181 protein-coding genes, 1 tRNA gene and 2 riboswitches (2 of these 184 cut by a window edge) are annotated in these 230686 nt (G+C 64.5%); of the genes, 97 read left to right on the plus strand and 85 right to left on the minus strand.

The features are described 5' to 3' along the window. Nucleotides 1-1084, plus strand: the 3' portion of a protein-coding gene (locus tag llg_RS19780) for an Lrp/AsnC family transcriptional regulator (protein ID WP_338286749.1). 23 nt of this gene lie to the left of the window's left edge; only the last 1084 of its 1107 coding nucleotides appear in the window; the start codon falls outside the window, past its left edge; its stop codon occupies nt 1082-1084. Nucleotides 1085-1132: 48 nt separating this feature from the next. Then, nucleotides 1133-1483 (plus strand): hypothetical protein, encoded by a 351-nt coding sequence (locus llg_RS19785; RefSeq protein ID WP_338286750.1) that lies wholly within the window; start codon nt 1133-1135, stop codon nt 1481-1483. A gap of 15 nt (nt 1484-1498) precedes the next feature. On the opposite strand, the gene llg_RS19790 is transcribed toward llg_RS19785, so the two are convergent. The 4 genes from llg_RS19790 to llg_RS19805 are packed head-to-tail and all read right to left on the minus strand — an operon-like array spanning nt 1499 to nt 7648. Then, nucleotides 1499-2230: a phosphatase PAP2 family protein gene (locus llg_RS19790; RefSeq protein ID WP_338286751.1), complete on the minus strand. Its 732-nt coding sequence runs from the start codon at nt 2228-2230 to the stop codon at nt 1499-1501. Next, entirely contained in the window at nt 2223-5288 is a 3066-nt protein-coding gene (locus tag llg_RS19795) for an efflux RND transporter permease subunit (RefSeq protein WP_338286752.1), read from the minus strand. Before llg_RS19795 ends, llg_RS19790 begins: the two co-directional genes overlap by 8 nt. A 21-nt stretch (nt 5289-5309) precedes the next feature. After that, a complete protein-coding gene (locus llg_RS19800; protein ID WP_338286753.1) occupies nt 5310-6311 on the minus strand; it encodes a hypothetical protein in 1002 nt (333 codons plus the stop codon). Further along, nucleotides 6308-7648, minus strand: coding sequence for a TolC family protein (locus tag llg_RS19805; protein WP_338286755.1), 1341 nt, complete (start codon nt 7646-7648; stop codon nt 6308-6310). Before llg_RS19805 ends, llg_RS19800 begins: the two co-directional genes overlap by 4 nt. Nucleotides 7649-8001: 353 nt before the next feature. Between llg_RS19805 and llg_RS19810 the strand changes: the two genes are divergently transcribed. The 4 genes from llg_RS19810 (at nt 8002) to llg_RS19825 (ending at nt 11589) form a co-directional block, all read left to right on the plus strand. Next, nucleotides 8002-8907 carry a hypothetical protein gene (locus tag llg_RS19810; RefSeq protein ID WP_338286756.1) on the plus strand — a complete coding sequence of 302 codons (906 nt, stop codon included), beginning with the start codon at nt 8002-8004 and terminating at the stop codon, nt 8905-8907. Nucleotides 8908-8967: 60 nt separating this feature from the next. After that, on the plus strand, nt 8968-9654 hold the full coding sequence (locus llg_RS19815) for a response regulator transcription factor (protein ID WP_338286757.1): 687 nt from the start codon (nt 8968-8970) through the stop codon (nt 9652-9654). Beyond that, on the plus strand, nt 9651-10877 hold the full coding sequence (locus tag llg_RS19820) for an ATP-binding protein (RefSeq protein ID WP_338286758.1): 1227 nt from the start codon (nt 9651-9653) through the stop codon (nt 10875-10877). The genes llg_RS19815 and llg_RS19820 overlap by 4 nt, the downstream gene beginning before the upstream one ends. Before the next feature lie 133 nt (nt 10878-11010). Continuing rightward, complete coding sequence (locus tag llg_RS19825) at nt 11011-11589, plus strand: YSC84-related protein (protein WP_338286759.1); 579 nt, start codon at nt 11011-11013, stop codon at nt 11587-11589. A gap of 69 nt (nt 11590-11658) precedes the next feature. On the opposite strand, the gene llg_RS19830 is transcribed toward llg_RS19825, so the two are convergent. After that, on the minus strand, nt 11659-12456 hold the full coding sequence (locus llg_RS19830; RefSeq protein WP_338286760.1) for a phosphate ABC transporter substrate-binding protein: 798 nt from the start codon (nt 12454-12456) through the stop codon (nt 11659-11661). Nucleotides 12457-12641: 185 nt separating this feature from the next. Continuing rightward, complete coding sequence (locus llg_RS19835; protein WP_338286762.1) at nt 12642-14186, minus strand: excinuclease ABC subunit UvrC; 1545 nt, start codon at nt 14184-14186, stop codon at nt 12642-12644. A gap of 164 nt (nt 14187-14350) precedes the next feature. On the opposite strand from llg_RS19835, the gene llg_RS19840 reads away from it, so the two are divergent. Genes llg_RS19840 through llg_RS19850 form a run of 3 tightly spaced genes read left to right on the plus strand, consistent with a single transcriptional unit; the run spans nt 14351 to nt 18073 of the window. Next, a complete protein-coding gene (locus llg_RS19840; RefSeq protein WP_338286763.1) occupies nt 14351-15199 on the plus strand; it encodes a MotA/TolQ/ExbB proton channel family protein in 849 nt (282 codons plus the stop codon). A gap of 3 nt (nt 15200-15202) precedes the next feature. Beyond that, nucleotides 15203-15625 carry a biopolymer transporter ExbD gene (locus llg_RS19845; protein ID WP_338286764.1) on the plus strand — a complete coding sequence of 141 codons (423 nt, stop codon included), beginning with the start codon at nt 15203-15205 and terminating at the stop codon, nt 15623-15625. A gap of 36 nt (nt 15626-15661) precedes the next feature. Further along, nucleotides 15662-18073, plus strand: coding sequence for a tetratricopeptide repeat protein (locus llg_RS19850; RefSeq protein ID WP_338286765.1), 2412 nt, complete (start codon nt 15662-15664; stop codon nt 18071-18073). On the opposite strand, the gene llg_RS19855 is transcribed toward llg_RS19850, so the two are convergent. Both llg_RS19855 and llg_RS19860 read right to left on the minus strand, forming a co-directional pair. Next, nucleotides 18070-19566, minus strand: coding sequence for an ATP-binding protein (locus llg_RS19855; RefSeq protein WP_338286766.1), 1497 nt, complete (start codon nt 19564-19566; stop codon nt 18070-18072). The genes llg_RS19850 and llg_RS19855 overlap by 4 nt on opposite strands. Before the next feature lie 5 nt (nt 19567-19571). Beyond that, on the minus strand, nt 19572-20225 hold the full coding sequence (locus llg_RS19860; RefSeq protein ID WP_338286767.1) for a response regulator transcription factor: 654 nt from the start codon (nt 20223-20225) through the stop codon (nt 19572-19574). Between the two features lie 270 nt (nt 20226-20495). Between llg_RS19860 and llg_RS19865 the strand changes: the two genes are divergently transcribed. The 4 genes from llg_RS19865 (at nt 20496) to llg_RS19880 (ending at nt 23191) form a co-directional block, all read left to right on the plus strand. Beyond that, the gene (locus llg_RS19865) at nt 20496-21395 is read left to right on the plus strand and encodes a protocatechuate 3,4-dioxygenase (RefSeq protein ID WP_338286768.1); all 900 of its coding nucleotides are present in this window, start codon (nt 20496-20498) and stop codon (nt 21393-21395) included. Continuing rightward, nucleotides 21392-21760, plus strand: a complete 369-nt coding sequence (locus tag llg_RS19870; RefSeq protein WP_338286769.1) for a hypothetical protein — start codon at nt 21392-21394, stop codon at nt 21758-21760. The genes llg_RS19865 and llg_RS19870 overlap by 4 nt, the downstream gene beginning before the upstream one ends. 160 nt (nt 21761-21920) lie before the next feature. Then, nucleotides 21921-22319: a hypothetical protein gene (locus tag llg_RS19875; RefSeq protein ID WP_338286771.1), complete on the plus strand. Its 399-nt coding sequence runs from the start codon at nt 21921-21923 to the stop codon at nt 22317-22319. A gap of 167 nt (nt 22320-22486) precedes the next feature. Continuing rightward, complete coding sequence (locus tag llg_RS19880; RefSeq protein WP_338286772.1) at nt 22487-23191, plus strand: hypothetical protein; 705 nt, start codon at nt 22487-22489, stop codon at nt 23189-23191. A 99-nt stretch (nt 23192-23290) separates the two neighbouring features. Here the strand turns inward: llg_RS19880 and llg_RS19885 are convergent, their stop codons facing one another. Further along, nucleotides 23291-25297 (minus strand): UvrD-helicase domain-containing protein, encoded by a 2007-nt coding sequence (locus llg_RS19885; protein ID WP_338286773.1) that lies wholly within the window; start codon nt 25295-25297, stop codon nt 23291-23293. Nucleotides 25298-25405: 108 nt separating this feature from the next. After that, nucleotides 25406-26137: a zinc metallopeptidase gene (locus tag llg_RS19890; RefSeq protein ID WP_338286774.1), complete on the minus strand. Its 732-nt coding sequence runs from the start codon at nt 26135-26137 to the stop codon at nt 25406-25408. An 86-nt stretch (nt 26138-26223) separates the two neighbouring features. Here llg_RS19890 and llg_RS19895 point away from each other — a divergent pair, with 86 nt between their 5' ends. Then, complete coding sequence (locus tag llg_RS19895) at nt 26224-26910, plus strand: SDR family oxidoreductase (RefSeq protein ID WP_338286775.1); 687 nt, start codon at nt 26224-26226, stop codon at nt 26908-26910. A 55-nt stretch (nt 26911-26965) separates the two neighbouring features. Beyond that, on the plus strand, nt 26966-29656 hold the full coding sequence (locus tag llg_RS19900; protein WP_338286777.1) for an ATP-dependent DNA ligase: 2691 nt from the start codon (nt 26966-26968) through the stop codon (nt 29654-29656). 20 nt (nt 29657-29676) lie between these two features. Here llg_RS19900 and llg_RS19905 read toward each other — a convergent pair whose 3' ends face one another. From llg_RS19905 to polA, 3 genes are all read right to left on the minus strand, one after another. Further along, nucleotides 29677-31386 (minus strand): hypothetical protein, encoded by a 1710-nt coding sequence (locus llg_RS19905; RefSeq protein ID WP_338286778.1) that lies wholly within the window; start codon nt 31384-31386, stop codon nt 29677-29679. Nucleotides 31387-31448: 62 nt separating this feature from the next. Then, the gene (locus llg_RS19910) at nt 31449-33044 is read right to left on the minus strand and encodes a DNA/RNA non-specific endonuclease (protein WP_338286779.1); all 1596 of its coding nucleotides are present in this window, start codon (nt 33042-33044) and stop codon (nt 31449-31451) included. 107 nt (nt 33045-33151) lie between these two features. After that, on the minus strand, nt 33152-35941 hold the full coding sequence (polA, locus tag llg_RS19915; protein ID WP_338286780.1) for a DNA polymerase I: 2790 nt from the start codon (nt 35939-35941) through the stop codon (nt 33152-33154). Between the two features lie 158 nt (nt 35942-36099). Between polA and llg_RS19920 the strand changes: the two genes are divergently transcribed. Next, nucleotides 36100-36768 carry a hypothetical protein gene (locus llg_RS19920; RefSeq protein ID WP_338286781.1) on the plus strand — a complete coding sequence of 223 codons (669 nt, stop codon included), beginning with the start codon at nt 36100-36102 and terminating at the stop codon, nt 36766-36768. A gap of 91 nt (nt 36769-36859) precedes the next feature. Here the strand turns inward: llg_RS19920 and llg_RS19925 are convergent, their stop codons facing one another. Beyond that, nucleotides 36860-39271, minus strand: a complete 2412-nt coding sequence (locus tag llg_RS19925) for a hypothetical protein (protein WP_338286782.1) — start codon at nt 39269-39271, stop codon at nt 36860-36862. A 437-nt stretch (nt 39272-39708) separates the two neighbouring features. Here llg_RS19925 and llg_RS19930 point away from each other — a divergent pair, with 437 nt between their 5' ends. Then, on the plus strand, nt 39709-40263 hold the full coding sequence (locus tag llg_RS19930; RefSeq protein WP_338286783.1) for a sigma-70 family RNA polymerase sigma factor: 555 nt from the start codon (nt 39709-39711) through the stop codon (nt 40261-40263). Beyond that, nucleotides 40260-41831: a LamG-like jellyroll fold domain-containing protein gene (locus tag llg_RS19935; RefSeq protein ID WP_338286784.1), complete on the plus strand. Its 1572-nt coding sequence runs from the start codon at nt 40260-40262 to the stop codon at nt 41829-41831. Before llg_RS19930 ends, llg_RS19935 begins: the two co-directional genes overlap by 4 nt. A gap of 11 nt (nt 41832-41842) precedes the next feature. On the opposite strand, the gene llg_RS19940 is transcribed toward llg_RS19935, so the two are convergent. Beyond that, complete coding sequence (locus tag llg_RS19940) at nt 41843-42670, minus strand: helix-turn-helix domain-containing protein (protein WP_338286785.1); 828 nt, start codon at nt 42668-42670, stop codon at nt 41843-41845. Nucleotides 42671-42820: 150 nt separating this feature from the next. Between llg_RS19940 and xylA the strand changes: the two genes are divergently transcribed. The 4 genes from xylA to llg_RS19960 all read left to right on the plus strand — a co-directional run bounded on the left by xylA (nt 42821) and on the right by llg_RS19960 (nt 48586). Then, nucleotides 42821-43984: a xylose isomerase gene (gene xylA, locus llg_RS19945; RefSeq protein ID WP_338286786.1), complete on the plus strand. Its 1164-nt coding sequence runs from the start codon at nt 42821-42823 to the stop codon at nt 43982-43984. Nucleotides 43985-44098: 114 nt separating this feature from the next. After that, nucleotides 44099-45616, plus strand: coding sequence for an FGGY-family carbohydrate kinase (locus llg_RS19950; protein WP_338286787.1), 1518 nt, complete (start codon nt 44099-44101; stop codon nt 45614-45616). A gap of 31 nt (nt 45617-45647) precedes the next feature. Continuing rightward, nucleotides 45648-47156, plus strand: coding sequence for a c-type cytochrome (locus tag llg_RS19955; RefSeq protein ID WP_338286788.1), 1509 nt, complete (start codon nt 45648-45650; stop codon nt 47154-47156). Next, nucleotides 47153-48586 carry a hypothetical protein gene (locus llg_RS19960; protein ID WP_338286789.1) on the plus strand — a complete coding sequence of 478 codons (1434 nt, stop codon included), beginning with the start codon at nt 47153-47155 and terminating at the stop codon, nt 48584-48586. The genes llg_RS19955 and llg_RS19960 overlap by 4 nt, the downstream gene beginning before the upstream one ends. Before the next feature lie 148 nt (nt 48587-48734). On the opposite strand, the gene llg_RS19965 is transcribed toward llg_RS19960, so the two are convergent. Further along, the gene (locus llg_RS19965) at nt 48735-49352 is read right to left on the minus strand and encodes a DUF4276 family protein (RefSeq protein ID WP_338286790.1); all 618 of its coding nucleotides are present in this window, start codon (nt 49350-49352) and stop codon (nt 48735-48737) included. A gap of 3 nt (nt 49353-49355) precedes the next feature. After that, nucleotides 49356-50609 (minus strand): AAA family ATPase, encoded by a 1254-nt coding sequence (locus llg_RS19970; protein ID WP_338286791.1) that lies wholly within the window; start codon nt 50607-50609, stop codon nt 49356-49358. 348 nt (nt 50610-50957) lie between these two features. Here llg_RS19970 and llg_RS19975 point away from each other — a divergent pair, with 348 nt between their 5' ends. Together llg_RS19975 and llg_RS19980 are read left to right on the plus strand one after the other, a co-directional pair. Further along, nucleotides 50958-52343 (plus strand): sigma-54 dependent transcriptional regulator, encoded by a 1386-nt coding sequence (locus tag llg_RS19975; RefSeq protein WP_338286792.1) that lies wholly within the window; start codon nt 50958-50960, stop codon nt 52341-52343. A 73-nt stretch (nt 52344-52416) separates the two neighbouring features. Then, nucleotides 52417-53334 carry a hypothetical protein gene (locus tag llg_RS19980; RefSeq protein WP_338286793.1) on the plus strand — a complete coding sequence of 306 codons (918 nt, stop codon included), beginning with the start codon at nt 52417-52419 and terminating at the stop codon, nt 53332-53334. Here the strand turns inward: llg_RS19980 and llg_RS19985 are convergent. From llg_RS19985 to llg_RS20010, 6 genes are all read right to left on the minus strand, one after another. Then, nucleotides 53268-54647: an HTTM domain-containing protein gene (locus tag llg_RS19985; RefSeq protein ID WP_338286794.1), complete on the minus strand. Its 1380-nt coding sequence runs from the start codon at nt 54645-54647 to the stop codon at nt 53268-53270. The genes llg_RS19980 and llg_RS19985 overlap by 67 nt on opposite strands. After that, nucleotides 54637-55686 carry an imelysin family protein gene (locus llg_RS19990; RefSeq protein ID WP_338286795.1) on the minus strand — a complete coding sequence of 350 codons (1050 nt, stop codon included), beginning with the start codon at nt 55684-55686 and terminating at the stop codon, nt 54637-54639. Before llg_RS19990 ends, llg_RS19985 begins: the two co-directional genes overlap by 11 nt. Nucleotides 55687-55692: 6 nt before the next feature. After that, nucleotides 55693-57033, minus strand: a complete 1341-nt coding sequence (locus llg_RS19995; protein WP_338286796.1) for a di-heme oxidoredictase family protein — start codon at nt 57031-57033, stop codon at nt 55693-55695. Nucleotides 57034-57073: 40 nt separating this feature from the next. Beyond that, nucleotides 57074-58255, minus strand: coding sequence for an imelysin family protein (locus tag llg_RS20000; RefSeq protein WP_338286797.1), 1182 nt, complete (start codon nt 58253-58255; stop codon nt 57074-57076). A 116-nt stretch (nt 58256-58371) separates the two neighbouring features. Beyond that, nucleotides 58372-60510 carry an Ig-like domain-containing protein gene (locus llg_RS20005; protein WP_338286798.1) on the minus strand — a complete coding sequence of 713 codons (2139 nt, stop codon included), beginning with the start codon at nt 60508-60510 and terminating at the stop codon, nt 58372-58374. A 55-nt stretch (nt 60511-60565) separates the two neighbouring features. Then, nucleotides 60566-61363 (minus strand): tetratricopeptide repeat protein, encoded by a 798-nt coding sequence (locus tag llg_RS20010; protein ID WP_338286799.1) that lies wholly within the window; start codon nt 61361-61363, stop codon nt 60566-60568. A gap of 238 nt (nt 61364-61601) precedes the next feature. On the opposite strand from llg_RS20010, the gene llg_RS20015 reads away from it, so the two are divergent. The 4 genes from llg_RS20015 (at nt 61602) to llg_RS20030 (ending at nt 66423) form a co-directional block, all read left to right on the plus strand. Continuing rightward, on the plus strand, nt 61602-64205 hold the full coding sequence (locus tag llg_RS20015; protein ID WP_338286800.1) for a tetratricopeptide repeat protein: 2604 nt from the start codon (nt 61602-61604) through the stop codon (nt 64203-64205). 35 nt (nt 64206-64240) lie between these two features. Beyond that, on the plus strand, nt 64241-65305 hold the full coding sequence (locus llg_RS20020) for an alanine--glyoxylate aminotransferase family protein (RefSeq protein ID WP_338286801.1): 1065 nt from the start codon (nt 64241-64243) through the stop codon (nt 65303-65305). A 90-nt stretch (nt 65306-65395) separates the two neighbouring features. Continuing rightward, complete coding sequence (locus tag llg_RS20025; RefSeq protein WP_338286802.1) at nt 65396-66082, plus strand: DUF1080 domain-containing protein; 687 nt, start codon at nt 65396-65398, stop codon at nt 66080-66082. Nucleotides 66083-66201: 119 nt separating this feature from the next. After that, nucleotides 66202-66423 (plus strand): PIN domain-containing protein, encoded by a 222-nt coding sequence (locus llg_RS20030; protein WP_338286803.1) that lies wholly within the window; start codon nt 66202-66204, stop codon nt 66421-66423. 11 nt (nt 66424-66434) lie between these two features. On the opposite strand, the gene llg_RS20035 is transcribed toward llg_RS20030, so the two are convergent. After that, nucleotides 66435-66788 (minus strand): cupin domain-containing protein, encoded by a 354-nt coding sequence (locus llg_RS20035; protein WP_338286804.1) that lies wholly within the window; start codon nt 66786-66788, stop codon nt 66435-66437. A 152-nt stretch (nt 66789-66940) separates the two neighbouring features. Here llg_RS20035 and rpsP point away from each other — a divergent pair, with 152 nt between their 5' ends. After that, nucleotides 66941-67192, plus strand: coding sequence for a 30S ribosomal protein S16 (rpsP, locus tag llg_RS20040; protein ID WP_338286805.1), 252 nt, complete (start codon nt 66941-66943; stop codon nt 67190-67192). Nucleotides 67193-67294: 102 nt separating this feature from the next. Continuing rightward, a complete protein-coding gene (locus llg_RS20045; protein ID WP_338286806.1) occupies nt 67295-67924 on the plus strand; it encodes an aquaporin in 630 nt (209 codons plus the stop codon). 23 nt (nt 67925-67947) lie between these two features. Here llg_RS20045 and llg_RS20050 read toward each other — a convergent pair whose 3' ends face one another. Next, complete coding sequence (locus llg_RS20050; RefSeq protein WP_338286807.1) at nt 67948-69459, minus strand: hypothetical protein; 1512 nt, start codon at nt 69457-69459, stop codon at nt 67948-67950. A gap of 149 nt (nt 69460-69608) precedes the next feature. Here llg_RS20050 and prfA point away from each other — a divergent pair, with 149 nt between their 5' ends. From prfA to llg_RS20065, 3 genes are all read left to right on the plus strand, one after another. Beyond that, entirely contained in the window at nt 69609-70682 is a 1074-nt protein-coding gene (gene prfA / locus llg_RS20055; RefSeq protein ID WP_338286808.1) for a peptide chain release factor 1, read from the plus strand. A gap of 340 nt (nt 70683-71022) precedes the next feature. Further along, nucleotides 71023-71754 (plus strand): YdjY domain-containing protein, encoded by a 732-nt coding sequence (locus llg_RS20060; RefSeq protein ID WP_338286809.1) that lies wholly within the window; start codon nt 71023-71025, stop codon nt 71752-71754. A gap of 40 nt (nt 71755-71794) precedes the next feature. After that, a complete protein-coding gene (locus llg_RS20065; protein ID WP_338286810.1) occupies nt 71795-77632 on the plus strand; it encodes a DUF6288 domain-containing protein in 5838 nt (1945 codons plus the stop codon). Nucleotides 77633-77687: 55 nt separating this feature from the next. On the opposite strand, the gene llg_RS20070 is transcribed toward llg_RS20065, so the two are convergent. Beyond that, on the minus strand, nt 77688-78089 hold the full coding sequence (locus tag llg_RS20070) for a GreA/GreB family elongation factor (RefSeq protein ID WP_338286811.1): 402 nt from the start codon (nt 78087-78089) through the stop codon (nt 77688-77690). A 403-nt stretch (nt 78090-78492) separates the two neighbouring features. Here llg_RS20070 and llg_RS20075 point away from each other — a divergent pair, with 403 nt between their 5' ends. Beyond that, complete coding sequence (locus tag llg_RS20075; RefSeq protein WP_338286812.1) at nt 78493-80643, plus strand: AMP-binding protein; 2151 nt, start codon at nt 78493-78495, stop codon at nt 80641-80643. A 148-nt stretch (nt 80644-80791) separates the two neighbouring features. Here the strand turns inward: llg_RS20075 and llg_RS20080 are convergent, their stop codons facing one another. The 6 genes from llg_RS20080 to llg_RS20105 form a co-directional block, all read right to left on the minus strand. Then, entirely contained in the window at nt 80792-81262 is a 471-nt protein-coding gene (locus tag llg_RS20080; RefSeq protein WP_338286813.1) for a GNAT family N-acetyltransferase, read from the minus strand. A 128-nt stretch (nt 81263-81390) separates the two neighbouring features. Then, nucleotides 81391-83064: a trypsin-like peptidase domain-containing protein gene (locus tag llg_RS20085; protein WP_338286814.1), complete on the minus strand. Its 1674-nt coding sequence runs from the start codon at nt 83062-83064 to the stop codon at nt 81391-81393. Nucleotides 83065-83244: 180 nt separating this feature from the next. After that, nucleotides 83245-85668, minus strand: coding sequence for a choice-of-anchor tandem repeat GloVer-containing protein (locus llg_RS20090; protein ID WP_338286815.1), 2424 nt, complete (start codon nt 85666-85668; stop codon nt 83245-83247). 188 nt (nt 85669-85856) lie between these two features. Beyond that, entirely contained in the window at nt 85857-86969 is a 1113-nt protein-coding gene (locus tag llg_RS20095; protein WP_338286816.1) for an acyltransferase, read from the minus strand. Nucleotides 86970-87066: 97 nt separating this feature from the next. Then, on the minus strand, nt 87067-87783 hold the full coding sequence (locus tag llg_RS20100) for a glycosyltransferase (RefSeq protein WP_338286817.1): 717 nt from the start codon (nt 87781-87783) through the stop codon (nt 87067-87069). A gap of 32 nt (nt 87784-87815) precedes the next feature. Next, nucleotides 87816-90512: a hypothetical protein gene (locus tag llg_RS20105; protein WP_338286818.1), complete on the minus strand. Its 2697-nt coding sequence runs from the start codon at nt 90510-90512 to the stop codon at nt 87816-87818. A gap of 124 nt (nt 90513-90636) precedes the next feature. Between llg_RS20105 and llg_RS20110 the strand changes: the two genes are divergently transcribed. From llg_RS20110 to llg_RS20145, 8 genes are all read left to right on the plus strand, one after another. Next, nucleotides 90637-91107: a twin-arginine translocation signal domain-containing protein gene (locus llg_RS20110; protein ID WP_338286819.1), complete on the plus strand. Its 471-nt coding sequence runs from the start codon at nt 90637-90639 to the stop codon at nt 91105-91107. A gap of 1 nt (nt 91108) precedes the next feature. After that, a complete protein-coding gene (locus tag llg_RS20115) occupies nt 91109-91846 on the plus strand; it encodes a hypothetical protein (protein WP_338286820.1) in 738 nt (245 codons plus the stop codon). Between the two features lie 4 nt (nt 91847-91850). Continuing rightward, complete coding sequence (locus tag llg_RS20120; RefSeq protein ID WP_338286821.1) at nt 91851-92603, plus strand: hypothetical protein; 753 nt, start codon at nt 91851-91853, stop codon at nt 92601-92603. Beyond that, nucleotides 92600-93391, plus strand: coding sequence for a hypothetical protein (locus llg_RS20125; RefSeq protein WP_338286822.1), 792 nt, complete (start codon nt 92600-92602; stop codon nt 93389-93391). Before llg_RS20120 ends, llg_RS20125 begins: the two co-directional genes overlap by 4 nt. A gap of 106 nt (nt 93392-93497) precedes the next feature. Continuing rightward, nucleotides 93498-94529, plus strand: a complete 1032-nt coding sequence (fbaA, locus tag llg_RS20130; protein WP_338286823.1) for a class II fructose-bisphosphate aldolase — start codon at nt 93498-93500, stop codon at nt 94527-94529. Nucleotides 94530-94695: 166 nt separating this feature from the next. Next, nucleotides 94696-95469, plus strand: coding sequence for a VC0807 family protein (locus tag llg_RS20135; protein WP_338286824.1), 774 nt, complete (start codon nt 94696-94698; stop codon nt 95467-95469). A 25-nt stretch (nt 95470-95494) separates the two neighbouring features. Beyond that, on the plus strand, nt 95495-96157 hold the full coding sequence (locus tag llg_RS20140; protein WP_338286825.1) for a hypothetical protein: 663 nt from the start codon (nt 95495-95497) through the stop codon (nt 96155-96157). A 376-nt stretch (nt 96158-96533) separates the two neighbouring features. Beyond that, on the plus strand, nt 96534-97112 hold the full coding sequence (locus llg_RS20145) for a suppressor of fused domain protein (RefSeq protein ID WP_338286826.1): 579 nt from the start codon (nt 96534-96536) through the stop codon (nt 97110-97112). Between the two features lie 279 nt (nt 97113-97391). Here llg_RS20145 and llg_RS20150 read toward each other — a convergent pair whose 3' ends face one another. Continuing rightward, nucleotides 97392-100562 (minus strand): Ig-like domain-containing protein, encoded by a 3171-nt coding sequence (locus llg_RS20150; RefSeq protein WP_338286827.1) that lies wholly within the window; start codon nt 100560-100562, stop codon nt 97392-97394. 324 nt (nt 100563-100886) lie between these two features. After that, nucleotides 100887-101966 carry a tRNA 2-thiouridine(34) synthase MnmA gene (gene mnmA / locus llg_RS20155; protein WP_338286828.1) on the minus strand — a complete coding sequence of 360 codons (1080 nt, stop codon included), beginning with the start codon at nt 101964-101966 and terminating at the stop codon, nt 100887-100889. Nucleotides 101967-102060: 94 nt separating this feature from the next. On the opposite strand from mnmA, the gene llg_RS20160 reads away from it, so the two are divergent. The 13 genes from llg_RS20160 (at nt 102061) to llg_RS20220 (ending at nt 116370) form a co-directional block, all read left to right on the plus strand. Further along, nucleotides 102061-102930 carry a hypothetical protein gene (locus tag llg_RS20160; protein WP_338286829.1) on the plus strand — a complete coding sequence of 290 codons (870 nt, stop codon included), beginning with the start codon at nt 102061-102063 and terminating at the stop codon, nt 102928-102930. A gap of 160 nt (nt 102931-103090) precedes the next feature. Then, entirely contained in the window at nt 103091-104401 is a 1311-nt protein-coding gene (locus llg_RS20165; RefSeq protein WP_338286830.1) for an ATP-dependent Clp protease proteolytic subunit, read from the plus strand. Between the two features lie 40 nt (nt 104402-104441). After that, nucleotides 104442-105236 (plus strand): MBL fold metallo-hydrolase, encoded by a 795-nt coding sequence (locus llg_RS20170; protein ID WP_338286831.1) that lies wholly within the window; start codon nt 104442-104444, stop codon nt 105234-105236. Nucleotides 105237-105290: 54 nt separating this feature from the next. Beyond that, the gene (locus llg_RS20175; protein ID WP_338286832.1) at nt 105291-105530 is read left to right on the plus strand and encodes an addiction module protein; all 240 of its coding nucleotides are present in this window, start codon (nt 105291-105293) and stop codon (nt 105528-105530) included. After that, nucleotides 105527-105829: a type II toxin-antitoxin system RelE/ParE family toxin gene (locus tag llg_RS20180; RefSeq protein WP_338286833.1), complete on the plus strand. Its 303-nt coding sequence runs from the start codon at nt 105527-105529 to the stop codon at nt 105827-105829. Before llg_RS20175 ends, llg_RS20180 begins: the two co-directional genes overlap by 4 nt. Beyond that, nucleotides 105826-106299: a gluconokinase gene (locus llg_RS20185; protein WP_338286834.1), complete on the plus strand. Its 474-nt coding sequence runs from the start codon at nt 105826-105828 to the stop codon at nt 106297-106299. Before llg_RS20180 ends, llg_RS20185 begins: the two co-directional genes overlap by 4 nt. Before the next feature lie 11 nt (nt 106300-106310). After that, nucleotides 106311-107399, plus strand: a complete 1089-nt coding sequence (locus tag llg_RS20190; RefSeq protein ID WP_338286835.1) for an Ldh family oxidoreductase — start codon at nt 106311-106313, stop codon at nt 107397-107399. A gap of 30 nt (nt 107400-107429) precedes the next feature. After that, the gene (locus llg_RS20195) at nt 107430-108218 is read left to right on the plus strand and encodes an SDR family oxidoreductase (protein ID WP_338286837.1); all 789 of its coding nucleotides are present in this window, start codon (nt 107430-107432) and stop codon (nt 108216-108218) included. A 126-nt stretch (nt 108219-108344) separates the two neighbouring features. Beyond that, complete coding sequence (gene secA / locus llg_RS20200; protein WP_338286838.1) at nt 108345-111539, plus strand: preprotein translocase subunit SecA; 3195 nt, start codon at nt 108345-108347, stop codon at nt 111537-111539. Nucleotides 111540-111675: 136 nt separating this feature from the next. Beyond that, the gene (locus tag llg_RS20205) at nt 111676-112050 is read left to right on the plus strand and encodes a hypothetical protein (protein WP_338286839.1); all 375 of its coding nucleotides are present in this window, start codon (nt 111676-111678) and stop codon (nt 112048-112050) included. A gap of 307 nt (nt 112051-112357) precedes the next feature. Then, complete coding sequence (locus llg_RS20210; RefSeq protein ID WP_338286840.1) at nt 112358-114415, plus strand: TonB-dependent receptor; 2058 nt, start codon at nt 112358-112360, stop codon at nt 114413-114415. 13 nt (nt 114416-114428) lie between these two features. After that, nucleotides 114429-115136 (plus strand): hypothetical protein, encoded by a 708-nt coding sequence (locus tag llg_RS20215; protein ID WP_338286841.1) that lies wholly within the window; start codon nt 114429-114431, stop codon nt 115134-115136. A gap of 124 nt (nt 115137-115260) precedes the next feature. Next, a complete protein-coding gene (locus llg_RS20220) occupies nt 115261-116370 on the plus strand; it encodes an L-dopachrome tautomerase-related protein (RefSeq protein WP_338286843.1) in 1110 nt (369 codons plus the stop codon). 5 nt (nt 116371-116375) lie between these two features. On the opposite strand, the gene llg_RS20225 is transcribed toward llg_RS20220, so the two are convergent. The 4 genes from llg_RS20225 to llg_RS20240 form a co-directional block, all read right to left on the minus strand. Next, the gene (locus llg_RS20225; RefSeq protein ID WP_338286844.1) at nt 116376-116747 is read right to left on the minus strand and encodes a gamma-glutamylcyclotransferase family protein; all 372 of its coding nucleotides are present in this window, start codon (nt 116745-116747) and stop codon (nt 116376-116378) included. Nucleotides 116748-116760: 13 nt separating this feature from the next. Beyond that, nucleotides 116761-117813: a GTPase ObgE gene (gene obgE / locus llg_RS20230; RefSeq protein WP_338286845.1), complete on the minus strand. Its 1053-nt coding sequence runs from the start codon at nt 117811-117813 to the stop codon at nt 116761-116763. Nucleotides 117814-118693: 880 nt separating this feature from the next. Then, entirely contained in the window at nt 118694-119098 is a 405-nt protein-coding gene (locus llg_RS20235; protein ID WP_338286846.1) for a YkgJ family cysteine cluster protein, read from the minus strand. Continuing rightward, nucleotides 119095-119817, minus strand: coding sequence for an N-acetylmuramoyl-L-alanine amidase (locus llg_RS20240; protein ID WP_338286847.1), 723 nt, complete (start codon nt 119815-119817; stop codon nt 119095-119097). The genes llg_RS20235 and llg_RS20240 overlap by 4 nt, the downstream gene beginning before the upstream one ends. 89 nt (nt 119818-119906) lie before the next feature. Here llg_RS20240 and mfd point away from each other — a divergent pair, with 89 nt between their 5' ends. Next, a complete protein-coding gene (gene mfd, locus llg_RS20245) occupies nt 119907-123089 on the plus strand; it encodes a transcription-repair coupling factor (protein WP_338286848.1) in 3183 nt (1060 codons plus the stop codon). Nucleotides 123090-123109: 20 nt separating this feature from the next. After that, nucleotides 123110-123439, plus strand: coding sequence for a hypothetical protein (locus llg_RS20250; RefSeq protein ID WP_338286849.1), 330 nt, complete (start codon nt 123110-123112; stop codon nt 123437-123439). A 168-nt stretch (nt 123440-123607) separates the two neighbouring features. On the opposite strand, the gene llg_RS20255 is transcribed toward llg_RS20250, so the two are convergent. Next, entirely contained in the window at nt 123608-124147 is a 540-nt protein-coding gene (locus tag llg_RS20255; protein WP_338286850.1) for a metallophosphoesterase, read from the minus strand. 138 nt (nt 124148-124285) lie between these two features. On the opposite strand from llg_RS20255, the gene llg_RS20260 reads away from it, so the two are divergent. From llg_RS20260 to pdxA, 4 genes are all read left to right on the plus strand, one after another. After that, a complete protein-coding gene (locus llg_RS20260; protein ID WP_338286851.1) occupies nt 124286-125236 on the plus strand; it encodes an alpha/beta fold hydrolase in 951 nt (316 codons plus the stop codon). A gap of 112 nt (nt 125237-125348) precedes the next feature. After that, nucleotides 125349-126332, plus strand: coding sequence for a SurA N-terminal domain-containing protein (locus llg_RS20265; protein ID WP_338286852.1), 984 nt, complete (start codon nt 125349-125351; stop codon nt 126330-126332). Between the two features lie 7 nt (nt 126333-126339). Beyond that, nucleotides 126340-126696 (plus strand): VOC family protein, encoded by a 357-nt coding sequence (locus llg_RS20270; RefSeq protein ID WP_338286853.1) that lies wholly within the window; start codon nt 126340-126342, stop codon nt 126694-126696. 1 nt (nt 126697) lies between these two features. Next, the gene (gene pdxA / locus llg_RS20275) at nt 126698-127555 is read left to right on the plus strand and encodes a 4-hydroxythreonine-4-phosphate dehydrogenase PdxA (RefSeq protein ID WP_338286854.1); all 858 of its coding nucleotides are present in this window, start codon (nt 126698-126700) and stop codon (nt 127553-127555) included. Nucleotides 127556-127565: 10 nt separating this feature from the next. On the opposite strand, the gene llg_RS20280 is transcribed toward pdxA, so the two are convergent. Beyond that, a complete protein-coding gene (locus llg_RS20280; protein WP_338286855.1) occupies nt 127566-128468 on the minus strand; it encodes a hypothetical protein in 903 nt (300 codons plus the stop codon). Between the two features lie 82 nt (nt 128469-128550). On the opposite strand from llg_RS20280, the gene llg_RS20285 reads away from it, so the two are divergent. The 3 genes from llg_RS20285 to llg_RS20295 all read left to right on the plus strand — a co-directional run bounded on the left by llg_RS20285 (nt 128551) and on the right by llg_RS20295 (nt 135287). Continuing rightward, nucleotides 128551-129405 (plus strand): alpha/beta hydrolase, encoded by an 855-nt coding sequence (locus llg_RS20285; protein ID WP_338286856.1) that lies wholly within the window; start codon nt 128551-128553, stop codon nt 129403-129405. A gap of 233 nt (nt 129406-129638) precedes the next feature. Continuing rightward, complete coding sequence (gltB, locus tag llg_RS20290) at nt 129639-134342, plus strand: glutamate synthase large subunit (protein WP_338286857.1); 4704 nt, start codon at nt 129639-129641, stop codon at nt 134340-134342. 240 nt (nt 134343-134582) lie between these two features. After that, nucleotides 134583-135287, plus strand: coding sequence for an SDR family NAD(P)-dependent oxidoreductase (locus llg_RS20295; RefSeq protein ID WP_338286858.1), 705 nt, complete (start codon nt 134583-134585; stop codon nt 135285-135287). Nucleotides 135288-135451: 164 nt separating this feature from the next. On the opposite strand, the gene llg_RS20300 is transcribed toward llg_RS20295, so the two are convergent. The 9 genes from llg_RS20300 to llg_RS20340 form a co-directional block, all read right to left on the minus strand. Further along, the gene (locus llg_RS20300) at nt 135452-136567 is read right to left on the minus strand and encodes a hypothetical protein (RefSeq protein ID WP_338286859.1); all 1116 of its coding nucleotides are present in this window, start codon (nt 136565-136567) and stop codon (nt 135452-135454) included. Between the two features lie 76 nt (nt 136568-136643). Continuing rightward, nucleotides 136644-137093 (minus strand): YkgJ family cysteine cluster protein, encoded by a 450-nt coding sequence (locus llg_RS20305; protein ID WP_338286860.1) that lies wholly within the window; start codon nt 137091-137093, stop codon nt 136644-136646. Between the two features lie 52 nt (nt 137094-137145). Next, nucleotides 137146-138255 carry a hypothetical protein gene (locus llg_RS20310; RefSeq protein WP_338286861.1) on the minus strand — a complete coding sequence of 370 codons (1110 nt, stop codon included), beginning with the start codon at nt 138253-138255 and terminating at the stop codon, nt 137146-137148. 220 nt (nt 138256-138475) lie between these two features. After that, nucleotides 138476-139237: a biotin--[acetyl-CoA-carboxylase] ligase gene (locus tag llg_RS20315; RefSeq protein WP_338286862.1), complete on the minus strand. Its 762-nt coding sequence runs from the start codon at nt 139235-139237 to the stop codon at nt 138476-138478. After that, nucleotides 139234-140082 (minus strand): carboxylating nicotinate-nucleotide diphosphorylase, encoded by an 849-nt coding sequence (gene nadC, locus llg_RS20320; RefSeq protein ID WP_338286864.1) that lies wholly within the window; start codon nt 140080-140082, stop codon nt 139234-139236. Before nadC ends, llg_RS20315 begins: the two co-directional genes overlap by 4 nt. A 100-nt stretch (nt 140083-140182) precedes the next feature. After that, a complete protein-coding gene (locus llg_RS20325; RefSeq protein ID WP_338286865.1) occupies nt 140183-141166 on the minus strand; it encodes a glycoside hydrolase family 43 protein in 984 nt (327 codons plus the stop codon). Between the two features lie 102 nt (nt 141167-141268). Beyond that, entirely contained in the window at nt 141269-141688 is a 420-nt protein-coding gene (locus llg_RS20330; protein ID WP_338286866.1) for a secondary thiamine-phosphate synthase enzyme YjbQ, read from the minus strand. A gap of 151 nt (nt 141689-141839) precedes the next feature. Next, on the minus strand, nt 141840-142844 hold the full coding sequence (locus llg_RS20335; protein WP_338286867.1) for a zinc-binding alcohol dehydrogenase family protein: 1005 nt from the start codon (nt 142842-142844) through the stop codon (nt 141840-141842). Nucleotides 142845-142871: 27 nt separating this feature from the next. Beyond that, entirely contained in the window at nt 142872-143825 is a 954-nt protein-coding gene (locus llg_RS20340; protein ID WP_338286868.1) for an AEC family transporter, read from the minus strand. Between the two features lie 117 nt (nt 143826-143942). Here llg_RS20340 and llg_RS20345 point away from each other — a divergent pair, with 117 nt between their 5' ends. From llg_RS20345 to llg_RS20365, 5 genes are all read left to right on the plus strand, one after another. Continuing rightward, a complete protein-coding gene (locus llg_RS20345; RefSeq protein ID WP_338286869.1) occupies nt 143943-145664 on the plus strand; it encodes a heparinase II/III family protein in 1722 nt (573 codons plus the stop codon). A gap of 60 nt (nt 145665-145724) precedes the next feature. After that, entirely contained in the window at nt 145725-146327 is a 603-nt protein-coding gene (locus llg_RS20350) for a hypothetical protein (protein ID WP_338286870.1), read from the plus strand. A gap of 163 nt (nt 146328-146490) precedes the next feature. Beyond that, nucleotides 146491-147894, plus strand: coding sequence for a glucuronate isomerase (uxaC, locus tag llg_RS20355; protein ID WP_338286872.1), 1404 nt, complete (start codon nt 146491-146493; stop codon nt 147892-147894). Between the two features lie 155 nt (nt 147895-148049). After that, entirely contained in the window at nt 148050-149171 is a 1122-nt protein-coding gene (locus llg_RS20360) for a lactonase family protein (RefSeq protein ID WP_338286873.1), read from the plus strand. A 74-nt stretch (nt 149172-149245) separates the two neighbouring features. Beyond that, nucleotides 149246-149321: transfer RNA gene (locus llg_RS20365), tRNA-Lys, on the plus strand. Nucleotides 149322-149416: 95 nt separating this feature from the next. Here llg_RS20365 and llg_RS20370 read toward each other — a convergent pair. The 5 genes from llg_RS20370 to llg_RS20390 form a co-directional block, all read right to left on the minus strand. After that, nucleotides 149417-153400 carry an autotransporter-associated beta strand repeat-containing protein gene (locus llg_RS20370; protein ID WP_338286876.1) on the minus strand — a complete coding sequence of 1328 codons (3984 nt, stop codon included), beginning with the start codon at nt 153398-153400 and terminating at the stop codon, nt 149417-149419. 27 nt (nt 153401-153427) lie between these two features. Next, a complete protein-coding gene (locus llg_RS20375) occupies nt 153428-154024 on the minus strand; it encodes a hypothetical protein (RefSeq protein WP_338286877.1) in 597 nt (198 codons plus the stop codon). A 435-nt stretch (nt 154025-154459) separates the two neighbouring features. Further along, entirely contained in the window at nt 154460-156613 is a 2154-nt protein-coding gene (locus llg_RS20380) for an autotransporter-associated beta strand repeat-containing protein (RefSeq protein ID WP_338286879.1), read from the minus strand. 326 nt (nt 156614-156939) lie between these two features. Next, entirely contained in the window at nt 156940-159051 is a 2112-nt protein-coding gene (locus llg_RS20385; protein WP_338286880.1) for a serine/threonine-protein kinase, read from the minus strand. Between the two features lie 2 nt (nt 159052-159053). Beyond that, nucleotides 159054-159611: an ECF-type sigma factor gene (locus tag llg_RS20390; RefSeq protein WP_338286881.1), complete on the minus strand. Its 558-nt coding sequence runs from the start codon at nt 159609-159611 to the stop codon at nt 159054-159056. Between the two features lie 496 nt (nt 159612-160107). Between llg_RS20390 and llg_RS20395 the strand changes: the two genes are divergently transcribed. Then, the gene (locus tag llg_RS20395; protein WP_338286882.1) at nt 160108-162969 is read left to right on the plus strand and encodes an RICIN domain-containing protein; all 2862 of its coding nucleotides are present in this window, start codon (nt 160108-160110) and stop codon (nt 162967-162969) included. Between the two features lie 6 nt (nt 162970-162975). After that, complete coding sequence (locus llg_RS20400; protein ID WP_338286883.1) at nt 162976-165165, plus strand: LamG-like jellyroll fold domain-containing protein; 2190 nt, start codon at nt 162976-162978, stop codon at nt 165163-165165. 107 nt (nt 165166-165272) lie between these two features. Here the strand turns inward: llg_RS20400 and llg_RS20405 are convergent, their stop codons facing one another. The 3 genes from llg_RS20405 to llg_RS20415 form a co-directional block, all read right to left on the minus strand. Further along, the gene (locus tag llg_RS20405; RefSeq protein WP_338286884.1) at nt 165273-165401 is read right to left on the minus strand and encodes a hypothetical protein; all 129 of its coding nucleotides are present in this window, start codon (nt 165399-165401) and stop codon (nt 165273-165275) included. A gap of 81 nt (nt 165402-165482) precedes the next feature. Then, nucleotides 165483-165911, minus strand: a complete 429-nt coding sequence (gene rpiB, locus llg_RS20410) for a ribose 5-phosphate isomerase B (protein WP_338286885.1) — start codon at nt 165909-165911, stop codon at nt 165483-165485. Beyond that, on the minus strand, nt 165908-167140 hold the full coding sequence (locus llg_RS20415; RefSeq protein ID WP_338286886.1) for a GAF domain-containing sensor histidine kinase: 1233 nt from the start codon (nt 167138-167140) through the stop codon (nt 165908-165910). The genes rpiB and llg_RS20415 overlap by 4 nt, the downstream gene beginning before the upstream one ends. A gap of 170 nt (nt 167141-167310) precedes the next feature. Between llg_RS20415 and llg_RS20420 the strand changes: the two genes are divergently transcribed. Continuing rightward, nucleotides 167311-168405, plus strand: coding sequence for an alpha/beta hydrolase-fold protein (locus llg_RS20420; RefSeq protein ID WP_338286888.1), 1095 nt, complete (start codon nt 167311-167313; stop codon nt 168403-168405). A 48-nt stretch (nt 168406-168453) separates the two neighbouring features. On the opposite strand, the gene llg_RS20425 is transcribed toward llg_RS20420, so the two are convergent. The 3 genes from llg_RS20425 to llg_RS20435 are packed head-to-tail and all read right to left on the minus strand — an operon-like array spanning nt 168454 to nt 173034. Then, nucleotides 168454-169275, minus strand: coding sequence for a sugar phosphate isomerase/epimerase family protein (locus llg_RS20425; protein WP_338286889.1), 822 nt, complete (start codon nt 169273-169275; stop codon nt 168454-168456). After that, nucleotides 169272-169856: a DUF1080 domain-containing protein gene (locus llg_RS20430; RefSeq protein WP_338286891.1), complete on the minus strand. Its 585-nt coding sequence runs from the start codon at nt 169854-169856 to the stop codon at nt 169272-169274. Before llg_RS20430 ends, llg_RS20425 begins: the two co-directional genes overlap by 4 nt. 25 nt (nt 169857-169881) lie before the next feature. Further along, complete coding sequence (locus tag llg_RS20435; protein WP_338286893.1) at nt 169882-173034, minus strand: HEAT repeat domain-containing protein; 3153 nt, start codon at nt 173032-173034, stop codon at nt 169882-169884. Nucleotides 173035-173239: 205 nt separating this feature from the next. Here llg_RS20435 and llg_RS20440 point away from each other — a divergent pair, with 205 nt between their 5' ends. Continuing rightward, nucleotides 173240-173758, plus strand: a complete 519-nt coding sequence (locus llg_RS20440) for an FUSC family protein (protein WP_338286894.1) — start codon at nt 173240-173242, stop codon at nt 173756-173758. Nucleotides 173759-173771: 13 nt separating this feature from the next. Here the strand turns inward: llg_RS20440 and llg_RS20445 are convergent, their stop codons facing one another. The 3 genes from llg_RS20445 to llg_RS20455 form a co-directional block, all read right to left on the minus strand. Continuing rightward, nucleotides 173772-174536, minus strand: a complete 765-nt coding sequence (locus llg_RS20445; RefSeq protein WP_338286895.1) for a hypothetical protein — start codon at nt 174534-174536, stop codon at nt 173772-173774. 147 nt (nt 174537-174683) lie between these two features. Then, nucleotides 174684-176531: a DNA topoisomerase IV subunit B gene (locus llg_RS20450; protein WP_338286896.1), complete on the minus strand. Its 1848-nt coding sequence runs from the start codon at nt 176529-176531 to the stop codon at nt 174684-174686. Between the two features lie 133 nt (nt 176532-176664). Continuing rightward, complete coding sequence (locus tag llg_RS20455; protein ID WP_338286898.1) at nt 176665-179061, minus strand: serine/threonine-protein kinase; 2397 nt, start codon at nt 179059-179061, stop codon at nt 176665-176667. 67 nt (nt 179062-179128) lie between these two features. On the opposite strand from llg_RS20455, the gene llg_RS20460 reads away from it, so the two are divergent. Beyond that, nucleotides 179129-180049 carry an RluA family pseudouridine synthase gene (locus llg_RS20460; RefSeq protein WP_338286899.1) on the plus strand — a complete coding sequence of 307 codons (921 nt, stop codon included), beginning with the start codon at nt 179129-179131 and terminating at the stop codon, nt 180047-180049. 297 nt (nt 180050-180346) lie between these two features. Here the strand turns inward: llg_RS20460 and llg_RS20465 are convergent, their stop codons facing one another. Beyond that, on the minus strand, nt 180347-181387 hold the full coding sequence (locus tag llg_RS20465) for a glycoside hydrolase family 43 protein (RefSeq protein ID WP_338286900.1): 1041 nt from the start codon (nt 181385-181387) through the stop codon (nt 180347-180349). Nucleotides 181388-181508: 121 nt separating this feature from the next. Here llg_RS20465 and llg_RS20470 point away from each other — a divergent pair, with 121 nt between their 5' ends. Together llg_RS20470 and llg_RS20475 are read left to right on the plus strand one after the other, a co-directional pair. After that, nucleotides 181509-183383 carry a GNAT family N-acetyltransferase gene (locus llg_RS20470; RefSeq protein WP_338286901.1) on the plus strand — a complete coding sequence of 625 codons (1875 nt, stop codon included), beginning with the start codon at nt 181509-181511 and terminating at the stop codon, nt 183381-183383. After that, nucleotides 183380-184321: a histone deacetylase gene (locus llg_RS20475; protein WP_338286902.1), complete on the plus strand. Its 942-nt coding sequence runs from the start codon at nt 183380-183382 to the stop codon at nt 184319-184321. The genes llg_RS20470 and llg_RS20475 overlap by 4 nt, the downstream gene beginning before the upstream one ends. Nucleotides 184322-184373: 52 nt before the next feature. Here llg_RS20475 and llg_RS20480 read toward each other — a convergent pair whose 3' ends face one another. After that, complete coding sequence (locus llg_RS20480) at nt 184374-184760, minus strand: hypothetical protein (RefSeq protein ID WP_338286903.1); 387 nt, start codon at nt 184758-184760, stop codon at nt 184374-184376. A gap of 31 nt (nt 184761-184791) precedes the next feature. Then, nucleotides 184792-185532 carry a dienelactone hydrolase family protein gene (locus llg_RS20485; protein WP_338286904.1) on the minus strand — a complete coding sequence of 247 codons (741 nt, stop codon included), beginning with the start codon at nt 185530-185532 and terminating at the stop codon, nt 184792-184794. Between the two features lie 98 nt (nt 185533-185630). Between llg_RS20485 and llg_RS20490 the strand changes: the two genes are divergently transcribed. Next, entirely contained in the window at nt 185631-186827 is a 1197-nt protein-coding gene (locus llg_RS20490; RefSeq protein WP_338286905.1) for an aminotransferase class V-fold PLP-dependent enzyme, read from the plus strand. 184 nt (nt 186828-187011) lie between these two features. On the opposite strand, the gene ygiD is transcribed toward llg_RS20490, so the two are convergent. Beyond that, on the minus strand, nt 187012-187836 hold the full coding sequence (gene ygiD, locus llg_RS20495) for a 4,5-DOPA dioxygenase extradiol (protein WP_338286906.1): 825 nt from the start codon (nt 187834-187836) through the stop codon (nt 187012-187014). Nucleotides 187837-188024: 188 nt separating this feature from the next. Between ygiD and llg_RS20500 the strand changes: the two genes are divergently transcribed. Next, nucleotides 188025-189206, plus strand: a complete 1182-nt coding sequence (locus llg_RS20500) for a TIGR03862 family flavoprotein (protein ID WP_338286907.1) — start codon at nt 188025-188027, stop codon at nt 189204-189206. 125 nt (nt 189207-189331) lie between these two features. Here the strand turns inward: llg_RS20500 and llg_RS20505 are convergent, their stop codons facing one another. After that, on the minus strand, nt 189332-189742 hold the full coding sequence (locus tag llg_RS20505; RefSeq protein ID WP_338286908.1) for a cupin domain-containing protein: 411 nt from the start codon (nt 189740-189742) through the stop codon (nt 189332-189334). 225 nt (nt 189743-189967) lie between these two features. On the opposite strand from llg_RS20505, the gene llg_RS20510 reads away from it, so the two are divergent. Further along, complete coding sequence (locus llg_RS20510; protein WP_338286909.1) at nt 189968-191251, plus strand: cellulase family glycosylhydrolase; 1284 nt, start codon at nt 189968-189970, stop codon at nt 191249-191251. A gap of 199 nt (nt 191252-191450) precedes the next feature. On the opposite strand, the gene llg_RS20515 is transcribed toward llg_RS20510, so the two are convergent. Next, nucleotides 191451-193538 carry an SPFH domain-containing protein gene (locus llg_RS20515; RefSeq protein WP_338286910.1) on the minus strand — a complete coding sequence of 696 codons (2088 nt, stop codon included), beginning with the start codon at nt 193536-193538 and terminating at the stop codon, nt 191451-191453. 130 nt (nt 193539-193668) lie between these two features. After that, nucleotides 193669-193853, minus strand: a riboswitch (cyclic di-AMP (ydaO/yuaA leader). 328 nt (nt 193854-194181) lie between these two features. Continuing rightward, on the minus strand, nt 194182-195012 hold the full coding sequence (locus llg_RS20520) for a ThuA domain-containing protein (RefSeq protein ID WP_338286911.1): 831 nt from the start codon (nt 195010-195012) through the stop codon (nt 194182-194184). 138 nt (nt 195013-195150) lie between these two features. Here llg_RS20520 and llg_RS20525 point away from each other — a divergent pair, with 138 nt between their 5' ends. The 3 genes from llg_RS20525 (at nt 195151) to llg_RS20535 (ending at nt 198578) form a co-directional block, all read left to right on the plus strand. After that, nucleotides 195151-196164 carry a hypothetical protein gene (locus llg_RS20525; protein ID WP_338286912.1) on the plus strand — a complete coding sequence of 338 codons (1014 nt, stop codon included), beginning with the start codon at nt 195151-195153 and terminating at the stop codon, nt 196162-196164. Nucleotides 196165-196278: 114 nt separating this feature from the next. Then, nucleotides 196279-197538 carry an SGNH/GDSL hydrolase family protein gene (locus llg_RS20530; RefSeq protein WP_338286913.1) on the plus strand — a complete coding sequence of 420 codons (1260 nt, stop codon included), beginning with the start codon at nt 196279-196281 and terminating at the stop codon, nt 197536-197538. A gap of 143 nt (nt 197539-197681) precedes the next feature. Next, nucleotides 197682-198578, plus strand: a complete 897-nt coding sequence (locus llg_RS20535; RefSeq protein WP_338286914.1) for an alpha/beta hydrolase-fold protein — start codon at nt 197682-197684, stop codon at nt 198576-198578. Between the two features lie 4 nt (nt 198579-198582). Here llg_RS20535 and llg_RS20540 read toward each other — a convergent pair whose 3' ends face one another. Both llg_RS20540 and llg_RS20545 read right to left on the minus strand, forming a co-directional pair. Further along, nucleotides 198583-199230 carry an HAD family hydrolase gene (locus llg_RS20540; protein ID WP_338286915.1) on the minus strand — a complete coding sequence of 216 codons (648 nt, stop codon included), beginning with the start codon at nt 199228-199230 and terminating at the stop codon, nt 198583-198585. A gap of 45 nt (nt 199231-199275) precedes the next feature. After that, a complete protein-coding gene (locus llg_RS20545; protein WP_338286916.1) occupies nt 199276-200070 on the minus strand; it encodes an alpha/beta hydrolase in 795 nt (264 codons plus the stop codon). Nucleotides 200071-200356: 286 nt separating this feature from the next. On the opposite strand from llg_RS20545, the gene llg_RS20550 reads away from it, so the two are divergent. From llg_RS20550 to llg_RS20575, 6 genes are all read left to right on the plus strand, one after another. Beyond that, nucleotides 200357-202723 (plus strand): hypothetical protein, encoded by a 2367-nt coding sequence (locus llg_RS20550; protein ID WP_338286917.1) that lies wholly within the window; start codon nt 200357-200359, stop codon nt 202721-202723. 98 nt (nt 202724-202821) lie between these two features. Continuing rightward, entirely contained in the window at nt 202822-203493 is a 672-nt protein-coding gene (modB, locus tag llg_RS20555; protein WP_338286919.1) for a molybdate ABC transporter permease subunit, read from the plus strand. 115 nt (nt 203494-203608) lie between these two features. Continuing rightward, nucleotides 203609-203980 (plus strand): hypothetical protein, encoded by a 372-nt coding sequence (locus llg_RS20560; protein ID WP_338286921.1) that lies wholly within the window; start codon nt 203609-203611, stop codon nt 203978-203980. A gap of 88 nt (nt 203981-204068) precedes the next feature. Then, the gene (locus llg_RS20565; protein WP_338286922.1) at nt 204069-205283 is read left to right on the plus strand and encodes a class I SAM-dependent RNA methyltransferase; all 1215 of its coding nucleotides are present in this window, start codon (nt 204069-204071) and stop codon (nt 205281-205283) included. Nucleotides 205284-205344: 61 nt separating this feature from the next. Further along, nucleotides 205345-205764: a hypothetical protein gene (locus llg_RS20570; RefSeq protein WP_338286923.1), complete on the plus strand. Its 420-nt coding sequence runs from the start codon at nt 205345-205347 to the stop codon at nt 205762-205764. 107 nt (nt 205765-205871) lie between these two features. Then, nucleotides 205872-206573 (plus strand): sterol desaturase family protein, encoded by a 702-nt coding sequence (locus llg_RS20575; RefSeq protein ID WP_338286924.1) that lies wholly within the window; start codon nt 205872-205874, stop codon nt 206571-206573. Nucleotides 206574-206604: 31 nt separating this feature from the next. On the opposite strand, the gene llg_RS20580 is transcribed toward llg_RS20575, so the two are convergent. Next, on the minus strand, nt 206605-207759 hold the full coding sequence (locus llg_RS20580; protein WP_338286925.1) for a hypothetical protein: 1155 nt from the start codon (nt 207757-207759) through the stop codon (nt 206605-206607). Between the two features lie 157 nt (nt 207760-207916). Here llg_RS20580 and llg_RS20585 point away from each other — a divergent pair, with 157 nt between their 5' ends. Then, nucleotides 207917-208549 (plus strand): GNAT family N-acetyltransferase, encoded by a 633-nt coding sequence (locus tag llg_RS20585; RefSeq protein WP_338286926.1) that lies wholly within the window; start codon nt 207917-207919, stop codon nt 208547-208549. 663 nt (nt 208550-209212) lie between these two features. On the opposite strand, the gene llg_RS20590 is transcribed toward llg_RS20585, so the two are convergent. After that, a complete protein-coding gene (locus tag llg_RS20590; protein WP_338286927.1) occupies nt 209213-212776 on the minus strand; it encodes a hypothetical protein in 3564 nt (1187 codons plus the stop codon). A gap of 200 nt (nt 212777-212976) precedes the next feature. Between llg_RS20590 and llg_RS20595 the strand changes: the two genes are divergently transcribed. From llg_RS20595 to llg_RS20615, 5 genes are all read left to right on the plus strand, one after another. After that, nucleotides 212977-214176 carry a GNAT family N-acetyltransferase gene (locus llg_RS20595; RefSeq protein ID WP_338286928.1) on the plus strand — a complete coding sequence of 400 codons (1200 nt, stop codon included), beginning with the start codon at nt 212977-212979 and terminating at the stop codon, nt 214174-214176. A 507-nt stretch (nt 214177-214683) separates the two neighbouring features. Beyond that, nucleotides 214684-215100, plus strand: coding sequence for a hypothetical protein (locus llg_RS20600; protein WP_338286929.1), 417 nt, complete (start codon nt 214684-214686; stop codon nt 215098-215100). 28 nt (nt 215101-215128) lie between these two features. Then, nucleotides 215129-215193, plus strand: a riboswitch (guanidine-III (ykkC-III) riboswitch). Between the two features lie 22 nt (nt 215194-215215). Continuing rightward, nucleotides 215216-215539, plus strand: coding sequence for a multidrug efflux SMR transporter (locus llg_RS20605; protein WP_338286930.1), 324 nt, complete (start codon nt 215216-215218; stop codon nt 215537-215539). Nucleotides 215540-215599: 60 nt separating this feature from the next. Continuing rightward, on the plus strand, nt 215600-216736 hold the full coding sequence (locus tag llg_RS20610; RefSeq protein WP_338286931.1) for a histidine decarboxylase: 1137 nt from the start codon (nt 215600-215602) through the stop codon (nt 216734-216736). Beyond that, the gene (locus llg_RS20615) at nt 216733-217131 is read left to right on the plus strand and encodes an ACT domain-containing protein (RefSeq protein ID WP_338286932.1); all 399 of its coding nucleotides are present in this window, start codon (nt 216733-216735) and stop codon (nt 217129-217131) included. The genes llg_RS20610 and llg_RS20615 overlap by 4 nt, the downstream gene beginning before the upstream one ends. Nucleotides 217132-217225: 94 nt before the next feature. Here llg_RS20615 and llg_RS20620 read toward each other — a convergent pair whose 3' ends face one another. Continuing rightward, complete coding sequence (locus llg_RS20620; protein WP_338286933.1) at nt 217226-218380, minus strand: aminoglycoside phosphotransferase family protein; 1155 nt, start codon at nt 218378-218380, stop codon at nt 217226-217228. Nucleotides 218381-218624: 244 nt separating this feature from the next. Between llg_RS20620 and llg_RS20625 the strand changes: the two genes are divergently transcribed. Beyond that, nucleotides 218625-219224: a class I SAM-dependent methyltransferase gene (locus llg_RS20625; RefSeq protein WP_338286934.1), complete on the plus strand. Its 600-nt coding sequence runs from the start codon at nt 218625-218627 to the stop codon at nt 219222-219224. Between the two features lie 105 nt (nt 219225-219329). On the opposite strand, the gene llg_RS20630 is transcribed toward llg_RS20625, so the two are convergent. From llg_RS20630 to llg_RS20650, 5 genes are all read right to left on the minus strand, one after another. Then, nucleotides 219330-219857: a hypothetical protein gene (locus llg_RS20630; RefSeq protein ID WP_338286935.1), complete on the minus strand. Its 528-nt coding sequence runs from the start codon at nt 219855-219857 to the stop codon at nt 219330-219332. A gap of 227 nt (nt 219858-220084) precedes the next feature. Beyond that, nucleotides 220085-220336: a hypothetical protein gene (locus llg_RS20635; RefSeq protein WP_338286936.1), complete on the minus strand. Its 252-nt coding sequence runs from the start codon at nt 220334-220336 to the stop codon at nt 220085-220087. Between the two features lie 144 nt (nt 220337-220480). Beyond that, nucleotides 220481-221614 carry a serine hydrolase domain-containing protein gene (locus tag llg_RS20640; RefSeq protein WP_338286937.1) on the minus strand — a complete coding sequence of 378 codons (1134 nt, stop codon included), beginning with the start codon at nt 221612-221614 and terminating at the stop codon, nt 220481-220483. A 92-nt stretch (nt 221615-221706) separates the two neighbouring features. Further along, nucleotides 221707-222174 carry a hypothetical protein gene (locus llg_RS20645; RefSeq protein WP_338286938.1) on the minus strand — a complete coding sequence of 156 codons (468 nt, stop codon included), beginning with the start codon at nt 222172-222174 and terminating at the stop codon, nt 221707-221709. A gap of 124 nt (nt 222175-222298) precedes the next feature. After that, nucleotides 222299-222469, minus strand: coding sequence for a hypothetical protein (locus llg_RS20650; protein WP_338286939.1), 171 nt, complete (start codon nt 222467-222469; stop codon nt 222299-222301). A 183-nt stretch (nt 222470-222652) separates the two neighbouring features. Here llg_RS20650 and dnaG point away from each other — a divergent pair, with 183 nt between their 5' ends. After that, complete coding sequence (gene dnaG / locus llg_RS20655; RefSeq protein ID WP_338286941.1) at nt 222653-224536, plus strand: DNA primase; 1884 nt, start codon at nt 222653-222655, stop codon at nt 224534-224536. 247 nt (nt 224537-224783) lie between these two features. Beyond that, nucleotides 224784-226130, plus strand: coding sequence for a PA14 domain-containing protein (locus llg_RS20660; protein WP_338286942.1), 1347 nt, complete (start codon nt 224784-224786; stop codon nt 226128-226130). A gap of 253 nt (nt 226131-226383) precedes the next feature. On the opposite strand, the gene llg_RS20665 is transcribed toward llg_RS20660, so the two are convergent. The 5 genes from llg_RS20665 to llg_RS20685 all read right to left on the minus strand — a co-directional run. Then, the gene (locus tag llg_RS20665) at nt 226384-227154 is read right to left on the minus strand and encodes a CAAX prenyl protease-related protein (RefSeq protein WP_338286943.1); all 771 of its coding nucleotides are present in this window, start codon (nt 227152-227154) and stop codon (nt 226384-226386) included. Nucleotides 227155-227166: 12 nt separating this feature from the next. Next, a complete protein-coding gene (locus llg_RS20670; RefSeq protein WP_338286944.1) occupies nt 227167-228333 on the minus strand; it encodes an aminotransferase class I/II-fold pyridoxal phosphate-dependent enzyme in 1167 nt (388 codons plus the stop codon). Nucleotides 228334-228419: 86 nt separating this feature from the next. Next, complete coding sequence (locus llg_RS20675) at nt 228420-228905, minus strand: Lrp/AsnC family transcriptional regulator (protein WP_338286945.1); 486 nt, start codon at nt 228903-228905, stop codon at nt 228420-228422. A gap of 125 nt (nt 228906-229030) precedes the next feature. Continuing rightward, nucleotides 229031-230104 (minus strand): ATP-dependent 6-phosphofructokinase, encoded by a 1074-nt coding sequence (locus llg_RS20680; protein WP_338286946.1) that lies wholly within the window; start codon nt 230102-230104, stop codon nt 229031-229033. A gap of 57 nt (nt 230105-230161) precedes the next feature. Further along, on the minus strand, nt 230162-230686 hold the 3' portion of the coding sequence (locus llg_RS20685) for a serine hydrolase (protein ID WP_338286947.1). Its footprint extends 444 nt past the window's final position; 525 of the gene's 969 nt are visible here — the last part of the coding sequence; its start codon lies beyond the right edge, outside the window — the gene reads right to left on this strand; its stop codon occupies nt 230162-230164.

Genomic DNA, 230686 nt, shown 5'->3' on the forward strand with positions numbered 1-230686 from the left:
GCACAGCGATCCCGTCAACGCGCAGATTCTTTCCATTTCCGAAGACCTGATCGCGGGCTTCCACCGCCACCCGTTCCATGTGATCGCGGAGAAATCCGGCGTCGCCCTGCCGGTGGTGCTGGAGCGCATCCGCGCGATGCTGGAGGGCGGGGTGATCCGCCGGGTGCGCCAGACGCTGCTTTCCACCAAACTGGCCCACGGCGCGTTGGTCGCCTGGCGCGTGCCCGAAGAGAAGCTGAACGCGGCTTTCGACTTCATGGCGAAGGAAGATCCCTTCTCCGGCCACGTGGTGATCCGCTCCACCGACACCGAGGTGTCCGGTTCCGGCTACCGCCTGTGGACGACCCTGAAGGTGCCGGTCGGCGAATCGCTCGACGAACACGCCCAGGTGCTGATGCGCCTTACCGGGGCCGAGGAATACCTTCTCATGCCCGCCAACGGCGTGTTCGCGCTGGGCGTGGGCCATGTCCGCCGCCGCACCCTGGAACCGGGTGACCGCGCGGATGAACCGGGCGTGATGATGACGACCGTTCCCGTCGATTTGACGGAGGAGGAGTGGAACGTGTTGCTCGCCCTCAAGGAAGAGCTGACGCCGGACGAAATCACCGCCAGCCCATGGGATGCCCGCGCGGAGATCGCAGGCGTGAGCTTGGAGCGCTTCTGCGAGGTGGCAGAGACGCTGAACGCCAAGAAGGTGATCGGCCGTTTCTCGACCTTCCTAGAGCACGTGAAACCTTCTTCTACCGGTGAGCGCGTGACCCGATTCAACGGCCTGTTCCACTGGGCGGTGCCGAAGGGCCGCGAGATCGAGGCCGGCGGCGAAGTGGGCCGCCACTACTGCATGACCCACTGCTACTGGCGTGAGGGCGGCCCGCAATTCGGCGACGTCAACATCATGGGAGTGGTCCACGGCACCGAGAAGACCCGCGTGCTGGAGCACAAGGCGGCGATCGACCGCTATCTGGAAAGCGTCGGTATCCCGGTTTCCTACACCAACGTCTTCTGGGGTGGCCGCTCCGAGATCAAGCCGTCCGAGATCTCCCCGAAGGTCTACCACGAGTGGCACGCCAAGCACGCGGAGTGATCACCGCCTGATCTTGAACTTTCGTTCCGGATCCGTCATGGAGAGAGGGTGAAAATCCTCTCTCTTTTCGTCGGCATGCCGCTCGTGTTCGCAGCGGTTTCCTGCGCGCCTTCGCCCGAGGTCCAGGCGACTCGCGCCCTCACCGGAGATCCACACTGGCCGCTGGTGCTGGCGAACACCCAGCGGACGATCCGTCACCGCGAACAACAGGACTTCTGGGCCGCCAATGCTCGCTACACACCGCATTCCTACGATGGTCGCGTGTGGGTGATCCGCGCCTCGGGAGCGTATCCGATCGACCTGCCGGGCGACTTCATCGACCTCGCCGTGCGCAACGACGGCACCGTTCTCGATTACTCGCCTTCACCGAGGCATGAGTCGATCGTGCAGGGACATTGACCCGCAGCCCGATTCTCATGCGGATCGGCCTCCCAACCGCCGGGCCCTCCTGATTGTGCGGCGTAGGCGACAGCCCGAGGTGCAGCCCACCATGAATCCCAGCCACAGGCCCCCGACCACATCGGAGGGATGATGATACACCCCCACCATCCGGCTGCCACCAATGACGATCGCCCCCGCCGTCAACGGAATGCCTGCCCACGGAAGGGCCACCAGCAGGGGCCCGCTTCCCGCGGCGGCGAGCGATGAGTGGCCGGACGGGTAGCTGTTGTAGTCCCCGTGCAAGGTCGGGCCGTTCAGATACCAGGGCTCCACCCCTCTGCGGATCATCTCCCGAGGTCGGACCCTTCCGACCAGCACCTTCAGCCCCCGGCTCACCACGGTGGTGATGCACGCGGCACACACGACCGCCGCCGTCATGCGCAGCAGGACTGCGGACTTCCTGAACCGCTGGACCGCGAGCAGGCCTAGGAGAATGACCAGGGTGAAATAGAAGTCCCCGGCTCGGTTGAAGAACCGGCACGAGGCGATCACCTCGCCAGCCTGAGGTTTGGGGCAATCGCGCAGCGTCCGCGTGATCCAATCCATCCATGGCCGATCCACGGTCCACGCCATCACGATGGAGATTACCAATCCCGACACCGCCAGCCACCGCAGATGGCCCCTGCACCAGCAACGTTTCATCCACCGGAACTCGGAACGGAGCGCCCGGCGGAACCTTTTCAAAAACGTCGTGTGTTCAAGCATCGGCGGTTTCAAAGCGGCCGAACTTCAAGGCCAGGGCCGGAAGCAAGAGCAGGTTCAGAGCGGTGGAAGAAATGAGGCCACCGAGGATCACGACAGCCATCGGCCCCTCAATCTCGCGGCCCGCATCTCCGGAGCCGAGCGCCAGGGGCAGAAGCCCCAGCGCGGTGACCAGTGCCGTCATCAGGATCGGAACCAAGCGTTCACCCGCACCATTCAGGGCGGTTTCCAGATTCCATGGCAGCCCTTCGGACTGGACCAGATGCTGGTAGTGGGAAAGCAGCATGATCGAATTCCGGGTCGTGATGCCGAAGAGGGTCACGAAGCCGACCATCGATCCGATCGACAACGTGCCACCATGCACCCACACCGCCAGCACTCCGCCAATCAGGGCGAAGGGCACGTTCACCAGCACCAGAATGACGTGCCTCGACCGGCGGAAGACCAGCGCGAGGAGGACCACGATTCCGATCGCGGCCACGGCGGAATGCGCCAGCAGCTCACGGGTTCCCTTGGATTCCTCCTCGGCCGCGCCACTAAGCTCGACGTAAGCCCCGGCGGGAAGTTTCTCGGCCGCGAGCTTTTTCCGCGCGGCAGCCACGAAGCCGGACACGTCGTTCCCCGTGGGATTGCAGGTCACGGTCTGGCGGCGGCGAGCCCCCTCGTGCTGGATCAACTCCCGGCCATAAGTAAGCGAGACATCAGCCAGTTGCTTGAGTGGCAGGCGGGTGCCCGCGGAGTTCGCCAGCATCAAATCCCCCAGCGCCTCCGGATCTTTTCTGGCTTCCTCCGCCACCAGCACGGCAACCTCCATCACCCGTCCACCGCGCACGACCTGGGCCACATCGGCTCCTTGGCAAGCTACCTGCACCGCCTCCAACACGTCCAAGGGCCTGAAGCCGAAGCGGGTCAAACGTTCCGGCTTCAGCTTGATCGACAGCACCGGTGCCCCGACGGAGGCCTTCACCTGCACATCCGCCGCTCCCGGCACGGAGCCAAGCACGCCCGCCACGCGATGGGCCGCGGAATCAAGCGCGTCCAGATCGTCGCCAAACACATTGACCACCACGCTGGCCGTCTCCCCCGAAATCGTTTCGCTGATGCGGTCGCCGAGGAAGGTCAGCACTTCGGACTGGATACCCGGCACGTTCTTGAGAAGGGCGCGGAGTTCCTCCTGCACGGCCTCTTCCTCGCCGGGCGAGCCGGGTTTGAGCTCGACGTGGAACTCACAGCGGTTGGTGCCCCAGGTGTCTTCCCCTTGCTCGGCCCGCCCGACCTGGAGCTCCACGGTGGCAACCTTGGGGATCTTGAGGATCTCATCCGAAATCACCGAACCCAGCCGGTTCATCTCAGCGAGAGAGGTACCGGGCGCGGCGGATACCTGGACCACGAAGTGCCCTTCCCGGAACTCCGGCAGCAATTCGCCCCCCAGCAATGGCACCAGGGCAAGGGAGCCCCCGAGGATGAGCAGCGTGGTGCCCATGGCGAGCCAGGGATGCTGGCTGATTGCTCCCAGCAACCGGAGGTGAAGCGCCTTCAGCCAGCCGATGTAGCGAGGCTCCGCATGTGGCTTGGTGCGGGCGAGCATCACCATGCAAAGCGCCGGGGTGACTGTGAGGGCGACCAGCAGCGACATCAGCACGGAAAGAATGAAGGCCACTCCCAGCGGTCCGAAGAAGCGCCCCTGCAGCCCGCTCATGGTGAGCACGGGCAAGAACACCACCGCCACGATGAAGGTGGCGTATACCACCGCTCCGCGCACCTCGATGGAGGCATCGAACACCACCTCCAGCAAGGGCCGTGGCGCGGCAGCCACCGCGTTTTCCCGCAGCCGCCGGAGGATGTTCTCCACGTCGATGATCGCATCGTCCACCACCACCCCGATCGCCACCGCGAAACCACCGAGGGTCATCGTGTTGATCGAAACCCCGAAGGCATCGAGCACGCCCATGGCTCCCAGCAACGACAGAGGGATGGTGACAAAGGAGATGAACGCGGTGCGGAGGTCCAACAGAAACAGCAGCAGCACGAGCGCGACCAGAGCACCGCCGACGAGAAGGGAGTGCTGCACGTTGCCAAGCGCCGTCTCGATGAATGTCGCCGGCCGGTGGAGACGCGGAAAGACCTCGATCCCCTGCTCGGCGAAAAGCGGCTTGAGCTCGTCAAGGGCCGCCTCGACCTTCCGGGTCGTCTCCAGGGTGTTCGCTCCATACTGACCGGAGAGAGACAGCAGGACGCCCGGCTTCCCCTGCACGAGTGAGTCACCGAATTTCGGCTCCGCACCATCCACCACGCGGGCGACGTCACGGAGCCGGACGCTCACGCCATTGCTCTGGATGATCTCCACCTCGCCGAGCGCTTCCGGTGTCAGCGATTGCCCGTCCGTCTGGAGCACCACGCGCTGGGTGGGGGTATCGATGAATCCCGCGCCGCGGATGCCGGTGGCGGCACGCGCGGTGGCCACGACCTCGCTGAACGGGATGTCATAGGCCACCAGTTTCTCCGGAATGACCTGCACCTGGAGTTGGTGGACACTGCCGCCGAACACCGTGCTCCGCGCGACGCCGGGCACCGCCAACAGCCGCGGGCGCAGCGTCCAGTCCGCGAACGTCCGGAGTTCCATCGGGGTGAGTTTTTCCGACCGCAGCCCGATCTTGAGCAGGTCCATCGTGGACGAGGTGAGCGGAGACATCTTCGGAGCCTTCACGCCCTCGGGAAATTGCCCCGCCAGCTCGGCCAGCTTCTCGGCCAGGAGCTGGCGGGCGGTGAACGGATTCGTCCCCTCCTTGAACACCACGTTCACCACCGACAAACCTTGGATCGATTCCGAGCGGATCGTCTCAATGTCCCCCGCGCCATTGATCGCCGACTCCACCGGCCGGGTGACGAGCGCCTCGACCTGCTCCGGAGCCAAACCCGGTGCCTCGGTCTGCACCGCCACCTGCGGAGGAACGAACTCGGGGAACACGTCCAGCGATACCTGCGACGACACGTAGGCCCCATAGGCGATCGCCAGCAGGGCGAGGATCAGAACCACCCCGCGATAGCGGAGTGAAAACATGACAATACGGTTGAGCATGAGTCAATCGGGTGCGCCTTCGGCCGCGGGAAGGATCTCCCTGGAAAGCAAGGCCTGGGCACCGGCCACCACGACCGTCTCCCCCGCTTCCACGCCCTCTTTGACGAACCAGCCATCCTGCACGGGCGAGTCGAGGGCGACCTCCCGGCGGGTGAATTCCTCATCCTCCGTCCGGACATACACCCAGCCCTTGCCCTCATGGCGCACCACCGCCTCCCGCGGAATCACGATGCCCTTGAGAACTTCACCCGGCACCTGGAAAACAATGTCCAAAGCCATTCCGGGGCGCAGCGGAAACTGGCCATCCTCCACCCTCAGCATATATGCCTGCGCGAGCGTTTTGGGATCCACCGCGGTGGCGGGTTTGATCCTGGCCGTGGCGAACGGCTTGTCCTCACGCCCCAAAACGGTCATGCGAGCGGAGACGGGTTCTCCCTCAAAGGATTCACCCGCCGGCAGATCCGCCCGGACAAAGGCCGTCTTCCCGGACACCAGCGAGGCCACCAGTTTCGCCCGTTCGTCGCCATCCAGCGCCGCCAGCTCCTCGCCCCATTCGAACGCCAGACGCCGCGTGAGCGAATGCAGGGCGATGGTATCTGCACGGAACTGGGCGGACGCCGCTTCGACATTTTTGCGCGCGATGTTCTCGCCATTCCGGAACAAGGTTCCGGCTCGTTCGTTCTCGGCCCGTGAGACCTCCAATGCCGCGGCCGCGGTGGCCAGTTCGCCATCCAAGGCGACGAAGGGCGCGGGATCGATCACCCTGCCGTAGGCCTTCCGCTCGGGAGGCATGGTTCCTTTCTTGGCCGCGGAAAATGCCAACCGGAGCAACTCCTGCCGCTCGGTGTCGAGATGTAGCGTGCCTTCATGCGTTGCCGGGGATTCCGTCCCCTCGGCAGCGGAATCCGCCTCGGCATGACGGTGGTCGAATCCCCGCATCACCAGCCAGGCAAAACCGCCGAGCAGCGCGAGACACATCAGGATCGCAAAAAAGCGTTTCATCATCGGGAAAGCGGGGTTTGAAGGGCATCCTCCAGGCTGCCGAGCGCGGCCTGCAGCTCCGCCTGGGCATCCAGCCGGGCGAGATCGGTCGTGGCCTGTTCGAGGCTGGCCGAGGCCACCGCCAAGCGGTCGGTTTCCCCGCCTTGGGCAAGCGCTTCCGCGGATTGCACCTGCTTCTCCTGGGAAGCCACGAGCTCACCCGCGGTCGAGTATTTCGCGCGGGCTCCACGCCACGACGCGAGAGCCTTGTCCACTTCCGCGGAAGCGGCCGCCTGGACGGCAGTGAATTTCACCGCGGCCTCCCACCGTTTCGCCTCGGCTTCCCCGATCGACCCTTGGTTCTGATTGAATACCGGCAGGTTGAACGTCGAACCGAGCGACCACTTGTGCGTCCCCGCGTCCCATTGGTAGCCAGGCCCGAGATGGATGTCCGGATACTGCTTTGCCACCTCGCCCCTCAGGGCGGCTTCCGAAGCGGCGTAGTCCGCAAGCGCCGCCAGGACATCGGAACGGTGCTGGAGTGCCTGGTGGCGAGCCGCCTCGATATCCCCCACCTCGGGAACTTTCTCGAATTCGGACAAGGACCACACCGCCCCATCCATCGCCCGCGCGCTGAGCCCCACGGCCTCCGCCACCGCGGCCTGGGCCTCGCCCTTCTGGCGGACGGCATCCGCCTGCTGCATCTTGAGCTGGGTGAGCAGCAACCGGGATTGAACGAAGTCCGGCCGGGAAGCTTCACCCGCCGCCACCCGCTGGTTCATCATCTCGATCACCTGGGCCTGGCTGTCGATCGCCCGCTGGGTCATGGCCTCGCGGCGCCCGGCAACGGAGAGTTCAAGCAAGGCCTTCCGCAGCTTGCCGCGCATCTGCCAGGAAACCTCCGCCACATGGAATCCCGCGGAAGCCGCTTGCTCGCGGGCCAGGTCGATGCGGGTCCGTCGCTTTCCCGCGGTTTCGATCGGAATGTCAAAATCAATGCCGTAGGTTCCGAGCATCCACTTGAAAGGTGCCGTGAACTGCGGGGACAAGGTCACGCCGGGATTCGGCCGTTCCGCCGCGGTGGCGATCGCCGCCTTCGCGGACTCCAATTGGGCCCTTGCCACCGCCACCTCCGGATTCAACCGCCGTCCCACGGCGGTGAGATTCTTCAGGTTCCACGAGGACACCGGCCATCGTTGACCGGTCGCCACCACCGCGTCCCTCACCTCCCTGTCCTCCAATGTCCGCCGGGTGAAACGATATGCCGAAGTCCCGGGCGACAAGGGCAGCGCGCTGTATCCGGCACAGCCGGACAGCGCCACGGCCACCACCAAGGGAAGCGGGAAACGGACAAAACGCATCCGGGCATGCAAACCACGTCCTGCCCGCGTGGCAATCCGGCGCGGGTCCGATTACGCGATTGTCATCTGGTTCAATGACCAAGGCAGAAGCGATTCACGCCCTCTCGAGAAGCTTGGGCAACCGTTCGACATTCCGGGCCGACAAACACGCCTGCCTACAGGAAGCGTGGAAACCATGATCACCCCGACTCATCTGACACCCTATCCGCTGGATGATGAAAATCGCTCATTTCCATGGCCGACGGGCGATTTGATGAAACACCGGGAATGGTGAATCGACGCGAAAAATAGATTTATTCGGAAAACAAAAAAGACGTGATCTTCCCGGCGTTTCGTGATGCATTGTAAATGCGATGCAAGCGTGTCTTTTACCCCCACGTCACCCCGCCCTGTGCACCCCACTGACCGCGAATCGCCAGCTCGGCGATTGTCCGATCGCCAATGTGCCGCTGCGGGAATTGATCACCACGGACCTGATTCGTTCCGGGTTCCAGCTCGTGCAGCCCTCCGAGGCCACGGAGCGAACCATCCGCATGCCGATCGACAATTGGATCGAAATCGGCGCCCTGCTCCTGCTCGGGCGGGTTGCCAAGCCCGCCTGCCTGTATGACAGCGAGGGCAATCCGCTGGCATGGAAGGGGGATCCGGATCCGGAAAAATGTCCGGAGCGGCTGGTGACGGACGCGAACTGTTTCACGATCCGCTACCCGTGGGATCTGCTGCGCATGCACGAGGAAGTGCTGGCGATGATGGATGAATCCGTGAACCACGGGGAGATCAGCAAGCTCGCCACCATCACCGGCATCGTCCGCATCGGCAATGGCTCGAAAATCCTTCCCGGCACGGTGATCGAGGGCCCGGTCCTGATCGGCCCGAACTGCCACATCGGCCCGAACGCCTACATCCGCGGCGCCACCTCGATCGGCGCGAATTGCTACGTCGGCAACGGCGCGGAGGTGAAGAACTCGATTCTCTACAACAACACCTACATTTCCCGGCAGTGCTACGTGGGGGACTCGATCATCGGCACTCATGTGACACTCGGGGCCGGGACCTGCACCGAAAACCACCGTCACGACGGCCGCCACCACGTTTCCACGATCCAGGGCAAGGCGATCAACACCGGACGGGTGAAATTCGGCGCGATCATCGGCGACGGCGTGAAAACCGGGGTGAACACCTCCATCGAGGCCGGGATCAAGATCGGCATTGCCCGGACCACGAAGCCGGGTTCTTATGTCGGCAAGGACCTCCTGTGACGCATTTGTCACGATCCCTCGTTTCGTGTGTGACGGGGTTCCGCGCTACACCACGGCCCGATGCATAAGATTCTGATCGTCGAAGACGAGCGAGACATCGCCGATCTCATCGGTTTCAACCTTGAACGCCAGGGCTACCAAGTCATCAAGGCCTATGACGGCCTTACCGGCACGGACATGGCCCTGCGCGAGCGCCCCGATCTGATCGTCCTCGATCTCATGCTGCCCGGCCGCGACGGTTACGGGGTGTTCAAGGAACTGCGCCGCGACGCCCGCACGGCGCAGATTCCGGTGATCATGCTGACCGCCCGTGCCCAGACGGAGGACCGCATCCAGGGTCTGGAGGCCGGTGCCGACGACTATCTGACGAAACCTTTCAGCCCGAAGGAGCTGCTGCTGCGCATCAGTGCCGTGCTGAAGCGGGTGGACGGCCCGCCGGGCACCGTGGACTTCAGCTTCGGTCCGTTCCGTTTCGACAAGAACTCGCTGAAATTCTACCTTGAGGGCGAGCCGGTGGACCTGACGGCCACCGAGTTCAAGCTGCTCCTTTACCTCTGCGAGCGCGGCGGCAAGCCGCAGGACCGCAACGAACTGCTGCGCACCGTGTGGGGTTACAGCGATGAGGTCCACAGCCGCACGCTGGACACGCACATGAAACGCCTGCGGCAGAAACTCGGAAGCCACGGTGGTTTGGTTGAAACCGTCCGGGGTGTCGGTTATCTGGTGGCCCTGCCGACCGCCGGATGAGTCCCACCCTTACCATCACCACGTCCCTCCTCGCCGGTATTGCCGTCGGAGTTCCCTTCGTCCTCTGGCTTCGCACCCGCTCCGCGCGGGCCAAAGAAGCCACCGCGTGGAAAGAACGACTCGAGAGTGACCTCCAGCAAGCCCGCAACGAACGTGACCGACTGCTCGACGCCCTCAGCGACGCCTTCCTGCTGGTGGACGCGGAAACGGACATCCGTTTCGTCAACGCCGCCGCTCGAGAACTTTTCGAGGGCCGACAGATCGTCGGCCGCCCGGTCCGGGAAGCTTTTCTCGACGGCCGCCTGGCGGACGCCGTGCTGCAATCTCTCGAAACGGGCGAACCGGTCCGCTCCCGCGTGGTGCTGCCCCAGCAGGCATCTCCGCGCGGCGACCATGAAACCCGCGGCGTCAATGCTTGGATCATTGATGCCGCCCGCCTGCCGGACACCCCGGCAGACCATCCTCTCACCCGTGTCGTCATCCGCGACGTGACCTCCGAACACCAGCTCGAACAAATCCGCAAGGACTTCGTGGCGAACGCCTCCCACGAACTCCGGACGCCGCTTGCCATCATCAACGGCTACCTGGAAAACCTTCTCGACGAGGGCATGCTCGATGATCGCGAGATGACCCGGCGTTTCCTCACCGTGATGCGGAAGCACTCCGACCGGATCTCCCGCATCGTGGAGGACATGCTGGTCATTTCCCGGCTGGAGTCCGGGGAAGCCGCCGCCCTGAAGCTGGAGCCCTTCCGCTTCCGCGCCTGCATCCATGATATTCTGGAGCGCCTGGAATCGATGATCCGCCAGCAAACCGCCGAGGTGACGGTGACGATGCCGGACGACACGCTGAAGCTGAATGCCGACCGCTTTTACTGGACCCAGGTGCTATTCAATCTGGTGGAGAACGCGCTGAAGCAGAACCCGCACAAGGGGCTGCGGATCGAGATCGGCTGCATCGGCCTTCCGGAAGGCGGCATCCGGATCTGGATCGCGGACAATGGCGTGGGCATCCCCAGCGCCGACCTGCCGCACATTTTCCGTCGCTTCTACCGCGTGGAGAAACACCACTCGCAGCAGGAGATCAAGGGGACCGGCCTGGGGCTTTCGATCGTGAAGCGCGCGGTGGAGGCCCATGGCGGCTCGATCGGCGTGACCTCCACGCCGGGCCAGGACACCCGGTTCACCATCGACCTGCCGGCCTCGGTGCGGGCGGTGGAGTGAGCGGATTCGCGAGGGAATCCCACCCTACCCATCGCGCCGATCCATTGCGGCGCAATGATTTTCCGTTCGACGGCACCTTGCGGAACGGGAGGAGCGGCTATACCCTGTTGGGTTATCCAAACCAACCGAACTCATGAAAGCCACGTATCTCGCCGCGCCGGCCCTTGCCGCCGCCAGTTTGCTCCTGAGCAACTGCGCCCATGAACCGGTGACGCAATCCAACGCCTCCTCCGCCAGCGGCAGCAAGATCGCCGCGGACTCCCGGGCGGCGCTGCACCATCTCTATGCCGAGAATCCCTCCGCGCGCCGCATGGGCAACCACGCCGCCGGGGTACTGGTATTCCCCCATATCTGGAAGGGGGCTTTTGTCTATGGTGCCGAGGGCGGCAATGGCACGCTCTTCATCCACGACCGCGTCAACGGCTTCTATCAGACCGCCGGTGGCTCGTGGGGACTTCAGGCCGGACTCCAGAAATCCGGCTACGCGCTGTTCCTCTTCGACCGCAGCGCGATCGCCCACCTCAACGATGCCGCCGGGTGGGATGTCGGCAGCCATCCCGGCCTGACCATCGTCGACCGCGGTGCCTCCGCCGCGCTCACCGCGAAGACCCTCGACCGGGGCGTCTATGCCTACACCTTCGGCCAAAAAGGCCTGATGGCGGACGTGAGCCTCCGGGGATCGAAGATCACCCGTATCCATCCGGGACGTTGATCATCCCGGCACACTGCCCGAATCGGAAACCGGCGGCGCGAGCCGCCGGTTTTGTTTCAGGGCGGCAGTTCAAGGTTTCACGAGAAACCCAACCCGGGTGGCGATCCCCTTGCCCTTTTCCGAGCAGGCGAACCGGACAAAGGCGCGGATGTTTTCCGGAGCGTCCTTGCGGACGAAAAGGTAACAGGGACGCACGTATGGATAGGTGGCGAGATCGGCGGCAACGGCCTGCTTGCCATCAATGGGAAGCGCCTTGATGCCGGAGGCTCCGGCGTAGGCGATTCCGACACAGGCGATCCCCCCCTGCTCCTTCGCGATGATCTGGGTGGGATGCTCGCTTCCCGCCATGCGGTTCGCGGTATGGCCATAGGGTCGCCCGCTCATGGCGAGGGTTTGGAAATCCTTGTAGGTGCCCGAGGACGTATTGCGGGTGGTCACCTTGACCGGCATGTCCGCCCCACCGATATCCTTCCAGTTCGCGATGTCGCCGGTGAAAAGGCCCTCCACCTGTTTGCGGGTCAGCCCTGTGACCGGGTTGGAGGCGTTCACCACGATGACCAATACGTCGTAGGCTACGATGTGGCGTTCGATTGCGATGCCCTTTTCCTCGAAGCGTTTCGCCTCCTCCGGCTTGATGTCACGGCTGGACATGCCGATGTCCGCGGTGCCGTCGAGGAGGGCCGGAAAGGCGGTGCTGGAGCCCTCGGCGGCGATCTCAAACTTCGTTCCCGGATGGTCGGCCTTGTACGATTCCGCCCATTGCGGGACGAGTTTCGCGCCGAGAGTGTCGGAGCCCTTGAGGCGGAGCACTTCATCGGCCTCGCAACGGAGGCCAACAAAGACCAGCAGACACATCAGGATTTTCATGGCGATGTTTTATCCCGTGTCGATGACGTGATCCATGTTTGTCGGGTGACAATTGGGAGGTGATCGAACATCCCGCTTTGGAAATGTCTCCACCGGTTCCCGTTGGACCACCTGGCCTGACAAGCCGCACCTACCGGATGACTGGAGCCATCCGGGACGATCCAAAAGCGGAGCTTTCGGCCACATCACCCGTTCAGCCACTGCACGATCGTCTCGGCGCTTTTCACCGAGATGCCCGGCAGGGCGGCGATCTCCTCGACGCTCGCCTTCTTGATGCGAGCGACACTGCCGAACTTTTCCAAAAGCGCTTCCTTGCGGCGCGGGGTGACGCCCGGGCATTCGTCGAGGAGGCTCTCCTTCATGCGGCGGCGGAGCAGGAGGGAATTGTAGCCGTTGGCGAAACGGTGGGCTTCGTCGCGGATGCGCTGGAGCAGCTTGAGCGCGCCGCGGTCGTGGGGAATGAGGATCGGCTCGCTGCGACCGGGTACGAACACCTCCTCGCGCTGCTTCGCCAAACCGATGACCGGCAGATCGTGGAGGCCGAGGTTGTGAAGCTCCCTGACCGCCATACCGAGCTGGCCCTTGCCACCGTCCACGATCACGAGATCCGGCAGCACGATGCGGGCGCGGCCTTCGCGTGCGAGCCGGCGCTGGGCCTCGACCACATCCTCCTGCGACACCCCGGCATCGGGATCGACGGACGAGTTTTCCAGAAGGATGCGCGCGTAGCGGCGGCGGATCACCTCCGCCATCGAGGCGAAGTCGTCCTGCCCCTGCACCGTTCGGATGCGGTAGCGGCGGTAGTTCTGATTGTCCGGTCGGCCATCGGTGAAACGCACCATTGAGGCAACGATGTGGTTCGAGGACACGTTCGAGATATCGAAGCACTCCATCACCTTCGGCGGACCGTCGAGGTGGAGCGCCTCGCCTAGCTCAGCCAGATCCTCCAGCGGCTTCACGGTGGTGGGCACACCGCGGCCGCGGGTGAACTGGCGGGTGGGCTCGAGGGTTTTCTGGAGATTGTCCATCACGTCCCGGAGCAGGGCGGCGCGCTCGAAATCGAGGCGTCCGGCGGCCTTTTCCATGTCCGCCCGCAGGTCATCGAAAATCTCGCGCTTCCCTTTCCCTTCCAGGATGCGGCAGGCGTCCTCGACGCGATCGAGGTAGGCGGTGCGCTCGATGCGGCCGATGCAGGGCGCGGAGCAATTCCGGATCACGTCGGCATTGCAGTGCTTGTAATCGCTCTCGCCGGGTTCGCGGGGGCGGCAGACGCGCAGGCCGAAGTGGCGGTTCAGCCAATCGACCGTGGCCCGCAGCGCACCGGAATGGGCGAAGGGGCCGAAGTAACGGGCACCGTCCTCCTTTTTCAGCCGGGTCATCTGAAACCGCGGCCATGGCTCGTTCGGGTTGATCTTGAGGAGCAGGAAGCGCTTGTCGTCGCGGAACGAGACATTATAGCGCGGCCGGTAGTCCTTGATGAGCTTGCCCTCCAGGAGCAGGGATTCGGCCTCGTTGCGGACGATGTGGAACTCGAAATCGCAGATCGAGTCGATCAGGGCGCGGGTTTTCAGGTCGGCGCGGGTCTTCCGGGACGCGAGGAAGTAGGACGACATGCGCTTCCGCAGGTCGCGGGCCTTGCCCACGTAGATGATGGACCCGAGCCGGTCCTTCATCAAATACACCCCCGGCTGGTGGGGCACCTCCCGGAGCTTCGCCTTCAAATCGACCACGCCGGAATAAAGGGCAGGATGGGCAAAGTGCCAAGTGAAGAGGGCATTTCCCCGCCTACCGCTTTGGATTTCTGAAAGAAACCGTCCTCTGGCACCCGTAGGGCCGGGCGGCGGACCCGGGCTTGCTTCGCGGGGTTCGCTCGCTAGAATCCCGCGCAAGTTTCATGAAGTGCCGCCTCTTGACCGCCGCGCTGGCCGTATTGCCCGCGTTTTCCGCCTTTGCCCAGAACGCCGCCGGTGCCGCGGCCGCCCCCGTGGCGAAGCAAGGCCGGTTCGCCGAGCTGCTGGCGGCAGGCGGCACGGTGATGTATATCCTGCTGCTGATCTCGGTGGTGATGGTGGCGGTGGCGTTCACGCTGTTCCTGACGATCCGCCATCGCGCGGTGGTGACGGACCGGTTCATGTCCGACATGGAATCCGCCCTGCGCGCCGGTGACCTGAAGGGGCTGGGTGAAATTTCCCGCCGCAATTCGCAGCGGATGGCGGTGATCGTGCAGCAAACCGTCGATTTCATCCTCCAGAATCCGAACGCCGGGATGGACGAGATCCGCGAGGTGACCCAAACCGAAGGCACCCGCCAAGCATCCCAGCTCACCTCGCGCGTGAGCTATCTGGCGGACATCGGCTCGATCGCCCCGCTGGTCGGTCTGCTCGGCACCGTGATCGGCCTGACCGAATCCTTCTACGACCTCGCTGCCGGCAAGGAGGGTGTGCAGCAGCTCGAACTGACCTCCGGCATTTCCCACGCACTGGTGAACACCGCCGGTGGTCTGGTGGTGGCGGTGCCCGCGCTGATGCTCTACGCCTACTTCCGCGGCAAGGCCCAGCGGCTGGTGAACGAACTGGAAGCCGCGGCCACCCATTTCATCGTCCACCTGCAGATGCTGGCCAACCAGTCCCGCCCGGCTCCGGCCAAGGCAGCGGCCCGCCAGCAGCAGCCGCCGCAGCGCCCGGAGGCCGCCGGCCAGATGACCCCGCTGGCGCTGAATCCGCGCGATCTCCACGGGATTTGAGCCATGAAGCTTTCCACCCAGCAACCGCTCGGGCCGGCCCCGCTCCAGCTCGCCTCCATGATCGACATCATGTTGGTGCTGCTGATGTTCTTCATCCTGAGCTACCAGTTCGCGGCGGAGGAACGGTCGCTTGAAATCGCCGTTCCCACGGTGGCGGACGGAGCCCAGCACAACCAGCAGCGCGGTGAGATCCTGATCAACGTGAAGGCGGACGGCACGGTGATCGTGGAGAAGAAGAACCTCACCCGCCCGGAATTGACCGAACGCCTTTCCGCGATTGCCAAGGTTTACAAGAACCAGCCGGTGCGCCTGCGGGGCGACGCGAGCTGTCCGTACCAGACCATCGTGGAAATTATCGATCTTTGCCAAAAGGCCGGAATCTGGAACATTTCCTTCGCCACGCAGAAGCCGCAGCCTCAGAACTGACGGTCGCGCCTGCATCCGGCATCTATCCGACCGTACATGAAACGTTCCCTCGCCTTCCTGCTGCTGGCCGCCGCGCCGCTCACGGCCCAGGTCCCACAGGCCCAGCCCGTCGATCCCGCGCTCCAGGCGGACCCGGGCAACGACATGTTCCAACGGGGGAAAAACCTCTACGACCAAGGACGCGCCGGGACCACACCGGAAGCCCGCGCCGAAATGCTCCAGCGCGCGGCGGCGGTCTTCAATGACTACCTGACCCAGTTCCCGAACCACGCGAACTCCGAGCCGGCGTGGCTCTACATGGGGCAGAGCCTTTACCTCTCCGGCAAGGTGGATGAGGGCAAGCGCTGCTTCCAGACGCTGATCAACCGCTTCGGCAAGGGACCGTGGGTGGGCGCCGCCGCCTACACGCTGGCGATCGACTATTACAACAAGAAGGACTACCAGACCGCGGCTCCCCTGTTCCAGAAATACGGGGACAACGCCAACCGCCCGGAGGACAGCACGCGCGGCTACTTCTACGCCGCGGAGAGCTACCGCTACCAGAACCAGGACCGGCTGGCGGCCGACCTTTACCGCAAGGTGATCAACGACGCGGCCTCCGGCGTGCACGCGCCGATGGCCAAGATGGGCCTCGGTTACCTGCTGCTGAAGGGCAACAAGCACGAGGAAGCGCTGCCGCTGTTCGAAAGCGTGGTGACCTCGTCCGCGACTCCGGATACCCGTGGCGATGCGGCGCTGAAGGCCGCCCTTTCCGCCTCGAAGCTCAAGAAGCAGGAACTCGCGGACAAGTATCTGAAACTCATCGCCGTGACGCCCGGGATGGAGAAGTTCCGCCCGGACGCGCTGTCCCTGCTGATGGAGAGCGCGATGGCGGAGAAAGACTACGAGGGCGTGCTGGATGCCTACCGCAAGAGCGGCCTCGAGGCGTCGGACGCCGTGGAAGGGCCACCGGACGAGAAAGCTCCGAAGGACGAGAAAAAGGCGACACGCCTGATGCTCGCGGGCCGGGCCAATTTCCAGCTCAAGAAGACCTCGGAAGCGCTGCGTCTGTTCCGTCAGGTGGAGCGCAGCATTCCGCCGCAGAACGAGCTGGCCTATCAGGCGGCGTATTACCGGATCCTGTGCTTCTACGCGATCGACGGGGAGCACCTGCCCGATCAGGTCGACGCCTTCGTGCAGATCTACCGGAAGTCCCGCGGCAACGACAAGAACCTGCACACGGCGCTGCTGATGAAGGCGGAAACGCTCTTCAACCGCAGCGACTACGCCAACGCGGCGACCACCTACGCGGAGATCGACGTCACCTTGATCAACGAGGCGAACCGCGCCGGGCTGCTGTTCAACCGCGGCTGGTGCCTGGCGGAAGCCGGTGATCCGCAGGGCGCGATCAAATCGCTCACCAAGTTCCTCGCCGATTATCCGAAGGATCCGCGCCTGATGAAAGCCCTGGCGAAGCGCGCCACTTCCTACGTCCAGGCCGGAGAACCGGCGAAGGCGATCGAGGACTTCGACAAGCTCGGCACCAGCGATGATCCGGAGTTCGCCCGCATCGCGTGGGCGGAGTCCGCGCGCCTGCGTCGCGACGAAAACAATCTGCCGGACATGATCGTGCGCTACCGCGGGCTGCTGGCAAAGGGCGGCACGCTGAGCCCGAAGCTGGAAGCGGAGGCGAATTTCTACATCGGCTGGGGTCTGGTGAAAACCAACTCGCCGAAGGATTCGATCCCTTATCTGGAAAAGGCCCGCTCGTTGCAGCCGACCACGTTCCAAAAGCACGCCGGTCTCCTGCTGGCGCTCGGCTATTTCGCCAGCCAGAACCTGGAGAAACTCTCCGAGGAAATCGACATGGCCGTGGAGAAGCACTACGCGGACGAACTGCCGGACCAGGCGCTGCAGTGGGCCGGGATGCAGGCCTACTACGCCAACAAGTTCGCGGCCTCCGCCCGCTACCTCGAACGGGTTTCGAATCCGGACGAACCTCGTGAAACTTCCAAGGAGATCTGGCGCTACCTCGGCAAGGCCCGGCTGGAGTCCGGCAAATACGAGGATGCCCTCAAGGCCACGCTCAACGTGCTGGCGGTCGAGGAAAACGCGGGACTGAAAGCCGACGCGCTGCTCGACAAAGGCCGCGAGCTTTTCGGCCTCAAGCGGGACGCCGAGGCACAGAAGGCCGTGGATGAAGCCACCGACATGCATCCGGAAGGACGCACGGGCGCGGGCCTGCGCCTGCTCTCCGGGGACTTGAAGATGCGCGCCGGGGATGCCGCGGGAGCCGCCGGTCCTTACATGAACGTGGTCCAGTTCATCGACGACCGCGACCTGAAGCCGCTGGCGCTGTGGAAGCTCGCCAAGGCGCTCGAGAAGAAAGGCGACACCGCGGATGCGGAGAAATACCGCGAGCAGCTCAAAAAGGAGTTCCCGAACTGGGAGGCCCCGAAAGAGAGCTAAGGCGCCGATTTCGCGGGATAGCTCACGGTGAAGGTGGAGCCCATGCCCACGCGGCTGGTGACGCCGATGGTGCCGCCATCCGCCTCGACGACGGCGCGGCAGATCGCCAAGCCTAGGCCGAAGCGTCCATCCGCCCGCGAACGGGCACGGTCGGCGCGGTAGAAGCGGTCGAAGACGCGCGGCAGATCGCCTTCCGCGATGCCCACCCCGGTGTCCTCGACGATCAGTTCCGAAACGTCTCCGGCCTGCCGGGTTCTGACGCGGATCACGCCGCCCGGGCGGTTGTAGTGGACGGCGTTCGACAGGAGATTGCCCACCACCAGCCCGAAACGTTCCGGGCTGCCGTGGATCGCTGCGGTGGCGAGATCCAATTCAAGGACGAGCTGCCGCTCCGCGACAAGGGGACGGAGACGGTCCGCCACCTCATGGGCACACACCGCCATGTCGAAGGTGGCGAGCGAAGAGGCAGGCCCGCCATCGGAACGGGCAAGGTCCAGCAAGGCCTCAGTGAGGCGGCGCATCTGCTGGGCGGCATCGAGGCATCCGGCAAGCGCTTCCTGATAGTCTTCGGGTGAGCGTTCGCGAGCCAAGGTCGTCTGAGCCTCGGAGATCATCAGGGTGAGCGGCGTCCGCAGTTCGTGCGAGGCATCCGCAGTGAACTGGCGCTGGCGTTCAAAGGCCTCCTCCAGACGGCCGAAGGTGGAGTTGAGCACCGTGGCCAGTTCGCTGAGTTCATTGTCGCCGATCACGGGGATACGGTTCGAGAGATTGCCCGCCGAGATGCGGCGCGCCGCCTCATTGATCTCCGCGATCGGCCGGATCGCCTGGCCGGTGAGCCACCAGCCTCCGGCGATGCCGACGACGAGAACCCCGAGACCGGCGAGGGAAATCATGAGGGCGAAGCGGCTCATCGCGGCGTTTTCGGAAGCCAGCGATCGCCCGACCAACACGCAATCGCCACGCTCGGTGAAATGGAACGCCTCGCGCATGCCCGCGCGCTCGCGGAAGCGGACGGTGGTTTCCCGCGAGGTGTTTTCGGGACGAGGAATTTCACCGGACGCGGTGACCGAGAGGTTCGCTTTCCTGCCCGCCCTCCAGATCTGATAGTAATAGGACTCCGCACCGTTGTCCGCGAAGAGAGCTTCGGTGACCGCCGGAATGCGGATGACCCGCGGGCCCGGCGGCTCCGGCGGAGTCAGGTCGCCCGACTCCGGCGGAGGAACCAGTGAATCCAAATCGGCGGGCCCCAGGGGCGAATCCCCCGGACGAACCGGCGGTTGCCCCAGGCGATCCCGCGGGCCACCCGGACCATTGGGGCCACCACGCACGGAGACACTCAGCAGCGAAACGCGGTTTTCCAATTCGGCATCGAACCGGCGCAGGCGGTTGCCGCGTTCCAGATGATACACGCTGAAGCCGAAACCGGTGAGCAGGAGGATTAGGAAGAACGCGAGCCACGCCTGCAGGCGCCAGCGGATGGAGTGGGACGCCATGGGTTTCAGGATTCGACCAGATAGCCGTGGCCGCGGCGGGTGGTGATGATGTCGGAGCGGAGTTTCTTCCGGATGCTGAAGATGTGGACGTCGATCAGGTTCGAGAGCGAGTCGTCGTTCTCGTCGAACAGGTGCTCGTGGATCTCGGTGCGGCTCACCAGGCGTCCGCGGTGGAGCGCCAGATACTCGAGGATCGAGTATTCACGGGCTGTTAGACCCGCCACCTTGCCCGCATGGCTGACCACCTTGGTGCGGGTGTCGATCGAGACATCACCGAGGTCGATGGTGGAACCGGTCTGGCCGGCGTGGCGGCGGACGATGGCGCGGACGCGGGCGAACAGTTCCGGAAGGTCGAAGGGTTTGACGAGGTAGTCATCGGCGCCGCCATCCAGTCCACGGACCCGGTCGGGCGGCGTGTCGCGTGCGGTGAGCATGAGCACGGGCGTGGGTTTCACCGCGCGCAGGCGGCGGAGGATTTCCCAGCCATCGAGGCCGGGCAGCATCACATCGAGCACCACGGCGTCATAGTCGTAGTTCTCCGCCTTGAACCATCCCTCCTCGCCATCCGCCGCGGTGTCCACCGCATAGCCTTGCTCGCGGAAGGCCTTTTCCAAGGTCCGCAGCAAGCGGGGTTCGTCCTCCACGAGCAACACGCGCATGCGCGAGTCTGACAGATCGAAGATGAAGGAACGATGAAATCCAGAGTCACGATCCGAAAAAAATGGAACCGCGAATGAACACCGATGAACGCCAATTTTTGGAATCGATGGATTGGGCTTCGCCGAAGGGGGCGGTCATTCCCCTTCCCTGTGATTCGTGCCCATTGGCGTCCATTCTCGGTTCTTTTTCCTCCCTATGGATCATTTTTCCCAAGCTTAACCGGAACTTAATCGGCTGCGTGCGAAGGTCACGCCATCACGAAAGAACCGATGACCGTTCCGACCCACCACCTTTCCTCCCGCCGGGGATTCCTCGGCAGCCTCGGCCTGGGTGCCGCGCTTTTCTCCACCCGCGGGCTGATGGCGGAGGAGCTTGAGAAGAGCCCGGGGCTGATCATCACCCCGCGCATGACGGAGGGGCCCTACTACCCCGACAAGATGCCGCTGGATACGGACAACGATCTTCTCATCATCAACGATTCCATCAACCCGGCGGTGGGAGAGATCACCTATCTCACCGGACGGGTGCTGACCGCCACCGGCCAGCCGCTGCGCAACGCGGTGGTGGAGATCTGGCAGTGCGACTCGAAGCAGTCCTACATCCACACCAAGGGCCGCAACTCCGCCGGAGACGATGGCAATTTCCAAGGCTACGGCCGCTACCTCACCGACTCCACCGGCCGCTACTTCTTCCGCACCATCAAGCCGGTGGCCTACACGCTGAATGGGATGTGGCGCGCGCCGCACATCCACTTCGCGATCAGCAAGGGCGGCCAGCGGATCTACACCACGCAGATGATGGTGAAGGGCTTCGCCGACAACGCGAAGGACGGCGTGCTCTCGGGCGTCCGCGATGCGAAGGCCCGCGAGTCGGTGCTGGTGGATTTCAAGCCGGTGGAGGGCTCCAAGATCGGGGAACTCACGGCGACGTTCGACATCATCATGGGCCTCACGGCCGAAGAGGTCGAACACGGCAAACTTGTAGGCGGAATCGGCAAGTCCGAGTCCAGCCGCGGATTTGGTGGCCCTCCCGGCCGTCGCCCCGGAGACCAGGGCGGCCCGGGCTTCGGATCGGGCGGGCCACCCCAGCTTCCACCCGGCGGCAAGCCTCCCGAAGGCGCTCCGCAACCACCACCGGCATCACCGACACCGCCCGACGCGGCTCGGTGAACCTTACCTGGTTTTCTGTCAATGGCACGACCACGGGAGAAATCCACGCGAACTGGGATTTCGTCAGCGGCTTCACTCCCGTGGAACCCACCTACCCGGCCTCCGGCGGCTTCATCGCATCGGGAGCACTCGTCGCGGGGCCGGGTAGCAGCCTTCGCCACCGCATCCGGATTCCCGCCTACACGGGATACACCTACGAGATTTACAGTAATCCCACCATGGAGACACTGGAATGGAAGGCGGTGCCTTTCTCGCTGACCCAGACCGGGACGATCGACCGGAACAATGACACCTCCTCTGCCGCGGTGAAGGGTTTCTACAAGGTCACCTTCCGTGTGCCGAGCGCGAACACCGGCACTCCGTGAGCCGAGCGTAGCGACAGGGGAACTCCATACTTGTCAACATTCCCGAAATAAATGAGCCTTGCAGAGCCCCACTGCAATGAGCTCCCCCGGCCAGGACGGACACAGGCACCGGACGCGCGCGCGCGCTCCGGCCGCCCGGGCACGCTCGCTTCCTTTCAAAGTGCCGTTCGTTTCGGCGATGTTCTGGGCCGCCATGCACTATCTATGCGTGGTCGCTTGGATCACCAGCGCGGTGATGTTCGCCATCCGCCGCGACCAGCTCACCTCGGAACTCCTGATCGGTTCGATGGTTCTCAGCGTGCTGTCCTGGATCTGGGCGTTTTTCAAACGGCGGGCGGCGCGTTGCCCGCTTTGCAAGGGCACCCCGCTGTTGAACAGCGGCGCGCTGCCCCATGGCAGGGCCGTGCGTCTCGCTCCTCTCAACCACGGCGTTTCCGCCACGCTCAGCCTGCTGTTCACCCAGGAGTTCCGCTGCATGTATTGCGGCAACCTCTACGACCTGTTGAAGCCCTGCCAGAGCTCACGTCCTCCGGTGGAGAGCGAGGGTGATGCGCAGTGAAATCGTGACGCGCACGGCCCGCCGAAAATGGTTAGGAACGGTGTAGGATACCCGTGATCATGGGGGAGCACTGATTTTCCGTTGTAGGAGAAGGTTAGGGAAACCATTCTGTTGGCACTTCGCCACGGCACCCACCGGCCGAAGTGTTCCCCCACCCTCCCCCCGACATGAAAACCGTTGCAGCCTTCGTGGCTGGCCTCATGGCCGTCGCGTGCTCACTCGCCTCCGGGCAGTCCCTGAACTGGAATCTCACCGGTTCGGCGGGCATCCTCGATTCGGGCGACAAGCTGTTCTTCACGCAGAACAACATCACCGTGACCGCCAGCGCCTGGGGCTACACCTACGGCAGCAGCGACAATGCTTTGGAACAGGCGGCGCTCGGTCAGTGGAACGTGGGCATGGGCGTGGTCAGCGGCACCGAGGATCCCTCCGGCGTGGACCACCAGCTCGACAACGCCGGCCCGGACGAATGGGTGCTGTTCGTGTTCAGCGAGAAGGTCCAGATCACGGGCGTGACAGTGGACCCCTACGGCGTCTACGACCGCGATGTCACCTACTGGACGGGCAACGTCTCCACCAACATCGATCTCACCGGCAAGACCTACGCCGATCTCGCCTCGCTCGGCTTCAACGGGGAAACCTCGGACAGCTCGACCGCCAGCGAAAGCGCGCGCACCGTCCCGGTCACCAACCCGGCGGGTGGCGTGAACGCCATTCTCTTCGGAGCGAAGCGCGGCGAGTACAGCGGCTCGGACATCGACCGCTTCAAGATCACGGCCATGTCCACCTCCAGCATCGCCGCCGTGCCCGAGCCCACCGGCCTGCTGCTCGGCTCGCTGGGCCTGCTGACCCTTTTCAAGCGCCGCCGCTGACGACGCGGGGGCGGAGAACCATCTCCCCCCAAAACATGAGCCTCCGTCCCCCAACCGGGGCGGGGGCTTCGTTTTGTTGGAGAGGGCGACGGCCGCCGCTCAATCCCCGAGCAAGCCCTTGAGGCCGCCGAAGAAATTCCCCAGTTCCTCCTCGCTCGCCTCGGCACCCAGGATGTCGTCGTAGGTGGTGTGGAGCATATGGGTGTCGTCGATCTCCGCGATGAAGCTGCTGGACTGGCAGTGGGTTCGCTCTCCGTATTTCGTACGGTAGGCGCAGTAGGTCATGGTCAGCATCTCGCGGGCGCGGGTGATGCCCACGTAAAGCAGGCGCCGCTCCTCGTCGCGGGTGCCTTCCACGATGCTGCGCTTGTGGGGCAGTATCCCCTCCTCCAGGCCCACCAGATACACGATCGGGAACTCCAGGCCCTTCGAGGCATGGAGGGTGATCAGGGTCGCACCCTGTTTCTTTTCAAGATCGTCGTCATCGCGATCGGACGCCAGTGCGCTGGCATCGAGGAAGGACTGGATGTCCTTGCCCTTGCCTTTCATCGAGTGCTTCCGGAGCTGGTCGATCACGTCGGCGATGCCCTCGCCGCGCTGCTGCCGCTCGTTGTCGGTCTTGCAACCGCGGCCCACCCACGGGATGTAATCCATTTCATCGAGCATCGCCTTGAGGGCGTCGCCGGGGTTCTCACGCGCGATCTCAATGCGGGCCTTGGTCCCGGCGATGCGGACGACGAAGTCCTCGATCGCCCCGCGGGCCTTTGGGCCGAGCCCGGCGGTGAAGGCCGGATCGCAGAGCGCCTGCCAGACGCTCTGGTTGTTCATGCGGCTCCAGTCCGTGGCCATCACCGCGGTGGTCTGGCCGATGCCGCGGTTCGGCGTGTTCAGGATGCGTAGCAGCGAGACGTCGGCATCCGGCGAGGCCAGCACCTGGCAATACGCGAGCACGTCGCGGACCTCCTTGCGGTCGTAGAAACTCTGAGCGCCGACCATGCGGTACGGGATCTTCCTTTCGCGCAGGGCTTCCTCTATTTTCCGGCTCTGCCCGTTGGTGCGGAAGAGGATGGCGTAGTCCTCCCACGCCCGCTTGCAGGTGCCCTTGTCCGCCAGGATCTCCTCGGCAATGAATTCTGCCTCCTCGGCATCTCCCGGCATCGCCACCAGACGGACCGGTTCTCCGCCGGCACGGGTGGAGCGCAGGATCTTCTCGCGGCGGCCGACGTTGTGCTTGATCAGGCTGTTCGCGGTATGGAGGACCGCGTGGGTGGAACGGTAGTTCTCCTCCAGACGGATGACGCGCGGGTTCGGGAAGAATTTCTCAAACTGGAGGATGTTCGCCACCTCCGCACCGCGAAAGCCGTAGATCGACTGGTCGTCGTCTCCCACCACGCAGACGTGGTATGGCGGGCCGACGAGCTGCTGGAGCAGTTGCATCTGGAGGGCGTTGGTGTCCTGGAACTCGTCCACGGTCACGCGCTTGAACTGCTGGCGGAAGGAGTCCCGCACGTCGTGGTGCTCGCGCAGGAGCTGCTCGGCGAGAACCAGCAGATCGTCGAAATCGACCGCGTTCTGGGCCCGGATCTCGTTCTGGTAGGCTCGGCCGAGGGTGGCGAAGAAATCGTTCTCGTGCTCGCCGGGGTCGATCCCCCTGTTCTTGAGCTTCGAGATTTCCGAAAGCACCGCCTCGGGCTTGATCTTCTCCTCGGCCCCCGCCTTCCGGACAATGATCTGCTTGAGCAGGCCGATCTGGTCGCTGCCGCTGACAATGGAGAAGTTCCGCTTGTAACCGAGCTTCTCGATTCCGCCGCGCAGCAGCTTCACGCACAGCGAGTGGAAGGTGCTGACGGTCATCGCGTCCGCCGCCTTCTTCGACACCATGCCCGCGATGCGCTCGCGCATTTCCGCGGCGGCCTTGTTGGTGAAGGTCACCGCCAGGATATGCTCCGGGCGCACGCCCTTCTCCAGCATGTGGGCGACACGGCAGGTCACCGTGCGCGTCTTTCCAGTGCCCGCACCCGCGAGAATCAGGACCGGGCCATCGAGGGCACCGACGGCTTCACGCTGGGCGTGGTTGAGGGAATCGAAGGAGAAAGCGGAGGCCATCGGCGAAAGCGAGCAAACGCGAGGTAGGGGCCGCGATCAAGTCCGCGCTGCCAATCCAAGACACGGCAAGGCCGAGAGCTTGATGCCCCCGGCGTTGCCTGCCTTTTGTCACTCCTCGTTCTGGCGGCGATTCCCGAACAGAAGCATCACCCAGTAAAGGAGTTGCGCCAGCGAACCGAGCGCGGCGACCACGTAGGTCATCGCAGCCCAGAACAGGGCGCTTTTCGCCTGGCGGTGCTCCATGCTGGAGCCGATCCCGCTGCGGTCGATCCACGCCAGTGCCCGGCGGCTGGCATCGAACTCCACCGGCAGGGTCACGAAGGCGAACAACGTCGTCACGGAGAACAACAGCACGCCGATCAGGAACACCGAGGTATTGTGCCACTGGGACACCGCCGCCATACCGAGCCCGATCATCAGCACGATGCTCGATAGATTGCTCGAAATGTTCACCAGCGGGACCAGCTTCGACCGCAGGCCGAGCCAGGCATACGCCTGCTGGTGCTGGACCGCGTGGCCGCACTCGTGCGCGGCCACCGCCGCGGCGGCCACCGAGTAGCCGCCATAGACATAGTCGCTCAGGTTCACCGTCTTGTTGGTGGGATCGTAGTGGTCCGTGAGGTGTCCCTGCACGCTCACCACCCGCACGTCCGTAATGCCGTTCTGGCGCAGCATCATTTCCGCCACCTCGGCGCCACTCACCGGCATGGGCACCTGGGCATACTCGTTGAACTTGCGCTTCAACATGGCGCTCGCCGCGAAGCTGAGGAGCGCCGTCAGCCCGATGACCACGTAGTAGCCGAGGCCACCCATGGGCGCATACTGAGCAAGGACATGCATTTCAGAAATCATGATGTTAGGATAGGACGCATCCCGGGCCGTGCAACCCGCCACCGGGTCGAAAACCCGAGCCTTTTTCCAATACCATGCCCCGCCTCGTTGTGATTACCGGCTGCACCCGCGGCCTCGGCCTCGCCATGGCACGCGCCTTTGCCCGCCGCGATTGGACGGTGGCGGGCTGCGGTACCCGCCCCGAGGCCTGCGCGAAGCTCCAGGCCGAGTTCGGCCCCGACCACACCATTCTGCCCTGCGATGTCACCGATCCGCAGGCTGTCGCCCGGTTCGCCTCGGACGTCCTCAACGAGCACGGCGCGCCGGACCTGCTGCTCAACAACGCCGCCATCATCAACGACAACGCCCCGCTGTGGGAGGTTTCCACGGAGGATTTCGGCCGGGTGGTCGACGTGAACCTCAAGGGCGTGCACGCCATCTGCAGGGAATTCCTGCCCGCCATGATCGCCCGCGGAACCGGCGTGGTGGTGAACTTCTCCTCCGGCTGGGGGCGCTCGACCTCGCCGGACGTCGCTCCTTATTGCTGCACAAAATGGGGCATCGAGGGTCTCACCCTGGCCCTCGCCCAAGATTTACCACCCGGACTGGCGGCGATCCCCCTGAATCCGGGGATCATCGACACCGACATGCTCCGCAGCACCTTCGGGGCCGGGGCGGCGGATTTCCCCGATCCCGAGGAATGGGCCGGAAAGGCGGTGCCGTTCTTGGAAAAACTGAGCCCCCGGGACAACGGGCGGCCGCTGACGGTTCCGGGCCAGTGAGTTTGCCGTCGCAAACCGTTGCCCCCGACTACCAAACGTTTATAATCGACCCGACTTGATCGACGTCCGATTCAACCGCGGCCTGTATCTCCCGGAAGCCGACCTATGGCTCGACCCGTGGGATGCGAAGCCCCGTGCCTTCGTTTCGCACGCCCACGCCGATCATTTTGCCCGCCACGAGATCTCGATTTGCAGCGAGGCGACGGCCATGCTGGTGCGGAAACGCTACGGCATGTCGGAAAGCCGTCTGGAAGCCCTGCCCTTCCATGTCCCGCTGGTGAAGGACGGCTTCCGCCTGCGGTTGCTGCCGGCAGGCCACATCGCGGGCTCCGCGATGCTCCACATCACCCGCACCCGGGACAATTCCACCCTGCTCTACACCGGGGATTTCAAGACCCGCCGCGGTCGCACCGCGGAGCCGGTGTGCTTCCAGAACGCGGACACCCTGATCATCGAGACCACCTTCGGGCTGCCGCAGTTCACGTTTCCGCCCGCTCTCGAGATCGAGTCTGCGATCCTGCGGTTCGTGGGCGATGCCTTCACCGATGGTGAAACGCCCGTTTTATTCGGTTATTCGCTCGGCAAGGCCCAGGAAGCGCTGGCCCTGCTCCACGAACACGGCATCCCCACCCTGCTCCACCCGAACGTCGCGGAAATGACCGCCGCCTGTCGTGAAGCAGGCGTGGAACTGCCGGAGCCGGTCCTATTCGAGGGGTTCGCCCTGCCCGGGCATGTCATCATTGCCCCGCCGAACGCCATCCGCTCGCGCGCGCTGCGGGGGCTGAAAAGCAAGCGCACCGCCATGCTCACCGGCTGGGCGCTGCAACCCGGAGCGAAATACCGCTACCGGGTCGACGAAGTCTTTCCCCTCTCCGATCACGCCGATCATCCCGGGCTACTGGAATGCGTCCAGCGCGTCCGCCCGAAGCGGGTGCTCACGGTGCATGGCTACGCCCACGAATTCGCCGCGGAGCTCCGGGGCAAGCGCGTGGACGCGTGGTGCGCCATGGGCGGCGACCAGCTTGAACTCGCGATGGGGGGCGTCCCACAGCGCCCCATGGGCACGATCCAGGCCCGCCACAACCGGCCGATCTGCCTGCTGGCGGACTTCTCGGACGCCTGCCGCCTGGTGGGAGAAACCAGCAGCCGGATCGCGAAGATCGAGTTCCTGGCCAATTACCTGCGGAGTTTGGAGAGCGACCATGACCTGCGCTTGGCCGCGGGTTGGCTGACCGGCGAGGCCCTGCCCAAGGCAGGCGGACGCCGCACGCTCCAAACCGGTTCCGCCGCCCTGCGCCGGGCATTGCTGGCCCTGCCGAATGCCCGCGAGGAACGCTACCGCGAGATTTCGCTGGCCCAGAATGATGCCGCCCGGACGGCCCGTCTCTTCCTGCAGGAACTGTCGTTGAAGCCCGAACCGCTGGATCTCGCGGGCCTTGAAGGCTTTTTCAAGGAGCTCGCCGCCGCCTGCGGATCGATCGCCCGCATCGAGTTGCTCTCGCCCCGCCTGCGGACCCTGCATCCGGCGGAGGGCGAGACCCTGGTGAAGCTACTGACCGGCGACCTGCGGATCGGCCTCAAGGAAGGCTTGGTCGAGGACGCGATCGCCGCGGCCTTCGCCGCCGATCCGGCGGACGTCCGCCATGCCCACATGCTGACCGGCGATCCCGGGGAAACCGCGGTGTTGGCGCGCTATCAACGGCTGGAGGAAGCAGTCCTGCGTCCCTTCGTGCCGGTGAAGTCGATGCTCGCATCCCCCACCGCCGACGCGGCGGAAATCTGGGACTGGCACACGGCCGACAACAGCGGGCCGCTGTGGGTGGAGCCAAAATACGATGGCATCCGCCTCCAGCTCCACAAGGTGGGCAACCGCGTCTCCCTGTTCTCACGGGACCTGCTGCCGCTCGATGACGCATTTCCGGACCTCATCGCGGCGGCCACGAAGTTGCCGTGCGACTGCGTGCTCGACGGAGAACTCGTTGCTTTCGCGGAGGGACGGCGTCTTGGCTTCAATGACCTGCAGCAGCGTCTCGGACGCCAGGTCGACCAGAACGAGCTCTTCCTCACCGAAGATGCTCCCGATCTCCAGGTGCCGCTGCGTTTCGTCATCTTCGACATCCTTTGGCACGCCGGGGAATCCCTCCTCGATCTCTCGCTACTGGAACGCCGGATGCGACTCGACTCATTCGAGCTCCCCGAACCCTTCCGCCGGGTCGCGGTAGCGCAGATCGACAGCCCCGAGCTTCTCGATGCCGCCTTCAAGGAGTCCCTCGGCGCAGGCCATGAAGGCCTCATCGCCAAGGACCAGCGCAGCCTTTACCAACCCGGCCGCCGCGGCCGCTCGTGGCTGAAGCTGAAAGGCGTGATGCCCACGCTCGACTGTGTGGTGGTCGCCGCCGAGCAAGGGCATGGCAAGCGCTCCGATGTGCTCAGCGACTACACCTTCGCCGTCCGGGACACCGACACCGGCCTGCTCAAAATCATCGGCAAGGCCTACAGCGGACTGACCGACGAGGAGATCGAAGACCTGACCGAGCACTTCCAGCGTCACACCTTGGCCAAGGAACGGCGGAAGCACCTCGTGGAGCCGAACGTGGTACTGGAGATCGCCTTCGATTCGATCCGCGCCTCGGAACGCCACGATTCCGGCCTGGCCCTGCGCTTCCCGCGTATCAAGGCGATCCGTAAGGACAAGACGCCGGAGGAAATCGACACGGTGCAGTACGCGCGCAGCTTGGTGAAGTGATGTCGGCCCTTACCGGCATCCTAGCTTCCGGCCAAATGGATCTGCCCCAGTCGTGCCTCGCGCAACGCGACGGAGTGGATCTTCCCTGCGAACAGCCGCGCCTTCGCTGGATCAACCGCCGTGTAGTGCTCCGCGATGCGGTCCATCGCCCCATCGCGGGTCGGGCCAACCGGTAGATCATTCACCCAGCCGATGGCTTGGTCCGCATCACGGTCCAACCAATAGGTGGTCACCGTGCGGGCCTCGTCGATGCGAGCCGGGCTTTCCGGCTGGGCGGCCACCCACTCCGCAGCCTCCTGCGGCCGGTTGTCAGCCCAACGGTTCACGATGCTATCGAGCACGATGTCCCGGAAGTCGGCATTGGCCAAACCATCCGCCCACGCAAGCGCCGCGCCCACGTCGTTCTGCACCCACAGCGGGATGACGCCGAGAACGGCGGCAGGTTGTTCGGTTTCCGGCAGGGAGAGGACGAAGGTGCTGGCCGCCGCGGGATCCGCCAGGGCCCAGAATGACAACGCGCTGTGGATCGTTTCCACCCGCACCGACTGCTCCTCCGGAAACGACGCGGCCCAACGGGTAGCCGCTTCCGGATTCGTGCGGGCCCATGCCGAAGCGAGTGCCAAGTAGGCGGCATTCCGTGCGCTGTCGCTCGGCAGCGCATCAATCCAAGTGTAGCTAGCGACCGGATCGGAGGCGGCCAGCACGGTGGCCAATTGCGCGGCCGCGGCGTCGTGCATCCGTCCCGGTTTCATCGCCATGACATGGGCTCGCGCCAGCTCCGGGCTCTCGAGGCTCCAGACATCGAGAAGGTTCCGGATCGCCGACGCCTTCAGTCCCTCTTCGGAAATCGCCTCGATCCACGAAAGCGCGGCCTCCGCATCACTCGCTGCCAACGCACGGATCAATCCCAGCGTCGCCTCGCTGCGGATCTCGCCGGCGGGCAAACGATCCACCGCGCCGCGGGCGGCCAGTGGATCGAGCTCGATCAAACGGCGGAGGGCTCGTGCCAGCACCCGGTCATGTGTTTCACCGGTCAACCACGTGTCCGCCAAGGTGATTGCCTTGGCCGGATCACCGGAGGAAAGGGCTGCCAGCACCGTTTCGATGGCCACCTCGCGTCCGTTACCCGGAGAAAGCGCCATCGCCCACTCCAGCGCGGCTCCGGCATCCACCGCGGCCCAACCGGACAGCAAGGCGCGCAGGGCCTTGGCCTTCGGGTCGCCTTCCGGCACCTGATCGAGCATCGCCGCGGCTCCGGCGGGATCCTGTCGCGCGAAGCGTGCGAACAAGGCATTGTAGAGAATCCAATCCTCCGAAGTGGTCGCCATTTCCCGGGCAAGATCCAGCGCCCGCCGCGGCTCTTTCTCCGCGATGCCGCCGATGACGATCAGCAGGCCGTTCGTGTATTCCGCCCCTCGCGGCACGGTACGGAGAAACGCGAGCGCCGCCTCCGGATCGCGCTGGAACCACTCGCCCAACACCCGCCCGAACTCCTCGGAGCGCGCCGCCGGGTCGGTTCCCGCGAGGATGGCCCGGAGTTCGTCCGTGCGATCCTTCGCCACCGGCCGAACGGATGAGGCCGACGCCCTGCGCGAAACCTCCGGATCGCCTTGGGGAGCGGCGTGGCTTGCCCCATCGGACGACGCACGCGAATGCCACACGGCTGTCCCCCCGAGCATCAGGATGACAGCCACCAACAGGAGCAAGCAGACGAAAAGACGACGGTTCATGAACCAGCGGAAAAGCGGCGTCCTCTCCGGCAAGGGATCCGGAGAGGACGCCGCGGAATGAATCAGTTGTTACGGGGAGTCACGCTGCCAGCGGTGAAGTCGGCGGCGTTGTTATTGGTGTCCGTGGCACCGGCACCCGCGCGCAGGTCGGAGGTGGTGGCGCTGGGAGTCGGAGCCGCACCGGAGCCTTCATAGGCATTCGCGGTGCCGTAGCCGACGAAATCCACCACGGCGGACGAGCCTACCGGATTGCTCATGGTGAGCAGCGTCTGGGTGTTGGTCAGGGCGACCTTGCCAGCAGAAGCGGACATGCTGATGGAACCGGTGGCCTGCGGGGTCGGCAGGTTGGTGGTGCCGCCGGTGCCGGCGGCTTCCTGGATCAGGTAGTAGTGGCCCGGCTGCAAAGTGCCGCTGAGGTTCGTGGCGGACCACGAGCTGCCGGTGGAGCTGGCATATTGGACCGCGTAGGCAGCGAGGTTCACCGCGGTGGAGCCGCCGTTGTAGAGCTCGATGAAGTCGTTCTTGTAGGTCGCGCCGCTGTTGCCGCCACCGCCATAGACCTGGCTGATACGGACGCCGCCGCTGCCACTGCCACCGCTGGTGACTGTGAAGCTGGAGCCGCTGGTCGCCACGCCGCCGGGAGCGGTCACACTGACCGTGCCGCTGGTCGCGCCCGCGGGCACGGTGGCGGTGATTTGCGAGGACGAATTCACCGTGAACGAGGCGGCGGTGCCATTGAACGACACCGCCGAGGCGGAGGTGAATCCCGCGCCGGTAATGGTCAAGCTGGTCCCCACAGGACCGCTGGACGGGCTGAAGGCGCTGATCGAGGTGGTGACGGCGCCGTCCACCTTCGCACGCAGCACGGAGGCCACGCTGGCGGGCAGCGCGGTGAAAAAGGTGAAGCCGGTGTCGGCCTGGAGCAGGTTGACGGACGTGACATAGTTCGTCCACGGGTCGTTGCGGACGCCCGCGATGTTCGGAATCTTCAGCGCGATCACGCGGGTGGCCGTGGTGATGCGGCTCAGCGCGGTACCGCTGCCCGGCGGGACGATCACCGCGATCTTCCAGGTGTAGCCGGGAATGGAGGCCTTGCCGCTCGGCTGGATGCGGGCACCGGTGAAAAGGCTGGGGCCGGAGGTGATCAGCAGCTCGTTGCCGGACTGGGCCTGGCTCTGGCAATACGCCTCGAAGTTCTGCCACACGCCCTGGTTGTTGTCCGGCGTCTGCGGGATGATGTTCGACATGTAGAACACCAGCAGGTTGTTCGCGCTGGTGTCCGTGCGGTCGTAGGACGGGCACATGTGGCCGCGGTCGTAGCCGGAGTTCGTGTAGTCGCCGGTGACCAGGCGGTAGAAGGTCGTCGGCAGCGCGGTGTCCTGGTAGAAGGAACTGGAGCGGCCGGAGGTGCCGATGTCCGGCCCGGTCAGGTCCCAGCTCACCCAGTTCGGCTCGCCGTAGGTATCGCTGTAGTCGACGGCATCCACCGTGCGCTGGAGCAGGTAGTTGCTGTGGTTGTTCGGGTCCACCGTGGCTCCAGTGGGGTTGCCGAGTTGCATTTGCAGGGCGGTGCTGATCGTCGCCTGCGCGCCGGCGGGCGCGAGCACGATGGTCGCCAGGAGGCCCAGGGATCGGGTCAATCGGGATGAACGCTTCATGTCTTCGGGGATGGCCCGGACCATGGATAGGTCCGGCTCCATCCTACCTGCCTAACAGAAGCGCCGCCGTGAAGGTGGCGGAGGAAACGGATTCGTGACAGGCCGGGTCAATGCGCCGCCAGCCAGTTGTCGCCGGTGCCCGCTTCCACCTCCACCGGCACGCCGTCGGGCAGAGGCAGGGCATTTCGCATCGCATCGAGGATCTTCGGAACCAGCTCGTCCTTCTCGTCGAGCGCGAGGTCGAACACGAGTTCGTCGTGCACCTGGAGCAGCATCCGCGTCTTGTACGATCCTTCCCGTAACAGGGCGTCGATCCGGATCATGGCCAGCTTGATCATGTCCGCGGACGTGCCCTGGATGGGGGTATTGATCGCGGCGCGCTCGGCATTGCCGCGGATGCTCTGGTTTCCGGAGGCAAGGTCCGGCAGTGAACGGCGGCGACCGGTGAGCGTCTGCACCTGGCAGGTTTCACGGGCCTCGGTGACGGTGCGGTCCATGAACTCGCGGATCGCCGGATACTCGCGGAAATAGGCGTCGATGATCGAGGCAGCCTCGGCACGGGGAATCGAAAGCCGCTGGCTGAGGCCGAAGGCGGAGATGCCGTAGATGATGCCGAAGTTCACCATCTTCGCGGTGCTGCGCATGTCACGGGTCACGGCGCTTTCCTCCACGCCGAACACCTTGGCGGCGGTGGCAGTGTGGATGTCCAGGTTGCGGCGGAACGCATCCGCCATCGAGGCATCACCGGAAAGCCCGGCCATCACCCGCAGTTCGATCTGCGAGTAGTCGCACGACAGCAGCGTGAAGCCCGCGCGCGGCACGAAGGCCTTGCGGATGCTGCGGCCCGCTTCCGAACGGATCGGAATGTTCTGGAGATTCGGATCGGTGGAAGCGAGGCGGCCGGTGGCGGCCACGAGCTGGTGGAAGGTGGTGTGGATGCGACCGGTCTCGGCGACGATGTATTTCGGCAGCGCGTCGAGGTAGGTCGACTTCAGCTTGCTGGCCTCGCGCCAGGCGAGGATGTCCGCGATGATCGGGTGCTTGCCCTCCAGCGAGAGCAGCGTGGCCTCATCGGTCTTGTATTGGCCGGTCTTGGTCTTCTTCGCCTTGTCGGCCAGGCCGAGGCGGTCGAAGAGCACCTCGCCGAGCTGCTTGGGCGAACCGAGATTGAAATCGCTGCCCGCGTGGTTGCGGATCGAAACGGCCAGCTCGTCGATGCGGGTCTGGAGTTCCGCGCCGATGGTGCCCAGCGCGCCGGAATTCACGGCGATGCCTTCCATTTCCATGGCCACCAGCACCGGCAGGAGCTTGCCCTCGATGTCGTGATAGACCGCTTCCTGGCCGGAAGCCGCCAGCAGCGGACGCAATTTCTCCGCGAGCTGGAAGGTCACATCCGCGTCCTCCGCGGCGTATTCCGCCAGCACCGCCAGCGGGATCGCGGTCATGTCGAGTTCCTTGGACACCTTCTTCTCCGCGGCAAAGGCGAAGAGATCCCCTGCCCCCTCGTCCGCGGGCGCGGGCAAGGCGGTGGCGATGTCCTTCAGCTTCACGGGCGTGTAGCCGAGCAGCGTTTCCGAAAGGTAGTCCATGCCATGGCGGCGCTCCGGGGCGACGAGCGAATCCACCAGCATGGTGTCGAAGAACGGCCCTTCCACACGGATGCCGTGATGCAGCAGCACGGAGAGATCATACTTCAGGTTGTGCCCGATCTTCTCCGCCGATGACGTCAGCACCTCCTTCAACGGCTCATAAAGGGCATCGACATACGGCAGATACCAGCCCTCGTGCGCCTTCCAGGAAAACGCCACGCCGAGCAGCTTCGCCTCGAAGCGGTCGAGCGCGGTCGTCTCGATGTCGAAACAGAACGACGACAGCCCTTTGAGCGCCGCGAACAACTCCGCCTGTTTCTCCGGCGTGTCCGCGAGGTGATAGGTGTGATCGACCTCGCAGATCGTTTTGAAGGTGTCGAACAAGGTCGACTCCGCGGCTTCCATCGCCACCGCTTCGACTGACTCCGCCTTCGCGCCATTCTCGCCGAACAGGCGTTTCGTCAGCGTGCGGAATTCGAACTCGGTGAACAACGCCTTCACTGCTTCATCGTCGCGGGACGAAAGCTCCAGCGCGTCCCACGTCACCTCGATCGGCACCGCGCGGTCGATGGTGGCCAGCTCCTTGGAAAGCAGCGCCTGGTCGGCGTAGGCCTCCAGATTTTCCTTCTGCTTGCCCTTCAGCTTCGCGGTGTTCTTCAGCAGCTCCTCCACCGAATGAAAATCGGCAATGAGCTTCTGGGCGGTCTTCGGACCGATGCCCGGGACGCCGGGAATGTTGTCGACCGTGTCCCCCATCAGCCCCAGCAGGTCAATGATCTGCGTGGCCTGGTTCACGCCCCAGATTTCCGGGAGCTTCGCCAGATCGATGATCTCGTGCTCCGATCCCTTCTTGCCGGGCTTCCACATGAAAGTGGTCGGGCTGAGGAGCTGGGCGAAATCCTTGTCCGGGGTGACCATGTAGGTCTCGAAGCCCTCCGGCTCCGCGCGCAGCGCTAGCGTGCCGATGATGTCGTCCGCCTCGTAGCCATCGAGTTCCAGCACCGGGATGTGAAAGGCGGCGCACAGGCGCTTCACCTCCGGGATCGCGGCAGCCAGCTCCTCCGGCATTTCATCTCGCTGCGCCTTGTAGGCCGGGAACCGGACGTGGCGGGCGGTCGGCGCGGAGGTATCGAAGGCCACGCCGAGGTGAGTCGGCTTTTCCTTTTCCAGAATCGTCAGCAGGGTGTTGATGAACCCGTAGAGCGCGGACGTGTTGATCCCCTTCGAGTTGCGGATGGGATTCTGGATGAAGGCAAAGTGGGCCCGGTAGACGAGCGCCATGCCATCGAGCAGGAAAAGACGGGGCATGCCGGGAGGAGAATGGGGCGGACCGGAACTTCCAAGTTCCAAGTTGCAACCATCCCGCTCCGGGGCGTTCATGGAGGAGGGAAACCGGCATGCACCTGCCCCCGGCCCACCCGAAAAATCTTCCCAAGATTCGCCGCTCCGCTACGTATCTCCCGACCATGAACTTAACCAACACGATTCTTGCCGTCGCCATCGCAGGAGCCGCCGGGTATTTCGCGGAGCCGACCCTGCGCCCGACCCTCACCGGGGAGAAGCCGGCGGCGAAGAAGCGTGTGGTGAAGGAGGAAACGCCTTCCGCCACCGACGTAATCCCAGCTCTCACCCCGAAGGTGGAGCCGAAACCGGAGCCCATTCCCGAGCCGCCCGCTCCCGTGGTGGAACCAAAGCCGGAGCCGGTGACGCCACCGGTGGAACCCGAGCCCAAGCCGGAACCCGCTCCGGAACCGAAACCCGAGCCGGCCCCAGTGCAGCCCGCCACCCCGGTCGAGCCGAAAATGGAGGAACCCAAGCAGGAAGCTCCGAAGGAAGAAGCCAAGGAAGAGCCGAAGGCCGCTTCCTCCGCTCTGATGCTGAACGAGGAGCAAATCGTGAAAGCAATGCAGCGCAGCGTTCAGACCGGCAATTTCAAGGAACTCTCCGCCGGCAAGCCGATCTCCTGGAAAGCCACCGAACCGGAAACCATCGGCGGTGAGAAATACCAGACCGGCATCCTCGAATACAGCGGCGAGACGATCTTCGGCGTGCGTCCGATCCAAGCCAAGGCCCTCCTTCAGGACGGCGTGGTGGTGAAATGGATCTCCCCGAAGAGCGGCATGGAGATCAAGTGAAGCGCAAGTTTCCCACTTGCGAGCCCTCACGACCCCTTTTCATCAAAAAGGCCGGACCCATCCCAGGTCCGGCCTTTGTCGTGTTCTTCAATCAGCGGTAATCCAACTGCGCCGTCGCCACGTTGTCCGTGTCGCTGGTGAAGCGGATCCAGTAGGCTTGGAACGCGTCCGGGAACTGGTGCTGGAAAGTGCCGTCCACCTTGAAGGTGGCGTAGTCCACCCATTCGCCCGATCCGGTGAGATCGATCTGCGCTCGGACGGTCGCCGGAGACTTCGTGGTGATCACGAGCGTCTTCTGGTCGAAGCCGGTCAGGAGGTAGGGATCGGACGGAACACCGGCCTTGACCGTTGTTTCCTTCCACGGGCCGCCCTTGCCGCGCGGCTTGCCGAGCTTCCAGACATCGTCGATCGCACCCGCCCAGAGGGCGGCCTTGCCATCGTCGGAGCGGATGATGTGCGGGTTGTCGGCACCCTGGCCATTGGCCACGCCGGTCATGACGAACATGCCGCGGTAGGAGCAGTAGTCCTGGATGCGCAGGTTGTGGGTCGCCACGGCGCGGGCCTTGGCAAAGCCGCCGGCGTTGTTCGCGGGCTGCTCGTAGAAGATGCCACCGGCGTTGAAGAGATTCCGCTCCGTGGAAACCTCGCGGCACACGCGGGCTTCTCCCAGCGGCCCCACCTGATCGAAGGACGGATCGCCCTTCGGCAGACGCCAGCGGCTGCCCTTTTCATCCACATAGACCACCGAAGCCGCATCGACGGAAACCGCTCCCGAAGGAATGGCCGTCTCCTTCTTGGTGTCTTCCAGAAGCGCGGGGTCATCGACGCGCTTCAGCTTGAGATCGCCATCGAGTTCGTAATAGCCGATGTCCCCCTGCGGCGAGCTGGCGGCGAGCGCCAGGGTCCGCGCATTCTTCGCCCGCGCCCGGATCACACCGCCGGTGAGATTGGTCTCGGAGGCCTTCGCCAAGCCGCTGAACATCTCATCGGCGAGGTCGCCGCGGGTGTCCTTGTTGGAGTATTGGAAGAACGCGGTCGCCTTGGTGAGATCGCTGTCCGAGGTCAGGCGGATCCACGCCCCTTCCATCGCCGAGAGATCGATCCACTGCGCGGGCTTGTCGACCTTGATCTTGGTCAGCGTCTTCCACTGGCCGTCGCCCTTCGCGTCCACCTCCACCGTGACCACCGGCACCAGTCCGGAACGACCGACATCCGCGGAGAGATGCAGTCCCTTCTTCTCATAGCCGGAGAAGAGGTAGGGATCGGAGGGCACGTTGCGCTTCACCGCTTCCGACTGCCACACCGCTCCGCGACCGATGACCGGCCCGAAGTCGGCGAGCTTGCCGGGATCGACAAACCAGAGGTTCGACTGGGACTGCGGGGCGGCGATTTCGCCCTTCGCCTTGTTCTTGTTGAGGAACTCGGCCTTCGCCGTGTCGTCGCATCCGAACACGACCTTGTCCTTCCAGCGCGAGAAGTCGCCGATGACCTTGAGGTAATTCGAAAGCGGGGTGATTCCGGCCGAGTGCGTGGAGTCGAAGGTGGCCGGGAATTTCCAGAACGTCCCGTGCATCGTCATGAGATAGTCCTTCTGGCCGATGTCCCGGATGCGCGGCCATTCCGTGTTCCAACCGTGGGCTCCATCGTAGGAATGCGAGCCCTTCGGCAGGCGGTAGGCCGTCCACTTCCCATGATTCAGGCACATGAAAATCAGCGAGCGGTAGTCCCAACCGATGGTCCATACCGGATCGGTGCCCGCCGACGGATTGCCGGTGATGCCCCCGGGACCGGTGACATCGGTAAACTGGTTGCGGCGGATGACGGTCCACTTGTCCGCCTTGCCGTCCCACTCGGCCAGCACACCCGAAGGTGCGGCCGGATTGGTGGTCGCCTCAGCGGCGTGGTCGCCGTTGTTCGCGTAAATCAAGCGGCCCTGGCCTGAGTAAAGGCCCTTGCCGTGGTAGCCGGGCAGGTCGGAATGGCGACCGTCTTTTTTCTGCTCATCGCGCCAGAGTTCCGTCACGGCGAGACTGTGGACGTCCACCTCGTAGATCCCCTCCTCCATGGTGGCGTAGTAGATCTTGTTCGCCGGGTCGGTGAGGTGCCGGGCATTACCGGTCATGCGGCCGTACATCGCCTTCACCGGGATGACGCGGACGTTCCGCTGGGCGTCGATCGCGTAGGGCCCGATGAAAAGCTGGTTGCTCTCTTTGTGGATCATCCGGTTCGCGGGCGTGCCGCCGATGCTCTCCGGGTGGGTGATCGATTTCAGGTCCGGGGTGATCTCATAGAGCTTGTCGCTGGATCCGGTCGGCGCGTGGGGGGCGTAGGTGATCACCCACAGGCGGTCGGCCCAGGGCACAACCGCACCGGTGCCGCATTCCCCCTCGTTGTTGAAATAGGCCAGTCCGGGATAAATGCCCGAGACGCTCACGGGCTCCGCGTGGATCAACCCGGCGAGGGCGAGGCCAAGAACTGGGTGGCGTAGGTTTCGCAAGAACATGATTTGGATGCCGTTTCGATCCGGCACTGAGGGGGTGTCGCCGGTCGCACACCATGCCACAGGAAAAATGCAGCCGTGATCAAAAATCGCATTTCCGGCCGCTCCCTTCCCGGAAACGCCTGTGGCCGGGCGTTGCCGCCCGGCCACACTCATTGCATTGCATGTACCCAAAGAAAACCGTGACTTGGCGGCCCGGTCCGATCGCCAGGCAGGTGCCGTATGTCCCGGACAACATGAGGAGAACGGGCGTGAGCGTGTATGCCAAAAGCGCCGTGATTGTTGGCATTTTCGGCACTCCCCGTCACGGCAGACGAAATAAGGGATTCCGCCCACGGGCCGGACCCTGCTTTTTCACACCGGACCATTACTCGCATGGTTCCCCAATCGGGATTTTTTTGTGATAGTTTCGACAGCCTGGCACACCCCCGGAAGGAATCATGTCGGACGCACCACCCCCAACCGCTCTCGACCGCAGCCGCGAAGGCGATCTCGACGCCTTCGGGGAACTCGTGCGCCAACACGAGGGCTGGATCCGCGGCTATCTCCGCGCCCGGATCCGGAACTGGTCCGCCGCGGACGATCTGGCCCAGGATGTGTTCGTCACCGCCTTCCGCCGGATCCGCGATTTCCGCGGCGAAGCCCCGTTCGAATCGTGGCTACGCGGCATCGCCCTGAACCACCTCCGGAATTTCATCCGGAAACGACGCGAGGACTGCATCGGCGGCAGTGAGGAACTCCAGGCCCTCATGGACACGGAGCCCCACCACGCCGACCAGGGAGGGGCCGCGCTGGACGCGCTGCGGGAGTGCCTGCACCGGATCGACGGCCCGGCCCGCGAATTGCTCGACGGCCGCTACGTGCAGGGAAAAAGCGTCCGCGAACTGGCCGATGAGGTCGGGCGCGGTTACTCCGCACTGACGATGCAGCTCCACCGGATGCGGGAAGCACTGGCCGACTGCGTGAAAAAGAAGCTGGAATCCCCAGGCACATGAACGCCCACGACGACACCATCTCCCGCATGATCGAGGGCGACGCGACACCGGAGGAAATCGCCCGCCTCCACGAGGCCGCGAAAGCCGACCCGGCCCTGCGCGCGCGGCTTTCGGAACTCACCGCCTTGCACGGCCTGCTCGGCGTCGCGATGGAAGACGAATTCTCCCGCGAACGCCGCCTCCAAGGCATTCTGAAGGCGGTGAAGGCCGCCGAGCAGGAGGATTTCGTCGACGCCGTGAAGGGTAAGGTCCGCCGCGGCCGCCGCTTCCAATACCGGCTCGCCGCGGCCGCCGCCGTGGCGCTGTGCCTCACCGGCTGGATGTTTCTCGCGGGCAAACACCGCGCCGTGGCCACCGTCGCACGCGTGGAAACCGTCACCTGGGGCCAAGGCGTGGAGTTCGATGCCGGCAGCCACCTCAAGTCCGGCCAGCACCTTTCCTTCGAATCCGGCTTGGTCGAGCTCCAGGTGGGCAAACGCGGCAAGATGGTCGTGGAAGGCCCCGCCGATCTGGAATTCGCCGCGGCGGACAAGTCGATCCTCCATCGGGGCCGCGTGGTGATGCGCGTGACGCCCGCCGGCCACGGCTACCGCATGGAAACCCCGGGTGGCGCGGTGGTCGACCTCGGCACCGAGTTCGCCGTCTCCGTGGGCGACAAGGGCGACACCGAAACGCACGTGCTGGAGGGCGAGGTGGAAGCCTTCCCGAATGGTGGAGGCAAGGTCAAGCTCACCCGCGACAAGGCCCTGCGCTTTGCCAATGGCGGCGAAAGCATCCCGGCAGACCTTGGCGAGTTCTACACCGCCATGCCGCCCACGCATGCCAAGACCGTGAACCAGGTCCATTGGCCGCTCGACACGATCGCCAATGCCACCACACCAGCCGTCAGCGACGGCATGCTTCCCGGGCCGAAGGAGTTCCGGCTGCTCTCCCGGGGTACCTTTCCCCCGCCGTATGCCAGTGAGGGCGTGTATGGCCACGCGCTGCGCTTCGATGGCAACCAGGCCTACGCGGAGAGCGATTTCCGCGGCATCGGCGGCGCGGCCCCGCGCACCGTCTCGTTCTGGGTCAAGGTGCCGAAGGATTTCCAGACCGAGGAAGGCTTCGCCATCGTTTCGTGGGGAAATTTCGTGTCCGAACACCCGGGCGGTGTCTGGCAGATCGCGGTCAATCCGCTGCCCGTGGATGGCCCGATCGGACGCATCCGGGTGGGCACCCACCAGGGCCAGATCGTCGGCAGCACCGATCTCCGCGATGACCAGTGGCATCACGTGGCCGCCGTGCTCTACGGAGGCTCCCAGCCCAACGTGGGCACGCACGTGATGATCTACCTTGATGGGAAGCTGGAACCGATCTCCCGCCGCGCCCTCCGCGAGATCAGCACCGAGATCGAGAATGCCCCCCACGGCGTGTGGCTGGGCCGGGACATCACGAACAACACCAAACCGGGCTCCACGGACAAGCGCCGCTTCTTCCGCGGCGATATCGACGAGGTCTACATCTTCGACGCCGCCCTTTCCCACTCCGATGTCCTCAAGCTGCGGGACGAAAACCAAGCGCCGCAGTGAGGGCGCTCCCTTCACCTCTTCACCGGTGCATTCCACGCTTCCCGCCGGTGCTTCGCGGGTGATCTCCCGAACTGGTCGTGGAAGCGCCTCGAGAAGTGCTGGATCGTCTTGAACCCGCAGCGTTCCGCGATCTCCCCCACCGAAAGCCCGCTGTGGAGCAGGAAATCGGACGCGCGTTCCAGCCGCAGCCGCCACAACCACTCGGAGGGCGGCAGGCCGATTTCCGCCTGGAACCGCCGCGCCAGATGCTGCGGCGTCACCGAGGCCGCCATCGCCGCCGTCGCCAGGCATTCCGGATCGGCCAGATGCTGCTCCATGTGGCGGATCGCCACCTCCACCACCGATTGCTGGCGCAGCCCGGACGAGGATTCCGTGACGCACAGGTAGGATAAAAGCGCCGCCAGCCCCATGTGGTCCACCCAGCGGGTATTGAGCGGCCCCTCGTAGCGCGGCTGGGCCATCACCATGTCCATGATCTTCGAGAGCGAATCGGACACCTGGATCACCTTCGGAGCGGCCACCAGCGCCTCCGCCAGCTCCGGCGGGACCGCCTCCGGTTTCACCGCCACCCAGGTGTGGTGGGTCGGGCTTTCCGGCGCGTAAACCACCGTTTCATGCTGACCGGGCACCTGCAGCGTGGCTTGGCCGGGCTCGAACGGGCGCTTCTCCTCGCCGACACAGGAAATCCCGGAGCCGCTGAGCAGGATGACGATCTGCCAGTCCTGCTGGATGCGCGGGCCACAGATGCCGCCGGGAGTGTAGAAGGCCTCGCCGAACACCGTGTCGGTGCCGTGGCGGCCGTGGTTCACGCGGGTGAGGTTGATGAGGCGATCGGACATTGGATGTTCGCTGTGGATAAATTTATGACACGAGCGGGACGTTGCGAACAAGTCCGATTCATAGTTCAATGCTGGAACGATGAATGACACCGCCGAGAGCATCGGGCGGGGGTCAAAAGTTCGTTAACGGCAATCCCATCACCTATCCACATGACCTGGAAACCGAATCCCAAGTACAAGTTCACCTTCGGCCTCTGGACCGTCGGCAACGTCGGCCGCGACCCCTTCGGCCTTCCCACCCGCCCGGAGCTCTCCCCCGCCCAGATCTGTGACCTGGTGGGTGAAGCCGGTGCCTACGGTGTGAACTTCCACGACAACGACCTGATCCCGATCGACGCCACCGCCGGTGAAGTCGCCGAGATCAAGCGCGACTTCTCCGCCGCCCTGAAGCGCAACAAGCTGAAGGTGCCGATGGCGACCGTGAACCTGTTCACCGAAGCGGTGTTCAAGGACGGTGCGTTCACCAGCCATGATCCGGCCGTGCGCGCCTACGCCGTGCAGAAGACCTTCCGCGCCATGGACCTCGGTGCCGAGTTCGGCGCCAAGATCTTCGTGCTCTGGGGCGGCCGTGAAGGCGCCGAATCCGATGCCCACAAGGACCCCTACCAGGCCATCCTGCACACCCGCCAGGCCTTCAACCTCCTCGCCGCCTACAACATCGAGAAGGGCTACGGCTACAAGTTCGCGCTCGAAGCCAAGCCGAACGAGCCCCGCGGCCACATCTACAACGCCGTCACCGGTTCCTACCTCGCCTTCATCCAGACGCTGGATCACCCGGACATGTTCGGCGTGAACCCGGAAGTGGCGCACGAGCACATGGCCGGCCTCAACTTCGTCCACCAGATCGCCGCCGCCCTCGACGCGAAGAAGCTCTTCCACATCGACCTCAACGACCAGGAGTTCGGCCGCTACGACCAGGACTTCCGCTTCGGCTCCGCGAACCTGAAGCACTGCTTCCACCTCGTGAAGATCCTCGAGGACCACAACTACAGCGCCCCGCGTTCCTTCGACTGCCACGCCTACCGCGCCAGCGATTTCGAGGACCTGAAGTGGTTCGCCTCCGGCAACATGCGCACCTACGAAATCCTCGCCGACAAGGCGAAGCGCTGGAACACCGACAAGGACATCCAGGCGCTGGTGAAGAACATCACCGCCGGTGACGAGAAGATCGCCAAGCTCCTCAAGAGCACCTCGAAGGCCAGCGTCAAGTCGATCTCCGAGGCGTCCTTCGACCGCCACGAGCTCGCCACCAAGCGCCTGCCATACGAGCAGCTCGACCAGCTCACCATGGAGCTGCTGATGGGCGTCCGCTGATCCGGACCACCATCCCTACAAGCCCTGCCTCCCCGCCTGCTCCCCAGCCTGCCTCCCTCATCGGAGCAGGCCGGGGAGGCCCTTTTTCTTTCCAAGCCCTACGACTCCCTTCCCATGCCCCACGCCCTCGGTTTCGACAGTTCCACCCAAAGCCTGTCCGCGGTCCTGCTGGACCTCGACACCCTCCGCATCACCCACGAGCTGAGCCTCCCCTTCGGTGAATTGACGGACTACGCCTCGCCGCGCGGCTTTTTGGAAAACCTGTCGGACGGCCAGGTCCACGCCGACCCGCGCCTGTGGGTGGCCGCGCTGGATGTGCTGGTGCAGCGCATGAAGGACGCCGGCTGGCCGCTTTCCGGCGTGACCGCCATTTCCGGCTCCGGCCAGCAGCACGGCAGCGTGTATCTCAAGGAAGGATTCGCCGCCCGCCTCGCGACGCTTGATCCCGCGCGGCCGCTGGGCCCGCAATTGGAGGGCATCTATTCCCGCGCCACCTCCCCGATCTGGATGGATGGCACCACCTCCGCGGAGTGCGCGGAGATCGCCGCCACGCTCGGCGGCGCCGAAGTCGTCTGCGCCCGCAGCGGCTCGGTGGCGGTGGAACGCTTCACCGGCCCGCAGATCCGCGCGTTCTACAAACGCGATCCGCAGGGCTACGCGGACACCGCCCGCATCCATCTCGTCAGCTCTTTCCTCTGCAGCCTGCTCATCGGCGCGGACGCCCCCATCGATACCGGTGATGGCGCGGGCATGAACCTCATGAACCTCGCCGCCGAGGATTGGGACGCCGGCCTCCTCGCCGCCACCGCCCCGGATCTGGCCGCGAAATTGCCGCCGGTGAGCCCGGCCTCGAAGCCCTGCGGCACCGTGTCCGCCTGGCTCGTGCAGCGCTTCGGATTCGATCCGTCCTGCATCGTGCTGCCGTTCTCCGGCGACAATCCGAGCTCGCTGGTCGGCATGGGTGCCGCCACGCCGGGCCGCGTGGTCGTGAGCCTCGGCACCAGCGACACGCTCTTCGCGGCCATGACCGAGCCCCGCACCGATCCGGAGGGCTGCGGCCACGTGTTCGGCAATCCGCTCGGCGGCTACATGACCCTCGCCTGCATCCGCAATGGCTCGCTGGCCCGCGAGGCTTTCCGCGACCAGCTCGGCGCGGATTGGTCCGCCTTCGAAGCCGCAGGCGACGCCGATCTGCCGGAAACCGCGACCACCATCCCCTTCGTGGCGGATGAGATCACCCCGAAGCGACCGGGAGGACTCTCTGAAGCCGACACATCCCTCGCCACGCCGCAGCGCGTGCGAGCCTTCCTCGAAGGCCAGGCGTTCAACCTCCTGCGCCAGCTCGAGTGGATGCACCTGAAGCCCACCGAGCTCTGCCTCACCGGCGGAGCCTCGAAGAACAACGGCATCGCCCGGGTTTTCGCCGATGTGTTCGGCGTGCCGGTCAGCCGCCTTTCCGTGAGCAACTCCGCCGCGCTCGGTGCCGCCATGCGCGCCGCCATCGCCGCGGGCGCACCTACTGAAGATCTAGTAAAATCGCTCTGCGCCTCGGATTCCACGATCCAGCCGACAGATCGCGGCACGCCGGCCCGTTACGGGAATTGGCTGCTGGCCCTGCGGGCGGGCGCTTGATGCCCCGCCTTCCCATCTCCCATCGCAACCCATGAAGCCCACCGCCCGTACCGTGCCTCCGGCACTGAGTATTGCCTCCGTGGCCGCCTGTCTGATCGCCTCCGCGGAGGCCCAGGACGGCGGCCAATTGTTCACCACCTACTGTGCCGCCTGCCATGGAACCAATGGCGAAGGCGCGCAGGAAGGCCAATTCCCGCCGCTCGCCGGTTCCCCGTGGCCCATGGGAAACCCGGACCGCGCCATCAAGATCCTCCTCTCCGGTATCCACGGCGAGGTGGAAGTCAACGGCAAGACCTGGAACCTCGAGATGCCACCGCAGGGCGCCATGCTCCCGGACGACCAGATCGCCGCCATCCTCACCTACGTGCGTTCCTCCTGGGGGAACAAGGCCGAGGCCGTCGAGGCGTCCCGCGTGAAAACCGTTCGCGCCGCGACCGCGAACCGTGCCGAACCGTGGACCGCCGCCGAACTGCTCAAGCAGCACCCGCTGGACATCAAGCCACCGGTTTCCGATCTCATTTCCTACGTCTATGACGGCGCGTGGAAGAACCTCCCGGACTTCAGCAAGCTGAAGGCCGCCGCCACCGAGGAAGAACACAACGGCATCGTCTCGATCGCCAAGGCCGGACGGAAAGACCACTTCGGCATGGTGTGGGAAGGCGGACTCGAACTTCCCGCCGACGCCGAGTATGAATTCCACCTCGGCGCGGACGATGGCATGCGCCTTGTCCTCGATGGCTCCGTCGTCGGAGTGATCGATGGCATCGGACCGCTCGAAGGCCGCGAGAAGGTCGCCACGGTGAAGCTCGCCAAGGGCGCGCACAAACTGCACGTGGAGTACTACGAGTTCGAGGGCCAGGAGGAAATCCAGCTCGCCTGGCGCAAGAAGGGCGACAAGGCCTGGACCTGGCTGAGCCCCAAGAAAGGATCCGCCAAGCCGAAGTGGCCCGAGATCCCGATCGAAGCCACCGCCGAGAAAGCCGCTATCTACCGCAACTTTATCAAGGGCACCACGCCCCGCGCGATCGGCATCGGCCTGCCCGGCGGCGTCAACTTCGCCTGGAGCGCGGACAACCTCGCACCCGAACTGATCTGGCACGGCAAGTTCATGGACGGTGGCCACCACTGGACCGAACGCGGCCAAGGCGCGGAGCCCCCCGCGGGCGAGGACGTGGTCAACCTGTCCAAGAACGCCGCGCTTCCCAAGGGCGCGCGCTTCCTCGGCTACAAGCTCGATCCCGCGGGCAACCCGACCTTCGCCGTGGAAATCGGCAAGGGCCGCTTGCTCGATTCCTACAAGGCGGGCGGCTCCCAAAGCGCCCCCGCGCTGGTGCGCACCCTCACTTTCACCGGCGATAGCCCGGTCGACCTCGTGATCACGGACACGCTGCCGGTCCAGAAGGTGTCCCCCGCCGAGCTCGCGCTTGGCAAGGACGCCCTCGTTGCCTTCAGCGGCCCTCTTCCGCCACCTCGCGCGGACAAACTCGTCATCACCCTCACCCCCGGTCAGACCACCACCCTCACCTATCGCTGGAAATGAAATCCGTTCTTCTCTCACTCGCCCTTCTTTCCAGCGGCGTCCACGCCGGCCAGGAGGAATACTACATCCGCGAACGCATCCCGACTCCCACCGACGAGGTGCTGGAGCTCGGCTCCATCGCGTTGCTCCCGGACAAACAGATCGCCGTGAGCGACCGCCGCGGCGACGTGTGGATCTGCACCGGCGCCTACGACCAGGACCTGACCAAGGTCACCTGGAAGAAGTTCGCCAGCGGCCTGCACGAGCCTTTCGGCATGTTCTGGAAGGACGGCTGGCTCTACCTCACCCAGCGCCCCGAAGTCACCCGCATCAAGGACAGCGATGGCGACGGCACCGCCGACACCTTCGAGACGATCTGCGACAAGTGGGGCATCAATGGCGATTACCACGAATACGCCTTCGGCAGCCCGCCGGACAAGGATGGCAACATCTGGGTCCTGCTCTGCCTCACCGGCTCCTTCACCTCGGAGTCGCCGTGGCGCGGCTGGGCCCTGCGGGTCACGCCGAAGGGTGAAATGATCCCCACCTGCTCCGGCGTCCGCTCCCCCGGCGGCATCGGGTTCAACGCGGATGGCGACGCCTTCTACTGCGACAACCAGGGACCGTGGAACGGCTCCTCCGGCTTGAAGTGGCTGAAGCCCGGCTCGTTCCAAGGCAATCCCTCCGGCAACAACTGGCACGGCGACAAGTTCCCTGCCCCGCCCCAGCCCACCGACGGCTCCCGCATCCTCACCGAGCGGAAGAAGTTCCCCGAGTTCATCCCGCCCGCGGTCATCCTGCCCCACGGCAAGGTCGGCCAATCGCCCAGCGGCATCGCCTGCGATCTCAGCGGCGGCAAGTTCGGCCCATGGCAGAAGCAGATGCTCATCGGCGAGCAAACGCACTCCCAGGTGCAGCGCGTGAACCTCGAGAAAGTCAACGGCCTCTACCAAGGTGCCGTGTTCCACTTCCTCGAAGGCTTCGAGGCCGGCATCGTCCCGCTGCGCCAGGCCGAGGACGGCACGCTCTTCGTCGGCGGCACCAACCGCGGCTGGGCCTCGCGTGGCAGCAAGCCGTTCACCTTCGAGCGCGTCCGCTGGACCGGCAAGACGCCCTTCGAGATCCATGACATGAGCGCCCGCCCGGACGGCTTCGAACTGACCTTCACCGGTCCCGTCGATCCCGCCACCGCCGGCAACCCGGCCTCCTACGCGATGGACACGTTCACCTACATCTACCAGGCGAAATACGGCAGCCCCGAGGTCGATCAATCCACCCCCACGATCACCTCCGCCACCGTCTCCCCTGACAAGACCAAGGTCCGCCTGAAAATCGACGGCCTCGTCCAAGGCAACGTCCACCACCTCACCGCCAAAGGCGTGAAATCCGCCGAAGGCAACTCCCTCTGGCACCCGGAGGGCTGGTACACGCTCAACGAGATTCCGAAATAAGCGGAGTCTTGCTCAACACTCCACTCAAACAAAATGGCGGCCACCCGGCCGCCATTTTTGTTTTTATACCAATCGCAACCATTGCACGTATAGCAGCCCTACTTGGCTCCGCGCCCTTCTCTACGCTACACCTCAGACGAAAGCCGCATCATACAGCATGATGTAAGAGAGACGTAATCCCCTCCACAAAATGCCGGAAACTCTTCGATGTGTTTCTCGATGCATCAAGACACGCTGCCATTTTTCTAGCGACTTCCATCTTCGCCAATCCGCCTGGATAGTAGCCTGCCTTTTGAAGCAAACGTTCAAGCGCTTCCCAAGTCCCGCCTGCAATGGCATCGGGATCTCGATAACCAGCTTTGCTGCCAAAGTAAGGAGAAACACCCTTAAACATTGACGAAACTGCCATGGGATCACCCAGAAACCATGCTTCGATCTCCTCAACTGCGATTCGATTCAACACCGTGAAACGTCCGCGCTTCGGAGCGCTTTTGGTAGAAAGACCAGCAGCACGAGCAGCAGCTTCCAGTTTTTCTTTCAGCTGCCCACAATCTTCGCGGTCTTCGTCCACTAAAACAACAATCTTCCAATCCTCTGGAATCCACGCACTGTAGCCCTTGAGCCGCTTCTCAAGCTGCAGAAGCAAGTCGGCCTTACCTTGGAACACAATAGGATTCCACGTTGTTCCTGCAGGCAAGATTCGCGGAAAAAACCCTTGAAAAAAGGCCTCCGCAGACGGCTCCTCCAAAATCAACTCAATGTGCATGATTCAGCGGATTCGAATTCGCTTACGGATAGCTGGGCGCCGCTCGCCACCGGAATTAATCAACGGATCTCCCGCTTCAAAGTGACCTTCCATCCAAAGATTTCCAAGCAGCGCTCCTTGCGCCATAAACTCCTTGATCCCAAGCATATCAGACGCCCGACGCGCTTGAGTAAAACCATCTTCCGTTCGGTAGAGAACCCATGCCTCTTCCGCCCTTAGAGCGTTGACGAAAAATGGGGAGTGTGTGGTAACCATCAATTGGGCTGAGCCTGAAGCATTTCGGCATTCTTCGGCCAACTCTGGAAGCAAACGAGGATGAAGCTGATTCTCTGGTTCCTCAATTCCAATTAATTGAGCAGGGTCCGGATCATGAAGCAAAGTGAGATAGGCCAACATCTTAAGCGTCCCATCCGAAGCAAACTTCGCCATAACAGGTCGCTCAAAAGGAGCGTCCTTCACCTGAAGCAACAATCGGCCATCCGGCATAACCTCGGCGTCCACCTTCTCCAACCTCGGCACCCGTTCGGTTAGCTTGCGAAGAACTAAATTCAGTCTGTCTTCGTGCCCCTCTTTGAGAAATTGAATCACATTCGGGAGGTTATCACCACTGGAACTAAGCCTCTCCTGGGGACCAGCCTCTGGAACACCCCTCGTGTTATCGGCGGAAAGGTAGGATAAATACCATCCCGTGATGAAACGGCGCAATGCCCCCACCCGCGGATGCTTTGCAAGCTGCCCGAGTGTATTCACCGCTAGCAACTCACGAGAATCCAAACGCTCCGAGGTACGGGTATCCCGATCATCAGGCATGTCTCCCGTCACAACCTCTCCGGAACCAGGAATCTCTTTCCCGAAATCAAGAAATTTAAATGGAGCCCCTGGGTGCATTCGCTTCCAGCTCAAAAACTCGCGGGCCACGTATGGCCCCTTAATATCCTCTCCAATTTCCAAATGATAGGTGATGAGGGGACTCCGTCGTTTTTCTCGATATTTTACCTCGAAAACAATCGGACCATCCTCACCTCGAGTCCGTAGCTCCTTAAATCGCCCGCGCTTATCCCATGCCTTACGAAGACCGGAACCAAAGCTCTCGGCAAGAAATGCAAACACGTCAAATATTGTCGATTTGCCGCTACCATTCGGACCCAAAAAAACTGTCAGCGGCGTCAGGTCTTTCAACTCGATGTCGCGCAACGCTCGGTAATTCTGGACGCGCAGGTATTCGATTCTAGGGCGGTCAACGTGCCGTGAACTCATAGTCGGAATGGGGATGATCTTTGGTGGAATCTTTTCCAGCGAGCAGGAGCGGATGGCACGCTAACAAACGCCCCGCACCGGGGAAGAAGAAAGGATGCCGTGCTGGCGCGAAATCCCCGAACCCCTCCCGCAGCCGGCCCACCCGCGCTCTAACAAAGCTGGCAGCCCTATCCTCATCCGCCATTTCCGCCCGACCCTCTCCCCATTTCCCCCGCGAATCCGCCAATTTCCTTGGCTCCCAATGGGTTTCCACCCGCCCCGACCAGCCACCTTCCCCTCCCCCTTTCGGACGGGTCGTCCGTTTTTGCGTGTCATCTCCGACACGCCTGCTTCACTCCCCGGCGAACGATGGCCGATAGCCCCACGGAGGAAACCCTTCTGCTTGTCGATCCCGACCACGATTTCCTGGATTGGGCGACGAAGCATTTGTCCGCACGCGACCTGCGCATCCTGCGCTGCGACAACGCCCAGAACGCCGCCAAGGTGGTCGAAAAGACCCAGGTGGACGTGGTGATCGCGGCGATTTCGCTGGAACCGTTCGATGGCCTGGAGCTGCTGACGCAGATCCGCCAGCAGAGCCCGCAGACGCTGGTGATCCTGACCGCCGGGTTCCCGACCACCGGCCAGGTGATCGAGGCGACCCAGCGCGGGGCGCACGACGTGCTGCGCAAGGAGGCCCTGCCCTTCGAGCTGCGCCCGGTGGTGGAATCCGCGCTCCAGACGCTGGAGGACCGCCGCAGCGCCGAGGAACCGGTGGCGGACGTGCCGACGGTGGACGGCCGCGTGAAGATCATCGGCGTGTCCCGCGCCCTGCAGGACGTGTTCAAGATGGTGGGCCGCGTCGCCCGCTCGGACGCGCCCGTATTGATTTCCGGCGAAAGCGGCACCGGCAAGGAGCTGGTCGCGAAAGCGATCCACGAATACAGTCCTCGCCGCCAGAAGGAGCTGATCACGATCAATTGCGGCGCGATCCCGGAGAACCTGCTGGAGAGCGAGCTTTTCGGCCACGAAAAGGGCTCGTTCACTGGCGCGATCGCGAAGCGCGAGGGCCGGTTCGAACAGGCCGATGGCGGCACCCTTTTCCTCGATGAAATCGGCGACATGCCGCTTTCCATCCAGGTGAAGCTGCTGCGCGTGCTCCAGGACGGGACGTTCTCCCGCGTGGGCTCGAACGAGACGCTCAAGAGCGACGTCCGCGTGGTGGCCGCCACGCACAAGGACCTCGTCGCCGAAGTGGCGGCGGGCCGTTTCCGCGAGGACCTTTACTACCGCCTGAACGTGGTCGAGCTGCGCATCCCGCCGCTGCGGGACCGCCGCGAGGACATCCCGCTGCTGGCGGAGTTCTTCCTCCAGAAGATCACCCGCAAGAACGGCATGGCCCGCATCCGCCTCACCGGCGAGGCGGTGGCCGCCCTCCAACTCCACAACTGGCCAGGCAACGTCCGCGAGCTGGAAAACACCATCGCCCGCGCCTGCGCCCTCGCTTCCTCCACGATCCTGCTGCCCGCGGACATCCCGCTGGCCGCGGCCCCGTCCGCGATGCGGAACACGGTGTCCGACGCGATGGACCGCCTGCTCAATGCCGCCCCGACCGGGACGAACCTGATCGAGTGGGTCAGCCGCGAGGTGGCCACCCGGGTGCTGGAGCGTTCCAATGGCGACCTCAAGGAGGCCTCCATCGAGCTCGGTGTGACTGCCCAGGAGCTGCGGACCCTGCTCGCGACCAAGGATTGATTTCTGACGATTCTGTCAGCCGCACGGCGGGCATCCCGCTCGACCGCGCGGCCTGTCCGTCTAACGTTTCGCCATGCGGCGGAGCGGATTCCAGCGGACCCGGTGGCTGCTAGCGGGCGGGCTTTTCACCGTGGCTGGCATTGCGCTGTGGCATGTCGCCTCCGACACCCCCTCGGGTTCGAAGACCGCCGTCGCGTCATTGAGCCGGGCCTCGGAGCCGGGCAATCGTCGCCCTGTGGGCCCATCCGCATCGGAAAAGATCGCGGAGATCCGCGGCCAATTGGACGCCGCCGCCCCCGTCGCCCGCGGCCAAATCCGCAACGACTCGGTCATCGACCTGCTGCGCCGCCTGGCGGAACTCGATCCGGAAGCCGCCATCGCCTTCACCCGGGACCACCCGGAGTTGCACGGCGACCCGGGATTGGCCGCGGAGCTTTTCGCCGGTTGGCTGGACCGCAGGGAGACCGAAGCCCGCGGTTGGCTGGACAATGTTCCGACCGGGGCACTGCGGACGCAACTGGTGCCGCTCGTGGTTTCGAGCCTGGCCTCCGAGCATCCCGAGGACGCCCTCGCGCTGGCCGGAGAGCTGCCGGGCTACGATGGGGATCTCGGCATTTTGGCGGCATTCGGCCCTTGGACGGCGAGCGACGAACTCGATGCCCAACCGCGGGAGCGCGCCTACGCCGCCGTGTTTCGGGAGTGGGCGGCCAGCAACCCGACCGCCGCCGCAGCGCGCGCCCAAGGCTTGGAAGACCCGCTCTGCCGGAATCTCGCGCTGCAGGAGGTGGCAGGAAAATGGATGCTCAAGGACGCCCCGGCGGCGATCCAGTGGGCCCGGGCCCAACCCGTCGGGCCGGACCGGAATTCCGCCCTCCAGGGCCTCCTCGGCGAGTGGATCCGGCAGTCCCCCCACGAAGCCAAGGCTTACCTTCTCTCGCTGGAGGACAGCCAAGAGCGCACCCACTGGCTGACGATGCTGCCCGTGGATTGAGCGCGGGTGTCCGGCAGCATCGGCACGATCCAATGCTCCACCGGCTCCCCGGCGAGATTCACCGCCGGATCGATGATCGGCTGGCTCGGCCGGCCATTGAGCGAGGCATAGGCCTCGGCATGAACCTCCACCTCGCGTCCATGCAGTCGGCGCAGTTCGCCGCCAAGGAACCGGGCGAAGTCCCGAACCAGGTGCGGGTCCTGCGCCATCAGCGTGACCTGCCGCGGCGTGAGATAGTCCCTCACGTCGATCTGCCACCGGCGGCCGTCGAAAGGATCACGGGCGATGAAGGACACACTGCCCGCTTTCTCCACGATCATCACCTTCCATGCCCAGTTGAAGCCATTGCCACTCCAAGCGCTGGGCCCATCCATGAAAAGCCCCCTCATCGGCACCGCGATCTGCCAGGCTAGGTAAACGCCGATCAGCCATCGTCCCCACCGTGGCATAGGCGGAACCACCGCCTGCACCACCGGCCCGCTCCTTTTCCAAACCCGCATCGGCCAGTCCGGCGGAAAGAACAACGTGCTTCCTGCGATCATGATCCAGGGGAACATCCCGATCGAGGGAAACAGAACACCGGTGGCGACATGGAACGCGATCACCGCGCCGAAGGCGCAAGACCGCGTGCGTCGCATCATCAGCAGGAACGGAATCGTTAGATCGTAAACCGCCCCGGTCCACGCCGCGGCCATCGCCACCCACGGCTTCTCCAGCCATGGGCCCACCAGCGGCAGGTCCGAGCGCGCCGCCAGCCAGATCCGCAGCGGCTGCGCGGCCAGCAACCAATCGCCATTCAGTTTCGCGATGCCGGCGAAGACATACACGATGGCGAATTGGAACCGCAGCAGCCCCACCGTCCACGCCGGGATCGTCTCCACCCGCAGCCCCGAACGCCGCCGGGCATCCACCGACCATGCCCAGTGGGCTGGCATGAACACCAGCAGGCCCGACACCAGGCTGACGAGATAGTAGTGGTTCAGATACGCCGTGCGGTCGATCAGCTCGAGGTAGGTGAAGCCCGCGAAGAACAGCACCGCGCACAGCCGATATCGGAAGCCAAGCGCCATACCCACCGCGCACACGGCCACCAGCATGACATGGACGTGCATCCAGACGGCGGGCCACGGCCGGATCCATTCCAGGCCGGGATACGGAAAATGATAGCCGGGTTTTAGGAACAACTCGTCGACCCAGCCATGCGCCAGGAAGCGCACCATCGCCGCCGCCATCAGCATGCCGAACAGGATGCGGAAGACCGCAAGCGAATGAATCGCGATCCCCGGCACAGTCGCCGGTCGCTCAATCGCCATCGGTGGAAATGAAGGTGAGCGTCACGCCCAGCGAGCTCGCGAGATCGACCTTGAGCAGCACCGCGAGCTGGTTGCACTGGCGGGTGCTTTCCATCAGTGCGGATGTGTCCGGCCCCTGCGATTCCAGCGGCTTCTCCAGCTTCGAAAGCGCGGCGATCGTCTCTTGGAAGCGTTGGTCCAGCCGCGCGGCCAGCTCCGGATTGAACTTCTTCACATGGGCTCCCATTCCCGCTTCATGAACACGGCGCAGCCCTCGCACCACCGCTTGCAACAGAACATGGGAATGCCCGCTGGCGGCTCCCGGCACCTTGTCACGCGTCGCCCGCTCCGGCGGATTGAGCATGGTGGACAAGCGAGTCACCGAAGCGGCCTCCGCTGTCATCACCATCCGGTTCACCAGCGCGTTGAGGCTATCCTGGCCACCGTTGAGAAAGGCCGTCGCCGCCGGACTGTAAGATTCCTGCCAGCTCCGGGCCAATCGCCCCGAACGCTCCGCCGCCTCCGCGGCGATGGCGTGAAGGTAGTGCCGCCGCTTGCTCTCCTCGAAAAGAGCCAAGGTCGCCGCCGCATCCACATCCTTGGGAAAAAGCAGATACTCGATCGCATACAAACCCTTCGCCGCCGCCCCGAACGATGACAGATCGACGTCGTCCTGCTTCATCGCGAGGATCGCCTTTTCCACGCTGCCGGGCCGGGTCGGGAGGAAGAAGAAAGTCGCGGCCAGGTCCCCTTCGAGGATCGGGCCCACGCGGCAGCAGTCGATTTCCTGGGCCGCCTCGGCCGCCTTCCGCCAGCAATCCCGCGCGCGTTCCAAGCCCGGCAGGTCCGGCTGCTCCTCGAACCGGCGGGTCTCCTTTTCCAGAAGCCCGCAAGCCTCCGCGAGTTTCGCGTAGCCCGGCGCGATCGCCGTCTCGACGAGGGTGTGGAGCATCTGGTCCTTCGCGGTCTTGGGTGCGTGGACGGCGGTCTCGGCGGCATCCGCTTCACGCGGCAAAACGATGGCGCACAGAACGGTTAGAAAAACGAATGGGAGTTTCATGGCAACTCAGAGGGATTCAATGAAGCGCACCAGAGCCTCGCGGTCGGCTTTGGGCAGGGAGCGGAATTGGTCACGGGACGGCCCGGCCTCGCCACCGTGCCAGAGGATCGCCTCGGCCACGCCACGGGCCCGGCCATCGTGCAGCAGCGTGTTGTGCCCGTTCACCTTCGGCACCAGCCCGAGGCCCCACAGCGGCGGCGTCCGCCACTCGCGGCCGGAGGCGTCGAACACCGGACGACCATCGTCCAGTTCCTCGCCGAGATCGTGGAGCAGCAGGTCGGTGTAGGGATGGATCGTTTGGCCGGACAGCTCGGGAAACTCGCGCCACTCGCCGGTCGTCAACTCGGGCACATGGCAGGCGGCACACCGGAGTTCATTAAACACCTCCCTGCCCCGCCGCACCTCCGCATCGCCGGAACCACGCGCGGCGGGCACGGCCAGCGTGCGGCTGTAATAGACCACGCTGTCGAACACCTTCCCCCCAACCTCGGGCGAACCGCCGTTCGGCAACGACGCGCAGGGTTCCTGCCCCGGTGTGAAGTTCTCATCGGGAAACAAGGCGGTGGTCAAACTCATGTCCCCTTGGAACGCGGCCGCGACCTGCTGGGAGATCGATGGTTGCTCCGATTTCCACCCGAAGCGCCCGACCGCCATCGCCTTCGCACCCACGTCCCACACGCGGTTGACCCGGCCGGAGATCCCATCGTGATCGCGGTCGTCGGGATCCACCCGATCGAGCAGCGCTTTCTCCGGCACCGCCTCCAACAGCCCGAGCCCGATCATCGCGGGAGCCACCCGCGCCGACATCAACAGTCGCGGCGAAGGCGCGCCGTAGCCGGGATGTTCCATTCGATACACCGGCTTTCTCAACGTGTAGGCTTCTCCATCCGAGTAAGTCCCGGAGATCGTTTCATAGCTCACCTTCACCTCCGCTTCCGCCGGCACGCCGGGCAAGGCCTGGCCTTGGATCTGGCCGCCGTAGATCGGATCGGGCAACGGCCCGCCGTGCGGATCGCTGCCCGGAATGCTGATCCGCAACAAGGCGGTGGTGAATGGCCGGCCCTCTTCCGGCGACGCGCCGCGGCCATCCTTGAAATGGCAGGTCGAGCACGAGCGGGTGTTGAACAACGGGCCGAGACCATCGCGCGCCGTGGTGGACGCGGGTGCCGCCACCCAGTTCTGATTGAAGAACGAATTGCCGACAAAGAACGCGGAGCGGCGCTCCCCTTCCAGGTTTGCCAGCGGCTTGGTGAAGGCATCGCGGCTGACATCCTCCACCGTGGTGGCCCCGCCCGCCGGACTGGCGGACATCTTTCCCGTCAACGCGAGGACGAGGCACACAGCCATCAGCCCATGCATGCCCCGATGTGTTTCCCGGCGCATCATCTCATTGGGTTTCATCCCGCACGCCGAGCAGCGAGGCGACCTTCGCCATCGTTTCGGTTTGCGATTGCAGCGAGCGGATCGTGCGATGGATCGCGATGCGGCCGGGAGCCGTGTCCGCGCCGAGAAACGCTTGGTCAAATGGCGAGGGAATGGAGCGGGCGTTTTCCACCGAAGCGTCGATTTGTTTGCCGAGCTCATCGGCCAGCGCGGGATCGGTCTCCTTCAAAAGATCCGCGATGCCAGGCCCTTGGAGCCGGGTGCCATCAAGGCAGGTGTAGTCGCCGGTGTAGGCATTGCGGATGCCGAGCGCGTCCTCGACCACGTCCGTGCAGGTGTTGTCGCTGAAACAGGAATGCTCGTCCTCCTGCTCCTTGGTTTCGTAGGCGACGGTGAGCCGTTCACCGGCCAATTCGGTTCCGCCGAGAGCCGCGATGCCGTGCAGGATCTTGCGGAGCGATTGGTGGGTGGCGGAGGCCTCGAACCACGCGCGGTAGTTGTCCGGGCGATGGTCCGCCCACTGGTTCTCCACCGTTTTCAAGTCCTCCACCAGCATCCCGGTGATCAGGCGGAGATACTCCCGGCGGCGTTCGGGATGCGGTGCTGTCGCCCCGGGCCCCGTCAGGTAATCCTGGAACGAGCGCTTGCCCGGCCCTTTCGGATCGAGGTCCTGCCCCCACAGCAGGAACTCGATGGCGTGGTAGCCGGTGCTGATGCTTTTCTCGCCGTCCTTCTCATTGAGGTCGGCGATCGTTTCCTTCGAAAGTTCCGGATAAAGCTCCGGATGATTGATGATGCCGGCATGGGCATCCCCTTCCACGTAGTCGATGTAGTTCTCATCAACCGGCCAGCCGTTGATCCGCCCTTCGAGCTGGTCGATCGGGCCCTCGTAGAAGCGGAAAGCTTCGGAGTGTAGATACGGCTTGCGCGCGTCGAGCCACGCGGCCCGCGCCTTCGAGAGCGTGGCGTCCGAGGGCGCATCGAGGAACGCGTCGATGGCAGATTGAAGGGCCTCGGCGGCCTGGAGCGCGTCGCGGCAGGTCGCCCCCGCGAGCGCGGCGTAGTGCCGCACGACCTCGGTCTTCAACCTCGCGGACTTCGTGGCGGCAGGCTGACCTTCGTCGAGGGCCTGGACGGAAACCGGGAAAAGACAGAGCAGCGGAAGGATGAATCGGAAGGGATGCATGCGAAAACAAAGCCGGGTTTGGAACGATGGAGCGGGCGGACGCTTTCCTGAAGCATCCGCCCGCCGTTCAATCACCTGGGGTCAGGGGAAAACCCGCGGGTCTTTCCCACCGGGTTTCACTGGTAGGTCACCGTGATTTTCGGACGGCTGGCCACCGTGCCGATCTCGCGGGTGTTCAGGTCGAGGCCGTCCGTGTTCGCGTAATCGAGGATCACGAAACCGTAGTTACTGGACGGGGTGTTGATCCACGACTGGACCTTGGCGATGCCGCTCGCGTTGAGCGTGATCGTCTTCAGGCCGTTGGCGGTTCCGGCGAGGCTGCCGAGCACCGTGGTCTCACGGTCGTTGGCACCGTTGGCACCGGCGGTCTGCCAGTTCACGCCGGTGCTCGCAATGTTCCAGGTGGCGGTGGTCTCGGACCAGGCGCGCTTCAGGGCATACAGCTCGTAGGCGCTGGCACCCGGGTCGGTCACGTTGAAGGTGACGGTCACGGCCGTCACCGTCTTGCCAGCCGGGATCGAGGTGAGATCCCACGACACCAGGCCGGCGTAGTCCGGGCTGCCATCGATCTCGAGCGTGGTGTTGGTCCCGAAGTTGGTCGTGGCCGCGTCGCTCTTGATCTTCGTGTCACGGGTGCCGGTGTAGCTGCTCACGCCGTCCTGGAAGGACACGGTGGTGGGGCCGCCGGTGCCGGTCACCGTCACGGAAACAGCGGTGGAGGTCTTGGTGCCATTGGCGTTGTCGGTCGCCACGGCGGTGAGGCTGTGGGTGCCGACCGGAGCGCTGCTCCAGGTCACGCTGTAAGGGCTGGTGGTGTCGGTGCCGATCAGGCTGCCGTTGGCGTAGAAATCCACCTTGCTCACCGTGCCATCGCTGTCGGACGCGGTGGCGTCGACGGTGATGTTGGCGGGCTGGGTGAAGGACGCGCCGTTCGCCGGGCTGGTGATGCTCACCGTCGGCAACTGGTTGCCCGGAGCACCGCCCTTGACGATCGAGAAGGTGTCACGCACCGCACCCGCGCTGTCGAGGTAGGTGGCGTCGAGGCGACCGCCATCGACATCCAGCACCATCGAGCCCGCCACGTTCAGCGAGATGAACATCGCCGCGTGGTTGAGCGTGCCGCCGCTGGTCTGGCCGGAGGCACCCGGCACCGCGTACACCGCGCCGGAGTGCGGGATCGGACCCACCGCGGTCTTCGTGTAGGCACCGGCGCCCTGGCCGCCACCCGCCTGCACCTTCATGCTGCTGGTGAAGGTGCTGGAGGTGCCGTAGTGGCCGTCGATGAAGAACGAGCGCTCGTAGCTGTGGCTGTGGCCGCCGAGAACGAGGTCCACGCCATACTGCTCGAGGATCGGCAGGATGTTCTGGCGCATCTCGACCAGATTCGACTCGGTGTCCGAATCATGCGAACCCTTGGTGTAGGGCGGGTGGTGCCAGAAGGCCACGACCCAGTCCTTGGTGGTGGAGCCGAGGTCGCTGCGCAGCCAGTTGGCCATCGCACCGGTGGAGGAGCGGCTGGTTTCGGCGGAATCCAGGCAGATGAAGTGGATGTTGCCGTAGTCGTAGGAATAGTAGGCTTCCGTGCCGGACGCGACACCACCGGCCTCACCGGCCTTCGGCATCGTGAAGTTGTCGTAGTACGGACCGCTCTGGGTGGCGGAGTCCGCGCCCACGGCGTCGTGGTTGCCGATCGTCGGCCACATCACCGACTTGCGGAGCATGGTCGGGTAGATGGCGAACAACTTGCTCTGGTATTCGGCATCGGTGCCGGAGCTGTAGGCATTGTCCCCGAGCATCATCCACAGGTCGGTGTGGCGGGTGCCGGTGAAGGTGTAGTAGGCATCGCGCACCGAGGTCTGGACGCTGCTGCCGGTGCAGGCATCGCCCAGCACCCACACGCGGGTCGGCTTGGCCCCGGTGGGAGCCGTGACGACGAAGTAATCGGAACCGCTGGCAAGCGTGGCGCTGCTGCTGCCCACCGAGTAATAATAGGTGGTGTTCGGGGTCAGGCCGGTGAGACGGATCTCATGCTCCGTGGAGCTGGTGGCATTGGAGGCGGTCTGGGTCAGCGAACCGGCCGAAAGGCCGTAGCGGACCACGCTGTCCGTCGCCGTGCTGGTGCGCCAGCGGACGGAGGTGGCGGTAGTGCTGCCGTTCTGGAGGTACGGCCCGCGGGTCACCGTCTGCGCCTGCGCTGCCGTTGTCAGCGCAACCGCCGTCGTGAACACGAAGGCTGTTTTCAGTTTGGGATTCATGGATGGTTTGTTTTCTTTGGTTGCTGTGGGTCAGGGGGAGATCGTTTCAGCCGGATCACCTGGCGGTCACCCCTGTGCGGGCTTTGGTCTCAAGCTCCACGGTGGCTGGGAGAGTGCGGAGGCGCGGCGGCAGCGCCTCGATGGCGGACAGGGCGTCCTGATAGGAACGGCGGGCGTCGTCCGGTCGCCCCGCCTTGGCGAGCACCTCGGCGCGCAGGATCAGCCATGATTCCTTCCGCTCCGCCGCAGCCACGAGCCGGTCGATCCTCGCCAGCGCGGCATCGAAGCGCGCCAGTTGCACCTCGATCCCGATCGTGGCGGACTGAAGCGTCGGGACGGCTCCGAGGCTGGCCATGCCCTCGTCCAGCCCCCGGACGGCGGAGTCGAGTTCCCCCGCATTGACCAACACCTCCGCCCGCTCGAGGAAATGATCCGGACGCGGGTCCTTGGTGCAGCCGATGGAGCGAGTGTAGTCCTCGGCGGCCGCCTTATAATCCTTCAGGGCGGCGAGCACTCGCGCCCGGGTCAGGTACCCCTCGGAGGAGGCCGCCTTCCGTTCCAGAAACCGGTCGAGCGACTGCCGGGCCTGCTCCGGTTTTCCGGACTCGAAAAGAGCCCGGCCGCGACAATACAGGACCAGATCGAGCTTGGAATCGAGCGCCGTGGCCTCCGTGTAATCCTCCATCGCGGCCTCGAATTCCCCGTGCTCCCGCCGCAGTTCCCCGCGCTTCAGGAAACGCTCCGCCGTCGGCTCCGCGTCGATCTCCCGCGTCAGCGCCGCGATCTCCACATCCAGATCCCCGTGGCCGTGGAGGGGAAATATCGAGCCGCCCAGAACCAGCAGGAGCGGCAAAAGAATTTTGGATCGGGTGATGTTACGGGGTGCCATGAGAAGTCCTGAGATGGCACCAGCGTATCCGCCCAAAAGTTTGGTAAGGCTAATTTTACTCTGTTAGAGAATCGTCACCTGATCCCCCTTCCCTAGCCCCCAGGCCATCCCCCGCCTTGCGACAACGGGGGGTTCCGATGGGCAGATCGCCGCTTTTCGACTTCCGTGGGGTCCAAACCGGGCCTAGTTTCGCGCCGTCTTCATGACCGTCCGCACGTCCGTCCTCGCCCTCCTGCTGACCTTGCCACTGGCGGGGGCACCGGCCCTGCGTGACCTCCAGCCGTGGCGACAGGGCTTGGAGGCGCTCGATGCCGAGCTCTGGGAGGTGGCCGACACCCGCTTCGAAGAAGCGCTGCAAACCCGCGACCTCACTCCCGCGGACCGCCACCAGATCGAGTTCAAGCGCCTCGAAGCCTGGATCCGCGGCGACCGCCCGGCCCAAGCGCTGACGAAATTGTCCGACCCGGCATTCGCGAGCGACGCGGAAACCTATTTCTGGAAGGCCCAGGCCTTGGCCGGTCTCGGTCGTTACCGCGAAGCCGTGGAGACCCTCGCCCCGGCGGAAGCCAATCCAAAGGCCGCCTTCCGCAACCAAGCGCTCCTCACCCGCGCCAATCTCCAGCTTTCCCTGGGCGACCAGGACGGAGCCTCCGCCACCCTCGATCTCCTGGCCAAGGCCGGGGATGCGAAGCTGACGCGGATGGTGAAACTCCGCCAGGCCGCCATCCTCATCGACCGCGGCAAGTTCGCGGAAGCCCGCAAGCTGCTGCCCCCGGCCAAAACGCTGGAGGGCGCGGATTTGGCCGAGCAGGCCTTCCTCGATGCCACCCTGCTGCTGGCCGAGGGCCGGACCGACGAGGCGACTGCCGCGTTCACTGCGCTCAAGGAACAGGCCGAAACCCGTTCCCGCTCCCGCTATTATGCCGCGGTCATTGGCTTGGCGGACGCCACCGCAGCCTCCGATGGGCCGGAAGCCGGTGCCCTGCTGTTGCTGGACGAGATCCAGAAACAGAAGGACGCGCCGATGCTGGACGTCATTTTCAAGCGGATCCTGCAATGGCTGCCGGAGCATCCGATTCCCGCCGACCCGGTGCTGGAACGTCTGAAGCTCTGGATTCCCCCGAAACCGGCGGCGTTTCAGGGCGTGATCGCGGCCAGCGTCGAGAAAGACCCGGCCAAGGACACCTCGGGAGCGGCGGACGCTTGGCCGGTCGCCCCGGAAAAAACCACCCAGACGGCCACGAACGACCTCGCCGCGTTTTCGCTGTTCACCCGCGCCATCGGCCTCCGCCGCCAAGGCACGGTGGATAGCGCCCACGAAGCCGATTTCCTGATGTCGCGGCTCCGCTACGAGTATCCGCGGCATTTCCTGGTGCCGAAGGCGCTGCTGGAGATCGGTCGCTGGCGCTTGGAGGACAAGCAGCCGGAAGCCGCCTTCGCCGCGCTCAATGCCGTGCTTCAAACGGCCAATTCCCCCCTGCTCAAGGGCGAGGCTGCCTTCACAGCCGCGCGGGCCGAATACGATCAAGACCACCCGGAAGCCGCGACCGCCCTTTTCGACCAAGCCGCCGCCCTGCTGCCGAACCGTGCGGGCGACACCGCCGCGCTGAACTCCGCGCTGACCCGGCTCCAGAACGGCTCGCTGGCCGCGTTTCCGCGCAGCGACAGTCCCGAGCGCGATGCCCGCATCCGCGCGGATCTCGACCTGGAGCGCGCGCTCTCCGATCCCTCCCCGGAAAAGAGCTGCGAGGCTCTCCAGCAATTCCTGTCCGCCCACCCGGACCACCCGCGCGCGGGGGAAGCCCGGCTCTCCGCGGCGATCGCGGCGCTGCGCATGCATCCGCCGGATTCCGCGTTTTCCAAGGCCCAGGTCGGCATGATCGAAGCCGATCCCGCGCTCTCGAAGAGCGTGCCCCCGGAACGCCTTGCATGGCTGCGTCTGGAAATCGCCGATCAGGCGGAATCCCCGGCGGATGCCATCCACGTGGCCCGCCAGTATCTGAATTCCTTCTCCGACAGCGGCAAGGGCCCGGAGGCCACGCTCATCCTCGGCCGTAACCTGTTCCGCAACGAGGATTACCACAACGCGCGGCTGACGCTGGAGAAGATGGCGGCCTCGGCCCCGAATTCGCCGATCGCTCCCGCCGCCCTGATGCTCGCCGCCCGCTCCGCCGCCCTCGGCGCGACCGACCAATCCCGCGAGGAGAGCCTGGCCCTGTATGCGAAGCTGATCGCCCGCAACGACGCGCTGACACCTCTCGCCCGCCTCGAACGCGCCAGCCTGCTCAACGACCTGTCCCGCCTGGATGTCGCGATCGCGGAACTCCAGCCGTGGTTCAACTCGATGAAGCCCGGCGATCCGCTGCGGATTCCCGCCGGGCTGCTGCTGGGCGACGCCCTCTACGCCCAAGGCGTGGAGAAACCCGCCTCGCTCGCCACCGCGCTGACCGTCTACGACCAGCTCCTCGCCGAGGCCAAGAACCAGCCCGCGCTAATCAACCGCCTGCAATACCAGCGCGGCATGACCCTCGAACGTCTCCCCGGCCCGGAAGGCACCACCCGCGCCGGCAGCGCGCTGGAGTGCTACGTGGCCGTGTTGCAGGCCGCTGACGACCACGCCCCCGCCGAGTGGAAGTGGTTCGAGAACTGCGGCTTCCGCGCCCTGAAGCTCCTGGAGGATGCCGGCAAGTGGCGCTCCGCGATGAAGATCGCCAGCAAGATCGCTTCCTTCAATGGTCCCCGCTCCGCCGAAGCCGCCGAGCGGGCGAAAACCATCCGGATGGAACAAATGATCTACGAAGACTGATTTCCCCTTCCTCACCGTATAACCAAGCCTCATCCATGCCAAAATTGTTCATCCCCGGACCGATCGACGTTTCCCCGGAAACCTACGCCGCCATGAGCCAGCCGATGATCGGCCACCGCGGCTCCGAGTTCGAAGCGCTCTACGCGTCGCTGCAGCCCGGCCTGCAGGAGATCATGGGCACGAAGCGCCCGGTGTTCCTTTCCACCTCCTCCGCCTGGGGCGTGATGGAGGCCTCGCTACGCAACCTGGTCCGCAAGAAGGTCCTCACCCTTTGCTGCGGTGCGTTCTCGGACAAGTGGTTCGACGTGGCGAAGAAGTGCGGTTTCGAAGCCGACAAGATCCAGGTCGAGTGGGGTGAAGCCATCGACCCGGAGACCGTCCGCGCCAAGCTCGCCGAAGGCGGCTTCGACACCGTGACCCTCATCCACAACGAGACCTCCACCGGCGTGATGAACGATCTCCCGGCGATCGCGAAGGTGGTGAAGTCCTTCGAGGACGTTCTTCTGATCGTGGACACCGTGTCCTCGCTCTCCGGCACCCCGATCAATGCGGATGAACTGGGCCTCGACGTCACCCTCGCCGGTGTCCAGAAGGCGCTGGCGCTGCCGCCGGGTCTCGCCGTGTTCGCCGTTTCCGAAGCCGCCATGGCCCGCGCCAAGGCCCAGCCGAACCGCGGTTACTACTTCGACTTCCTCGAGTTCGCGAAGAACGCCGAGGCGAACAACACCCCGTCCACCCCGGCCATTTCCCTGCTTTTCGGCCTCCAGCAGATCCTCGCCAACATCAAGGCCGAAGGTTTCGCCAACCGCATCGCCCGCCACGAGGCGAACAACAAGCTGATCGCTGACTGGGCCGAACGCCACGGCTTCAAGAACTTCGCCCCCGAGGGCAACCGCTCCGTGACGCTCTCCTGCTTCCACACGCCTGAGGGCTTCGACCAGTCCGCCTTCATCAAGAACCTGAAGTCGAAGCACGGTTTCGTGATCAACGGCGGCTACGGCAAGATCAAGGGCCTCACCTTCCGCATCTCCAACATGGGCAACGAGACCAAGGAGACCATGCAGGAGCTGATCGACGCCATGGACGACGTTCTCGGCTGATCCCGGGTAACAGTTGAAAGATTGCATGCGCGCGGAACCGTTTGGTTCCGCGCGTTTGTTTTACCCAACAAACCCACCTCATCGCAGACCATGAAAAACATCACTCTGTTCCTTGCCCTCGCCCTGCCCGCGTTCGCCGGAGAACCCAACCAGCTCACCCCCGCGGAAAAGGCGGACGGCTTCAAGCTGCTCTTCGACGGCAAGACCACCGAAGGCTGGCGCAACTACAAGCAGGACAAGCCCTCCGACAAGACCACCGTCACCGACGGCGCCATCTCCCTGGTCAAGGGCAGCGGCAACCTGATCAGCAAGGACCAGTTCGAGAACTTCGAGTTCCGCTTCCAGTTCAAGATCGCCGCCAACGGCAACTCCGGCATCATGTGGCACGTCTCGGAAGCCAAGGGCCAACCCTACGAGACCGGCCCGGAATACCAGATCCTCGATTCCCTCGGCACCGGTTACGAGCATGAGCTCAAGAAGGGCAACATCGCCGGCAACTTCTACGACATTATCCCCGGCAAGAAGGAGTGGGCCAAGCCCGCCGGGGAATGGAACGACGGCTCGATCAAAATCGTCGGCACCAAGGTCACCCTCACCATCAACGGCAATACCAGCGCGGACATCGACATGGCCACCGACGAGGGCAAGGCGCTGCTCGCAAAATCGAAGTTCGCCACCTGGCCCGCCTTCAACAAGGAAACCAAGGGCCACCTCTGCCTCCAGGAGCACGGCGATTCCGTTTCCTTCCGCAGCCTGCGGATCAAGGAGCTGAAGTAAGCGTTCCCCACCCCGCCTCATCGATCTCAAGGCCCCCGCTCCGCAAGGATCGGGGGCTTTTGTTTTCACCAAGCTGAGACCTTGCCATACCCCATCGAGGTCTGAAGGCCCATGCCCGCATGGCAGCCTATTTCGAGATAACCTCGAACATCGGCACGCCACCGGCGCTATGGGATGAAGTCGCCGAAATGGCGTGGAAACTCGGTCGCAAGGGAACCATTATTCCGCTCACCGATCTCATCATCGCCTGCTGCGCGAAACGGGCCGGTGCGGCGGTGATGACCCGGGACAAGCATTTCGATTGCATCCCCGGCCTCACCATCGTGACGCCACCCTGGTGACTGCGCGTATTTCACTCGAAAAACGTGTCCTCGTGCGCGTAGGGCGGCGCACAGCAGCAGAGGAAGCGGAGCGGCTCAATGGCGGTGATCTGGTGCCAGGCCCCGGCCGGGATCAGGATCGCGTCCCCGGGGACCACCTCGCGGGATTCGCCATCGATCTCCATGGTTCCCCGCCCTTCCAGCAGGTAGTAGAACTCCTCGCTGGCGCGGTGGTAGTGGCGCTCGGTCGCTCCGCCCGCCGGAATGGTGGCTTCCGCCAGGCTCTGGTTCGCCACCGGGGCATTGGCCCGGTCCAGCAGGCTGCGGATGGTGGAGCCATCCTTGGTGGTGAAAGGAACCTGGCTGGCGTGGGATCGGACTTCCATGGGGCCGGATTCCAGCCCACGATCCGAGCCTGCGGAAGCAAGTTATTCACAAAAACGTCAGATACCGGCAGTTTCTGCTTGGCAAGCCGGGGGTGAGGGTGCAATTTCCGCGCCCGCCCGTCACCGGGCATTCTTCCGAACGACCCACTGACATGGCCGTAGCTCTCCGACTCAATCGCCAAGGCACCAAAGACCGCCCGTATTACAAGATCGTCGCTGTGGACAGCCGCAAGCGCCGTGACGGTCGTTACATCGAGCAGGTCGGCACCTACGACCCGCTCAAGGAAGGTGCCAACTACGAAATCGACCTGGAGAAGGTCGACAAGTGGCTCTCCGTGGGTGCGCAGGCTTCCGAAACCGTGGCCAGCATCATCCGCAAGTCCCGCACCGCTGCTTCCAAGTAAGCCGGACATTTTTTCCGAATCGACCGCGCTCCTCAGGGACCGCGGTCGTTTTGTTTCCACGAGCTTGCATTGTGCATTTCCGCCGATCTAACATCGGGATGCATGAAAAAGCTTCTGGTTGAATTCATCGGTACGTTTTTTCTGACTCTCACGGTCGCCACCGCGGCCGTCCTCGGGACCGGCACGCCCCACGCGGCCTTCGCCATCGGCGCGGTGCTGATGGTGATGATCTATGCCGGCGGGCACGTTTCAGGGGCTCACTACAATCCCGCGGTATCGCTCGCGGTTTACCTGCGGGGCCGCAGTTCCCTGCAGGATCTGATCTCCTACGTGGGCATCCAACTGGTGGCGGCGGTGGTCGCCGTGTTTGTCGCCAAGGCCTTGGTGCCGGGACAGGCAGTGGAGCCGAAGGTCTTCCCGCATGTCGCCCCGGTGCTGATCGCGGAACTGCTGTTCACTTTCGCCCTCGCATGGGTGGTCCTGAATACCGCCACCGCCAAGGCCACCTCCGGCAATTCGAACTACGGCCTCGCGATCGGTTTCACGGTGCTCGCCGGAGCGATCACGGTCGGCGGCATTTCCCTCGGCGCGTTCAACCCCGCGGTCAGCACCCTGCTTCTGGTGATCGGGAAACTGAAGGTCGCCGATTGCTGGCTGCACTTCCTGCCTCAGGTGCTCGGAGCGGTGGGGGCGGCGTATGCGTTCAAGACGACGCATCCGGAGGATCGGTAGCGCGAAACAGGGCTTCGCGCTCCTCACAACGCCGCCCGGCTCCTGGCAACCAGCGGGCTGTCCGCGACGCTGGAACCTTTCAGCCAATGCGTGCTGGCGGCGAGGAAGCGGTTCCGGAATGCCGGCGAAAGGGTGCTGAAGTCCTCGATGATGGCGCTGCTGTATTTGTAATCGTGGGAATCGGTTCCCTTCAAATAGATCAGGCGCTGGGCCGCGTTCGTGAAGAGCTTCGGATCGCCACCCGCATTGAGGAAACCCAAGGTCCGACGGGCGGCGGTCAGGCGATCCTCCGCCAGCCCGGCGAAGATTTCCGCCACGGCTTCCTCCCCTTTCGATTTCGCCGGCAGCGCCTCGAAGGTGTCGATCTCCACCCCGCCCTTCACCTCCGCGTCGTCGCGGAACAGAGTGAGGAACGACGCGTTCTGGAGCATCAGGAAACGCCGCGTGGCGTCGTCCTGCGCGTGCTGGAAGGCGTAGTGCAGCGCGTTGGTGGTGGTGGAGGCATGCAGGGTGATGATCCCAGGCGAGCGCATCAGCAGTTCGCCCGCGAATTGGAACATGCCATCCCACACCGGCTGCGGACTGCATCCGCCATTGATCAAGGCCACCACTTTGGCAGAGGCATCGTCCCACGTCCCGGCACGCAACACCTTCATCATCTCCCCCACGGCATCGGCGCGGTTCTCGCCGCTGTTCCAGGTCGCGCGCAGCTCTTTCAGCCGCTCTTCGTTCTTCCTCCCCGGTCGATCCGCCAACGCGTCCTTGGTCGACGGATTCGCACCATTGAACTCCAGCATCGCATACGCCAGCGAACGCAGCACCGGCTCGGCGTGTTGCCAGCCGATCGTTTCCAGCAGCCGCCAACTGTTCGAGACGTAGATCGCCTTGTGGCCGATGTCCCGGTAATCTCGCGCGCCGTAGCGGCAGAACAGATCGAAGGCCGCCTGGGTCCCCACGTTCCGTGCCACCCCGGCCGCCGCGCCATCCGCGATCGATCCATCCCACGCGTCCATCCCCTTCCGGAACAAGTCCACGGCCCGTTCGGCGGAGGGCACCTCGGCCTCTTTCACCGCTTCCATCGTCCAGTCACCCTCCTGCCGGTCCTTTTCCTGGGACGACTTGAATTGATCCAGCGCCCAGAAAAGCGGCAGCCAACGGTCTTCCGGCGGCGAATTCTGGCTGGCCAGATGGGCGGAGTTCACCACCAGCACGGCGTGGAATTTGAAGCCCACCGGCCGCGGCTGGATGTTCCGAATGCCCGCCAATAGCAGGGCGGCGAGGATTTCCCGGTGCGTGGTGCCACCCTTGATCTTTCCTCCCACCTCCTCCAGCAACCGCTCCCGCGGGGTGTCTTCCAGCAGCCGGACCAGCGGCTCGATTTCCGGCAGGAAACGCACCATGCCCGGATCCACCCTCGCCTCCGCCGCGGACACCAGCGGCAGCTTGGACAGGAATCCGAGACTCCCCGCGCCGAGCAGGGCTCCTTGCGTGGTCGTCGATAGAAACCCGCGTCGTGTCCAATCCGGTTCCGCCATATCATGGAAGATGCTGGGGGGCGTAAGATCTTCCATGAAAATCGATGAAGGCGCGATGGGGCTGTAATTTTTCGCGTTCCCGGCTTCCATTGGCGTGGATTCGCGTCCATTCGCGGTTCATCCTCCGCCCGCCACCGGGTCCGCTTTTCATGGATTACTCCGCTCTCATCGCCAAACGCCGCCTGCGCTTCGAGGAAGTCGATGCCGCCGTGGGCAATCCCGATCTTTTCTCGAATCCAAAGCTCGCCACCGAACTCCTGCGCGAGCACCGCAAGCTGTGCCAGACGCTGGACCTGTGGGAACGCCACGAGGATGTGAAGCGCCAGCTCGCCGACAACGAGGAGCTGGCGAAAACCGATGACCCGGATCTCTCCGCCATGGCCGCGGAGGAAATTCCCGCGCTTCAGAAGGAAAGCGCCCGTCTCGCCGAGGATCTGCAATACGCCCTGCTACCCGCCGATCCGAACGAGGACCGCGACGCGATGCTCGAAATCCGCGCCGGGGCCGGTGGCGACGAGGCCTCGCTGTTCGCAGCCGAACTGATGCGCATGTACCAGCGCCACGCCGAACTGCGCGGCTGGAAGGCGGAGCACCTGGAAAGCAGCCCGTCGGAAGTCGGCGGCTTCAAGGAAGTGATCCTCAAGATCACCGGCGAAGAGGTCTTCCGCTTCCTCAAGTACGAGTCCGGCGTCCACCGCGTGCAGCGCGTGCCCGCCACCGAAGCACAAGGCCGCATCCACACCTCCACCGTCACCGTGGCCGTGATGCCGGAGGCGGAGGAAGTCGACGTCGAAATCAAGCAGGACGACCTCCGCATCGAGGTCTGCCGAGCAGGCGGCGCGGGCGGCCAGCACGTGAACCGCACCGAGTCCGCGGTGCAAATTTTCCACCTTCCGACCGGCCTCATGGTGCGCTGCGAGGACGGCCGCTCCCAGATCCAGAACAAGGAAAAGGGGCTCCAGATCCTGCGCACCAAGCTTTATGAAATGAAGCTGCGGGAGCAACAGGACGCCCACTCCGCGCACCGCCGTTCGCTGATCGGCTCCGGCGACCGCTCGGAGAAAATCCGCACCTACAACTTCCCGCAGTCACGCGTGACCGATCACCGCATCGGCTACACCTCGCACAACCTGACCGGCATCCTCGACGGCGACTTCTTCGAGTTCACCCACGAACTCCAGAAGACCGAGATGGCGGAAAAGCTCGCGGAGGCCGGATTGTAAGCCAGGTCGCCCATAAACGGGTGGTTTTCCCGAAAGGCTGGTTCAGCGACCGAACCAGCGGCGTCCGTCCGCGTCCGCCCATTTTGACCGGAATTGCCCATGGCACCAAGGCTCCCGGCCTTGCCAAAATGGTCGGCAGCATCGTGTCGGATTTCCGGCGCTCATGTTTTTCCTTCCCCACAAGCCCTTCATTTTGAGAAAAGGACACTGATCGTTTTGTTCATTGCTCACTTGTTGCTGCCTCATGATTGGCGTTTTCCGCGTTGCTGACAGACCGTCCCAGCCATCACGAAAGATCCTCCACCGGGAGGAATCCATCGCGTTGTGGTGCGCCTTTGCGTTGGCCCTGACCGGCGCCAGCGGTGCTCAAACGCCACCGGCCCCGGACCAAGGAGCGATCCAATCATCCGGCAAGTTCGTGCCAGCCCAGCCAGGGCAACACGCCAAGCAAGCCCAGCCTCCCGCGGACAAGGAAGCCGCCGACCGCCAGATCGAAAAGACCGGCGAGACCACGTTCAAGATCGGTCTGGTCCAGGGCGATCGCGCCACCCGCACGCTCACCGTACCCGCGAAGATCAAGATGCGGGAGGGATTGATCGAGTACGTGCTTGTGACGACCAAGGGCAAGGTGCACGAAACCTTGTTCACCACCGAAGCCTCACCGCTCCACATCCAGACGGCGGCGTTGTTGCTGGGGCTCTCCCCTCAACCAGGGAAAGGCCAGCCGGTGCCGGTCATGATCGAAGTGGAATGGGAAAGCAACGGCCCCAAGCGACGGGTGCCGCTGGAGGACATGGTGGAACTGACCAAGGACAGCCCGCAGGCCAAATCGGGCACCACGCTTCCGAAGGGAGCCTGGTCGTTCCAAGGCTCCACCTTGGATGAGGATGGATTCGGCGCGGAGCGGGATGGCTCGCTCATCGCCTTGATTTCGGACCCCGCGGCCCTGGTCGGGAACCCCCGCACCGACCGCGAGGATGATGACCTTCACGTCCCGCATGCGGCCGCCCTGCCGCCCGCGGGCCTGCCGGTCACGATCCGCATTTCCCCCGCCCCGGCCAAGGCCGAGTGAGGCTCCCTTTCCCCTGTTTGTCCCCAAACCCATCGTTCGCATGCGCTTCGTCCCTGCCCTGCTCGGGCTGCTGTCCATCGCTCTGCTTCCTGCCGCCCATGGCCAGGAGGAAACCCGGAATTACCCGCTCGGCCCCATCGGCGGCCAATACCGGGTCACGCCGAACCTCAGCTTCATCCGCGTGGTGTCGGTGGACGCCGCCGCGCCGGGAGCCACTGCAGGCCTTCAAGCCGGCGATTACATTTACGGGGCATTCGGCAAAACGTTCACCCCCACCGGCAGCTACCACTACGGGGCGAGCCAGGATCTCGGCTTCGCGGTGGACCGCGCCGAGGGTGCTGACGGCACGCTGCCCTTGAAGGTGCTACGGCCCGGCACCGGCGCGATCGACCTCAACGTGACGCTGCCCGTCGCCGGACGTTTCGGCCCGTCCTATCCCCGCGGCAGCAGCAAACATCAGGCGATGTTCGAGAGCGCCTGCGCCTACCTCCACCAGCGGGCGATGAATGCCAACGGCAGCCTCGGTTACTTCACCGGCTGGACCGGACTGGCGCTGCTGGGCCATCCGAACTGGAACGACACCACCGGGGCCAAACCCTACCGGCTTTCGATCAACAAGATCCGTGACTTCTGCGTGGGCCAGATCACCAACGGCACCTACGCCCCGGTGGAGGACAAGCTCCTCGATGGCTCCACGAATCCGAACTTCGCGGGCAGCAACAACCTGAGCAACTGGCAGCTCGGCCAGATGGTCGCCTTCCTTTCCGAGTATTACGCGAAGACCGCGGACGCCTCCGTGGCCCCCACCATCCAGCGCGGGGCCGAGATGTGCGCGAACACGATCCAGTGGTGGAAACAGCCCGCGCTGAATGCCAACGGTTACTCGCCCGGCTATACCCAGATCGCCGGCATGTGCAGCCACGGCGGGGTGACCGGTGACTACATCCACCTCGGCTGGGGCGGCGGCATCAACATCTGCGGTGTCTACAGCTTCAATGGCATGGCCTTCGCCAAGCGGGCGGGCATGAACATGACCGTGCGCCCCAAGGACGGCCACTACTTCGGCTATGCCACTGCCCCCGCGGGCGCGGTGCCCGCGGGCATGGAGAACTACGACCACACGCTGGACGAGAAGTTCCTCATGCAATGGAACTGGATGGGCAAGCGCTGCGCCTACTACTCCGCGGGCAGCAACGACGACGGCCACGTGGCCTACACGCTCAACGCGCCCAGCTCCTACGACGCCGCCGGACGCACGCCGGGCACCATTCTCGGCCTGTCCCAGTTCAAGGCCAGCGGCGGCACTCTGACCGCGGACGACGAGGACAAGCTCTCCCGCCTCAAGGCCTACATCTCCCGCAACTACATGCGCCAGCAGGAATCCCACGCCTATTGCGTGGGCGCGCAGACCTACCAGGCGATGGCCACCTCCTTCCTCACCGACCGGCAGCAGCGTTTCGCCCTGGACAACTGGCGGTTCTTCTACGCCCTGTCCCGTACTTCCACCGGGGGCTTCCAGTATTTCCGCGCCCGCACCGTCAATGACAACTACCTGGATGAAACCCACTGCGCCGCGCTCGATGCCGCCATCCCCTACGCCGTGGCCAGCGGCGGCCTGAACCTGGTCCCGCGCTACAACAACACCACCGACCAGGTCATCGCCGATTTCCAATCCCCGGACGTCACCTGGCCCGCCATCGACGCGCGCAAGGCCAGCGTCACCGGCTCCAGCCTGGCGATGCCAGTGCAGATCACGGACGGAACCGGCACCGTGCTTTCCGCCGGCAGCTACACCGCCGCGTGGAGCACCATTTCCGGCCCGGGCAGCGTGACCTTCAGCGCGCCCTCCGCCGCGACCACGAACATGACCTTCGGTTCATCCGGCACCTACCGCGTGCAGCTCACCGTGACCCGCGGCACCTACACGCTGGTCGAGCCCGTCGACATCGCCGTGCGGCTCCAGCCCGTGCCCGCCGGTTACATCGGCGGCGTGGCGAACTACCAGGTCTACACCGGTATTTCCGGAACCACCGTGGCGAACCTCACCGGCGCGGCAAAGTTCCCGAACTCGCCCGACGTGGTTCGCACCGTGACCCAGCTCACCGGCAACTATTCCGGAGACAACTACGGCGCGCGCCTCAGCGGTGTGATCATCCCGCCCGTCACCGGTTCCTACCGCTTCTACATCGCCGCGGACGATGCCGCGCAGCTCAAGCTGAACTCCAGCGGCCCCGGCTCGGCGGGAGCCGCGGTCATCGCCTCGGTGGCCACCTACACCAATGCAAACGAGTGGACGAAGTACGCCAGCCAGCAATCCGCGGCCATCAATCTCACCGCCGGACAGCCGGTGTATTTCGAAGCGCTGCAAAAGGAGGGAACCGGCGGCGACCACCTTTCCGTGGGCTGGTCGATCGCGGGCGGAGCCATCGCCGTGATCGATGGCACCTCGCTCGCCGTGCCGGACACCACGCCCTCCACCATGGCAATCTCGGCCCACCCGGCCTCCACCAACGTCGCGCTGGGCGGCACCGCCACCCTCACCGTGGGCACCACTGGTCCGGCCCCGGGATTCTATCAATGGCGGCGCAATGGCTCACCGGTCGGCGCACCTTCCACCAGCGCCACCCTCACCCTTGCCAATGTTTCCGGCGGCGTGGAGGGCGACTACGATTGCGTCTACACGACCGTCCTCGGCACGGCCACCAGCAACACCGCGCATGTGACGGTGACCGACGCGGGCACGATCGTCGGCGGTGGATTGTGGCGTGAGGTTTACAGCGACATTGATGGTTCCAACGTCTCCGACCTCACCTCCAATGCCGCTTATCCGGGCTTCGCCAGCACCAGCGGCCCCATCGCCAGCGCGGCCTCTCCATCCGACTACGCCGACACTTACGGCCAGCGCATCACCGGCTGGGTCAAGCCCGCCATCTCCGGCAACTACCGCTTCTATCTCACCTCCGACGATAACTCCGAGGTGTGGCTGAGCACGAACGAGCTGGCCGCGAACAAGACCCGCATTCTCCAGCTCTCCGGATACACCGATCCCATGGCGTGGAGCGCCCGCTCCCCCAGTGCCTACATTCCACTGGAGGCCGGAAAGCGTTACTACATCCAGATCCTGCACAAGGAAGGCGGTGGAGGAGACCATTGCGCCGTCGCGTGGCAGCGACAGGGCGATGCCGCCCCCGCCAATGGTTCCGGAGAGATTCCGGGACAGTATCTCGAATACCGCATAGGCGGTGCCTACGACGACATTCCAGTGGGCAACCAGACTCCGCTGTTCACCTCCGATCCGATGGTCCGCGGCAGCGTGCCGGAAACGATCGCCTATGCGGGTGAAACGCTGGCGGGCAGTGCCACCGATTTCAACTCGGCGGACACCCTGACCTATTCGAAGGTCTCCGGCCCGGCATGGCTCACAGTGGCCGCGAACGGTGCATTGTCCGGCACACCCGGCACCGGCACGATGGGGCTCAATCCATTCGTCGTCCGCGTGACGGACCAGAACGGCTCGTCCAGCCAGGCCGCGCTCCGGATCACGGTGAACGCCCCCACCCGTCCTCCCGTGTTCACCGGCAACCCGATCGCCACCGCCAATGCCATCGAAGCTGCCGTCTACTCGGACACGCTGGTTCCCTTCGCGTCCGATCCGGATGGCGACGCCCTCACGTTCTCGAAAGTCTCCGGCCCGGCATGGTTGACCGTCGCTGCAAATGGCGGGCTCGCCGGTGCTCCCGGCAGCTCCGACGGCGGGGTGAACGCCTTCACCGTGAAGGTCACCGACTCCGCGGGAGCCAGTGTCACCACCACGCTGAACATCACCGTGACCACCTTCACGCATGGTGATGGTGTCTGGACGAAGCTCACCGGCGGCTCCTGGCCGACCACCGGCAACTGGAGCGGCGGCACCTCCGCCTTCGGTGCGGATCAGACCGCCGATTTCAGCACGCTCAACATCACCGCGAACACCATCGTCACCCTGGATGGTCCCCGCGTGATCGGGAATCTGAAATTCGGAGACACCACCGCGTCGAACGATTGGCAGCTCAATACCGGCAGCGGCGGCCCGCTCCTGCTCGATGTTTCCTCCGGCACCCCGCTGGTGACGATCAACAATCGCACGGCCACCCTTGCCACCGCGATCGCGGGCAACGAGGGCTTCACCAAGGCCGGATCGGGAACGCTCGCGCTCACCGGCACGAACACCCTCACGGGGCCGGTCACGATCACCGGCGGCACCCTGTCCATCGGCGGCAGCACTCCCGGCCTCGCTTCGGTGACCCTGAACGGGGGCGTGGGACTAACGATCACCACCGGCGGTTCGCTGACCGCGAGCGGGGCCCTTTCCACCAGCAATTCGACCGGAGCCACCATCACCCTCCAGAGCGGTGCCACCGCGAACGTGGGCTCGATCAGCATTCCGTGGAACCCGGCCACCTTCTCGGTGAGCGGCACGCTGAATTCCACCGGCAACCTCAACATCTCCACTGCCGCCACCACCAACCTCACCGGCACCAACGGTGCGATCAACGCCGCCTCGATGACCATCGGCAACGCGGGCACGGTGGTGAACCACAATACCAGCGGCCAGCTCACCGTCACCGGCAACGTTGTCCTAGGCAACTCGGGCGGGGGTAACAGCAACACGTTCACCGTCACCCAGGGAACCGTCAACGCGGGCGGCATCCAACTCGGCATCAGCGGCAGCACCGCCACCCAGACGCTGAATGTGAATGGCGGCCGCCTGAACGTTGGTGCGTCCGGCATCACTGCCATCGGCACGGGCACCCGCGCCATCAACCTCGGGGCGGGCACCCTCGGAGCACGCGCCGATTGGACGAGCTCGCTGGCAATGGCCCTGACCAGCGCCACTACCGGCACCACGGTCAACACCCTCGATCCAGCGGACAACACCACCGGCCGCACCATCACCCTCTCCGGCGTGCTTTCCGGCACCGGCAACCTGACCAAGTCCGGCACGGGGACATTGATCCTTTCCGCCACGAACACCTACACCGGCACCACCGCCGTGAATGGCGGCACCCTCGCGGTGAATGGAGCCCTTTCCACCGGTGCGGTCGCCATCCAGAACGGCGGCACGCTTTCCGGCACGGGCACGGTGGGCGGCGGCACGACGATCCAGAACGGTGGAGCGCTCGCCCCAGGCTCGAACGGCATCGGCACACTCGGCACCGCGGCGGTGACGCTCCAATCCGGAGCCTCGCTGAAGTGGGATCTGGCGGCGGGTTCATCCGATCTCGTCAACGCCACCAGTCTGACCTTCTCCGGCTCCCCGACCATCACCGTGCGACTGAGCGGGGCAAACCCGGTGGCGAACGGTGGTTCACTGGTCGTTCCGCTGATCGCCACCACCGGCGGCATCACCGGCTTCTCCTCCGCGGTGTTCAGCGTGGATACCAGCGCGATCCCGGGCGCGGTGGGCACCTGGAAGGTGATCCAGCAGGGCAACACCCTGGCTCTCTCCATCCAGACCGGCTACGATACCACATGGCGCGATCAGAAGTTCGGCGCGCAATCGACGAATGCCGCGATGGCCGGACCGGCCGCCGATCCCGATGGCGATGGCATCGTGAACCTGGTGGAGCAGCACCTCGGTCTCGACCCGCTGTCCGCCACCTCCCGTCTCAAGCTCGATCTCATGTCGATCGCAGCCGGAGGCAACCGCCATTTCCGCCTCTCTCCGGCGGTCACCAGCGGCAGCTACCTGTTGGAAATGGCCGATACCCCGGCGGGCCCCTGGTCCTCCACCGCCGTGCCGGTGGCCAATGGCGCGGCCACTTACGAGTTCGACCTGCCCTCGTCCTACGGCCGCCGGTTCTTCCGCCTGCGCTACACCGCGCCCTCGCCGCCCTGATCTCCCGGCAAGCAAACACGGGGCGGAGGACTGACCTCCGCCCCGTGTCACCGGATCAGCTCCGGACGGTGTTCTTCTGCAGCGAGGCGATCGTCATCGCGCGGGTCCCGGCCTGGGTCTCCCACTCGGCGCGCTCGCCCGTCTTCCGGCCGAGCACGGCCAAGCTGACGGCGGAGGTCACCGGGATGCGGTCCTGATCGATATCGGCCTCGGACGGCAGGACGATTTCCAACTGGAACCAGTCCGCCGGGTCCACCGGCGAAACGAGCGTGACCCGGTCGTGAAGCTCCACGCGGTCCGCCAGCTCCGAATCATCGAAGGTAACGAGTCCGCGGTCGGTCCACTGGGTCAAAGCCCGGCGTTGATCGCCGGTGAGGAGCGGCGGGATATCCTGGTTCTGCAACAAGTCTTGAAGGCGCAAAAAGGCCTCCTGATCCAACATGGGAAGTGAGTTCATTTTTCAACAAAGGGGTGGGTCCGCACCCATCGTTCGGGGGCGGAGAAAGGTTTCCAAATCGTGTGGAAAATCCGGACAGCCCCGGGACGTGATCCCATTTCAAGGAGGCTGCCCGCTCACACCCGGAAAGCGGCCATGCGGTGCACGCACCAGCCACGGAAGCACCGCGCCATGGGGCGGGTGTCCTCGGAGCGGCCGGTGATGTTGGCAAGGCGCATGTGAGTCCACCATGGCGAGGGTTCCCGGGTGCGCAACGAAAAAGGTGGATTGGGGGCCGTTCCCCTTCCCGCCCGGGCAAATCCCGCCATTTACTGGAAAAAAGTCCGTGCGAGCTTCGTCAATAGGCTTTCTATAATTTGCCCGACGACGGACGCATGCCGCGACCGCGTCCTTTCCCTTTGTCATGAGCGCCGCCTCGATCCAATTTCTTCATAAGGAACGCCTTCCGTCCACGGGAGCCCTCTACGTCCCTGGCCGTCTGGACATCCACCAACTCCACGGTCTCGAAAAGCTCCTCGCCGGGCGGAAGATCACCTGGCTGATCGAGGAACACTCGAAGCTCGATCCGCAGATCCGCGGCCACTTGGAGAAGTCCGGGTCCGGCGCGATGTTCGCCGCGGACGACACCGCTCTCGCCGAGGTCGGAGCCCAACTCAAGGGCTCGATCGAGGGGAACGGGGCGCTCGTTTACGTCCCGGGGCTGACCGCCAGCCGCCATTCGGAAACCTGTCTGGTCCCCTCCGCCCACCTGAAGGCGCTCTGCGCGCTAGGCCTGCCGGTGGTGCCGGTGGCCGTGGAATCGCCCCGCGAAACCAGCCTGTCGGTCGAGCGGAAGTCGTCCCTGCCCGCGGGCATTCTCACCGTCGGCCGCCCCATGGCCGCCGGCGAGGCTACGGTCGCCGGGTTCCGCGAAAGCCTGTTGGAAGCCGCGGAGATCGGTTTCTCCAGCCGTACGTTCCTGAAGGGCTCTCTCGCGGTGGCACTGTTGGAAGGTCTCAAGAAGCACGGCTCGAAGCACAAGGTGGTCGACGGTTCCGACGACACCTCGCTGGAGTTCGACAAGGTGCTGCCCGCCGCGATCGCGCTTTCAAAGGTCATCGCCGAATCCACCTCGCAGCCGCGGGTGGGCATCGTGCTGCCGCCGGGCAAGGGCGGCCTGATCGCGAACCTCGCCGTGATCTTCGCCGGCAAGGTGCCGGTGAACCTGAACTTCACCGCGGGCACCGAGGCCGTGAAATCGGCGATCCGCCAGGCCGGCCTCGATCGCTACATCACCGCCGATCCCTTCGTGCGGAAACTTTCGTCCTTCCCGTGGCCGCCGAACCGCGACCTCATTTTCATCGAGCGCGTGCTGCCGACGCTCAAGAAGCAGATGGTGCGCTGGGGCGTCCTCGCAAAGATCCTGCCCGCGGGCGTGCTGGCGACGATGCTCGGCCTGAACAAGCGTTCCGGTGACGACGAGGCGGTGCTGCTCTTCACCTCCGGCTCCTCCGGCGAACCGAAGGGCGTGGCCCTCAGCCACCGCAACGTGCTCGCGAACGTCTGCCAGTTCGCCAGCCGCATCAACCTCCCCGGCGGCTCCAGCATCCTCGGCAGCCTGCCGCTGTTCCACTCCTTCGGCTCCACGGTCACGCTGTGGTTCCCGTGCATCGAGGGTCTCGACCTGATCACCTATCCGAATCCGGTGGAAACCAAGCGCCTCGCCGAGCTGGTGTCCCTGCACCAGGCCAGCCTGCTGCTGTCCACGCCGACCTTCCTGCGCGGCTACATGAAGCGCATCGAGCCGGCCCAGTTGAAATCGCTGAAGCTAGTGGTCACCGGCGCGGAAAAGCTCCCGCAGAACCTTGCCTCCGCCTTCGAGGAGAAATTCGGCATCCGCCCGCAGGAAGGCTACGGCCTCACCGAAACTTCCCCGGCCACCAACGTGAACCTGCCTGACGCGGCGGCGGAAGGCGGCGCGGCCCTCATCCCGAGCGCGCGCCCCGGTTCGGTCGGCGTGCCGCTGCCGGGCATCGCAGTGAGGCTCACCGATCCCGCCACCGAGAAGGCGGTGCCGCTCGACAAACAGGGCATCATCTGGTTCCGCGGCGCGAACATTTTCCCCGGCTACCTCAACGATCCGAAGAAGACCGCCGCGGTGCTGCACGACGGCTGGTTCCGCACCGGCGATGTCGGCCGCATGGACGACGACGGCTTCCTCTACATCGAGGGTCGCATCTCGCGTTTCTCGAAGATCGCGGGGGAAATGGTGCCGCACGAAACCGTGGAGGCCGCCATCAACAAGGTGCTACACCTCGATTCCGAAGCCGAGCGCCGCATCGCCGTGGTCGGCGTGCCGGACGAGCAGAAGGGCGAGGCCATCATCCTGCTCTCCACCATCTCCGGCCCCGCGCTGGAGCAGGAGTGCATCGACCTGCGCTACAAGCTCCTCGACGAAGGCCTGCCCTCGCTGTGGACCCCGAAGCAGATCGTGCCCGTGCAGGAAATCCCGGTGCTGGCCTCCGGCAAGCTCGACATCAAGAGCTGCGAGACGCTCGCGACAAGCAACCGCTGAAGTCGCACAAGCTTTCAACTTGTGAGTGGGAGCACTCGCGGAGGGCCGTGCATACCCTGTCCGCCTGCGAGCGCCCGTTCAGGGACGGACTGGAAGCGGAAACAACTTCGCCAGTCCCCCCCCACAAGCAGGAATGCTTGTGCTACTATTAAGGCAGTATATCCCCATACACCCCGGGATCGCTTCCCGGGATCTCGATGGCACCACAGGCCTTGAAATAAAACTCCTTCGGTCCCACGCCGCCGATGATGCCGTAGGCGTAACCGTTGTCGCGGAGCGCTTCGAGCGATTTCAACAGCAGCGCCTTGCCCAGCCCCAGGCCACGCGCGTCCTCCGACACCCCGGTCGGGCCGAAGAACGCCTTCATCGTGGTGTCATAGCACGCGAAGCCGAGGATCTTCTTGTCCCGCGTCGCGATGAAGCACGCGATCGGCTGCCGCGACAGGGCCACCGCCACCTCGCTGACCCATTTCGGGGAGAAGTGATGCTTCACGAACTCCTGCACGGTGTGGAGCTCGAAAGCCCGCGCCCGCCGCAGGATCACCCCCTTCCCTTCCACCTCCTTGTAGAGGTCCGTGGAATCGGGGAGGTCGTAGAGGCGCACCAGCAGGTCGATCATGGAGAAGTGTTAGCGGGATTGACCAAAGCACGCAAGATCGCCGCCTTCCTGCAGCCGCACGGGCCCTAGATCGGATGGGACGGCACCGCCTCGCCCCAGGCCAACCCCTACCCCACCACCATGGAAGCTCAGCGGGAGTTGAGCTTGCCGAGCAATTCGGAGACCTCTTGCTCGGCGGCTGTGCGCCAAGTGGCGGCCTGGACGGCGGGATCGTGGTGGAAGCCGACGAAGTTGGCCGGGTTGAAGTTGGCCGACTGGCGCTTGGCCCCGGCGAGGATGCTTCCGTAGTAGCCGGCGTATTTCTTGAGCAGGTCGGAGTCGGACTGCTTGAGGCTGTTGGCGGCGAGCCTGTTGTTCATGTCCAGCAAATCCTTCACGGCGGCCATGTCCTGGCATTCCTGGAGGATCGCGAGGGCATTGGCACCGCCCGGGAGCTGGCGGTCCGTGCGCATTCCGCGGGTGGTGGGGGTGAGATAGCTCAGCGCGAAGAGAAGGCGCGTGCAGCGGTTGATTTCATCGATCTGGCGCGGCTCGGCGAGGAAGGTGCCGATGGGCATGCGCCGCCAGCGGATGTTGGCATCGAGGCGGGCGGCGAAACGGCGGACCTCGCTGAAGGGGGTTTCAGCAGCCCAGATATCCTTGCGGGCGGCGAGGAGGTGGGTGACGACGCCGAGCGCCTTGCCATCGGCGGTGAAGACGGGGCCGCCGCTGTTGCCCTGGATGACGGCGGCATCGAGCTCGACCTCGCCGGGGCCGAGGGCTTTAACGGAACCGGGCAAGACGGTGAGGACGCCGCCACCGCCGCTGTTGCCGATGGCGAAGACGGAATCGCCGATAACGCAGGAGCCATTGCCGAGGAGGGGCACGGAGGCGGGAACCACATCGGCCATGGCGAGGCGGGCCAGGTCGCCCTTTTCGGCAAGTTCGAAAGTGCCAAACTTGTTGTGGACCTTGCCATCGCTGGTGCGGACTTCGAGCTTGGTGTTGCCGCTGAGAACGTGGGCGGCGGTATAGAGGTAGACATTGTCACCCTCGCGGGCGAAGAAGCCGCTGCCTTCGGATTTGTCGCCCTTGATGATGACAACGGCGGGCATGACACGGTTGGCGACGTTGGCGATCTCGGCGGGGACCGAGGCGGTGGACGGCTGGGCAAATCCGGAGAAGGGATCCGTGACCGGGGTCGGCGTGGCGGCGGGCGTGGCTGGCGCGGGCGTGGCGGAGGCCACTGCGGTGTCGGGTGCGGCGGCCGCCGGGGCAGCGGGAACCTCCTCGGGGACGAGGCCGAAGCGTTTCACCCAGGCATCCGGAGCGGAGCCGACGTGGAGCGTGGCGGTGCCGGAATCGTGCCGGATATTGACGGAGGTGTCGTTGATGGAGCGGATGACGACGTTCTGGTAGGAGCGACCGCCGGGACAATCGAGGCTGGCAATGGTTTCGCCGATGGCTTTTTCGCGGACGGAGGCGAGAGCGCGGAGGCGTTCGGCGAAGGCGGCCTTCCCCTCGGTGGTGAGCTGAGCGCGGAGCGCGTCGTTCTCGCGCTCGGCTTTTTCGGCACGTTCGCCGAGGGGCCCGAGCTGCGCGGTGCCGGCCTTGAGAGCCTGGTTTTCGGCGGCAAGGCCGTCCTTTTCGGCCTGGGCGGACTTTTTCAGAGCCGTAAGATCGGCCTGAAGGGCGGCGTTTTCCTCACGGAGGCGCTTTAGCTCGGCAGTGACGGACTTCGGGGTCTTCTCGCAGGCCGAAAGGAGCAAGGACACGCCGAGAATGCCGGCGAGGGGGAGTTCGGTGGTGAACCGCTGGGACATGCCGGGATCATGGGGAAGATGATAGCGGCGGGCAATGCGAGATATGGGGCAGAACCAAGAACCAAGAGAAGAGGTGCTCCACTGGTTCGTGCCTTCTCTTCCTAGCCCCCAGCCCCTGAATTCTGGCCCCTCAACTTCGGGGGGCTTCCCGGCACGCAAGGGCCGGAGCCTCGCGCGACCTTAGCGCGCCGGGGTGGCGAAGGAGAGGATCTCGCTGGGCTGCGGCACGGGGTTTTCGGCGTTCGAGGTGACGACGCGGAAGTAGTAGGTGCGGTTGGCCTGGAGGCGGGAAAGCACGGTGGAGACAGGCACGGGATCGCCGGCGGGGATGGTGCCGAGTTTCACCGTGGTGGAGCGCTTCAGCGCGGGATCGATCCCGTATTGGAAGGACACGGTGGTGGCATCATCGCCCGGGTCGACGGTGCCATGAAGGGTAGCGCCATTCCAGGTGATGCCAGTGGCGGCATCCGCCTCGGCCAGCGCTCCGAGCCAGATGCGGTAGAACTCGCCGCCGCCGGCCGCAAGGCCCGCGGTGGTGGTGCCACCGGCACGGGTGGTGCCGTAAAGGTGGCCATCCGTGGCCTGGAGCAGCGCGCCATCCGGATCCTCGCCATCGGTGCCGGAGAAGGCGTGGAGGGTGGTGATCTGGCCACCGGGGCTGACGCGGAACACGGTGCCGAAGCCGGAGCTGGTGGTACCGTAGAAATTCCCATCCGCCGCGAGGAGGAGGCGGACGTTCGGATTCGACCCGGTGCCGGAACCGAAGGAGGCCAGGGTGGTGATGACGCCCTGCGGGGTCATGCGGTAGAAGGTTCCCTGGTCGTAGTCGCCGCCGAAGAGCGTGGTACCGTAGTAGTTCCCGTCCGCGCCGCGGGTGAGACCGGCGGCAGGCCAGTAACCGCCGTCCACGGAGAACGAGGCGACCGACGAGCGGGTCTGGCCGGTGGTGGTGCGGAAGACATTCCCCACCTGCCAGCCATCGGCGGCGGTGTAGGTGGCGGTGCCGAGGAAGGAGCCGCGGGATTCCTCGATGAGCTCGCCGGTGCTGCCGGTGGCCACCGGGCTGAGATCGCCAAGGTTGGTGATCCGGCCGCCCGGAGCGGCGCGGAAGAAATGGTCCGCAACCAGATCTCCGCCGGTGGTGCCGTAGAAATTCCCGTCCATGCCGCGGATCAGGCCACTGGGGCGGTCGAGTCCATAGGCGTGGAAATCCGCCAACGAGGCGAAGGCTCCACGGGTGGAGTAGCGGAAAAAGGTTCCCATATCCGCATCCCCGCCGCTACGGGTGATGCCGTAGAAGTTCCCGTCCCGGCCGACCACCAGGCCGGTGCGCGGGGAGGCGCCGTTGGTTTCACCCCGGAAATCCTGCAGCACGGTGATGCCGCCGCTGAGATCGAGGCGGACGAGCGTCCCCAGCCCGGCGGCCCCGCCATGGAGCGCGGTGGTGAGGAAATTCCCGCTGCGGTCCTGGACCAGCGCGCCATTGGGGCTGTAGCCGGAGTGGGAGATGCCGAGCGTTTCGAGCAGGGTGTAGCGGCCGCTGGCGGTGATCTTGAAGCAGGTGCCGTAGAGGTTTCCCGCGTCATCCGCCACCATCTCGGCGCGCGGGGCATCACCCGGGGCGGGAGCCGCCTGGGACTGCTGGAGCACCGAGAATGCGCCGCCGGTGGTCAGGCGGTAAATGATGCCGGTGGCCCCGGCGGTGAGGCTGCCGGCGAAGCCGCCATCCGGGGTGAGCACGGGCCGGGTGAGACGCGCGCCGCTGTCGATGCTGGTGTTGATCGGAACCTCGCTGGACTGGCCGGAGGTGGTCACGCGGACCAGCGCGGGCACGCCGGGCAGTCCGACATTGCTACGGACGTAGTAGAGCGCGCCATCCTGGCCGGTGACCAGCGGCGAATAGGCGACGTATGGCAGGTAGGCCACCGTCTGGATACCGCCGCCGGGGATGTAGCGGAAGATGACGGGCGGGCCGGGCTGGGGGGAGCCCACGGGCACGCCATCGGTCATCGCGCCGTAGAAATTCCCGTCGCTGCCGAGCGTGAGGCCATCGTGCGGATAGCTGCCGGTCACGCCATTGAAATCGAACACGGTCGTGACCACCCCGGCCGGGGTGTAGCGGACGATCGAGCCGATCGAGAGCGCGCCGCCATGGGAATTGATGGCGTAGAAATTCCCGTCCAGGCCTCGCACCAGCGGGCCGTCCGACTCCGTGGCGATGCCGTGGAGGTGGGCCAGGATGGTGAATTGCCCGGCGGTGGAGATCTTGAAGAAGGTGCCGTTTCCGAACATCCCGTCGGTGGCGGTGGTGCCGTAGAGGTCGCCATCCAGACCGAGGGTCAGGCCGCGGACCGGCGCGGTGCCATCGACGTAGCGGAGGCTGTGGATCGCGGTGACCTCGCCCGCCGGGGTCATACGGAAGATGGTGCCGAGCCCCTCGCTGCCGCCGCTGGTGCTGGTGCCGTAGAAATTCCCGTCGCCGGCGAGCACGAGCGCGCCGCGGGAATCCTGTGGGGCGATCGGGAAGGCCTGGATCGGCTGGAAAACCGGCGCGGCATGGAGCGCGGGGACAAGGGCGGTGGCGAGCAGCAGCGGGCGGATCATCGGGGTGAACGGGGAACGCCGCCGGATATGGAGGTTGCCAGTACGAATGGCGAGGAAGATGTGAAAGCGGGGGCTGGTAGATGAGGCTCCTGGAGTGGCGAATTGCAATGCACACTGAAGGAGGTGCGAGATATTTCGAAAACAGAGCTTTCGACCACGATGTGTGGCTCCGCCACGCCCCCGCGGGGCTACTTGCCCGCCAAGCGACTGCGGATGGGAGTGTCCAGGAACCGCATGACCACATAACCCGCCAGCAGGGAGGCGAGGTAAACGCCGATGGCCACCGGGGCCTTGAGGGACCAATCAGGCTGGCGGTGGTTCAACCAGGCGTAGAAGACGTAGTGGATCGGGTAGTGGGTGAGATAGAGCGGATAGGACAGCTCGCCGAGGAAATCACAGACCTTTTCACCGAAACGGGTGAGCGGCTGGCTGCCCGCACCGATCAGCACGATCGCGGGCAGGAGGAGGAGAATAATGCAACACTCGTAAAGGCCGTTGACCCATGGCGCGGCGGCCGGGCCGACGCGGGGCATGGGCAGAGCGATGAGAAGGAGCAACGAAGTGAGGAGCAGCGCGTGCTTCATCTGGAACGTCCGGCCGAGCCGGAAGAGGAACAAGCCGGTGACGAACGGGAACAGCATCCGGACCATGCCCTTCCAGACGTGTTCGCCATTGAACATCCAGCCGTAGGAGATGGTCCCGGCGGGGTTGGTGAGGATCACGTAACCCAGGAGGACGGCGAGCATGACGGACAGGATACCAAGCGCGCGGCAGCTGAATTTCCGAAGCCCGAACGCGTAAGCGACGTTCGCGAGGTATTCGAAGAACAGCGACCACGCGGGGCCATTGAGCGGGTAGGCCTCCCCCACCCCGCGCACGTCCACCGATTTCACCGAGGGGATCAGCAACGCGCCCATCAGGGTGGAAAGCAGCAGCATGCCGAACGAGGTGCCATCGACGAGCGGGAACAGGCCGCAGGCACCGAAGTAGAAGAACACCGCGCCGAGGATCGAGCCCATCACCACCATCGGGTGCAGGCGGATGAGGCGGCGCTTGAAAAACGATCCGAGGGACATCGTGCTCCAGCGGTCGTCATAGGCGTAGCCCATCACGTAGCCGGAGAGCATGAAGAAAAAGTCCACGGCGAGGTAGCCGTGGTTGACCAGGTTCACGGGATCCGAGTCGAAGATGTGGTAGGCCACCACGATCAGGGCGGCCACGCCGCGCAGGCCATCGAGGATCGGCAGCCGGGATTTGGAGGATTTCCCGGAGATCGGCGGGCTGGAGGCGGCGGAGGTCATAGAAGGATCAGCGGGACAAGCGGGAGGACGGATGGCAACAGGAAAAGGGCGGTTTCCTTTCCATACCAGCGGTGCCGCCGGAAGCTCCGAACCCCGGTCAGGAACGTTTGCCCCTCCAGACACTTGTCATCAAATGGTTCCCATACCGCCCGAACTGGAACCATTCCGGATCTCCCCAGGCTTTGACCGGCTGGGGAGGGCGGGGAGAGGCTTCGCCCAGGAGTCCGTGAATCACCGGGGCGGCCCGGTCACGGAACTTCCGGTAGGTGGAATTCACCACGTCGGGACCGGTCGAATACAAGATGTCGTTGTCCTGCAAATCCTGCATGTCCACCAAGGCGGTCCGTCGGATCATCTCCTCCAGGATTTCCCGGAAGAACCAGTGCCCCGGCTCCGCCCCGAACGCGTAGTTCCCATACTGGTACAAATCGGTGTCCTCCACCGGTTCCTCGCGATGGCGCTCCACATAGAGGGAATGGGGCATCTGCCATTCCACCGGAAACACCAGCGAGTGGGAAAGGAGGTCCTCGACGGAGTCATGGAAGAACACATCCATGTCCGCGTAAAACCCGCCCAGCTCGTAGATCGCCAGGATACGGAAGAAATCCGAACGTTGGACCCCCTTGGGATAGTAGTCCCACAGTGGCAGGAACCCGGGATTCCGTTGCTCGATGAACTTCCGGCAGGCGGCATCGGAAAAGAACAGGTATTCAAACCCGGGGTGATGGGAGCGAAGGGATTCCTGGCAATCGCGGTGCAGCGGCGTCAGGGCGAGTTCGGAGGAATGGGTCTGGATAAACCGTCTGGGGATCATGGATGGGTATCGTTTGGAAAACCGGGGGGCGATTACTTGGACCAACCCATCTTCTTGAAATTGAACACCGAGGCCGGGATCCCGTGCCGGGAAAGCCACTTCGGCAAATATTCGTCCATGGGCGTGCCGGCTTTTTCGGACCAGGCCGAAAGCAGGTTCTCCGAGACATCCTTCCCCATCATCATCATGGGCGACCCGATCCAGTAGGCATTCTCCAGGACGGGCCACTCACCGCGTCCGCCCCCGTCTCCGGGCCTGGGTGCGCTGTTCCGCAGATAATGCCCGGCGAAGGCCGCCACGCAGGAATCCCACTCTTCACCGGGGAAAAGGCCTGCCTCCACTTCCGAGGAAGCTTGGAAACAATCCGGATCCAGCCAGACCCAGCGGCCGGTGCGGCTGAGCCGGTGGCCGACGGCGATCGTCCATGCACACGGATCGGACTCGTAGGCGTCCAAGCCACCGGTCGCGAGATCGTGCAATCCCAGGTTGGCGGGAAGACCTTCCCCACCGGAACCGAGAGCCTCGCGGAACTCGGTGAGATCCAAGTCGAGACAGCCGATCTCGATCCGCACCGTCTCCGGCATCTTCCAGGTTTTCCAGGAATTCAGGAAATCCCCCGCGGTTTCCGGATCGACCACGGTCACGACCGACAAATCCCTGCCGCACGCGACCTCCCTGGCCATCAGCCGGACAAAGGAGCTTTCCAGATCCGCTTCATGCCCGGCTGCCGCCCGCGTGGCCTCGGTCCACCACTCCACGGCCCCGGGGTCATCGGTTTCCGCAGCTGCGGAAAACCCTCCGGGAATGAACGGAAGGTCGCACCATTCCCTCCACACCACCTCGCCCGGAAATGCCTTCACTAAATCCCGCCATCCGCTTTCGGAACAGACGGGAGCCAGCCAATCCATGGCATCCGGAAAGAAGCCCTGCCACGCCGCGCCCACGATCAGGCAGGCGGGATACTCCCTGGCCACCCAGAACGGATGGCGCACGGCCACGATCGAGTCGTGGGAAACGAGCGGGAGGAATGCCCCGGGATCGGAAGGCAGACGCTTGAGCGACAGGCCGCTCACGATGAGGGGAACCTCCGGATCTTCCTCGAATGAGATCCTGGCCTGATACCTGGCCACCAGCGCGGAGAGCTCCTCCGGAAGCATCGCCTCCGGAATCTGGAAAACCTCCGCGAAGGACAGCAAGGCCAGCCAATCCGCCCGCTCCCAGGGCGGACAGAGCAGACGGCCGGTGTCCGCGATGGAGCGCTGTTTTTTCTCCGGTGCCCGCGGCTTCGAGCGATCCCCGGGAAGATGGAGGATCTTCCGCATTTCATCGGCGGCGGACCCGACACCGCAGCAGTGGACCGCCCAGGGAGAGTTGTGGTTTCCAGGCCATACCGGAGTGCTCGGATAGCCCACCTTGTCCTTTGGAAAGAGACCGAGATCGACCGCACCCTCATACCACAGCTTGTTGAGGATCGACTGGTCATTGAGCGTCGGAGCCACCGGCCAGAGATCGGCATCCAATCGGAATGACATGTCTTCGTGCCAGCGGGCGAGGGACGCCTCCGCGTGTTCCCGATGCACGCTCCAGATCCCGGCATTCAATCCCGGCTCACCCTGATCGGGCGCCGAGGGATACCAGGCCCGCAGCATGCAGGGATGGAACAAGGAGAAGACATCCTCGCTGACCATCATCCGGTCGTGGGAGAATGCCCATTCCGAGGGGTCCCGGACGATGGCCACATCGAGATCGGTGAAAAGAATCTCCTCATAGTCCAGCAGGGCCAGGCGCGCCGCCACCGTCTTCTGCCGGAAGAGGTCTCCATATGCCCCCGGAGCCCCCATGCGCCGCACCTCCGCGCCATGGCTGGTGACGCTTTCCAAGGCGGAGAGTTCCTCGATGCGATTGGTGAAGATCAAAACATCGCCGTCCCAACCGGAACGCCGGACGCCCTCCAGCCAGAGATTGGCCAGCTCCAGGTATTTCGCGTTTTTCCAGATCGTGCAAACCGTGATCACGGCCTTCCCGCGCGATTTCCCCTTCACCAGCTCCTCGTAGCCGGTGGTGAATCTCACGGCGGCTTCCTGCGCCCTCTTTTTCCCCGTAGGCCATTCCGTGCTGGTGGCCACCGGATTGTCCCGAGCCGCGTTCGAGAACACCGTGAGCAGCTTTCCCTTCGCGTCATTGGACTCCCCCGCGGCATGTATGATGAAGTCCCCGGGCCGGTGATCGAACCAGTAGCTGTTCATCGTCCGGCGCGGCACCACCTTGACCTTGATCTCCGGCATTTCCGCCATGATCTGGATCATGGCGCTCTGCTCGAAATGGTAGTCCGCGATGTTCCGGTCCCAGACCCGCGCCAGGAATTCCGCGCCGATCGCGCTGTTGCGGATCAGGAAGATGCCCGCGTTGAAGCCGCTGTGATCGTGGGTGACGATCAAATCGAAGTGATCGTCGCAGAGATCCCTGACATCCAGATGCGGGTTCGTGATGGCGGCATCCGCATCGATCCAGAACAACCAGTCATAGTCCGCCAGATGACGCCTCAAGGCCGGAACCTTCGACCACGTGGGCTCGCGGGATTCATCGATCCTGTCGCCGTAAGCATGATAACCCAGATCCCACCGCCGGCAGTACGCCGCCTTCTCGTCGGAAAACCGCTTGCACCAACCTTCGATCTTCGGTGTCCAAAGAGTTACCAATGCAGCCCTGATTCGTCCCATGTGTGCCATCCGATTATCCACCGCATCCTGATCCGTAAACCAAAATCAATCATAACACATTCTCCACGCCACCATGACATTTCACCTTGACCCGCCATGACTAACAAATAGTTATCCGGTCCATCCAAAACTTATGAACCCTGAAGAAAACCCTGATATCCAGTCTGCGAGTGATTCCAAAGGCTCGAATCCCCTCAACCGCCGGTCTTTCATCAAGAGGTCGGCGGCGACCTCCGCCGGAGTCGTCCTGGCCATGAACGGCCTCACCCAGGCCGGATGGGGTGCCGACTATCAGATCACCGGCACCCAGACGATCACGATCAGCAAGGGCCCGGGCGACCGGGTCACGGTCGACTTCAGCCTGGACATCAAATCCAAAACCTCGAATCAGTTGAACATCGGAATCCGGGCCTTCAGCCAAACGGGCAAATTCGGTGCCAAAACGAATATTTTCGACAATCCCACCTGGAAACAGACCACCTACAAGGGCACTGGAACCATCACCATCGGACCCCTGAGTCCGGTGCCGACGGCCGGGCAGATTGTCACCGTGGAAGTTTATTGTGACGGCGACGTGATCGCCATGCATACGTTGACGTGGTAGCGTGACGCGACCTTGGAACATCCTCCTGCTGTCCAGCCTGTCGGCCAACCTGTGCCTGGCAGGCGGACTTTGGTACGCATCCCGCTCCCACGGCCCCTCCGCCCCTCCCCCGCCAACCACACCGGGAACCCGGAGTGGACTCGGCGGGCAAGCGGACGCGGGGAACGCCGCGGGCGGGGCTCCCGGCGCGGATGGTTCTTCCACCGGAGGCAGGGCGGCCAAGGAGGAGGCCGCGGCCAGGATCGCGCTTCCGGCTTCGGATTTGGCCCGGCTGCTCGATTACGATTTCAACCGGATCAGTTGCAGCGGCAATTTCGCCGATTGCTTCGATCTTTCCGAGGCCTCGGCCCGGGAGCTCGACCAACGCCTGCAAAGGTGGCTGGGCGAGGCCAACGAGCTCGAATCGAAGGGGCTGCGGCTGGTCGAAGAGAATGGCGAGTCCTACTACAAGGTCGAAATCCCCGAACAGGACCGGAACCGTTTGTACGCGGAGATCACCTCGGAGACCTCCCGGATGGGATTGAAGAACCCGGACACCATCGCGGCCGTCATCTTGTCCCATCCCCGGTTCGCGGTCCTGGCGGAGAGCCAGGAGTTCGGCTTCAACACCGATGAGGCGGGCAACCTGTATTTCGATTCGAAGGAGATCACGACGACGGTCTCCCCCTCTTCATCGGAGATGTTGGAGCGGGCCAAGGCGCGCTATGGCCACCTCTATGACTTCAACCACCTGAAGTAGAGCCATGACCTTCCGCGCCACCACTTCATCAGGTGTCCTGCGAAACTGGAAACCGGTTCTGCTGGGACTCAGCGTCGCCGGGAATCTCTGCTTGCTCGCACTGTTCCTTTTCCGCCCCGGTTCGCCGCTGTCGCGGGAAGCCGAGATCAAGAGCCTGGTTCCGAAGATTTCTCCCGCCGGCTCCCCCTCCGGCAGCCAGAGACGGAATCAGCAAAGGGAGGAATTCCGGGCCAAGCTGGCCGCCAAGCGCATCCCCGTTCCGCTCTATGTGGCGAAAAAAGCGATGCCCGGCAGCCTGCTCAAGGATTCCCGGGTCTCGGACAAGCTGGCGGCGGCCCTGGCGATGACCAAGGCCGAACGGAAGAAGGTGGATCAGATCCTCTCCGATCACGAAAAGAGCCTGAGCGATTTCTTCGTCCGCGGCAGCAAGGAGGAGGTGGACGCCGAAGGGCGGCCATGGATCGTGGTCCCGGATCCTTCCGCGTGGGCGGAGGAGGAAAAGAAAAAGACATTCACCAAACTGGCCGAAGCCCTGGGGCCGGCACGGGGCGGCAATTGCGCCGAACTGATCAAGAACTACCGGCCGCTGAACGTCTCCCCCACCCGGACAAAATTCTCGATCACCCAGGAAGGCGGGGAGGACGTGGTCGATATCCAGAGCTTCGAAGGCGACCAGGTGGTCGGCAGGGAACGCACGGTGGGCACGGACAACATCAAGCGCGATTTCGGGAAGGTTATCGAGCGGTTCGCGAAATGAAGCCCAACCTGATCTACACCACCGCGCTGGACGCGCCGGGATCGTCGATCTACCGGAATTACGCGAAATTGCTGGTCTCCAGCCTGCTGCGGACCGGGTTCTCAGGCCACATCATCGTGCTCCGGAACCATTCCAGGCCGTTGTTCCTCATCGGCCGGGAGGGGGTGGAAGAGATCGAGGTGGAGACCGAGGAGATCACCGGCATGGAGGGAATCGAGCATGCCTGGAGCTGGAAGTATCGGGCGCGGCACACCTTTGATGCGGGTCTTTATGACAAGATCATGTTCATCGACGCGGATTGCCTGGCCCTCCACAACGTCGATCCCCTCTTCGAGGGGGAGTGGGACATCCGGTATCATCCGGAGCCTGGAAGCCGCATCCAGGAGGACGTGTTCTGCGGCCACCTGAGCGACGCGGAAATGCAGACCCTTTCCACTGAGGGAGTGAACTCGGGCGTCCTGATGGTGAAATCCGAGCACTATCCCGCGGTGATGGAGCAGTGGGAGGCGATCGACGGGAGCCCACCCGTGCAAAACGATATGTGCAGTGACCAGGCTTCCTGGAACCGCCTGCTGCTGGACAGCCGCCTGCGCAAGCAGCCGCTGGCCCGGACGGAGGTGGCGCTGCCGCTCCATCGCGATCCCGTCTACCAGTCGTATTCCCGGGCGAACCTGGTTCACCTGATCGGCGGGAGTGCCCGGACCAAGACCGAGTTCGCCTTCGGCCTATTCATGGGCAAATTTTACACCGACCCCCAGAGTATTTTCTTCAACTTCCTGGAGATCTGACTGTCGGCGCGACGCCGTTGAGCACGCGGCCTCCCCTTCGCGCGAGTTCAGGAACTGGATTCAGCCTTGTGTCGCTGGTGCGCAACCTGCTACCCCGTGCGGCGTCATGCCAGTCGCCACTCCCGCCCAGTACCGGGCCATGCTCGACGCCGCCCAGAAGGGTGGCTACGCCTACCCCGCGATCAACGTCACCTCGATCACGACGATCAACGGTGCCCTGCGCGCCTTCGCCGAGGCGAAGTCCGACGGTATCATCCAGGTTTCCACCGGTGGCGGCCAGTTCGCCTCCGGCACGAAGGTGAACGACGCCGCCTTCGGCGCGATCGTGCTGGCCGAGGCGGCCCACCGCCTGGCCGCGAAGTACGATGTGCTCGTGGCCCTCCACACCGACCACTGCCACCCGAACAAGGTGGACGGCTTCTTGCGCCCGCTGCTGGATGCCTCCCGCGAGCGCGTGGCCGCCGGCCAGGGCCCGCTGTTCCAGAGCCACATGTTCGACGGCTCCGAGCTGCCGCTCGAAGAGAACATGAAGATTTCCAAGGAGCTCCTGAAGGAGTGCGTGGACCTCGGCATCATCCTCGAGATCGAAGCCGGCGTCGTCGGCGGCGAGGAAGACGGCCACGACACCTCCGGCCACCCGGCCGACAAGCTCTACACCACTCCCGAGGACATGCTCACGGTCTATGAAGACCTGCAGCCGATCGGCCGCTTCCTCTTCGCCGCCACCTTCGGCAACGTCCACGGTGCCTATAAGCCGGGCGCGGTGCAGCTGAAGCCGACCATCCTCCGCGATGGCCAGAAGGCGGTGACGGACAAGCACGGCGCGGCCGCCGAGATGGACCTCGTGTTCCACGGCGGTTCCGGCTCGGAGCTCTCCGACATCCGCGAGACCCTCGGCTACGGCGTGGTGAAGATGAACATCGACACCGACACCCAGTACGCCTTCACCCGCCCGATCGTGACCCACGTCTGCCAGAACCTGGAAGGCGTGCTGAAGATCGACGGCGAAGTGGGCGACAAGAAGCAGTACGACCCGCGCACCTATCTCAAGAAGGCCGAAGTGGCCCTCGCCGACCGCCTGAAGCAAGCGTGCGACGACCTGCTGTCCACCGGCAAGACGGTGTTCGGCACGGTGTAATGCCCCCTTTCCAAAAGGCCCGGCCGGGGAAGATCTTCTCCGGTCCGGGCCTTTTGAGTTTGCTAGAGTTCAGTTTTCAGTTTTCAGGAAGAAGCGTGAACCGGTGTCGCTTCTCCGCGGAGTGCTTCTCTTGCTGAAAACTGAACACTGAAAACTGAAAAACTTCATGTCCGCGACGCCCCACAAGCCCGAGAACCCGCTCGTCAACATCATGGTGAACGTGCTGGTGCCGGTGCTGGCGCTGGGGACGCTGAGCAAGGACCCGGCGATCCAGGAGAAGCTGGGCAAGGCGGCGCATTGGTGGCAGTTGGGGCCGGTGTACGGGCTGGCGATCGCGCTGGCGCTGCCGCTGGGCTACGGGATCTGGTTCTTCGTGCGGAACCGGAAGGCGAATTTCTTCTCGCTGATCGGGCTGGTGTCGGTGCTTCTCACGGGCTGCATCACGATCTACCTGTGGAACAAGGACGGCACGGTGAAACCGGGCGCGGCGGCGCTCTACGGGCTGAAGGAGGCGGCGATACCGCTGGCGCTGGCGTTCGCGATCCTGCTGTCCCACCGCACGCCGAACCCGCTGCTGCGGGTGTTCCTCTACAATGACGCGCTGTTCGACATCCCGAAGATCGAGGGCAAGATCGGCGCGGACGAGCAACCGGGCTACGCCGCGCTGCTGTGGCGGTCGACGCGGTTGTTCGCGACGTCGTTTTTCGTGAGCTCGGTGCTGAACCTGGGGCTGTCGCTGTTCCTGTTCCGCGGTTTCGACCACACGGCGGGGGACGCGCTGGAGACCTACAACGCGATCATCGGCAGGATCACCTGGATGAGCATGCTGGTGGTGCTGGTGCCGGCATTCGGGTTCCTGTTCATGACGCTGCACAAGCTGGTGGCGGGCTTGAAGGAACTCACCGGATTGACGGACGAGGAGATCATGCTGCCGCGGTGAGCGGGATGGACGTGACGCTGGAACCATGAGCGAACCGCTCCGTCTCCCGTATCGCCCGGGCTGGAGGGCACCACAGACCACTGACCTGCTCGCAAAGGTCACGCGGGACCGCCATCTGGTCCTGGAGCTTCCAAAGGGTAGCAGGAAAGAGAAAATTGCCGCGTTGGTGGCACGCATCAGGAGGGAGGCTCCCGAGCATTACTTGGTGTTCGAGTCCGGATTTTCGTGGGTCACTATCAAGGAGGTGGTGACCCGCGCCGAGGTGCTGGAGATTGAGGACTACCTCGTGAAGGTGGCGCGGAATTTCCGCCGCCGGGCCACCCGGTTGATGAGGTTAATGGCCGCCCGTCACCAGGCGCCTTTGGAAGACTTGTTTGACCGGCGATACGAATTGCAGTCCCCCAGCGCGGCATGGACGCTGCATGTCCATGGATTCCATTGCGGCTTCCGGCACCGGGAAACCGGCCAGATGATGGAAATCGATTTGTCCTATGGCACGGAGTTCGGGGTGCTGGATCCCATGTTCTTCCACAACTACCTGCGGACGAGCCCCGGGCTGTGGGTCCCCGCCGCGCTCCGGGAGCCCTATCATGACACCGCTCGCGCCATGGAGATCCTGGAGGAGAGGGGGCGACTGGTGCGCGTGATGTCCCTTGGCGGCTACGTCGAGGGGTTGGCGGCAAGGTAGCGCGAGGCTCCCGCCTTGCGTGCGGGGATAACATGCGGAGTCATTCCGACGGGAACCCGCCGGGGCGTAGCTGCGTTGGTGACAACGCAGGCGGGGTGGATGAGCCCCTGGCCTGGCGGGGCGATGCGGGGAGGAGATGAAGCGAGCGCGGGTGAGCAAATGGAAGTCGGAGGGAGGGCGTGAGGTTGCCCAACCGGAAGTGTCACCACTTCCGCTACGTGGAGGAAGAGTGGTAACCGGCCACTCATCGGCGGACCGGATCTGCACGGGTGTTCGCGGGTCTTCCCACGCGCAAGTTTGGAAACTTACGCTACTTCGCCTGCGGCGGAGAATGTATCCGCTTGTGTCCCCTGCCCGGTTCGGGCACGGGTGGGGCATGGAAACGAGCGCGGCGAATTTGAAAATCGCGGGACATCTGGCGGCCGTGTTCGGCGGCCAGCCGGAGGTGACCCGTTACCAGGATGAATCGGGGAAACACCACATCGACCTGCTGCGCTGCCCGGAGGCTCCGGAGCATGGCGTGGATTCGTTCGCGACGGTGGGCTTGTCCGACCACCCGCGCCAAGCGGAGGGAATGGAGCAACCGATCCGGGTGGAGCTGACGGGCGGTTGCGCGTCGGAGCACGCGGAGGCGTTCGCGGCGATCCTGTCGACGGCGGCGTTCTGCTCGATCAAGGAGGGCTGGCCGGTGTATCCGGGCGCGGTGTTCGCGGACCTGGTGACGATGTACGAGGCATCCCGTACGATGCAGCACGTGATGTTCACGGAGCCATTCCCGTGGGATGAACTGGAGCCGGTGAAGCTGCCGGAGAAGGAAGTGCTGTGGCTGATGATGGTTCCGGTCTCGGAATCCGAGGCGGCGTACGCGGAGGAACACGGCTTCGAGGCGCTGGAGACACTTTTTGAAGAGAAGGAAGTGGACGTGTTCGACCTGAACCGAGCGGCGGTGGTGTAAGGCCTACGGCCAGACGCAAGAATCCAGAGTCCAGAACCCAGAGAAGAGGAAGAGAGCTGCACCGGTCGCTTCTTACTCTTCCTAGCCCCCAGCCCCTGAATCCTAGCCCCTCTAGGGCGGACTGGTCGTGCACAGGTCTTCGTGGGTCTTCCCACTCACAAGCAGGAATGCTTGTGCTACTTAAGAACCCCCGCGCCGTGGAACGACGCGGGGGCCTTGCTTCGCGTCCGTTGAAATCCAAATCCGGGGATTTCAAGTTCCGCAATCCGTTCGCGGCGGTCAGGGGAGATCGCCGGTGATCACGAGGCTGCCGCTGCCGCTGAAGGTGCCGCCGTAGCCGAGCGCGGCCAGGCTGGTGGCGGTGTAGGTGCCCGCGGCGACGTTGGTGCCTCCGATGGTCATCGTCCCGATCGTGCTCGTCACGCTGCCGAGGTCGAGCGTGCCGGCGGTCATCGTCAGCACGGCGTTGCTCTTGTTCCAGGCGTTGGTCAGTTGCAGCGTGGAGGTGCTGGTGGCCAGCGTGACACCGTGGAGGCTGTCGAGGCCGGCGGTGGCGCTGTTGCGGAGCTGGGCGCGGGTGCTCAGAGTCACGGCACCGGTGCCGAGCGCGTTGGCGGCCTCTGCGACGAGGTACAAACGGCGGGTGTTGTCGGTGGTGCCATCGGCGGTCACGGTCCAGTTGCCGGTGTAGGCGTTGTTGGCGGCGGCGACGTAGAGCAGGCGGCGTTCACCGGACTGGCCCTGGAGGGTGGCGGTGAGGTTGATGTCAGCGGAGCCGGTGAGCGCGCCATTGATCCGCAGGGTGTTCGAGTAAGCGCTGCTGCTGTCGGACTGGAGGCGGACGGTGACGCTGCCGCCGGTGCCGAGGCTCACGGGGTTGCTCATGTTGCGGGAGACATTGCCCAGCGAGGTGTTGTAGGACTGGAAGGTGGCGCCGCTTTCGAGCAGCAGCTCCTTCAGGTCCACGGTGTGGGTGTTGTTCCCGCCGCCGGAAGTGTGGCGGAGGCGCAGGATGCCGCCATTCGCCACGGTGACCCAGTCGCCCGGGAAGGTGACGGTGCCGCCGCTGGCCACCGAGGCGGACACGGAGTCGACCGTGTTCGCGCTCGCCACGCGGTAGTTCTTGCCGCTGGCGGGGGCGGTGGCATCGGCCCAGACGCTGGTGGTGGTCCAGTCACCGCTGGCCACCGAGGGAATGGTGGCGATGGTGATCGTGCCGGTGCCGCTGAAGGTGCCGCCGTAGCCGAAGGCGCCGAGGGTGGTGGCGTTGTAGGTGCCGGGGGTGATGGTGTTTCCGCCGATCTTCAAGATGCCCACGGTGCTGGCCCCGGTGCCAAGATCGAGAGTGCCGGCCTGGAGGTCCAGGGTGGCGGCGGGATCGACCCACGGATTGGTGAGCTGGAGGGTGGAGGTGGCGGTGGTGAGGGTGACGCCGTAGAGGCTGTCGAGTCCCCCGGCGGCGCTGTTGCGGAGCTGGGCACGGGTGTTGAGCGTCACGGTGCCGGTGCCGAGCGAGTTCGCGGCCTCGGCGACGAGGAAGAGGCGGCGGGTGTTGTCCGTGGTGCCATCGGCGGTGACGTTCCAGTTTCCGCTGTAGGCCACGTTGTTCATGGCCATATAGAGGAAACGGCGCTCGCCCGACTGGCCCTGAAGAGTGCCGGTGAGGTTGATGTTGCCGGTGCCGAAGATGCCGTCGTTCACGCGCAGCGCGTTGGTGTAGGAGCTGCCGCTGTCCGACTGAATGCGGATGGTGGAGGTGCCGGTGCCGATGACGAGCGGGCCGGTCATGGTGCGGGTGACGTTGCCGACGTTCGAGTTATACGACTGCAAGGTCGAGCCACCGCGCAGGATCAGGCCGCCATCGAAGGCGGAGGTGTAGGTGGTGGTGCCGCCCGCGGAGCTGTGGCTGAGGCGCAGCATGCCGCCGGGGTTCACCGCCAGGGTGTCGCCCGCGAAGGTCACCGTGCCGCCGCTGGAGACATTGTTCGGGGCGGAGTCGACGGTGTGGCTACTGGATATGCCGTAGTTTTTCCCGGCGGCGGGGACGGCGGCATCGCTCCACACCGAGGTGGTGGACCACGCGCCGCTGGAGACGGAGTTCACGTCTGCGGCGATGTCCGGATCCGGGGCCTGGGTGGGCGGCTGGATCATGACCCAGCCGACGGACTGGTAGCCGGCGGAGTCCTGGATGCGGTAGGAGAAGTAATCCAAGCCGGTGATCGAGGACGACGGGTGGTAGATCAATTGATCGCGCCCGCCCGGACCGGTGCCGACGGAGCGGGTGATGCTGGCGCCACCGTTCGAAGTGGACGGGAACGAGGTGATGGTGATCGTCTGCCCGTTCGAATCCGAGTCGTTCGCCAACACGTCGAGCGTGAGATCCGTCAGCGAGAAGTGAACCTTGGCTCGGTCCGCGTTCGCGCGCGGCGGCAGCGGGAAGCCGTAGGAGCCCACGTTGTCCAGCACGCTGGTGCGGGTGTTCCGGTAAGGGATCATCTTCGCCAGCTCGGAGGAGGCGAACCGGCTGAGGCCGTTGCCATTCATGATGGTGTTGCCTTCCGTATGGTCGTCCTGGTTGTCGTTCGAGCCCCAGTTGTGGCCGAACTCGTGGCGCCAGACGGTGCAGAAGTTCGAATTGGCCACGCTGCTGCTGATGCTGACCCAGGCGTAGGAGGCGCTGGTGTGGATGTTGCTCACGTAGGCGAGGCCACCGCTGCCGGTGACGACCACGGTGGTGGCCTCATCGAAGTCCGCGGCCGGGAGCACGCCGGGCAGCACGGTGTTCCACTGGCTCTGCACGTTTGAGAGCGAGGACGACGGATCGTCCGCGGAATTCGTGCGCAGGACAATGCGGCCGATGCGCGGCTGCACGGCGAAATCGCGGAGGTAGATCGCGTTCGTCTCGATCATGGAGAACTCCGCGCGCTCCAGCGCCTCGTCCGTGCTGAGACCCGCGCTGTTGTAGTAGGAGTAGCTGAGGTCCAGGCCCACATCCGCGGCATACACCGAGGAACCCGCGCCGCCGGAGGTAACCACGTTCGTGGGATACTTCGGCGTCCAGCTCGCGGCGGACGGCATGGTGAAGGAGGTGGTGGAGCCACGCCAGGTGGTGCCATCCTCGAAGATCAGCGAGGTGCGCACGCTGCCATCGCTGAGTAGCTGGCCCGCGGCGATCGCGCCGGGGAATCCGGACAGCGTGCCGATGTAGGTGCGCACCGGGCGGGTGGGCGTGTAGGAGGTGAACGAGGTGCCGCCGGTGTGGACGTAGACCTCGTAGTTCGGTCCGCGCACGGACTGCTTGTTGAACGTCACCGTAGTGCTGCCCCCGCTGTAGGTGTAGGTGCGGGTGAAGGACGCGGGCGGGTTGTTCGGATCCTGGGCCTTCGCGGTGGCGGTGAGCGCCGCGAGGATCAGCAGGGCACTGAGGCATCCACGCCGCCACACAGGCACGGCACGGGATGGGATATGGTCATGCGATGTCATACTATTCTGGGTTTTAGGGAGAGGACACGGCGCGACCTTGGGAGCCGCCGGAAAGGGGGCGGTCGCGAGGGGACCGGGCCGCGGTTTGGGTTCCGCGCCCGGTGGGTTTTCGTCTCATGCCGGCATGAGGACTCCCCGGCAAACGGGGAGGATCGATCTAATCTGGACGTCTAACAGGTCACCCCAGGTTCCGCATGCAACAACGATTCGGAAAATCTGACCAAGCGTATTGGGCAGCAATGAGCGCAAGGCCCAACCGGAAGTATCTCCTCCCCTATCTCACGGAGCGCCTCACTCCACGCTCTCGAACACTCCCCCGCCCATCAGCCTGCCACCGTCGTAAAACGCGCAGATCTGCCCGGGTGAAAGCGCGCGCTGGGGCTTGAGGAACACCACCTCCACCTTGCCATCATCGCGCGGGGTGACGTCCACCGGCTCGGCCTTGGCGCGGTAGCGCGGCTGGGCCTCGCAGCGACGTGGGCGGTCGAAAGGCTCATTGAGCGTGCTGAGGTTCCCCACCACGCAGCGGCTGGCATAGAGGCCCGCGCTTTCCGGACTGTCCCAGCCGACGATCAGGCGGTTCGCGGAGACATCCTTGCCGACGACCACGTAGGCCATGCCCTCGCGGGGCGAGGCGACACCATGGCCCTTGCGCTGGCCGAGGGTGTAAAGGTGCAGCCCGCGGTGGCGGCCCAGCACCTTGCCGATGGTGTCGACGATTTCGCCGGGGTTCTCGGGGATGTAGTGGCCGAGGAAATCGCTCATCTTCACCTGGCCGAGGAAGCAGATGCCCTGGCTGTCCTTCTTCGCGGCGGTGGGCAGGTTGAAACGGTCGGCCACCTCGCGGACCTGCGGCTTGAGCATTTCCCCGGCGGGAAATAGCGCGCGCGCGGCCTGGGCCTGGGTCATCAGGGAGAGGAAGTAGCTCTGATCCTTGTTCGGATCGGCACCGCGCAGGATGGCCGCGGATCCATCGCCCAGCGTGCGGCGGCGGGCGTAGTGGCCGGTGGCCACGGATTCGAAGCCCTGGCTGAGCGCGTAATCCAGGAACACGCCGAATTTCATCTCGCGGTTGCACCACACGTCCGGATTCGGGGTGATGCCGTTGCGATAGCCCTCCACGAGGTAGTCCACGATGCGGTCGCGGTAGGCGTCGATCAGGTCGATGACGCGGAATTCGATGCCGAGGGTTTTGGCGACAGCGCGGGCGTCCTCGATGTCCTGTTCCCACGGGCAATCGCCCGGGATGCCCTCGGCATTGATCCAGTTCTTCATGTAGCCGCCGGTCACCTCGTGACCCTGCTCCACCAGCAATGCCGCCGCCACGGAGCTATCCACCCCGCCGGACAGTCCGACCAGCACCTTCGCCATGCGGGGAAGGAAAGGGGCGGACCGGGAACTTGCAAGCGCCAAGGGGTGGTGGTTGGCGCTTGAATCCGGACGTCCCCGCCCTTTTCCTCCCGCCATGTCCGCCGCCGCGCCCGATTCCCAGCAAGTCACCGCCCGCTCCCCGCTCGCCGGATGCACGATCCTGATCGTCTGCGTGCTGGTGCTGGTGTTCCTGGTCGGGTTCTCGACCTGGGCGCTGTTCCGGCAGGCCGACGAGATCGCGAAATTCACCGCCGAAAAGCCGGTGACGATCAAGATTGCCCCGCTGGAGGACCGCGAGGCCGACCTCAATCACCTCTCCGAGCGCCTCGAGGGCTTCCGCCAGTCCCTCGACAATGCCGGCGAAACCAAGCTGGAACTGAGTGCCGACGACCTGAACACGGCGATCGCCGCCTACCCGGCGCTCAGCGAACTGAAGGGGGCTTTCCACGTCCGCGAGATCCGCGAGGACGGGAAACTGGTGCTGGACACATCGCTCAAGCTGAACGGCAAGCCGCGCCGCACCCGCGATGGCGAGTCCGGCTTCGTGACCTCCGATCCGCGCTACCTGAACGCCACCCTGGTCGCCCGCCCGGAGCTGGCGCAGGAGGAAGTCGTGCTGCGGATCGACTCCATCGAGGTGCCCGGCTCGACCGTTCCGGAGCCCTTTTTGAAGCAAATGTCGCCCTACCGCGTGACGGAACGCTACAAGGCCGACACCACGCTCGGCCCGGTGATGAAGAAACTCACCGGCCTGACCGTAAGCGGTGGCAAGGTGGTCCTGCGGAAATCCCCCGGCGAAATCGCGCCCGGCACGATCACCAACGATCAGGTGGACTCGGCGGCTTCGCGCCTGTTCCGCTGGCTGGGTCTGGCGGCCTCCGTGTTCCTCGGTTTGGTCGGACTCATCCTGTTCGTCGGCATGCGGGCGAAACGCCGCAAGGAGCGCGAGGCCGCGGGAAAGTAACCTGACAAGGTTGCTTTCGAGTTGGCAGCAATGGAACGCCCGGTTTCGGATCGGGAGTTCGTGAGCCGGAGCACAACCGCTCCGGCAAGCCATACGGCTGGATGATGGAAATCCACTGCACGAATTCCCATCCCCGCGCCGTTACATTGCTGTCAAAAATATGAAGCTCCGTCTCACATCCCCGCTCCTGTGCCTGCTGATGGCAGGCCTCGCCCACGCCGAGGACGCCCCGAAACCGGCTGAAGTAGCCCCGGCGGCCCAACCAGCCCCCGCTGCTCCAGCTGCCCCGGCCGCGGTCGCCGTGGCCGTCGCCCCGGCTCCGAAGGAAGCCGCTCCCAAGGACCCGGCCACCGAGGCCGCCCGCAAGGAGCAGGACGCCCTCACCCTCCAGAACACGCTGGAGGCCGAGCGACTGAAAAAGGAAACCAACGCCCTGCGCTCGGAAATCACCAAGCTCAAGATGGAGCGCGAGCTCATCTCCGAGCGCAATGCCATGGACGACGCCAAGCGCGACCAGGCGAAGCGCGAGGCGGACGTCAAATTCGTGGAAGAAAAGAGCCGCCTGATGCGCGAGACCGAGATGTCCCGCATCCAATCCGAGAAGCTCGCCAACGAGCTCAAGACCGTCCAGACCCAGGCCGCGCTCGACATCACCCGCCTCCAGAACGACATCGCGAAGTTCGAGACCGAGGACAAGCGCGCCCAGTACGCCGACAGCAAGCCGGAGTACCTCGCCAAGCCGCTGCGTGACGACAACGTGCTGGTCATCTCCGACCGCCGCATCCCGCTCAACGGGCTCATCACCTCGGATACCGCCGACCGCGTGACCGAGCGCATCGATTACTGGAACAACAAGGACAGCAAGCTGCCGATCTTCCTCGTCATCGACGAGTGCCCGGGTGGCTCGGTGATGGCCGGCTACCGCATCGTGAAGTCGATGCAGGCGAGCCAGGCTCCGGTCCACGTGGTGGTGAAATCCTTCGCCGCCTCGATGGCCGCCTGCATCACCACGCTGGCCACGGAATCCTACGCCTATCCGAACGCAATCATCCTGCACCACCAGATCAGCTCCACTCCAGGTGGTAGCCGCCTGAACCTGACCCAGCAGAAGGAGTTCTTCGAGGAGAGCACCCGCTGGTGGCAGCGCCTCGCCACCCCGGTGGCCCAAAAGATGGGCATCACCACCGACGAGCTGATCAAGAAGATGTACGCCCACTCGTCCAGCGGCGACTGGAGCGAGTTCGGCGACAGCGCGAAGGAGCTGAAGTGGGTGAACCACATCATCGGCGGCGTGGAGGAAACCTCGCTGGTGAAGGATCCGGACGCGAAGCCCACCGCGGCCCCCGCCACCCGCATGGCCCTGAAGGAAGAAGTCGATCAGGACGGCCGCCCGGTGATGTGGCTGCCGCGCCTCAATCCGAAGGACTGCTACTTCCTCTACAACGCGGACGGTTACTACCGCACGCGCTGATGCTGGACGCTGGGACCATCCGGTCCTAGGTTCACGGCAAATGCTTGAGGACGATTTCACCTACGTCATCCGCAAGGCTCTCCGTGGCCTCGCCCTGTCACCGGGCGAGGCCGCTTTGCGTGCCGGACTCGTGCCCGCCGAGGTCACCGCGCTGATCGATGGACGCTTTTCCGCCACGGTGGCGAAGAAGCTCGCACCGACCTTGGGACTCGGCCCGGACGCGCTAGAGCGGTACCCCGGCTACGCGCCAAAGCCGCAACTCCTCCACACCCTGCGGCGGGTGGACATCCCTTTCGAAGACGGACAGGTGAATGCCTGGCTGCTGCGCGAGGACGACGTCACGATCCTCTTCGACACCGGCTTTTCCCCGGGCTCCTGCGCGAAGGCACTCGATGCCGTGCAGGCGTTTAAAATCGACGCCACCTTCATCACCCACGGCCATCGCGACCACACCGGCGGCCTGCCGGAGATCCGCAAGCGCTCCCGCGAGGTCTACGGCCCGGCCCATGACCCGATGCCAGGGGTGAAACCGATGGCTCCCGGAGACAGCGTGCGGGTCGGCGCGCTCACCATCGCCGCCTTCGACCTGGCGGGCCATTGCGCGGGCGCGCTGGGGTATCGGATCGAGGGCCTCACCCGCCCCGTCTGCGTCGTGGGCGATGCCCTTTTCGCCGGATCGATCGGCGGCTGCACCGGTCCGGAAACCTACGCCACTGCGTTGAAAAATCTCCGCGAGGGCCTCCTCAAAATGCCCGACCGCACCCTCCTTCTCCCCGGCCACGGCCCCGCCACCACCGTGGGGGAAGAACGGAAGGGGAATCCGTTTCTGGCGTAAGGAAGGCTGAGGTTCTGGTTCGACAACGGAAGGTGTATAACTTAGTTATACAACATGTCCGCCACCTCTTTGGAGTCCATTTCCAGCGAGGCTCTCGTGCTCCCGCCCGAAGAGCGCATGGAACTGGCTCTCCGCCTTCTCTCCAGCGTGGATGCCGGTTCGGAAGCGGAAGCCGACAAGGCATGGTCTTCGGTGATCTCCGAACGTATCGCACGGTACGACGCGGGTGGCGTCCCCACCATCTCCGCGGACGAAGCCTTCACGGAACTGAGCAAGATCGTGCCCGGAGCATGAGTTGGTCGGTGGAATTCCTTTCCGAGGCTCTTCTCGAAGCGTCCGAAGCCGCGGCTTACTACGAGGCAAACGTGCCCGGGTTGGGTGCCCGCTTTATCGAGGAACTCAAAGCCACCACCTCATCAATCGCCAAGCAGCCGTTGCTTTGGCGAAAGCGGGCAGGTGGATTCCGGCGGGTCAATCTACCGGGCTTCCCCTATTACATCGCTTATTTCATTCGCGATGAAACCATCCTAATTGCCGCCATCTGCCACGCCAGCCGTCATCCCGATTATTGGAAAGACCGAACTCCATCATGACTCACCGCATCCTCCTCATGGGCGTTTCCGGCAGTGGCAAGACCACCGTCGGGCTCCAGCTCGCCGGGGCTCTCGGCATTCCCTTCCTCGATGCGGATGACTTCCACCCGCCCGCGAATGTGGCGAAGATGCGTTCTGGTGTACCCCTCACCGACGAGGACCGGGCTCCGTGGCTGGCCATTCTGGCCGGGAAACTGCGCGAGACGCCCGGTTGCGTGCTGGCCTGCTCGGCGCTGAAGGACGCCTACCGGCAGGTGCTGGTGGAGGCGGTGCCGGACCTGAAAGTGTTCTTCCTCGACGGTTCGCCGGATCTGATCCGGCAGCGTCTGGAGGGCCGCGCGGGGCATTTCATGCCCGCCAGCCTGCTCGAAAGCCAATTTTCCACCTTGGAAGCCCCAAAAAATGCCATCCGGCTGGACATCGCCGAACCGGTGGACACAATTGTTGCACGCATTTTATTTCACCTCTGATCCGCCAACCCATGTCCGAATTCGTCGTCATTCCCCGCGAGGCCCACGATACCCTCGTCGTCCGCGCCTATGAATCCCGTGGTTTCGCCTCCGACGAGGCCGCGGAGGGAGCCAAGCTGGCCGCCGAGGCCGCCCGCCATGGCATTCGCACCCACCACGCGCTCAAGGCCTTGCATCTCGACCACCTGTTCGGATCGGCCGTCGGCGGCTGCACGCCAGGTGCCGAAATCGAGGTGAAGCCGACCCGTTTCGCGGCGTCGGAAATCTGGGACTCCCACAAGAAGCTCGGCCAGTCCGTGGCCTACCGCGCCATCGACCGCGCCATCGAGCTGGCGGACCAGTATGGCATCGCCCAGATCGCCGTGGACGACACCTTCCACTACCTGTGGGGGGGCGGTTACGTCATGGAGGCCGCGGAGCGCGGCTACTTCGCCTACACCAACTGCACCTCCACCCTCGCGGAAGTGGTGCCCTTCGGCGGCAAATTCCCGACCCTCGGCACGAACCCGCATTCGTGGGGTATCCCGACCCAGGACCAAGTCGGTTTCCCGATCGTGATCGACTGGGCGACCTCGACCGTGGCGATGGGCCGCGTGCAGGCGCTGAAGCGCGAGGGCAAGCAGCTCCCTCCGGGCGCGGCCGTGGACAAGGACGGCAACCCGACCACCGACCCGCACCAGGTGGCGGCGCTGCTGCCCTTCGGCGCGCACAAGGGCTACGGCATGTCCCTCATCAACGAGATCTTCGGCGGCCTGATCGGCACCTCGCTTCCGACCATCCGCGGCCGGAAGTCCGACATTCCGGGAGAAAAGACCACCTCCGCCTTCTATTTCCAGGTCATCCACCCGGACGCGATCTCCGGCGGCAAGTTCGCCCACGGCCGCAGCCAGAAGGACAACCTCAAGGCGGTGATCGACGACATCCTCGGCCACGGCAACGACGGCGCGATGCTGCCGGGCCAGTTCGAGGCGGATGCCCGCAAGCGTTCCGACGCAGCCGGTGGTTTGCTCTTCACGGAGGCCGAGGTGGCGGAGTTCAATGAGCTCGCCCGCGAGCTCGGATTGCCGGAATGGGACATTGCCTCCCTTCCCCGCGCCTGATTCGCTCTTCATCCTATCCGCACGTCTTCCATGCAACCCGCTTCCTACCTCAAAGATCTCTTCAGTCTCCAAGGCAAAACCGCCGTTGTGATCGGCGGCACCGGTGAACTCTGCGGCACGATGGCCGTCGGCCTGGCCCGCGCCGGAGCCGAGGTCGTCCTCGGCGGCCGGATCCCCGAAAAAGCCGAAAAGCGACTGGCCGAGATCGAGAGCCATGGCGGCAAGGGTTACTTTGTCCCGGTGGACGTGACCTCCCGCGAGTCCCTCCAGCAACTGCTCGACACGGTGCTGGAGCGCTCCGGCCAGGTGGACATCCTGATCAATGGCGCCGGCACCAATTCGCCGACGCCGTTCCTCCAGATCAGCGAGGACGAATACGCCCGGATCATGGACACGAACCTGACGGCCATCTTCCGCGCCTGCCAGGTCTTCGGGAAATACTTCGTGGAAAACAACCAGCCGGCCTCGATCATCAATCTGGGCTCGATTTCCGGCCTGAACCCGCTTTCCCGAGTCTTCACCTACTCCGCCAGCAAGGCGGCGGTGCACAATCTGACCCGCAACCTGGCCCGCGAGTGGGCGGACAAGGACATCCGGGTCAACACGCTGGTGCCGGGCTTCTTCCCGGCGGAGCAGAACCGCAAGGTTCTGGACGAGTCCCGCGTGCTGGACATCCTGCGCCAGACCCCGGCCTCCCGCTTCGGGAACGCCGAGGAGCTCATCGGCGCCACCATCCTGCTGGCCTCCCCGGTGGCCGGCTCCTTCATCACCGGCATGGAGATGATTGTGGACGGTGGATTCCAGGCCATGACCATCTGAGGTCCCTCAGTCGGCGGACTCATCACTCCGGACGCTTCTTTTCATCGTGCGGCTTGCACCTGCGCCGTACGGAGTGTATGCGTCCGCCCCGGCCTGTTTACTTCCGGCCCCATTTCCCGTTTTCCCATGATCAAGTGGATCCTCCAGAAAATCGTCGGCAGCAAGAACCAGCGCGAACTGCGCCGGATCCGGCCGACCGTCGGCCGCGTGAATGAAATCGAGGAAGCCCTCCAGCGCGAGCCGGATGGCAAGCTCCAGGAGATGACGGCCAAGTGGAAGGACTACCTCTCCCGCTACCATCCGCTCGTGATCGCCGCGAAGCCGGAATTGCAGCGCATGGACGCGGATGGCCTGCAGGCCCAAGCCGCCCGGATGGAGGCCCGCTTGGCTCCGCTCCGCGAGGACTACACGTCCCTACCGGCAAAGGTGGAAGCCACCGTGGAATCGATCGAGGAAGCCAAGGCGGCGTTCCACGAAATCGAGGACACCTTCATGCAGGCCCGCGCGAAGTATCTCGAGCAGATCCTTCCCGAGGCCTACGCCGTCGTGAAGAACGGCGCGCGTCGCATGAGCGGCCAGAAGATCACCGTGGTCGAGCAGGAGATGACTTGGCAGATGGTGCACTTCGACGTGCAGATCGTCGGTGGCGTCGCCCTGCACCGCGGCATGATCGCGGAAATGCAGACCGGTGAAGGCAAGACCCTCACCGCCACCCTGCCGGTTTACCTGAACGCCCTCACCGGCCTCGGCGTCCACATCGTCACCGTCAACGACTACCTCGCCCGCCGTGACGCGGAGTGGATGGGTGCCCTTTACAAGTATCTCGGCCTGACCGTCGGCTGCATCCAGAACCAGATGGCTCCGTGGGACCGCCGCGAGGAATACGCGTGCGACATCACCTACGGCACCAACGCCGAGTTCGGTTTCGACTATCTCCGCGACAACGGCATGGCGTCCACCAAGGACGAGCAGGTGCAGCGCGGCCACTACCTTGCGGTGATCGACGAAGTGGACTCCATCCTGATCGACGAAGCGCGCACGCCGCTGATCATTTCGGGCCCGTCCTCGCAATCGAGCCACCAGTTCGAGAAATACAAGCCGCTCGTCGAGCAGCTTGTGAAGCGCCAGACGCAGCTTTGCAACGACCTCGCCGCCGAGGCGAAGAAGTCGCTGGAGGAAGGCGACAAGGAAACCGCCGGCCGCGCCCTCTTCAAGATCAAGCTCGGCCAGCCGCGCAACCGCCAGCTCCTGCGCCTGATGGAGGATCCGGACATCCGCCGCCTCCTTGAGAAGACCGAGCTGTCCTTCTATCAGGACGCCCAGAAGAAGGAACTCTTCGCCGTGAAGGAAGAGCTCTACTTCACCATCGACGAGAAGGGCCACGACTCCGACCTCATGGAAATGGGCCGCGAGTATCTCTCCCCCGGCGATCCGGATTCCTTCACCCTGCCCGACCTCGGCACGCTCTTCGCCGACCTGGAGAACGACAAGTCGCTCACCGACGAGCAGAAGATTGTCAAGAAGGAGGAGTATCAGATCCGCATGGATTCCCAGGCGGAGAAGATCCACAACATCTCCCAGCTCCTGAAGGCCTACTGCCTCTACGAGCGCGACGTCCAGTACGTGGTCACCGACGGCAAGGTCTGCATCGTCGATGAAAACACCGGTCGCGAGATGCCGGGCCGCCGCTGGTCGGACGGCCTGCACCAGGCGGTGGAAGCCAAGGAAGGTGTGGCGATCGAGAAGGAAACCCAGACCTTCGCCACCATCACGATCCAGAACTACTTCCGCCTCTACGAAAAACTGGCGGGCATGACCGGCACCGCCGAAACCGAGGCCGCCGAGTTCCACGACATCTACAAGCTCGACGTGCTGCCGATCCCGACCAACCGGCCGAACTGCCGCAAGGACGAGAACGACCAGGTCTTCAAAACCCGCCGCGAAAAATACAACGCGGTGCTGGCGAAGATCGAGGAAGCCCACACCAAGGGCCAGCCAGTGCTTGTCGGCACGGCCTCGGTGGACGCCTCCGAGACGGTCTCCCGCATGCTGAAGCGCAGCAAGATCCCGCACACGGTCCTCAACGCGAAGTATCACCAGCAGGAAGCCGAGATCGTGATGCGCGCCGGCCAGAAGGGCGCCGTCACCGTGTCCACCAACATGGCGGGCCGCGGCACCGACATCAAACTCGGGCCGGGCGTGGCCGAGGTCGGCGGTCTCTTCGTCGTCGCCACCGAGCGCTACGAATCCCGCCGTGTCGACCGCCAGCTCCGCGGCCGTTGCTCGCGCCAGGGCGACCCGGGCCGCAGCCAGTTCTTCATCTCCTTCGAGGACGACCTGATGCGCAACTTCGCCGCCGCCGACCGCATGACGGCGATGATGGAGCGCTTCGGCATGCAGGAGGGCGAGGCCCTCGAGCACTCCTGGCTCAACAAGTCCGTCGAAACCGCGCAGAAGCGTGTCGAACAGCGCAACTACACCTGGCGCAAGCGGGTGCTGGAGTTCGACGACGTGATGAACAAGCAGCGTGAAGTCGTCTACGGCTATCGCAACGAAGTCCTCACCACCGAGAGCCCGCGCGATCTGGTCAACGAGATCATCGAGAAGGTGATCCCGTCCAAGGTGAACGAGTACCTCGCCGACCGCGACGGTGGTTCTCCGGACTACAACGAGTTGCTCCACTGGGTGAACGCCACCCTGCCGATCCGCGTGGACGCCGAGGACCTCGACCTGACCACCCACACCGCCGAGGAGATTTCCGACGTGCTGGTGAAGCGGGTCAAGGACACCTACGAGCGCCGCATCGAGAACCTCCCGCCGGAAGTGCTCGACCAGGAAGAACGCCGCATGGTCCTCGTCGCCATCGACAAGCAGTGGCAGGCCCACCTTTACAACATGGACGCGCTCCGCGAGGGCGTCCAACTCCGCGCGCAGGGCCAGAAGGACCCGCTCATCGAGTACAAGACCGAGGCCTACGACCTCTTCGTCACGCTGATGGGCAGCATCGACCAGGAAGCGTTGCAGAACCTGTTCCGCTCCGCCTCGAACCTCGAAGCCTTCCTCCGCCAGCTCCAGAGCATGCCGCAGGAGCTCCATGGCCCCGAGGAAGCCGGTCCCGCGATCGGCTACGAGAACATCGCCTCCACCGGCAGCTCCGCCCACATCGATCCCTCCACGCTCCCGTCCCCGGAAGGCACCCAGCTCAAGCTGAACCTGCCGAAGCGCCGCCCGAGCTTCGAGATCGAGACCTCCGGCCGCAACGCGCTCTGCCCGTGCGGCTCCGGCAAGAAGTACAAGCAGTGCTGCGGCCGCGAGGCTTGAAGAAGTTTTCGGTTTTCAGTTTCAAATTTTCAGGAAGAATCCTTGGTGCGGGCTCGTTCCCTGATTCTTGCTGAACACTGAAAACTGAAAACCAGCAAACTCCTCTCTGAAGAAGGTCCTCCAGTTCGCGATCGCGTTGCTCGCCAGCATCCATCTGGCGGGAGGACCTTACGCTTTGGTCCAGGTCTGCGCCTGGGCCAACATGCTGGTTTCCTACTCCCAGCAGGACGGCCTGGCGAAGGCGGCGGTGGACACCTTCAGCGGCGAGAAGCCGTGCGAGATGTGCTGCAAGATCGCCCACGCGAAACAGGACGACGCCAAGAAGCAGGGACCGGGCTCGCCTGAGGTCCCCTTCGGGGCCAAACTCCGGCACGAGCTGCTGCCGACGGACAACGTCGGTTTGAAACCGCTTTCCGCCACCGAGATCATGGTGGCGATTCCCCTGCCCCCCGCCCTGATCGCGGGGATCGGCCACGCCGCTCCGCCCTCACCGCCGCCACAGGTGGCGTGAGCCAAGGTCGGGAGAACCGCGCCCACACTGATCAAGGAGTGGCTGCTTTGAAGCAGCCATGTCACGAACGATAGCCATTCGCCGCAACGCCGGCTGGGTATCCGACAAGTATCCATGCCGAGGCTCTAACAGCCTCCTCGCAGGACATCCTCCCGATCCCACGGCAGCTTCGGTTGTCCCTGAAGACGACGCGCGTTCCACGAACGACCGTCCTCCGTCCGGCCACCTCGGCGAGGTGGCCCACCCTTCGACCCTCCCGCCGCGTACCCGCGGCCCCGCATTCGCACACACAACCTTTCCCACTTTCGTGAAATCCACCCGTTTCCTCGCCGCCTCGCTGTGCGGCATCGCCTCCACCGTTTCCGCTGAAACCGCCTCCGATTCGACCCGCAAAGCCCTGCCGGACATGGTCGTCTCAGCGGCCAAGGAGAAATCCCTTACGTCCCCTTCCGCCCAAGCCAGCCGCGAGGAACTCGCGAAGACCCCGGGCGGCACCGAGGTGGTCGAGGCCGACCGCTACCTGCGCGGGCGCTCCTCCACCCTGGCGGATACCTTCGCACTCTCGCCCGGCGTGTTCGCGCAATCGCGCTTCGGCTCGGACGAGGCCCGCATCTCGATCCGCGGCTCCGGCCTGCAACGCACCTTCCACGGCCGCGGCATCCGCGTGATGCAGGACGGCCTGCCGCTGAACCTCGCCGATGGCAGCTTCGACATGCAGGCCATCGAACCGACCGCCGCTTCCTACATCGACGTCTGGCGCGGTGCGAACGCGCTCGACCAAGGCTCGTCCACCCTCGGCGGTGCGATCGACTACGTTTCCCGCACCGGGTTGAACTCGCCGGGCGGCGACGTCCGACTGGAAGCCGGTTCCTACGGTTACCTGCGCGCGGGCATCGCGGGCGGTTTCACCGCGGGTTCGGCGGACCTCTACGCCTCCTTCACCCACCAGGAGCAGAACGGTTTCCGCAACCACGCCGAGCAGGAGAACGAACGCCTGTTTTCCAACATCGGCTGGCGCTTCAACGACGACGTCGAGACGCGCTTCTACATCACCGCGGTGAACACGAACTCGGAGCTGCCGGGCAGTCTGTTCAAGTCCGGGCTGAACCTTGATCCGCGCCAAGCCGCTCCCGCCAACCTCACCCTGGACCAGCATCGCAATTTCGAGCTGCTGCGGCTGGCAAACAAGACCACCGTGCGGGATGGCGACACCACCTGGGAGTTCACCGCGGGCGCGAGCCACAAGGACCTCGACCACCCGATCTCGCAGGTGATCGACCAGAACACGAACGACTTCTTCGGAGGCGTCACCGGCACGAATGAATCCGAGGTCCACGGCCACGCGAACCGGCTGCGCGGCGGCGTGACCTTTTCCTACGGCACGATCGACGCCGCCACCTACGCCAGCGTCTTCGGACACCGCGGCGCGCTGCTCGCCCACGCCGACCAGACGGCCACCAACGTGGAAGGCTTCCTGGAAGACCAGTTCACCGTCACTCCCGGTTTCACCCTCATCGCGGGTGCCAGCGCCGCCTACAACCGCCGCGAGAACGACCTGACCTTCGGCACCGGCCGCGACTACGCGAACGATTACTCGAACGTCTCGCCGAAGGCCGGTTTCCGCTGGGACGCCAGCCAGGAAGTCCAGGTGTATGGCAACGTGTCCGGCAGCTACGAGCCGCCGTCGTTCAGCGAATCGATCGCCTCGACGCTGACCAACAAGGCTCAGACCGCCGTGACTTATGAACTCGGAACCCGCGGCCACCACGGACCGGTGCGCTGGGACGTCTCTCTGTATCACGCGGACATCGACAACGAGCTGCTCTCGATCGACCACGACAACAATCCCGGCACCCCCGCGATCACCGTGAACGCGGACCGCACCCAGCACTCCGGCATCGAGGCCGGATTCGAGGGCGACCTGCTCGGCACCTCATGGGACGCACAGCCGGACAACCGTCTCGTCGTCCGCTCGGCGTGGACCTACGGCGACTTCCGTTTCGACAACGACAGCCGCTACGGCAACAACAAGCTCGCGGGCCAGCCGCCGCACCTCATCCGCGGCGAGCTGACCTGGGAAAACTCCTGCGGCTACTACGCGGGTCCCACCTTCGAATGGGTGCCGGTGAAGGCCTTCATCGACCAGCGGAACACCTTCGCCGCCGATCCGTATGCGATCTGCGGCTTCAAGTTCGGCCGCAGGCAGGAGAAAGGCCTGTCGTGGTTCATCGAGGCCCGCAATCTCACCGACGAGAAATACGCGGCCACCACCGGCGTGATCGAGAACGCCAACTACGCCGACCAGCGCCAGTTCCTGCCCGGCGACGGACGCAGCCTCTTCGGCGGCGTGGAGTGGAAATGGTAAACCGATTCCTCCCATGAGCCGCAACTGGATCCGCAAGGCCCACCGTTGGCTGGGCCTTGCCTTCAGCCTCACCGCGATGATGTCCGCCGGCAGTGGCGTGCTTCACACGGTAATGACCCGGACCCAGGCTCCCCCGCCTTCCGCCCGTCCTTCGGGTGGTGGGCTGGATGCCGGAGCGGTCCGCATTTCCATCGCCGAAGCCGTGGCGAAGCTACCCTCCGAGCGCAAGCCGGTGGCGGTCAACGTCCGCATGATCGGCGGTGAACCGTGGTATCAGGTCTTCACCGGGCCTGGCGTGCCCGCCTATGTCAGCGCGGTGGACGGACATGTCGATCCGGCACAGGACGAGCGTTACGCAGGTGAAATCGCCGCCGGTTTCCTAGGAGGAAAGGACGTGAAGAAGACGGACTACCTGACCGCCTTCAACAACGAATACATCAACATCTTCCGTATCCTGCCTGTGCACCGGTTCGATGCGGAGGACGGACGGGGCACGCGCGTCTACGTTTCCACGACCACCGGCAGCGTGACCCGCCACACCGACGACCAGCGCCAGTTCGAAGCCAGCGCCTTCACGAACTTCCACAAGCTCGGGTTTATCCCGAACAAGGACGTGCGGGATTGGGTGCAGGTGATCACCACGGGCGGCCTTTTCCTGTTGTCCGTGTTCGGAGTGGTGTTGTTCTTCGTGACCCGGCCGCGGAGGAAGGGCTCGATGTAGTCGAAAGCTCCGCTTTCGAATCGTCCCCGCCAGCTCCAGTTGGCGGGGGCTCATCGGCCAAACGAGCCCGATCTCCCAAAAAACTCATCGCGCTCCGCCGCCCCTACACCGAGACTGCGCGGTGATGAATCCTCCGCGTTTCCTCTCCCGGTGTGTTGCCGTTGCGGGCGCCTTCTGCCTGCCCGCCCTCCACGCGGAGGAAAAGCTCATCGAAGTCGCCTCGTTCGGCGATCACCAGCCCATCGGCATGGCGGTTTCCGGGGAGCCGAACCGCGTCTTCGTTTCCTTCCCCCATCGGGAGCCCTTCGCCAACGCGCTGCTGGAAATCACCGATGGCAAACAGGCCCCCTTTCCCAATGCAGAATGGAATGTCTCCAATCCCACCGACGAGGCACATCACTTCATCAACGCCCAGGACCTCTTCGCCGATGACCGCCACAACCTGTGGCTGCTGGATTCCGCGCCCTCCAGCGGGGCATCGATCTTGAACAAGGACGGCACCTCCACCCGGGCCACCGGGCGCTTCAAGGTCGTGAAGATCGACCTGACCCGCAACGAAGTCGCTGAGATCTACCCCTTCGACGATCTGCCGAAGGACAAAAGCGCCCTCAACGACCTGTGCATCGATCACACCCACGGCCTCGCCTACCTGTCCGATCCGGGCTTGAAGGCGATCGTCGTGCTCGATCTCAAGACGAAGCAATCGCGCGTCGTCCTGCGGGATGATCCGGCGATGCTCGCCACCCCGGGCTTCAAGCTGACGATCGACGGAAAGGAGGTGGTGGACGGCTCCGGCAGGCCGTTCGTTTCGAACGTCAACGGCATCGCGCTCACTCACGACGACCGCTGGTTCTACTTCCGCGCCATCAACCAGACGTGGCTGCGCCAGATCGAAACCCGCTGGCTGGCCGACGCCTCGCTCAGCGACCAGGAGCTCTCCGCTAAAATCGAGAAGGTCGCCGAAACCGGTGTCTGCCACGGCATGGTCGCAGACAAGAAGGGAAACATCTACGTCACCGACTCCCAGGCCAAGGCCATCCGCTACGTCACACCGGAGGGAAAGGTCGAAACGCTGGTTCACGATGAACGCCTGATCTGGCCGGATTCCCTAGGCATCGGTTCGGACGGTTACCTGTATCTCACCGCCTCCCAGATCTGCCGCGATGCGAAATTCAACGGCGGCAAACCCGCCTACTCGCTACCCTTCCGCGCCTACAAGGTGAAGCTGCCCTGAATCCGCTACGGCAGAACGGCCTCCAGCCAATCGCCGCCCGGAATGCGCCGGGATTCATCGACCTCCAGACACCATTCCCAGATCAGGACCCGCGCGGAGCTACCATCGGTGAGAAGCGCTTCGGTTTCCACCCGCCGGTATTCACTGCCCTCGTAGTCATCGAGAGCAGCGAGGCGGGAATCATCCACCTCGTAGATCTCCCCGGAAACTAGCCCCGCTTCTGGATCAAGGACCACGCCCGGATACCAATCGATCCGGTAAAGGCGGCCGGACACCGTGGCTGGAGCGATGAAGGTCGCCCCGGCCATCCGGTGGTGGTTCGAGCCGCCGGTGCGGAGGGTGCCGTAAACGAAAACGCGGTGACGGGATTCGCTCACGGCACGCCCGAGCTCACTTGTTGTATTTGTATGCGATCTCGTTATCGAGATACTGCTTGAGGTTATCCAGACCCTCCTCCAGCTCGGCGGAGATCGGGATCACCTCGACCTTCGGGAAGCGCTGTTTGAAGATCTCGAGGTTCTCCGTGGCTCCTTCGACGTCCATCTTGTTCGCCACCACGATCCACGGGAAGCGGGCGAGCTCGGCGTCGTATTCCTTGATCTCCTTGCGGAGGATCTCGATGTCCGACACCGGGTCGCGGCCCTCGGTGCCGCCCATGTCCACCACGAAGAGGAGGACGCGGCAGCGGGTGATGTGGCGGAGGAACTCGTGGCCGAGGCCGCGGTTCTCATGCGCACCCTCGATCAGGCCGGGGATGTCGGCGATCGTGCAGCGGCGGAAACCGCCGAACTCGGCGACACCCACCATCGGCTGGAGGGTGGTGAAGGGATAAGCCGCCACCTTCGGCTTGGCGGCGGAGAGCTTGCCGAGGAGCGTGGACTTGCCCGCGTTCGGGAAGCCGACGAGGCCGGCATCGGCGATGCGGCGCAGTTCCAGGTAGAACACGGCCTGGTCGCCCGGGGTACCGAGCGTGTGCTCCTGGGGAGCCTGGTTGGTGGAGGTGCGGAAGTTCCAGTTGCCCTTGCCGCCGATACCACCGGCGCAGAGGATGAATTCCTGGCCGTTCTCGGTGAGGTCCGCCACAGGATCGAGGTCGATGCCTTCGTCGCTGCGCTCGGCCTCCACGGCCTCCATCACGGTGGCCGCGGTGCTGCGATAGACGACGGTGCCCGGGGGAACGCGGGCGACGACCTTCTTGCCGCCCTTGCCGGTCTTGCGGACGCCTCCGCCGGGCTTGCCGTCCTGGGCGATCAGTTTCGGATCGTAGAAGAACTGGCGGAGGTTGTCGGTGGACGGGTCGACCACCAGCACGATGTCGCCACCGTTGCCGCCGTCGCCACCGTCCGGGCCCCCACGGGGCACGAATTTCTCACGACGGAAGGAAACGGCACCGTTTCCACCGTCGCCGGCTTTCGCAAAGATGCGGATGTGGTCGACGAACATGGGCGGAGGGTCGCCTCCATCACAACGGCTGGGAAGTGTAAAGTGAGAACTGTTCCTCGCTTCTTTCCTTCCATGTGGGTCGAAATGCTTTGTTCTTCAACGCTTGAGGCGAGAGATCCCCTTTCCGATCCACCACAACAGGCCGCCGACGAGCAGGGCGGCCGCGATATTCACTCCCGCCATGCAGGGGTTCACGTAGTCGACAAGCCTGTCGCCCCCCCGTGGCCGGTCCCACATCACGTGGGCGAGCGGCCAGCCAGTTCCGTGAAATCCGGCGGGATCTCCCCACTCAATGAAGTTCCCCACGACACCGCATCCGAGCCAGAAGAGGAACCACAGGAAGGCCCATGGCTTCCAAGGGGCAACGGGTGGGGCAGGCTGAACCGGGCGGGCCATGGGGTGCAGACAAGGCTCACACCGGCGCACCGCCCCGGATCGCGTTCCGGGCGTTCCTTTGGCGGATCATACAAATGACGGAAACGCTGAGTACAATCACTCCAAGCACGAAGGCCACTCCTCCGATGAACAAGCCATTCAGGCCCACCGAAACGTGAAGGGCCAAGGCAGAAGGATCCCCGATGCCCGACCGTCCGAGCGTGGTGTTGGCCCTCACCATGGAGAACAGGCACACCAGAAGCCCGATGACCGGACCGCACATCAACAGGGCACCCGCGATGACTCCGACAAAGGGACCACGGTTCCGGGATTGGGCTGACAGCGGCGGGGGCGGGTTCATGCGTTGCTGGGCTTAGCGCAATCCGAGGACGGAGGAAAGCGGATAGGGCATTGCCCTGAAGAGAAAATCACCGGGAGCAAAGCGGCGGAAGCACGACATCCGGACGGGGCTCGCGCTCCCACTAACAAGCAAGGAATGCTTGTGCTACTTGGCGATCCCTCGGGCCATAGCCTCGGCCATCGGGATCGGCTTCGCGTGGCAGACCTGCCGCCAGCCGGGGAAGTTCCACTTGTTGGGAAAGCCGCCGCACTGGCCGGGTTTCACGGCGTGGATGCGGCAGGAGTTTCCCTCCAGCATGATGCACTCATGATTCTCCTTTTCGATCAGCGAGAGGCCCTGGCGGTTGGTGCGGAGGCGCGTGTATTGGTCGAGGAAGGCGGCCTCGGTCATGCCGAGATACTCCGCGATCACTGGGATCTCCTCCTCTTCCAATCGCACGTCACCGGGCCACTTGCAGCAGGCGGTGCAGCGGTCGCAGACGTAGAAGGTGTCCGGATCCAGATAGACATCGCGGTTGCCGGGGCTGCCGGCGGACGGGCCGGAGGTCACTGCAGCGAGCGGTAGTAGTAGTTCACCTTGCCTTGGAACCAGCGCCACTTCGCGCCCGGGCGGCCGTTGTCCATGAGGAACCACGGGCAGTTCTTGTGCTCCGGGCTGCAACCGTGGCGCGGCCAGTGGTAGTGCGGGACGACGTTGCGCAGCGGGATGTTGTAGCGCTTCATCAGGTAGGCGGTGAGCATGGCCGCGCGCTCGATGGTGGCGGTGCGGTTGCCGCCGCGGTTCTCGCACATCTCGATGCCGATCGAGTAGTTGTTGCCGGGGCCGTTGAAATCGGCGTGCTCGCCCTGTTCGTTGCAGGGCATGTGTTGGATGGCCACGCGGGAGTCCACGGTGAAGTGCCAGATGAGGAAGCCGATGCGGTTGAAGCCCTTGCGTTTCGGGGCGCGGAGGGCGCCGCGCTTCAGGGCCAGCGCGTGCTTCGAGGCATCCGCGGAGAAGTTCTGGGTGCTGTGGATGGTGATGTAGCGCGGGTTCATCGGGCGCACCACCTTGCGACCGTAGGTGCCCTTCGCGACCATGTCCGGCTTGAGGTTGATCTTGCGGACCAAGGTGGACGTCGAAAGCGAGCCGGGCTGGGCCTGGGGAATCGGGGTCGGACGCCAGTTCAGGACGCGGTCCGGGCCACCGCCCGGCGGGCCGATCTGGGTGCAGTTCGTCGAGAACAGGGCGCAGACGAGAAGGGAGAACAGGATGGCGCACGAACGCATGCGCGAGCCTAGCACGTTCCGGAAAAAGGTGAATGCAAAACCGCGCGCACCTTCTTGCCACGGGGAAAAAGCCGTGTATCCCTGCCTGCGTGACCCGCGCGGCGGATTGTTCCCACGCCTGGCTGCGGCGGGCCGTCACGCAGCCGGACTTTGTCCAACGCCTGGCCCCTCTGGCCACCGGCGATGGGGAGGTATTGTTCGATCACGCCGGGGATGCGTCCCACGCCTGGCTCGCCGCGGTGGTGACGGAGGCGGCACGGGATCGCAAAAAGCAACGCGTGTGGCTGGTGTGCGACCTGCCACGCCAACGCGAACGCCTCGCCACCGAACTGGAGCTGTGGGGCATCGTGGCGCTAGTGCTGCCGGAGTCTCCAACGGAAACCGCCGAGGGCACGATCGCCGATCCCGAGGGCGCGGCGGAGTGGTTCGCGGTGTTGGAGCATCTGGCGCGCGAAAAGTCCTTCGTGGTGATCTGCGGTAGCGATGCCTTCGACTCCCCCGCCCCGTCGCCCGGCGCGCTGCGGGACTCGCGCACGATCCTGAAACCGGGCACGCAGCTCGATCCACGCGAGCTTTCGGAGACGCTGGCGTCGCACGGTTACGAACGCGTGCCGACCGTCGCGGGCCGCGGGCAATTCGCGATCCGCGGTGGCATCGTCGACCTCTTCGCCTGGCAGGCCGCGCGACCGCTGCGGTTGGAGTTCTTTGATACCGAACTGGAGTCTCTGCGCGAGTTCGATCTCGATTCGCAGGCGTCGACCCGGAAGCTGGAGCAATCCGAACTGCTGCTGGCCGAGCCGCCCGCCGCGGCGAAGATTTCCGACTACCGCCACAAGGACGACCTGATCGTCGCCATCGGTGCCACCGAGACCTACCGGCCCGATGTCCGCATCCTGGAGGATACCGCGGACCTGGAGGGCGAGGAGGACTTTTCCACCGCCTGCTACAACAGCCCGCTGGGCGTTTTCGATGCCGGTGATTTCGTGCTGGAGCAATCGCGGCGCGAGGGCTTCTTCAAGCAGCTCAACGAATGGAGCCGCGATGGCTGGGACGTCGGCATCGTGTTCTCCAACGATGGCGAGCAGGAACGTTTCGCCGATCTGGCGGGCAAGGACCTGGAGCGCGATCTCGGGCTCACGCCCCTCCGTGGCGAGCTGCTGGCGGGCTTCACCGTGCCGGCGCTGAAGCTGGCGGTGCTGTCGTCCTCGGAACTGTTCGGCCGCTACCGCACGCCCGGCGTGGCGCGGCGAAGCTCGCTGGACCGCGCGCGGGTGGCGATCGCCCGGGCGACCATCGATGAGATTTCGGAGGGCGACCTCGTCGTCCACTATGAATATGGCATCGGCCGTTTCCGCGGCATCCATCCGGGCGACGATGGCGAGGAACTGGCGATCGAATACGATGGCGGCTCGATCCTGAGCGTGCCGTTGGAACAGGCCCACCTCGTCGGCAAATACGTCGGCCTCGGCGGCAAGACGCCCGATCTCAACAAGCTCGGAAGCGCCTCGTGGAAGAACGCGCGGAAGTCCGCGGAGAAATCGATCCTCGATTACGCCGCGCAATTGCTGAGGGTCCACGCCGAGCGCGATTCCCAGCCCGGCCATCCCCATCCGGCGGATTCGCGCTGGATGTTCGAGTTCGAGAACTCCTTCCACTACACCGAGACCGTCGACCAGCGCCGCGCGATCGAGGAATCGAAGAAGGACATGGAGGCACCCCGGCCGATGGACCGGCTGATCTGCGGCGATGTCGGCTTCGGCAAAACCGAGGTGGCGATCCGCGCGGCCTTCAAGGCGGTGACCGGCGGCAAGCAGGTGGCCATCCTGGTGCCCACCACCGTGCTGGCGGAGCAACACTGGCGAACCTTCCGCGAACGCATGTCGGACTACCCGGTGCGCGTGGATTTGCTCAACCGCTTCCGCACCCCCTCGCAGATACGGGACACGATCCGCGGGCTGGAAGAAGGTGCGGTCGACATCGTGATCGGCACCCACCGGCTCGTCTCCGGTGACGTCCATTTCAAGGACCTCGGCCTGGTGGTGATCGACGAGGAGCAGCGCTTCGGCGTGAAGCACAAGGAGAAGTTCAAGGAGCTCTTCCGCCAGGTGGACGTGATGACGCTCTCCGCCACGCCCATTCCCCGCACGCTCTACATGGCGCTGATGGGAGCGCGCGACATGTCGACCATCGAGACCCCGCCGCCGAACCGCGTGCCGGTGTCCACCACCGTCTGCGCCTATGACGAGCGTGTGATCCGCGATGCGATCCAGCGCGAGATGAAACGCGGCGGCCAGGTGTTCTTCCTGCACAACCGGGTGAAGACCATCGAGCTGATGGCCTCGAAGATCCGCCAGCTCGTGCCCGAGGCCCGCATCCTCATCGGCCACGGCCAGATGGAGAAGGATGACCTCGAGGTGGTGATGCACACCTTTGTCAAAGGAGAGGCGGACGTGCTGCTGGCCACCACCATCATCGAGACCGGCATCGACATCCCAAACGCCAACACCATCCTCATCGACCGCGCCGACCGCTTCGGTCTCGCCGACCTCTATCAGCTCCGCGGCCGTGTGGGCCGCGCCGGTGAAAAGGCCTACGCCATCCTGCTGCTGCCGCGGGAGATGATGACCACCGGCGACGCCCGCAAGCGCATCCACGCCATCAAGCAGTACACGGCGCTCGGTTCCGGCTTCAAGATCGCCATGCGCGACCTGGAGATCCGCGGCGCGGGCAACCTGCTCGGCACCAAGCAAAGCGGCCACATTGCCCAGATCGGCTTCGACCTCTACTGCCAGCTCCTGCGGCAATCGGTGGACCGCCTCAAAGGCCGCGGCCAGACCAGCCATCATGCCGAAACGGCGTTCAAGGCGGACTGTGTGTGTTTCAGTGAAAGCGTCTATGCGCGGGAGGATCACAAGGCGGTCGTGCCGGCGTTCCTACCAGCCTCGTGGCTGCCCGAGACGAAGCTGCGTCTCGCGGCCTACCGCGAACTCGCCGAGGCGGTGACGGAGAAGGCCGTGAAGAAACTGGAAGGCTCGTGGCGGGATCGCTTCGGGCGCTTCCCGGAGGCGGTGTCGAATCTCATCCAAGTGGCGCGGATCAAGGCCCTCGCCGCGGCACGCGATGTCGCCTCGGTGGAACTCCAGGCCCAGCGCCTGATGCTGCACCGGAATGGCGATTACATCCTGCTGGAGGGCAAGCGTTTCCCGCGCCTCACTCATCATCTCCCCAAGCCGAAGCTCGATGAGGCGGAGGGGATGCTGAGGTCGTTGTGATTTTCCCGCCACACGACGTCATGGAAAAGCACCTCACCATCCTTCAATTCATCGAGCAAATCAGCCCGTTGGTTGATTCACTGGCATGCTCTTTCATTGATCATTGGGATGCCGACCTTTGCGCGATCGGTCTGACGGATGGCTGCCACCTGATTTACGTCAACACCTGCCGCCATCTTGAGATTCACCCGGTACGATATGACTACGATATCGAGGTCATCACCGAACCCGAAACCGGAATCGGCAAAGTAATCCGTGAGGGCGAAGGAGTTTCCTTGGAGGATCTGAAAATGGAGATCCGGAATCGCTTCGGTCCGGGTCCCGCAACCGGGTGCCAGACGGCCCCGTAAACGGGAACTACATACGAAGAGCCGAAGCCCGACGGGGCAGTGGGGATGTTGAAGCCACGGTGAGCAATGTAGCCGAAAGCTCCGCTTTCGAATCGTCTCCGCCAGCTCCGTTGGCGGTGGCTCACCGGCCAAACGATCTCCGTCCCGCCGGAAAGCCGGAGCTTTCGGCTACAAGGTGATGAACCGGTGCCCGTAGACGCCGATGACTCCGGTGCCATTCAACTGGCTCTCCGCGTTCACGTGCTGGTGGCCGTGCAGCAGAAGCCGTGGCTTTTTCACCTCGATGTAGCGGTTGAACGCTCGGAATCCGAAATGCACGTCGTCGTCATCGCGATCGTGGATGCCTGCCGGGGAGTTGTGCCCCACGAAGATGTCCACCGCGGGAAAATCGATCAGCGCCAGCTCCACGTCCGATTGATCGAAGAGATGGTACCCACGCGGCTTGTATCTCCATGCGCCGCGGAATCCGCCGAAGGTGAAGCCATCCACCTCCACCACATTCAGGTGCAGGTTCTCTATCGGCGGTGGAAACACGCTCGCGGTGTCGTGGTTCCCCTTCACCGCCAGCACCCGGCGCGCGCCACAGCGCTCCGCCGCCTTCAGGATGATGGAATCGGACACATCCCCGCAGGAAACCAACACGTCCGCGGGCTGCACGGGCAGCTCGTTCAAGAGGCATTCGTCGTCGGCAATCACCAGCACCACCATGCGGGGAATTGGATCGGAGCAGGCCCCGGCAGGCGAGCCTGAACACCGGGCGAATGGCGGCGTCGCGCTCCCCTTCTCGGAATCGCATTGCCAGCACGGGCCGTCCCCTGCTTGTGTTAGGGCAATGCCGCCCCGCTCATGAAGCGTCTTTTGCTCATCTTCCCACTCATCGGCCTCGCCTTCGCGGGGACCGAGATTGAACTGAAAACGCCCACCGGTGTGTTGAAAGGCACGTTGGAGGAACCGGCCCACGCGGACAAGTCGCTGGTGGTGCTCATCCACCCCGGCTCGGGTCCCACCGACCGCAACGGCAACTCGATCGGCCTGCCCGGCAACAACGACAGCCTCAAGATGCTCGCGGAGGGTCTCGCCGCCCGAGGCATCGCCTCGGTGCGCATCGACAAACGCGGCATCGCGGCCAGCAAGCCCGCCGGCCCGAAAAAGGAGGATGACCTGCTCTTCGACTCCTACGTGGACGATACCGTGGCGTGGCTCGGCCACCTGCAGGGCGAGCTCGGATTCAAGAAAACCGTGGTGCTCGGCCACAGCGAGGGCGCGCTGATCGGGCTGGTGGCGGCGGGCAGGCGGCCCGTGGACGGCTACATCTCCGTGGCGGGCACCGCCCGCCGGGCCTCGCCCCTGCTCCGCGAGCAATTGAAAACCAAACTCCCGCCCAATCTACTGGGGGAAGCCACGGTGATCCTGCAACAACTCGACCAGGGCCAGAAGGTGGCGAAGGTGTCACCGGAGTTGAACATCCTCTTCCGTCCCAGCGTGCAGCCCTATCTGATCTCGTGGATCAAATACACGCCCACCACCGAGATCGCCAAGCTCACCGCCCCGGCGCTCATCGTCCAGGGCACCACCGATATCCAGGTGCCCGTGGCCGACGCGGATGCCCTGCACGCGGCCGATCCCGCCTCGGTGTTGCTCAAGATCGAGGGGATGAACCACGTGCTGAAGGCGGTCGGGGCCGATCAAAAGGACCAGATCACCTCGTATTCGAACCCGAAACTGCCCCTCCACCCGGAGCTGCTGGGGCCGGTCGCCACTTTCCTGCAAGGAATCCGAGGCAATCCGGTGCCCTGACTCCGCTGTATGGCCGGATTGGTTTCCCCGCTTGCAATCGGCCCCCGGTAACGGGAGAGTCGGCCGCAACGGCGAATCCATCCGGACAACCTGCCGCCCCTGCGAAACCTCCATGAAGCTCCGCTCCTTCTTCGCCCTCCTGCTTTTCGCGTCCGCCGTCCACGCCGCCCCCGTCGAAGTCAACGGCATCGCCGCCAAGGTGAACGGCCGGGTGGTGACCAAGAACCAGGTGTCCTTCATGCTGGCTCCGTATTTCGCCCAGCTCGCCACCCAGTTCCCGCGCCGTGGCCCGGATTTCGAAAAGAAGCTCAAGGAAGCCCGCGACAAGGTGCTCAACGAGCTGATCGACCGCGAGATCATCCTCGACGAGTTCAAGGTGCTGGGTGCCACGATGAAGCAGCAGGCCGTGGACGATGAGATCAACCGCCAGGTCCGCGAGCTCTACAACGGCAACAAGGAGAAGTTCAACGAGGAGCTCCGCAAGAACCGCCTGACCATGGACGGCTTCCGCGAGATGACCCGTGAGAAGCTGGTGGTGCAGGCCATGCGCGCCCAGCATTTCTCCGATGCGCCGCCGCCGCTCCCGAACGAGATCCAGAAGGAATACAATGAGGCCAAGGCCTCCTTCCGGGACATGACCAAGGATGTCATCACTTTCCAGATGATCTTCATCCCGTCCTCGGACGCCGCCCATCCGGAGTCCACCCCGCAGACCCAGCTCGCGCTCGCCGAGGAAGTGATGACCCAGGTCCAGGCCGGCAAGGATTTCGCGGAGCTGGCGAAGACCCACTCGAAGGACGCTTTCGCTGAAACCGGTGGCACCCGTGAGAACGTGCCGCGCACCGACCTTTCCCCGGCCTTCTCCGCCATCCTGTTCGAAGCCGAGGTCGGCAAGCCGGTCGGTCCGCTGCTGGACCCGCAGGGCTTTTCGATCGTGAAGGTGGTCAAGAAGGAGCTTGGGCCATCCGAGCCGCTTTCCAATCCGAAGGTCCGCCAGATGATCGAGGAGCGCGTCCGCCGCAACAAGACCGCGGGCGAATACGAGCGCTGGATCGAATCGAAGCGCAAGCGCGCGATCATCGACCGCAAGATCTGAGCCGGGCATGCACCTGGGGCACCTCGATATCTGCCTGTCGGTCAAGGATCTGGCCGCCTCGCTGGAGTTCTACGGCGCCCTCGGCTTCTCCCCTGCGGATGGAAGCCTCGACCTTGGTTACGTCATCGTGGCCAAGGACCAGACGCGAATCGGCCTCTACCGCCACGCGGAACCGGACATGCTGAACTTCCGCGGAGCCGATATCGTGGCGCTGGCAGCCCATCTCAAGTCCCGCGACCTGCCGGTGCCCGAGCCCGATCACGAGGCGGATGGCTCGACCGGTTTCAGCCTGACTGATCCGGACGGTCATCTGCTCTACTTCAACACCTTGCCGGGGCACGACCCCGCCCCGGAGGAATCCTAGCATGCCCCGCATCGCCATCACCCTCGGAGACCCGGCGGGCATCGGCCCGGAGGTAGTCCGGAAGGCCCTGCAATCGGGAGCCCTCCCGGCAGGCCACGAATTTCTCCTGATCGGTGACGAGGCCGCCGGCACCCCTAGAAAGCCGGATGCCCGCTCGGCCACCGCTTCGTTCCAGGCACTGAAGGAAGCCGCCGCGATGCTAAACGACGGCCGTGCTGACGCGGTCGTAACGGCCCCGGTTTCCAAGGCCCAGCTCCAGAGCGTGGGCTTCACCTACCCCGGCCAGACCGAGTTTTTCGCCGCCGCCCAGGGCATCACCGACTACGGCATGTGCCTCAGCGGCGACACGCTCACCGTGGCCCTCGCCACCATCCATGAACCGCTGGCTGCGGTGCCATCCCTGCTGACGGTGGAAGGTCTCGTCCGCACCGGCAAGCTGCTGGCTGACTTCCTGAGCCGGAAGGGCGACCGCCGCCCCCGGATCGCAGTGGCCGGACTCAATCCGCACGCGGGTGAAGGCGGAGCCTTCGGCGACGAGGAAATCCGGATCATCTCCCCTGCCATTGAGGCGCTCAACGCACTGGGAATCGCCACCTTCGAGGGCCCCGGCGTGCCGGACGCGATCTTCCGGGACGCCGCCCGCGGCCAGTTCGATGGCGTGCTGGCGATGTATCACGACCAGGGGCTGATCCCACTGAAGCTGCTCGATTTCGACACCGCCGTGAATGTCACGCTGGGCCTGCCGAAACCGCGCACCAGCCCGGACCACGGTACCGCCTTCGGCATCGCCGGGCAGGACATCGCCGACGCCTCCTCGATGATCCGCGCCATCCGCCTCGCGTGCGAGATGGCAGGATAAAAGGAACGGCTCACTTCCCGTTCAGCTTCGCCACCGTCGCGGCATCCACGATGAAGGTGCGGGTGTCCACCGCCTTCGGCACGCCATTGGCCTCGATCTGGTATTCGAACGCCTTGATCGGCTTCACCCCCTGATATTCGGACAACAGGTAAACGCGGATCGTCATCGCCTCCTTGCCGGTGCCGCCATCCAGCTTGCGGGTGGTGAACTGGACCTCGTTGAGGCCATCCAGCGCCCCGCCAATCACCACTTCCGCCTCCTTGGCGTTGGCGAACTTGTGGCGGCTGATCTTGTTCACCTGCACCTGCACCTCGCGACCCGGGCAGAAGACATAGACCTTCGCGATGTATTTCGCCGTCGGAGCGGCCGGCGGCACCGGCGGCACCACCCCGCTGGGCTGCGCATCCGGGGTTTCATCGAGATAGCGGAGGTTGCCAGCCGCCAGCTCGCCGCGGACCGCCGCCAGCGCGGCCAGGTTCACGTAATCCGCACGATCGTATTTCCAAGCAGCCCCCTCCTGAAGGAAGGACAGCACCAGAAGGTTCTCAGTCGGAGCCACGCCCTCGATCCCGAAATCGATCTTGCCGAAGTAGGAAAGCTTGGCGGTCGGGCCCTTTTGTTTGGCCTGGAGGAACTTCAACCCCTTCAGAGCCGGTGGCGGCGCGGGGAGCTCGAACACCCCGGCGGGATAAGCGCGTTTTTCGGAAACCAGTCGGTTACGGATTTCCATCTGGCGGGACTGGGCCGTCGAGGCCTTCCAGGTATCCACATCCTTGCGGACCATGGCATCCTGCCAGCGGATGTAGGTCGTTTCCAACGGCACGCGAAGTGCTTCCTGGGCGCTTGCAATTCCCGGGCAGGCGATACCGGCCAGCACCGCCACGGCGAAAAGAGAGAAAATCGGTCGGCTCACACACGAAACGATTGGACAAAGTCCGCCGGTGGACAACAAAGAATCCCGCGCCGCCCCCCTCCGGAACGGCGGATACCTCCGCATGAGCAGTATTTTGCAAAAAGTGGCCCCGATCGGCGAAGCCCGGGATCGGGAGATGCTGAAAGATGCATCAAGCCACAACTACCGCACGACCCCGCAGGGGGAATTGACGGCCTATGTCTTCTCCCCGCCCGAGGGAGTCGACACCCCACGCTCGCGCCCGGTGATCATTTTCTTCCACGGCGGCTTCTGGGAATCGCCCATGGTGACCCAGTTCGTGCCCCACTGCCTGCACTTCGCCAGCCGGGGTGCCGTCGCCATCGCCGCGGAAACCCGCACCTCCTCGAAACACGGCACCGGCCCGGTGGAGGCCATGGAAGATGCCCGTGAAGTCGTCCGCTGGGTGCGCCGGAACGCCAGCCTGCTCAGCATCGATCCGGACCGTCTCACCATCGGTGGAGCCGCCGGCGGGGCCTGGCAGGCCCTGCTGTGCACGCTGCCGAAGGACAAGGAGATGCCGTCCGAGGATGGCGTGAGCTGCCGTCCGCAGGCGCTGGCCCTTTTTAGCTCGCTGCTGAACACCACGCCGAAGAGCGGCCTGGCCGCGAAGTTCCCGGACGTGCGCACCGCCAAGCGCCTCAGCCCGACCGCGCTGGTCCGCCGCAAGCTACCGCCGATGATCCTCTTCCACGGCAAGAACGACCGCATCACCCCGGTCGACGAAGCCCGCAAGTTCGCCCGCCGCCTGCACTGGCGCGGCAACAAGTGCGAGCTGGTGGACTACGAACGGGCCGAACACAGCTTCTTCAACTTCAACGTGAGTTCGATGCACTTCGAGCTCACCATCGGAGCCATGGACCGTTTCCTCACCGAACGCGGCCTGCTCCAACCCGCCGCCGAGTCCCCGGTGGAGTGAGGCCGCGGCCCTTCGACGGTCCGCGGCGGCGTTTTCACGGTTCCATCCGGGGTATTTCGCCCGATTCAGTGAATTTACCGCCCCTTTGACCGAAAACCGCACGGAGGACCCCGGAAACGGTCAAATGCCCCTCTATTACTGCTTGGCAATCGGCCCGGCTTGAAGTTCATTTCCCGGCCCCGGATCGGGGTACGATTCTCCGTCCGGGGCCCTCATTGAGCTGCAACCGCCGCATGGCGCGGCGTTTGCTGTCCCAGGCCGAAACGATGAATCCGTTCTACCACACGAGCACGCCGCTGGTGCCAGGCTCCCTGCACCAGCTTTCCCAAGAGCACGACAACTGCGGCATGGGCGCCATCGCCCACCTGAAGGGAAAACGTTCGTACCAGGTTCTGGATTACGCGTTGACCTCCGTCTGCTGCATGACCCACCGCGGCGCGGTGGACGCGGACATGAAGACCGGCGACGGCTCCGGCGTCCTCACCCAGATCCCCTTCCCGCTGTTCCGCAAGGCCGCCGCCAAGCTGGGCACCACGCTGGAAAACGACGCCGATCTGGCCGTGGGCGTGTTCTTCTTCCCCTTCGGCAACGCCAAGGCCATCGAGCAGATCAAGTCGATCACCAACGACGTGCTGTCAAAGCGCGGCATCGCCCGCATCGGCTGGCGTGAAGTGCCGGTGGACGTGGATGCCCTCGGCAAGGTCGCCGCCAGCAGCCGCCCTCAGGTCGAGCACCTGCTGATGCTCAAGCCCGCCGGTTGGGATGCCGACCAGTTCGAGCGCCAGCTTTACCTCACCCGCCGCGAGATCGAGCGCCTCACCAAGGAGATAGCGAACTTCTACATGCCGTCGTTCTCCAGCCGCCTGCTGTCCTACAAGGCGCTGGCGATGCCCGCCGCCCTGCGCGGGTTCTACCTGGACCTGCAGGACTCGGACTACGAGGTGGCGATCTCCCTCTACCACCAGCGTTTCTCGACGAACACCTTCCCCGCCTGGCCGCTCGGACAGCCGTTCCGCATGATGTGCCACAACGGCGAGATCAACACCGTGGAGGGCAACCGCCACTGGATGACCTCCCGCGAGGAATTCTTCGCGTCCCCGGTGTGGGGCGACGAAATCGCGGTGGTCCGCGACCTGATCCGCCACGGTGAGTCCGACTCCGCCTCGCTCGACCACGCGCTCGAGCTGCTCGTCCTCTCCGGCCGCTCGCTGGAGCACGCCATGTGCATGCTCGTGCCGCCGGCCTACCGCAATGACGAGGAGATCTCCGACGACCTCCGTGCCTTTTACCAGTACAATCGCTCCTTCTCGGAGCCGTGGGACGGCCCGGCCGGCCTCGTCTACACGGATGGCACCAAGCTCTGCGCCTCCCTCGACCGCAACGGCCTGCGCCCGTCCCGCTACAAGCTCACCGAGGACGGCATCCTCTACATCGGCTCCGAGGCCGGTGCCGTGGTCATCGAGGACTCCACCGTGGTCCGCAAGGGCCGCCTCGGCCCGGGCCAGATGCTTTCCGCGAACACCGTGACCGGCGAGCTGAAGTACGACCGCCAGATCAAGGAGGAACTCGCCCAGCAGAAGCCCTACCGCCGCTGGATCGACGAGCACCGCCTCGAACTGCGCAAGTTCGTCTCCCCGGACGCGCACGCCCCGGACGTGGACTACTCCGCCCAGGAGCTGTCCCGCCAGCAGGTCGCCCACGGCCTCACGCAGGAGGACCTGGACATGGTCTTCCCGCCGATGATGAAGGGCGCGCAGGAAGCCGTCTTCTCGATGGGCGACGACATCCCGCTGGCCGTGCTCTCGCACTACCCGCGCCTGCTCTACACCTACTTCAAGCAGCTCTTCGCCCAGGTCACCAACCCGCCGATCGACCCGATCCGCGAGTGGGCCGTGATGTCGCTCTCCGCCGGCCTCGGACCGGAGCGCAACCTCCTGGATGAAACTCCGGAGCACTGCCGGATCATCAACCTGGAATCCGCCCTTCTCTTCGAGCACGAGCTCGAGAAGGTCCAGCAGCTCGGCATGCACGGCTTCCCCGCCAGCACGCTCGACATGACCTGGGACGCCAAGGAAGGCGCGGCCGGTCTGAAGAAGCGCCTCGACGTCCTCTGCACCGAGGCCGAGAACGCCGTCGACCACGGTTACAACATCCTCGTTCTCTCCGACCGCGGCACGTCCTCGAACCGCGTCGCGATCCCGACCATCCTCGCCATCGGCACCGTCCACCACCACCTCACCCGCGTCCGCAAGCGGATGCGCACCTCGATCGTGGTGGAGACCGGTGAAGCCCGTGACGTGCACCAGATCGCCTGCTGTTTCGGCTTCGGCGCCACCGCCGTCTGCCCGTATCTCGGCTATGCCACCGTCCGCAACCTGGTCCACCAGGAAGCCGCCAAGGGCAAGGCCGAGATCAGCGTCGGCAAGGCGATGACCAACTACCGTAAGGCGCTGGAGAAGGGCCTGCTCAAGATCATGTCCAAGATGGGCATCAGCGTGCTGAACTCCTACCAGGGCGCGCAGATCTTCGAAGCGGTCGGCATCGGCAAGGACGTCATCAATTTCTCGTTCTCCGGCGTTTCATCGAAGATCGGCGGCATCGGCTTCGAGCAGATCGCGGAGGAATCGCTGGTGCGCCACCGCGCCGCCTTCGAGGCCACCGTGGCCGCGGGCGAAACGCTCAACCTCGGCGATCCGGGCTACAACCGCTACCGCAAGTCCGGCGAGCGCCACGCGCTGACCACCGAGGTCATCAAGAACTTCCACACCTTCGTGAAGACCGGGAAGCACGAGGACTACGACGATTACGTCAAGGTCACCCTCGAAAGCTCGCCCGTCGCCATCAAGGACCTCATCGAGTTCGCCCCGGCCGCGTCCGGACCGATCCCGATCGAGGAAGTCGAGTCCATCGAGGAGATCCGCAAGCGCTTCACCACCGCGGCGATGTCGCTGGGCGCGCTGTCCCCGGAAGCCCACGAAACCCTCGCCATCGCGATGAACCGCATCGGCGGCAAGTCGGACTCCGGCGAGGGCGGCGAGGACCCGGTGCGCTTCAAGCCGTATCCGAACGGCGACTTCGCCCGCTCCTACATCAAGCAGATCGCCTCCGGTCGTTTCGGCGTCTCCGCCTACTACCTGGTCAATGCCGACGAGCTGGAGATCAAGATGGCGCAGGGCGCGAAGCCCGGTGAGGGCGGCCAGCTCCCCGGCCACAAGGTCAACGCGCTCATCGCCCGCCTGCGCAACACGCAGCCCGGCGTGCAGCTCATCTCGCCGCCGCCGCACCACGACATCTACTCGATCGAGGACCTCGCGCAGCTCATCCACGACCTGAAGGAAGTGAACCCGGGCGCCCGCATCACCGTGAAGCTCGTCGCCGAGTCCGGCGTGGGCACGGTGGCCGCCGGCGTGGCGAAAGCCTCCGCGGACAACATCCTGATCTCCGGCCATGAAGGCGGCACCGGGGCCTCCCCGCTGTCTTCCACCAAGCACGCCGGTTCCTCGTGGGAACTCGGCCTCGCCGAGGCCCAACAGACGCTGCTCATCAACAACCTCCGCAACCGCGTGACGGTCCGCACCGACGGCGGCCTGCGCACCGGCCGCGATGTCGTGATCGCCGCCGCGCTCGGAGCCGAGCAGTTCAACTTCGGCACCATCGCGATGATCGCCATGGGCTGCGTCTACGTCCGCAAGTGCCACCTGAACAACTGCCCGGTCGGCATCGCCACCACCGATCCGAAGTTCCGCGCCAAGTTCAAGGGCACCCCGGAGATGGTCATCAACTTCTTCAACGGCGTCTCCCAGGAGGTGCGTGAAGTCATGGCCTCCATCGGCGTGCGCAAGCTGGACGACCTCATCGGCCGCCCGGAATACCTCAAGCAGCGCCATGTCCCGGATCACCCGAAGGCGAACTCGCTCGACCTCGCGCCGATCCTCAAGGACGTGATCCCGACCCTCGCGGAGGCCACCGGCGTCCCCGCGGACACGATCGCCCGCATCCGCACCCAGGAGCGCAACGACGGTATTTCCAAGAAGTCCCTCGACATCCAGATCCTCTCCGACTTGGTCAAGGCGATCACCGGCAATGCCCTGCCCGACGCCCCGGAATACGGCGCCACCGCCGTGTCCGACGAAATCGGCAAAGCCCTGCTGGTGCTGCCGGACCGCGCGGGCGTGAAGCTCGATTACGACGTGGTCAACACCGACCGCAACATCGCCACCCGCCTCAGCGGCCGCATCGCGGAAGCCTACGGCGACCGCGGCCTGCCCGCGGGCTCTGTCCACATCACCTGCCGCGGCACCGCCGGCCAGTCCTTCGGCTGCTTCCTCGTCCGCGGGGTGAAGCTGGAGCTCATCGGTGAGGCCAACGACTACGTCGGCAAGGGCATGGCCGACGGCGAGATCCTGATCCGTGTCTCCGAGGACGCCAACTTCGAAGCCGCCACCAACACCATCGCGGGCAACACCTGCTTCTACGGTGCCACCGGTGGCCGCGCGTTCATCAACGGCCGCGTCGGCGAGCGCTTCGGCGTCCGCAACTCCGGTGCCACCACCGTCATCGAAGGCTGTGGCGACCACGGCTGCGAATACATGACCAACGGCACCGTCGTCATCCTCGGCAAGACCGGCAAAAACTTCGGCGCGGGCATGTCCGGCGGCACGGCGTATGTCTATGACATCGACGACCGCTTCTACTCCCGCGTGAACTCCGAGATGGTCGTGGCCCTGCCGATGAAGCGCGAGGCCGACCTGGCCGAGCTGAAGGGCCTCATCGAGCTGCACGCCGAGAAGACCGGCAGCCCGCGCGCCAAAGAACTCCTCGCCGATTGGCAGAAGTCCGCCTCCAAATTCGTCCGCGTGATCGCCAAGGAGCGCGCCGCGCTGGAAGAAGCCGAGGAAAAGCACGAAGCCGCCTCCATCCCGGCGGTGGCGAAGTAAGCCCCCCCGGCCTTCAGATCCTGATTCCCAAAATGGCGGCCCCGATCAGGGCCGCCATTTTTGTTTCTTCGTTCGTAGTCCCGCCTTCAGGCGGCCTCTTGCGGCAGCGACGCGTCAGACGCCCCGGTGAACGGGGAACTACAAACGAAGAGCTCTTCCCGATTGCATTCGGCGTGCTGCTCGTTTTGTTGGGGGCGGGAATGAAACCGTCCTGATCCGCCGTAGAAGCCACCGCCACCCATGTCTCCTCTCCAAGGTCAGACCATCCTCGTCACCGGTGCCTCCAGCGGCATCGGCCGCGCGCTGTGCGAACAGCTCGTCTATCGCGGTGCGAACGTGCTCGGCGTGACCCGCCGCCCCTCCGCACTGCCGGAGGACGTCAGCCCGATCGTGGCCGACCTGTCGCAGCGGGACGAGGTTTCCACCGTGTTCCGCGGCCTCGGCCGGATCGACGCGCTGGTGAACTCCGCCGGCATCGCCCACCTCGCCCCGATCATCAATGGCAACCCGGCCGATTGGGAGGAGATGTGGCGCGTGAACGTGCTGGCCCTCACGCTCTGCTGCCAGCTCTCGCTGCGTCATTTCCCGGCCGATGGCGGACGGATCGTGAATGTGTCCTCCATGAGCGGCCACCGAGTGCCGCCGACCGGTGGCTTTTACTCGCCGACGAAGTTCGCGGTGCGGGCCGTGACCGATTCCCTGCGCCACGAGCTGAAGGCGGCGGGCTCGAAGATCCAGGTCTCCAGCGTGTCCCCGGGCTTCGTCGACACGCCGCTGTTGGAAACCTATTTCCTGGGCCGCGAGGAGACGTTGAAAGGCATCCGCGCGCACATGAAGATGCTCACTCCGGTGGACGTCGCGTATTGCATCCTCACCATCCTGGAAGCCCCCGCCCACGTGGAGATCGGAGACATCCAGCTTCGCAGTTCGGACCAGCCGCAGTAGTACAAGCATTCTTGCTTGTGAGTGGGTGGAGCTGACTTTCCTTACTAGCGGGAATCATCCCAAGAAAGAACCGCGATGAAGTTCGTGGGACATTTGCCGCTCTCCACCGAGGTGCACCTGCCCCACTCACAAGTTGAAAACTTGTTACTACTTTTCCCCGCACCCTAGCGCGCGCCACTCTTCTGTCCGGCACTTTCCTTCACCTTGGTCATCAGGTCCTGGAAAGTCTTCAGGTCCGCATCGGTCCTGAAATACAAATTCCCGTCCTTCTCGATCCAGCGCCCCTTGGACTCCTCCAGAAACTTCACGGCGTTGGTCGCGTGGCCCAAAGTCTGAAGCTCCATTTTGTATGACTCGACCGTCAGGGTGCGGAGCCCGTTACTTTGGTTCAACGTCTCCAAGGCTTTGATTTTATAATCTCCGGTGATGCCCGCCGCATCCAACCTCCGGGGCCATTCGTTGAGCAACTCCTCCTGCTCCGCCTTGCGCTTGATCAGAAGCTCGCGGCTCTTTTTCAACAGGCCGTGGCTTTCAATAAAGCCCTTGTCCGCGAACAGCCTCTTGGCATCGAAAAGTTTCTCAATACCGCTCTTTTCCCTCTCGTCATTGTGTCGGGCTGCAATCGCGGCCAAATCCTTGATGTAAGCCTTCATCATCACACCCAGCCTCTGGGTTTGGACACTCTCTTCCGAAAGCTGGATGCCTTCCGGGGCGGGGCGCTTTTCGGGCCGAACCTGCTGCTGCGGCGGCTCCGCCTGTTGCTGTGGAACGTCGATGTGGGCCACCGGCTCCGGCGCTTCGCTTCCACCCTTGACCGGCTTCAGGGTGCATATCGCTCCCACGCCCATGACGGCGATGACGACGGCGCTAATCGAATAGGTTAGCGCATATCCCCGGATGAATGACCGATCGTATACCTGCATGACCACCGCTCCGACCAGTCCGGCCAACACGGCGAGGATCACTCCGCCTGCCAGCATAACGGTCGAATGTCCGGCGATCTGCGCCGGTGTCGCGCCACTCCGATCCGTCATCACCATGGCAGCGAGAACCATCGCCAAGGCGATCCCCGTGGAAACCAGGACGATCAACACGGAGTTGCCCCATCGCGCCGCACGCTTCACCTCGGGCGACGGCGACCCTGCCATCCCGCCCGGCGCGGAACTCGCCGCGGGCACCACCACCTCTCCGCGGCAATGGGGACATTTCGCCGTCATTCCGGCAACATCGTCGCGGGCATGGATGACCGCATGGCAATGGTTGCACTGAAAATCAATCATATGTGACATTCAGCCTATCGCCCGAAAAGCTGCTTGCCCAGCGATAACACCGTGATCATTCCGCCACGGGCATGACCTATCTCCGTCTTTGCTTTTTACCACCGGGCAGGGACTCCATCGCCTCCGCCACGGCCACGGGCAGGTTGACCCCGCCATTGCCGCCGAGTCGGCGGTCGATCTCCTCGAGCCGCTGGATCAGGTCCCGCACTTCGTTCCGGGCATAGGGACCACCCGCCGCCTCGCAGAAATGGGTGCGGCAGCCGAAGGGGCGGCCGTCGTAGATCTGGCACAGGCCGTTTTTCCCGAGGAAGGGGCACGAACCGTCCGCGGGCGGCACGACCTCCTTCCTGCCCGCCGCGCGCCAAGCCCGCGCGGCCACCAGCGCCTCCCCTTTCGTAAGGAACGGCGTGCGGCCATTGAGCCGGAAGCGACAGCACTGCGATACGCCGGTGCAGTTCCGCGACACTGGCCGGGCGGCCAGCGCGGCGTAAACCTCGCGCACCGCGGCGATGGCCTCATCCGACATGGCGGGACGTTGCCCCCCTCCCCGGCCCGCGGTCAATGCCCGATGCGGCGGCTCATTTCCCCAGCTCCGCGAGCAGCAGGATGATGTCGATCACGAACATCAGCACGATCGCCGCCTCCAGCACCAGCATCACCCGGTGGTTGTGCTCCTGCTTGAGCATCTCGTAGAGGTTATCGAGGGTCTTCAATTTGTCGTCGATCGTGTGGTGCCAGTCGGCGAGGTGGAAGCGCTTCGAAACGGTGTCGTAGAGGCGCGCGAGGTGCCAATCGCCGAAGAACTTGGTGATGTTCGAGATCTCGTCGCTGAAGCGGGCCAGATCGATGCGGACCTCCCGCAGGTGGGGTAGCAGGTCCTTGCGGCGGGATGGGCGCGACGGACTCAGGAGGTCGGTATAGGATTTCTCCAACGCGGCATCGATGATGCGGTCGTAGGCGATCAGCTCCTCGAGCTGGAGATTGGCCAACTCGATCGCATAAAGCGCCTCCTCGAACTCGCCGGGGCGGTCCACCACCAGCGCCGCGTCCCAGTCCGCCACCACCAGGTCGGTCTGGTAGTAGGTGAGGTAGCGCGAGGTCGATTCGCGGGCCTCCTGGTGGGACAGGCGCTGCGGTTCGCTTTCCTGGGTCACCAGCGCGGCGATGGTGCGGCGGTGGGAGCGGAACCAGTCCGCGCTGTTGAATGCCTCGTCCGGCGTCTCCAGACAATAGACCTGGTAGTCCTCGCCTTCCGGCAATTCCGCCGCGGGCCGGACGGCCAGGGGTGCGAGTTCGGCCCGGAGTTGCTCGGCGAGTTCCAAGGCATGGGCCTTGATGACGCCCTCGGCGAACGACGGCTGGTGAAACGGGATCAGGTCTTCCAAGGAGCCGACCGCGAACGGCACGCGCAGGGTGATGCTAACCGCGCCGATCGGCAGCACCTTCACGATGCGCTCGACGGTGGCATCGCCCAGCGGAGTCGGCAGCGTCACCGGATCGAGATGCGCCATGCGCGGCAGGTAGAACAACTGCTGGCGCGGGCTGCCCTTCGAAATGCCCAACTGGTGGGGCACGAGCGGCTTGCCAAGGAGGACATTGAGGTCCACGCGCTTGAGTTCATACGCGACATCGAAGGCGTGGAAGAAGACGACTTCCCCTTTCAGCGCGGTTGGATGGGAAACAAGCACCCGCTACGAAGATAGGCGGACAAGCGGCGGCTGTCAGGTGGTTTCGGGTGACGAAAGGCCGGGCTTCCAGTCACTGGGAGTGGTGGATTTCGATCCGCCATTTCGGGAAGCGATCTCCAATGGCTTCGCGACCATCGGAACCGTGGGGTCACCGGGAATCAAAGAGTCATGCATGTCGCACCAAACATGGCGGATCGAAATCCGCCACTCCTTGAGTCGCTCAGCGCCCTACCACCCGCACCTCGTCCGCCTGGAGGAGGCGTTCGATCTGGCCGTCCACGGAAAGAAGCAGCTCGCCCCCCGCTCCGATGCCTTCGCAGAAGCCCTCACGCGGACCATCCGCGGACACCAGCCGGATCCGCTCGCCGGTAAGCACGCAGCGGGAACGCACCGCATCGAGCAGCAACGGGAAATCCGCGCCGATCTGATGCCGCCGGATATCGAGACGCCGCAGGATCTCCGCGAACACCCCGGCGCGGTCCACCGGCTCGCCTGTTTCCAGACGCAGCGAGGTGGCGCTGTCCGCCAGCTCCGCGGGAAACTCCCCGACGTTCACATTCACCCCGATGCCGATGACCACGTGGTTGCCACCGGATTCCACGAGCACGCCGCACACCTTCCGGCCATCGATCCACACATCGTTCGGCCACTTGATCCCGGCGGTCACGCCATGGAGTTCCAGAGCCTCGGCCACGGCCAGTCCGGCCGCCAGCGCGAGCCGCGGCCACAGGCCGACCGGCTCCACCGGACGCACCAGCACCGAAAACGCCAGCGCTTCCCCGGGCGGACACACCCACGCGGCCCCGCGACGGCCCCGACCGGAGATCTGCCGGTTCGCGATCACCACCGCTCCATCGGCCGCTCCCGCATTGGCGAGGCGGCGGACCTCGTCATTGGTCGAATCGATCTCCTCGCGGATGAACAGCCGTATGCCATCTGGCAACAGCGGACCGACCGCCGCAAACTCCTCCACCGCGTTCATGGCGCGACGAAATCCATGCCCAGGTCGAGCGCGGGCGCGGAGTGGGTCAACGAGCCGATCGAAATGAAATCCACACCGGTTTCAGCGATCACCCGCACGGTCGCGAGGTTCACATTGCCGCTGGCTTCGAGATAGGGTTTGTGGCGGTCGCCGCGCATCGCCACCGCCTTCCGCATCAGCTCGGGCGACATGTTGTCGAGAAGGATGTGGTCGACCCCTTCCAGCTCCAGGAAGGCCTCCACTTGATCCAGGCGGTCGGCTTCCAGCTCCACCTCCACCTCGGGGTGGTCGGCCTTCAGGCGATGGATCGATTTCTGGATCTCGGCGATGCCGCCCTCGGCAACGAGGTGGTTGTCCTTCACCATCGCGCGATCGTAGAGACCCATCCGGTGGTTGATGCCGCCGCCATTGAGCACGGCACGCTTTTCCAGCTTCCGGTAGCCCGGGGTGGTCTTGCGGGTGTCCAGGATGCGGGCTTGGGTGCCCTTCACCAGATCGGCATAGCGGGCAGTCACGGTGGCCACGCCACTGAGCCGCTGGAGGAAATTCAAGGCGGTGCGCTCCGCGGTAAGGATCGAGCGGGCGGGACCGGTGATGCACATGATCACCGCGCCTTCGGACACGCGGCTGCCATTTGGAAGCAGGATCTCCACCTCAAGGGCGACGTCCACTTCCTTGAAGACCATCTGGGCGATGTCGACTCCGGAAATCACGCCCTCCTTCCTCGCCACGATCATGGCGCGCGCCTGCCGGTCGGCGGGCACGAAATACGAAGCAGTCACGTCACCGAGGCCGATGTCTTCGGCCAAGGCGAGTTCGATCAGGACGCGGGCGGAGGCTTCCACGGCGGGAATCTAACGGGGAATCCGCCGGGCGCAAGCGGTTGCTCGTCAATCGCCTCATAAGCATTTGCTCGTTTGCGGCCTTCGGCCCAAGCCACCTCCATCACTTCCGCCCCGGCTCCTTCAACGGAGTTTCCAAGGAAACCGGAACGATGGGTTTGGGAAAACCCTCCGCATCCCACTCGATCTTCTGTACCCGGGTGGAGCGGCCCTTGTAGGTGTACTCCGCCGTGGTCTTGGCGTGGTAGGCGATCCAGTCCTCCTTGCCATCGGCGGACTTGAAGAAGCTGTGATGCCCCGGACCGTAGACATTCGCGGCATCGTTCCTCTGGAGCAGGGGTTCGGGTCGCTGGGTCCACGATGCCACCTTCATCGGATCATCCCCCTTCTTCATCCAGAGATAACCGACCTTGTAGTCCGGCTTCCCGGTATCGCACGCCGAGTAGGTGAGGAAGACACGGTCCTGGTGGATAAGAATGAACGGGCCTTCGCGAACCTCCTCGCAGCCGAAACCGGAGGCGGGAATCAACACCCGCGAGCCCGCGAGGGTGAAGGGGTCCTTCATGGCCGAAATGAAAAGACGATGCCCCGGATGGCCGGCCCACAGGAAGTAGAGCTTGCCGCCGGTTTCGAAGACGCTGCCGTCGATGGCGTAGAACTCATCCTTCGGATCGGTGCGGATCTGCACCGGCTCGGCATACGGGCCCTCGATCCTGCCGGTCTTGCTCTCCATCACGAACATCCGGTGGCGCTGGTCCTCGCCATCGGTCTTGGTGAAATAGCAGTACCATCTCAGGCCCCTCGGCCCCTGCAACCGATGAAACTCCGGGGCCCAGACACCGCTGCCCTTCTCCCAAATCGTGATCGGTTCCGCGTTCTTCAATCCGGCGACGGTGGGAGCCGACCACAGCCTCACCCGCGTCCCCTGCGTGGTGGCCAGACGATACGCGCCATCCGCATACGCCATCCAGGGATCGGCGGCGGGATTGATGGGATTAGAGAACGATTCATCCGCAACGGCTGCAGGAGGAACGGCGAGCAGCATGACAAGAGCGAGGCGACGGAGGGAGAAACGGATCACGGACATCGGAAAGGAGAGCAAAACCTCCCGCCTCGGAACGAAGGACGGGGTGTATCCCTCAAACGAAATCCGGTTCGGCGATTTATCGCCCGTTTCACCAGATGCCTCTCACTCCCCCACCACGCTCACCACGATCTCGCGATGGTGTGGCGCGCGGCGGTGCTCGAAGAGAAAAATCCCCTGCCAAGTCCCCAGCGTCATGCGCCCGCGAACCACCGGCACCACCTCGCTGGTGCGCGTGAGCGCCATGCGGATGTGGCTGGGCATGTCATCCGGCCCCTCCAGCGTGTGGATGAACCACGGGGTATCCTCGGGCACCAGCTTGTCGAAGAACACCTCCAGATCCCGCCGGGCGCTGGGATCGGCGTTCTCCATGATCACCAGGCTGGCACTGGTGTGACGGACGAAGACCGTGACGGTGCCGGTCGAGATCCCGGAGCGGGCGACAATCCCCGCCACCTCCGAGGTGATCTCGTAGGTGCCTTTTCCGCGGGGGTGGAGTTCGAGGGATTCGGCGTGGGCAGGCATGGTCGGCGTTTCAGGACAGAATTAACAAAATTTCCAGAATTCACAAAAAGGAGAACCCGGGCTTTCAGATTCGAAGGCAGGCTTCATGGTTTTGGTAAATTCTGAGAATTCTGTTAATTCTGTCGGAGTCGGCCGCCTTCAATCGAGTCGATCACGCCCACCCTTCAAGCACCCACTTGCCATACACGCTGCCGCCTTCCAGCGCCTCGTGGGCTTCGCGCAGGTGGTCCGGGGTGATCGTGCCGAGGTTTCGCGTCATCAACGGCTTGAGCTGGCCGGCTTCGATCCGGCACGCGATTTCCTCAAGGATCTCCCCCTGGCGGGACATGTCGTGGGTCTGGAACTTCGAGCGGGAGAACATGAACTCCCAGGCGATGCGGACGCACTTCGCCTTGAAGGGATCGCCGATTTTCAGCGCCTCCAGCGGCTCCACGATCATCCCGATCGCCCCCAGCGGCGCGATCAGCTCGCCCATCTGCTGCCAGTAGGCAGAGGGCTCGTGCAGGTTCACGATGAAGGGCACTTCGGAAAAACCGAGGGCGGAGAGCTGCGGGGCCAGCGGCTCGCGGTGGCTCACCACATGGTCCGCGCCCAGGTCGCGGCACCACGTTTCCGTATTCTCGCGGGAGGCGGTGGCGATGACTTCCAGGCCCGCGTGTTTTGCGAGTTGGATCAGCGCCGATCCCACGCCGCCCGCGCCATTGATGACGAGCAGGGCCTTGCCCGCATCGCCGCCGTGCTCGTCCACGCCCATGCGTTCGAACAACAACTCCCAGGCGGTGAGCGACACCAGCGGCCAGGCCGCGGCTTCCGCGAAACCGATCGTCGTCGGCTTGTGCGCCACGATGCGGGAGTCCACGAGTTGGAGCTCCGAGTTCGAGCCCGGCCGGGTCACGTCACCGGCGTAGAACACCTCGTCGTCCACGCGGAAATCGGCCACCTCGGAACCCACCGCCACCACCGTGCCCGCGGCGTCCCAGCCGAGGACGCGGGGCTCGAGGGAGCCACCGAGGGTCTTGCGGATCTTCGTGTCCACCGGGTTCACCGCCACGGCGGCCACTTTCACCAGCAGGTCGTGGGGACCGGGCACCGGCTCGGCGAGGTCGATGAAGGTGAGGCTGGAACGATCCGCGGAAGTGGCGCCGATGGCTTTCATGCGCCCATCGTTCGCCAGGGACCGGGTTCAGTGCAACCCCGGTTTCAATCCCACCCAAGCCGAGCCCCAGGTGATCACCCACGGGATGGTCAGCAGGCTCAGCACGGTGGTGGCCACCACCACCTGCACCGCGATCCCGGCGCGTCCGCCGTAGAGGCGGGCCAGCAGGATCGGCGTCATCGCCGCAGGCATCGCCGCCTGCACCACCAGCACCTGCTTCAACTCGATCGCCACCGGCAGGAACTTCGCCGCGGAAAGGATCACCAGCGGGGATAGGACCAACCGCACCAGCGCGCCACCGACCACCACCTTCCACGACGGACGCTCGTTTTTCGCCAGATCCAGCAAGATCGCGCCGGTCAGCATGATCGCCACCGGAAAGGCCCCGGAACCGAGCATGTGGATCGCTTCGCGGGGAGGACCCACGATCGATTGGTCGATCCCGGTCGCCACCAACAGAAGACCGCCCACCACCGCGAACACCGGACCATTCACCAGTTTCCGCCACTGGAAGGTATTGGAGCCGCTGAGCAGCATGACGCCCACCGACCACACCGCCAGCTCCACGCCGAGATTATGCACCGCCAGCACCGCCACCGCACCCGCCGACCACAGTTTTTCCACCACCGGAATCGCGGTGTAGCCGAAATTCTGGAGGCCCGAGGACAGGGCGAAGGTCCGCCGCCCGGTGCCCTTTTCCAAGCCGATCAGCTTTCCGAACACCCAGCCGATGGCGATCCCAGCCACCGGCAGCAGGAAACCGACCGCGATCGGCCACGTCACCGCGGACAGGTTCCGGACCGCCGACGACCCGAGGATCTTGTCCAACAGGAAGCACGGATACATCACGTGGAAGGCCACGTGCATGGTCGCCTCATCGTGGTCTCGGCGAAGAACTCCGACCCGCCGCAGGATGACGCCGATCAGCAGAAGCAAATACGGCGGCAGGACGGACCAGATGATCTCTTTCGTGGAAAGCACCGGCGGAGCCTTGTCCCCGCGGCCCCGGGACACAACCCCGAACTACCGGTCGGCCGTCCATGCCGCCTCCCTTTGAAACATCCCGGCTCCTGGTCCCGTTCCAATTGCGTGCGCTTTTTGTCCATTCTTCTCGCCTCCACCCTGCCCCTTGCCGCCGCTGTGCCTGCCCACCCGCGGTTGTTCATGCCCGCTGACGCCGTCGGACCGCTGAAATCCCGGCTCGGATCCGATCCCGTGGCGAAGCTGCTGCATGAGAAGGCCATGGGCCGCGCCGACCGCACGCTCACCGAGGAACCCGTGCGCTATGAGATCCCGGACGGCCTGCGCCTGCTGGGAGCCTCCCGCAATGCCATCGCCCACACCCTGCACACCGCCTACGCCTGGCGGATGACCGGGGACCGCCGGTATTTCGATCGCTGCGTGAAGGAACTTGATGCCGTCTGCGCCTTCCAGGACTGGAACCCGAAACACTTCCTCGACGTCGGTGAAATGGCCACCGCGGTCGCCATCGGCTACGATTGGCTCTATCCGGACCTCACCCCGGAGCAGCGGAAGCGCTACGAGGAAGCCCTGTCTGCGAAAGGCATCGCCGCCCTGCCGGAGAAGCCTCCGGGCTGGTGGAACCGCGCCACCAACAACTGGGCGCAGGTTTGCAATGGTGGTCTGATGCTCGCGGCGGATGCCATCCAGGACGTGAAACCCGAGCAGGCCGGACCGATCCTCACCCACACCCGCGATGTCATCAAAGCCTGCGAGAGCTTCTATAAGCCGGATGGAGCCTATCCGGAAGGCCCCGCCTACTGGCACTACGGCAGCTCCTATCACATCCTCGCCATGGCTGTGGAGGAACGCGATGCCCCATTGAAACTGGAGCCGCTGTGGCAACAGACCAGCCGCTTCCTCATCCACTCCACCGGCTCCAGCGGCATGCCATTCAACTACGCCGATGCCGGTCCCGGCCAAGCCGAGGTGTCCCCCGCACAAACCTGGCTCGCCACCCGCACCGGCGATGCCCTCGCCATCAAGAGTGTCCGGGATCTCATCCAGCGCCGCTACAGCGACAAGAAGCCGCCGTCAGACCGCTTCCTGCCGCTCACCCTGCTGTGGCTGCCTCCCGCGAAGGAGGCCGCCGCGCCGGAAACCAAGGCCATCTACCGCGGCGAGCAATCACTGGCCTTCCTCCGCAGCGATTGGTCGCCGGGCGCGCTCTGGCTGGGCATCAAGGGCGGCACGCCCGCCGCCTCCCACGGGCACATGGACAGCGGCTCCTTCGTGCTCGATTGGGCTGGCAGCCGCTGGTTCCACGACCTCGGCTCGGATGACTACAACATGCCCGGCTACTTCGGCAGCCAGCGTTTCACTTACTTCCGCCTCCAGAATCTCTCGCACAACACCCTCGTCATCGGCGGCGGACTGCAGAACCCGAAGGCAGCGTCCTGCCCGGTGAACCCCTTCCAGGAACGCGATGGTGCCACCACCTTCACCATCGACCTCAGCCCCGCCTACACCGACCAGTGCAAGGAAGCCCTGCGCAAGATCGCCTTCAACGGCGGGAAGCATGAGATCGATTTCACCGATGCCCTCAAGGACCCCACCGGCCCCGTCCGCTGGCAGGCCGTGACCGACGCCAAGGTCACACTCGACGGCCGCACCGCCACCTTGGAAAAAGAAGGCCACCAGCTCGTGCTCACCACGCCCAACGAGGGCGTGGCTTGGAAGCTCGCCGACGCCAAACCTCCCACGGAGAAGGAAAAACCGAACACCGGCTTCCGCATTCTTTCCGTGGAAACCCCCAAGGCCACCGAAGTCTCCCTCAAGGTCCACATTTCCGCGAAGTAGAACCCGTGGTCCCGATTGGAATTGCGGGCACGCGGCGCTTGTCCTGTGATGGACCCAGCGATGTTCGCCAAGATCAACTTCCTAACAGCCCTCTCGGCCCTGGTGCTTTTCTTCCTGCCGTGGATGGACATCCGCTGCAGCGGCAAAAGCGTGGCCACCCAAACCGGCTTCCAGACCATCACCGGCAGGTCCACCCCTTCCGAGGAGATGAAGCCGAAGCCCGCCGCGATCCAGATAAACCTCCCGGTGGCCGAGGAACGCCAGAAGGAATCCCTCGGCCATGCGGCGTTGATCGCCGTGGCGCTGGTGGATGTAGCGGCGGCGGTGGTGTTCGCTTTCCTCGCGCTGCGCACGGGCTCACCGCGCCACACCTGGCTCACCGGCGTCCTTTGCGCCATGGCCCTGACCTTGATCTGCATCCAGTGGGGCAATGGCTTCCCGGCCAAACAGAAGCTCACGGAATCCCTCTCGGGCCGGGCCTCGGAGCAAACCCGCCTCGATGGTTCCGCCGGCCTGGACCCGGGATTCGCCTCCGCCGCCATGCTCGACGTCGAGACCAAGCCGCTGCCCGGCCTCTACCTGACGCTCGCGGCCCTCGCCATCCCCACCCTGATCTGGGTCAATGGCCTGCTCGACCGGCTGAAGAAGCAGGAGGGTAAGTAGCGCGAGGCTCCTGCCTTGCGTGCTGGGTGGAGCTTTTCGCCGAAGAACCGGCAATCCATCAGGCGGGACACCATAAGCAGTTCGGATTGCCCTCTGAAAAATTGCACCCAACTTTCGAATGGTCCTTGCACGGAAGTTTCGACCCGCCCATTCTCCGCGCACCATGGCCTATCTGGACGACGATTTTCTTCTCCACTCCCCGACCGCCCGCCGCCTTTACCATGAGGTCGCGAAGGACCAGCCGATCCTCGATTACCACTGCCACCTTTCCCCGCGCGAGATCGCGACCGACCACCGCTGGGAAAACCTCGCCGATCTCTGGCTGGGCGGTGACCACTACAAGTGGCGCCTGCTCCGCGCCAATGGCGTGAACGAGGAGCTCATCACCGGCGACGCCACGCCGCGCGAGAAGTTCCAAGCCTGGGCGGAAACGGTGCCCTACACCCTGCGCAACCCGATCCACCACTGGACCCACCTCGAGCTGCGCCGCTACTTCGGCATCGAGAAGCTCCTGTCCCCGGCCACCGCCGATGAGATCTGGGAAACCGCCAATGCCCGCCTCGCCGACCCGGATTTCTCGGTCCGCGGCATCTTGAAGAAGTTCGACGTCCGGATGGTCGGCACCACCGATGACCCGGCCGATCACCTCGACGACCACGCCACCATCGCGGCTTCCGGTTTCAGCACCAAGGTGCTGCCCACCTTCCGCCCGGACAAGGTGTTCCAGGTCGACCGCCCGGAACTCTTCAACGGCTGGCTCGGGCGCCTCGAAACCACCGCGGACGCCAGCATCGCCACCTTCTCCGACCTGCTGGCCGCCCTGCAGAAGCGCCACGACGACTTCCACGCCGCCGGTGCCCGCCTGTCCGACCACGGCCTGGACCGCTGCCCCGCCCTGGCCTGCACGGACGCCGAAGCATCGCTGATCTTCGACAAGGCCCGCTCCGGCAAGCCAGTAACCGCCGACGAGAAGGAGAAGTTCTCGTTCTACCTGATGGTCTTCTTCGGCCAGCTCGATGCCGCCCGCGGCTGGACCAAGCAGCTCCACCTCGGCCCCTTCCGCAACACCAACTCCGCCATGGCCTCCCGCCTCGGCCCGGACAGCGGCTTCGACACCATCGGCGACACCCGCCAGGGTTCCGCGCTGGTCACCTACCTGGACGCGCTGGCCTCCCAAGGCGCACTGCCGAAGGTGGTGCTCTACAACATCAACCCGTCCGACAACTACCTCTTCGCCGCCCTCACCGGCGCCTTCCAGGACGGCTCCGTGCCCGGCAAGATCCAGTTCGGCTCCGGCTGGTGGTTCGCGGACCAGAAGAACGGCATGGAACTCCAGCTCGACGCCCTGTCCTCCACCGGCCTGCTCTCGCGCTTCGTCGGCATGCTCACGGACTCGCGCTCGTTCCTGTCGTTCCCGCGCCACGAGTACTTCCGCCGCATCCTCTGCAACCTGATCGGCACCGAAGCTGACCGAGGCGAGCTGCCGGACGACTTCGAAGCCCTCTCCGGCCTGATCCGCGACGTCTGCTTCGGCAATGCCAACCGGCATTTCGACCTGAACGTCTGAGGTTCCAGATCCGCCGATTTCACTTACAAGTCCCCTTCTACCGTGCGGTGGTCATGACTGCCGCACGGTTTTTTGCTGGATGCCTCCGCCGGGAAGTCGCTCCACCGGCTTTCCTGACGAAAGATCCTCTCCTCCATTCCCGAATACACCCGGTCATGATCAAACCCTTCGCCCTCACCCTGCTTTTCGCCGCGCCGCTGCTCGCAGCCCCCGTTCCCGTCTATCTCGGCACCCAGACCGGAGGCAAGGGCAACAGCCAAGGCATCTACCGCACCACCTTCGATCCGGACAATGGCAAGTTCGGCGAGGTCACCCTGGCCGCCACCTACCGCCAGCCCGGCTTCCTGACCCTCCATCCCGAAAAGCCGCTGCTCTACTGCACCGGCACCCCGGCCACGCCCTACGAGGACCGCACCGATTCCATCGCCGCCTTCAAGATCGAGACCGACGGCAAGCTGACCCTCCTCAAGGACCACTCCACCGGCGGTCGCGGCGCCTGCCACCTCTCCCTGGACGGCACCGCCCGCACGATGGCCGTGGCCAACTACGGCGACGGCCGTATCTCCACCGTCCGCCTCGATGCCGATGGCCTGCCGGAGAGCGTCGCCTCCGTGATCACCAACACCGGCACCGGTCCGCGACTCCCGCGGCAGGACAAGCCGCACGCCCACGGCGTCTACTTCACCAAGGCCAACAACCGCCTCTACGTCCCGGACCTCGGCCTCGACAAGGTCTGGAACCACGCCTTCGACCCCGCCACCTCCAAGCTCGGCGAGGCCACCTTCACCGCCACCGAACCCGGTGCAGGCCCGCGCCACATGACCTTCACCGCGGACGAACGCCAAGCCTACATCATCGACGAGCTCGACAACACCGTCACCGTCTGTCGCAACGACGGTGGCAAGCTCGAGCCGGTCCAGCGCATCGCCACCCTGCCCGAAGGCTGGAGCGGCGAGAACACCACCGCCGAAATCGAGATCTCGCCTGACGGCAAGTTCGTCTACGGCTCAAACCGCGGCCACGACTCCATCGTCGTCTTCTCGCGTGATGCGGACAGCGGCAAGCTCACGCTCGTCCAGCACGCCTCCTGCGGCGGCAAGGTCCCGCGTCACTTCAAGATCGCCCCGGGTGGCAAGTGGCTGCTCTGCGCCCACCAGGAAACGAACACCGTGACCGCCCTGCCGCTCGATCCCACCACCGGAAAACTCGGAACTCCCGGTGAGCCAACCGCTTGCCCGAATCCGATTTGCATCCTCTTCGTCGTGGGGCGAAAATAATTCCAGAAACGACTTGCATTTTTCCGCGAAACGTTGATTTTTGCGGCGCGCCGCAAGCGGTGCAACTTACCAACGCCTCGTTAGCTCAGTTGGTAGAGCAGTTGACTCTTAATCAATTGGTCCTAGGTTCGAGTCCTAGACGGGGTACCACTTTCCAACCAAAAAGGCTTAGGAGCAATCCTAAGCCTTTTTTGGTTTTACCGATCTGACACGACGGCAAAACACCGGGAGGGCACTCTCCTCGCTCACCTGCTCACTTCCAGCCGCATGAAACGCCGCGGATGAGACGCATCCGGAACGAGATAGATGTCCTCGGCCTGCACGGCCTTGAGCGGCGTGCTCCCCTGCTCCTGCACCGTAGCTCCAACGGCCAGAACAGAGAATGCCGCTCCATTCGTGCTTCTGGCGACGGCGGTCCATGGTCCGGTCGGTGTGTCCGCGGCCACAACCGAGAGAACAAGGTCGGTCGCCGAGGTGTTGCGGTTGAAGAGTATCTTCAATTTGCCTCCGGACACGGTTACCTTCGGAGCCGCGCTTGAATCGGCAGTGTTGGGATCGGCTCCCACGGCGTATTCCAAGAGGTTCGAAAGGCCGTCGCGGTCCACGTCCACCGTATCTCCGGAAATCGCCGAATTGTTCCAGTTGATGCCGAAGTTCGACTGACGCCAGAGTTCGGTCGGCGTGTAGGGGGTAAAAGTGACGTCCAACGAGGTAGCGCTCTGCTGGAGGGAAAGCGTGCCGTAGCTGCTGAGCTGACGGCCACCGGCATCGGTGCTCACGGTGCCCAGAGCGAAGCTGCCGGATTTGCCGGTGCAACTCATCACGTTCCAAGTTCGGGTCTGCGACCAGAAGGAGTCCGTGAAATTGACGTTGCTGCCCGGGGCATTGAAGGCCAAGTCGATGAGAGCGCCGCTGGTGACACTCACCGTGCCCGCACTGACCCGGCTGGCAGCCCCGGTGGCGTTGCTGTTCACGGGTAGGGTCCAGCGCAGACGCGAACCATTGGCATAGACCAACGCTCCACCCACCGTCTGGGTGCCGGCCGGATTGCCCGGCGCGTGGATCGCCGAGGACGTGAAGGACAGGCTGCCACTCACCGTGCCACTGCCGCCGAGCGTGGCACCACCGGCCACGGTCACGGCGCTTCCCGCCGCGGTCGATCCATTCACCCGCAGCGTGCCGGTATTGACCGCGGTGGCACCGGTGTAGGTATTCGTGCCCGCGAGCACGAGCGTCCCGGAGCCGCCACCTTTCGTGAGGTAGCTGATGCCGCCGCTGGTCGTGTCGGTGATGGTGCCGGTGAAGTTGAGGGATTTCCCCGCCGCGACGTCGATCGTGGCGGCGACATTGCCGAACTTCACATTGGTAGCGCTCACGGTGGAGTCCGCGATCACGGAGAGTTTGTCCGTGGCATTGTCAAAGCGCCACGAGCCCCAGTCGGTGGCTCCGGTAGCGAGGGTGGCTAGCGTGCCTCCGTTGAGGATCACCGTGCCAACACCGACATCGCTGGTGAGCCCGCCGTTCGCTGTCAGCGTCCCCCCGGCATTCACGGTGATGGTTTTCTCCTGCGTGCCGTCCCAGCCGAACAGGCCATTGGTTCCCGCACGCAAGGTTCCGCCGCTGTTCACGGTGATGATGCCAGCGTAGCTCAGGGCACGGTCCGTTGCCGCGTTACCCGGATTCGCATAGAGAGTGCCTCCATTGACCGTCACGCTGCCCGTGAAAGGATTCGAGCCGTTCACGTTGAGTGTCGAGGTATTGCCCTTCACGATCACGCCATTCCCCGAGATCGCGCCGCGCAGGGTCTGGTCCTGCGCGCTGTTGTCGGTGAAGGTGCCGTTGATCAGGAATGGCATCCAGTGGTCGCCGTTGTTGAGGCGGCCATTGCCACTGAGCTTCATTTCCCCCCAGGTGATCTGCATCTCCGCGTTGTGGGAGTTGTTCGGGTTGGTCAGTTCAACGGTGCCGCCACCACCCACGAACAGGATGCCCATGATCGGATTGCTGTCCATCGGCGCGGTTTGCAGCGTGTTACCCGCGGCGGGGCTGTTGATGGGGCTGGCGATGGTGAGCGTGGTGCCTTGCCAGGGATTGAGAAAGCCACCGCTCGGCCCGATGCAGATGCCGCGGTTGGCGTCATCGATCGTCATCGTCTGCGTCGTTTCGAGAATGCCACGGTTCAGCTCCAGCCATGCGCCGCCGAACCAGTAGGGATTGCCGCCCAGGTTGGTCTCGCTGCTGATCCTCACGGTGCCGAAACGCCCGTCGCCGACAATGGTAGCACCGTGGTAGTTGGCGTTGTTGCCGGTGAGGGTGACCGCACCCTCGGTATACAACATCCCGTCCCACTGGTCGGTGCCCACGATATTCGCGGAGATGACCATCTCACCCCACTCGCCACGGATCTGGTTGAGGCTCGAATTTTGCACCGTGATCTGGCCCGCCAGGACTTGCTTGCTGCCGCCATCGCCGAGCGAATGGATGGTGCCTCCGTCGAGACGGAGATCGCTCACGGTGACGGTGTTCGCATCCTTCCCCGCCAGATATAAATTGCCTCCGGTGACCGTCAGCGATTTCCCGGGAAAGGTGGAGTCCGTCGTCGTCCACGGCGTAATCAGACGCATGGTGCCGGTCTCGTAATCCCGGACGGGGCTCGGCACATTGCCGAATTCCCACGCGCCGCTGGTGAAGCCGGAATTCCCCCAGCCGTCGTTCGCCCACAAGGTGGCTTTCGCGTTGTTCGGCCCCATGCGATAGTTGGCAGCCACCTTGCCATCCGCGAGCGCGATGTTCTGGATGCGGACGTCGTGGTAGTCGATGTTCGCCATGTCATCGCCGCTCCACAACGAACGTCCCAGCCAATTGTTCACGTCGTGGAGCGAGGCCGAGTGGAAGGTGACGTTCAGCGCTTTCACCAACACACCGTCCCGGAACCACTTGATGGTGCCACCGGTAGTGGTGTCCGTGAAGGTAATGGCGTAGTGGTGCATGGCACCCGCGGTAGTACCCATATTCGAGTCCGCGGTGACCACGCCCGCGCCACCGAGTTTGGCCTCGAAGCGCTGCCAATTGAGATCGGTGCCGATGCAGCCGCTGAGCATGATGTCATCGTAGGAACTCGTGCCCCCCGGCGCCGGGCTGGCAGCGGTAGGGGTGTATTCGCCCGCCGCTCCGGTGCCGTCCCCGGTCTCCGTGGTACGACCGATGTCGAGGATGCGCATCCAGTTCTTCGCGGAGAGCGGGGTGGCCCACACCTCGATGGTGAAGTTCGGCATGGCGGAAAATATTCCGTTCGGCAGGTCCACGTAGGCGGCAATGGAACTTCCCGCCACGTTCCCGGTGGTGCCTCCGGGAAGCCGCAACGCGCTGCCGGTGAAGGTGGCTCCATTGCCGCGGACAACCGCATTGCCACCGGTGCCAGCCACGACCGTGCCCGCGGGCGCCGCTCCCGCCGCTTGGTTGAACTGCCAGCGGTACTGCACGGAGCCGATGTCGCTGCCATAGACCAGCCGCTCGCGGCGGTCCGCCACCCCTTGGGCGCTCGTGCTGAGCGCATAGGTGTTGTCCCCACCTGCTCCCGCCGTTCCGCCAAGGCAACTGCCAACGCCGATCAGCCGGATGCCATTGAGCCAGATGTTGGGATTGGAATAGAAGCCGTTCGACCCTCCCGTGCAATAGTTGTGCAGCATGATGGTCTTCGGGTTCTGGACTCCGTCGCGGTGGTCCAGACCAAAGTTGTGCCCGCCAGACTCGTGCGCCGCCACGTTCATCCACCACCACTGTTGTTCGTAGCAAGAGTAGCGGCCGGGCTGCTCGGCCTGGGCCGCGGCACCGTTGTCATACATGTCTCCGATGTAGGTGACGAGGTCTGCCCCGAGATTGTCGGCCACGGCCAGCACGTCCGTGATACGAGAGTCGTAGTTTTCCATCCAGCCGATCATCGCGCCACAGTCCACCACGTTGGTGGCATCGAACGCCGATTCCTTCGTGGCGACCACGTTCTGGCGGTGGGGCGATCCGCTGTTCGCGGCAATCCCGTTTGCCCCGGCGATCTGGTTGTAGATCGCCGCGTTGGTCTGATCGGTCCCGCCCATGCCGGACCGCCAGGTGGCGCTGTAGCCGACCACGAGATCGGACACCGCTTCGGCGCGGGCCACGCCTCCCGTGCCCGCAAGGACGAGCAGGACGGCGGCAAAGGGTAGACCCAAGGATCGGAGGGACGCGGGCATGGGGCGGGAGGAAGTGGCGGGTGTTTCTTACTTCGAGCGAACAGGACCGGGCTTCGTGCCCGGGGGCCTTTGGGAAGTCAGGATGAAATCCGGAGTGCTGGTCTCCGGGGGTCTGCCATAAACATTGGGATCGATCTCCTTCACGAAGACCTCGCCCGGCTCGCGGGCATCAGCGGTGAGGTACAATCCCTCGTCCGGCGAGAGGACGTTGAACGACTCGCAACCGTTGGCGAATCCGAGCGAGACCAGGGAGTTGAAGCGGCCTTTCACTTTACCATTCACGCTGCCGCCGCTGCCGTCCGGCATCCGATGGATCTCGGTCACCTCGACCTCGACCTCGCGGCCATCGAGCCCCGGAAGGGTGAACGTCCTGAGCGGCTGGCCACGGTCGAGGAGCTGCGGCACCGTATCCTTCCGGTATACGAGCTGACGGTGCTTGATCCGGTCGTTCTCGTCCACCATGCGGAGGAACTCATCCGGATTGTGAACAAGCTTCGCGATGACCTCCGGCACCTTCGCGTCCTCGGTGGTCCACTCATGCTGCGCCGTGCGGAATGAAACCGGCAGCGGACGTAACGGGACCCCTTCCGAGCCCCGGGCTTCCTGCGGCGGATGAGCGGGCATGAAGGAAGCGGTGGATTCCTTCAAAACCACGGCAAGTGGGGATCCCGACCGGCTATGGTCACGCATGACGATCGCGGTGACGACCAGCCCGCCCGCCAGGAAGACCACACGCCAAACACGCGGTGAGAATTTGTTCATGAATTTCATGGGGCCTCTAGGTGAGCCCGTCATCCCGCATGCTGGGTAACAGGCATTGCAGGTGGATCAGCGTAATCTCGCTCTGAAACCCGACAGGACACCTCCATTTTCAGGCCCCAGGAAAGGACCGCATGGAATCGGAAGGCGTTCATTGCAAGTCGCACGCAACCCGCAGGAGAAGGATAGCTGTGCCGGACGGAAAAACCCGAACCGCCCGGACACAGCCCTCGCCAGTCCGCGACGTTTCCGCTCGCGGCTTGGTCAAGATTTGAGACTTGGTCAGCGCGGCACCGCCCCTTACTTGGTCGCCTTGAGTCGGCCGAAAAGCTTGCCGCCCACCGCATTCGATTTCGGAATGAATACCGCCACCGTATCAGGAGCGGCACCATTCTCGACCACGAAGACCGGCGCGGCGTCGACCGGACCGATGGCAACATCGGTCCAACCGGTCAAATTGGAACCGTATTGAAACGTCAGCGCCACCTCGGCTTCGGAATCGTCGGAACGGTTGAAGGTGAAAATGAAGTTGGTGGCATCGGTGGTCACGGTCGGCAGGTTCGCCGCGTCCGATGCCAACGGGTTGCCCCCGAGCACGAACTCCAACGCATTGGAGATTCCATCGTGGTCAGGATCCTCTGCCGCACCGCGGTTCGACACGCTGAGTCCCTTCAGGTCGGCCCAATCCGAATAGGTCAACGCTCCACCGGCTGAAGTCACGCTCACCACTCCAGCGGTCCCAGCGAAGCGGACGTTGTCGATGTGGGTCGCACCCGAACCTGAGGCGCCCCAGGTGCCGGAGGCCTGAGCGACACCGTCGAAGTACAACTTGTCCACGACCTCGGAGCCGCTGGGTTCCACCACGCCGCCACCGTTGATGGAAAGTTTCCCTGTATCGGAGAGGGAAGATCCATTCACACCGAGGGTACCGCCATTGACCGTCGTGTTGCCATTGTAGCCGTTCGCTCCCGTCAGGGTGAGCTTGCCCGCGCCGTTCTTGACGAGGCCTCCATCGGTCGCCGCGTCGCCACCGACATCGCTGTGCAGCAGCGGCTGGGCGATGGTCACATCATAGCCGTTGGTGTCGATGATCGCACCACCGTCCCGGACGTTGGCGCGCTGGCTTGCTCCACCGAGATTGAGGAAATTCGGCTCGTTGGTGTTGGCAGCCTTCAGCGTGCCACCGTTGAAGTTGAACACGGCGGTGCCGTTGTCGCTGCCTGTGACCACCGCGCGGATCGTCAGAACCCCGCCATTGAGATTGAAGGTATTGTTCGCGCTGGCTCCCCCGCCCCAGTTCAGATCGAGATCGCCCGAGGTCAGGGTGCCGGTCTGGTTGCCGCTGTAGGACGTGATGGCCCCCGCATTGAGGTTCACCACGCTGGTGCCGGTGCTCCCGCCGGTGCTGAAGCGCAGGTCGGTGTTGGCATTGAGATTGAGGGTGCCACTGACGTTCAGGGTGCCCGGAATGGTGTCGTATTGGTTGACGATGACCCAGCGTTCGGTGGTGGTGGCCACGTTCACCACGCCGCCCGATGCGATGTTCATGGTGCCGAACGCGCCGTTTGTCCCGCTGCCCGCATAGGCGAGCGTGACATCTCCCTCGGAGTTCACAATGCCGCCGCCGTTCACATTGATGGTGCCCTTCACCACGTCCGTGGCCGCGCCCGCTCCGCAGTTCGCGACTGCCGCGACGTTCGCCGTGGCATTGGCGATGCTCACCGTGCCGGTGCCGACCCAGCGGCAGGTGGTGAGATAGGTGGCGTTCAAGGTGCCGCCGGTCATGTTGAGCGTGCCGGTGCCCCCGAACGATCCCACCCACACCTCGCCCGCCGCATTGATGGTGCCGTTCTGGAGATTGAGCGTGCCGGTGCCGAGGTTCGCCCCGAAGTCACCGACGCCGAGATTGATCGAAGCATAGCCGCTGCCGCCGAAAATATAGCCGTAAGCCGCGGTCGAGGTGGCGGTCAATATGCCACTGGTATTGACGGTGACCGTGCCATTTCCGCCCGGAACGTAGTATCCGCCCCCCACGTGCAATTTGCCCACCGTGATACTCGCATCACCGGTGAGATTGTAGGTACCGGTGCCGCCCCCGCGGCCGACGAACATCCAGTTCCCGGAGGCGTTCACCACGGCAAGGGATAGCGCGCCGCTGGATTGATCAAAGCGACCGGAGTTTCCCGTGCCGTCCCCCAGCACGAGGTCCACCGGCGTGAAAGCGGAGCTCGCCCCCAGGGTTGGAAAGTTACCGGTCGCGGTGTTGATGAAGAAATTTCCGGTCGGATTCGCCGGATCGGAACTCCAATTCGCGGCGTTGTTCCAGTCCTGGCTGGTGTCACCCACCCAGGTGGCATCCGCCCGGGCGGATTGGGTGGACAGTCCGGCCACAGACAGCGCGATCGTGAGCGCGGGCAAGGTGGCCGAGGCGAAGGGCTTTGATTTCAGATTCATGCAATGCAGCAGGTTTTTTGAGGATACATCCCGGACATTCACCAATCCCCCCCGAAGCGGGGTTCATCGATCCGATCCAATCCTGTCCGAGAAGCGGAATTCCTCCCCAAAACCCGACATTTCACTTTCACCCTTCCCCTGCCCGTAAGTGTAGCCGACACCCACCCTATCAAGGAGAATGCCGGCCACTACATTGCATCGTACCCGGGAAAGCCTCGGGGATGCCCTGCGAATGAAGCTCCCCTCACATTAGAAGAGCGGTAAACCATCCGGAAACCCGACAGATTTGAATGGCAGAAATTACGGCACCGAACGGGCGATCAAACTCACGGGCCCAAGGTCCGCCTGGCTTCATCCAGAAACTGGGCCGCATTGAGCCAATCCAGCCACAGGCCATTCGGGCCAATCAGCGGCAGCTCCCCCTCCAGGACAGTCTCGATTGGCTCCTGGGCGAGCCCCACGAGGGCCCGGGCACCAGTCCGGTTCGCCCGGTGGCTCTCAATCATCGCGGTGATGCAGCGCACGGAAGCCACCCGCGCCTCGTTGACGTCCGGGAAGTTCAAACACCGGCTCATCCACACCGAGGCCCGTTCATCATCCCCTTCCCGGAAAGCCTTCAGTCCGATGGCAAAACAAAACCACGCCGAAAGCCGCTGGTCGTGGATCACCCAACCGTTGGGATCGTTCACCGAGATCTCGGCCAACGCGACCATCTCATCGAGTTTCCGCAGCAGCGATGCGGGCGCGGGTTTCAGCAGGGAGGCCTTGAGTACCTGTTCGGCCACCTGGGGATGGCGAGTGCCGGAAAACCGCTGGATCGCGAACTCCCGGATCTTCTCATACCCCGCTTCGTTTCCCGCGTAACAGAGCGCGGAAGTGGCGGGCAGGAGGTCGAAGGAAATGTGGTTGCTGTCCGCGTCATCGACGTTGGCGAAGGCGTGGACCGAGGAGCTATAACGGTCCGCCGCACGATCATACCGCTTCGCCAGGACGTGCCACTCCGCGAGACGCCGGTAGCAATCGGCCGCCTCCAGCGACACCGGCGTGCGGTCCACGGGCACGGAGGCCAGCAGGCGATCCGCTTCCTCCAGGTTGCCGCGCCCGATCTGCACCGCGGCATGGGCCACGCTTTCGCGGTATTCCGCGGCTTCGCGCAGGAACTGCTCGTTGACGCGGGCCTCCTCCGCGATCCGGTGCTGCCGCGAAAGCTCATCCAGCGCACGCTTTTCCCTCAGGAACAAGACCGTGGAAACGCCGAAGCCTGCGAGCAGGCAAATGGCCGCGGCGCACCCCGCGGCGAAAACCATCTTGTTCCTGCGGATCAGCTTGCCGAGCCAGTAGCGGCGCGTTGGAGCGCGGGCCGAGACCGGCTCATCATCGAGATACCGCAGGACGTCGATCGCCAGGCCGTTCGCCGTGTCGTAGCGGCGTGTGCGCTCCTTGGCCATCGCCTTCATGATGACCCAATCGAGATCCCCCAGGCCGCTGTTCTCCACGACCAAGGAAGGCAAGGGTGGTTCCTCGTCCCGCAGGATGCGGCGGGTCTCCTCCATTCCGGCCTCGGTGAGGCGCTTCGCCGCGAAGGGCGGGCGCCCCGTCACCAGTTCGTAGAGCAGCACACCCAGGCTGTAGACATCGCTGCGGGTGTCCACGTCCGTTCCGCCCGCGGCCTGCTCGGGACTCATGTAGGCGGGCGTTCCGATCATCTGGTCCAGCTTGGTGAACGTCGCATCCTCACCGGGGCCGCCGGTGGTTGCTTTCGCAATTCCGAAGTCGATCACCTTCGGCACCATCGCGCCGTCATGTCGGTGGACGAGAACGTTGGACGGCTTGATGTCGCGATGGATCACCCCTTTCTGATGCGCGTGCTGGATGGCCTGGCAAACCTGCACGAACAGACGCAGGCGTTCCGGCAGCTCCAGCCCCGCCCCGCAGAAGTCGGTGATCCTTTCTCCATCCACCAGCTCCATCACGAAGTAGGGACGCCCGGCAGCCGTCGCACCGGCATCGAACACCCGCGCGATGTTCGGATGATCCATCATCGCCAGCGCCTGGCGCTCCGCATTGAAGCGGGCGATGACATGCTCCGTGTCCATGCCCACCCGGATGACCTTTAGCGCCACCTTCCGCCTCACGGGTTCCTGTTGCTCGGCGAGGTAGACCACACCGCAGCCGCCCGCACCGATGCGCTCGATCAAGCGGTAGCGCCCGATGCTGGCACCGAGGCCTTCGTCCTCCGAACGCCCGCCCTCGGCCCTTACCTCCGGCTGGAGATCGAAGAAGGACTCCGCCGCGTCGTTAAGGCGAAGCAGATCCTCCAGATCGCGGCGGCCGCGCGCGTCGTCCTTGCACACGTGGTCCAGGAACAACTTCCGCTCCTCAGGCCGGGAAAATCCGGTCGCGGCAGCGAAGAGCAATTTTTCGACATCCGGATCCATGGTCAGCCCTCGTCGCGGATCAACTGGAGCAGGCGCGCCCGGGCAAAGGCCCACTGGCGCTCGATCGTCCGCTCGGTGACGCCATCCATTTCCGCGATCTCCTTGTTGGTGAGTCCGCCGAAAAACTTGAGCGTGATGACACGCGCGCTCTCGGGATCACGCTGCTCCAGCTTGTCCATCATCTCGTCCACCAGCAGCACCCGCTCGTCGAGCGTCGGCATTTCCACATCGAAATCCTCGATGTCCACCTCCGCCCTCTTCCCCCCGCGCTTCTGGCTCGATTTCGCGCGGGCGCGGTCCACCAGGATACGCCGCATCGCCAATGCCGCGGTGCGGAAAAAATGCGTCCGGTCCTTCCACAGCGCTTCGTCATCCTCGGACACCCGCAACCATGCCTCGTGGACCAATGCGGTCGGTTGCAGCGTTTGCCCGGGGGCTTCCGTGGATAACTTGGAAGCGGCCAAGGCCCTCAGCTCATCGTAGACCAACGGCAGCAATTCGGACGAGACGCCTGCGCCATGCTGGCTCGCGGATTCGAGGATACGCCTGATTTCGTTCACGTTCCGGGCAAGGGTGTACTGTCAAGGATCGCACGCCGCGGGATGCACCACAAGAAGCATCCGGACCACGCCGTGCGGCATGGGGTGGCTATCACGAACGCCGGAAACAAAGGACGATGGCAAACATAAAGTGACAGGAGCCCACTGTCGTCGTTCACATCCATTGATTGCATGAAACATCGGCCTTGCATGCTGGTGCATTTACCGCGGCCGATGACTCCCATGTCCACCCGCGGTGGCGGGTAGCGGCATGCGTGATGTCATACCCAATCTTTTGATCACGCCTGTCGGGTTTCGGGAGGCAGATCCGCTTCTAACGAGAGGGGCTTTTGCATGGGCCCCTCGGAATCCCGCTCCCGCCTCCATCTCCATCCACGCTGGCGATGGAGGCGCGGCCAGCGGGAAGACTGAAACCCAAACCAAACCTACCCGGGCCCCATCCCGTGAACGCCAGGCGCGATCGCGGGAGCGGGAGCCTCATGGGCAGTGATACCCCATGAACAAAACGAAACCGATTGTCTCTGCCGCGATCGTCTCCACTGGAGTGCTGTTGTTCGCGCTGTTTCATCCCACCGCGGAGCGTGCCCCTTCGGGCGACCACGCGGTTGCCAAAATCCAGACCGACCTCGTGCCCGCGAGGGATACCACCATTCCTCCATCCGGCCCGATCGGCGCCAAGAACTCCCCCGCCCGCCATGTACCGGATCGCGAGTTGTTCGGCAGCTCATGGCCGAATCCGGGGCGTGAACCCCTGGCCGCGTTCGCCGCGTGGACACACCGGTATCTCGAAGCCGATCCCATCGTCCGCGCCACGATGATCGACGAGGGCCGCAAGCTCGCGAATGCACGCCGCGTGGAAATGCGTCGCCTCATCACCACCGATCCGCGAGAGGCGATCGCGAGCACCCCGCCGGCAATCGTCCGCCAACAATTGCCCGCCGAGATCCAGAACCTCCTGGAGGACCGCGTTTCGAACCGAGGCGATGTCTTCCGCGTCATGGGACTCGCCCAGCCGGACAGCGACCACGTGGTGCCCACCATCGAGCAGGCGCGCATCGGATCGACCACCTTCGAGGCGTACCGCTATGGTGACCGGGCCCTAACGCCCTCCCTGAAGGACGTCTCCATCCACGGCATCGCGCTCGATGGACAGCTCGCCATCCTCGACAGCCCCGTGCGGAAACTGGAACCCGGCGAAACCGCGGCGGAAACCACCGACACCTGCGTGATCACCGGCGGCACTCCCGTGGTGCCGGATGCGACGGAGAAGAAGGATGTCGAGACCACCACGATGCTCGTGGGCAACCACGGCTACACGATGTGCTGCCCGTTCTGCGCCGAGGATTTCGAGACACGCATGGAACGCCTCGAACGCCAGCAGATGTCCGCCATGCAGGCCGTTTCCGCCATCACCGCGGATGCGAACGCGCCACGGTCGCTATCCTCCAGCGGAGTCAACGGCAGCGCCGACTATCCCGGCAAGCCACCCTACGGCCTCACCCATGGCACCAACACCATGATCATGATGCGGGTCGATTTCCCCGACCACACCGGCAACCGCTTCAGCGAGGCGGAGCTGCGGGGCAACGTGGACGACTGGGGCGGCGTGGACTACATGGTGAACCGGTTCTCCTACGGCACCTCGCGCGTGGCCTCGCCCACCGTCACCCCGGTGCTGCGCATGCCGCATGACACCGCCTACTACAACAACGGCCCCTACTGGGGAGACATCCTCAACGACGCGCGCGCCGCGGCCTTCGCCCAAGGCTACAATCCGGACGCCTTCTCATGCCGGGTCATCATCCATGACGTGGTGCTGAAGGACGCCGGTGCCGCCGGCTGGGGCGGTGGCGGCGCGATCTGGTGCAACAACAACGTGGACAAGCGCCTGCTCATCCATGAGTACGGCCATGTCTTCTGGCTGCCGCACGCGAACTCATGGCAATCCAGCGACGGCAATCCGCTATCCGACAACCGCTGGCACGTGGAATACGGCGATGCCAGCGATCCGATGGGCAACGCCTGGGGCACGAATCCATTCAGCGACTTCAACGCCTACTACAAGAACCTCCTCGGCTGGCTGCCGGACAGCGCCGTGGTGCCCGTGACCCACTCCGGCACCTACCGCATCAACCAGTTCGACGGCTGGGGCGACTGGACCAAGCCCGTGGTGCTGAAGATCACCCGCGACAACGGTCTCGACCTCTGGGTCATGTTCCGCGGCGATGGCGTGCCGCAGGGCAATTTCAACACCGGTGCCTACATCGTGGGTGTCAATGGCGAGCGCTTCGGCGATTCCCACGTGATCGACTTGAACGATCCTTCCGGGGACACGGGCAACGCGCCGCTCGCCCAAGGTCAAACATGGACGGACGCGGTCTCCGGCATCTCCATCACCACCGCGGGCCGGATGATGACCGACTGGCCGCACCACATGTATGTGAAGGTCGATCTCGGCTCCACCTACACGCAGGGCTACCGCGCGCTGGTGAACGGTGGCGTGTATGCCTTCCGGAACAAGAGCTTCAACCAGTATCTCACCGTGCCGGGCAACAGTTCGTCCGACGGAGTGGAACCGGCCATCGCCACCTACACCGGCAACGCCGAACAGCAGTGGGTGGTCCAGCGCAACAGCGACGGCACCTACAGTTTCAACCACAAAGGCACCCCGTGCTTCCTGGATGTGAACAACAACGGCCAGAACAACTACGACGAGATCCTGCAATGGACCTGGCACGGCGCGGACAACCAGCGCTGGGACGTGCTCAACTCCTGGGACGGCTACCTGAAACTGCGCCACCGGGGTACCAACCAGGTGCTCACCGCGGACACCGGCGGAGGCAACTATGGCGACGTCATCCAGTACGATGACTTCTCCGGTGACGAGGAGAAGTGGGAGCCCTACCTGGTCGGGATCAACGACGGCACCTACCGGCTGATCCCCCGCCATGCCCAGACCCGGACGCTGGCCCTGCGCAACCGCAGCACCAACTCCGGCACCCAGGTGGAACAGCAGTTCTGGGCCGGTGGCGACTGGCAACGCTGGACGATGCTGGCCGTGGGCGGCGGACAATTCCGCATCCATCCCAAGGGCCAACCCGGTGTCACCCTCGCCATCGCGGGCGGCAACACCGCCGACGGCGCGAAGGCCGTGCTGGAGCCCTACACCGGCGCGAACTCCCAGAAGTTCTCCTTCACCCCCACCGCCATGGGCTTCGTGCGGCTCACTCCCGCGCACGCCCCGGCGATGTGCCTCGATGTCACGGGCACCGGCAGCGGCGCTGGCGTGGATATCCAGCAATCGACCTACACCGGCGCCAACAACCAGCAGTGGCGCTTCATCGACTCCGACCTCTGAACACCCATGAAAACCCTTTCCATTCTCACCGCCCTCGCGTGCCTCGCGGCCCACACCGCCTCCGCGCAGCAGGCGCTCACGATCGCACCGAAGCACCGCTACCGCTTCGACAACACCTCCGGGACGCTCGCCGATGGCTCACAGCTCACGGATTCCATTGGAACCGCACACGGCTTCATCCGAGGTTCCGGCGCCTCGGCCACCGGCAGCGGCGTCCGTCTCACCGGCGGTTCCGGTGCCAGCGCGGCCTACATCGATCTGCCCAACGGCACCATCTCCGGCTCGGCGGAGATCTTCCCCGGCCTGGCCGAGGCCAGCTATGAAGTATGGGTCACGGTGCAAAGCGCTCAAAACTGGTCCCGCATCCTCGATTTCGGAAACAACTCGAGCGACGAGATCACCGGCCCCGGCGGCAACTTCAATGGCGCGGACTACCTGATGGTCACCGCGAACATCGGCACCGCCAATGACATCCGCTTCGAACGCGGCGGCCAGTATCTCACCGGCGGAGGCACCCAGGACATCGCGGGTGCCACCACCACCGGCACCCGCATGCACCTGGTGGCCACCTACGACACCGCGTCGTCCGCGTGGAAACTCTACAAGAACGGCGCGCTCGTCTCCACCGTTCCCACCTTGCTGGGCCCCTCCACCCTCGACGACCTGAACGTGTGGCTCGGTCGTTCGAATTGGTCCGCGGACTCGAACACCGACGCCACTTACGACGAGTTCCGTACCTACGACTACCCGCTCAGCGCCCAGCAGGTGCTGGGGAACTACCAGGCAGGTCCGGACGTGCTGACCTCGGACAACGTCGCCCCGGTCTTCGCCGGGAACCCGCTCACCAAGGCCGCGGCCACCCTCGGCACGGCCTACTCGGGCAGCCTCGCGGGCGACGCCAGCGATGCGAATCCCGGGGACGCGATCACGTTCAGCAAAACCGGCGGCCCGGCGTGGCTGACGGTGGCGGCGGCTGGTACGCTCGGTGGCACACCGCCACCTGGCAGCGCGGGAGCCAATACCTTCACCGTGCGAGCCACCGACCCCGCCGGGCTGTATGCGGAAACCACACTGAACGTCACCGTCAACTACGCCCTGCCCGCGGGCTGGACGTCGGCGGACATCGGTTCCACGGGCATCGTGGGAAGCGCGGCGGAAAATTCCGGCACCTACACGCTCAGTGGGTCGGGCGCCGACATCTGGAGCACGGCGGACGCCTTCCGCTTCGCCTCCACCACACTGACCGGGGATGGCGAGATCCGAGCCCGTGTGACCTCTCAGGGAAACACCGATCCGTGGGCGAAAGCCGGGGTGATGATCCGGGACGGCAACGGCCCGGGCGCGGTGAACGCATTCGTGGCGGCCACCCCATCGAACGGCTTCACGTTCCAGTGGCGTTCCGCGGTTTCCGGCAATTCCTCGCTGACCGCCGGCCCGGCGACCAACGCCGCGCCGAACAACTGGGTGCGCCTGACCCGCAGCGGTTCACTTGTCACCGCCTACGTGTCCGCCAATGGCAGCACGTGGACGCTGGTGGGCTCCACCACGCTGACGATGGCCAGCGGCGTCTCGGTCGGACTGGCGGTGACCAGCCACAACAATGCGGCGCTGAGCACCGCCACCTTCGACAACGTGGCAATCACGCCCTTCCCCTCCCCATGGGCGACGGTGGACATCGGCAGCCCGGGGCTCACTGGACGCGCCGAGTTCTACAACAACGTCCATACCATGACCGGAGCGGGCCCGCTCGGCGGCACTACCGACAGCTTCCGCTACGTGTATCAAGCGCTTAGCGGGGACGGATCGATCACCGCTCGCGTCAGCACCCTGCAAAACACCGGCACCTCCGCGCGGGTGGGCGTGATGATCCGTGACACGCTGGCGAGCAACTCCCGGATGGTGGCGCTTTCCGTCAATGGCAGCGGGGCCTGGCAATGGCAGCGCCGCACCAGCGCCGGAGGCAGCGCGACCACCACCGCCAGCAGCAGCGGCACCGCGCCGAACCTGTGGGTCCGCATCGTCCGGACCGGCAATCTATTCACCGCATCCCGCAGCACGAACGGCACCACCTGGACCACGATCAGCACCGCCACTGTCAGCATGGCAACCAACTGCTACATCGGCCTGAACGTCGCCAGCGGCACGGCAGGCACGGGCAATACCTCGTCATTCGACAACATCACCGTGGCCCCCTGAGGCTCACCTCACGACACAATCAAGCAGTTGGCGGTGATACGTTCACCGCCAACTGTTCAGTTCCGCGGAGTTATTGATCCCGCGAACGACGGCCAACCCGGCCCCATTCAGCGGGTTCCCAGCATCCCATCGATCGAGAGATCGGGCTCCGGTTTCACCAGAATGCAGGACGACAGGGCGTGGGCCGCGACCAAGAGGGCGGCGATCCGGATCAGGGTGTGCAGCGGCTTTTTCATGGGACGGGACGGGGACTTCCCCAGTTCCAACAGATTCGCCTCGGAGCCACTGGAAATCAACCGGTTTTGTATTCCACCCGGTCAGACGTCAAGCTGTTGGATACGCTGGAGGTGGCGCCCGCCCTCGAAGGGAGTGGAGAGAAACACGTCCACGATCGCCAGCGCCGTGGTCTCATCCATCATCCGCTCGCCGAGCGAGAGGACGTTCGCGTCATTGTGCAGGCGGGTCAGCCGGGCGGATTCCAGATTCCAGCACAGCCCGCAACGGATGCCCCTTACCCGGTTTGCCGCGATCGCCTCGCCATTGCCGGAACCTCCGAGCACGATCCCGCGTTCGAAACGCCCCGCCGCGACGGCTTCCGCCACCGGCCGGATGAACCGCGGGTAATCCACGGGCTCCTCCGAATCCGTGCCGAAATCCGTCACCTCATGTCCAGCCGCACGGAGGTGGGCGATGATGGCCTGCTTGTAGCGGAAGCCGGCGTGATCGGAACCGATGGCAATGTTCATGCGGCCTCTTCGGTAGCGATCGGGAGCAGGATCGTAAAGGTCGACCCTTCCCCTGGCTTGCTTTCCACCGCCAGCGTCCCTTTGTGCGAGTACACGATGCCACGGGTGATTTCGAGACCGAGACCGCGGCTGCCTTCAAACTCCCCGGACGTCCAGTGGGGATCGAAAATGCGACCGAGGTTGTCCGGTTGGATTCCGCAGCCGGTATCCTGCACATGGAACTCGACGGCGTCAGGATGAATCCGCGCCGTCAAGGTGATCTTGCCCCCCTTGGCGGTGTAATTGAGCGCGTTGCCGACCAGATTGCCAAGGGCCTGGGAAAGGCGCTGCGCATCGGCCTTCAAACCGCTTGCGCCATTCGTCGCATCCTCCACCACCAGCGAAACCCCCAGATGCTCCGACGCCAGCTTGAACCGGCGTTGCACGCCTTCCACCACCGCCCCCGGTCGGCAGTCCGCAAACTGCATCGGAAGCGTACCACACTCGCTCATGGAATAGTCGGAAAGGTCGCCGATCAACCGGTGCATGTCCCCCATCGTGTCCTCCAGAACCTCGACCAGATCCTCCAGCAATTCCTTCGGAGGCGTCCGGTCCCGGCCGACTTCCCTCGCGGCCACATGATTGACCAGTTGGATGGCTGCCAGCGGTGCCCGCAGATCGTGGGACACGATACCGAGGATCTCCTTTCGCAGGTTGAGTTCGGCGTTCAGCTTGCGGCTGATCTGCCTGAATTGCTCCGCTTGGCGGCGGATCTCGAGCATCTGTACAATATTCTTCGCCATCAGCCGGAGCGCTTGCCGCTGAAAGTCCTGCAACATCCGCGGCTTCATGTCGGCCACGCACAGCGTCCCGAGCGCGAACCCCTGCGCGTCACGCAGGATCGCACCAGCATAAAAACGCAGCCCGGGATCGGACATCACCAGCGGATTGTCCAGGAAACGGGGATCCCGCCGCGCGTCCGGCACCAGACAGAAGTCGCCATCCTCCAGGATCGCATGGGCGCAGAACGATGTCTCCAGCGGCGTTTCCCCTTCCTTTTGCCCGACCTCCGATTTGAACCACTGCCGGTCACGGTCGATGAAGGTGATAACCGAAACCGGTGTCCCGCAAACGCGCGCGGCCAAGGCCGTGAATTCATCGAAATCCGCCTCCACGGGCGTATCGAGAATTCCATAGCTGGCCAACGCTTCCAAGCGGGCCTCGTTGTTTTCGGGAATCGGCGGTCTCATGGGTTGCGGCGATATTGGACGGCGCCTTTTCCCCATTATTGTTCATCAATCCCTGAATTCAATCCCCCTTTAGCTTATCGGCCACGCCGTGGAATCGCCCGATCTTTCATGGCTGCAACTTTTCCATTCACCTGCTGGCCAGCGGACCAAGAGGTGTTAGGCTTCGTTCCATGCGTACCCTTGCAGCAGCCATGCTCGCGACCACTCTCACCGCCTTCGCCGCGGATCCATTTTCTCCCGTGGTGCATCCGGACCATTCCGTGACCTTCCGGGTCCGGGATGCCGAGGCGAAATCGGCCAGTGTCCAATGCGAGGCCTTCGGCAGCAAACCGCTCGCCAAGGGCGAGGACAACGTCTGGTCCTTCACCAGCACGCCGCTGGAACCGGACCTCTACAGCTACTCGTTCACGCTCGATGACCGCCACGTGACCGATCCGGAGAACCCCGAGCTTAAGGAAGGGCTTTTCGGCAACGAGAGCCTGTTGAGCGTTCCCGGCGGCAAGGACGCCCCGTGGGAAAAGCGCGACGTGCCGCACGGTGAGATCCACCGCCACGCCTACCGCTCGAAAATCGCGTCACACGACCGCGAGTGCTTCGTCTACACCCCGCCAGGCTACGATGCGAAGGCGGAAAAGCCGCTGCCGGTTCTCTACCTCCTCCACGGTTTCAGCGACCAAGCCAACGCTTGGTCCACCATCGGACGCGCCAACGTGATCCTGGACAACTTCATCGCGGACAAGAAGGCCGAGCCGATGGTCATCGTGATGCCGCTCGGCTACGGCGACATGGCGGTGGTGGCAGGCGGCTGGGAAGGACGAAACAAGGACGGCGCGTGGCAGAAGAACCTCACCGCCTTCGACCACACGCTGATCGAGGAAGTCCTCCCGCTCGCCGAATCGAACTACAAGATCCGCAAGGATCGCGATGGCCGTGCCGTGGCCGGCCTTTCCATGGGCGGCGCGGAATCACTCCAGGCCGCCCTCCTCCATCCGGACACCTTCGGCTGGGTGGGAGCCTTCAGCAGCGGCGGCATTCCGGCCGATCTCGACGCCGCCTTCCCCGAAGCGGGCAAGACCCCGTTCAAGACCTTCTGGGTGTCCTGCGGCAAGGACGACGGGCTCATCGGCGCGAACCGCTCGCTCCATGCCTGGCTGGACAAGAAGCAGCTGAAACACTCGTGGACGGAAACCGAAGGTGCCCATCGCTGGGGGGTGTGGAGGCGGAATCTCGCCGCCTTCCTGCCGCTGCTGTTCAAGGAAGGCTGAACGAAAAAGGGCTGGCCACCGGGCCAGCCCTTTCGAAGCAATTCTGGCTTACACCGCTTGCTGGGAAAACGCCTCGCGCATGTTGCGGAGGCTCTGAGCGGCGATTTCATCCGGTCCCATCGAGAGGTCGAACACCTCCACCGAGACCCAGCCCTTGTAACCGCCCTCTTCCAAGGCGCGGGCGATCGGCGGGAAGTCGATTTCCCCCATGCCCGGCCCCAGCAGGTTCGGGTCATTGGCGTGGAAGTGGGCCGTCCACGGCAGCGAGTCCGTCACGATCTGCGGGATCGGTTTGCTATCCGCCGCCATCGCTTTCACATCGAGGTGGAGACGGACGTTCGGCGAGCCAATGCGTTCCAGGAACCCGATGGTTTCCGCGGCGGTGTTGATGAAGTTCGTTTCCTTCGGCCCCAGGAACTCGAAGGCGATGGTCACTCCCGCCGCCTCGAGATGCGACGAAAGCTTCTGGAAGAACGAAACGAAACGATCCTCGGCCTCGGCGCGGTTCCATTCCGGTGCCAGCGAACGCTGGAGCGGACTGCCCCACACCATGATCTTGCCGCCCATGGCCCCGCACAGCTCCGCCAGATGGCGGGCATAGCGGAACGTGCGATCCGCGATCTCCGGATCGGGATCGGTCAGGTGGTAGCCGTTGGTCTTCGCCAGCAACCAGTGGAAGCCGAGCGGATCGAGCCCGTGATCGCGCACGTGCTTGCCCAGCCGCCCCGCATCCGCGAGGGTCATGTCGACGACATTCTCCAAAGTGAACGGCGCGATCTCCAGCCCGGTGTAGCCGTGGCGCGCCGCGGCTTCACACGTGGCGGTAAAATCGCCATCCCAGAAGGTCTCGTTGCAGATCGCGTATTTCATTTCGAGGGGGTCTCCACCTTCACATCGAGATTGCGAAATTCAACCTTCATTTCGACACCCGGATGGACCTGGAACCCGATCGGACCTTCGTCAATGGAGGTCTCCGAGGTGTAATCCAGCACCTGCTTGCCGTTCAACGACACGAGGTAATGGTTGCCCCTCGCCGTGATGACGAATTTGTTCCACTCGCCATCCTTGAAGACGTCCTTCACATCGGCCTCGACCGGATACTTCCCGGTTTTCTTGATGTAGGGAGAGCAGGTCAGATCCCGCTTCAGCGATCCGGAGATCCCCAACTGGATCTGGTCGCCTTCCTGGCGGATGAACACGCCGGAGTCGATCGGGTTCTTGTAGCGGAACTCACCGGCGAGCGTGAAGTCCTTGTATTTGACCTTCGTCCACAAGATGGAGCCCTTCTTCTCAGGAATGTTCTGGCCGAGGATCACGCCGTCCTTGATGGACCAGCATTCCGCCGGCCCCTTGATCTCGAACTTCGAGAGGTCGGAAGTGGGAGTCAGCGGTTCAGCAGTGGCGGAACCCAGGCAGGCGAGCAGCAGCGCTGCGGATCGGATGGTTTTCATGATGTTCATGATGCAATAGAGAGAGTCATTTGAGAGTGGTCAGGAACTCGACGAGATCGCGGAGTTCCTCCGGTTTCAGGATCGAGCCCATCGGCGGCATCGGGCTGATGGCCGGGGTGCGCCCGGCAATGTCCGCAGCGGGAATTTTCACTTCCTTCCCGTCCGGCGTCAGCAGCACCACCACCTCGGCGGTCTCCGACTTCGGCGCGCCCGCGAGCACGGTGCCATCCTTCTTCGTGATGCTCATCGCGCCGTAGCCGGGAGCGATCTTCGCCTGCGGCAGCACCAGCGATTCCAGGATGTAATCCCGGCCCTTCGCGCCGATGTGGGTGAGCGGCGGCCCGACGTTACTGCCCTCCTCCTCGATCCGGTGGCAGGCGTTGCATTGGGCGGCGAGGTGCGCCTCGAAGATCTCCTTACCCTTCGCGACATTCCCACCGGAGAGGGATGGGAGGAAGGGACCAATTTCGCCCTTGGCTGCGAGCTGGGAGCGGAAGGACTCCGCCGCGGCCTTGAGCTCCGGAGATGTCGCCGCGGTGAGGAGATCCAATTGAAGCTCCGGCGTCGTGGCCGCCTTCGCCAGTAGTTCGGAAAGCACCTTGCCCGCTTCCGGAGCCCCGCTTCTTCCGAGCACGGCAAGGGCGTTCTGCCGCTCGGCCACCACCTTCGAATTCCGGGCAGCGGAAAGCGCGTAGGCAGCGAGAGCCGGATGATCCTTCTCCAGCAGGTTCGCCGCGCCCATCCGGAGCTCGGGAGAGGCTTCAGTCAGCAAGGCGGGAGCGATCTTCGCGAACGAATCCGGAGCGCCCGTTTTCAATGCTCCCAGCGCCTGCAAACGCAGTTCGGGCGAAATGGCAGTATCCGTCGCATCTTTGGCGAGTTGGGCCGGATCGGCCGCCACCCCCAGCGCCTTCGCTGCCTCGCCCGCGGCCTTCGCGATAGCCTCATTGGAATCATGCTCCAGCTTGGTCGCCACCGCGGAGAACGCCTTCCGGCCCACGCTCACCTCGGCGGCCAGGAGTGGATGCCAGCGACCGTCCACGGCGTCGAGCTCCTGGGCCTTCGGCCACGAAGTCAGAGCCGTCAGGGCAGCCACGCGCAGCTCGGCGGACAGGGACGTTTGCGCGGCATACGTGGCCAGGCGTCCGGCCGAAGCCGCGTCCGCCTGCACCCGGTTGGCGGCGATCGCACGAAGGATCGCCGGCACGGAAGCGGACGGCTTTTTCTCCAACAAGGCCGCCAAGTCCGGCAGCGCCTTCGCGATGCTCTCGTCATCGTAGATCGCGTGCGCGGCCTCCGCCACCACCGCGGGATCGGAGTCAGTCAGCAGCACCGAAACCTCCGGCAGCGCCAACCTCCGGTAAACCACCGCGGCCGCGAGGCGCACCGCGGGCGATGCGTGTTTCGCCGCCTTGGCCACCGCTTCCGGCTTCATCCCGGACAACGCCATGACACCGGCATGACGCAGGAAATGATCGCGGTTGCCATTCTCCGCCAGCAGCGCGAGCACGCCATCGGCGGCCTCCGTCATGTGAAGTTTGCCCACCGCCACCGCCGCACGGTAGCGGACGACCGGCGAGGAATCCCGCAGCAGCGGAATCAACTCCGGCACCGGTTGGCCCGCGGTCTCACCCGCCCACTTCGCGGCCTGGGCCCGGGTTTGCTCCGGCTTCGCCGCCAGCAAGGTCTTCAGCAGCGCGGGTGAAAACGTCTTCGCCTGGGTCAGTCCCCACAGCGCGTGGGTGCAGGCCAACGGCTCATCCTTCCACTCCGCCGCGGCGGCGCCGAGCAGCTTCACGCCGCTGGCACGCTTCGCCAGCTCGCCCTGGGCATCGCAGCGGATGCGCTGGTCGGTGTGCTTCAGGCGTTTCAACAGATCCGCATCGGAGACCTTCGCCGGCCCTTCTTTCAACCACGCCGCCGTCTCCCGGCGCAGCGGGCTGTCCTTGGCCGCAGGGTCGTCCAGCTTCCACACCGAGCCCTTTTCCTTCAACGGATAGCCACCCGCCCAGTCCGCGAGATACAGCGCGCCATCCGGCCCGAAATTGCAGCCGACGTAGGCCGGGCCCTTGTCGACCTGGTGGCTGTCGGTCATCCGGAAACCGGCTCCCGCAGGCTCGACCTTGAACGAGTAGAGTTTCCCGGCCGGAAAGCTGGTCATGAAGAACGCCCCGCGGTAGCGATCGTTCAACGCCGTTCCCGGATCGCGGGCGAACCCGGACGGACCATCGAGGTAGGGACAGATCGGCGGCGTGATGAAGGCCGGTTGGTTCGGTCCGCTGGGCACCGACATCGACTCAGCCATCCACGGATTGTAGCTGTTACCACGATATTGATAGTAGCAACGCCAGCCGGTGTCCGAGCCCTCCGGGATCGAAACGAAGCGCTCCTTCTCGCCCTTGGCGTCGGAGTCGTTGTCGACGCCGAAGATGTTGCCGTAGTCGTCGAAGGCGATCTGCTGCACGTTGCGGATGCCGCTCGCGAAAATCTCGAAGCCGGAGCCATCCGGATAGCAGCGCAGCACCGATCCCGTGTCCGGAGCGGCGACGCGCTTGCCTTCCTTCGACATCACGTTCACGCCCTTGTCGCCGATGGTCCAGTAAAGGCGGCCGTCCGGCCCCAGGATCAGGCCGTGCATGTCATGGCCCGCGTAGGCCACGTGGACGCCGAAGCCGGTGAGCAGCGCCTCCCGCTTCGTCGCCTTGCCCTTGCCCTCCGTATCGCGGAGTTTCCACAGGTCCGGCACGATCGCCGCGTAGACATCGCCACGCCAGGCCAGCACGCCCGCCGCCACGCCGGTGACCTCGGTGTTGAAACCCTCCGCGAACACGTCCGAATGATCCATCACCCCATCGCCATCGCGGTCCGTGAGGCGGTGGATCTTTTCTGAAATCACGGTAAGGTCGCGGATATCCACCACCCCGTCGTGATTCTGGTCCTTCACCGAGGTCTTCGGAGACACATTGCCGGGCGTCAGCTCGCGGCGATAGAGCGCCAGCCGGTCCTCCACGGAACGCAGCGCCAGCGTCTTCGGCACCCATTGCTTGAACTCCCGGATGTCCAGGTCCGCGGCCAACCGGCGGGCCGTCTCCGCCACATAGACCGAGCCGTCCACATCCACGCTCACGACCACCGGGTTCTTCAGCAGCGGCTCCCGCGCCACGAGGGAGCGGGTCAACCCGTCACCAAGCGGCTGGGTTTCCGGAGCCGCCACGGCCACAGCCGCCAAAAGAACAGTCGGGGCAAATCGGAAGGGATGGATGATCGGGACGATTGTCACGGGCAGGAATCTTAAATGCATGCAAATTTTGAGCACAATACCTCTTACGGCCTAGCCGCTCTTTCAAGCATTCTCCCTTTCCAACATTTGTTCAAGGAACGCCATGACCTCTCCGACTCTACCAGCCACCGAGGGAACCCCAAACCTTTTGCTCTACATCGTGAAGTGCCTCACGGCCACGATCACGGTGTTCCTGCTCTCCCGTTTGCTCGACTACCCGGACATCGGCTGGTGCCTGATCTCGGTCATGCTCGTCCTTTCCCCCGATCACAAGGACTCGGTCCCGTTCGCCCTGAACCGCATCGGCGCGAACCTGGTGGGCGTGGCGTGCAGCCTGATCCCCCTGCTCTTCGGAGGCCCCGGCATCCTCACCTTCTGCGCGGCCTACGCATTGGCGATCCTCCTCTGCGACCGGCTCAAGCTGATGGCAAGCTGCCGCACCGCCCTGGCCGCGGTGACCATCATCATGCTCCAGCACGACGCCCAGGTCCATCTCTGGGACAACGTGACGAAGCGGTTGCTCTCCGTGCTTGCGGGCTGCGTGCTCGCCCTGCTGATCACGCTGGCCTTCCACCGGAACCTCCGCAAAACGGACTCTCCCCGGACGGCCGACACGGAATAAACATCTCCACGCGTCACCGCTCCCCCAGCAAATCCAAAGCAGAGCCGAAATACTGCCGGATCTTGCTCTCCGAGATCATGCCCCGGCGAACCACCTGGCTGGTCTCCGGATAAGTGAAACTGAATTCGGCGGTCGGGTTCGCCCCCGAGCGGTGAACCGTGACGTCCACATCGTACTTCCCGAATCCGCAGACATAGTTGTTCGGGTCAAAGGACCTGAGCAGGATTTCCGCCGCCTGCGCGCCCACCACCTGGCGGATCTGTTCCTCCATCCGCCCTACCGCATTCCCACTCCCGTCGGGCAAGGCAGGGATGCGATACACAAACGTTCCTGCGTCTGGGTTGGACTCATCGGCAATCAGCCGGGCCCGCGCCGCCACCTCGCGTGACGCCTCCTCGATCGCGCGATTCAAAACACCTTGGACCGCGGCGGCTTGGGAATCGGTGATCCCGGCATCCCGCATCGCCTGTTGGGTCAAACGACCGCCCTCGCCGGTCAGCAGGTAGTTTGGCGCTCCCTTTTTCCCCAGCATGCCTGCCTCCCGCATCGCTTCGGTCCGCTCCTGGGCCAGCTTCCCCAAACGGCGCTTGGTTTCCTCGTCCCACGGGCCCTCACGCCTCTCTCCCGCAGTTGGGCTGGCGACGACCTTGGTAGACTCCCGAGGTGGGGGCTTCGATCTGGAGGCCTCTTTTTCCCCTGACTCGCGCCCCATCCACCAACCTCCCACGCCCACCCCAAACAAGATGGCGAGACCGAGCGGAGAGAAAGGAGCGCGCATGGTCCAACGTAGGCTGAACCGGACGTCGGACGCACGCCCAAATCCCCTCTTCAAGCCCGGAGGGCGAACCGGGGACTGGAACTGCATGGAAATGGGTGGATCCACCCCGCCCACGCTCTCACCAGCGCGGCTACACCTTGGCAGACCTCACGCCACCTGGCGGTCCACGTCCTCGCGGAGGTTCTCGATGATGTAATCCTGCCGGTCCGGCGTGTTCTTGCCCATGTAGAAGGCCAGCAGCTCCTTCACGCCCTTGCCTTCCTCGAAGGTCACGGGATCGAGGCGCATGTCCGGGCCGATCATGAACTTGAACTCGTCCGGGGAAATTTCACCGAGACCCTTGAAGCGGGTGATCTCCGAGGACTTGCCGAGCTTCGCCAGCGCCTTCACCTTCGCGTCCTCATCGTAGCAATAGATCGTCTCCTTCTTGTTACGCACGCGGAACAGCGGCGTCTGGAGGATGTAGAGGTGGCCCTCGCGGATCACCTCGGGGAAGAACTGGAGGAAGAACGTCAGCAGCAGCAGGCGGATGTGCATGCCGTCGACGTCGGCATCGGTGGCGATGATGACCTTGTTGTAGCGGAGCTCCGCGATGCCGTCCTCGATGCCGAGCGCGGCCTGGAGCAGGGCGAACTCCTCGTTCTCATAAACGATCTTCTTGGCGAGGCCGAAGGTGTTCAGCGGCTTGCCACGCAGCGAGAACACCGCCTGCGTCTCCACGTTGCGGCTCTTCGTGATCGAGCCGGAGGCGGAGTCACCCTCGGTGATGAAAAGCGTGCTGTGCTCGCGCTCCTTGTGCTTGGAGTCGAGATGGGCGCGGCAATCGCGCAGCTTCTTGTTGTGCACCTTCGCCTGGCGCGCGCGATCGCGGGCCAGCTTTTGAATTCCCTTCAGGTCCTTGCGCTCGCGCTCCGCGGCGAGGATGCGCTTCTGGATCGCCTCCGCCACCTTCGGGTGCTTGTGGAGGTAGTTGTCGAGATGCTCCTTGAGGAAGTTGCCGACAAAAGTGCGCAGCGATTCGCCGTTCGGGGACACCCCGGCGGAACCCAGCTTCGTCTTCGTCTGCGATTCGAACACCGGTTCCTCGATGCGCACCACGATGGCTGCCTCGATGCCCGCGCGGATGTCCGCCGGCTCATACTGCTTCTTGTAGAAGCCACGCACGGCGTTCACCAAGCCCTCGCGGAAGGCCTGCAAGTGCGTGCCACCCTGCGTGGTGTTCTGGCCGTTGACGAAGGTGTAGTATTCCTCGCCGCTCTCCGCCGTATGGGTGAAGGCGATCTCGATGTCCTTGCCGCTGAGGTGGATCGGATCATAGAGCGCCTCGCTCTCCATCTCCTCGCGGAGCAGGTCGAGCAGGCCGTCCTTCGATTTGAACTTCTTCCCGTTGAGCACCAGGGTCAGCCCCGGGTTCAGGTAGGAATAGTAGCGGCACATCTTCTCGACGAAGGCGTCCTTGAACTTCGACTTGGCCGGGAAAATCGTGCGGTCCACCTCGAAGGCGAGGCGGGTGCCGTTCGGCGCCTCCTCGCGGCGGGTATGCTTCATGTCCACCGCCACCTGGCCCTTGGAGAACTCGATGGCCTTGGTTTCGCCATCGCGCCACGCCTGGATTTCGAAAAAGCCGGAAAGCGCGTTCACCGCCTTGATGCCCACGCCGTTGAGACCCACGGTCTTCTTGAACGCCTCGCTGTCGTACTTGGCACCGGTGTTGATCTGGGCGGCGCAGTCGTAGAGCTTGCCCAGCGGGATGCCACGGCCGAAGTCCCGGACCTCCACGCGGCCCTCCTCGTCGATGGTGACTCGGATCTCCTTGCCGTTGCCCATGATGAACTCGTCGATCGAGTTGTCGATGACCTCCTTGAGCAGGATGTAGAGGCCGTCGTCGGGCGAGGAACCGTCCCCGAGTTTTCCGATGTACATGCCCGGGCGGAGGCGGATGTGTTCGCGCCAGTCGAGGGACTTGATGTCGGCTTCGGTGTATTCGGCTGCCATGTCTGGCCGCGAGAAGTACCGGACCCGGGTTACCGGTGCAAGCGCGGGGGCAAAGCCTGCGCAACCAATCCTCCTAACGGACTTATTTTCAACAAACTTCCCTATCAACCCGAACAACCCGGCCTCAGCGCCCTCACTTCAACCCCGCCGTCATCGCGTCCCAGCGCTGCTTGAATGCCGGATTTCCCGCCCCCAGGCGGTCCGCCGCGGCAGTCGCGCGGGCCCGATCCCCCGCCAGCCAGTCGAAAGCGATCGCCGACTCATGGCGGCGCAGCTTTTCCGTGTCCGACTTGGCGTTCAGCACCAGCGCCCGGTGGAGATCGATCACCGAGTCCGGCGAAAGATCCTTCCAGGCGATATCACGCGCCGCACCGGTGGAATCGGTGGCTTTCAATTTCCCGCCCTCGCCCGCCGCCAGCTTGGTGTAGGCCACGGCACCGTCCTTCGATTTGAGATCCAGGGCCGTCTCCCCCTTCGCCAGATCCGTTTCCAGATCCGCCAGCAGCGATCCGGCGGATTCCACCAGCGCCAGGAGGGAATCCCGCACGGCCTTGTCGCCGTTGGTGGGATTGAGAGCCTTCAGTTTCCCTGCCGCTTCGGCGAACTGGTCGTCCTTGCAAAGCTGGTCCACCTGCGGGCGTACCGCCGCCAAGGTCAGCCCTTGGCTGGAAACCGGCACCGGCTTCGGCGCATCGAGATCATGGATGTGGCGTTTCAGCGTGAGCTGCCACTCGCGGAGGTTGAAACGGGCCCGCCCCTGGGTTTCCAGCGAGGCCAACACCGCTTCCAGTTCGTCGATCTTCTTCTGAGACGCCGCCTTATCGCCATTGAAATCCTTCGGCTCCGCGACCGAGAGCTTCTGATAGTCCGAGAGATAACGCTCCGCGACCTTCTGGTAGTGGCTCGCCCACACGTCCGCTCCCGACAGCTTCGCCGCCGCAATCGCCTGGAAATAGCCCGCGGCATCGGCCAAGCGGCCCTGTTCCCAGTTCTTCAGCCCACAGAGCATCCACGCCATCACCAGCGGGGCATCCGCTTTCGAGGCATCCAGCTCCCGCGGCCGGATCGCCGCCAGTTGGCGGATCCGCCCAAGCGCGGGCACCAGTTCACCCGCCACATTGGGGTTCGGCAGACCCGCCGCGGATGCATGCTTCGCCGAAGGCTCGGCCTCCTTCCGCCCGATTTCTGGATGGCCATCCAGATACGCCACGATCACCGCCTCGATGCCCGCCCAAGTCCCGGTGGGCTCCTGCACCTCGGGATCATCCCGCAGGGCTTGGAACTCCTTGCCCGCCTGTTCGAAATTCCCCTTCTCGACCGCCTCGCGCGCGGCCTTGTAGCGTTGCGCGATCCGGGCGGCGGCCGCCGGGTCCTTGATGGAACCGGGATCAACCTGCGGGATCGCCTCCAGCCCGGCCATCGGGTTCTGGACCGCCTTACCCTTCGCGGGCTTCCGGGTCATCAGGTGGATGGCGGTCCCGGTCGCGATCACTAGCAGCACCGCCGCTCCGGCCATGAACAGCCGTTCGCGCTGTTTGGCCGCCTTGCGACGCCGCACCGTGGCGGAATCCACCACCGGCTCCGCGGGGCCCGCCAGCGCCCGCTGCTGGGCATAGCGCAGCGCGGCCAACATCTCGTCATACGAGGTGAAACGGTCGGCCGGATCGTAGGCCATCGCGCGGTCCACCACCGCACAGGTCTCCGGCGTGAGGCCGGGTGCCGCCTGGCCCAGCGGCTGGATGGACTTCTTCGCATCGCGGAGCTTCAGCGTGTCCATCGTCTCCTCCGCGCAGGAGGGGAAACCCGCCAGCGCATGGTAGAGGGTGGCACCGAAGGCGTAGATGTCCGACCGGAAATCCTCCTCCAGCCCCTCGATGGTCTCGGGCGGCACGTAGTAGGGCGTGGCCCACAGTTCGGTGGCCTGGGCCTTGCCGCCCTTCGTCACCAGCGCGAGGCCGAAATCGACGATCTTCGCGTTCCCCGCCGCATCCAGCAGGATGTTGCCCGGCTTGATGTCGCGGTGGATCAGCCCGGCCGCGTGGGCGGCCCGCAGCCCCTCCGCCACCTGGATCGCCAGCGGCAGGACCTCCGTTTCCGGCAGGGCCCCGCGTTCGCGGATCTGGTGCTCGAAATGCCCGCCCGAAACCAGCTCCATGGCCAGATAGAAGCGTCCGAACGCCCGGCCGGTGGTCAGCAGCCGCACCACGTGCGGGTGGCTGATCGAGGCGGTGGTGCGGGCCTCCTCCTCGAAGGCCTCGATCCGGCGTTCGTCCGCCGAGTAGTCCTCGTTGAGAATCTTCAGCGCCACCTCGCGGTCCAGCGTGTTGTCGTGCGCCACGAACACCACGCTCATGCCGCCGATCGCGTGGCGGCGCAGCAGCGTGTAGGGGCCGAATTCCCGCTTCACCCGCGTGTGTTTCCCGCACTGCGGGCACTCGACGTTCGAAAACGGAGCCACATCCGACACGTTCATCGCCCCCCCGCAGGAGTGGCAGTAAGCGATCGTCATGGCATCGTCCGGCATCGGCATGAAGCTAAGTTACGCGGGTTCCTTATGGAAACTTGAAACTTTCTCTAGCAGCCCCCAAATCGCCCGCATGGAACTGCGTGTCGATGACTCCGGCGGCGATCGCCTCGATGCCTGGCTGGCCGCCCGGCTGCCGGACCTCTCGCGCTCCCGCATCCAGGCGCTGATCCGCGAGCAATTCATCCAGGTCAACGGCCAGCCCGCCAAACCCCGCGACGCCGTGAAACCCGGTGCCGTCATTTCCGTGGCCATCCCGGAAGCCGTGCCCGCCGAGGCCGCCCCGCAGGACATCCCGCTCTCGATCCTGTTCGAGGACGAGGACCTGGTGGTGCTCGACAAGGAGTCCGGCATCGTCGTCCACCCCGCCGCGGGCAATCCGGACGGCACCCTGGTCAATGCCCTGCTCCACCATTGCAAAGGGCAACTCTCCGGCATCGGCGGCGTCGAACGCCCCGGCATCGTCCACCGCCTCGACAAGGACACGTCCGGCTGCCTGGTGGTGGCGAAGAACGACGGCGCCCACCAGTCGCTGACCACCCAGTTTTCCGGCCGCACGATGGAGAAGATCTATCTGGCCATCACCCAGGGTATCCCGAAACCGGAAAAGGACACCATCTTCACCCACATCGGCCGCCACCCGGTGAACCGCCAGAAGATGGCGGTCGTCAATCCTCCGGGCGGCAAGCCCGCCATCACCGACTACGAGGTGCGTTACATCGATCCGTCCACGATGACGGCGCTGGTGATGGTGCACCTCCACACCGGCCGCACCCACCAAATCCGCGTCCACATGCTGCACAAGGGCACGCCCTTGCTCGGCGATCCGATCTACGCCAAGCCCGCCAAACAGCACGGCCACACCGGCCGGCTGATGCTGCACGCGTGGAAGCTCACCTTCGACCACCCGCGGACCGGCAAGCGCCTCAGCTTCGAGGCCCCCATCCCCACCGAGTTCACCCCCTGGGTGCAGGGCGTGGACCTCACCGAGTGATCTGCAGCGCCAAAGGCGCGCCCCATACCAGCCCAGGCCGCAAGGCCTGGGTGTGGATCTGCGCGATCTGTGAGGGCTGAAAGCCCGACCCATTCTTCGATCGCCGCGAACGCCTCCGCATTCTCCCTGCATGGCTCGGGCTTTCAGCCCTCCGCCCCCTGCATCGGCCCACCCAGCCCTTGCGGGCTGGGCTGGTATGGAACGGACCCTTGGTCCTGAGATTGCCCCGCGAACAACGACGATCTCGAAAATGAGGATCGAAGGCGGGAGCAATCTCCGCACTCCACATTCCGAAACCTACTCCGCCCCGAGCAACTGCTTCCCGACCTTCAGCGAATCCCCCGTGTCCGTGATCTCCCAGAACTGCACCCGGGTGGCGGGCATGTTGAAATAGCGGTGGAGGCAGTGGACCAGGCGGCCATCGAAGCCCTCGAAGATCATCCCGTGCCCGCGGTCGTCCTGCTGGATCGGCTCATCGCCCACCTGCTTCCACGGCCCCTTCAGCGTGCCGGATTCGGAAACCGCCAGCCCTTCCCCATAGGCCCGCGACTCGGTCCAGCTCGACCACAGCATCAGCAACTTCCCCCCACGCGTGCGGTGGAGCCACACCCCGTCGGACACCGCATTGCCCGTCGCCGTGCCGCGGTAGGAATTGGTCGTGCGCGCCCATGCCGCTTCCTTTGCCGCGAACAAGACAAACGGCTTCCCCGTCGCCTCGGCCAGATCGTCGGAAAGCGGCACCGCCTCGAAGGTGCCACCACCCCGCTGGATCCACTCGTGGCAATACACCATGTAAGGCTTCCCATCCTCGATCCACAACGTGCCATCGAGCGTGAAATCGGAGTCCGGCGTGGTCGGGCGGTTCCGCAGCGGCTTGAACGGTCCCATCGGTGAGTCCGCCACCAGCACCTGCGAACCGCGGCGTTTCACCGCCCGGTCGTTGCCCACCGGTGGCTGGTCGCGGTCCCACTGATGAAAGGTCGTGAAGAGGTAATACTTCCCGCGGTATTCATGCACCTCCGGAGCCCACGGCGAAGCCTCCTTGTCCGCCCAGAAATCCTCCGCCATCTGATAGACGATGGATGGTCCGGTCCAGGTCCGGAGATCCTGGCTGGTGTAGACCTTCACCCCCGCGGCCTTCTGCTTCCCGCCGAGCGCGGGATCGGCGGTGCGGAAGCCACCGTAGAGGTAGTAGGTCTTCGTCCCCTTGTCCGCGAGCACGAAGGGATCGTGCACCGCGAGATCCTCGACCCGGACCTCCCCCGCCCTCGCCCCCGAAACCATCACGATCGAAACGGCGAGCGACAACAGGGCGGCGGAAAGCGGAGGAAGGGGCATGCAAGGGACGGATACGCCATGGGCCCCGGGTTCTCACGACACGACCGGATTTTTCCGAAAGATTGGGAACCCTCGCGAAATCCGTGGCCATTCCGCCGTCTCCACGCCAAGCTGGCCGCTCATGAAACCGCTCGATCCCGCCGAATGGCCGCGTCTGGTTGCCCCCGGCAGCCGCGTGTTCCTGGCGGGCGGGGCCTCGGTGCCCTTTGCGCTGGTCGGATCGATGCTGGCCCACGCTGACCAGCTCAAGGACATCGAACTGGTCCATATCCACGGCCTCGGTGACACCCCGTGGATCGAACCGCGCTACGAGAACATCCTGCGCACCAACTCGTTCTTCCTCACTCCCGCCGTCCGCGCGGCCGTGGAACGCGGTCAGGCCGACTACACCCCGTGCGCGCTCTCCGAGGTAGCCTGGTTGTTCCAGAACGGCCAGATGCCCATCGATGTGGCGCTGATCCAGGTCACCCCGCCCGACGAAGATGGCATGTGCTCGCTCGGGGTCAGCGTGGACGTGGTGAAGGCCGCCGTCGGCTCGGCCCGGATCGTGATCGCCCAGATCAATCCGAAGATGCCACGCACCGGCGGCGACACCCTGGTGCCGGTTTCCCGGATCGCCCGCTACCTGGAGCACACCTCGCCACTCCCCGAGGCCCACCGCGACGAACTCGACCCACGCCATGAAAAGGTCGGCCACTACGCCGCCCAGCTCGTCGAGGATGGCTCCACCATCCAGGTCGGCCTCGGCAACAGTCCGGAGGCGGTCGTCCGCGCCCTGCGGAAACACCGCCACCTCGGCATCCACTCCGGGATGTTCAATGACGCGCTGATGGAGCTGGTCCGCTGCGGCGCGGCCGATCATTCCCGGAAGAACTACAAGCCCGGCAAGATCATCGCCAGCCACGTGCTAGGCAGCCGCAAGCTCTACAAGTTCGTCGACGGCAATCCCGACATCGAGCTCCACCCCAGCGATTGGGTGAACGATCCCCACCGCATCGCGCGGAACCACCGGATGGTGGCGATCAATGGCGCGCGGGAAATCGACCTCACCGGCCAAGTGGTGCGGGATGCCAGCGGCCACCGCTTCTACGGCGGAGTCGGCGCGCTCCAGGACTTCATCCGCGGCGCGGGCCGCAGCAAGGGTGGGCAACCGATCATCGCCCTGACCTCCACTTCGGACGAAGGTCGGCGCTCCCGCATCGTCACCGGTCTGGCCCCCGGCAGCGGCGTGGCCACCGGCCGCGGCGATGTCCACCACGTGGTCACCGAATACGGCGTCGCCAGCATCTACGGATGCAGCATCCGCGAGCGGGTGGCGCGGCTGGTGGAAATCGCCCACCCGGACCACCGCGAGGCCCTGCTGGCCGGCGCCCAGGACCGCGGCTGGCTGCCGAAATTCTTCACCCGCCCGGCCACCTCGTCCGGCGTCGACCGCGGCTGGATCCAGTTTGCCACCGGACGCTTCTTCTACCGTCCGCTCCACCCGAGCGACATGCGGGAGCTCCAGCGATTCTTCTATTCCCACGACGAGGAAACCGTGCGCCTCCGCTACGGATACCACCGCGAGCGCATGACCGGCGAATCCGCCTACAAGCTCGCCGCCGTGGACCAGGCCCGCGACGTCGCGCTCGGCCTCTTCACCCGCCAGGACGGCCCCGAAACGCTTCGCGCGATCGGCCGTTACTACCTCGATGACGATGGCACCAGCGCCGAGGTCGCCTTCGTGGTCCATGAATCCACCCGCCGCTCTGGCATGGCCGGATTCCTGTTGGGCGAGCTGGCGGTGGTCGCGAAGCGCCGTGGCCTCGAAACCCTGTGGGCCTCCGTGCTGCCGAACAACCACGCCATGGCCGGGCTGTTCCTCTCCGCCGGAGCGGTGGAGGACCTCTCGGTTCCCCGCGATGAAGACCGCGTCTTCCGCATGCGCGTGGACCGGCTCGTGAAGGAGCGGAAGAAATACCTCGAACACAAACACATCCATCGCCTCGAACGATGACCGGACCGGCACGCATCGGCGTCCACTGGGATGCCCGCTATGAACGGCACGACACGGGTTTCTGCCACCCGGAGTCGGCGAACCGTTACCGCATCCTCCGCGCCGCTCTGGAGGAACTCCCGGACGACATCGTGCGCCTGCCCGGCCGCCGTGCCACCGTTTCGGAAATCCTGCTCGCCCACGAACACTACTACCACGACCTCGTTTACCGGGATGCCGAGACCTTCGCCGATTGCCTGCGCACCGGCGATACCGCCATCTGCGAGGAAAGCTACGAGGTCGCCCGCGAGGCCACCGGCGCGGTGCTGGAGGCCGTGGATGCGGTGATGCGCGGCGACGTGACCCGCGCCTTCTGCGCCGTCCGTCCGCCGGGCCACCACGCGTCCTCCGCGCGGGGCATGGGCTTCTGCATCTTCAACCACGTGGCGGTGGCCGCCCGCTACCTCCAGTCCCACCACGGCCTGCGCCGCATTGCCATCGTCGATTGGGATGTCCATCACGGGAATGGCACCGAAGCCATCTTCCTGGAAGACCCGGATGTCTTCTACCTCTCGCTCCACGAGCAGGGCATCTATCCCTACACCGGCCCCGCCACCGAACACGGTCAGGGCGAAGGCAAGGGCGCGACGCTCAACCTGCCGCTTCCTTTCGCCTCACCGGGCCCCACGGCCCTCGCCGCCTGGAACGAGTTTGCAGCGCCCGCGCTCGATGCCTTCCAGCCCGAGTTCCTGCTCGTCTCCGCGGGCTTCGATGCCCTCGCTTCCGATCCCATCGGCGGCCTGCGCTGGGACAATGCCACCTTCACCGCCCTCACCCAACGCTGCACCGCCATCGCGCGGAAATGGTGTGGCGGCAGGATGGTGTCTTCCCTCGAAGGCGGCTACGATCCCGAAGGCCTCGCCGCCGCCGCGCTCGCGCATGTGGCGGCGCTTCAGTAGCACAAGCATTCCTGCTTGTGAGTGAGGGCGGCTCGATGCCCCGAACGCGTGGTTATTTCACCACCGTCGCCCCGCCGCGCTCGCTCCAACGGTAGATCGCATCGCCATTCCGCTCGCTGCGGCACTGGCTCATGAACCAGCCGAGGCTGTCGTTCCACGCGAAGTCATACGACACCACGCGCCGGATCTTCGAAACCCCTTCCGGCACCGGATGCAGGGTCGTGACCCGACGGACGTAGGAGCCTTGGAAGCCCTCCTTATCCTTCGAATTGCCATCGAGGATGTAGGCCACCTCGATCTCCCACGGCTGGAGCCCGGTGCGCAGCGCCACCAGTTTCACCGCCGTGGCGGGATCGAGATCATTGCTCGGTGGACCGGCATAGGCGGCGGCCGCCACCAGCCCGAACACCACGACCATGAAGCAAAGGAGTTTCCGCATTCCGATGGAACGAAAACCCCTTGCATCTTATTCAACCGATTTTTTCGGAAAAGAACCGGAGCAGGGTCGCCACGGCCACCCGCGACAACGCCGGGTTGTAGCGCGGTCCCTCGTCGCGCAGGAACGCGTGGGCGGCATTGAATTCGTGCCACTCGAAATCCACGCCGGAATCCTCCAGCGTCTGGTGGATCAAGCGGCGGCCTTCCACCGGCACGTGCGGGTCCTGACGGCCCCAGGCGAAGAGGAACGACGACTTCGCGGACTTCAGCCGCTCCAGGGTGTCATCGCATTTCCCCGCCCCCAGCGTGCTGGAGTGGATGTCCGTCGGATAGAACGCCACCACCGCCTCGACATCCGGGTGGAACCCGGCGCGCACCGCGAGGTGGCCACCGAGGCAAACGCCGTAGCTGCCAATCCGGCCGGTGCAGGCCTCATGGCCCTTCAGGAAGGCCGCCACCACCGCCGTATCCTCGTCGTAGGACGCGATCTCCTTGGTGAACTTCAGCTCGTTGCCACGGTCCGATCCCGCTTGATCGTAGGCCAGCACGGAACCGAGCTCCTCGAACTCATGGTAAACCTCCGGCACCGCCACCACGTAGCCCTCGCCCGCCAGCGCCGCCGCCATCCGCCGGATCGGACCGGTGACCTGGAAGATCTCCGAATAGAAGATCACCGCCGGGCGCGGACCGATCCCGTTAGGGATGAAAAGATGCACCCGCATCGGACCGCGGGTGGTGGTGAGATCGACGTGGGATTCGGAGAGGATCGACATGCCGGAGTCTCGACCGGTTTTCCGCCCTCCGGCCAGCGAAACCCGTCCTCCCGCCACAACGGCCTTTCCTTTCCCGGGGATTCCCTAAACTCGCACCCATGCGACCCGAATGGCCGGCCCCGTCTCCGCTCAAAGACCACTGGCTCCTGTCCAAGGAGCTGATTTTCCTCAACCACGGTTCGTTCGGGGCCTGCCCGAAACCCGTGCTCGCGGCCCAGACCCGCCTCCGCGAGATCATGGAAACCTCGCCGCTCCAGTTCATCCATCGCCATCGCACCGAGCGGATGGACGAGGCCCGCAACGTGGTGGCCCCGTTCGTCGGAGCCGATCCCGCCAATTTCGTGTTCGTGACGAATGCGACCACCGCGGTGAACGCCGTGCTCCGTTCACTGGAGCTGGCACCGGGCGATGAAATCCTCACCACCGACCACGATTACAACGCGTGCCGCAACGTCCTCGTCGAGGTCGCCCGCCGCACCGGGGCCCGCATCGTGGTGGCCCATGTCCCCTTTCCCATCCTCGGTGAGGACCAGATCGTCCAAGCGATTGTCGACGCCGTCACGCCCCGCACCCGGCTGGCGCTCCTCGACCACGTGACCAGCACCACGGCCCTGGTGTTCCCGCTGGAGCGGATCATCCGTGAGCTGGAGGCCCGCGGGGTGGACACCCTGGTCGATGGAGCCCACGCCCCGGGCATGGTGCCGCTCGCTCTCGAAACGCTGCGTCCGACCTACTACACCGGCAACCTCCACAAGTGGGTCTGCGCTCCCAAAGGAGCCGCCTTCCTGTGGGTCCGCCCCGACAAGCAGGACGGCCTGCAACCCGCCGTGATCAGCCACGGCAACAACACTCCGCGGCCCGGCCACTCCCCCTTCCAGGATCGATTCGACTGGCCTGCCACCTACGACTTCACCGCCTGGCTCTGCGCCGCGGAATCCGTCCGCTGGCTCGGTGAGCTGCTGCCGGGCGGCTGGCCGGAACTGATGTCCACCAACCGCCAGCGGGCGATCGAGGCCCGGCGTTTCCTCTGCGAACGCCTCGGCCTCGAGCCCCCTTGCCCGGAATCCATGCTTGGCTCGATGGCCACCCTTCCAATGCCGGGCCGTCTCACCGAGATCGCCGATCCAACCGCACCCGATCCGGTCTATACCCGGCTCCACGATGAGTTCGGCATCGAGCTGCAGATTCCCCGCATCCACGGCCAACGCTGGCTCCGGATCTCCTCGCACGCCCACAATGCCGCGGACGAATACCGCTACCTCGCGGATGTGCTTGGGAGACTAACGACAAAATAACCCTCTCCTCCAAGCGGCTCGATTTTGACAGGATTAACAGAATTCTCAAAATTCACAGATTAAAGAACGCTGTCTGAATGCCCCCAAAAGGGATCCCGTGAATTCTGAAAATTTTGTCAATTCTGTCTGAATCTGCCCAAGCCCCTCTTGGAGCAGTTTCTCAAGGTTCCTCGCCACTGACCCATCACGCGGCCTCGAAGCAGCGCATCGAGATGCTGCCGTTCTGGAAACTCTCGTGAGTGAAACGGATGTTCTCCCCCGGCAGCATCGCGCCCAGCGTGTAGAGCATCGGCAGGTAGTGGTCGTTCGTCGGCACCGCGAGCCGAGCGGTTTCGCCGAGCTTCGCGTAATCGAACAACGCCACGTGGTCGCCCTGTTCCAACCGGTCCTTCACCCACGCATCGAACTCCAGCGCCCACGACGGTACCCGCGGATCACTCTCGTCCCACGAGATCCGCCGCAGGTTGTGCACCACGTTGCCGCTGCCCAGGACGAGAACGCCGCGCTCGCGCAAACGTCGGAGCTGCTGGCCCAGTTCATGGTGCCACCCGGGCGGCTTGTCGTAGTCGATCGACATCTGGAATACCGGCACCGAGGCGTCCGGCCACAGATGGCGCAGGATGCCCCACGCCCCGTGATCGAGCCCCATCTCATGATCCTCATGAACGCGGATCGACGTCACCTCGTCCGCGACCCCGCGTGCAATCAACGGCTGGCCCGGCGCGGGATAGCGCAAGCGATACAGCTCCTCCGGAAATCCGCCGAAGTCATGGATCGTCGGCGGTACCGGATTCACCGAAACCCGCGTCTCCCCGCGCGTCAGCCAATGCGCTGAGATCACCAGCACCGCCGCAGGTCTGCCGTGGCGCTCGCCCAGCTCCCGCAGCGAACGGGTGAAGGCATTGTCCCGGATGATGTTCATCGGGCTGCCATGGCCGATGAAGATCGCCGGCTGCCGCCCCGTCTTGGGAGCCAGCTCCACCGCGTTTTCCAGATCACTAAGGTTCATGCCGCGAGACTACCCCAGCCCTTCCCTCCCGGGAAATGCCCCTTCGTTGGCCTCAGCATGCAAGGCGTTGAGCCTTTAGGCGAGGAGGGTCTTCAGAGGGAGGCGGAGTCTGGCGAGCCGGAATGGACAAGTAGCCCTCCTAAAACCTCGACTCCCTTCCCACCTCCCCCCTACACCCGGGGCGGCACATGGCATTGGAGATCGCAATCATCGGAGGCGGCCCCGCGGGACTGCGCGCGGCGGAAGTCGCGGCGCAAGCGGGCGCGCGCGTCACCGTCTTCGACGCCAAACCCTCCGTTGGCCGCAAGCTCCTCGTCGCCGGACGCGGCGGCCTCAATCTCACCCACGGCGAGGACTTCGAGGGCTTTGTCACCCGCTACTCCGGCCCGGATCAACCTGATGGCTTCTGGCGCGGCGTCCTGGAAGCCTTCACCTCCGCCGACCTCCGAGCGTGGGCCGCCGGTCTCGGCATCGAGACCTTTCAACAACGCACCGGCCGTGTCTATCCGCGTGAAATGAAGGCCGCCCCGCTGCTCCGACGCTGGATCGAGCGCCTGCGCGGACTCGGTGTCACCTTCCACATGAACCATCGCTGGACCGCGCTCCATCACGGCGCGCGCATCCTGCTCGGCTTTGATCAACGCGAACACGCCTGCGACGCCGTCATCCTCGCCATGGGCGGAGCCTCCTGGCCCATCACCGGCTCCGATGGCGGCTGGGTCCCCGTCATGCAAAACCTCGGCATCCGCGTGAATCCCCTCGTCCCCGCCAACTGCGGCTGGGAACACGCCTGGCCCGCCGAAGTGCTCGCCATCGCCGAAGGACAGCCGCTCAAGAACATCGCCGTCCGCGCGGGCAACACCACCGCCACCGGCGAACTGATGGTCACCGCCTACGGTCTGGAAGGAGGCGCGATCTACCAGCTCGGAGCCGCCCTGCGCGCGATGACTGAGCCGGTGATCGAGATCGATTTCAAGCCCACCTTCACCGCGGACGAACTCGCGCGGAAGCTGGAATCCGTGAAGCACGACCGCCCCGCCGCCTGCCGCGAGCGCTGGAAACTCTCCGCCGCCGCCCACGCCATCCTCACCCACGGCCTGCCCGCGGACATCGATGCCACCACGCTCGCCCGGCGCGCCAAGGCCTGTCCCATTCCCCTCACCGCGCCGCGCCCCATCGCCGAGGCCATTTCCTCCGCGGGCGGCGTCTGCTGGAGCGAACTCGATGCCTCGCTCATGCTCAAAAAACTCCCCGGCGTCTACGTCGCCGGGGAAATGATCGACTGGGAAGCCCCCACCGGCGGCTACCTCATGCAAGGCTGCTTCGCCACCGGCACCCACGCCGCCAAAGCAGCTCTGCAAAGGAGTTGAGCCTTCAGGCGAGGAAGGTCTTCAGAGGGAGGCGGAGTCTCCAGAAATTCTTAGCCGCAAAAAGGCACAAAAAACGCAAGAGGAAGAGATCCGTTCGCGATTGGCAGCCCCTCCATCTTCCCCCATCACACCGGCGGAAAGCTAATCCCATGCTCCGCGGCGATCGCCATCAGTGCCGGAAAATCCGGCGGCCCGCCCTTCTCGAACTCCGCCGCACAGCGCCCGAAGAACACCTCGAACCCCGCCGGAGCCGTATGGACGATCTGCTTCAACGGCCCGTCACCGATATTCCGGAACGTGTGGAACGAGTTCTTCGGCATGTAAACCGTGGTCCCCGGTCCGGCCTCCGTCCACACGCCATCCAGGAAAAACTCCGCCCGCCCCTCCAGGACGTGAAACCACTCGTCCTCATTCGCATGCATGTGCGGCGGCGGTCCGCCACCCGGCGGCGTGATCGCCGTGAACATCGCGAACTGCCCGCCGGTGTCCGAGCCATCGAGATGCACATGCAGTTCATCCCCGAACGCGCGGATCACGCGACCTTTTCCCGGAGGCAACAAAACAGGCTGAGGGCTGGGATTCGTGCTCATGAGGAATCCGTCTAACCAAACCAAGTCCACCTGGCAACGAGCCTTTTCTCTCTCCAATTCGTGTCCATTCGCGTTCATTCGTTGTAACCCTCTTCTTTTCGTGCGCCTTCGTGCCTTTCGTGGTTTCTCTTCCGACAAAACCCACATTTCCCGGCACGTAACTCCCCACCCATGAAAACCCTGTTCCCCTTTCTCCTTCTGGCCACCGGGTTGGCCCACGCGGCCCCGCCCCGCCCGCCGATGAAGGACTTCCTCGGCCTCAACGGCCACACCGTCCAGTTCAAGCCGGACCTCTACCGCCCCGTCTGCAGCGTGGTCCGCGACTACCACCCGGTGGAATGGGATCTCGGAAAGGAAACCGCCGTGCTACCGAAACTCCCGATGGCCAAGAACGGCGTCCCCTGGGACAAGGTCTATGGAAGCTGGAAGGACAAGGGCTGGACCATCGACGCCTGCCTGATGTTCGAATCCATTCCGCGCGACCAGTGGAAGGACGTGCCCGCCGATGCCAAGGCCTACGGCCGCGCCATCGCCAAACAATTCGGCCCCTCCTCCACCACCCCGCTGCTGGAGTCCGTGGAGATCGGCAACGAACCGGGCAAGTGGTCCGATGACGACTACGCCACCATGCTCCGCGCCATGGCCGAGGGCATCCGCGAGGGCGACCCGAAATTGAAGATCGCCACCTGCAACCTCACCACCGGCAAGAGCGGCGACTACGAAAAGAGCGTCACCACCATCGAGAAGAACCTGCCGCTGGTGGACGTGCTGAACATCCACTCCTACGCCCAGCTCGAAAACTGGCCGACATGGAAACGCAGCTTTCCCGAGGATCCCGCGCTGAAGAAATACCTCCCGGACATCGAGGCGCTGTGCAAGTGGCGCGATGAAAGGTGCCCCGGCAAACCGGTCTGGCTCACCGAGTTCGGCTACGACAGCACCACCAAGCCATCCCCCGCCTCCGGCACCTTCTCGAAATGGGTCGGCGTCAGCGATCTACGGCAGGCGCAGTGGTTGACGCGCTCCGTCCTCGTCTTCTCCGCCATGCCGCTCGACCGCGCGTATGTGTATTTCTTCGATGACAAGGACGAGCCGCAGCTTCACGGCAGCTCCGGTCTCACACGGAACTTCCAGCCGAAGCCCTCCTTCCACGCGCTCTCGCATTTCCAGAAAGTCCTCGGCGACTACCGTTTCTCCCGCATCGTGAAGAACGAGCCCGGCAAGGTCCGCCTCCAGGAATACATCCACGCCACCGATCCGAAGAAAGTCGTCTGGGTCATCTGGTCGCCCACCGGCGAGGACAAGTCGTTCTGGCAAGCCATTCCGAATCTCCCCGGCAAGCTCACCGCCATCGAGCGCATGCCGCTGGATGGAAAGCTCGTCAGCATCCCGACGAAAACGCCGCTCTCCGTCGAAGTGACCGAATCGCCGCTGTATCTCATGATGGAGAAGTAGGCGAAGCCTGCAATGTAGCCGGAAGCTCCGCTTTCGGGGTGTATCGGACGGCTCCAGTCGTCCGGCTGGGTGGACGTCGTTTGGCCTGACCACCACCGCCAACGGAGCTGGCGGAGACAATTCGAAAGCAGAGCTTTCGACTACATCGCAAAAAAACGCCCGCAGGTCTCCCCGCGGGCGTTCTCCATTCAAGGCGCGATCAAGCCGCTTCCGTCTTCACCTCGGTGACCTCCGCGGCCACCGCAGGCGTCTCTTCCTCGGGCGGCTGTTCCTCCTTCAGCGTTTCCCACGCGGTGAGCAACTGCATCATCGCCTGGAACACACCGGCCTGCGCACCGGGTTGGCCGCCTTCGCCGCCACCACCCAGCATCACCAGTTTCTCCGGCACCAGCGGCTGCTTGCTGTCGGCCAGTTCCGTGGCCACCAGGTTGAGCGCATACAGGCGGTTGTCGCCGAAGGCGGACACCTTCTGGCGGCTGACCTCGGCTTCCGCCTCACCGATCTGGGCGATGCGGGACGCTTCGGCTTCCGCCACCTGGCGGATGCGCAGCGCCTCACCGTGGCCGTTCAGCTCGGCCACGCGGGCCTGGCCTTCGGCGAGCGCGATCTCGCGCTTCGCGATGCGCTCGGCCTCGGCAAGCTGGGCGGAACCGCGGTTCGCGGCCACCTGGATCTCGATCTGCGTTTCCGTGAGGTGGGTTTGGCGCGCGGCCACGGCCTGCGCCTCGTTCAGCTCGCGGAGCTGCGCGGCGGCCTCCTGCTGCTTCGCGAAGGTTTCCTTCTGCTCCTCGGCTAGGCGGCGCTGGCGGAGCTGGTCGAACAGGCTGTCGATCGGGTCCTTGCCATCGTGGGCACGGGCGCTTTCCGGACGACCAATCAGCACGGCCACACAGTTGATGTCATAGCTTTCGAAACGGCGGCCCAGCTCCTCGGTGGCGCGGCGCTGGATCTCCTCGCGATGGGTCAGTAGCTCCAGCATGTTGCTGCTCTGCGCCACGTCACGGAAATAAGCGGTCAGGATCGGATCGAGCGTCTGGCTGATGAGGCGGTTCACGTCACCGAAGCGCTGCACCACGCGCGGGGCCTTCTGGTAGTCGATGTGGAGCACCAGGCTGAGCGGCAGCAGGGGCTCGTAACCGTCGGCGGTGATGAGAGGGATGCTGCTCAGGTGTTCGTCGTACTTGTGGTTCTCCGTCTGGCCGCTGATCCAGCGCAGCACGAAGTTCACCGTCGGCACGAGCTCCACCTTCAGCGCGTACGGGTTCAGGGCGTACTTACCCGGGGTGAGCGCTTGCTTCCAGACACCGCGGCGGCCGGTTTCCACCTGCTCGCCGTAGCGGAAGTTCGAGCCCGTCACGTCGTCACCACTGCCACCGAAGTAGCCGATGACCACGCCCACGTAGCCGATGGGGATGAGCGTCTTCGGCTTCAGCTCCACCGTGGCGAACCAGCGGTTGATGAAGTAAGTGCCGTCCGTGAGCACCTGGAGCTGCTTGCCGCGTCGACCGCCGAGCGCGAGGAACGTCTCCGGGTCCTGGAAGTAATTGTGGCCGGAGCTGCCCTGCGGGTCGCGCACCTCGGGGGCGATCACCTCGCCCGCCTCCAGCGTGGGGCCGTCATGCACGGTGATGACGCCGATGTTGTCGGACTCGGAAAGTCCGCCACCCGGCAGCGGCGGCGTGCCCTTGCTGTTGGTCGGATCACCCACGATCACCGGCACGAAACCATTCTGGCGTTGCAGTTCCTCCAGCCAGTGCTGGGCCATACGGTTCTCCTCCGCGGAGATCGGGCCGGTGTGCACACCCGTTTCCGTGATCACCATGAACACGGCGGTATTGATGGCATACACACCTTCACGCAGGATGCCGCGCTGGCGACCGCGCTGGCCGCCGTTCTCAAGGAACGCCACCGCGTCCTGGAAGCCGTTGCAGTCCGCGATGCGACCAAGCGTCTGCGAAGGCGGCAAGGGGCTGCCGTCACGCGCATACACGTAGCCGATGCGGCCTTCCGCCACGGTCACCAGCGGCACCTTGTGGATGTTGTATTTCCAGAACGGGTAGCCCACGTAGAGGCCACCGCGCAGCACCTTCGCCTGGAAACCGGCCTCGCCCTTCACGGCGATGATGCGGCCCTCGCTGAGTGCACCGCTGGCGGACCACATCTTTTCGATGATGCCCACGCGGCGGTGAGGAATGTAGCGCACCCCGAAGCCGAGGTAGATGATGATGGCGATCGCGAACAAAGTCGCGAACCCGATTCCAATGCTGAACAATAGGCCAGCTATCATGTCTGTCTCTCTTTCTTGTCTCTCTATGGCCGGCCCCGCCTCCCTGCGGAAACGCAGAGGCCGGACCTATGTTGTTGCTGCGAAGCAACGTCTGCCGCGGAGACTCTTGTCAGGAGACACAGCGAACGGACGCGCCCCACGGTGATGCCTACGAGGTTAGCTGTCGGGCTGGAGCCACCATGTGCTCCCGATACCGCAGGTATCGCATGCCCCGAAGACTGCCGGTGGCCCGGAAAACACTTCCGGATCGGCGGTCGGGATTGGTTCCCCCGTTGCTCCGGACCACGCGTCCGGTGCACTCGGCTGACGATGTCGTTCTCAATTCGAACTGGCGTCAGTGTTAGAGAAACCGCCGTTTCCACTCAAGGGGGCTGTTTATAACACACCCTGGATGGTGGGGATTCGGAGCGCGGCCAAGCCGAGAATCCAGACTCCAGAAGCCAGATTCCAGAAAAGAGGAGAGGAAGAGAGACCGATTGGGAGTGAATTCAAAATCCGGAATTCCAGAGCAGAGATCGAATGGAGTCTTCTTCTCTGGATTCTGGCTTCTGGAGTCTGGATTCTCGGCTTGGCCACCACCCCACAAAAAAGCGGGCCGGTGTCACCACCGGCCCGCTTTGGAAAAATCGCTCTTGCAGGAGCCTTACTTGCTCACGCGGCCGTAGCCGGGGACCGGGCGGCCGTTGGCGTCGATCTTGTTCGTCGCCCACAGCACGCCCTTGGCGATCAGGTCGAGGTACTTCGGATCCTGCACCGTGGCGTCGTTGTGGCCGAGGGTGGTGCCGAACACGCGGACCTTCTTGTCGCTGTAGAGGTTCGTCCAGACCACCATCTTCTCGTCATTGCCTTGCTTGCCGGTGGCGAGCTTGGTGGCGGTCGGGAGGACGGTGATGTTGTTGTAGAGTTCTTCGTTGCCGGTGGTCCAATTGGCCATGCCCGCGGTGATCGGGCTCTTCGCGTCCGGCAGGAACGTGATGTCGATCGGCTTCTGCTGGCCGTGACCGGTGGACTGGAGGCCGAGGAAGTCGAACCAGATCGTACGGTCCTCGGAGGTGGTCACCGGCTTCGAGAAATCCTTCTGGCGATAGCTGTGCATCGCGCAGTGCAGCACCACGCCCGGAGTGCCTTCGGTGTGCGGCTTCAGCACGCCCTTGATGGTTTCCAGATCGCTGATGTCGGCGGAGCACTCATCGTGGATGACGAGGTCGAAACCCTTCGCGTAATCCGGGTTGCCGTAGAGCGGAAGCGGCGGCTTGGTGCTCTTGTCGTCCACGTGGATCTGCTCCACGGTGGCGTTGATGCGCTCTTCGATGCCCTTCTTCAGGATGTCCTTCTGGGTGGAGTAGCTGTGGCAGCAGCCGCCGGTGATGAGCAGGATTTTCAGCGGCTTCGCCTGTTCGGCGGCACCGGCCGAGGCGGAGAATGCGAGGGAAGCGCCCAGGAAGGACGCGACGAGATTGCGGGTAATGAGCATGGCTTTAGACGCTAACTAGACAATGAGGTGAGGCAAGCCATACGGAGGCAAAATGCCCGAAATAACAGAAATCCCGGTTTTTTCTCCGGAATCCACTCCGCGCTTCCCGACCGCGGCAAGTCCTTCTAATCAGCGGGCATGTCTCATCTGTTGCTACTCCAGTCCGACGTCCAGTTGGGGGTCGTCCCGACCCAGATCAAGTTCGCCGGCGGCCTCGCCCCGGACGCCTCCGGACGCCTCCCGCGGGAAGCCGACGGCCGCATCATGGTCGTCGCCGAAATGGACCGCGTCTGCGGCCAATCCCCCGTGCGCCCCACCTGCACCCAGGTGACCTACTTCGCCGGCACGGATGCCGGGGACATCGCCGAAATGTTCGGCGGCCTGCGCGCGCTCGGCCTGGAGGTCCACATGATCATGATGGTGGCCGGCGCGAACCCGATGGAGCCCTCCGACGAGGACGCCGTGGTCGCCCAACTCGTCGGCGGACTCGCCATCGCGAAGGAGCACCACATCACCCACGTCTCCTCCACCTCGGTGGAGGAATGGATGCGCGGTGACCGCCGCCGCGATGGCGCGGACTTCGACGCCGCCGTGGCCCAGACCGTGAAGGTCCACGCCCGCGCCGTCCGCGAGGCGGGCTTGGAAGGCTCCTCGATCGTGAACTGGCACCTCGAGTTCCTCCGCCCCGGCGAGTTCAAGACCTTCACCGACATCGGCCGCGTCTGGCAGTTCGTCCAGGGCGTGAACAAGGAGCTCGGCAAAACCTTCTTCAAGATCCTCGCCGATGCCGCCCACTGCGGCGACTCCGGCCTCTCCATCCCGGAAAACCAGGTGCTCATCAAGAAGGTCGCCGCCGCCGGCGAACTCGGCATTTTCCACGCCTCCGCCAAGACCACCCGCGGCTGCCTCTCCACCGACGATGGCTGGATCGCCGCCCTGCTCGGCACCGCCGCCAGCACCGGCGAACTCCGCCACGTCTTCGTGGAAGTCTTCCACCATGAGGATGAAGGTCTCGCCCCGCTCCGCGCCCTCGATCCCGGCCACGGCATCGATACCCGCGACGGCCGCACCTACACCCAGGTCGTCATCGACGGCCTCGTGGACGTCGCCCGCCGCCTGAACAACCTCAAGGCCCGCGGCATCCTGAAATAACGAGCCCACTCCCCGGCGTGGCGCGCGCCGGGGAAAGGCCGTGGAATCCTTCTGAAATTTCCGAGGGATTCCACACGAAGAGGTGGAGACCGTCCGTGTGCGGTCTCCACCACCATGCGACCCCTTCTCCTTGCCATCATCGCGCTGACAGCGCCCGCGGTTTCCACGGGAGCGGAAGCGAATCCATCCGGCTTCGCCCTCCAGGACGGCGATACCGTGGCCTTCCTGGGCGATAGCATCACCGCGGCCCGGAACTACTCGAAGATCGTCGAGGACTACACGCTGATGCGTTTTCCGGAGCGGAAGATCCGGTTCCTCAATGTGGCCAGAGGCGGAGAAACCGCCCAAGCAGCCCTCGAGCGGCTCCAGAACGCCGTGCTCGACCAGCACGTGACCGTCCTCACCGTCGCCTACGGCATCAATGACATCGGATGGGGCACCAAGGCCGATTCTGAACACGAGGCCGCCTATCTCGATGGCCTCGATAAGATCATCACCCGCTGCCAGGAAAAAGGCATCCGCGTCTTCATCTGCTCCGCCGCCATCACCTCCATCCCGCCGGACGAGGCGGAGAAAGGATTTCTCCAGCAAATGTGCGACAAAGGGCTGGCCCTCGCCAAGGAGCGGCACGCCGGGACCATCGATCTCATGCGCCCCATGCGCGAGGTCCAGCGGCGGGTGATCGCGGCGAATGCCAACGAAAAAGACCCCGCCAAACACACGCTGCTCCACACCCCGGACGGCGTGCATCTGAACGACCTCGGCCAAATGGCGATGGCCTGGGCCATGCTCAAGGGCCTCGGAGCACCCGCCGATTCATCATCCGCCATGATGGATGCGCGTCTCGGCATGGTCGTACGCCAAGAGGCTTGCAAGATCGGCAATGTCGCCATGGCTCCGGACAGCTTCAAATTCACCCGCCTCGATGACCGGTTGCCCTTCAATCTCTCTCCGCTCTGGGTGCTGATGGGCTGGCACATCCCGCTCTCCGAGGATCTCAACCGCTACCAGCTCACGATCGCCGGCCTTTCCCCCGGCACTTATGAAATCACCGCCGATGGTCGCGGCATCGGCAAGTGGAACGAGCAGCAATTGGCCAAGGGCATCAATATCGCCAGCGCCAGCGCGGTGCCCGGCGAACCCGGTGGCCCGTGGCAGATCCAGGGCCAGCTCACCGCCGCGCTGACAAACGTGCGTGATGAACTCGAAGCCATTTCAGCCTCCGAATCCTCGCTGCTCCCGAAGGATTCCGGCAAGGAGGAGCTCATCGCCCGGACCCGGGCAATCGAAGGCGAGATCGTGGCGCTCCAGCGGGACATGGCCCGCCCGGTGCCGGTGGCGTTCGAAGTGAAAAAGACGGCGGCCAAAGAGTAACAACAGCGTGGCTGAAAGCTCTGCTTTCAGGATGTAGGGGGAAGCTCCAGCTTTCCCTCTTCGGGGATGAAATTCGCTTCCCCTCTGCCGAATTCCCTCTTGGCAGCCACGCATAACCATGTTCATTCTTGGACATTCATTGCATGAAAAAACACTCCCTCTTTCTCGCCACCAGTCTCTTGGCATGCCTTTCTCCGCTCCACGCCCAGGAACCGGATTCGAAGCAAATCGAAAACCGCATCGGCAAGGCGGAGCTGAAACCCGACGACAAACCCGCCTTCCCCGCTCCGCCCGCAGGCTTCAACAAGCGCCGCGACGGCATCCCGCATGGCAAAACTGAACTCATTTCCTACGAGTCAAAATCCGTCGGCACCACGCGAAAAATGACCGTCTACACGCCACCCGGCTACAGCAAGAACACCCGCTATCCGGTGCTCTACCTGCTCCACGGCATCGGCGGCGATGAAACCGAATGGCCGCGGCTCGCCTCCCCGGACGCGATCCTCGACAATCTGATTGCGGACAAAAAGGCCGTGCCGATGATCCTCGTGATGCCGAATGGCCGCGCGCAGAAGAACGACCGCGCGGAGGGCGACGTCTTCCGCCAGGCCCCCGCCTTCGGCGAGTTCGACAAGGATCTCTTCGGCAGCATCATCCCCCATATCGAGAAGAACTACAGCGTCGCCACGGACCGCGACCACCGCGCGCTGGCGGGTCTTTCGATGGGCGGCGGCCAGACCCTGAACTTCGGCCTTACCCACCCCGAGATCTTCGCTTGGATCGGCGGCTTCTCCTCCGCCCCGAACACCAAGCCTCCCCGCGAACTACTGCCGGACGCGAAGAAGGATGCCGGGAAGTTCTCCCTCATCTTCCTCTCCTGCGGCAACAAGGACGGCCTCATCTCGATCAGCCGCCCCTTCCACGAGTATCTAAAGGAAAGCAACGTGCCCCACATCTGGCACGTGGACGACCACGGCCACGACGGTGCCCACTGGGCCGCCTCCCTGCATCACTTCGCCCAGCTCGTCTTCAAGAGTTGAGCCTTCAGGCGAGGAAGGGCTTCCCGACCAACGCCAGCAACTCCGCCAGCCCGTCCACGTGATGCCGCGCCGTGTCCGTGCGCGGCACGGCGGGCCGCAGCGTCTGCACCGTGGGAATCCCCAGCGCGTTCCCGGCCGCGATTTCGGAATCCGCGTTGTCCCCCACCACCAGCGCCTCCAGCGGCGCGATGCCGTGGCGGCGCAGGATCTCCTCGAACAGCCCCTTCTTCCCGATCCTCCCCGGCAGGTCCACCGCGTCGATGTGGATCTCCTTGAAGTAGCGGTCCAGCCCAAGAGCAGCCACCTTGCTGCGCTGCAACCCCTCGAACCCCGCCGTCACCAGAAACAGCGGCACAGGAAGCTCCGCCAGCAGGTGCAGGTCACCGTAGCCCGTCATCGGCACCGTCACCCGGATCGCCTGGTTCGCCTCCCACGCCGCGGCCCGCATCTCCTCGGGAAAGCCATGCTTCTCGAACACGTGATCCAACGGCTGCCTCCAGCAATCGAACTCGATGGCCGCCAGCTCTCCCTCGGAAAAACGCCCGTGGTTCGTCCGCCGGATCGCCTCGAACAAGGGGTCAAGCAGCGCCCGCCCCGGCTCATCGGCGGCGGCCAGGCAATTGTCGAGGTCGAAGACGATCGCTTTCAGCATGGCCGCACCATCGCCGCGATCAGGTATTTCGCCAGCCCAGCCTGCTCACTTCACCGGAATCGGGGTCACCGGGATCTCCTCCGTCGCGCCCCGCAGGAAACGCCCGAGGAAGGCCGCCAACCGTTTGTTCAGCTCTTCGCTCGCGAAGCCATGCCCGCCGCCCTCGATTTTTTCCAGATACGAGCTCACCCCGGCCTTCTTCAGCCGCTCGTCCAACAACTCCGCCTGCGCGAACGGCACCAGCGGGTCCTTCGTCCCATGGGCCGTGAACACCGGCGGATCGCCCGCCGTGATGTAGGTCGCCGGAGAAGCCTGGCGCTGGAGCGTCAACCGGTCCTTGCCCGGCGGGAAAAGCTGGTCCTGCGGGTCGATCGCGTCCGCCCCTTTGAACATCTTGCCCTGCCACGTCATCGTCTCCAATTGCACCGGCCCGAACCAATTCGCCACGCAACTCACCTTGCTGCTCACCGTGGGCTCGTGTCCGAGATCCCCCTCGAGCGTGCGGGTATCGCCATCCAATCCGATCAACAGCGCCAGGTGCCCGCCCGCGGAAACACCCGTCGCCGCGAAACGGTCCGGATCCAGCCCATGCTCCTTCGCATGCGCGCGCAGGTAACGCACCGCCGCCTTGCAATCGTGGATCTGCGCCGGCCACGGCTGCTGGTCGGTAAAACGGTAGGCGACCGAGGCCGCGGCATAGTCACCGCCCGCCACCAGCCCCGGCAGCAGTTTCGCCCCCTCCGACTTGTCCCCGGCCCGCCACGCCCCGCCGTGGATGAAGATCACCAGCGGCAGCGGTTTGTCGTCCTTACGCTTCTCCGGAAGGTAAAGGTCCAGCATTTGGTGCGGATCGTCCGTATCCGCGTAGGCCAGATCCCTCGTTACCACCACCCCCGCTGGATCGGCGAAACAAGGCAGGACAAGCAACAGGTACGCGGGAACACCAGACCTCCGGAGCATCCCGCATGCTCGGAAATCCTCCGTCCCGGGCAAGCGGGAACTTCCGGGTGGAAAAACCGCCGGAATGGTTCACCTTCCGCGCCTCGTAGCCCGATCCCGCAAGCCACCGACCGTGCTCCCCGTCATGTTTTTCCGGCTTCCCGCTTCTCCCATTCTCTTTCTCCTCATGTGGATCGCCTCGGCGACCGGGGTCCTGGCCGCCGGACCGCCGGTCAACCTGATCCCGCCATCAGTGCAGGACAGCGCGTCCATCGGCAACAAAATCACCGCCAATCGCGGCCTGTGGAGCAATCTGCCGACCTACGGCTACCAATGGTTCATCAATGGAACCCCGCTGACTGGAGCCACCTCCCTGACCCTCACCGTACCGTCGGTCAGCGGCGTTCTCAAATGCCGCGTTTCCGCCACCAACCGGAGCGGCGGACCGGTGATCGCATGGACCGGCGATTGCGAGGTCCTCGATTCCGATACCCGGACGCGCCTTTCGAAAACCTCCGTGTCCAACCCGGACGCCCGGATCGAGCTCGATGAATTCACCCGCGCCGCCAAGGCCATGGGACTCTGGAGCCGCCTGATGTATGTGCCCTTCGGCACCAGGCACGGGGCCGGAGTGCCACTGGGAGGGGGCGGATATCCCACCTCCATTCCCGCCTCGAACCGGGTGGACACCCCTTGGGTCATCACGGGCACGAGCTACGGGGAATACGGCACCTCGCTCGGTTACAGCATCGGCGGCCCCCAATCGCAGTACATCACGATGGGATTCCCCTACCGCCCCCAGGACAATGCCATGTTCGGCTGCCTGTTCCGGATCCCCGGCACACCACCCGCGGGCGGCATTTTCGGCGGCAACATGCCCTCCTACGGCTCCCCCAATCTTCCCGGTTTGCTCCTCCAGACCTCCGCCGGCATGCCGGTGATGGGCTTCGCGCTCACCGCCGAGCGACCATCCGACGCGAACCGGAACGTGATCTATGCTCCCCTGGTGCAAGAAGTCGCCAGTGGCTATGCCTCGGGCACGAGCGCCTATGATGGAGGAGACCAGTGCCTGACGGCCTCACCGGTATCATCGCCGACGTTGACCCTGTCCTACCGGAGCATCGGCGAAGCACGGAAGCACGCGGTCCACAACGGCAAGGCCCTGCGGGATGCCCCCACCGTGTTTCCGCTGGCTTCATATGGCAGTCCGGCCAATTGGCGCATCGTTGGCCCTACGCTCGGTGGGCCCGATCCCGGCATCCAATATGGCTTCCTGATGCTCTACGGCACCAAACAGGAAATCGCCGCCCTCCCGCTGGAACAAATCCATGCCCTGCTCTGCTCCACCCTGCTGCGCAATATCGTGACTCCCATCGGAGTGCTCACCACCGGCCAGAGCAACTCCACGATCCAAACCAGCGAGGCCGCCTTCGGCCGCCCAGATGGGGTGGGCGGGCTTCCCGGCATCACCGCCAACCAGCGTAACGCCAGCTACGGGGGAACCCCCATTTCCAACTGGCTGGTCAACTCGCTGGCAGCCACGGCCAGCCTCGAACAAAACCGCAAGCTGAACTCCGAGGCCGCCTTCGCGACTCCCATCCGCGGATTGAGATACCTGGATTCGTGGCAAATCGGAAAGGACACGCTTCCCACCAACCCGATCGTCCGCGCCCATACCCGGAACCTGTTGATCTGGAATCAAGGCGAGAGCGACACGGAGTACCAATTCGAAGCATTCAGATATGAATTCCTTCTCCGCGCCCTCCTCGGCTTCCACAAGGCGGATCGGGGAGACGACATGAGGACCATCCTTTGCCTGGTCGATTACGACCCGACCCTACGCACCTACCCCGCTTGCGGAGACTTCACCCTCAGCGGCCTGACCGGCCCCGGAGCAGCCGCCAACGGCCACTACGTGATCACCTCCACCCAGGATAAATACGACTACTTCTTCCCCTACCAGTGGACGAACGGCTCCTGCGTTCTCCGGAAGGAAGGCAGGAACTGGGTGCTGCGCATGGACGGGCAGGCGATCGCCACCAGCACCGGTCCCACCCGCGAACACCCCGAGCTTGCCACCGGATGGACCCTCGCCAACGGCGGTGGTCTTCCGACATTCAGCGAATCCCGCACCGGCAACATCGAAAGGGTGCGGCAGGCCATCCGCAACGTGGCCGCATCCGATCCGGACCGCATCCGCACCATCGACACCCGCGATTTCCCCCGCACGGTGGCGGGCGACAGTGTCCACTGGTATGGCTCGGATGGCAGCTTCTCGCCCGCTCTTCCGATCTACGGCGCACGCGTCCGGAACATCGTCGCCGATCCCACTTTCTGGGGTGCGCCGCGGCTCGCAGGCATCGCTCCGGTCACCGTGGGGATCACACGCGTCAACCTGCAAGGAGCTCCCTCGACTTCATACCGCATCCAGCGCTCCACGAACCTGAGCACCTGGACCACCTTGGGATCAGCCGTCACGGACAGCAGCGGACATATCGACTACCTCGACGAGGAGGCCCCCGAAGAGCAAGCCTTCTACCGGCTCAGCCTTTGATCCGGGTTTCATTTTCGTGATGACGGCATTTCACACCCGCCCGTGGTGATTTCGCTCCGTCGCGGCGGCGATCCGGGGCTACAGTCGCCCCACGCTTCATGACCTCCGCCGATGGCCAACTGATCCTCTTCACGCTCGGCACCGCCGGGCTGGCGGTGATCGGGTCGCTGCCGGCGGGGCTGGCGGTCGGCTGGTGGCTGGCACGGAAGGACTGGCCCGGCAAATCTTGGGTCGAGACCTTCCTCACCTTACCGCTGGTGATGCCTCCCGTAGCCACCGGCCTGATCCTGCTGAAACTCTTCGGGCGGCGCGGCCCGCTCGGCGGCTGGTTGGAGAAAACCTGCGGCATTCCCATCGTGTTCACGTGGAAGGCGGTGGTGATCGCCCTCGCGGTGATGTCCTTCCCCCTTCTGGTCCGCTGCATCCGCACCGCCTTCGAGGAAATCCCGCGCCATCTGGAGGAAGCCGCCGCCACGCTGAGCAAAACCCCGTGGCAGGTGTTCTACCGGGTCAGCATCCCCCTCGCCCGCCGCGGGATCCTCGGCGGGATCGTGCTGGCGTTCGCCCGGGCCTTGGGGGAATTCGGGGCCACGGTCATGGTCGCGGGCTTGATTCCCGGGGTGACGGAAACTCTGCCGCTGGCCATCTACCGCAGTTTCCAGACCGGGGACGACTCCCGCGCCTGGCTGCTGGCGGGGATTTCCGCCCTGATCGCCTTCCTCGCGGTATGGATCTCCAATCGCCTCACCCGCACCCGCGGATTGATCTGAGCACCGGCGAATCCCGCCAGCGGCGGTTTTACCCATGGGATCCCGGCCCGCCGACATTCCGTGTTGTCAAGCGGCCCCCGCGTTCCTAGGTTCCCGTCCCGTTCCCGACCCGTCGATGCGTGCCCTGCTCCTACTTCCCTGCCTGCTGGTGACCTCCTGTGCCCTGTTCAAGAAAGGCACCGGCGAGTCCGCGGCCAAGCCCGGCGTGATCATCTACCAGGCTCCGAAGGAGTATCAGACCAAGGAAAACATGTATCTGCCGGACGGCACTCCGGCGAAGCCCGCCCAGGCCGCCGCGGACAATTCCCTGCCCGCCATGGGCCCGGCTCCAATGAAGCCCGTGCCCACTGCCGACACCACCGGCTTCCGCACCCCGGATATCACCAGCAAGCTTCCCGAGGACAAGGAGTTCCGCGGCAGCTCTGCAGCCCAGAAGGCCGGCAACAACCAGGGCGTGATCGCCAAGCCGCCGACCTCAAACGAGTGATTTCCGCCTCAGGGAGGCGCTTTCCGTTTCCCGTGCTGGCCATTCGCGGCGTCACCGCCTACGAACCGCCGCCCGTTCCCGCCCTGCCATGCCCCGCCCGCCGAAAAAATTCGTCCCTACCCCCTTCGAGTATCATCAGGAGATCGAGCTGAAAATCGATGCACTGAGTAACCTCGGCCAAGGACTCGGACGGATCGATGGCTGGGTGGTGTTCGTCCCCTTCTGCTTGCCGGGCGAAACGGTGAAGGCCCGCGTTTACCGCAATGACAAGAACTGCTCCCACGCGGATCTCGTCGAGGTGATCGAAAAGGCTCCGGAACGCGCCGAACCCGCCTGCCCGCTCTTCGGAGACTGTGGCGGCTGCCAGTACCAGCACCTCACCTACGACGCCCAGCTCGCATGGAAAACCCGCCAGGTGGGCGAGCTGATGAAACACATGGCCAGCGTCACCTTCCCGGTGAATCCCTGCCACGGCTCGCCAAAGCTCTGGAACTACCGCTCGAAGATCACCCCGCACTTCGCCCCGCCCCGCGAGGGCACGATCGGCGAGATCGGTTTCCTCGCGGTGGGCCGCCGGTCCCAACTCGTGGATGTGCCGCAGTGCCCGATCGCGATGGACACCATCAACGAGGCCCTACCGGAACTCCGTGCCGACATCCGCGCCCAGGCGAAGTCCTTCAAACGCGGTGCCACCCTCCTGATCCGCGCCACCGAGGGCCACATCGAGACCAACCCGAAAGCAGTGGTCACCGAGAAAGTCGGCGACGTGTCCTTCGATTTCCTCGCCGGGGACTTCTTCCAGAACAATCCCTACATCCTGCCCGAGTTCACCGGCCACGTGGCGGAGAAAGCCAAGGCGGGCGGCACGAAATACCTCGTCGACGCCTACTGCGGCTCCGGCCTGTTCGCCCTCACCTTGGCGAAGCATTTCGACAAGGTCGCGGGCGTGGAGGTCTCCGAGACCGCCGCCGAGTGGGCCCAGCGGAATGCCACCAAGAACGGCATCACCAACGCCACTTTCCTCGCCGCCAGCGCCGAGGCCATCTTCGCGCAGATCGACTTCCCCGCGAATGAGACGGCGGTGGTGATCGACCCGCCGCGCAAGGGCTGCACCCGCGAGTTCCTCGACCAGCTCGCCGCCTTCGCTCCGGCCCGCGTCGTCTACGTCTCCTGCGACCCCGCCACCCAGGTGCGCGACCTCGCCATCATGCAGGAGCAGGGCTTCAAGCTGGAAGACGTCCAGCCCTTCGACCTCTTCCCGCACACCCGCCACCTGGAGTGCGTGATGACGTTCGTGCGGTGATGCGCTCGTTTTTCCCCACAGCTTCATCGGCTATTCACACAATTCGTGTGTGATGGGCCACATGAAACCGGGAAGACACAAGCTCACCCTCGTTACCGGACTCACCGTACTACTCACCCTTCCATGGTGGCTACAAGCCGTCCGGGCAATTCGGCTGGAGTGGCTGGCCCGTTCGCTGACCGCTACCGAGGAAGCCGCCCTGCTGGCATCGAAACAAATGGATTTCGACTCCGGTGCTCCAGCCCCGGTGATCTCGCTCGCAGGTTCCTTCCCGCGACAACGTGGCATCATCCGTTTCCGCGATGGAGGTCATGTGCGGTTTGCGTTCTCAAGCCATCCCGGAGTGGCCGTGTTCGTGGGAGGGAACTACCACCGAATCGTCTCCAGCAATGGATGGTGCTGTGAGGTCCAGCTCCCCGTCGTGGAAAACCTGGCACATCTGGACCAGATGCTGGATCGAATGCAGGAACCCTTGGAATAAGGCCCTGGACATTCCCAGCCTCTGGAAGCCGGAGCTTTCAGGCCGTCACCACCTCCACTAACCTGCCGCCATGTCTTCGGCATTGGGACGTCTACACAGGCGGGGCCTTGGTCGCGTTCCTGTTGCTGAACATCGGCATCGTCGCCGGTTCCGCGCTGTTCTGCATCGTGGTCGCCCGGGTCTTCCACCGGCATCGCCTGTTCGACCGCTGGGAACCGTTCAAGCTCCTCGAGCTGTCTGCCGTGGGCGTGACGATCCTCCTCAACGCGCTGGTCTCCGTGGCGGGCTGGGCCTTGTGGAAACACGGTGTGATCCAATTGGTGCCGCGTCCGTGGTGGGGCGCGCTGCTGGACACCCTGCTGATGGTCGCCGCGATGGATTTCGGGATGTACGTCCTCCACCGGGTCGCCCATGTGCGCTGGCTCTACGGCCTGTTCCATTTCTTCCACCACCGGCACGAGGTGGTGAACCCGCTGAGCCTCTTCGTTCTCCATCCGCTGGAGGTCGTGGGCTTCGGCTCGTTGATGATCGGGTTCCTGTGCCTGCACCCGATCGACCCGATCGCGCTCACCACCTATCTCGCGCTCAACGTGCTCTTCGGCTCACTCGGCCACTGCGGGGTGGAGCCCTTTCCCCGCTGGCTCCGGAAACTGCCGCTGCTGCGACTCATCGGCACCAGCACCTTCCACGCCGAGCACCACGAGCACCCGGCCTGCAACTTCGGCTTCTACACCCTGGTGTGGGACCAGCTCTTCGGCACGCTCGATCCCGGCTATTGGGATCGCTACCAGCGCGCAACCGGCCGATAGCAGCAAGGACAGGAATGTCCTCGCTGCCTGATCACTCCTGCACCGGCACCGCCTTCGGCACGGATGGCTCGGGCGCGGGCTGGACCGGCGGCGCGATCACGGCCTTCGGAATCTCTCCCTCCTGCGGCAGGCGGGCGATCATCAGCGAGGACTCGTTCGGACGCCAGCGGTAGCCCGCGCTGAACGGCAGCTCGATCGTCTGCTGCGCCTTGAACGCCTCGTGGAGGTCCGCTTGATAGCGCTCCTTGAAAAGATCGATCGGCCCGGCATACCGCCCTGCGAGCGTGACGTTCCAACCCGCGTCCTTGAAGAAGCGGTAAGGAATTCCCGAATCATCCTGGATGATCGTCTTGGTGCGGGTCAGCAGGAAATCACGGGCCTTGGAGAACTCCTGCATGTGCATCAGGTAGGACGCCGCCTTCGCGAAGCCGTTGCCCACGCCCTGCTTGTTGCAGAAGGCGATGAAGCCGGGGCTGCTCTTGATCCCCTCGTTGGAAAGGTCGGAGCAGAAGTAATACACCGTCTGGTTCGCCCCATTCGGCGCCACGTAATCGATCTTCACCCCCGGCGTCTTGTTGGCCTGGGTTTGCAGCTCACCCGCCTGATCCACCCACACCTTCTCCGCCCCGGTGATGCGGCAACCGGCGTGGGCGAGGAACAAATAGAGCACCGGCGTGGTGCCATTGAGCGCCGTGTTTTGGAAATCCGACTTCATCGAGCGGGTGATGAAGAAGCTGAAGTCCAGCGCCGAACCGATCGACTTCCGCAGGTTCTGCAGCGAGGTCGCACGCTGTTCGGGCGTCAGCGCAGCCACGTCCGGGATGGCACCCACCGGCTCAATCCCGCACATCACGGTGGTCGTCGCGTTCGGGAAATAAGCGTGCGCGTAGAGGAAGTCCGGGCCGCTGAAGAGGTAGAACAGCGGCGCCTTGTCATCGTAGGCAAAGGGCGCCACCCGCGGCATCCACTCCGAAATCTTCGAAAGCTGGCGCTTGTCCACGTCCAGCCACGCTTTCTGGAAGTCCTTCGAGTGCTGCTGCCACGAGGCCTCCCGGCTCAGCTCTTCCAAGGGAGATCCGGCCACCGATTGGCCGGCGAGGAAACGGGCCTGCATGTCGGGAGCGGCGGGCTCGGCCATGGCCCAGGGAGCAACCAGCAACACCAGCGCGGCGATGAACGGCTTCATGCGCGGCGTTGTAGCGGGCCCCTTGGAATTTAACAGTCCGGAATGAAAACCCATTGCGCCACAAGGCCGGCAGCGCGGAAAAGCCGGGCGAAGTTGTGGAAAAAGCATGCAATCGCCCATGCCGGAAGATACAACATGACCACTCCAAGTCACCCCCATGACCCTGGTGCGACATTCTCTGAACCCGCGAACCGCCGAGGCCTCCGACGCGCCCGCCATCCTCACCTGCCAGCGCGAGGCGCTCCGGCATCTGGCGCGCACCTCCTACGCCGGATGCCGCCTGATGGAATGGGCGGATCGACTCACCGAAAGCGACCTGCTCGCGGCGATCGAGCGGCACCAGGTCCACGTCCTGGAGGATGAAGAGAGCATCGCCGCCTTCGCCGAACTCGACGAGAGCGATGGCCACATTCCCGCCCTCTTCGTGCACCCGCGGGCCTTCCGGCGCGGCTTCGGCACCGCCTTGATGGAGACCATGCAGCGCCATGCCGATGGCCTCGGCCTCCGCGAACTGACGGTTTCCGCCGCCACCGATGCCGTGCCGTTCTATGAACGCCAAGGCTTCACCGCCGCCCCGGAACGGCTGATCCATTTCCCGGACGGCATCTCGCTGACCTATATTCCGATGCGGAAGGAACTCGCCCGCGCGCCTTACAGCGCGGCGTTCATGCCGGTGACCGGCGCGCCTTGGTTCGCTTGGTCCCCCTTCGGATTGAGCTTCTTCCCGAGCGCTTCCTTCGCCTGGACATCCCGCAGCCCGCTGCACTCCAGCGTGAGAAGCGTCACGTAATCCTCCTGCTTCGGCAGGATCATGTAGATGCCGGTGTCGTCCTTCGGCACGCCCACCTGGCGATCGAGGATCCGCACCAGGCCGGACTCTGCCTCCGGCTTGCGGGCGTAAATCTGCACGTGGGTGGGGACCAGCATCTCATTGCCGGTGAAGCGTCCCTCGAGGCTCCAGCGCTTGCCAGGCGCGAGCTGGATCTTCTTCTCCCCGGCCACGATGCCGAGCTCGCGGCTGGTGAGGTTCACGAAGATCCCGCTGCCATTCCGGAGGTCCGAGGAGGAGAACCAGAACGGAGTCACCTTGTAGCCACCTGCACTGGGAGCGAGTACCAGCAGCCCCTTCTCCACGCCCGTGGGGATCTGCGTGGAGACCACCGGCACGCGGGTCTTCTTGTCGTCGTTGGTGACACGGAAAAACGCCACCTCGGCCCCGGCCTTGCAGGGGTAGGTGATCGACTGCCTTCCTTCCACCAGCTCGACCGGGATGGCCACGCCGTCCACATCGATGTTCAGATCGGACACGGCGGAAAGACCGCGGCCGTTGGCATTCATTTCCGGAGGCGTGAGGTAAACGCTGAACTCCGCCGCCCACAGAGGCAGGACGGAAAAGGCGAGGGCAACAAGGGTACGGTACATGACGTGCAATGATTGGAATGAAACAAACGGATCAGATGTCGCGGCTGTTCAGCCAGCGGGTGGAGACGATCTGGAAGGCACGGCCGAAAAGCCGGGCCGGAGAACCCACGGCAAGCGAGGCATACTCGGTGCGGGCGTCCACGGTGTCATCGAGGTAGCCGGGCATGCGCTGGACCGTCGTCTCCAGCATGGCAACCGCCTCCACCTTGCCATTGGCATCGAGCGCCTCGCCACGACTGCGGATCACGAAAGTATCCGAGCGGGCGGAGATCGCGCCGCCGAGGCGGGTCAGCAGATCCGCCTGGGTGAGATACCCCGGCGCGCAGGCGGCGATGTCCCCGGCGAAGGCCTTGGTTTCATACAGGCTGTCGACGTTCCCCTCCGCGATGACCCGGTTGCCCGAGGTGCCACGCAGCTTGGCGTTGATACTGGTCGCGTCGATGGCCGCCTGCAGCGCGCCTTTCACCCGCTGTTCGATCGGCGCGCCGTCGTTCACGGAGCGGTTGACGAAATCGGCCAGCGAGGTCGCCGGACCGCGCGCCTTGATCTGCTCGACGATCTGCACGGAAAGCTGACGGATCTCGTCCGGCTTCAAGCCACGGAATCCGGTATACTGGCTCTGCCCATCCTCCGCCGTGGTGGCGGTCACCTCTCCGCTGGGAGACGTCAGCACGCGGGCGTAGGCAGCGCTTGGAACATTCTGCCCGGCGATGGTGAGATCACAGGTGCTCGCCAGGAACGCAGCCCAGGCTTCGGGATCGGTCGAATTGATGTTGAACGCACCATCCAGCAGCAGCCCGGCGGCATTGCCGCGGAAACCGTCCTCGCCTTCCTTCAACGGCGTGGGCGACAGCGCTTCAAAGCGGCTGTTCCACGAGGTCCCTCCCGCCTTACGGGCCGAGAAGAACAGACCGTCCCATAAATTACGATTCAAGTAGTAGGACAGGTCGTGCTGGGTGGATTTGTAGGTGTTCCCATCGTCCACCACCGTGAGGTCCTGGTAGCGACCCTGGTTCTGGGTGACCTTGAGACGCGGATCGGCGTACGAGTTTCCTATCGGATAGGCCGGGTGAAGATTGTCGGCGAACCAGTCCTCGGTGGAATGACGCTTCACCCGCACCTCGGTGTCGTAACCCGGCCCATCCTCGATCCAGAGGTTGGCGTGGGTCAACTGGCCGAGCGAGAAGAAGTAACGCTCCGGCGCCCCCGTCGCCGGGGACTGGAACAGGACGCACTTGTCCGGCCCGCCGATATCGGAAAACCCGATCGATTTGTTCAGGTAGAGCGCCTCCGGGGTCACGGAGGAAAGCTGTGCCACCAGACCGCCGAGCAGGTTGCCCGGGGAGCCCAGGCCATTTGCGCCCCCGCCCTGTCCGTTCGCCGTGCCATTCACGGTCACCGAATTCTGCGACCCCGTGAAATCCCCGATGACCACCGGAGGATTCGATGTCGGCAACGTGCCCGACTTCTTGTTCGCCTCGGACGGCCAGCAGCCGACCGTGGGCGAGCGCGGGTTGAAATTCGCGAGCCACTTCGCGTCCTTGGTGCGGCTGCCCGCGGCGTTGTAGATGACATTGTTGCCGTCGCCATCGTTCTGCGCCTGCTTCAGCGTGAAACGACGGGCCCACAGCTCGTTCGCTCCGGTGCTGATGAACAGCGGATACGTGCGCGGATCGGGATTGATGTAGAACGGGCTGCCGCTGGACGGACGCTGGAAACCGGTGGTGTCGGTGTTGACGTTGCGAATGTTCACCAGCGGCGCTTCCGGGTCGGCCTGGCCGGTGGCGGGGCGCTCGCGACGGCCCTCGAACAACTTCACGTTCCAAGTCGTGAACGGATGCGGGACCACTTGGAAGAAACGACCGGACGCGCTGACCGAGTCGAACACCTGGATGTCACCGGCGTAGTTCGCGCCAGTGCCGCCGAAGGCGCGGCCACCCTGCCAATTGAGCGTGTTCTGGCGGGCCGGCGGGACGTCCCGGATCGTCAGCATCATGTCCCAGAAGGAATAGCCCGGGAATCCGCTGTTCGTGACATCAGCCAGTTCACCGAGTATCCAGCCACTGCCGCTGGAATTCGTCACCACGGTCTTGGCACCCATGTCGGCCGCGGGCGAACCCGACGCACGATAGGCCACGTAGGTCCCGTCGAGATCGAGGAAGCGGTTTTGATTGAGGGCGAACACCTTCGTTTCACCCGGCTGCAAGGTGTGGGCGGGGATGAAGTAGCGGTGCTCGTAACGCATCGTCTTCGGCGGACGCGCCTTCGCGTTGAACGTCCCCCACAGGATCACATCCTGATAGGACTCGTCGCCCCCCGCGGAGGCCTGCTGGGCGTTGCCGTTCGCCACCGAAACGGTCAGGCCGTTGGGCGCATTGAGCGGACGATCGTAAGGATTCCACAACTTCACCACCGGCGACATGTGGAAGGTCATCACGTAGTTCGGCTGGCCGCCGGCACCATTGTTGTACCAACCCGGCGGCAGATTCGGATTCGGCGCGGCGGAGGGCGCGAAGCCGTTGGTATTGGAAATGCCATACATCTCCGTCACCCCGGCGATCACCGGATAATAGCCTTCCTGATCCTTCGTCTGGCGCTTCACCGTAAGGGTGGTGGCAGGCCCGGATTGGTAATATTGGCGAAGTTGCTCCCAATAAGGACCGCCCGGATCGCTTCCGCCCGTGGTCACCGGCTCGTAGACCTTCTCGCCGAGGAGGGTTTCCATCGACGAGCGGCTGCCCGCCAGCGCCACGCTGAGGTCCCGGCGCAAGCGTCCACGGGTGGTGTCCGTCAGCACCCCACGGTGCACGGCGGCCACGGAGCGGCTTCCACCGCGTGATTTCTCGGGCACGGAAGTGACCAATTCACTGGTGCCGGTGGACGCCAGCCGGTCCCATAGCGGCGAATCCTTTCCTGGAGCACTTTCCAAGCCGGTGATCTTCCGCGGATCCATGCGGTCCGGCGACAGGGCCGCCAGGGCGGTATCCTGCTGGCGGGGCAATCCGAGCGAGGCCTTGGTGCCCACATCCTCCACCCACCAGGCGTATCGCCCCGGATTGGCCCCGGTGGACACCGTCACGGCACCTGCCTTGACCTCCGGAGACGCGGTGCCATTGCTCCGCACCACGGTCAGCCCCTGCCCGGTGATCCCGGAGCCGGCGGACTCCACCGTCGAAGTCACCGTGGGCTCCCCGGACACCAGCCAGCCGCTGAACTCGCGCTTGATCTTTTCCTTCGGGCTTTCCGCGGGATTGAAGGATGCGTCCTCCGTCCGCTTCAGAACCACGGTGGCGTTCTTCCAATCCCCATGCACCGTTGGCACGGCCGGTTGGAGCGCGGACGCCGGAGCGCTCACCCGCTGGTCGGGACCAAGCTGCTTCTGAAGTTCGCCCAGTGCCATCATCATCGCCAGGCGCGCGTTGGCGCGGGCCGTGGACATGGCGGATTCCCGGGCCGCAGCCCGGAGCGTGATCGAAGAAAGGCCCAGCAGACCGAGCGCGATGGTAGCCAGAAGCACCATCATCAGCAGGGTGATGATGAGGCTGAAGCCGCGGGTGCGGCGAAAACGAGCCGGACGTTGGTTTAAGACTTTCATTGGAACGGGCATGCATGCATCCATCGCTCCGGACACGAGCGCCGTATGAAAACGGAACCGGGCATCGGTGATGGCGAACCAAAGTCCAGCCAAACGGCCCTGTTCTCAAGCGGCCCACGGTGGTCTTGCGTTCCAACCAGTTATGGAAACTCGGCATGCAATACGCTCATCTCCATGACGCATCAATCGACACATCATTCATGACTCCGTCCGCTGTCTCCGTTCGCATCCTGACCCCGGACGACGCGGCGCTTTACCGGGCGGTGCGGCTGCAATCCCTTTGGGAGCAACCTCCCGCGTTCAGCGCGCAACCGGTCGACGAGCCCACCCTCGAGGAAATGGCCACCCACCTCCGTGCCGACCGCGACGAGTGCTTTTTCGGCTCCTTCTCCGGACGTGAGCTCTGTGGCATCCTGCGACTGTCCCGTTACTCGCCGGAAAACGAGAAACACCGCGCCTTTCTCAGCGGCCTCTTCGTCGTCCAGAAACACCGTCACCAGGGACACGCCCGGGCCCTGGTCGCCGCCGCGTTGGAACGGGCGAAGTCGGACCCTGGCCTGCGCCGTGTCAACCTGGCGGTCGTCACCGCCCAAAAGGCAGCCCTCCAGCTTTTCGACAGCCTCGGCTTCCAATCCCGTGGCACCGAACCCGAGGCATTCTCCAATGCCGGGGTCTACTACGACGAACACCTGATGACGCTGGATCTCACCGGCGGACGCGGCGGCTTCCTCGGCACCGCGAATGCCTGGTGGGCCGCCTACTTCGGCTGCCGCCCCTCCGAACTGCTGGCGGACGCCCTCACCCTCATCCCGGATGAGAACGCTCCGGAGGAAACCACCATCCTCTTCCGCGATGGCGCGGCCATCGCCCGCGTCCATCCCACCCGCCGCACCGAGTTCCGCCGTCTCCTCGCCGTTGGCTCGCCAGCCAAAGCCGCCGAAGCGCTCACCGCCGCCGGTTACGAGGTTTCCGGTCCGTTTTTCCTCGGCTACACCAAGTCCGCGCCGCGCTCCCGCCACCGCGCCCGCGCGCTCGACCATCACGACGACGACCGCCTGACCTCGTTCAAGCGCGCATGCCCGCACGATGAATGGCTCCGCGGCGGCTGCGATGACGGCCACCTGCCGCGCTCGGGCGTTTTCACCGATGGTCTGCTGGTGTCGATGGCCACCGCCGACCCCTCCGACGAAGCCATCGCGCCGCTGCGCCTGATCACCGATCCGGACTACCGCGCCCGTGGCTACGGTCGCAGCGCCCTGGCCCACGCCATGAGCCGCGTGCTCAAGGACGGCCAGATCCCACAAGTCACTATCCCGGAAAACGACCCTGCCGCGATGAGGCTCGCCGAAGTGCTCGGCTTCGTCCGCTATGCCACCGTCCTCACGGTGAAGGCACGCTGAAGGAATCAGCCAGCCCCGCCTGCCCTTCCTGACCTGCTTGGGGCGCATTCCACACAGGGATGCCGTCGGCACGGTGCCGCCGTTTCCATTCATCCGGTTCCACCGCTTCCCTGAATCCCAGCCATCGGGCGAGACACCAGCTGACCCGTATTTGGCATGACTCTTGCCTGATCCATAGGCAAAGAACACCGCTCACGTACGCGGTTTCACGTATATCCCGAACCAGCGGTTCGAGTTATGGCCGAAATTGCTGCCAATGTTTACCCAAACGCTCGTTTAGCATTCGCTCCCACGCGATCACGTAAACGCGTTAAGGGCGTGTAAAACCGGTAGTTTCAAGGCCTGCCGCGGAGTAAGATCCGTGTGAAATTTTCAAGAAGCCGGTTAAATCGCTTCCCCTCACCCATATCATTCCTGTAACCCATCGCGCATTAAATGCATGTCACACCATAATGGTTAGACATGCCATTTTAACCTCGTTCATCCCTGGCAAATCCCCTTGTCGCCATGAATCTCCCTGCTGCGTCCCCTACTCTCCGGTTCTTCTGCGAGGAACCCTTCCAGCGGTTCGCCCGGATCGAGGGCATCGCGTCCGTCGAGCCGGATGGCATCCGCTTCGAATACGCCATGACCGAAAGCGTGGCCCCCACGCCGAAGGGCTCGGTGTCGAAGCTGCTGCCCTTCACCGACATCGCCTCGATCGAGCTACGCCACCACTGGATTTCCGCCAGCAAGCTCCGGTTCCGCGCCCGCAGCCTGAAGGCGGTGGAATCCTACCCCACCACCGATCCCTGCGCGTTCGAGATCGAGATCAGCCAGACCCGGAAGCAGGAAGCGGAGAGCTTCGTGGCGGCCGCGAACATCCGGCTCGAAACGTTCATCCGCGGCAGCCTGGCCGCGGCGGCCAACGGCCCGCAGGGTTGACAAACCCTGCGAACGGGCGGATAGCTGCGGCGCGGAAGCTCCTTTCCGCCCGGACGAGGCACGCCGTACCCGGTCAAGACAAGACGACGTTCGAACCACGAACACTCGTACTGTCATGTCACCATGGGTCACCCTCGTTTTCGCCGGCATTCTTGAAACCTGCTGGGCGATGAGCCTGAAGGCCACCGCCGGTTTCACCCGCCCCGGCCCCACCACCTTCTTCCTGGTCACGCTCGCGGGCAGCATGGTCCTGCTTTCCGCGGCGGTGAAACAGCTCCCGATGGGCACCGCCTACGCCGTGTGGGTCGGCATTGGCGCCACCGGCGCGGCCATCGCCTCGATTTTCCTCTATCAGGAGCCGATGTCCCTGCTCCGCGCGCTGTTCCTGGCGCTGCTGGTCGGATCGATCATGGGCCTGAAAGCCACGGCGCAGCATTGATCCCGTGCCGGTCATGAGGCATAGTGGGGGTTGATGGACGAGGTTCACGATCCGTTGCCGATGCCTCCGCTGCCACCGGAGGCGCGGGCGCGGCTCGATGCGTTCCTCGGCCGGATCGAGGAGGTTTCCCACACCCTCGTCGGCTACCCGTGCAGCCAGGATTTCAATTATCCCGAGCTCGCCCCTTTCCTGCGCTATCCGCTGAACAACTGCGGCGATCCCTTCGCGGACTCCATCTACCGGGAGAACTCCTTCCCCTTCGAGCGCGAGGTGATCGCCACCTTCCAGAAGCACCTCCGTGCCCCCTTGGATCAAACCTGGGGCTACGTCACCTCCGGCGGCACCGAGGGCAACCTCTACGGCCTCTATCTGGCCCGCGAACTGTATCCGGAAGGGGTGGTCTATTACTCCGAGCACACCCACTACTCCGCCGCCAAGATCGTCCGGGTCCTCGATGCCCGCAGCATCATGATCCGCGGCCAGGACAATGGGGAGATCGACTACGACGATCTCCGCGAAACCCTGCGCCTGCACCGCGACGTGCCGCCGATCATTTTCGCCAACATCGGCACCACCATGCACGGCGCGGTCGACGACCTCCGGAAGATCCGCGCGATGCTCAAGGAGCTCGCCATTTCCCGCGCCTACATCCACGCCGATGCCGCGCTTTCCGGCATGATCCTGCCGTGGGTGGAGCGTCCGCAGCCCTTCGGGTTCGATGCCGGAATCGACTCCATCGCCGTGTCCGGCCACAAGTTCGTCGGCAGCCCTGTCCCCTGCGGCGTGGTGCTCGCCCGCCGCGCCCACACCGAGCGGGTCGCCCGCAGCGTGGAATACGTCGGCGTCATGGACACCACCATCCTCGGCAGCCGCAGCGCGCTCGGCCCGCTCGTGCTCTGGAGCGCCTTCCAGCGCTGGGGCGAGGACGGCATGCGGAGGCGCGTCGCCGCCTGTCTGGATATGGCGGACTACGCCATCGCCCGCTTCGAAGCCGCTGGCATCCCGTCCTGGCGGCACGAGAACTCCATCACCGTTGTCTTTCCGCGCCCCGCGGACGAGGTGATCCGCCGCTGGCAGATCGCCCCGCACGAACAAATCGCCCACCTCATCACCATGCCCCACGTCACCCGCGACACCATCGACCGGGTGATCGCGGATGTCGTGGCCTCGCGCCTCCCCGTCCCCTCCGGACCATGAAGGAAATCCTCATCATCACCCCAGGCAACCGTCCCGGTGTGCTGGCGGACGTCACCGGCCTGCTGGCCGACCGGGGAATCAACATCCTCCAGATCGACGGGACCGACGACCACGAACACGCGGTCATCCGCCTCGAAGCTGAACCCTACGACGACGCCTTGCGCGCCCTCACCGCCGCGGGCTACCAGGCCATGAGCGAGGAAGTCCTCGTCATCCGCATCCAGGACCAGCCCGGTGCCATCGCCCACGTGGCCGCCCGTTTCCGCGAGCCCCAGATCAACATCAGCGCCATCCGCTTCGTCCGCCGCGACCAAGGCTGGGCCACCGTCATCCTCTCCACCAGCGACAATGCGAAGGCCCGCGTGTTGCTCGCGGACTGCCTGGTGAATGCGTGAAAAAGTGCCGAGTCATCAGTGAGCAGTGATCAGAAAGAGGGGCAATCTGAATACTCTTCTCTGATCACTGCTCACTGATGACTCGGCACTTTCTTTATCTTTTCCCCCGCCACACCTTGCGGACGAATTTCTCCATCGCCTCTTCCTGCTCCTCGATCCGCTCGACCAGCTTGAGCTGGGTGCGGCAGCGGTCAAGGTTGTGATCCGGGCGGTGGGTCTTGAAATACACGTCGCCCTCGAGGTGATCGGTGAGGAAGCGGATGCCCACTTCCAACGTCATCAGCTTTCCGGCGAAGACCATGTGCTCCACCTCGGTCTCGTTGACGAAACCACCGGCGGCGTCGAGGAAGCCTTCCGTCAGCGCCTCAAACATCGGCATCTGCATCTGGACCTTCGTGAGATCAATTTCATCCTCCGCCGCCGGGCTGGTCGCGGAGCGCACCAAGTCGCCGAAATCGTAAAGCGAGAGCCCCGGCATCACCGTGTCCAAGTCGATCACGCACACCGCCTCGTCGCTCTCCGAGTCGATCATCACATTGTTGATCTTGGTGTCGTTGTGGGTGATGCGGACCGGGATCTCTCCCGCGTCCCTCAGATCCAGCAGCTTGCCGGTGATCTCGCCGCGAGCGCGGATGAAATCGAATTCGGCGCGGACGGACTCGAGGCGGCCCAGCGGATCCTCCGCCGCCACCTCCAGCAGCCGCTGGTAGCGCCGCCGGGTGTCGTGGAAATTCGGGATCGTCTCGACGATCTCGGTGGGTGCGAGATCGCTCACCAGATCCTGGAAGGACGCAAAGGCCCGCGCCGCCTGATAGGCCTGCCGGGTATTCTCGACCACATCGTAGGTCAAGCAGCCCTCGATGAAATTGTAGCAGCGCCACAGGCCGCCGCACTGGGCCTCCGCCCAGAAGTGGCCGCCGCGGGCCGGGTAGAGGTTCAACGTCTGTCCGCCGAGGTCCTTCTTCACCCGCAGCACCTTCCAGTTGATGTGGCGCGTCACGCACTCGATGTTCCGCATCACCGCATGCGGATCCTTGAAAACGCTGTCGTTGATCCGCTGCAGGATGTAGCGCTGGCGGGAACCGTCCGGCAGCTCGTAGGTCGCGCGGTAGGTCGAGTTGATGTGGCCGCTCTGGATTTCCTCCCCGAACACGAACTCACCGCCGATCGCGAACTGGCTACCGATCGCACTGACGGCTTCCTGGACGATGGGGTCGATTTCGCGAACCGGAGAGGTGAATGGAACCATGTCCGGCCAGTCTAGCAATGAGCGGACCACGGGCCAGCCGGAAACCACGTGTTTTTTATTCCATGCATCAATCCATCCGTAGTCTTCCGACATCCTCCTGCGGAAATTGCCAAGTCTCATTCCCGCTCCCGCCATCAGGCATTCGCCATTTTCCCCAACGCCGTCCTGATTTCATCATGTCCGGCCATTTCATGGCGCTCGTCCCGCGCTTGATCCCCCGCCAGCGAACGGTTAGCCCCGCGGCATGCAACCCCGCCTGCCCTTCCGCTTCCCCGGCATCGCCGCCGACGTGGAACGGCTGCGGGTCAAGCTCACGGAGGCGTTGTCCCTCGCAGGCTTCGTGGCCGACTCCCCCGCCGCCGTGCTGAATCTGGCATGCGGCCGTGCCGATGAAACCGGCACCCTCTTCGCCGCGCTGTCCCCGGCGCAAGTCGGCTTCTACCTCGGCATCGACCTCCTCCCCGGCGACATCGCGGAAGCCACGAAACGCTGGAAACCGGAAACGCCGGACACCCGCATCGAGTTCCGTGCCGGCGATGCCTCCCGCACCGAGCGCATGCGGGAACTGCCGCCCTTCGACCTCGTCTTCATCCGCCACCAGAACTACTGGCACGACGCCCCGGTGTGGGACCGCCTGCTGGAAAACGCCCTCGCCGCCCTCAAGCCCGGCGGCGTGCTGGCCATCACCTCCTACTTCGACCGCGAGCACGCCCTCGCCCTTACCGCGCTGAAACTCCGCGGCGCGGAGCTGCTAGTGAACTTCCGCCACGCGGAATCCCGCATCCTCGACGACGCGCCGAACAAGTCCGTCGACCGCCATCTCGCCGTACTGCGCCGAAGGTAGGGTCGCACCGCCGTGGGCGACCGGGTCGAATGGCTGCGTCCGCTGCCACGAGAACATCCCATCCCTTCATCTAACGATGCCGGCTTCGCGAACGACCTCCTCCGCTCACGGCTCGAACTTCATCGGCGGGTCTCCCCCGTACTCGCTCCGATAGACATAGACCACCACCGCGTTCTTCGCGCCCGCTGAAGCGCACGCTGCCACGTAATCCTTCACGCTCTTCACGCCTTCGGAGCGGATCTGGAGGCTCCTCTCCCCGCACCATCCCGCCACGGGATAGAGCCGGAACTTCACGCCGCCCGACTCCGACCCCCGGTCCTCCGCGGTGGAGTCCTGGAAATAGAACGCATCCATCGGCGAGAACTCCGGCAGATTGATCTTTGCGCTAAAGGGTGAATACAGTTCCGGCCGCCCGTTGTCGTGGACACACACCAGATGCCGGGCGTCGCGGTTCCAGCCAAAGGAGATCGTTCCCGAGGAAGATTGTTTGCCAGGAGGGTAAATCGCCCGCGAAAGCCGGAACACCCGCGTCGGCTTGCCGAACGTGTACAGCTCCGCCACCAGCAACGTCTGCGGACTGGATTCGCCCAGCTCGTAGGCGACCCTAAATTCCCGCACCCGGGCCAGCTCCATCAAGCGGACCTCGTTGGCCGGAATCTCCACCGGCCGGAAATGAAACCCCTCCGCGGACACAGGCTGCGCTCCACCGAGCAAACCAAATCCCGCCATGGCATGGATCAAAGTGCATGTCTTCATCGCACTTCGTTTCCAACCACACACCCCGGCCCACTTCAACCGGGTTCCATCGCTTTACGCCGATTTTACCGTGCCGTGTTTCCGCTGGTTACACACTGCTGATTTCAAATCAGCCCCAGATGGGATGGCAAAGACTGGAGAAGAAGCTGCCGCGATTCATTTCCACTACCTTTTGCCTCACGAATCATTTCCTCCACGACTCGGTGAAACTGTTGAATAGGGCCATCACCAGCTGACAGAAGGTCGCTTGCGATTCGCTCCAACTGCACAACCGCAAAATCCTCCGCCATCTGCTCTTCATCGCTGTTGGCAAAAATCAGGACGTCTTCCACGAGGATTCGGATCAGGGCATCCATGCGAAGAGATTGATGATCGAACGGGAAACGCTTCAAGTTCGTTCGCACGGGTGCAGTCCCAGCCTATTGATGCACAACAATCGACCACGTATCGAAGCACCGGACGGAATCACCCATCCAGCCAAACTGGGCAATCGCATCCCCTCACTCCCCGAACAACGCCTCGATCATGTCCGTGCTCTTCGGTCCGGGGAAGACGCTCAGCTCCATCTGGTTCATCACGTACGCGAAGGACAGGCCCGTCTCCGGATCCCCGAAGGCATGGCTGCCACCCGCGCCCGGATGGCCAAAGGCCCCCACCGACTCCCCGTAAAGCCGCCGCTTCTTGTTCCCCGCCGCGTCCACCGGGTCCTTCTGGCAGCCGCAGGTGAAACAGGTCTCCCGCATCAGGATACGGTCATCCCCCTGAACGCGGGTGGCCGCCAGCTTCGCCCGCACCGACGCGGACAGCGGGCTATCGATCGCCCCGATCGCGGCCTGATAGAACTTCGCCAGCGCCGAGGCCGTGCCCACCCCGCCCATCGCCGGGAAGCCCGCCGACCACGCCTTCGGGTCGTTCATCTCCTGCACCGAATGCAGCCCGCGCGGCGACGAAAACGCCCGCCGCACCAACGACCCTTCCTTGTGGAATTCGCTATAGAAGCCCTCCTCCAGATCCGACTTGTCCGCCTTCCCGGGATACAGCGTGGCCACGCGACCCTGCTCGCTTTCCGGCAGGCCGATCCAGAAATCGAGGCCCAGCGGAGCCCCGATCGCTTCGCGAAAAAACGCGCCGAGCGTCTTCCCCGTCAATCTACGCACCGGTTCATCCACCAGCACCCCGAAGGTCCGCGGATGATAGCCCTGCCCCTCGCCCGGTCGCCAGGCCGGAGTCTGCGCCTCGACCGCCGCCACCACTTCCGCGTGGTCCCACACGCTCGCCCGGCGATCCAGCGCCGCCAACCCGCACTGGTGGGACAGCAGGTGCGCGAAGGTCGCCTCCGCCACCGGAAACTCCGGCCACACCTCGCGGACCAGCGTTTCCGGTCCCAGCCCGTGCGTCTCCAACGCCATCAGCAGCGTGGCCGACGTGGGTCCCTTGGTCGCCGAATACACCGGCACCAGCGTCTCCGGGGTCCACGCGCGGGATTTTGCCCGGTCGGCATATCCCTCGCCGATCGACAGAATCTCCTCGCCCTGCCACCAGATCGAGACCGATGCCCCAAGCTCGTTCCGCTCGAGGAAATTTCGTTCGAAGGCGGACAGCACCTGGCCGAGTTGGGCGGGAGAAACGGACACGGGCGGAACTTCGGAACATCCCGTCCCACCACGCAAGCCAATCCCGCTCACCTTCTCCTCTGATCACTTTCCACTGCTGACTCGGCACTCCTCTAGCACTCCACCGTCAACCCCGCCAGATCCTCATCCTTCTCCGCCTCATCCCGCAGCCCCGGTTCGAGCCGGAACGCGGTTTCCAAGTGCCCTTTGGCCCGGGTGTGCTGGCCCATCACGTTCAGGTAACAAGCCAGGTTGTAATGGAACACCGCATCGCCAAACAGCGCCTTCGGCCCCCGCAGCAGCCACCTGCAGGCTTCCAGCGTGTCCCCGGTTTCATGCAGGCAGAAGGCCGCGTGCAGGAAAAACCGCGGCTCGGTGGGGAACCGCAGGCACAGCAGCCGCGCCGTCTCCGACGCCCGGTTCCACGCCTTGTGGGCCATTTCCGCCGCCAGCCGCAGCTCCAACACCGGCCGACGGATCTGGATACGCCACGGGAGCGGCGCCAGCTCGACGAGAGCCTCGTCGGCCAGGCCGAGTTCCAGCCAGCCGACAGCGGCCCGGATCCTCGCTCGATACTCCACTGGCCGGAATTAGAGCAAATCCCGGACCAGAGGGCAAGACGATCCCGCCTCAGGGGCGGGATCGGAAAAATCCCGCCCGGCATGGCGACCGGGCGGGACGAGACCAACCAGCAACCGGGAAATCCTAGCGTCGCACGCGCACCAGCGCGGGTTCCTGCTTCGGAGCGGGCCGCGCACAGCGGGCGGCTTCGGCTCCCACCCGCTTCAACAGCGCGATCAGGGAAGCGGTCACGAAATACTCCTTCAGCAACACCTCGCGGCTTTCGCCGGCCGAATTCTTGCGTACGACTTTCATGGGGATGAGGGAACCTTCCGGGTTCCAACATGAGAGCGATGCCACGAACCGGCCTCGTCTGCAAATCGTGTTAGCCCCGCCTGCGTAGTTTTCCCCCTAACCCGCCCGGATCGGTGATTTCGCGGTTTCCCGCTTCGGGGTTGGACGTCCGCATCCGCATCGCCATACTCCCAGCCCCACACCGTGTCGCAGATCCCCCAGGAAACCATCCAGCAGGTCCTCGCCGCGACCGATATCGTGGACCTGATCGGTTCCTACGTCCAACTGCGCCGGGCGGGATCCGGGTTCAAGGGCCTGTGCCCATTCCACAACGAGAAAAGCCCCTCGTTCAACGTCACCCCCAGCCGCCAGTCCTTCCACTGCTTCGGCTGCGGCAAGGGCGGCGACGCCATCGCCTTCATCCGGGAGTATGAGAACCTCCCCTTCACCGATGCCGTAAGGAAGCTTGCCGGCCGCGTGGGCGTCCCTGTCATCGAGGTGGAATCCGATCCCCAAGCCGACCAGGCCCGCCGCCTGCGCGGCCGTCTGCTGGATCTGATGCGGGAAACCACCGCCTACATCCATGAGCTGTTGCTCACCTCGCCCGACGCCCAACACGCCCGGGACTATCTGAAATCCCGCGGCTTCGGCCGGGACATGGCGGAGCGCTGGTCCATCGGTTGGATGCCGGATAACCTGCGCTGGTACACCGATTGGGCACGGGAGCGGAAGTTCACCGGCCGCGAACTGGTCGGATCCGGCATGGCTTATCTCAAGGACGAAAACGATCCCCGCTCTGGCATCGGCATCCGTTTCCGGAACCGCCTGATGTTCCCGATTCGCAACGACATCGGCGATGTGGTGGGCTTCAGCGGCCGCCAGCTCGTGGAGGACAAGCGGTCCGGCAAATACGTCAACTCCCCGGAGACCCCGCTGTTCAAAAAGAGCAACATCCTCTTCGCGCTCGACCGTGCGAAAAAGCCGATCCTCCACGAAAAGGCCGCGCTGCTTTGCGAGGGCCAGATCGACGTGATCTCCTGCCACGAACACGGCATCGAACAAGCCATCGCCGCCCAGGGCACCGCCGTCACCAGCCAGCACGCGCGGCTGCTGAAGCGCTACACCAAGTCCGTCGTCCTCTGCTTCGATGCGGACAGCGCGGGCTTCACCGCCGCCGAGAAGTCCTTCCGCGAGCTCATCATGGAAGGCATCGCCGTGCGGGTGATCGAGCTGCCGGGCGGCGACGACCCGGATTCGTTCCTGAAAGCCCACGGCGCGGAGGCCTTCCGCGGCCTGATCGCCAATGCGCGCGAGTTCTTCGATTTCAAGATCGACCGCGCCACTGCCTCGGGGGCCATGTCCCACGCGGAATCCCGCGCCGCCATCGCCCGGGAATGCGCCGCCCTGCTCGCGGTGATGAGCGACACCGCCACCCGCGAGATCCAGATGAACCATCTGGCGTCCCGCCTCCAGATGGGCATCTCCGCCATCAAGGAAGTCACCGTCACCGCGCTCAAACAACCCCAGCGCCGCGAGCACCCCACGGAAGCGTCGACCAGTCCGACCGCCGTTCCCACCCCGGTCGACCGCACTGTCGGCCTGCTGTGCCAGCTCGCCTTGAGTTCCGCCGAGGTCCAGCGGCTGCTTTCCGAGCAGTACGAAACGCTCCACGAAGCCGGCGAGTTCCTGGCCGGCATTCCACTGCTCGAGCGGATCCTCGCCGGCCACCCCGATCCCGCGGCTCCCGCCGCCGTCAATGCCTTCCTCGGCCACCTCCAGGAGGAGGACCGGCTGGCGCTCAATACCCTGCTCCACGCCGACCGCCCCCACGAGGATCCGGTGGCGGCGAGCTATGAGACCATGTCGATGCTGGCCGCGAAGGTGCTCCTCCAGCGGGACGCCCGGAACAAGGCGCTCTTGAACGATCCGGGACTTTCGCGGGAACGGCTGACCTTCCTATTGGAGGAAGGAAAGGAGATCCAGCGGCTGCTGGACGGCGTGAAGGGCCGTTTCATCGTGGAAGATATCTTGCCGCCCGCGCCAAAGAAGCCGGTGGCGAAGAAGGAGTGGAAGAAACGGGACAAATAATCCCGCAATTCATTTGTTTGCAACAATTTACCCCACTTACAGGCAAATTCGGAAAGCCAATCAAGGGCAGAATCATACACAAAGACGCCGTGCTTCTACAAGCGTCTTGGCCATAACGGTGGCATATTGGAAGCGTCTCGAAAACCCACGGCATGATGCCCGGGCGGAAAGCTGCGATCCCGCCCGGTCGCCCGTCTCATGTCGCTTGGGTTATTCGAACCGCCCATCCGAACAACCCACCACGGACATGCAACAAAACGTCCATTCAGACCACGTCCCAGCAGCACATGTGCCAGAACACCAGGACCAGAAAAAGAACACGGTCTGGCGCAAGCTCGGCGGAGGCTCGCTTTCCATTTCCATCATCGTCCATGCCGTCCTGCTGGTGATCGGCATCTTCTGGATCTTCCAGATCATCCCGGAAAAGAAGCAGGAAGTCGACTTCATGCCGAAAGGCGGCGGCGGCGGCTCCCCGGGCGTGAAGGAAGTGAGCAACAAGAAGCAGCGCGCCACCATGACCACCCCGAACACACCGCGGATGGCGGCGAAGGGCGTGGCCAGCTCGTTCACCCTTCCGGAACCGGACGCGGCCTCGGCCATGTCCAACGTCGGCTCCCTTTCCTCGGGCGGTCTGTCCGGCGGCCTTGGCGGCAGTGGTTCCGGCGGCGGCCGCGGTGATGGCCACGGCACGGGCTTCGGCTCCGGCAGCGGTCCGGGCCTCGGTGGCAACGCCAAGGGCATGAGCCCCTTCGGCATCATCGATCCGAAGGCCAATGCCTTGGTCGGCACCTTCTACGACCTGAAGCAGGATCCGAAGGGCCGCACCACCCCGCTTGGCGAGAAGACCAACTGGGGTGAGATCATGGACAGCACCCGTGACATCCTGCACGGCTTCGTGAGCCGCGGTTGGAACGAGCGCTCGCTCGCCAACTCCTATTTCCAAGCCCCGCAGAAGCTGGCCCAGACGAAGATCTACATGCCGGTTCTCCCCGCCGACGGCGCGCCGAAAGCCTTCAACTGCGACGTGCCGGGCTCCCGCTGGGTCGTCATCTACCGTGGCATGGTCCGCCCGCCGAAGACCGGCAAGTACCGCTTCGTGGGTGCCGGCGATGACGTGGTGGTGGTGCGCTTCAACAACAAGAACGTCTTCGACTACGGCTACGAATCGCCGACGGCGAACATCAAGCTGGCTGGCAAGGGCGCCGAACTGAAGGGCGACAAAGAAGACAAGGAATACGATCGCGCCCGCCGCGATCTCGCGATGCCCAAACCGATGGCGATCTACAACTACGGCTCGATGTCCCAGCGCGCCAAGTCCGACATCTCCGGCCTCGGCGTCGGCATGGAGTTCGAAGCCCGTGACAACACCGACTATCCGATCGAGATCCTGGTCAGCGAGGTTCCCGGCGGCTTCTTCTTCGCCTACCTCCTCATCGAGGAAATCGGTGCCACCTACGAGAAGGACGCCAGCGGCGCCCCGATCCTGCCGCTGTTCCGTCTGGACAACAGCCCCGCCGCTCCCGGCGAAGGCCCGCCCTACGACAAGAACGGCCCGATCTGGAAGCTCAGCGGCAAATCCCGCACCGATATCTGAACCGAACGAATGGCGCCTTTCGAGGCGCCATTTTTCTTTGGTAGCTGAAAATGCAGAAGGGAGCTGACGAGTGAACGCCGCAGGCGAAGTAGCGTAAGTTTCCAAACTTGCGCGTGGGAAGACCCGCGAAAACCCGGGCAAATCCAGTCCACCCGGGAGCAGGCCCTACCTAATTGCCCATCGTTCGGCCTCCCCACCACCGCCAACTGGAGCTGGTGGAGACAATCCGGAAGCGGAGCTTCCAGCTACATCACTACCACAGGCCATACTTCCCGTAGGCCACGATGTAGAGGCACATCAGCAGGTTCGCAGTGGCGTGCATCGCCACGCAGGCACCAAGGCTCTTCGAGCGGATGCAGAGCAGGTAGGTCAGCGAGCCGTAGAGAAATGCCATCGCGCGGTCCGGCCCGGAATGGATCGCCGTGAAGAGCCCGGTGACGACCACGAAGGACAGCAGCGAAGGCTTGCCGAACGGCTGCCGGGTCCAATCCCCTTCCCAATCCAATAGGAACCGCATCATGAACCCGCGCCAAAAGATCTCCTCGGCCAGCGCCACCACCACCGCCGCCCGGAAAAACCGCAGCACCACCGCGGTCCACCAGGCCGCGGGCGACTGGAACACGCCGGGGTCGAAGCCCTCCTTGCGCGCGGCAACCCCCAGCCACGCCCGCCAACCTTCCGGGTCGGTGTCCAGCCCGAGGCGGTCGTAGAGCGTGGTCGGCAGCAGCCACAGGCCGATGCCCGCCGCTCCGCAAAGAATCCCGACGACGGTCCATTTCACGGACCAACGGAAGTCATAGTACTTCCATCCGCGCAGCAGCAGCCCGGCGACGACCAGCGATTGCAGCGGATACATCCACTGCTCCGGCGCGCGCCGCCACCACGGCGCGTCCGGATGCTTCCACGTGATCTCCGCCCCCACCACCTGGAGGAGCAGGAGGAATCCGATGAACACGGCCAGCGGCAGGACATGCGCCGAGGTCAGCGCCCGCGCTTCCTGGTCGTTGCGTGGGGCCGTGTCCATGGGGAGGAAGGGTCAGAGGGAGCCGACGAAGCGCTCCATCTTGTCCATTGCCTTCCGCAGGTCCTCGATGCCGGTGGCGTAACAGCAGCGGAGGAAGCCCTCGCCGCTGGTGCCGAAGGCACTGCCGGGCACGGCCGCGACGTTCTCCGCCTCCAGCAGGCCGGTGGCGAACTCCTTGCTGGAGAGCCCCGTCGAGCGGATGTCCGGGAAGACGTAGAAGGCACCGCCCGGCGTGTGGCAGGACAGGCCGATCTCATTGAGGCGCTTCACCAGGAAATCGCGGCGCTGGTGGTAGCTGTCCCGCATCATCTGCATGGCGGGCGTGCCGTTCTCCAGCGCTTCCAGCGCGGCGTTCTGGCTCATGATCGGAGCGCAGAGCATCGAGTACTGGTGGATCTTCATCATCGCCTCGATGATCGGCTGCGGCGCGCAGGCATAGCCGAGGCGGAAACCGGTCATCGCGAAGGCCTTCGAGAAGCCGTGGAGCAGGATCGTGCGCTCCTTCATGCCCGGCAGGGAGGCGATCGAGACGTGCTTCACGCCGTCGTAGCGCAGCTCGCTGTAGATCTCATCGGTCAGCACGATCAGGTCGTGCTCGATGCAGAGCTTGGCAATGCCCTCGAGATCCTCGTTGGTGGCGACCGCGCCCGTCGGGTTGGTCGGGAAATTCAGCATCAGCACGCGGCTGCGCGGTGTGATCGCGGCGGCGAGCGCCTCGGGCTTCAGCGAGAAACCGTTCTCCTTCTTCGTCTCCACCGACACCGCGTTGCCATAGGCCATCACGATGCTCGGGCTGTAGGACACGTAGCACGGCTCGTGGAAGATCACCTCGTCGCCCGGATTGAGCAGCGCGCGCAGGGCGAGGTCGATCGCCTCGGACACGCCGACGGTGACGAGTACCTCCTTCGAGGCTTCATACTGCACGTCGAAAAACTCGCCGACGTAGCGGGAGATGGCCTTGCGCAGCGAGAGCAGGCCGAGGTTCGAGGTGTAGGTCGTCTGCCCCTTCTCCAGCGAGTAGATGGCGGCCTCCCGGATGTGCCAGGGAGTGACGAAGTCCGGCTCGCCGACGCCGAGGGAGATGACGCCCTCGCGGCCTTGGACGAGCTCGAAGAAGTCGCGGATACCCGATCGCGGGATCCCCGCGACATTGCGCGCGATTTTAGTGGAATAATCCATGGTGGTGGTGGGATGCGGTTGGTTGGAGATCTACTGCCGGGCAATCGCCGGCTTGAGATCACCAATCGCGACTACCCATTCCTCTCTCACGGAGAGACGGCGAGGCGCTCGGCTCGGGCTTCCTGGTCGAAGAGGAACCCGTTTTCCTTATACGTCTTCAGCCGGAAATGCGTGGCGGTGGAGAGCACGCCATCGAGGGTGCTGAGCTTTTCGGACACGAAGCGGGCCACCTCGCGGAGGTCGCCGCCTTCCACCACGACCATCAGGTCGTAGCCGCCGCTGGCCAGGTAGCAGCTCGTCACCTGGTCGAAACGCGCGATGCGCATCGCGAGGCGGTCGAAGCCGCCGCCGCGCTCCGGAGTCACCTTCACCTCGATGAAGGCGGACACGGAGTCACCGTCCGCGCGCTCCGGATCGACCACGGCCTGGTAGCCTAGGATCGTGCCGTCCTTTTCCCACGCGGCAATGCGGACATTGACCTGGTCCGGGGAAATGGACAGCAGTTCGGCGAGCTGCTCGTGCGAGTAGCGGGCCTTGCTGCGGAGGAGCTGAAGGAGCGGATCGGTGGACATGCGGAAAAGTTCCAATGGGAGGTAGCCGGAGGCGTTTTAGCGGAAGTCGTCCTCCCGTCACGCCCGATTTACCCTGAAATATAGGTCCTATAGGACTTATAGGACCTATACGGAGAAAACACCCGTCAGTCGCCGAGGCAGATCCCCACCGCGCGGGCGGCCTGGACCAGCTCGCTGTCCGGCTCGACGAGGCGCAGCTTGTTCACCGCGTCCTGGATCGGCACCGAGCCGACGTGATAGGACTGGTAGCTGACCATGCGGCCGAACTCACCTTCGGACGCCAACTTCACCGCCATCACGCCGAAGCGCATGCCGAGGATGCGGTCGAGGGAGGTCGGGGCACCGCCGCGCTGGAGGTGACCGAGCGTGCAGGAGCGGGTTTCCTTGCCGGTGAGGGCTTCCAGGCGCTTCGCCACCACGTCGCCCACACCGCCGAGACGGACTTCACCGCCGGAGTTCGGGTCGACGCTGACGATGTCGCCCTGCGGCAGGCACGCGCCTTCCGCCACCACCACGAGGGTGCTGTGGTACCCTTGGGCGTCGCGGGCCTTGATGTGCTCGGCGACCTTTTCGAAACTGAAGGGGATTTCCGGCAGGAGCACCACGCTGGCACCACCGGCGATGCCGCCCCACAGGGCGATCCAACCGGCGTGGCGGCCCATGACCTCGAGAACCATGACACGCTTGTGGCTTTCCGCCGTGGTCTGGAGGCGGTCCAGGCCATCGACCACCGAATTCACCGCGCTGTCGAAACCGAAGGTCATCGCCGTGGCGTGGAGGTCGTTGTCGATCGTCTTCGGCACGCCGATGATCGGCCAACCCTCGCGGTAAAGCTGGAGGCCGGTGGTCAGCGAGCCGTCGCCCCCCACGATGACCAGCGCGCTGATCTCGAGCTGGTCCATGGTGCGCTTGGCTTTCGCCACGATTTCCGGCGGCACTTCGGCGATGTCGCCCTTGCCGACCTTGGCGGCGAAGTGGCCCTTGTTGGTGGTGCCGAGGATCGTGCCACCCATTTTCAGGATGCCGACGGTGTCCTTCGGGGTGAGAACGGTGTAATCGCCCGGAGGCAGGAGGCCTTCGAAGCCATCCCGGAATCCGATCACTTCCCAACCGAGTTCATCGGCCGCGCCGACAACCCCGTGAATGACCGCGTTCAGACCGGGGCAGTCCCCGCCGCTGTTCAGGATACCAATGCGCATGAGTGTCTTAGATTTCGGGTATTTGGGAAGTGTTCCGGGAACGAGCCGGATTTTGGGTCAGAGAGGGTCTTCCGCCTTGAGCAGTTCGCGGCGGGGATCCTGCACCGGAGCACCGCTCGCCAGCCACTGGTCGTAGATGCCCCAGCCCTGTTCGATCAGGGCGCGGGCGCGGTTGAAGCGGTCCGGGCTGTTCAGCACCACGGCGATCACGCGGCGCGGGGTCACGCCCTTGCTGCCGTCCGGCTTCTTGCGGACCAGCGGCTCGCGCTCCTGGCAGGCGGAAACACAGGGACCGGCGGCGTTGGTGGTGCCGGTTTTCACACCCAGCATGCCTTCCTGACCGATTAGTTCGTTGGTGTTGCGCACCGTGAAGGAACGGGCACCGCCCGCACCGTTGACGGTCACCTTGCGGTCCTTCTGGCGCACGATGTAGGAGAACGCCGCGCGGCGCATCGCGTAGATCGAGATCCGGGTCATGTCCGCGGCGGTCGAGACGCCCACCCGCTGGCCGGGGAGCTCCAGGCCGTGGGGATTGGTGAAGGTCGTCTGGCTCATCCCGAGCGCACGGGCGAGGCGGTTCAT

This window comes from Luteolibacter sp. LG18 (assembly GCF_036322585.1).
GTDB lineage: Bacteria > Verrucomicrobiota > Verrucomicrobiia > Verrucomicrobiales > Akkermansiaceae > Luteolibacter.

Excerpts from the sequence above, each read along its gene's own strand:
- llg_RS20420 (WP_338286888.1), top strand. The coding sequence starts at position 167,311 with ATGCGTACCCTTGCAGCAGCCATGCTCGCGACCACTCTCACCGCCTTC.
- llg_RS20500 (WP_338286907.1), top strand. The coding sequence starts at position 188,025 with ATGGCATTGGAGATCGCAATCATCGGAGGCGGCCCCGCGGGACTGCGC.
- llg_RS20585 (WP_338286926.1), top strand. The coding sequence starts at position 207,917 with ATGACCCTGGTGCGACATTCTCTGAACCCGCGAACCGCCGAGGCCTCC.
- prfA (WP_338286808.1), top strand. The coding sequence starts at position 69,609 with ATGGATTACTCCGCTCTCATCGCCAAACGCCGCCTGCGCTTCGAGGAA.
- llg_RS20265 (WP_338286852.1), top strand. The coding sequence starts at position 125,349 with ATGAAGCTCCGCTCCTTCTTCGCCCTCCTGCTTTTCGCGTCCGCCGTC.
- llg_RS20650 (WP_338286939.1), bottom strand. The coding sequence starts at position 222,469 with ATGAAAGTCGTACGCAAGAATTCGGCCGGCGAAAGCCGCGAGGTGTTG.
- llg_RS20615 (WP_338286932.1), top strand. The coding sequence starts at position 216,733 with ATGAAGGAAATCCTCATCATCACCCCAGGCAACCGTCCCGGTGTGCTG.
- llg_RS20300 (WP_338286859.1), bottom strand. The coding sequence starts at position 136,567 with ATGATTGATTTTCAGTGCAACCATTGCCATGCGGTCATCCATGCCCGC.
- llg_RS20395 (WP_338286882.1), top strand. The coding sequence starts at position 160,108 with ATGAACAAAACGAAACCGATTGTCTCTGCCGCGATCGTCTCCACTGGA.
- llg_RS20240 (WP_338286847.1), bottom strand. The coding sequence starts at position 119,817 with ATGCGTTCGTGCGCCATCCTGTTCTCCCTTCTCGTCTGCGCCCTGTTC.
- llg_RS20270 (WP_338286853.1), top strand. The coding sequence starts at position 126,340 with ATGCACCTGGGGCACCTCGATATCTGCCTGTCGGTCAAGGATCTGGCC.
- llg_RS20515 (WP_338286910.1), bottom strand. The coding sequence starts at position 193,538 with ATGATAGCTGGCCTATTGTTCAGCATTGGAATCGGGTTCGCGACTTTG.
- llg_RS20545 (WP_338286916.1), bottom strand. The coding sequence starts at position 200,070 with ATGCTGGACCTTTACCTTCCGGAGAAGCGTAAGGACGACAAACCGCTG.
- llg_RS20440 (WP_338286894.1), top strand. The coding sequence starts at position 173,240 with ATGACCTCTCCGACTCTACCAGCCACCGAGGGAACCCCAAACCTTTTG.
- llg_RS20015 (WP_338286800.1), top strand. The coding sequence starts at position 61,602 with ATGACCGTCCGCACGTCCGTCCTCGCCCTCCTGCTGACCTTGCCACTG.
- llg_RS19965 (WP_338286790.1), bottom strand. The coding sequence starts at position 49,352 with ATGCACATTGAGTTGATTTTGGAGGAGCCGTCTGCGGAGGCCTTTTTT.
- llg_RS19815 (WP_338286757.1), top strand. The coding sequence starts at position 8,968 with ATGCATAAGATTCTGATCGTCGAAGACGAGCGAGACATCGCCGATCTC.
- llg_RS20305 (WP_338286860.1), bottom strand. The coding sequence starts at position 137,093 with ATGTCGGATGAGGCCATCGCCGCGGTGCGCGAGGTTTACGCCGCGCTG.
- llg_RS20490 (WP_338286905.1), top strand. The coding sequence starts at position 185,631 with ATGCGACCCGAATGGCCGGCCCCGTCTCCGCTCAAAGACCACTGGCTC.
- llg_RS20260 (WP_338286851.1), top strand. The coding sequence starts at position 124,286 with ATGAAGCGTCTTTTGCTCATCTTCCCACTCATCGGCCTCGCCTTCGCG.
- llg_RS20470 (WP_338286901.1), top strand. The coding sequence starts at position 181,509 with ATGAAACCGCTCGATCCCGCCGAATGGCCGCGTCTGGTTGCCCCCGGC.
- llg_RS20600 (WP_338286929.1), top strand. The coding sequence starts at position 214,684 with ATGAATCTCCCTGCTGCGTCCCCTACTCTCCGGTTCTTCTGCGAGGAA.
- llg_RS20325 (WP_338286865.1), bottom strand. The coding sequence starts at position 141,166 with ATGTCCGTGATCCGTTTCTCCCTCCGTCGCCTCGCTCTTGTCATGCTG.
- llg_RS19930 (WP_338286783.1), top strand. The coding sequence starts at position 39,709 with ATGTCGGACGCACCACCCCCAACCGCTCTCGACCGCAGCCGCGAAGGC.
- llg_RS19985 (WP_338286794.1), bottom strand. The coding sequence starts at position 54,647 with ATGGCGATTGAGCGACCGGCGACTGTGCCGGGGATCGCGATTCATTCG.
- pdxA (WP_338286854.1), top strand. The coding sequence starts at position 126,698 with ATGCCCCGCATCGCCATCACCCTCGGAGACCCGGCGGGCATCGGCCCG.
- llg_RS20045 (WP_338286806.1), top strand. The coding sequence starts at position 67,295 with ATGAAAAAGCTTCTGGTTGAATTCATCGGTACGTTTTTTCTGACTCTC.
- llg_RS19830 (WP_338286760.1), bottom strand. The coding sequence starts at position 12,456 with ATGAAAATCCTGATGTGTCTGCTGGTCTTTGTTGGCCTCCGTTGCGAG.
- llg_RS20315 (WP_338286862.1), bottom strand. The coding sequence starts at position 139,237 with ATGAACGCGGTGGAGGAGTTTGCGGCGGTCGGTCCGCTGTTGCCAGAT.
- llg_RS19920 (WP_338286781.1), top strand. The coding sequence starts at position 36,100 with ATGAACTTAACCAACACGATTCTTGCCGTCGCCATCGCAGGAGCCGCC.
- llg_RS20375 (WP_338286877.1), bottom strand. The coding sequence starts at position 154,024 with ATGCCCGCTCATCCGCCGCAGGAAGCCCGGGGCTCGGAAGGGGTCCCG.
- llg_RS19910 (WP_338286779.1), bottom strand. The coding sequence starts at position 33,044 with ATGAAGCGTTCATCCCGATTGACCCGATCCCTGGGCCTCCTGGCGACC.
- llg_RS20510 (WP_338286909.1), top strand. The coding sequence starts at position 189,968 with ATGAAAACCCTGTTCCCCTTTCTCCTTCTGGCCACCGGGTTGGCCCAC.
- mnmA (WP_338286828.1), bottom strand. The coding sequence starts at position 101,966 with ATGGCGAAGGTGCTGGTCGGACTGTCCGGCGGGGTGGATAGCTCCGTG.
- llg_RS19950 (WP_338286787.1), top strand. The coding sequence starts at position 44,099 with ATGCCCCACGCCCTCGGTTTCGACAGTTCCACCCAAAGCCTGTCCGCG.
- llg_RS20105 (WP_338286818.1), bottom strand. The coding sequence starts at position 90,512 with ATGGCACACATGGGACGAATCAGGGCTGCATTGGTAACTCTTTGGACA.
- llg_RS19860 (WP_338286767.1), bottom strand. The coding sequence starts at position 20,225 with ATGCGCGTGTTGCTCGTGGAGGACGAACCCCGCTTGCTGCGGACCTTG.
- ygiD (WP_338286906.1), bottom strand. The coding sequence starts at position 187,836 with ATGAACCTTAGTGATCTGGAAAACGCGGTGGAGCTGGCTCCCAAGACG.
- polA (WP_338286780.1), bottom strand. The coding sequence starts at position 35,941 with ATGCCCCGTCTTTTCCTGCTCGATGGCATGGCGCTCGTCTACCGGGCC.
- fbaA (WP_338286823.1), top strand. The coding sequence starts at position 93,498 with ATGCCAGTCGCCACTCCCGCCCAGTACCGGGCCATGCTCGACGCCGCC.
- llg_RS19805 (WP_338286755.1), bottom strand. The coding sequence starts at position 7,648 with ATGCGTTTTGTCCGTTTCCCGCTTCCCTTGGTGGTGGCCGTGGCGCTG.
- llg_RS19885 (WP_338286773.1), bottom strand. The coding sequence starts at position 25,297 with ATGGCCTCCGCTTTCTCCTTCGATTCCCTCAACCACGCCCAGCGTGAA.
- llg_RS20080 (WP_338286813.1), bottom strand. The coding sequence starts at position 81,262 with ATGATCGACCTGCTGGTGCGCCTCTACGACCTCCCCGATTCCACGGAC.
- llg_RS20025 (WP_338286802.1), top strand. The coding sequence starts at position 65,396 with ATGAAAAACATCACTCTGTTCCTTGCCCTCGCCCTGCCCGCGTTCGCC.
- gltB (WP_338286857.1), top strand. The coding sequence starts at position 129,639 with ATGGCGCGGCGTTTGCTGTCCCAGGCCGAAACGATGAATCCGTTCTAC.
- llg_RS20070 (WP_338286811.1), bottom strand. The coding sequence starts at position 78,089 with ATGAACTCACTTCCCATGTTGGATCAGGAGGCCTTTTTGCGCCTTCAA.
- llg_RS20165 (WP_338286830.1), top strand. The coding sequence starts at position 103,091 with ATGAAGCTCCGTCTCACATCCCCGCTCCTGTGCCTGCTGATGGCAGGC.
- llg_RS20550 (WP_338286917.1), top strand. The coding sequence starts at position 200,357 with ATGTGGATCGCCTCGGCGACCGGGGTCCTGGCCGCCGGACCGCCGGTC.
- llg_RS20195 (WP_338286837.1), top strand. The coding sequence starts at position 107,430 with ATGCAACCCGCTTCCTACCTCAAAGATCTCTTCAGTCTCCAAGGCAAA.
- llg_RS19810 (WP_338286756.1), top strand. The coding sequence starts at position 8,002 with ATGCAAGCGTGTCTTTTACCCCCACGTCACCCCGCCCTGTGCACCCCA.
- llg_RS19995 (WP_338286796.1), bottom strand. The coding sequence starts at position 57,033 with ATGGCTGTGTGCCTCGTCCTCGCGTTGACGGGAAAGATGTCCGCCAGT.
- llg_RS20620 (WP_338286933.1), bottom strand. The coding sequence starts at position 218,380 with ATGGTTCCATTCACCTCTCCGGTTCGCGAAATCGACCCCATCGTCCAG.
- llg_RS20335 (WP_338286867.1), bottom strand. The coding sequence starts at position 142,844 with ATGAAAGCCATCGGCGCCACTTCCGCGGATCGTTCCAGCCTCACCTTC.
- llg_RS19975 (WP_338286792.1), top strand. The coding sequence starts at position 50,958 with ATGGCCGATAGCCCCACGGAGGAAACCCTTCTGCTTGTCGATCCCGAC.
- llg_RS20675 (WP_338286945.1), bottom strand. The coding sequence starts at position 228,905 with ATGTCCACCGATCCGCTCCTTCAGCTCCTCCGCAGCAAGGCCCGCTAC.
- llg_RS20170 (WP_338286831.1), top strand. The coding sequence starts at position 104,442 with ATGCTTGAGGACGATTTCACCTACGTCATCCGCAAGGCTCTCCGTGGC.
- llg_RS20570 (WP_338286923.1), top strand. The coding sequence starts at position 205,345 with ATGAAACCGGGAAGACACAAGCTCACCCTCGTTACCGGACTCACCGTA.
- llg_RS20520 (WP_338286911.1), bottom strand. The coding sequence starts at position 195,012 with ATGCTCATTACCCGCAATCTCGTCGCGTCCTTCCTGGGCGCTTCCCTC.
- llg_RS20665 (WP_338286943.1), bottom strand. The coding sequence starts at position 227,154 with ATGGACACGGCCCCACGCAACGACCAGGAAGCGCGGGCGCTGACCTCG.
- llg_RS19980 (WP_338286793.1), top strand. The coding sequence starts at position 52,417 with ATGCGGCGGAGCGGATTCCAGCGGACCCGGTGGCTGCTAGCGGGCGGG.
- llg_RS20630 (WP_338286935.1), bottom strand. The coding sequence starts at position 219,857 with ATGGAGCTGGCCCGGGTGCGGGAATTTAGGGTCGCCTACGAGCTGGGC.
- llg_RS20220 (WP_338286843.1), top strand. The coding sequence starts at position 115,261 with ATGAATCCTCCGCGTTTCCTCTCCCGGTGTGTTGCCGTTGCGGGCGCC.
- llg_RS20185 (WP_338286834.1), top strand. The coding sequence starts at position 105,826 with ATGACTCACCGCATCCTCCTCATGGGCGTTTCCGGCAGTGGCAAGACC.
- llg_RS20590 (WP_338286927.1), bottom strand. The coding sequence starts at position 212,776 with ATGAAAGTCTTAAACCAACGTCCGGCTCGTTTTCGCCGCACCCGCGGC.
- llg_RS20100 (WP_338286817.1), bottom strand. The coding sequence starts at position 87,783 with ATGATCCCCAGACGGTTTATCCAGACCCATTCCTCCGAACTCGCCCTG.
- llg_RS20135 (WP_338286824.1), top strand. The coding sequence starts at position 94,696 with ATGTCCGCGACGCCCCACAAGCCCGAGAACCCGCTCGTCAACATCATG.
- llg_RS20385 (WP_338286880.1), bottom strand. The coding sequence starts at position 159,051 with ATGGATCCGGATGTCGAAAAATTGCTCTTCGCTGCCGCGACCGGATTT.
- llg_RS20190 (WP_338286835.1), top strand. The coding sequence starts at position 106,311 with ATGTCCGAATTCGTCGTCATTCCCCGCGAGGCCCACGATACCCTCGTC.
- llg_RS19890 (WP_338286774.1), bottom strand. The coding sequence starts at position 26,137 with ATGCATGTCCTTGCTCAGTATGCGCCCATGGGTGGCCTCGGCTACTAC.
- llg_RS20125 (WP_338286822.1), top strand. The coding sequence starts at position 92,600 with ATGAAGCCCAACCTGATCTACACCACCGCGCTGGACGCGCCGGGATCG.
- llg_RS20535 (WP_338286914.1), top strand. The coding sequence starts at position 197,682 with ATGAAAAAACACTCCCTCTTTCTCGCCACCAGTCTCTTGGCATGCCTT.
- llg_RS20180 (WP_338286833.1), top strand. The coding sequence starts at position 105,527 with ATGAGTTGGTCGGTGGAATTCCTTTCCGAGGCTCTTCTCGAAGCGTCC.
- llg_RS20405 (WP_338286884.1), bottom strand. The coding sequence starts at position 165,401 with ATGAAAAAGCCGCTGCACACCCTGATCCGGATCGCCGCCCTCTTGGTC.
- llg_RS19940 (WP_338286785.1), bottom strand. The coding sequence starts at position 42,670 with ATGTCCGATCGCCTCATCAACCTCACCCGCGTGAACCACGGCCGCCAC.
- llg_RS19795 (WP_338286752.1), bottom strand. The coding sequence starts at position 5,288 with ATGTTTTCACTCCGCTATCGCGGGGTGGTTCTGATCCTCGCCCTGCTG.
- llg_RS20380 (WP_338286879.1), bottom strand. The coding sequence starts at position 156,613 with ATGAATCTGAAATCAAAGCCCTTCGCCTCGGCCACCTTGCCCGCGCTC.
- llg_RS20085 (WP_338286814.1), bottom strand. The coding sequence starts at position 83,064 with ATGTCCCAGCGGTTCACCACCGAACTCCCCCTCGCCGGCATTCTCGGC.
- llg_RS20415 (WP_338286886.1), bottom strand. The coding sequence starts at position 167,140 with ATGAGACCGCCGATTCCCGAAAACAACGAGGCCCGCTTGGAAGCGTTG.
- llg_RS20285 (WP_338286856.1), top strand. The coding sequence starts at position 128,551 with ATGAGCAGTATTTTGCAAAAAGTGGCCCCGATCGGCGAAGCCCGGGAT.
- llg_RS20635 (WP_338286936.1), bottom strand. The coding sequence starts at position 220,336 with ATGGATGCCCTGATCCGAATCCTCGTGGAAGACGTCCTGATTTTTGCC.
- llg_RS20465 (WP_338286900.1), bottom strand. The coding sequence starts at position 181,387 with ATGCCCCTTCCTCCGCTTTCCGCCGCCCTGTTGTCGCTCGCCGTTTCG.
- llg_RS20005 (WP_338286798.1), bottom strand. The coding sequence starts at position 60,510 with ATGAATCCCAAACTGAAAACAGCCTTCGTGTTCACGACGGCGGTTGCG.
- llg_RS19960 (WP_338286789.1), top strand. The coding sequence starts at position 47,153 with ATGAAATCCGTTCTTCTCTCACTCGCCCTTCTTTCCAGCGGCGTCCAC.
- llg_RS19800 (WP_338286753.1), bottom strand. The coding sequence starts at position 6,311 with ATGATGAAACGCTTTTTTGCGATCCTGATGTGTCTCGCGCTGCTCGGC.
- llg_RS19905 (WP_338286778.1), bottom strand. The coding sequence starts at position 31,386 with ATGAACCGTCGTCTTTTCGTCTGCTTGCTCCTGTTGGTGGCTGTCATC.
- secA (WP_338286838.1), top strand. The coding sequence starts at position 108,345 with ATGATCAAGTGGATCCTCCAGAAAATCGTCGGCAGCAAGAACCAGCGC.
- llg_RS20485 (WP_338286904.1), bottom strand. The coding sequence starts at position 185,532 with ATGTCGATCCTCTCCGAATCCCACGTCGATCTCACCACCACCCGCGGT.
- rpiB (WP_338286885.1), bottom strand. The coding sequence starts at position 165,911 with ATGAACATTGCCATCGGTTCCGATCACGCCGGCTTCCGCTACAAGCAG.
- llg_RS20020 (WP_338286801.1), top strand. The coding sequence starts at position 64,241 with ATGCCAAAATTGTTCATCCCCGGACCGATCGACGTTTCCCCGGAAACC.
- llg_RS19840 (WP_338286763.1), top strand. The coding sequence starts at position 14,351 with ATGAAGTGCCGCCTCTTGACCGCCGCGCTGGCCGTATTGCCCGCGTTT.
- llg_RS19845 (WP_338286764.1), top strand. The coding sequence starts at position 15,203 with ATGAAGCTTTCCACCCAGCAACCGCTCGGGCCGGCCCCGCTCCAGCTC.
- llg_RS20475 (WP_338286902.1), top strand. The coding sequence starts at position 183,380 with ATGACCGGACCGGCACGCATCGGCGTCCACTGGGATGCCCGCTATGAA.
- llg_RS19855 (WP_338286766.1), bottom strand. The coding sequence starts at position 19,566 with ATGGCGTCCCACTCCATCCGCTGGCGCCTGCAGGCGTGGCTCGCGTTC.
- llg_RS19925 (WP_338286782.1), bottom strand. The coding sequence starts at position 39,271 with ATGTTCTTGCGAAACCTACGCCACCCAGTTCTTGGCCTCGCCCTCGCC.
- llg_RS20660 (WP_338286942.1), top strand. The coding sequence starts at position 224,784 with ATGCAACAAAACGTCCATTCAGACCACGTCCCAGCAGCACATGTGCCA.
- llg_RS20670 (WP_338286944.1), bottom strand. The coding sequence starts at position 228,333 with ATGGATTATTCCACTAAAATCGCGCGCAATGTCGCGGGGATCCCGCGA.
- llg_RS20140 (WP_338286825.1), top strand. The coding sequence starts at position 95,495 with ATGAGCGAACCGCTCCGTCTCCCGTATCGCCCGGGCTGGAGGGCACCA.
- llg_RS20425 (WP_338286889.1), bottom strand. The coding sequence starts at position 169,275 with ATGAAATACGCGATCTGCAACGAGACCTTCTGGGATGGCGATTTTACC.
- llg_RS20145 (WP_338286826.1), top strand. The coding sequence starts at position 96,534 with ATGGAAACGAGCGCGGCGAATTTGAAAATCGCGGGACATCTGGCGGCC.
- llg_RS20525 (WP_338286912.1), top strand. The coding sequence starts at position 195,151 with ATGTCTCATCTGTTGCTACTCCAGTCCGACGTCCAGTTGGGGGTCGTC.
- llg_RS19880 (WP_338286772.1), top strand. The coding sequence starts at position 22,487 with ATGAAAACCGTTGCAGCCTTCGTGGCTGGCCTCATGGCCGTCGCGTGC.
- llg_RS19990 (WP_338286795.1), bottom strand. The coding sequence starts at position 55,686 with ATGAAACTCCCATTCGTTTTTCTAACCGTTCTGTGCGCCATCGTTTTG.
- llg_RS19970 (WP_338286791.1), bottom strand. The coding sequence starts at position 50,609 with ATGAGTTCACGGCACGTTGACCGCCCTAGAATCGAATACCTGCGCGTC.
- llg_RS20120 (WP_338286821.1), top strand. The coding sequence starts at position 91,851 with ATGACCTTCCGCGCCACCACTTCATCAGGTGTCCTGCGAAACTGGAAA.
- llg_RS20160 (WP_338286829.1), top strand. The coding sequence starts at position 102,061 with ATGTCCGCCGCCGCGCCCGATTCCCAGCAAGTCACCGCCCGCTCCCCG.
- llg_RS20625 (WP_338286934.1), top strand. The coding sequence starts at position 218,625 with ATGCAACCCCGCCTGCCCTTCCGCTTCCCCGGCATCGCCGCCGACGTG.
- llg_RS20000 (WP_338286797.1), bottom strand. The coding sequence starts at position 58,255 with ATGCATCCCTTCCGATTCATCCTTCCGCTGCTCTGTCTTTTCCCGGTT.
- llg_RS20075 (WP_338286812.1), top strand. The coding sequence starts at position 78,493 with ATGAGCGCCGCCTCGATCCAATTTCTTCATAAGGAACGCCTTCCGTCC.
- llg_RS19790 (WP_338286751.1), bottom strand. The coding sequence starts at position 2,230 with ATGCTTGAACACACGACGTTTTTGAAAAGGTTCCGCCGGGCGCTCCGT.
- llg_RS20330 (WP_338286866.1), bottom strand. The coding sequence starts at position 141,688 with ATGCCTGCCCACGCCGAATCCCTCGAACTCCACCCCCGCGGAAAAGGC.
- xylA (WP_338286786.1), top strand. The coding sequence starts at position 42,821 with ATGACCTGGAAACCGAATCCCAAGTACAAGTTCACCTTCGGCCTCTGG.
- llg_RS20530 (WP_338286913.1), top strand. The coding sequence starts at position 196,279 with ATGCGACCCCTTCTCCTTGCCATCATCGCGCTGACAGCGCCCGCGGTT.
- llg_RS19825 (WP_338286759.1), top strand. The coding sequence starts at position 11,011 with ATGAAAGCCACGTATCTCGCCGCGCCGGCCCTTGCCGCCGCCAGTTTG.
- llg_RS20370 (WP_338286876.1), bottom strand. The coding sequence starts at position 153,400 with ATGCCCGCGTCCCTCCGATCCTTGGGTCTACCCTTTGCCGCCGTCCTG.
- llg_RS20455 (WP_338286898.1), bottom strand. The coding sequence starts at position 179,061 with ATGCCGATGCCGGACGATGCCATGACGATCGCTTACTGCCACTCCTGC.
- llg_RS20050 (WP_338286807.1), bottom strand. The coding sequence starts at position 69,459 with ATGGCGGAACCGGATTGGACACGACGCGGGTTTCTATCGACGACCACG.
- uxaC (WP_338286872.1), top strand. The coding sequence starts at position 146,491 with ATGGCCTATCTGGACGACGATTTTCTTCTCCACTCCCCGACCGCCCGC.
- llg_RS20480 (WP_338286903.1), bottom strand. The coding sequence starts at position 184,760 with ATGCGGAAACTCCTTTGCTTCATGGTCGTGGTGTTCGGGCTGGTGGCG.
- llg_RS20610 (WP_338286931.1), top strand. The coding sequence starts at position 215,600 with ATGCCTCCGCTGCCACCGGAGGCGCGGGCGCGGCTCGATGCGTTCCTC.
- llg_RS20255 (WP_338286850.1), bottom strand. The coding sequence starts at position 124,147 with ATGGTGGTGCTGGTGATTGCCGACGACGAATGCCTCTTGAACGAGCTG.
- llg_RS20065 (WP_338286810.1), top strand. The coding sequence starts at position 71,795 with ATGCGCTTCGTCCCTGCCCTGCTCGGGCTGCTGTCCATCGCTCTGCTT.
- llg_RS20035 (WP_338286804.1), bottom strand. The coding sequence starts at position 66,788 with ATGGAAGTCCGATCCCACGCCAGCCAGGTTCCTTTCACCACCAAGGAT.
- llg_RS20445 (WP_338286895.1), bottom strand. The coding sequence starts at position 174,536 with ATGCGCGCTCCTTTCTCTCCGCTCGGTCTCGCCATCTTGTTTGGGGTG.
- llg_RS20090 (WP_338286815.1), bottom strand. The coding sequence starts at position 85,668 with ATGATCCGCCCGCTGCTGCTCGCCACCGCCCTTGTCCCCGCGCTCCAT.
- llg_RS19850 (WP_338286765.1), top strand. The coding sequence starts at position 15,662 with ATGAAACGTTCCCTCGCCTTCCTGCTGCTGGCCGCCGCGCCGCTCACG.
- llg_RS20350 (WP_338286870.1), top strand. The coding sequence starts at position 145,725 with ATGTTCGCCAAGATCAACTTCCTAACAGCCCTCTCGGCCCTGGTGCTT.
- llg_RS20030 (WP_338286803.1), top strand. The coding sequence starts at position 66,202 with ATGGCAGCCTATTTCGAGATAACCTCGAACATCGGCACGCCACCGGCG.
- llg_RS20540 (WP_338286915.1), bottom strand. The coding sequence starts at position 199,230 with ATGCTGAAAGCGATCGTCTTCGACCTCGACAATTGCCTGGCCGCCGCC.
- llg_RS20110 (WP_338286819.1), top strand. The coding sequence starts at position 90,637 with ATGAACCCTGAAGAAAACCCTGATATCCAGTCTGCGAGTGATTCCAAA.
- llg_RS19820 (WP_338286758.1), top strand. The coding sequence starts at position 9,651 with ATGAGTCCCACCCTTACCATCACCACGTCCCTCCTCGCCGGTATTGCC.
- llg_RS20400 (WP_338286883.1), top strand. The coding sequence starts at position 162,976 with ATGAAAACCCTTTCCATTCTCACCGCCCTCGCGTGCCTCGCGGCCCAC.
- llg_RS20595 (WP_338286928.1), top strand. The coding sequence starts at position 212,977 with ATGACTCCGTCCGCTGTCTCCGTTCGCATCCTGACCCCGGACGACGCG.
- llg_RS20430 (WP_338286891.1), bottom strand. The coding sequence starts at position 169,856 with ATGAAAACCATCCGATCCGCAGCGCTGCTGCTCGCCTGCCTGGGTTCC.
- llg_RS20565 (WP_338286922.1), top strand. The coding sequence starts at position 204,069 with ATGCCCCGCCCGCCGAAAAAATTCGTCCCTACCCCCTTCGAGTATCAT.
- llg_RS20580 (WP_338286925.1), bottom strand. The coding sequence starts at position 207,759 with ATGAAGCCGTTCATCGCCGCGCTGGTGTTGCTGGTTGCTCCCTGGGCC.
- llg_RS19935 (WP_338286784.1), top strand. The coding sequence starts at position 40,260 with ATGAACGCCCACGACGACACCATCTCCCGCATGATCGAGGGCGACGCG.
- llg_RS20460 (WP_338286899.1), top strand. The coding sequence starts at position 179,129 with ATGGAACTGCGTGTCGATGACTCCGGCGGCGATCGCCTCGATGCCTGG.
- llg_RS19955 (WP_338286788.1), top strand. The coding sequence starts at position 45,648 with ATGAAGCCCACCGCCCGTACCGTGCCTCCGGCACTGAGTATTGCCTCC.
- llg_RS20360 (WP_338286873.1), top strand. The coding sequence starts at position 148,050 with ATGATCAAACCCTTCGCCCTCACCCTGCTTTTCGCCGCGCCGCTGCTC.
- llg_RS20295 (WP_338286858.1), top strand. The coding sequence starts at position 134,583 with ATGTCTCCTCTCCAAGGTCAGACCATCCTCGTCACCGGTGCCTCCAGC.
- obgE (WP_338286845.1), bottom strand. The coding sequence starts at position 117,813 with ATGTTCGTCGACCACATCCGCATCTTTGCGAAAGCCGGCGACGGTGGA.
- llg_RS19895 (WP_338286775.1), top strand. The coding sequence starts at position 26,224 with ATGCCCCGCCTCGTTGTGATTACCGGCTGCACCCGCGGCCTCGGCCTC.
- llg_RS20560 (WP_338286921.1), top strand. The coding sequence starts at position 203,609 with ATGCGTGCCCTGCTCCTACTTCCCTGCCTGCTGGTGACCTCCTGTGCC.
- llg_RS19865 (WP_338286768.1), top strand. The coding sequence starts at position 20,496 with ATGACCGTTCCGACCCACCACCTTTCCTCCCGCCGGGGATTCCTCGGC.
- llg_RS20095 (WP_338286816.1), bottom strand. The coding sequence starts at position 86,969 with ATGACCTCCGCCGCCTCCAGCCCGCCGATCTCCGGGAAATCCTCCAAA.
- llg_RS20450 (WP_338286896.1), bottom strand. The coding sequence starts at position 176,531 with ATGGCAGCCGAATACACCGAAGCCGACATCAAGTCCCTCGACTGGCGC.
- modB (WP_338286919.1), top strand. The coding sequence starts at position 202,822 with ATGACCTCCGCCGATGGCCAACTGATCCTCTTCACGCTCGGCACCGCC.
- llg_RS20175 (WP_338286832.1), top strand. The coding sequence starts at position 105,291 with ATGTCCGCCACCTCTTTGGAGTCCATTTCCAGCGAGGCTCTCGTGCTC.
- llg_RS20680 (WP_338286946.1), bottom strand. The coding sequence starts at position 230,104 with ATGCGCATTGGTATCCTGAACAGCGGCGGGGACTGCCCCGGTCTGAAC.
- llg_RS20250 (WP_338286849.1), top strand. The coding sequence starts at position 123,110 with ATGGAAAAGCACCTCACCATCCTTCAATTCATCGAGCAAATCAGCCCG.
- rpsP (WP_338286805.1), top strand. The coding sequence starts at position 66,941 with ATGGCCGTAGCTCTCCGACTCAATCGCCAAGGCACCAAAGACCGCCCG.
- llg_RS20605 (WP_338286930.1), top strand. The coding sequence starts at position 215,216 with ATGTCACCATGGGTCACCCTCGTTTTCGCCGGCATTCTTGAAACCTGC.
- llg_RS20215 (WP_338286841.1), top strand. The coding sequence starts at position 114,429 with ATGAGCCGCAACTGGATCCGCAAGGCCCACCGTTGGCTGGGCCTTGCC.